Source organism: Stenotrophomonas sp. OVS01A (assembly GCF_019969775.1).
Classification (GTDB): domain Bacteria; phylum Pseudomonadota; class Gammaproteobacteria; order Xanthomonadales; family Xanthomonadaceae; genus Stenotrophomonas; species Stenotrophomonas indicatrix.
The window spans coordinates 1586706-1814074 of record NZ_JAHXYV010000001.1; the positions used below are offsets into that span (position 1 = coordinate 1586706).

Here is a 227369-nt window from a genome sequence, read left to right on the forward strand (position 1 = left end):
TCCTCCCTCAGGTGGGATCTACGCTAACAAGGCCGGTGCGGCGGCGCTTCTCCAAAACTGCGATCTTCAGGTCCGGGCGCCGCGCGGCACGCGCATGGCACTCCGGCACCGGGCCCTGCGCCGGGGCATCGGTCCGCTCGCGGTCGCGGAGGGCGCCGGGGCTGTCGCCGGTGATGTCACGAAAGATGCGGCCAAAGGTGCCCAGGCTGGTCCACCCGGTCTGCAGTGCGATCTCGGTGATCGGCAGGTCGGTATCGCGCAGCAGGGCGACAGCGCGCTCGATGCGGCGGCTGAGCAGATAGCGGTGCGGCGGCACCCCGAAGGCGTCCTTGAAGGAGCGCGCGAAATGGGCCGCGGAAACCGCGCTGATCCCGGCCAGCCGCGCCACCGGCCAGTCTTCATGGCTGGCTCGGTCCATGTGGTCTTTTGCACGCAGCAGGCGGCGCAGCAGTTCCGGGCTCTGGGTCATGGCGCCCAGCGTAGCGCAGAAGACGGCCTCGCTTCCGATAGGTAGCGGGCAATGGGATACTGCGCAATGCCGCAGCGGGCCTGAAGCCGCTCCCGGCCCCCAAACTTCAAGGATGACCCCGATGCGCAGGATGCACTTCGCCGGCACGCTGTTGAGCCTGGCATGCCTTTCCATTTCGTCCGCCTGGGCCGCGGAAGATCCCGATTCACTGGCCCTGTGCGATCAAGTAACGCCGCTGATGGACGCCGACGACTTTAAGGCGCTCGATGCCATGGCCGACCGCTTCCGCAAGGGCCAGCGCAATGCCAGCGGCTATTCCAACCTCAGCCGTTTCTACATCTGCATATCGCGGCGCATCGGCACCGCGCCTCAGGATGTGCAGCAGTGGAATGACTGGACCGCCTGGGCCGCACGCTGGATCCGGCAGTCACCGGGCTCCCTGTCGGCCCATTTGGTCGCCGCGCGCGTGCCACTCAATCTGGCCTGGAGCTTCCGAGGCGATGGCTATGCCCACGAGGTGGCGGCGAAGGGCTGGCAGCAGTTCAGCGAGTACAACGCGGTAGCGGCCGCCTATATGCAGGAGCACAAGGCGATCGCCAAGCGCGACCCCTACTGGTATGAAATGTCCATCCTGATCGCGTTGCGGCAGGGGGTGGATGAAGCAGCCTTCATGGCGCTGGTCGACGAAGGCAGCAGGCTCTTTCCCGACCATGACCCGCTGTATCTGATCGCGATGCAGCGCTTCACCCCGCATTGGCAGGGCGATGCGCAGCAGATGGAAGCCTTCGCGCGGCATGCCCTGGCACGAACCGCCAAGCGCCGCCGCGCCAGCCTGTATGCCCGCCTGTACGCATCGGTCAGCGAAGGCGTTCCGGGACAGCAGCTGTTCCAGAACTCGGCGGTCGACTGGCCGCTGATGCGGCAGGGATGGGAAGACATCCTCGCCGAGTACCCGACTGCATGGAACCTGGAGGCCGCAGCCCGCCATGCCTGCCTCAGCAGTGACATACCCGCTGCGAAGGCTTGGCAGCGCCGGTTGCTGGCCGGACAGGGCATCGGCGAACCTTATCTGGGCATGGTGGTCGATTCGGCCGAGCGCCAGTGCCTGCCGGAGGGCTCCTTCGCGCGATGATAGCGCCCGGCAGGCAACACGCCCGTGCGCGCGTCAGCGCGCCATGGCCCGCGCGGCCTGCTCCTGTACGGCCTGCTCCTGTTGCCGGGCATCATGCTGTGCAGCGCCGGTGCACTCGGGTGCGTCCTGCAGCTGACGCACTTGGTCCTCGACCGGCGTAGCCACTGCCTGCGCAGTATCGGTGCGGGCGATCTGACGATCGGCGGCGTGCGGCTGGCCCTGCACCGCGAACGCGTACCTGCCGTCGTCACTGAGCACGGCCTCGTCGATCCGCTGCATGCCCTTGGCCTTGGCCGCGACCAGCAGGGCCATGCCCAGCCGTTCGCTCATCTCATCAGGCTGGCGCCCCATCGCCTGGTCGAGGCTGCTCACAGCGCCTTGGCTCTGCAGCCACATGCCGTGGTCCGGGCTGACGGTGTGCCGTGGGTCCTGCCGGGGCAGCAGCGGTGAGGGCGGCGCGAGCGACTGCAGGTGCTCGCCCTGCACGGCAGCGTCGATCTTCTGCAGATCCTTGCCGCCAGCCGCGGCGATATGGAACAGGCGTTCGGCCATGCCATAGGTGGATTGCCCCTGGTTGCGCGCCAGCCCCAGTGCAAAGGCGTCCACATCCTGCTGCGGCCTGCCGTTGCCGTCCTCTGCAAGCACCTGCCACGATGGCCCCAGCATCGGGTTGTCCCCGACCATCGACTGGGTACGCTCCATCAGCGTGCGCATCTGGGCCTCGCTGAAGCTCAGGGTAGTGAGCTCACCGGCCTTCACCGGTCCGCGATCACCGCTGGGGTCGCCGGACAGTGCCGCGTTGGCCATTCCGGCAATCTGCTCACCCTGCGCATGCCCGCGCAGGTCGAAGGTGAATTCATAGCGGCGCTGCGCTCTGTCTTCCTGGCCGTCGGCGCCGTAGGCGCTGACCCGGGTGGCCGGCAGGTTGCCGTTGTACTGCACGCTGCGCAGTTCGGTGCGGCTGCCGTCCTCGCGACTGACCTGCACCACGTCGCCGCTGTTGCGTGCACCCGCCAGGTCCAGGCCGAACGTGTCGCCATAGCCGACCTTCAGCCGCGTCTGCGAACTCATGCCCAGCCGCTCGACCGTCGCCAGATCCTGCACGCCCGGGGTCTGGCCGCTCAGGGTGCCGTTGTCGATGAACTGTTCATAGGCCTGGCGGCCTTCGGCTTGATCCAGGTCGAACGTGGCAGTGCGGACGGCAGCGTGACCGAGCGCATCCTGCCGACCGGCAATCGCGCTGAACCTGCCGACACTGAATCCCATGCCGTTGAAGGCTTCCACCGCCTCGTTCGGCCCGGTGGTGACGCGCACCCGGCCATCATCCAGGCGATCCACGCGGTAGCTTGCACCGCTCGCCTCGGTCGTCTGGCTCTGCATGGCGATGTTGCGGAAGCTGCCTTCCAGTGCGGTGCCGGTGAACTGCTGGCCATCCAGGGTGACGCTGCCCCCCTTGGGAATGGTCTGCGGATCGAACGGGTTGATGCGGGTGGGATCGACGTCCACCGCCTCGCTGGGCAGGCTGACCCTGTAGCGCCCGCGTACGCCGGTGCTGCTGGTGTCCTGGAAGCCGGCACCTTTCGCGCTTGCCCCGACCACCGACTCCATCGTGAGCAGGTAATCCCTGCCGCCATCGGGCGTCGGGCTGCCGGCCATGTTCAGCGACGCCCCCTGGAACTGCGATGCGAGACTGGACGCTGCGCGCTTGTGCTCGGTACCCACTTTCAACGCGCCGTCGCCCTCGTTCAACGTGACCGAGTAACCACCGGCGGCGGCCCGCACCTCGCTGTTGGCCGAGGTGTAGGTCGGATCGAACGACGCCGAGGCGGCATCGCGCGGCGCATCCTGGGTTGCGCCTTCCTTGCTGGTCCGGGCATTCATGCCGTGACCTCCTTGAACAGTGACGCGCTGATTATAGGACGCGGTGTGCGCAGCACGTTCACATCGCGCCGCAGCCGCATCCACGATAGTGATGGCCATCCCATTCCACGCCGAGGGTCCATGCCCCACTCCCTCGCCCGCCCGCAGCGATGGCGCCGTCACGGCCGCAAGCTGCTGCCGTACCTGCTGGGCCTGTATCTGCTGTACCTGTTGGCAGGCAATGTTTTCCTCAATACGCCGCTGTTCGATCAGGTCACCAATCGCAAGCCGCACAAGTTCGTGATGACCACTGGCCCGGCGATCACGCTGCTGCCGGGGCATGTCATCGCCTGGAATGTGCAGATGCGCGGCCACGTCAATCACACGGTGTATGTGCTGCGCGCGGACCGCGCCAGTGCACGCTTGGCATTGCTGCCGCTGTTCCAGCGCGAGGTGCGCGTGCCGTCGCTGCACGCGACCGGGGTGGCCGCCGAGATCGCGCGCGTGGAGGAGGCCATTCCCTCACCACCGCGCGGCGATCGCGGCTGGACGTTGCGGTTCGATGCCATTCATAGCGAAACCATCCGCAGCGTCCGCGTGGGCAAGCTGTTGATCGTTGGCCAGGGCAGCGGCACGGTCGGTTTCGTGAAGCAGCTGCGTGGTGGTCCCTCGGAACTGCTGGACTCGGAGGTGGCGTTCGCTGATGCCGACGTCAGCCTTGACGGCACCCAGCTGCTCGGCGACATGCAGTTGAAGACGCAGTTCTCCTACCCACGGCATTACCGCGACCAGGCACCCGGGCTGGCAAAGCTGGGGCTGCTGCATGCCGTGCTGGAGGTGCAGGCGCGCAGCCAGGGCCTGCGCCTGGATACGGACACGCAACGTCCTTCCATTGCCAGCGCCGCCGTGCCGGGGCAGCTGCAGGCCGCGATCACCCTGGACCAGGGCGCGCTTCAGCCCGGCAGCCATGCGGTCTGGCGGGTTCCCCTGCAGATGGGAGCTGGCGCCCCCGACCGCGGAACGCTGGCAGTGCAGCTGGATGCCGCCCGCGATATCCGCCTGCAGGCGCGGTTGCCGCAGCGCGAGGGCACAGGCGCTGCGCTGGACGCGGATCTGACCATCACCGGGCGGCACATTCCATTCGCCGAACCCAGCGAGATGCTGGGCCGCACCTCCGGAACGGTCAAGGGCGAATGGACCTTCACCTCGCTCAACTGGATTCCCGCACTGTTCGTGCAGAAACCCTGGTTCCAGCTGCAGGGCGGTGGCGTGCTGCGCGCCGACCTGCGCCTGCAGAACGGCGAGCTGGCCGCTGGCAGCAGCGTCGATATACCTGCAGCGCGGGCGGTGGCCGAAGTGGCCGGCGTGCATATGCAGGGAACGGCCAGCGCCCATGGCCAACTGCAGGCCGGGACGCCGACGCACGCCGTACTGGCAGTGAAGCTTCCCACGTTCAATGCGCGTGCAGGCGGCGCCAAGGGTGCCACGCTGTTCGATGGGCGCGATCTGGCACTGACACTCACCGGTGACGGTCGCCTGCGCGAGCTGCGCAAGGGCGTGCGCGCGCAGCTGCGCTTCGATGACGCAAGCATTCCAGACCTCACCGCCTACAACCGCTACCTGGGCAACGGCCAGGTGCGGCTGCTGGGAGGCGCTGGCCAGGTGAGCGGCGACGTTGAACTGGATACCCAGGGCCGGGTTGGCAATGGCAGTGTCCGCCTGCGCAGCCAACGCGCACGCCTGCAGGTGGCCGGGCTTGGCCTGCAAGGCGACGCCCGCGTTGATGGCAGGCTGCGGCGTGGCGATTTCAGCCAGCGCCGCTTCGATCTGAGCGGCAGCGTGATCGAGCTGCGCAACGTGCAGGTGGGTGAGCAGCAGCGTTCACAGCCGTGGTGGGGCCGGGTCACCATCGCCCGCGGTGACATCGATGCGCAGTCACCGTTCCAGGTGGACGCACGCGCGGATCTTGCCATGCGCGACGCGGGCCCGCTGCTGGCGCTGTTTGCCGAGCGCAGCGATTACCCGCGCTGGGCATTGTCGCTGCTCGACTCCGGCCAGGTGGATGCACATACCCGCCTGCGCTGGCGCGCCGGGCATCTGGTACTGGATGGACTGCAGGCGGAGAACGAGCGCCTTTCGCTGCGTGCGCGGCTGGATCTGCTGGACCAGCGCAAGCGTGGCGACCTCTACCTTCGCTGGGGCCTGCTGGGTGCCGGCATCGAGCTGGATGGGCAGCGCCGGCAATGGCATCTGGCCGGTGCGCGGGAATGGTTCGACGGTCGGCCTGCGCTGCTGCCCGGTGCTGCAGCGGCCAGCGACGGTGGCACTGCGGACTGACCTGAAGGCTGCATCCAGTCGCGACGCCTTTACGTACAACGCACTACCGCAGTTCGCGATAGTGCAGGAGGAAAGACACCGTGAATGTCCGCAGGCAAGCAGTTGGCCTTCTGGGCTGGGCCATCATCACTTTTCTGGCGGCCGCACTGGGCGCGCGTGCCTCGATCTCGGCAGCGGATTTCTACGCAAGCCTGACGTTGCCGGCATGGGCACCGCCGGCCAGCGTGTTCGGTCCGGTGTGGACGGTGCTGTACGCATTGATGGCGCTGGCGGCGTGGCTGGTGTGGCGCCAGGGCGGATGGCGCGCGGCCGCGCCTGCGCTGGCACTCTATCTGCTGCAGCTGGCCCTCAACGTGCTGTGGAGCTGGCTGTTCTTCGGCTGGAAACAGGGGGCGTTGGCGTTCGCTGACATCGCACTGTTGCTGGCGCTGATCGTGGCCACGATCGTGGCCTTCCATCGCGTGCGTCCGGCGGCGGCATGGCTGCTGCTGCCTTACCTGGCATGGGTGACGTTCGCCAGCGCGCTCAACTACGCGGTGTGGCAGGCCAATCCGGTCGTGCTTTAGCCGGGCAATGCCTGAGGGCCTTGCGCTGCGGGCCGCCACTGGCGCAGCGCGCTGCCCCTGAAGGCCTGCTCACCGCAGCCGGTCGGGCAGCGCAGTACACGCGCGGCAGACGTGCTGACAAGCCCATCGCCCTCCTGCGCCTTGAATACGACCTCGCAGCACAGGCAGCGCGCCACCAGCGAATACAGATGGACGATGCGGCCGCTACCGGGATCCTGCAGTGCGTTGACATCCAGCAGGTCGAAACGGCCGTTTTCAGGCGATGGGCGCGATGGGCGAAGCAGGGAAGACGATGGCTGCAGGTTCACGTCGATGCGTCACAGAAGGATGAGCGACGACTGTAGTAGGCGCGATGTGCAGCAGATGTGCACCGCACCCATCAGGTTGCAGCAGCGCCACCCAGCCGGTTGATCTGCGCACATTCCAGCACCGCCGGCGGCTCCGGCATCGTCGCCAGCACGATCATCGCGCGGCCGATGGCTTCGTTGCTGGTCACCAGTGAGGGCAGGACGCGGCCCGCCGCCGCCATCAGGGGACCGCCAAAGCGATACAGCGGCTTCAACGCCGCATGACGGGTGCCGGTCCCCGCAACCGGGCGCACCCCGGCGGGACGCAGCATGACGGTGCGCACCGCGAGCTGCGCCAACGCGGCCTCGGTCTCGCCCTTGATGCGCAGGGGCATGATCCGGCTGTGGGGATTGGCATGGGCGCCGGAGACATACAGGAACCGGCCGTCCGGATTCGCCTCGGCCCATGCTGCAGCCACGGCAAGGGTGGCATCGAGCGTCACCTTCCGATACTCGTCCTCGGCGGTGCCGACCGGCGGTGCTCCGGCACAATAGAAACACGCATCGAATCCGGCCAACTGCGGGCCCACACCACGGGCATGCTGGAAATCGGCCAGCACGATCTGCTCGATACGCGCGTCGAGCCGGGCCTTGCCGCGGACCAGGGCAGCGGTGCGCGCCACCTGCGGCGAAGCGAGGCAGGCACGGGCAACGCCCTGCCCGACCAGTCCGGTCGCGCCGGTCAGCAGAATCCGCAGCGGGCGTGTTTCGTACATGCGTTGACCTTGAAGAAGCCTAGAGTTTCACGAAGCGCTGGATCCGGCGGGCCAGCCAACCACTGAATACCAGCGGCGCATCCAGCGCGGAAATGCAGATGCACGGTACGCCCGGCGCCGTTACCGGCTGGTGCTCGACCTCCTCGTCCAGGTCGGCCACATCGCCGGGCGCGAACAGACCCAGCGCATCATTGTAGGAACCCCGCAGGATCTGTGTCAGTTCGCTGCGACCATGGCTGTGCATCGGCAGGCATTTGCCCGGCGCGATCTTCAGCATGATCAGCGACGGCATCTGCTCGGCACGGATGCAATGCACTCCCGGCGCCATCCAGCGCCAGTGCAGCCGGCCCAGCGAATCGCCGAAGTACGGATGCAGCGACGTCGGCAGATGGTCCGGATCCGCCTCGGGGCGTTCGCGCGGCATCGACCGCAGCGGGCCTGGCACCGCGTCGGCCTGGACCTCGACGAGCTGCGCAAGCATCGCTTCGCGCAGGCCCGCCCGCCGCGCCTCGTCCGCCACGGGCTGGGTCTGCTCCAGCAGTGCGGCACCGATGGCCTCCGCTTCGCGCAGCCGCTGGCGGCAGTGCGGGCACTGCTCCAGATGGGTGCCGGCGACGATGCTCAACGGTGCCGGCAGAGCACCGGCGGCGTAGCTCATCAGCGTCGACTCATGCAGGTGGTGGTGCGGATTCATGGTGCACCCCCGACCTTGGACTGCAACTGCAGGAACGCTCGTCGCAGGTGTGATTTGACCGTGCCCAGCGGCATGCCCAGCGCCTGCGCGATCTCGCTGTGGCTCTTGGCCTCGAAGTAGGACATGCGAACCAGACGCGCCTGCGTGGCCGGCAGCTCATTGATGCGCTGGCGCAGGCGGGCATGGTCGGCAAACTGCTCGGCGCTGCTGCGCTCGCCGACGTCGGCGGCAGCGGCGTCTTCCACGGCTTCCTGCACCTGCATCCAGCTGCGTTCGCGACGCACGCGGTCGATGTGCAGGTTGCGGCCGATGCGATACAACCAGGTGCTCAGCGCACCTTGGGCAGGATCGAACTCGGCCGCGCGCAGCCACAGCCGCAGCAGGCATTCCTGGGCCAGCTCCTCGGCCACCGCTGCGGGTGCGCCAAGGCCACGCAGATAAATGCACAGGCGCGGCATGAAATGGTCGTAGATGCGCATGAAGCAGTCACGATCGCGCAGCCGGGCGACGCCATCCATCTCGCCGTTCCAGTTCGTTGGCTCGTTGCTGGGCTGCTGTGAACTGGACACGATCCGCGCGGTGTCGAAGGGATGGGAGGGACTGGCGGGAGGACGGTACATCGGCGGGGGCTGCCGTTGGGTGAAGAGGAGTCCTTCCCTCTACGCACGGTGGCGCCTGTTGGATGCACCCGGGATGGGTGCCAACGTGCATCCAGCCGGCGCCGTCGCGCGTACAGGCCCGCAAGCCTCCCATGGATCGCCCCGATGCGTCTTGCCTGGTTGCTGCTCTGCATGCCCTGCGCCGCTTCGGCCGCGCCGCTGCTGCGTTCGGAGGGCGTGGCCACCCTGGCCAACGGAGTCATTGCCTACCGCGAAGTGCATTGGCAGCGCGGCGCCGGCGATGGCAGCGAACGCTGGGTGGAATACCTTTGCCCTGCGGGCCAACCTTTCGCCCGCAAGCAGATGCCCGCCGCCACCCGGCCGCAGGTGCGGGGCTATGTGCTGCAGGACGCCCGCAGCGGCCAAGCGGCCGATGTGAGGGTCGACCCCGGCGTGGTCCGGGTCGACTGGAAGGAGGACACGTCCACGCCTTCCCGCACCAGGCAGCTGCCGCTGCCCCCGGATGCCGTGATCGACGCCGGCTTCGATGCCGCCGTGCGGGCCCACTGGCGCACGCTGCAGGGTGGAGCACCGGTCAGCCTGCCTTTTCTGGTGCCCGGCCGGCAACGCTTCTACCCCGTGCAGGTGCAGTACCAGGGCCCGGTGCGCTGGCAGGGGCTTTCCGCCCATGCGGTGAATGTCCGCCTTGATACCTGGTTCGGCGCGGTGGCCCCACGTCTGTCGCTGGTCTACGCCGATGCTGATCGCCGCCTGCTCGAGTTCCGTGGTACCAGCAACCTGCGCGATGCACGTGGCGATTATCCGCAGGTGACCGTGCGCTTCGCCGCGCCCGCAACCGAGCAGCCGGAGCAGCGCTGGCGCACTGAGCTGCAGCGACCGCTGGTAGCGAGCTGTGGTGTTACGACCAGGTGAACATGCAGTCTGATGCAATCCACTGCATCCAACCTGCACTGCAACGCGTAGAGGTAGGCAATCGACTCCCTCGGGCTTCCGTCCATGGCATCCGCAGCGCCTCCACTCCGCAGACGTTCGCGCCTGTTGCGCACCTTCCAGCGCTGGTTCGACACCGATGCCGGAAGCGAAACGGCGATCGACGGCAGCCAGGGTGACCGCATCGACTGGCTGCGCGCCCTGCCCTTCGCGCTGCTGCACGTTGCCTGCCTCGGGGTGATCTGGGTGGGCGTGTCCTGGACAGCGGTTGCCGTCGCAGTGTTCCTGTACGCGATCAGGATGTTCGCCATCACCGCGTTCTATCACCGCTACTTCTCGCACCGGACGTTCGAGGCATCGCGCACCGTGCAGTTCGTGTTCGCGGTCATCGGCGCCGCCAGCGTGCAGCGTGGCCCGCTCTGGTGGGCAGCGCACCACCGCCACCACCACCGCCACGCCGATCAACCGCAGGACCCGCATTCCCCGCGCCAGGGCGGGTTCTGGCGCAGCCATATGGGTTGGTTCCTCACCCGTAGCGCCTTTGCCACCGATCTGCAGCGCATTCCCGATCTGGCCCGCTACCCCGAGCTGCGCTGGCTGGACCGGTTCGACACCGTGGTTCCCGTGTTGCTGGCCGCTGCGCTGTATGGTGTGGGTGCGGTGCTCGAGCGTGTGGCACCGGGCCTGCATACCTCCGGCCCGCAGCTGCTGGTCTGGGGCTTCTTCATCTCCACCGTGGTGTTGTTCCACGCCACGGTCACCATCAATTCGCTGGCGCACCGATTCGGCCGGCGCCGCTTCGAGACCCGTGATGACAGCCGCAACAACCTCTGGCTGGCGCTGCTGACCTTCGGCGAAGGCTGGCACAACAACCATCACTTCTTTCCCGGCACCGCCCGCCAGGGCTTCCGCTGGTGGGAGATCGACATCAGCTGGTATGGCCTGCGCGCAATGGCTGCGCTGGGCCTGGTGAAGGGCCTCAAGCCGATCCCGGCCTGGGTACTGGCCAAGGCGAGGCACTGACATGCGTATCGCGGTCATCGGTTCCGGCATCGCGGGTCTGGCCAGTGCGTGGTGGCTGGACGGCGAGCATGACGTCACCCTGTTCGAGGCCAACGACTACCTGGGCGGCCACACCCACACCCACGAGGTGACGGTGGACGGCCGCAGGATGGCGGTCGACACCGGGTTCATCGTCTTCAATCCGCACCATTACCCGCTGCTGTCGGCGTTGTTCGACGAACTGGGCGTGGACTCGCAGCCCACCACGATGAGTTTCTCGATGCACAGCGAGCGCAGCGGCGTGGAGTACAACGCCACATCGCTCGATGGCCTGTTCTGCCAGCGCCGCAACCTGCTCTCGCCGCGTTTCTGGGGAATGCTGGCCGACCTGCGGCGCTTCTATCGCGACGCGCCCCTGCTGCTGGGCGAGGAGCAGGGCCCCACGCTGGGCCAGTACCTGCACAGCCAGCGCTATGGCGAAGCGTTCGTGCAGGAACATCTGCTGCCGATGGCCTCGGCGCTGTGGTCCTCGCCGACCGCGCAGGTGCTGGACTTCCCGGCCCGTTACCTGGTGCAGTTCATGGCCAATCACCAGATGCTGCAGATGACCGGGCGCGCGCCCTGGCGCGTGGTCAAGGGCGGCTCGGCGCGCTACGTGGACGCCCTGCGTGCGCGCTGGCGGGTGCATGAGCGGCTGGAATGCCCGGTGCATGCGGTCGAGCGCATGCCCTGGGGTGCACGCGTACACACCGCAACCGGCATTGAAGGCTTCGATGAAGTGATCCTGGCCTGCCATAGCGACCAGGCCCTTGCCCTGCTGGCCGACGCCGATCCGATCGAGCATGCGGTGCTCGGCGCGATCCGCTACCAACCCAACGAGGCCGTACTGCACACCGACGCCTCACTGTTGCCCGCCAACCGCAAGGCGTGGGCGGCCTGGAACGCGCATGTACCGCGCGACCCTACCGCACCCTGCACGGTCAGCTACTGCATGAACCTGTTGCAGGGGCTGCCCGGTGATACGCCGCTGGTGGTGACCCTCAACCGCAGCGAGGCCATCGACCCGGCCAAGGTGCTGCGCCGACTGCACTACGCGCATCCGGTGCATGATCCGGCTGCGGTGGACGCGCAGCGGCGCTGGGCCGAACTGCAGGGCCGGCGGCATACCTGGTTTGCGGGTGCGTACTGGGGCTGGGGCTTCCATGAAGATGGAATCCGCAGTGCCCGCCGCGTTGTGGATGCACTGCAGATGCGCGACGCCGGTGCGCCGCCTCCCCTGCAGGTGGAGGTGGCTGCATGAGCGCCAGCGCCCTCTACTTCGGGCACGTGGTGCACCGCCGGCACCATCCGCATCCGCATGCCTTCCGCTACCCCATCGCGCAGCTGCTGCTGGACCTGGACGAGTTGGACCAGGTATTTGCCGGGCGCTGGCTGTGGTCGGTCGGGCGCCGCAACCTGGCAGAGTTCCGCCGCAGCGACTATCTCGGCGATCCCAGGACACCACTTGCAGACGCCGTGCGTGACCATGCCGCGACCGTGCTGGGGCGGCGCCCGGACGGCCCGGTGCGTCTGTTGGCGCACCTGCGCTTCGGTGGCCACGTGTTCAATCCGGTCAGCTTCTATTACTGCTACCGGGCCGACGGCAGCACCCTGGACTGCATCGTCGCCGACATCACCAACACGCCGTGGAAGGAACGGCACGCCTATGTGCTGCCTGTTGAAAGCGCACAGCCGCAGGGGCGCGCCCTGCGCTGGCAGTTCGACAAAGCCTTCCACGTTTCCCCCTTCATGCCGATGGATTGCCACTACGACTGGCGCTTCACCGCGCCCGGCGATGACCTGCGCGTACATATGCAGGTCTGGCGCGACGGTGTCCGGCAGTTCGATGCCACCCAGGCCATGCAGCGACGCCCGCTCGATGGCCGCGGCCTGGCCCGGGTCCTGGCATTCCACCCGTTGATGACCGTGCAGGTGGTAGCCGCCATCCACTGGCAGGCACTGCGCCTGTGGCTGAAGCGCAATCCCGTGCATGACCACCCCGCTCTTGCCGAGAAACCGCGATGAACGAGCTGAATCCTTCCGTTGCCCTGCCCCGCCCCGGCGCGGTGGACGTATTCCTGCGCCGGAGGCTGCTGGCGGTACTGGCGCCGCTGCGCGAAGGCGGGCTGCGGGTACGCGACCCCTTGGGCGAGGTCATCCTCGGTGATCGTGCGGGCGCACTGCAGGCCACGGTGACCATCAGCGATATGGCGTTCTACCGCAAGGTGGCCGCGCAGGGCAGCGTCGGCGCGGGTGAGAGCTACATCCACGGCGATTGGCGCTGCGATGACCTGGTGGCCCTGGTGCGGCTGCTGGTACGCAACCGCGACCTGCTGGATGGCATGGAACGCGGGCCGGCGCGCATCGGTGGCTGGCTGCTGCGCGGCTGGAACCGCCTGCGGCGCAACAGCCGCGAAGGCAGTCGCCGCAACATCGCCGCCCACTACGATCTGGGCAATGACTTCTTCGCGCTGTTCCTGTCGCCGGACCTGATGTACTCCTCGGCAGTGTTCAGCGGTGCTGGCGACTCGCTGGAAACCGCCTCGCGCCGCAAGCTGGACCGCATCTGCCAGCAGCTGCAGCTGCAACCCGGTGATCGCGTCGTCGAGATCGGTACCGGCTGGGGCGGGTTCGCCCTGCATGCCGCCCAGCGCTACGGCTGCCATGTGACCACCACCACCATCTCCGCCGAACAGCACGCGCTTGCCGCCCAGCGTGTGGCCGAGGCGGGCCTGCAGGAGCGCGTGACCCTGCTGATGCAGGACTACCGTGATCTGCAGGGCCAGTTCGACAAGCTGGTGTCGATCGAGATGATCGAGGCCATCGGTGCCGAGTATCTGGACACCTACATGGCGACCCTGCAGCGGCTGCTGAAGCCCGATGGCGTGGCCCTGCTGCAGGCCATCACCATCGAGGACCAGCGCTACGAGCAGGCGCGTCGCAGCGTGGACTACATCAAGCGCTTCGTGTTCCCCGGCAGTTTCATTCCCTCGATCAACGCCATCCTGGCCGCCAAGACCCGGGCCTGCGACCTGCAGCTGATCGCCCAGCAGGATTTCGGCCACTCCTATGCCCTCACCCTGCGCGCCTGGCGGCAGCGCTTCCTCGCGCAGTTGCCGGCGGTACGTGCGCAGGGTTTCGATGACCGCTTCTGCAGGCTGTGGGAGTTCTATCTGGCCTACTGCGAGGGCGGCTTCCTGGAGCGCTCGATCGGCGTGTCCCATCTGCTGCTGGCACGCCCGGGCTACCGTCCCGAGACGGACGTCCATGGCCAACGGGCCGGCTGACATGCGCCGCACCTGGGTCAACGTAATCGGCAACCAGCTGGTATGGCTGTGCGCCGTTGCCGGAGCCGGCCGCGGCTGGCAATGGCCGGCCCTGCTGTCGGCCACACTCTATGTCGGCAGCCAGTTGCTTGCCTCGACGCGGCCACGCCTGGAGCTGCGCCTGCTGTTGCTCGCGCTGGGGTGTGCCTGGCTGGTGGATGGCAGCGCTGCAGCCAGCGGTGCTGTGCAGTACGCCGCCGCACCGCTTGGATGGGTGCCGCCACCGTGGATTTTCGCGCTGTGGGCGGCCTTTGCGATGACGCTGACGGCGTCGATGGCGTTCCTGCAGCGGCACTGGATGCTGCCGGTGGCCCTGGGCCTGCTGGCGCCGCTGGCGTATCTGTCCGCGGCGCGGGGTTTCCAGGCCGTACATTTCACCGCCCCGGCCTGGCTGGGCGTGGCAACACTGGCGCTGGGCTGGTGCGTGGCACTGTCGCTGCTGTGCGCCGTCGCCCGTCGCGGAACGCCCAGCAATCGTGACACCCCATTGATCGGAGCAGCCTGATGAGCATTCTGTGGTGGGTACTGCTGTACGCCGTGCTGATCATGGCCTGGGGTTGGACCTGGCAGCGCAGGCACCGCAACATCGGCATCGTCGATGTCCTGTGGGCAAAGGGCGTGGCGGCAGGCGCGCTGCTGCTTGCATGGCTGGGCGATGGCGCGCTGCAGCCACGCATCGCACTGGCCGTGCTCGGTGGCCTGTGGGGAAGTCGTCTCGCCCTGCATCTGTGGCGCCGCGTACGCAGCGAGGAGGAAGACGGTCGCTACCGCTATCTGCGCGAACACTGGCACGGCCACCAGGGCAGGATCTTCGGCTTCTTCATGGCGCAGGCGCTGTTGGTGGTGCTGTTTGCGCTGCCGTTCACGGCCGTGGCCGGCAATCCCCACAGCGACATGCCTGGCTGGATCGCAGCGGCGGTCGTCGTGTGGCTGCTCAGCGTGGGCGGCGAAGCACTGGCCGACCGTCAGCTGGCACGCTTTCGTGCCGACCCGGCGAACAGGGGCCGGACCTGCCGCCAAGGACTGTGGCGGTACACGCGCCATCCCAATTACTTCTTCGAGTGGCTGCACTGGTTCACCTATGTACTGCTGGCAGCCGGCTCACCCTTGTGGTGGCTGGCCTGGTCCGGGCCGGTGCTGATGTACGTGTTCCTGCGCTACCTCAGTGGCGTTCCCTTCACCGAGAAACAGGCGCTGCGCAGTCGAGGCGATGACTATCGCGACTACCAGCGCAGTACCCCGATGTTCTTCCCCTGGTTTCCGCGCAGCCCCAAGGAGTGATCCCGATGAACAGCACCCCGTCCCTTGCTCCGGTTACCGATACGGAAGCCGGCCTTACCGGCTGGGCCGAGCGTGGCTGGCTGCCCGATGCGGCGCTGCGCGCGGGCATACGCCGCCTGTGTGCGCAACGCCTGGCCGAGGAGTCGAGCGGCAGCATGGAGGAGCAGGCCCAGCGCTTCAGCCGCCGTATCGCCGAGCTCGCTGGCAGCCCACTGGCACTGCACGTGGATGCGGCCAACCGCCAGCATTACGAGGTGCCTGCCGCCTTCTTCCAGGGCTGCCTGGGGCATCGCCTGAAGTACAGCAGCTGCTACTACCGCACCGGCCGCGAGACGCTGGACCAGGCCGAGGATGCGATGCTGGAGCTGTACGGGCAGCGCGCCGGATTGGCCGACGGCCAGGCCATTCTTGAGCTGGGCTGCGGCTGGGGCTCGCTGACGCTGTGGATGGCCGAGCGCTACCCGAACGCGCGCATCACCGCCGTGTCCAACTCGCACAGCCAGCGCAGCCATATCCTGGCGCAGTGCGAGGCGCGCGGGTTCGGCAACGTCGAGGTACTCACCCGGGACGTCAACCAGCTGGACCTGCCTGCCGCTGCATTTGATCGCTGCGTGTCGGTGGAGATGTTCGAGCATGTCCGCAACTACGACCGCCTGCTGGGCCGCATTGCCCGCTGGCTGAAGCCGGACGGTGCGCTGTTCGTGCACATTTTCGCCCATCGCACGCTGATGTATCCGTTCGAGACCGAGGGCGACGACAACTGGATGGGCCGGCACTTCTTCACCGGCGGCCTGATGCCGGCAGCGGACACGCTGCTGCACTTCCAGCGCGACCTGGTGCTGGACCAGCGCTGGCTGCTGGACGGCACGCACTATCAGCGCACGGCCAACCATTGGCTGGCCAACCAGGATGCCGCCCGTGAACAGCTGCTGCCGGTGCTGGCACAGACCTATGGCGACGAAGCGGCCGCACGCATCTGGTGGCAGCGCTGGCGCATGTTCTGGATGGCCTGCGCCGAATTGTTCGGCTACGACGACGGCCAGCAATGGCTGGTCGCCCACTACCTGTTCCGCCCGCGCTGAAGGAGACCGCCCTCATGCGTATCGCATCGCTGTTCCCGCTGCTGGCCGTTGCCCTGTTCGGCGCAGGCTGCAGCAGCCACGACACCCGCCCCATCCCGCTGCCTCCGAAGGTGGACGTGCCGCGCTTCATGGGCGACTGGTATGTCATCGCCCATATTCCGTCCCGGCCCGAGCGCGAGGCCTTCGACGCGGTGGAAAGCTACGCGCTGCAGGCCGATGGCCGCATCCAGACCACTTTCACCTATCGCAAGGGCAGCTTCCAGTCGCCACAGAAGTCGATGCACCCGGTGGGCCGTGTGGAAAAACACGGCAATGGTGCGGTCTGGGGAATGCAGTTCATCTGGCCCATCCAGGCCGAATACCTGATTGCCTGGCTGGATGAGGGCTACACCCAGACCATCGTGGCCCGCAACAAGCGTGACTACGTGTGGTACATGGCGCGCACGCCGCAGGTGAGCGAGGCGGACTACCAGCAGGCGGTCGCCCGCATCCAGGCAATGGGCTACGACACCGGCAAGCTGCGCCGTGTGCCGCAGTCGGTGCGCTGAGCCCGCGCGAAGTGATGTTGCAGAACAGAATGACGCTAGCGCCGAATCGGCCGTTGCCCCATGAATGGGGGAATATAGGGCTGCCCGGCCTTTCACGGATTATCAATCCCGCTTTATGTGATTAATATCACTTAAAGACATTTACTCCCATGCAATAAAGGCGGCGAAGATTCACCGGCCTCCGGCCACAGGGAGCGTGCCATGCAGGATGTCTCGCCGCATCAGTGCAAGGTTGTATCCGAACGGAAATGGTCTCTCAGCACGTTCATGGAGTTCTATGAGCGCGTACTGAGCCAGCGCATTTTCGGTCCCTACGGAAAGCTGCTGGCCGAGGAGATCGCTGGCGACATCCGGGCCGGTTTCAACGCGTCCGACGTCCTGGAGGTCGCCTGCGGCACCGGGGTCATCACCGCTAACCTTTACCAGCACCTGAGCAGGCCGCTGGGCCTACGGTTGGTCGCCACCGATCTTTCAGCGATCGCCGTGAACGTGGCACGCAGCGTGCTGAGCGATGAGGTGCAGCGCAACGTGCCCCTCCTTGCCGATGTGGACATGGCGGAGCTGCCCTTCGCCGACGCCAGCTTCGACGTCATCGTCTGCGGGTTCGGCCTGATGTTCCCGCCGGACAAGGCGCGCGTCGCCCGCGAGTTCAGGCGCGTGCTCCGCCCTGGCGGACGGGTCTACGCCACGGCATTCCACTACAACCAGCTGTTCGAGCTGGCCCGCGAGCAGTCACGGCAGCACTTCGGCATGCCCTCCCGGCTGATGGATGCAGCCCTGAGCCTGACCGACCCGTCGCCCATCACACGCGCGTTCACGATCGAAGGACTTTCCCCGCGAGAGGGCGAGATGGCTGAACTGCGGCCCCTCGCGTTTGCCATGGGCGACGCCGATGTGCGCGAGTTCCTGTTCAACGCCTGCATCCTTCTGGAGGAGTTCAACCAGTGCGATGCCCCCAGCAGGGAGCGCTATCTGGACGCGATGCTGGACGCCGTCCATGCAGCAGTGCCAGACCGGCGTTACCAGGTGGAAGCCTGGTTGCTGCGCGGCTGTGTCGATGCTGCACACACTCCAGCGCAGGCCGCCCTCCGGGCGCCGGATTTCTCACCCCTGCTGGCGCTCCACCTGCCACTGCAGCAGGATGCGCGCGCGATGCGCGGCTTCGAAAGCGCTCGCGCACGGTTCCTCGCCGACCACCCCGATTATCCCCATGATCAGGTCGAGGCCATGCGCCAGCAGGAATATGCGCGGCTGGATGAGCAACAGGTGACCTATCTGGATCACGTGGGCGGAACATTGCCACCCGACAGCCTGCTTGAGCAGGATTACCAGGCACTCAAGCGGACGATTCTCGGCAATCCGCACAGCGGATCGAAAGCATCCCAGGACGCACTTCATGGGGCGTGTGAGCAGATCCACGCCTTCTTCGGAACCACGCCGGAGGAGTACGAGATACTGTTCACCGCCAATGCCAGCAGCGCAATCCGGTTGGTGGCCGAGTCATTCCCGTTCCAGGCCGGGTCGCAGGCACTGCTGACCAAGGACAATCACACCTCGGTACACGGCTTGCGCGAGTACGCCACGGCGAAGGGCGCACAGGTGAAGTACATTCCGCTGGATGACGAGCTGTTGTTGCATGAAGGGCTGATGTGGCGCGCGTTGCAGCGGCTGCAGCCCGGCGCGCCGCATCTGCTCGCCTTTCCCGCGCAATCCAATGCGACCGGCGCCCGGCACGATCTGGCCTGGATCGAGCGGGCCCAGGCGCATGGCGCGACGGTGCTGTGTGACGCGGCGGCCCTGGTGCCGCAATACCGGCTTGACTGCGGCCGTCATCACCCCGATTTCGTGGTGGCGTCGTTCTACAAGATCTTCGGTTACCCCACCGGCGCAGGTTGCCTGCTCGCCCGTCGGGCCGCACTCGACCTGCTGAAACCGCCGTCGTTTGCCGGTGGTGGCGTGTGCTACTACTCCGGGCCATGGTCGCCCACCGATCGCCTGCTGTACCGCGATGCGGGCCAGCGATTCGAAGTCGGCACGCCCAACTACGCTGCCTTCCCGGCCATCGCCAGAGGCTTTGAATTCGTGGCCGCACTGGGCGGAGTGGAAGCAGTCGCGTTGCGCTCGCGTGCGTTGGCCGAGTGGCTGCAGGCGCAGCTGTCATCGCTTCGCCACCACATCGGCGGCGCGTTGCCGCTGTGCCAGATCTATGGCCCGCCCGCTGCGCAGCGGGGGGCGACGCTGATGCTGAACTTCTTCGACTGCTATGGCTCCATCCTGCCGCACGCCCGCATCAAGCGCGCCGCAGACCGGTTCGGCATCACCCTGCGCAATGGCTGCTTCTGCAACCTGGGCGCCGTCCAGCAGGCGACCTACGCTACCGCAGGCGCCGAGCACTGTGAGCTGGACAAGACCGGGAAGATTCTCGACTGCACCACATTCGACGAGAAGATCCTGGAGAAGGGTGATTGCGGTGCGGTCAGGATTTCGTTCGGGCTGGGATCGAATTTCACCGATGCCTATCGCTTCCTGCTGTTCGCCACCTGCCTGCTGGACACAGATGCTTCAGGCCTGGAATGTGTAATGGAGCAATCATCGGCACCGGCTCCGGAACCCCGGGTTGCCAGTACTGTGCAGGCTTGATCCGCTGCGGGGCCGTGCCCAGGCCGGACTGCCGCCGGCGCGGTGCCGCTGATCGGCCAGGCCGGATCAACCGCAGCCTGGCCTGTGACGCGAGATGAATGGGGGTCCACCCGGCCGCTAGCCGCATGCAGCCTGCCTCCTCTATAGTCAGCCGAGCACGACAGGCGTGGTGCCTGTCCGGCAACTACAGGGAGTGGGTCATGGGTCTGGTACAAGCGGTGAAGGGTGCAGTCGGCGGTGTGCTGGCCGACCAGTGGAAGGACTTCTACACCGTGCCGACCGGCCTGCCGTCCACGGCAGCCCTGTTCGCGGCGGTGCCGCAGGGCACGAATGCCGGGCGCGGTTCGAACACCAGCGGCTCCTCCAACATCATCAGCAACGGTTCGAAGATCGTCGTACCCGAGGGCTACGGCCTGCTGCTGTTCCAGGATGGCGCGATCACTGCCTTCGTGGCCGAGCCGGGTGGCTACGAGTGGCGTTCGGACGATCTGAACTCGCAGTCGATCTTCGCCGGCGACGGCCTGGTCAGCACCTTCATCAAGCAGAGCTGGGAGCGCTTCAAGTTCGGCGGCCAGCCGGGCTCGCAGCAGGCCGCCTTCTTTGTTTCGCTGAAGGAACTGCCGGACAACCGCTTCGGCACCCAGTCGGAAATCTACTGGGACGACGGTTTCCTCAACACCCAGGTCGGCGCGGTCACTCGTGGTTCGTACACGCTGAAGATCGTGGACCCGATCCTGTTCGTGAAGAACTTCGTTCCGGCCAGCTACCTGCGGCCGGGCCAGGTATTCGACTTCACCGATCTGGACAACGCCGCTGCCAGCCAACTGTTCAATGAAGTGGTGGGTTCGCTGGCGCCGGCGTTCAGCCTGTACACCAACGATCCGGGCAAGGGCAACCGCATCACCAAGCTGCAGCAGGATTCGCTGGGCTTTGCGCAGAGCCTGTCGGCCGCCGTCGAACAGGGCTACCAGTGGAAGTCCGATCGTGGCCTAGCCATCGTCAAGACCGCCATCGTCTCGATCGAGTACGACGCCAACACCCGCGAGCTGCTGAAGACCGTGCAGCGCGCCGATGCGCTGTCCGGCTCGCGTGGCAATTCCAACCTGCAGGCCAGCGTCGCCCAGGGCATCCAGTCCGCCGGTGAGAACGGCGGTGCCGCCGGGCTTGTCGGCGTGGGCATGGCATCGGGCATGTTCGGCGCGGGCAACCTGCAGCAGCCGGCAACCCCGGCCGCCCCTGCCGCCGACGACCCGGTGGCCAAGCTGAAGAAGGCCAAGGAAATGCTCGACCTGGGCCTGATCACCCAGACCGACTACGACGCGCTGAAGGCCAAGGCGCTGGGACTGTAAGAAGACGCAGGACGCGCAACCACCATGTCCGATCCCAGAAACACGCCTCCGCCGCTGCCCGGTTCCGCTTCAGCACCCCCGCCCCTGCCGGCGGCGGTGCTGGACGGCCCCGGTTCGCCGCAGGATGTCCCTCCCCTGCCCGGCAGCTTCCCGCTGGATACTTCCAAGCTGCCTGAGGCCATCCGCAACGAAGTCGAGGCGCCCGACCCGGTCGCCATCGACACCGCTGCGGCCGAACTGAAAGACGGCCTCAACCGCTGCCCCAAGTGCGGCGCCACCGACATACGGCCCAAGCTGGGCACCGATATCCTGGTCTGCCTGTACTGCCGTCACCAATGGCATGGCGCGCGGGTGGAGGAGGAATTCGGGCTGGGCGAAGCCATCGACCAGCTGCGTGGCACCGTCATTGCATCGGGCGCACGCGATATCGATGCCGACACCTCGGCACTGATGACCTTCAAGTGCACCGGTTGCGGCGCCGAAGTCACGGTCAACACCGAAAGCACGATGACGGCGCGCTGCCACTGGTGCCGGCATGTGTTCGGCGTGAACGAACAGATCGCCAACGGCGCGGTGCCCGACGCCGTGCTGCCGTTCCATATCAAGAAGGAGGATGCGGTCGCGCGCATCCGCCAGTTCGTCGACAAGCGCCGGATGTTCGCGCTCAAGGCGTTCAAGGAACAGTTCACCCCGGAGAACGTGGTGGGCGTGTACCTGCCCTACATGATCGTCGACGGCAATGTCAGCGCAGCGGTGGCTGGCAAGGGTGAGATCAAGACCCGCGAGTACACCCGTGGCACCGAGAAGAACAAGCAGACCTACTACGACGCGGATATCTACCAGGTGGAACGCCAGGTCGATTTCACCGTGGACGACCTGCCGCTGGAATCCTCTGCCGAGCGCGGCAACCTGGACACGCGCGCCAACACCAACAACATCATCAACACGATTCTGCCGTTCGACACCAAGAACGCGGTGAAGTGGAACGCCTCGTACCTGGCCGGGTTCACTTCGGAAAAGCGCAACCTGGACGTCGAAAAGCTGCGGCCGCGCCTGGAAGACCAGCTGCTGTCGATCGCCCGCGCGCAGGTGGAAGGCACGGTGCGCCGTTACGACCGTGGCGTGCGCTGGGAACAGGAGCAACTGGAAGTGCACGGCACCCGCTGGGTGGCCATGTACCTGCCGGTGTGGCTGTATTCGTACCACCAGCCCGGCAAGAACGGCGGCATGCTGCACTACATCGCGGTGAACGGCCGGACCGGTGAAACCATGGGCAGCGTGCCGGTGCAGCAGTGGAAGATGCTGCTGGCGGCGCTGACCGCAGGTACGATCATCGAAGCCCTCGCAATTGCCTTCCTGGTGGCCAGCACATGAGTGATGACAGTGGTCTTTGGTTGTTGGCCGCAGGCCCGGCCGGCGCAACTGCGCTGTACTGGGCGCTGTACCGCTTCTACCGCAATACCGACAAATCGCATTCGTTCGAGCACGAGACCGAGATCGATGCCAAGCCGGTGACCGGCTCGGATCGCCGGGTCGATTCGATCTCGGGCACGCAGGAAAAGCGGATCCGCGGCGACAACGTGTATGAGTATCGAAAGCGGGTGGCGCGGATGAGCAGCGGAGACGATTGAACGCTCCGCCAGCGCTTCGGGGGCTGGGACCATCCCAGCCTTCGAAGCAAACCGGAACGTCAGGTGGCCGTACGTCCCGATGCCCCTCGATTCAGTCCGGCGCCACCTCTCCGTTGATCTGCTGCATCACTGAGCGCTTGCCGTCACTGGCAGGCATCGCTTGCACCAGGTTGCGCAGCAGCCGCAGGTCCTGCTGCCGGCCAAGCTCGTCGCTGAGCCGATGCAGCGCCTTGTAACGATGCCCCGAGGCGTGCAGCGGCCTGCTGTGCGGCACGTGCAGCTGCAGGTCGCAGGCGATATCCAGTTGCATGCGCAGCCTGCGCACGCGTCGGCGCCAGCGGTGGACCGCCGCGGCACCGCCGTCGCGTTTCGCCCGTGCGGCAGCCTTGTCCACGCGGCGCCAGCTACGCTCAAGATTCTGGCGCAGCGGGCCACGCCGCAGCTGATGCCAGGGTTGGACCGCCAATTGCTGCTGCACCGCTGCCAGGACACGCAGGCGGCGTGCAAACCCCGGGTCACGCTGCAGGGTCGCCTGCAGCAGCCCCTCACGACGCAGGACCAGCATCCGGATGACGCCGTTCCATCGCGGATCGGCAACCCGCTCCTGCAGTTGCCGGGCGACCTCGACCACCACATGCGCATCGCGAAGGCGGGACAGGCCATCACCCAGGCGCTTCAATCCCAGGTCGGCAGCCTCGACGTCCAGCGCTGCGTGCTCCAGCAGCGCCAACAGGGACCGCAATCGGCGGATGGCCTTGCGCGCGGAATGGATGGCCGGGTGCGGGTCGGATGCCGACGACAACGCCGCAGCGATCGCGGCACACTCATGCAGCGCTCTCTGGCGAAAGGCCTCGCCGGCTTCTGCTGCGGACATCGATGTTCCCTGCCGGGATGGGAGCCGCAGTGTAGCCTGCTCACCGTCGGGCACCGGCACCACGCAGCCGTGACGCGGCGCTGCCTAGACTTGCGCCCCTTCGCCCGTGCTGATCCCGCCACGCTGGCGCAGCACCCCTCCTCCCGCTCGAGATCAACGTGACGTCCCTGCCCTCATTTGCCACCCGCGACAGCCGGGCCACCGACAGCGTCAACATGGCACTGGCCGCCGGGGCCATCGTCGGCACCTGGTTCTGGGACGTCCAGGCCGACCAGCTCACGGTCGATGAAGCCCTGGCCCGCGCCTTCGGCCTGGACCCGGCAATGGCGCAGCGGAAACTGCACCTGCAGGACGTACTGGGCGCCGTGCATCCCGATGACCTGCCCGCACTGTCGGCGGCGATTGAGCAGACCGTGCAGACGGGCGGGCGCTTTGCCCACCAGTACCGCGCGCGCGCCACCGATGGCAGCTATCACTGGCTGGAAAGCATCGGCAGGGTCGATCTGGATGCCCAGGGCCGCGCGCTGGGTTTCCCGGGCGTGCTGATCGACATCGATGAGCGCCTGCGCGTCGAGGCCGAGCGCGACCAGGCGCAGGCGCTGCTGCGCTCGTTCGTGGAGGCGGCACCGGGCGTGATGTATGCCAAGGACCGGCAAGGCCGGCTGCTGATCGGCAACCACGGCACCACCGAGCTGATCGGCCTGCCGCCGGGAGAATATATCGGGCGCACCGATGCCGAGCTGTTGGGCGACCCCGCCCAGGCGGCGTCGGTGATGGCGACCGACGAGCGCATCATGTCCAGCGGCAACAGCGAGCAGCTGGAGGAGGAAGTGAGCTTCCCCGATGGTCGCCGGGCCTGGTGGCTGTCGACCAAATCGCCGCTGCGCGACGCCGATGGCGCCGTGATCGGCCTGGTCGGTACGTCGCTGGACATCACCGACCGCAAGGCCGCCGAAGCAGAGCGTCGTGATATCGAAGAACGCTACCGGCTGGCCGCACAGGCCACCAACGATGCCATCTGGGATTGGCGCATCGCCGATGGCCAGGTGATCTGGAACGAAGCGCTGGCCAGCCTGTTCGGCCACACGGAGAAGAACACGACCGCGCAATGGTGGCTGCAGCACATCCACCCCGATGACCGCGCGCGCATCGATCACGGCATCCACGCCGTGATAGACGGGAACGGCAGCGGCTGGACGGACGAGTACCGTTTCCAGCGCGCGGATGGCAGTTATGCGTCGGTGCTGGATCGCGGAACGGTCCTGCGCGACGCCGATGGCACCCCGCTGCGGATGATCGGGGCCATGCTGGATCTCTCCGGTCGGAAGGCCGCCGAAGCGGCGCTGGCCGACAGCGAAGAGCGCCTGCGGCTGGCCACCGAAGCAGGCGAGCAAGGGTTCTGGGACGTGGACATGGTGCAGGACGTGCTGATCTGGCCGGCGCGCACCAAGGCCATGTTCGGCATCTCCGCCGGCGCGCCGGTGACCATGGACGACTTCCGTGCCGGGCTGCACCCGGACGACCGCGCGGCAACCCTGGCCGCGTTCGCCGCCGCCTGCGATCCCGAGCGGCGCGAGACCTATGACGTGGAGTACCGCACCGTCGGCAAGGAGGATGGCATCGTCCGCTGGGTCGCCGCCAAGGGCCGCGGCATCTTCGAGTTCGGCAGGTGCGTGCGCGTGCTGGGCGTGGCCATCGACATCACCGCGCGGAAGGCCGCCGACGCGCGCCTGCAGGAGCTGAACGGGCAGCTGGAGGCACGTGTGCGGGCCGAAGTCGCCGAGCGCCTGCGGGTGGAAGAGGCGCTTCGGCAGAGCCGCAAGATGGAGGCGGTCGGCCAGCTGACCGGTGGTATCGCCCACGACTTCAACAACATGCTGGCGACGGTGATCGGGCCGCTCGACCTGCTGGCGCTGCGCCTCGGCGACAGCGACGCGCGCGCCAGCCGGTACATTGAAATGGCCCTTGATGGCGCGCAGCGCGCCGCCCAGCTGACCCAGCGCCTGCTTGCGTTCTCGCGCCAGCAACCGCTGCAGCCGGTGGCGATGGATGCCAACCGCCTGGTGGCCGGCATGACCGACCTGCTGGTGCATTCCCTTGGCAGCAGCATCATCCTTGAAACCGCACTCGGCGCGGGTCTGTGGTGGACCCATGCCGACGCCAACCAGCTGGAGAACGTGGTCCTGAACCTGGCGGTCAACGCGCGCGATGCGATGCCCTCCGGCGGCCGATTGAAGATCGAGACCCGCAACCAGCGCGTCGACCTCGACACCGCATCGGCGCATGCCGGCGTGCCTGCAGGCGACTACGTTGTGATCGCGGTGACCGACGACGGCAACGGGATGACGCCGGAGGTGATGGCGCGCGCGTTCGATCCGTTCTTCACCACCAAGCAGGTCGGCCAGGGCACCGGGCTCGGGCTGTCGCAGGTGTATGGCTTCGTCCAGCAATCGGCCGGGCATGTGAAACTCGATTCCGCGCCCGGCAAAGGGACGCGGGTACAGGTCTACCTGCCGCGGCTGCTGGCCGACGTCGACATGCCCGCTGCCGCATCGGATGACGATGCGCCGGCCCTGCACGGCGGGCGCGAGCACATTCTCGTCGTGGACGATGATGCGGCCGTCCGCGCGTTCTCGGTCGATGCCCTCACTGAACTCGGCTATCGGGTACTGGCCGCAGATGGCGCCGCCAGCGCCTTGGCGCTGCTGCAGGCCCATCCAGAGGTCGCGCTGTTGTTTACCGACGTGGTGATGCCCGAGGTCAATGGACGGCAGCTGGCCGAGCAGGCACGCGCGCGCCATCCGCAGCTGAAGGTGCTGTTCGCCACCGGCAACAGCCGCAACGCGCTGGTCGACAACAACGTGCTGGATGCGCAGGTTCAACTGATCGGCAAACCGTTCACCATCGGCGAACTGGCCTCGCGGGTAAGGATCGCGCTGGCCGGCGATGGCTGAAGGCCGCCACGCAGGTTGCGCCGCAGCCGGCAGCGGATGAATGCGCGACCGGGTCATGCTTCACCGCATGCCTACCGCGGCACCGCCATGCTGTCCCGGCATTGAAACCGCCAGCCAGCCTGCCGCAGCCAGCGAGGAGCCACGATGAGCCCACCGTCACACCTTCCCCTTTCGCGCCGGGAACTGCTGAAGTTGAGCGCGGGATCGGCCACCACCATGGCCCTGCCTGCCGTGGTCGCTGCGGCGGAGCCGGACCGGACCGGTGCACGGGCACCGGAACTGATGCAGGTGGACTTCGAGGTCAACGGAACAGCGCGATCGCTGCGGCTGGACACCCGCGTCACCCTGCTCGACGCCCTGCGTGAGCACCTGCACCTGACCGGCAGCAAGAAGGGCTGCGACCACGGCCAGTGCGGTGCCTGCACGGTGCTGGTGGACGGCCGGCGCATCAATGCCTGCCTGACCCTGGCGGTGATGCACCAGGGCGCGAAGATCACCACCATCGAAGGCCTCGGCACGCCAGACCGGCTGCACGCGATGCAGGCGGCCTTCGTCAAGCATGACGGTTTCCAGTGCGGCTACTGCACCCCGGGGCAGATCTGCTCGGCCGTCGCCGTGCTGCAGGAAATCAAGGCCGGCATACCGAGCCACGTCAGCGCCGCGTTGGACGCGCCCAGCGCCTTCACCGCCGAAGAACTGCGCGAGCGCATGAGCGGCAACATCTGCCGGTGCGGCGCCTATTCCAACATCATCGAGGCCATCCAGGACGTCGGGGAGGCCAGCGCATGAGAGCTTTCAGCTACGAGCGCGCCCGCTCTCCCGCCGAGGCGGCAGCGGCAGCGGCGCGTACCCAGGGCGCTCGGTTCATTGCCGGCGGCACCAACCTGCTGGACCTGATGAAACTGGAGATCGAGACGCCCGCCCACCTGATCGACGTCAACGGGCTGGACCTGGACACCATCGAGCCCACCAGCCAGGGAGGCCTGCGCGTCGGCGCGCTGGTACGCAATACCGATCTGGCGGCCGACCGGCGCATCCGGCGCGACTATGCGGTGCTGACCCGCGCACTGGTGTCCGGCGCATCGGGTCAACTGCGCAACAAGGCCACCACCGCCGGCAACCTGCTGCAACGCACCCGCTGCCCCTATTTCTACGACACCGCACAGCCCTGCAACAAGCGGCTGCCCGGCAGTGGCTGTGGCGCGCGCGAAGGTTTCAGCCGGCAATTGGCCGTGATCGGTGCCAGCGAGCACTGCATCGCCACCCACCCCAGCGACATGGCGGTGGCGATGATGGCGCTGGATGCATCGGTGGAGACCGTCCGCGCCGACGGATCGCGCCGGAACATCGCGCTGGACGCCCTGTATCGCGCTCCTGGCCGTACGCCGCATATCGACACCGTGCTGGACAAGGGCGAGCTGATCGCCGCCGTAGTCCTGCCGCCGCCCCCGGGTGGCGTGCACGTGTACCGCAAGGTGCGCGACCGCGCATCGTATGCGTTCGCCCTGGTGTCGGTGGCGGCGATCCTGCGGCCCGATGGCAGCGGCCGGATCGCCCTTGGCGGTGTCGCGCACAAGCCGTGGCACAGCGCTGCGGCCGATGCGGCCCTGCCGCAGGGCGCCGCCGCCGTGATGTCGGTGCTGCTGCAGGGTGCTGCGCCCACCGCACAGAACGCCTTCAAACTGGCGCTGGCCGAACGCACATTGGCTTCCATCCTGCAGGACGTGAGGGCCGAGGCATGAAATTCGACACCCCCGCAGGCCGCAATCCGATCGATGCGCAGACCGTCGTCGGCAAGCCGCACGATCGCATCGACGGCCCGTTGAAGGTCACCGGCAAGGCCACCTACGCACACGAATGGCATGACGCCACCCCGTCCGCCCCCGCCTATGGCGTGGTGGTCGGCGCGGGCATCGCCACCGGCACCGTGACCCGCATGGAGCTGGACGCAGCGCGGCGCTCGCCCGGCGTTCTGGCCATCGTCACCGCCGACACCGCCGGGCCGCTGCATCCGGTCAAGCGCAACGCCGCGCCGCTGCTGGGTGGTCCGAAGGTGCACCACTATCACCAGGCACTGGCGGTGGTGGTGGCCGAAACGTTCGAACAGGCCCGGGCTGCGGCCGGACAGATCCGCATCCGCTATGCCCCGCAGCGCGGCCACTTCGATCTGGCGGAGGCCAAGCAGGCAGGCGCTTCCCTGCAGACGCCGGAGCCCGATGCGCGCGTCGGCGATTTCGAGAAGGCCTTCAGCCAGGCGGCGGTTACGCTCGATGCGACCTACCACACCCCGGACCAGTCGCACGCAATGATGGAGCCGCACGCGACGATGGCCGCCTGGGAAGGCGACCAGCTGACGGTGTGGACCTCCAACCAGATGATCGACTGGGGCCGCACCGATCTGGCCCGCACACTGGGCATCGCCAAGGACAAGGTGCGGCTGGTGTCGCCCTACATCGGCGGCGGCTTTGGCGGAAAGCTGTTCCTGCGCTCCGATGCGCTGCTGGCTGCGCTCGCCGCACGCGCTGCCAAGCGGCCGGTGAAAGTGGCCCTGCAGCGGCCGCTGATCGCCAACAACACCACGCACCGCCCGGCCACGCTGCAGCGCATCCGGCTGGGCGCAACGCCGGAAGGAAGCCTGACCGCCATCGGTCACGAATCATGGTCGGGCAACCTGCCAGGGGGCTCGCCGGAGGAAGCGGTGCAGCAGACCCGCTTGCTGTATGCGGGGCCCAACCGCTTGGCCGCACTGCGCCTTGCCACCCTCGACCTGCCCGAAGGCAATGCCATGCGCGCGCCGGGCGAAACGCCGGGACTGATGGCGCTGGAAATCGCCATGGACGAAATGGCCATCAAGCTCGGCCTGGATCCGATCGAATTCCGTATCCGCAACGACACCCAGGTCGACCCGTCCAATCCCGAGCGCCCCTTTTCACAGCGGCAGCTGGTGCAGTGCCTGCGCACGGGCGCCGAACGGTTCGGCTGGCAGCGGCGCAGCGCCACCCCGGGCGCCGTGCGCGATGGACGCTGGCTGGTCGGCATGGGCGTGGCGGCAGGCTTCCGCAACAACCTGGTGATGAAATCCGGCGCACGCGTGCGCCTGGCCGCTGATGGCCAGGTCACCGTGGAAACCGACATGACCGACATCGGCACCGGCAGCTACACCATCATCGGCCAGACGGCCGCGGAAATGCTCGGCGTTCCGTTGCAGCAGGTCACGGTCAAGCTGGGCGATTCCCGTTATCCCGTGGCTGCCGGCTCCGGTGGCCAGTGGGGCGCCAACAGCTCCACCGCAGGCGTCTACGCCGCATGCATGGCACTGCGTACGAAGGTCGCGCAGGCGCTGGGAATGGACCCGGCGGCAGCGCAGTTCGAAGCCGGCAAGGTGACCGCAGGGGGACGCAGCCGCGCCCTTGCCGATGCCGCTCAGGCCGGCGAGCTGGTGGCCGAAGACAGCATCGAGTTCGACACGCTGCAGGAGAAGTACCAGCAGTCCACCTTCGCCGCGCATTTCGTCGAGGTGGGCGTGGATGTGGCCTCGGGCGAAAGCCGGATCCGCCGCATGCTGGCCGTGTGCGCAGCCGGCCGCATCCTCAACCCGAAGACCGCGCGCAGCCAGGTGATTGGCGCGATGACGATGGGCATCGGCGCAGCGCTGTCGGAGGAACTGGTGGTGGATCGGCGGCTGGGGTTCTTCGTCAATCATGACCTGGCCGGCTACGAAGTACCCGTGCATGCCGACGTGCCGCACCAGGAGGTGGTGTTCCTCGATGAAAGCGATGCGGTGTCGTCGCCGATGAAGGCCAAGGGCGTTGGCGAGCTGGGCCTGTGCGGCGTAAGCGCGGCAGTGGCCAACGCGGTGTACAACGCGACCGGAATCCGCGTGCGCGACTATCCACTGACCCTGGACAAGCTGCTCGCCGGCCTGCCGGACATCGCATGACCAGTGCGCTCCACCCTGCCCCGTTAGATCTGGACGGCGGCAACCCGCGCCCCGTGCTGCAGGCCGCCGCCGACGCGGCGCGTACCGGCCGCGCGGCTGCGTTGGCAGTGGTGCTGCAGACGGAAGGGTCCAGCTACAGCCGCGCGGGCACCTGTGCGCTGTTCGAACCGGGTCGACAGGTGGGCTGGCTGAGTGGCGGCTGCCTGGAACCGGAGCTGGCGCGACAGGCCGCCAACGCGGTGGATGCCGGGCGCATCGCATGGATGGAGATCGACAACCGAGACGACGCTGCGCTGTTCTCCGGCAATGCCACCGGATGCCGGGGTCGCCAGTGGATGGCACTGCTTCCATTGCCGCAGCTCGGCGGCATCGAACAGCTTCTCGATGCGTGGCTGCAAGGGCCGCACACGCTGCACCTGGCACTGCAGGCCGACGGACGGCTGGACGCCCGCTGCGCCGGCTTCACCTTCACCCGCACGGTGCCCCCGGCCGCCCCGCAGCCGCTGGACGGCAGCCACCGCTGGCGGCTGCAGTGGCACCGGTCGCCTGTCGTGCACGTGCACGGAGCAGGCCCGGAGGCGGCGCTTCTGCTGCCCCTGCTGGACCATCTGGGCTGGTGCGCGCATGTTGAGGAACCGCGACCCCGCTGGCGCGAGCACCTGCCCCTTGCCGCTGGTTCGTATTCTTCTTCAGCTGCCGCCGGCGCGGCCGATGCCGCACTCGTGATGCATCACAATTTCGAGCTCGACCGTGACGCGCTCGAACGGCTGGCAGGCTCGCGCGTACCCTTCATCGGGCTGTTGGGGCCACGCCGTCGCAAGGACGACCTTTTCAGCGTGCTGGATAGCCACACGCGCCGCGCGCTGGAACCGCGCCTGCGCTCACCGATCGGCCTGCCCCTGGGCGGACGTGGTCCCGAAGCGATTGCCTTGAGCATTGCCGCGCAGCTGCAGGCATGGCGGCACGGAACGCCCCTGGCCACGCCATGACCGGGCATGCGGCCGTGGTGCTCGCAGCCGGGTGCAGCCAGCGCCTGGGGCAGCCCAAGCAGCTGCTGCGTGCGGGCGGAGAGACGCTGTTGCGACGCAGCGTGCGGCTGGCGCTGGAAACCTTGCCGGACACGCTGGTGGTGGTACTGCCCCAGCACCCACGCTTCGAAGAAGAACTGCACGGCCTGCCGGCACAGCGGCTGCACAATCCCAACCCTGGGCTCGGCATCGGCGGCAGCCTGGCGCTGGCCGCTCCCCACGTGCACAGCGCCGCCAGGGTGCTGGTGATGATCTGCGATCAACCGACGCTGCGCGTGGAGCACCTGCGCGCGCTGCTGGGCGCGGCAGCCGCTGCACCGTCCGGCTGCGCGGCCACGGTACTGGGCGACACCATCGGTGTGCCGGCGGTGGTGCCGGGCAGCTGGTTTGCCGGAACAGGACTGCAACCTGCAGACGGGGGATTTGGCCGGCGGCTGCGGCAGACCGAAGGCATTGCGCGCTGCTCCGGCGCCGGTCTGGACTGCGATATCGATACGCCCGAGGACCTGCGCCGCGCGCGCGCGCTCGGCTGGCTGGATCCTGCGTCCGCCTGAGGGCGGCGGCGACAGTTGAACTGGCCCGGCCGCGCTGCGCGGGCGCTCGGCATACACGCTGCGCGGACGTTCCGCCGCGCAGGATGGTGCGCCCGCTACCTGCCAGCATTCCCGCACATGGCCGCACCCTCAGGCTCCCGCCTTGTCATCTACGCCGCGCTGGCCGGCAACCTCGCCATCGCCGTTGCCAAGTTCATCGCCGCCGGCCTGTCCGGCAGCTCCGCGATGCTCAGCGAAGGCGTGCATTCGCTGGTCGATACCCTCAACGAGGTGCTGCTGCTGTACGGTCTGCGCCGTGCCGAAAAGGCTCCTGACACCCTGCACCCGTTCGGCTACGGTCGCGAGCTGTACTTCTGGAGCTTCATCGTCGCCCTGCTGGTCTTTGCCGCCGGCGCCGGTGTGTCGGCCTATGAGGGCATCCAGCACATCCGCCAGCCGGAACCGGCCACCAACCACGCCATCAGCTACAGCGTGCTGGGTATTTCCATCCTGTTCGAAGGCGCCTCCTGGTGGGTTGCACTGCGCGAGTTCCGGCGCAGCAAGGGCACGCTGGGCTATTTCGAGGCGTTCCGCCGCAGCAAGGACCCCTCCACCTTCACCGTGTTGCTGGAGGACAGCGCCGCCCTGCTCGGCCTCGGCTTTGCCCTCGTCGGGCTGCTGGCCGCGCAGCTGCTGGAAATGCCGGTACTGGATGGGGTCGCCTCGTTGTGCATTGCCGGCGTGCTGGCGCTGACCGCGTTCCTGCTGGCGCGGGAAACCAAGGGCCTGCTGGTGGGCGAGCCTGCCCACCCGGCCGTTGCCCAACGCATCATGGCGGTGGCCGTGACCGATCCGGACCTGCGCCGTGCCAATGGCGTGACCACCATGCAGATGGGCCCGGAACAGGTGGTGGCCATGCTCAGCGCCGAATTCGAGGACGACCGCACCACCCCGCAGATCGAAGCCTGCATCACCCGCATCGAGGGTGCGGTGAAGCAGGAGTTCCCGGAACTGGTGGCGCTGTTCGTGAAACCGCAGACGCCGGAAGTCTTCGCCAGACGGCGCGCGGCGCTGGCTGACCCGGAGTGAATCAATGGCGGCGGCTTCACCCGCTGCACGCCACACTGAAGCAGGCTTGGGAAGCGAGCACTGCCGCAACATGATGGATTGGCTGCCGGATACCTGGATACCGATACCCCGCACCTTCTACCGGCGCCCGTCGACGGTGGTTGCACCGGACCTGCTCAACAAGCTGCTGGTGCGCAGCGACGGCCGTGCAGCGCGTATCGTCGAAGTCGAAGCCTACGCCGGCAGTGAGGATCCGGCTGCCCATTCGTATCGTGGCAGGACCGCACGCAACGCCAGCATGTTTGGCGAGGCCGGGCACCTGTATGTGTATTTCACCTACGGCATGCACTGGGGCAGCAATGTGGTCTGCGGCGAGGTCGGCGAGGGTGTTGCGGTACTGCTGCGCGCGGCAGAGCCGGTGGCCGGACAGGAACGGATGTACCCGCTGCGGCCAGCTGCCCGCCACGATCACGACCTCGCCAGCGGTCCCGGCAAACTGTCGCAGGCGTTCGGCCTGGACCGGCGCGTTGACGGCGCCGATCTGGTCACCGCCAGCCACGGCATCACCCTCGTGGATGACGGCACGCGGCCCCCCGACGATCCGGTGGTAGGCCCACGCATCGGCATCACCCGGGCAGTGGATTTTCCTTGGCGCTGGCATGTTCGCGATCATCGTCACGTTTCAGTGCGCCCTGCCCGCGCCTCAACGCGAAGGAGCCCCCGATGACACCTCTCGACAAACCGCTGCGCCGTGAACTGACCATCGCCGGCCAGGCCTATACGCTGACCCTGGACCCGAGCGGACTGAAGCTGGTCGAGAAGGGGCGGCGGAAAGGCCTGGAACTGCGCTGGGAAGACCTCGTCTCCGGTGACGCCGCGTTGGCCAGCGCCCTGCAGGCGTCCCTGCAACAGCCATGAGCAGGCGCATCACGACGGCATCACTGCCGTACGCAGGGCGCTAACAGACCGGGTACTAGCGTGGACAGCCATGGATGAGGCCACCCGACTTCGCGAAATCGAACGGCTGGGCGTGCTCGATACGCCGCCCGAGCCGGTGTTCGATGCCATCGTCGCCGCCGCGCGCGCCGCCACCGGCATGCCCATCGGCCTGGTCTCCATCGTTGCCGAACAACGGCAATGGTTCAAATCCAGCATCGGCTTGGGCGACGTCAGCGAAACGCCGCGCTCCATCTCGTTCTGTACCTACGCCATCGAACAGGACGCGCTGCTGGAGATTCCGGATGCGCGGCAGGATCCGCGCTTCGCCCACAACCCGCTGGTCACCGCCGGGCCCAGGGTGCGCCACTATGCCGGCATCCCTCTGGCCACTGCCCATGGCGCGCGCATCGGCACGCTGTGCCTGCTCGACACCCTGCCTGGCGTGCTGTCACCGTCGCAACGTGAGCTGATGGTCCATCTTGGCCGGGTTACCACCCAGGTGCTGGAGCAGCGCAGTGCGCTGTTGCGGCAGATCGACCAGGCACAGGCGCTGCATCGCGATCTCAAGCGCAGCGAGGACTTCCTGGAACGTACCAACACCGCCGCCAAGGTCGGCGGCTGGGAGCTGGAGCTGGCCACCCGCGAAGTGCGCTGGACACGCGAGACCAAGCAGATCCACGGCGTGCGTTCCAGCTACCAGCCAACATTCGAATCGGCCCTGTCGTTCTATCGTCCGGACAGCCGCAGCATCATCCAGGCGGCGGTGCAGCGCTGCACCGAACATGGCACGCCCTGGGAAGTGCAGCTGCCGATGACCACCGCCGATGGCCGCAGCATCTGGACCCGCGTGGTGGGCACCCGGCAACAGGTGGAGGGCCTGCCACGGCTGGTCGGTGCCATCCAGGACATCACCGAAGAACGCGCGGTGGTGGACGCGCTGGAAGCCAGCGAGGTGCGTTATCGCCGTCTCTTCCACTACAGCCTGGGCCTGATCTGCACGCACACGCTGGACGGCACCGTGACATCGGTGAATCCGGCAGCCGTGCAGTCGCTGGGCTACCCGGAAAGCGAGATGGTTGGCCGCAGCCTGTGCGACCTGATGCCGCCGGAAAAGCGCGAGGCGTTCAAGGCCTACCTGCGGCGCATCGAAGCCAACCATACCGACGCAGGCGTGATCGAGCTGCTCGCCGCCGATGGCACCCGCCGCTACTGGGCCTACAACAACGTACTGGACACCGAGACCCATCCCCCGTTCGTGCTCGGCCACGCCCAGGACGTGACCGCGCTGCGCCTGCAGGAAGAGCGCTTGCGCGAACTGTCGCTGAAGGATCCGCTGACCCAATGCCACAACCGCCGGTACCTGCATCGGCTCGACGACGTCGCCTCGCGGTCGTGGGCCTGCCTGGTGTTCGACCTGGATCACTTCAAACAGGTCAACGACACCCTGGGGCACCGTCGTGGTGACACGGTGCTGGTCGAGTTCGCCGACTTCCTGCGCGCGCCGCTGCGGGCCAATGAGGCGGCAGTGCGGTTGGGCGGCGACGAGTTCCTGGTGGCGCTGATCGAACCGGCGGCCGGGCGGCTGGCTGCGCTGGAAGCCTGGTATGCGGGCAACGCCGCGCGTGCTCCCACCGCGTTCTCGATGGGCGCCGCCGTCAACGTCCCCGGCGAACCCGTGGCCGACACCATCCACAAGGCCGACAGCCGGCTGTATCGCACGCGGGCCCGGGTACGTCGCGAGATGCGTCCGCCGGGCAGCGCCGACTAGCGGGTAACGGTGACCCACACAGGGGCATGATCGCTGGCCTTCTCCTGCAGCCGCACCCAACGATCGACACCGGCATCCTCAAGCCCTTTGGCCAGTACCGGGTTCAGCAGCAGATGATCGATGCGCAGGCCGCGATCGCGTTCGGCGTGCTGGCGGAAATAGTCCCAGAAGGTGTAGATGCGCTGGTCGCCATGAACCGTGCGCAGGGCGTCGGTCCACCCCTGCGCCAGCAGCTGCTGGAAGGCATCGCGGACCTCCGGCTGCATGAGCGCATCGCGCCGCCACGAGGCCGGGTCGTACACATCCTCGTCGTCTGGAATGACATTGAAATCCCCCAGCAGCAGTGCCGGGTGCGGAAGATCGACCAGGGTGCGCGCATGGCGGATCAGCCGCTGCATCCATCGCAGCTTGTAGTCGAACTTCGGCCCCGGCTGGGGATTGCCGTTGGGCAGGTACAGCGCCGCAACCACAACGCCATGGACGGCAGCTTCCAGGTACCGGCTCTGCGTATCGGCCGGTTCGCCGGGCAGGCGACGCCGGCTTTCGATCGGCATGGCATCGCGGGCCAGTATCGCCACCCCGTTCCAGCGCGCCTCGCCCAGCCACAGTGCGCCATACCCTGCCCGCTCCAGCGCGTCGACCGGAAAAGCGGCATCGACCGCCTTCAGCTCCTGCAGTGCCACCACGTCGGGCGCTTCACGCCGCAACCAGGACAGCAGATGCGGCAAGCGCGTGCCGATGCCGTTGACGTTGAACGTGGCAATGCGCAGTGTCTTGCGGCGAGCCATTGCGGAAGTACCCGAGCGGCGGGTCTGCAGTATTGGCGAGGCGGCATGCAGGCAGCGTGGAGGACGCCGCACGCAGGTTCACGGCGTTGCCGGGCCCGCCCCTGGCAGGAAGTTCGCCATCCGCTCCAGCTCGTCCTCCAGCGCATTGCTGAATGCCACGTCCCTTGGTGCGCTGCCATCGACGTAACCGAAGCTGGGCTGCAGCTGCCCATCCTTCGCCGCGACATTGGCCCAGCCGATCACCTGGTCGCGCCACAACAGCGGCAGCGCGTAGTAGCCGAAGCGACGCTTGGCCGCCGGGGTGTAGGCCTCGAACCGGTACACCCAGCCCCAGAACAGTTCGAACCGTCGCCGATCCCAGGCCACCGGATCGAACGGCGCGAGCAGCCGCACCTGTTCATCGGTCTGGTAGCGCCGCGAACGGGGGTTCTCGTCGGCCGGCCAGTACCAGGTGGTTCCATCGATGCTGCAGCCCGCCAGCTGCTCGCGCGCCAACCGCAGTGCCTGCTGGATCTCCTCCGCCAGATGCGGTGCGCCATAGCCCAGAAGCCGCGCCAGATAGGTGAGGCTCGCCGAAGGCAACGGCGCGTACTTGTGCACCACCAGATCGATCAGTGCGGTAGCACGCTGCAGGCGTGCAGCCTTGCCGCCATCGGCCGGGGCATGTGTCGCAACGGCATAGATGCGGGTACCGCTGTCACGACGATGGATGCGCAGCATGCCGCGATAGTGCATGCCGTCCAGCAGGTGGGTGCTGGCGTTGCTGGTGCCGCCCCAGTAGTTGGTCACCCGGCCATGCGCGAACGCCTGGTCGACTTCGCGCGGATGCACCGCCCCCCGCTCCTGCACGAACGCCAGCACGTCGGCCGCCTTGCGCCGCGTGCTCGCATCCCATGGCCTGCGGGACACCCGGGGATGCATCAGGGACAGGTGTTCGCGCGGCAGGAAGCCGTAGTTGACGAGGAAGTCTTCCTCGATCGGCAGTCGGCTGTAGCGGCGCTCCAGGTCCCCGGCCCGGTAGCCCTTCACCCGGTGCCGCAGGGTCAGGTCCTGGGCGCGTGCGGGCGCACGGATGGGGTCGGCCTGCACGAAGCCCAGCCGACGGATCGCTGTCAGCAACGTGGTAGGCGTGAACAGCGTGCGGGCTACGGCGTAGCGGCGCAGATCATCGAGGGTCGGCGAGGTCGGCATGGGCCGATTGTAGGACTGCCGGCCGCCCCGCTGCAGGACGTCATCCGCGCAAGGCGCACCGGATCCGCCGGCCCGCCGCTTACAATCTCCCCAGCAGGCCACAGCCAAGGGAATCGCGTGCCACCGTTCAACCTGTTCCAGCGCCTGTCGCAGGCGCCGACCAACCCGCGCACCGACACTGCGCCGCGCACGTTCGACGTGGCCGAGCTGTACGAAGGGCCGGTGCGCCTGCAGGACGACGCAATCGCAGCGCCCGTGCGGCTGGACGAGAAACTGCGCCAGGCCTACTTCTGGATCGTCAACAACGCGATCATCAGCCCGCACTACGACATCGAGTACCACGAAGGCCCCTCCGCCTCGTTCGCGGTGGGTGACACACGGCGGCCGCTGACCCTGCCATCGGCGCAGAGCTATTCCAGTTACGTGCTGCTGCCGCTGCTGACCTTCGCCACCCGCCGCAAGTGCCTGTTCGTGGGTGGGCCAGGGCGCGGCAAGACCGCCAGCGCGATCCTGATGGGCGTCCTGGCCGGCTATCCGGTCCGCGAGGTGCGCCGGGCGATGCAGCACGGGCACCCGCAGATGACCATCGCCGATCTGCTCGGCAACCCCCTGCCCGCCGACCTGGTGGCCGCGCAGGACATGGCGGACATCCGCATTGCCTGGCGGTCGTGGCTGGGCATGCGGGTGAAGATCATCGACGAATACAACCGCATTCCCACCCGCACGCAGAGCGCGCTGCTGACGGTGATGGGCGACAACTACGCCGAGATCCTCAACCACGTCTACGAATGCCCGGAATCGGCCTGGTACCTGACCGCCAACGATGATCGCGGCGGCGGTACCTACCAGGTGATCGAAGCCCTGCGCGACCGCATCGACGTGGTGGTGCAGGCGCTGGCTTTCAACCCGCGGTTCCTGGAAGAGATGCTGCTGCGCATCGAGCAGGACATCCGCCCGGAAGAGGTCGTGCCGCGTGACATCATCTTCAGCGAGGCCGAGGGCGACCAGCTGCTGCAGGAGATCCGCGCGGTCGACGTACCGCAGGACGTGCGCCGCCGCATCGAATTCTTCAGCAGCCAGTTCGAGCTGATGGAAACCGCCGGCGCCCAGTTCGAGTACCTGACCAAGGACACCGTGCGTCTGGCCGGCACCGAATGGGCGCAGGCAACCGCTGCCGACAGCGGCCGCGACCGCATGAAGGACCTGGGTTGCCAGACCCGCAACGGCCTGTCGGTGCGCAACCTGATGACCCTGCTGATGTTCGCCAAGGCCATGGCGTACTTCCGCGGCAGCCCTGCCGTTGCCCTGGAGGATGTGCGCCAGGTACTGCCCTTCGTGCTGAACGACAAGCTGCAACCGGATCTTGATGCTCCCTTCTTCGCCCTGCCGGAGAATGCGCCCTATCGCAGCGATCGGCTCAGCTGGCTGCGCTGGCTGCTCGATGCCTCCAATGCCGAATATGACCGGCTGGATCTGGATCGCGACGATCCGGTGGGCGAGCTGTCGGCACAGTTCCAGCGGGGCCTGGATGGGATGACCGAGACGGAAACGCGCAAGCGCCTGACCCGCATCGAGCGTCTGGTGGACGAACGGGTGAAGGGACGCAAGCTGTACGGCCATCTGTACGACGACCTGCTGAAGCTGAAGTACCTGCACCAGCGCTACACCAACTACCTGCATTGGCTGCGGGCACGCTGATCGTGGTTTCCGCCGTTCTCGCCGAGCTGCTGGCCGCGCGCCGTTCCGTGCTGAACCAGGCCGTGGCCGATGCCCGCCACCGCTGGCCCGGCCTGGACATGGCCGCCTTCAGCGCGTTCGTCACCCAGACCATCGACCCCCTCTGCCAGGCCATCCAGCGCCACCACCCGTCGGCAACGCAGAGCACGTGCGAGGCCGCCTTCGAGATCGGTCTGGAGCTGGTGGCGCAGGGCCATGCCGGCCCGAAGGCGCGTCTCCCGTGGGTCGAGCAGGCCTGGCGCTCGCTGGCCCCGGCCCTCGCCCCGTTGCTGGCCGACGCTCCGCGCGAGACCCTCGGCACCATCAGCAATGCGGTGGTGCGGCTGGGCGCCAGTCCGGACATTCGCGTCGCGCAATGGATCGATGCGATGGCCGCGCATGCAGGCGGGTGTACATCCTTGCCGGAACTGCGCGACATCGGGGCGCTCTGCGCCTGGCAGGCGGGGATGGTGCAGCTGCGCCGCCCTGCCCTTGCCCGTATCGATGCCCTGCCCGCGAATAGGGTCGCCGCCGTGCTGGGCATCGATGCGGGTGATCTGGCCTCCGTCCGGGTCCAGCTTGAGCAGGACCGCTGGTGGAATCCGCGGCAGGGTAGCGTTGACCTGCGCGGGCATCGTGTCGGCAGCTTCAGCGGCCTGGACGGCGCGTTTCCGGCACCGCCACAGGTCCGTGCAGCGGCCGAGGGCTTCGTGGTCGAAAGTGCGGGCGGGTACTTCCTGCTGCTCGCCGATGCCTTCGGTGCCGTCCTGCTGCCTGCCAGCGCCGCCGAATACGCAGCGGGCAGCAGCAGCGGACCGGCGCCGGATGTGACCGCCCGCTTGGGCGTGCAGTGGATGGCGCCGGCGTTGTCCAAGGACGACCTGTGTGCGGTCTCCGGCGCGTCGGGCATCGCCCTGTTCTCGCCGTGGTCGCACCATGTGCACGTGTTGCCACCCCAATGAGTGCCACGGTCGCTGATCCGCTGCAGCCCTGGCGCGAGGCCTGGCCACAGGCACTGGCCACATGGAGCCGTTTCACCCGGCTGCAGGACCCGAAGCTGTGCCATTCGCGCATGCAGGCGGCTGCCGAGGGCCTGACCGGCAGCTTCGCGGCCATCCGCCTCGCCGACCAGCGCATCGTCATCGACCTGGAAGAAGTACAGCGCCTGCAGCTGCAACCCTACGCGCTGGAGATCCTCGCCCACGAGATCGGCCACCACGTGCTGGCGCCTGCCACCGCCAGCGACCATGCACGGCTGCTGGCGCGCATCCGCCGTGCGCTGCCGACGCTGGAAGCGCATGCACCGATGGTCGCCAACCTCTACACCGACCTGCTCATCAACGATCGCCTGCAGCGCCAGAGCGGGCTGCGCATGGATGCGATCTATCGACGCCTGGCCGCACAACCGGCGCAGGCCAGCTCGCCGGTCTGGCAGCTGTACATGGGCATCTACGAGGAACTGTGGCAGCAGCCGCGCGGCACGCTGGGGGGCTCGACCGACGACAGCGCATTGCAGGGCGATGCCTGGCTCGGTGCACGCGTCGTGCGCGTCTACGCCAGCGACTGGATGATCGGCGCTGGCCGCTTCGCCACGCTGCTGCTGCCCTGGCTGCTGGAATCACAGCAGGATGCGCGGGTGGATGCCCTGATGGATACCCGGCACGCCGGCCAGGGAAGCCAACCGGTCGGCCTGGGGCAGCTGGAGGACGACGAGTTGGCGTCGGCGCCGCACCCTGCATCCGACCCACGCATCACTGGCGATGAGCGCAGCGGCGACGCACAGCAGAAGAGCGATCTGCCTGCGGATGCGCTCGCTGGGGACCCCGCGCACCCGCCAGGACAGATGCGCGAGCCGTTCGAGTACGGGCAGATCCTGCGCGCGGCCGGCCTGGACCTGGATGACCATCAGATCGCCGTGCGTTACTACCGCGAGCGCGCGCTGCCACACCTGATCCGCTATCCGTCGCGGCCGCAGCCGCAGGCCCTGGAGCCGCTGCCGGAGGGGCTGCAGCCCTGGGAAGCCGGCGATGCACTGGACGCAGTGGACTGGCTGCAATCGGTGCTGTATTCACCCCATGTGATTCCCGGGCTGACGACGGTACAGCGTGTGCACGGGCTGGCACCCGGCCGTGAACCCGCTGCCGAACCGGTGGACCTGGATCTGTACGTTGACAGTTCCGGTTCGATGCCCAACCCGCAGGCATGGACCTCGTTCCTGACCCTGGCCGGCGCCATCATCGCGCTGTCGGCGCTGCGCGTGGGTGCACGCGTGCAGGCCACGCTGTGGAGTGGTACCGGGCAGTACCTGCACACCGATGGCTTCGTGCGTTCGGAAGACGACATCCTCAAGGTGCTTACCGGCTATTTCGGTGGCGCCACCGCGTTTCCGATCCACCGGTTGCGTGACACCTATGCCGAGCGTCCACCGCATGCACGGGCGGTGCATATCCTGCACATCTCCGACGACGGCATCACCACGATGTTCGACAAGGATGAGCGCGGCAACAGCGGCTGGGACGTGGCCGCCAGAGCGCTGCGTGTGGCCGGCGGTGGCGGCACCATGGCGCTGAACCTGTTCAGCCCGCTGCCGTCCCGCATCGCCGATGCCGGCAGCGCGGGATGGACCGGCGATCTGCTGCGCGCACGCGACGCGGGATGGAACATCCATGTGGTGCGCGACATGGCCGACCTGCTGCAGTTCGCGCGCGCCTTCAGCCAGCAGCACTACGGCCCTGGCGGCATGCGGGTGCAGCGATGATCGTGCTCTGCCTTGCGCCCGCGCACCTCTGACGATTGCCCTTCCACCCAGGTATATGCCAAGTCTGGAACCTGACCATGCTCTCCGGCCCCTCCCTTGACGTTCTGCTGCGGCGCCTGCTGGACATGCCGCCCGATTTCCTCGAGCCACCCCGCCGCGCCGGCAGCGGTCGGCTGCACGTCGCGGCGGTGGTGGGCGATGTGTTTGCCGCACGCTCTCTGCACCTGCCCCCTGCACTGCGGGCAACGCTGTCGGGTGATCTGGCCGGCGTGGATGCAAACCAGCTCTCGCTTTCAGCGGTGACCGCATGGCTGATGGCAGATGCGTACTGGAATGCACTGGCTATCGCCCCGGAGGCGTGGATGCCCCTGTTCGCCGAAGCAGTCCCGGCGCTGGCGGCCAGTACCAGCGCAGACCGGTTCGTGTTCGATCCGGAGCGCCGCGAAGAACTGGTGCGCACCGTGGTGGCCCGGCTGGGCCTGCTGCCGCAGGGTGAAACAGCGGCCCAGGCGACCGATCGCCTGGCCCGGGTCAGCGGCGTGGAACGGCAGCGTCTGCTCGATGCCAGCCGCGCTACTGAAGAGCGCGCACGTGCGATCCGCGAGGCCTTGGCGCGCAAGGCGGCCGAAGAGTCTGCGGACAAGTGGACCCGCGAGTGAGCCGCGAGCCTACCGATGCCGATCGCTATCCCACGCTGAGCGCGGCGGGCCTGGCGATGCTGCAGCAGATGCGCGAGCACCCGGCGGCGCCGATCTTCCGCAATGCCAGCGGCAACCGTCTGCTTGCCGATGAGGTGACGGCGTTGCGTGGCTACGAACGGGAGATCGCCTGCGCGCGCTTCGAGTGGACGCCAGACCAACCGCCACCGTGGCTGCAGGCGCATGTGACCGAGGTATTTGCGCAGGTGCCGTATTACCGCGCGCAGGCGATGCCAGCCGCCTTCACCGACATTGCACCGGTCCACCGTGGCGACCTCGCAGCGGACATCGCCCGTTTCGTGCCAGACCCGGTACCGCTGGAGCGGATGATCAATTTCCGCACCACCGGCACCACCGGCCATCCACTGGTACTGCCATCGCATCCGGTGGTGGCGGCACGCTATCTGGCCCATCACAAGCGCGCCTTGCAGCGCTTCGGCATCACCCTGGCGCACGGCCGCGGCCAGATGGGGGTGATGTTGCTGGGCATGCAGCAGCGGTGCTTCACCTATGTTTCGGTGACACCGACGATGGACGAATCCGGCCTGGCCAAGATCAACCTGCATCCCGATGACTGGCGCCATCCTGAGGACCGCGCGCGCTACATCGACCAGATGCAGCCGGAAGTGATCGCCGGCGATCCGATTTCCTTCGCAGCGCTGCTGGAATTGCCCGTACGGCACCGGCCGCAGGCGCTGCTGTCGGTATCGATGGCGCTGTCTCCGGGCCTGCGCCAGGCCCTGGCCGCGCGCTTTGGCTGCGCGGTGCTCGATCTGTATTCGATGAACGAGGCGGGCCCGCTGGCCGTGTATGACGATGCTGCCGGCGGCCATGTACTGCTGCAGCCGCGCATGTATGTGGAAATTCTCGGTGCTGACGGGGCGCCGTTGCCGCCCGGGGAGGTCGGTGAGATCACGCTCAGCGGCGGATTCAATTTCTGCCTGCCGCTGCTGCGCTACCGCACCGGCGACCGCGGCGCGCTGGCCATCGCCGGCGATACGCCGATGATCGTCGGCCTGCAGGGGCGACGTCCGGTACGCTATCTGACCGCCGACCAGCAGTGGATCAACAACATCGACCTGACCCATGCGCTGGCTGCGCTGCCGCTGTCACGATACGTGGTGCATCAGCACAGCGATGGCCGCGTTGCATTGTCGTTGCCACCTGCAGAGCTGGGCTACTCCGCCGAGGCGATCCGCTGCCTGCGCGCGGTGTTGCGAGGACAGCCGGTGGATGTCATTGCGCTGCAGCGCGAAGACAAGGTCCTGCAGTACTCCAGCGACGTAGCCGGGAGCAGTTCGCCGCCGCGATGAGTGCCCTGCGTCAGCGCAGCCAGTGCGCATAGGCGGCCAGCACCGCTAGGTGCGCCACGTAGTAGACGTAGAACGCCCAGCGCCATCGTGGCAGCCGCCACTGCACGCGCGCGGCCGCCAGCGCCAGCGGGATGGCCAGCAATGCCCATCCATTGCCATTGACCCAGCACAGCCCACCGAATCCGAACGCCAGCAGCCAGTAGGCCCGGTGGCGGAATGCGATCCAGCCCAGCATCACCAATGCCACCCCGGCCCATTGATAGTCGACGAAGAACGGCAGCAGCCCACCCGCCACCAGCAGCAACAGCTGCCGGTTGTTGGCCAGCGCGTGCACGGCTACAGCGGCCAGGCCGAAGGTCAACAGGATGTTCAGCGGCAACCAGTGGCCGAAGGCCAGCATATGCAGGGGTTGCGCAACCAGGCCCCATGCGGACAGGCGCCGTATCGACTTGCCCAGATCCGCCCCTGGCTGTGCCAGGTTGCAGGCCATCACCAGTGCGAACAGCGGGAAGGCGATGCGCCCCAGCTCGCTGACCACCGGTACATAGCCGCCGAAAACCACTTTGGCGACATGATCGCCGGTCATCGACAGCAGCGCGAGCCACTTCAGCAGCTCGCGGGCGCCGCTGCCGAGGGCGCTGCGCGCCGGGGGGTATCGTGCAGCGACGTCCTGCGCGCTCATGCCATTCATCCTCTGCGTCCTGCAGGGTCGATATCGCCGGGCCTCGACGGAATTACCCCTTGAACGCAAAGAATACTTGAACCTGGGGCGGATGACGCTGGTCGATGTGCCCCGCTATCCTTGTACTCCCTGCTTGTGAGGCACCGCCATGCGCACGCTGTACCCGCCGATTACCCCGTACCGCGAACACACGCTGCCCGTGGATGCACTGCACACCCTGCATGTCGAGGAGTGCGGCACGCCCGATGGCATTCCGGTGGTGTACCTGCATGGCGGCCCGGGCGCTGGCATCTCGCCCACCCATCGCCGTTTCTTCGACCCCAGGCGCTACCGCATCGTGCTGATCGATCAGCGCGGCAGCGGCCGCTCCACGCCCTTCGGCGAGCTGCGCGACAACACCACGCAGCATCTGGTGGCCGACATCGAGAAGGTCCGCCAACACCTGGGCATCGAGCGCTGGCTGGTCTACGGCGGCTCCTGGGGTTCGACCCTGTCGCTGGCCTATGCACAGGCGCATCCCGACCGCGCCACCGGGCTGATCGTGCGCGGCGTATTCCTGGGTCGCGAGGAAGAGAACCGCTGGTTCGCCGAGCTCAACGGCGGTGCGCGCTGGATCTTCCCGGAGCGCTGGGATCGCTACCAGGCGCACATTCCGGAAAGCGAGCGCGGCAACATGCTCGACGCGTACTGGAAACGCCTGGACCACGCCGACGAAGCCATCCGCATCGCCGCGGCACAGGCGTGGCTGGGCTGGGAAGACAATGCCGCCACGCTGCTGCACGACGTCGACGCGGTGTCCGCTACCGATCCGCTCGATACGCTGGCCAAGGCACGCATCGAGGCCCACTACTTCCGTCACAACACTTTCCTCGAGCACGGCCAGCTGCTGCGCGACATCGATCGCATCCGCCATCTGCCGGGGGTCATCGTGCAGGGGCGCTACGACATCATCTGTCCGCCGCGCAGTGCCTGGGACCTGGCACAGGCGTGGCCGGAAGCCCGACTGGAGATGGTCATCGCCGGCCACAGCGCCAACGAAGCGGCCACGACCGATGCCCTGGTGCGGGCCACCGACGCTTTCGCGGACCACAACTGAACAAAAGGGGCCAACGGCCCCTTTTTCTATACCAAGGTATAGCCGGGCTAACCCACGGGCCTCTAGGCCTGCTGAATACGAGCGCGGACAATAGCGCCACTGGCCAGTGACTGGCCGCCCCACGCGGAGACGCAGATGGATCCCGACCCTGCCGGGCGCAACGCGCGCCCCTGCCTGCCTACTTGTTCACTGCTGGCGACTGACGGCCGGTTCCTGTCCGTGTAAGCGATGGGAGCCCCGGGCAGCGCCTGCCCGGAGGAATCCCATGTCCTACAAGATTCTCTACATCACCGTGCGCCGCCTGATCGGTGAGCGCGATGTTTCCGCCCTGCGCAGCCTGCTGCTGCAGCACGGCCCTGTCCTGTTCGCCCGTTCGCTGGCCCTCGGCTCGCCACGGGTGGTGGCCGACGCACTGTCGCTGCTGCCGATCAGCGAGCGCATCAACGTGCTGCGCCACCTGCCCTACCCGCTGCGCGATGCGATGAAGCCGCTGTGCATCGGCGGCAGCCAACGCTTGCGCATGCAGCCCTGGTCGCCGTCGGTGCTGGCCATGCGCCACGCCTGATACCACCCCTTCCGCTCCACGCGCTGGCTCCGCCCGGCGCCGCTCCAAGAGGACCTTCCCATGAGCCTGCTCAACGCCTGGTTCAACGCCTTCCTGCGCAGCCGTCGCGCGGGCAACCTGTTCGGTCGTCGCGCGATGCCCGAAGCCGGGTATGGCCGTGGCAGCACGCAGGCCGCGCCCACCGCGCTCACTGCTGGACTGCTCGCGCTTGCACAGGGCAGCGAAGCCGATGCGCTGGCCACCCTGCAGTCGCATGTCGATGGTCTCAGCCCGCACGAGGCCGAAGAGCGCCTGCTGCGCTTCGGCCCCAACGAGGTCGATCACGAGAAGCCGCTGCCGTGGTGGCGCCATCTGTGGCAGTGCTATCGCAACCCGTTCAACCTGCTGCTGACGGTGCTGGCGGCCGTGTCCTGGCTGACCGAAGACGCCAAGGCGACGGTGGTGATCGGTGCGATGGTGGTGCTGTCCACCCTGATCCGCTTCGTGCAGGAGGGGCGCTCCAACCGCGCCGCCGAACGGCTGAAGGCGCTGGTAGGCAACACCGCCCGCGTGCTGCGCCGCGCTGCGGGCACCGAGGCGGCGGAGGTGGCCGACCAGTATTTCGGCGCGCAGCTGCACAGCCGTCGGCCGGCACGGCTGCTGGACCTGCCGATCCGCGCTCTGGTACCGGGTGACCATATCGTGCTGTCGGCAGGCGACATGATCCCGGCCGACTGCCGCGTGCTCGCCGCCAAGGATCTGTTTGTCGCACAGGCGGCGATGACCGGCGAATCGCTGCCGGTGGAGAAGTTCGTGCAGCCGGGCAACGCCGACGCCGGCCTGATGGAACAGGCCAACCTGTTGTTCATGGGTACCAATGTGGTGTCCGGCACGGCAACAGCACTGGTGCTGGCCACCGGCAACACCAGCTACTTCGGCACCCTCGCCCAGCGCAGCAGTGCCAGCGATCGCGCGCCGACAGCGTTCCAGGCCGGGGTCAACAGTGTCAGCTGGCTGCTGATCCGCTTTGCCCTGGTGATGGTGCCGTTCGTGCTGCTGGTCAATGGCTGGACCAAGGGCGACTGGACCGAAGCATTCCTGTTCGCGCTGTCGGTGGCGGTCGGCCTGACCCCGGAAATGCTGCCGATGATCGTCACCTCCACCCTGGCCAAGGGCGCGGTGCTGCTGTCGCGGCGCAAGGTGATCGTCAAGCGCCTGGACGCGATCCAGAACTTCGGTGCGATGGAAGTGCTGTGTACCGACAAGACCGGCACCCTCACCCAGGACAAGATCGCGCTGGAGCGGCACACCGATGTGTTCGGGCAGGATTCGGAGGATGTGCTGACCTTCGCCTACCTCAACAGCCACTTCCAGACCGGCCTGATCAACCTGCTGGATCGTGCGGTGCTGGAGCATGTGGAGCTGCAGAGCTCGCTGCGCCTGTCGCAGGACTACCGCAAGGTCGATGAGATTCCGTTCGACTTCGAGCGCCGTCGCATGTCGGTGGTGGTCTCCGAGCGCGAGGACCATCACGAATTGATCTGCAAGGGTGCGGTGGAGGAGATGCTGGCGGTGTGCAGCACCGTGCGCGAGAACGGCCGGGACATGCCGCTGGACGCGCAGCGCCTGGCCCGGGTGCGGCAGACCACCGAGGAACTGAACGAACAGGGCCTGCGGGTGGTGGCGGTGGCGATGAAGGAGACCGCCGCCACCCAGACTGTGTACTCGCAGGCCGACGAGCGGGATCTGACCCTGGTGGGCTATGTGGCCTTCCTCGATCCGCCGAAGGAATCCGCTGCTCACGCACTGCAGGCGCTGGCCGCGCATGGTGTGGAAGTGAAGGTGTTCACCGGCGACAACGAACTGGTCACCGCGCGGATCTGCGCCCAGGTCGGCCTGGACGCCGACACGATCGTGACCGGCCCGCAGATCGAGCGCATGGACGACGCTGCCGTGGCGCGTGCACTGCAGGAGCACCGCGTGTTCGCCCGCCTCACGCCCCTGCACAAGGAACGGCTGGTGCGCGAGCTGCGCGCGCAGGGCAAGGTGGTCGGCTTTCTCGGCGATGGCATCAACGATGCTCCCGCACTGCGTGCCGCCGATATCGGCATCAGCGTGGACAGCGCGGTGGACATCGCCAAGGAGGCCGCCGACATCATCCTGCTGGAAAAGAACCTGATGGTGCTGGAGGAAGGGGTGATTCAGGGGCGGCGCACCTTCAGCAACATGCTCAAGTACATCCGCATGACCGCCAGCTCCAATTTCGGCAACGTGTTCTCGGTGCTGGTGGCCTCGGCGTTCCTGCCCTTCCTGCCGATGTTGCCGCTGCAGCTGCTGGTGCAGAACCTGCTGTATGACATCTCGCAGATCGCCATTCCCTTCGACAACGTGGATGAGGAGCTGGTGCGCAGGCCGCTGAAGTGGAACCCGGCGGACATCGGCCGCTTCATGGTGTTCTTCGGTCCGATCAGCTCGATCTTCGACCTCAGCTGCTTCGCCCTGATGTGGTACGTGTTCGATGCACGTACGCCGGCCGACCAGGGCCTGTTCCAGTCGGGCTGGTTCGTGGTCGGGCTGCTGACCCAGACGCTGATCGTGCACATGATCCGCACGCCCAAGGTACCGTTCCTGCAGAGCATCGCCGCACCGCCGCTGCTGCTGATGACCGGGGCGATCATGGCCATCGGCGTGATCCTGCCGATGAGCCCGTTGGCTGGCTACTTCAAGCTGCAGGCATTGCCGGCCGGTTACTGGCCGTTCCTGGTGGCGATCCTGTTCGGCTATGCGGTGCTGACCACCGCGCTGAAGAAGCTCTACATCCGCCGCTACGGCTGGCAGTAAGCGCGCCGGCGCAGGGAGACGCATCATGGACTTCAACCCCCACCTGCCCGCGTTCAACGCGGGCGCCACCCTCAGCTCGCTGATCAGCCTGTCCGTCGCCTTCGTGTTGGGTGCGCTGATCGGCCTGGAGCGGCAGTTCCGCCAGCGCACTGCCGGCCTGCGCACCAATACGCTGGTAGCGGTGGGTGCAGCGGTGTTCGTCGACCTGGCCGTGCGCTTCCACGACCTGTACGGCGGGCCGCCGTCGCCACTGCATGTGGTGGCCTACGTGATCTCCGGCGTCGGCTTCCTCGGTGCCGGCGCGATCATGAAGGATGGCGCCCAGGTGTCGGGCCTGAACACCGCCGCCACGCTGTGGGGCTCGGCGGCGGTCGGCGCCTGCGCCGGCATCAAGCTGCTGCCTGAAGCGGTACTGGCTGCGGTGTTCGTGCTGGCTGCCAACACCCTGCTGCGGCCGGTGGTGAACCGCATCCAGCGGCAGCCGCTGCCGGAAGCGTTCAGCGAGGCCACCTATGCCATCAACGTGGTCTGCCAGCGTGAGCAGCAGGCCGAAGTGCTGGACCGGCTGCTGCTGTTGCTGGAGCAGGCGCAGTACCCGGTACGCGCGGTCGACCAGCGGCCGTTCGGCGAGCGCGATGTCGAGATCGAAGCGGTGCTGTACGCCACCACGGTCGATGGCGCTGAACTGGATGCAGTGCTGGCAACGCTGGCCGCCACGCCGGGCGTGCTGCAGGGATTCTGGAACGCCAGCCTGGAGGAGTAGTGCCGGCCGCTGGCCGGCAACCTCATGAACTGAGGGAACACTCTGCAGATGCCGGCCAGCGGCCGGCACTACCCTGCATCTCTCTGGCGCATGCCGACCAAGGTCGGCATCTACTGAACAGCGCTTTGCTATCCTTTCCACCCACGCCAGGGAGCTATCCCGATGCCATCGTTGTCGCCCCGCCGCCCACTGGTCGTGCTGGCCCTGATCATCGTGATGGCGGCCATCTTCCTGGTCGATACGGTTACCGACTACGCCGTTGCTGCCGCCTGCTTCTACGCGGCGGTGATCCTGGCAGCGTCGCGGCGGCTTCCCGCCCGCGGCCTCATCGCCCTTGCGGCAGTCTGCATCGCATTGACAGGCCTGAGCTTCTTCCTGACCCGCTTCGGCACCTACCGTATCGGCCTGGTCAATTCAGCGATCGGCATGCTGGTGATCGGCATCACCACCTACCTGGCATTGAAGATGGAAGCGGCCAAGGCCGCGGTGCAGGATGCACAGGCGCGACTGCTGCGGGTGGCCCGCGCCTCCACCGTCGGCGAGCTGACCACCTCCATCGCACATGAAGTGAACCAGCCGCTGGCGGCCATCGCCAGCAGCGCCGAAGCCAGCCAGCGCTGGTTGGCCCAGGAACCGCCGAACCTGGACAAGGCGCGCCAGACCATCGCCCGCATCGTCGCCGACGCCCATCGCGCCAGTGACGTGATTGCCCGCATCCGTGGCCTGACCCAAGGCGCCGCGCCAGAGCGCCAGGCCTTCGACCTCAGCCTGGCCGTGGAGGAAATGCTGGCACTCTCGCGCAGCGAACTGGAACAGCATGGTGTGACGGTGGCGCTGGTGCTGGGCAGCGACCTGCCACCCGCCCACGCCGATCGCGTGCAGGTGCAGCAGGTGATCGGCAACCTCATCCTCAACGCCGTCGATGCGATGTCGGACACGCCCGTAAGCGAGCGCAGGCTGTCCCTGCTGACGGCGTACGATGGTCGCGGCCACGTCAGCCTGAGCGTGCGCGATCGCGGTGTCGGCCTGCCCTCGGAGCAGACTGACCGCGTGTTCGATGCATTCTGGACCACCAAGGCGAACGGCCTCGGCTTGGGCCTCAGCCTTAGCCGCTCGATGATCGAAGCCAACGGCGGCCATATCCGCGCCGAACGACCGCCCGGTGGCGGCGCCTGCTTCATCTTCGAGCTGCCCACGGCCACGGAGGCTGCGCATGCGTAAACCCGCCACAACACCTATTGAACCGTCACCGATCGTCTACGTGGTCGACGACGACGCCTCGGTACGCGCCGCGCTGGAGGACCTGCTGGCCTCGATGGGCCTGCAGGTGCGGGCCTTCGCCTCCACCGGGGAATTCCTTGCCCACCCGCGGGACGACGCTCCGTCATGCCTGGTGCTGGACGTGCGCATGCCCGGGCAGAGCGGACTGGATTTCCATCGCAGCATGGCCAGCCACGATCTGCACCTGCCGGTGGTGTTCATCACCGGCCACGGCGACATCGCCATGGGCGTCAATGCGATCAAGGACGGCGCGATCGAATTCCTGACCAAGCCATTCCGCGACCAGGAACTGCTGGACGCGATCCACAGGGGCATCGGGATCGATCGCCAGCGGCGCCGCGAGGGTGATGCGCTGGGCGCGTTGCAGCTGCGCTGGGGCACCTTGAGCGCCGGCGAGCGCGAGGTGGTTGCCGGCGTGGTGCGCGGTCGCCTGAACAAGCAGATCGCCGCCGACCTGGGGGTCAGCGAGATCACCGTGAAGGTGCGTCGCGCGCAGGTCATGCGCAAGATGGAAGCACGCACGCTGGTCGATCTGGTCCGCATGTACGACCGGCTGCAGGCCGCTGCGCCATGACCGCCTACGTGGCCCTGCTGCGCGCGGTCAATGTCGGCGGCACCGGCAAGCTACCGATGACCGAGCTGGTGCGGATGTGCGAGAACGCCGGATTCCGGGACGTCCGCACCTATATCGCCAGCGGCAATGCCGTGTTCAGCAGTACGCTCGACGAGGCGGGTGTGCGCGGCAGTTTGGCGAAAAGCCTGCATGCTTATGCGGGCAAGCCGGTCGGCGTGCTGGTGCGTACCGCTGCTGAGATGGCCGAAGTGGTCGCCCGCAACCCGTTCAAGGACGCCGCCGGCAACCGTGTCGTCGCCCTGTTCATCGATGCGGCGCTGCCGAAGGACCCGCTGCAGGGCGTGACGGGTATTGGCGAAGAACAGCTCGCTCTCGGCAAGCGCGAGCTGTTCATCCACTACGGCGATGGCATGGCCGGTTCGCGCCTGCGCGTCCCCTTCGCAGCAAACGGAACCGGCCGCAACATCAACACCGTGAGCCGACTGGCGGCGATGGCTGCGGAGCTGCGCTGAGCTCAGGCCTGCCGGGCAGCCCCCTAACTGCGCGTCGCTGCAATGCTTCGCTTCAACCGTGTATCGGCCAGCCCCACCGCCAGCAGCACGATGCTGGTCAGCCACCCTGCCGCCAGCAGGTGCATCCATGGCAGCACGAAGCCGAGCACGACCAGAGCCCCTGCCCCCACCAGGTGCGAGCGCGGCACGCGGCCGTAGACCGCCCGCTTGTACAGTGCGCTGCCCAGCAGGTAGATCAACGGCCCCGCTGCCAGCATCGCGGCATACGGCAGGGTCACCCTCGCCTCCGGTTCGTCCATCACCAGGTCGTTGCCGACGGCGGTAGCGATGATGCCGGCGATCAGCAGCGCGTGCACGTAGTGGAAGTAGGCGCCGATGCGGCCCGGGTCGTCGGAACGGGTGATAGTGTCGGTGGCGTCGCGGCTGGAGATGCCGAAGTACAGCCACCACATCGCGATAGTACCGGCAAAGGTCGCCAGCACTGCCGACACCACCGCGCCACTCCAGTGCTCCACCTCGCTCAGCACGCCGCCGGTTGCCAGCAACGTCTCACCCAATGCGACGATCACGAACAACTGGCAGCGCTCGGCCAGGTGCCCACCTTCGATGGTCCACTCGCGGGTACGCGAACGGCCAAGGCCCGGAAACGCGAAGCCGAACATCGGCGAGATGTACTCGCAGGCGACAGCCACCGCCCACAATGCCAGCCGCGCATTGCCCTCGACCGCTGCACCGGCCAGCCAGAAGCAGGCCGAAACGCTGACCCAGGCCAGCATGCGCCTGAAGTTGGCGGCCAGCGGGTGCGAGCGCCCTACTTCCAGCAGCACAAACAGCGTCCGCCCTACCTGCATCGTGGCGTAGGCACCGGCGAACATCCAGGCGCGACCGGCAAAGGCTTCCGGGATGGACGAAGACATCAGCAACGCCAGCAGCATCGTGACGAACAACAGGCCACGGATACGCGGCGCCTCCGGGTCGAACCAGTTGCTGACCCAGCACGCGTACTGCCAGCCAAGCCAGACCGCAAACCACAACACCAGCGTCTGCAGCACGCCCAGCAGGCCCAGGTGGTGCAGCAGGTGGTGGCTGAGCTGGGTGACCGCGAACACATAGACCAGGTCGAAGAACAGTTCTTCGTAGGTCACCCGTGCATGATGGCCGTCGCGACGACGCAGGGCAGGAAGACGGGGCGTTGCCGGCATCACGGATCCTCGGTTCAGCGGCCCAGCCGCCAGAAGATGACACCGGCCACCAGCGCCGGCACGGCAAACACCAGCAGCAGGATCGGCAACTCCTCGCGCACCGTATAGCCTGCCCGGCTGACCCCCACCCACATGTTGGCCACCGATACCAGCAGCCAGGTGCCGATGAAGGCCAGCAGCGCCGTTGGCAGCTGCGAACCACCGGTGCTCCAGAGCCTGCCGAACAGCGCGAAGACGGCCAGCAGCAGGAACCCGCCGACGATCACCAGAAGCACGTGCATGGTCACTCTCCCCGATGGCTGCCATGCAGCCTATCTGCGGCCGAGTGTGCGCTGCAGAGGGTGATCGTGGATTCACTTTCCGGGGGCGGCGAACAATCCCCTCACCGGGCACCCTGATAGCAAATGCGAACAGTTCCCATTACTATCGTGGCACCGCGCAGGGCTGGCCTTGTGCGGCCCACCCTTCCCGCCTGCACTGCCTCCCCCGGATGTCCACGCCCCCGCCCTCCCCACCACCTGCGCTGCCGCTGGTGTCCTCGCTGGTGCGCCACTACGAGGATCTGGTGGATTACCTGCGCCGTCGCTTCGCCTCGCCCGGGCTGGCCCGCGAGGTGGTGCACGACGTCTGCGTACGCCTGCTGGAACGCCCCTCCCCGGCAGATGTGCGGCAGCCGATGGCGCTGCTGCGACGGATGGCGCATGACGCTGCGGTTGATCGTTGCCGTGCTGAAGACCTGCGCCGCCAGTGGGTGGAACCCCGTGCCGAACTGCCCGATGCGGCCTGCGAAGGTGCCGGCCCGGCCACACAGGCCGTTGCCGCGCAGGAACTGGCACGGCTTGTCGACGTCATCCGTGCGATGCCCTGTCGACGCCGCCAGGTGTTCATCCTGCACAAGATCCATGACGTTCCGCAGGCTGCGGTTGCCCGCCGCATGGGCATCGGCCTGAAGGCGGTCGAGCGGCATCTGCGGTTGGCGATGGTCGATTGCCGGCAGGCGCTGCCGGTGAGGGCGCTGACGTGACAGCGCCCCCTCGCCCGCGCCCTCCACTCCCGGACAAGGCCGGCACGCCTTCGCCTGATCGTCTGCTGGAGCAACATCGGGACACCCTCAAGGCACTGTTCCCGGTACCCGATCCGGCGCAACTGTATCGCCCCCACCGCAGCCGGCAGATCGGCGGGGCTGCGCTCTGCCTGCTGCTGGTGGCTGGACTGGGCGGGCTTTACGCTGTCGATCCCGGCTGGCAACAGCACGATTACCGGACGGTCACCGGCCAACGTCGCAACGTGCTGCTGGCCGATGGCAGCCGTATCCAGCTGGATGCGGGCAGCCATCTGCAGGTGCGCAGCCATCTGCGTTCGCGCCGCGCGGTGCTGGTCTCCGGACGCGCCCGCTTCGACGTGGCGCCCTCGCGCTGGCGCCGGTTCCAGGTCGATGCCGGGCCCGTGCAGGTGCGCAACTACGGCACGGTGTTCGACGTGGAGCGACGCGGTGACCGCAGTGAAGTCCGCCTGTGGCGAGGCAAGGTCGGCGTGCGCGTTGCTGGCCGTGACGGCGAGCAGCACCTGCAGCCTGGCCAGCAGCTGCTGGCAGGGACAGGGCCGGTCCAGCTGCCGCAGCCGATCGCCACTGGCAGCGGGGAATGGACGCAGGGCCGACTGCAGTTCGCGCAGGCCCCGCTGGGCGAGGTGGTACGCAGCCTGCAGCGCTATCACCACGGCGCAATCGTACTGGACGAACCCGGACTGGCCACGCTGCAGGTATCGGGCGTGTTCGATGGCGACCATGCCGCCACCGCGCTGGCGCTGCTGCCGGAGATCCTGCCCGTCGCCGTCCACGTCCGCGGCGACGGCAGCGTGCACATCTCCGCACGCCACTGAATTCGGCACCGAGGGTGGGTTATGGCCCTGCTCATACGGCTGCTACATGAACCCCTCTGAAGGACCCCGCATGACCCGCATTGCCCTGCCCGCCGCCCTGCGCCGCCTGACGCCTGCCCTGCTGGCCGTCGGCCTGTGCGCCGCCCTTCCGGCGGCGGCGCAGTCCACCCCCACGGCGGTGGACGTCCATCTTCCGGCCGCCCCGCTGCAACAGTCACTCAATGCGGTGGCCAGGCAGAGCGGCATCCAGCTGCTGTTCGCTGCAGACAGCGTTGCCGGCCGCCAGGCGCCAGCGCTGGACGGCCGCTATGCCCCGCGCGAAGCACTGCAACGGCTGATTGCCGGTCAGGGACTGAGCGTCGAGGAACGCTCGCCGGGCGTGTTCGTGATCCGCAGCGCGCTCGCTACGGCAGCTGCGGCGGCAAACACGGACCGCCCGCGCACTGCGCCAGCGCCGGCAGCCGCAACCTCGCTTGGCAGAGTGACTGTGTCGGCGTCCACCGCGCGCATGCCGCAGGGCGAGACCGCCATGCCAAACACCATCACCGTGCTCACCCGTGAGGACGTCCAGCAGCAGCTGGCATTGGGCTCGGATGTGTCACGCGTGCTGTCCTCGCAGATCCCGGCCTTCGCTCCGGCACGCGAGAAGATGTCCAACTATGGCGAAAGCATGCGCGGGCGCGGCATCCTGTACATGGTTGACGGCGTGCCACAGTCGACGCCGCTGCGCGATGGTTCGCGTGATTCACATACCATCGATCCGGCGATGATCGAACGCATCGAAGTGATCCACGGCGCCAACGCGCTGCAGGGTATCGGCGGCACCGGTGGCATCGTCAACATCATCACCCGCAGCGCGCCGAGCGAACCGGGTGCTTTCCTGCTGGACAGCAGCCTTTCGCTCACCGCCGCCTCGCCGCGCCGCCGCGACGATGATGGCCAGCGTGCTTCGGCACTGGTGGGTATCCGCGGCGAACAGTTCGACCTCGTTGCCGGCCTGGCACATGAGCGGCAGGGCCTGTACTACGACGGCGACGGCCGTGCGATCGGCACCAATGCGCAGGGCGAACTGATGGATTCGACCTCTAGCAACATCTTCGCGAAGCTTGGCTGGAACATCGCCGAAGGCCAGCGCCTGCAGGTGATGGCCAACCGCTACGAACTGCGCGGCCTGGACAATTACCTGCCTGTGGATGGCAACTTCCGCACCGGTCGCCCGGCCACGTCGGTGCCCGGCGATACGCCGCTCGATCCGCCGATGAACCGCTCACGCTCGCTGACCCTGGACTACAGCAACGCCGATCTGTTCGGCGGCCAGTTCCTGGCGCAGGCCTTCGCGGTTGATTTCGAAGGGCGTTACGGCGCCAGCCAGTGGGATCCGTGGGGCAACACGGGTGCCAACGCTGCCTGGGACCAGACCCAGAACGAGTCGGACAAGCGTGGCTTCAAGCTGACCCAGAGCTGGCGCCGCATCGGCGACACGTCGCTGGACGTCACCCTGGGCCTGGATGGCCTGCGTGACCGCACCCACCAGGTGCTGCTGGCCAGTGGCCTGAACTGGGTGCCGCTGACCACCTACCAGAGCCTGTCGCCGCTGTTGCAGCTGCAGTGGTGGCCCACCGACCACGTCATGCTGTCCGCTGGCCTGCGCTACGAAAAGGGCGAGCTGGAGGTGGGCGACTACACCACCCTGCCCCGCTACGGCGCACGCAAGGTGGCAGGCGGCAAGCCGACGATGAGCGAGACGCTGCCGAACTTCGGCGCGGTCTGGTACATCAATGACCGTCTCAATGCCTACGCGTCGTATTCGGAGGGCTACACCGTGGCCGATGTTGGCCGCGTGCTGCGCGCGATCAATCGCGATGGCCAGCGCGTGGACAACCTGGTGGACCTGTCGCCGGTAGTGTCGGACAACCGAGAGATCGGACTGGAATATGACGATGGTCGCTTCAGCGGCGATATCGCGTACTACACCTCCGAATCCAAGCTGGGTTCGGTACTGGTCTATGACGCCGGCATTGATGCCTACAACGTGCAGCGCCAGGCCACGCGGGTGGAAGGCTTCGAGACCAACCTGCGCCTGCGCCTGGGTGACAGCCACCTCGGCATGGGCTATGCCCGCGCCAATGGCCGCTATGACGCCGACCTGGATGGTCGTCTGGAAAGCGATCTGGCAGGCGTCAACATCGCCCCGAACCGTCTGACCGCGTTCTGGGAACAGGGCTGGACCTCGCAGCTCAGCACCCGTCTGCAGGCCAGCCATGCCTTCGATCGCGACTTCGACCTGCGCGGCGTGCCGGTGGCCAGCTTCAAGGGCTACACCACGGTCGACCTGGTCGCCCGCTATGCGCTGGGCAAGAGCAGTTTCATCCTGGGCGTGCAGAACCTCGCCAACAAGCAGTACATCACCTACTACTCGCAGACCACGCCATCCAACCCGAGCTATTTCGCCGGGCGTGGGCGAGTGCTTACGCTGGGATGGCAGTACCGCTACTGAGACATGGCGCCTTATGGGTGCCATGAATTCTATACGTGACGCGACGAAGGAGGCCCATGCTAGTTTCTGGGCCTCCTTCATCGGTGCCCTCCCATGCGCTTGCAGACCCTCGCCATCACGCTCGCTGCCCTGCTTCCCGCTGCGGCCTCTGCCACCGAACCAGCGCTGCCGCAACTGCGTGCCTACACCGTTGATGCCTCCTGGCTGCAGCCGATGGCGCCGCTGCAGATTGCCGATCACACCTGGCAGATCGGCACCGAAGACCTGACCGCACTGCTGGTGCAGACGCCGCAGGGCGCGGTGCTGCTCGATGGCGGCATGCCGCAGATGGCCGACCATCTGCTGCGCAACATGAAAGCGCGCGGCGTTGCGCCGCAGGATCTGCGCCTGATCCTGCTCAGCCATGCCCACGCCGATCACGCCGGCCCGGTTGCTGCGCTCAAGCGCAGTACCGCTGCGCAGATCGTCGCAAATGCCGAATCTGCGGTACTGCTGGCACGTGGCGGCAGCAACGACCTGCACTTCGGCGACGACATCACCTATCCACCGGCAACGGCGGACAGGATCATCATGGATGGCGAGGTGGTCTCGCTCGGTGGCGTCGACTTCACCGCGCACTTCGTGCCCGGCCATACCCCGGGCAGCACCGCCTGGACCTGGACCGACACCCGGGGCGGCAAACCGGTGCGCATGGTCTATGCCGACAGCCTGAGTGCGCCGGGCTATCAGCTGCAGGCCAACCCGCGCTACCCGCACCTGATCGAGGACTATCGCCGCAGCTTCGCCACGGTGCGCGCCCTGCCCTGCGACGTCCTGCTGACTCCGCATCCCGGCGCCAGCGGCTGGAACTACGCAGCGGGCACATCGGCAGGAGCCAAGGCAATGACCTGCCAGGACTACGCCGACTCGGCCGAACGCAATTTCGACGCGCAGTTGAAGAAGCAACGCGAAAAGCAGCGTTGACCAGGCGCGGCGGCGATCCGCCGCCGCGCCCGCCACACCTTGTCAGCCACCCTGCCCGTGCTGTGCGAAGGGCTGAGTGCTGCCATCGGCCAGCACCAGCTCCACGGTATACGGCTGCACATGGCCATCAGGCATTTCCATGCCCGGTGATCCAGCCGGCATCCCCGGCAGCACCAGGCCACGCGCCGTCGGCCTTTCCTTCAGCAGGCGCTTGATGTCGCTGGCCGGAATATGGCCTTCCACCACATAGCCACCGATCTCGGCGGTATGGCAGGACGCCTTGCCGGCCGGTACGCCGAGCCGTTGCTTGACCGGATGCATGTCATCGGTATCGCGTATCTCAACCGCGAAGCCGGCAGCCTTCAGGTGGTCGGCCCACACGCCACAGCAACCACAACTGGCCGTCTTGTGCACGATGGCCAACGGAAGCTCCCGGTAGATCGTTGCTCCGGCCGTCGCCTCGACCGCCGAGGCGGTTGCGGTTGCGGGCGAGGACACGGCCTCTTCGGAGGCACGCGCGCAGGCGGTGGCCAGCAGAACGGGGGTGAGTAACAGGCTCAGGGAAAGAATGCGGTTCATGGATCAGGTTTTCCTTTGCAATCGCAGGCGCGGGCGCCTGCCATCCACGCGACGGATGCGCGTGGGTCAAGTAGATGAGGGGTACTGCAGGACGGCAGGTACGCAACCTGCGCGCGATCAGGCGATCGGCGGACGAATCAGGTGAGGCAGCGCAGGCGCGGGATGAGCCGGCGGCAGCGCGTCGCCGGGCACTGCACGCAGCGGCCATGCAGCGAGGCTTGCCGATGTCGGCAGCATGGCCACACTCGTCGGCACGCACTCGCAGCCCTCGCTGCTGCACGCGGCTGCCTCCCATTCATCGCAGCAGGTGGGCGTGACAGAGATCGCAGCGCCGGCGATCTCGTGGGGGCCATCGCAATGACCACCGCCGGACTGACCGTTGATGCCGCCCGAGGCAAGCGCCAGCGCCGGTGCATTGAGCACCAGGGTCAGGAGCAGCATCAGTCGCAGCAGCAGGCCGGATATATCCACGGGCTGATGATAGCCGACGCACGATGCGCCCGTCGCCGCTGCCTGCTGTCATCATGCATGACGTTCATTGGAGCCTTTCCATGCCTGCCCGCTTCGCCTCTGCTGCCCTCCTGCTGTCCGCGTTGCTTAGCGCTCCCGCCATGGCAGGCGAACGCCAATGGACCGTGCTGTTCAGCGGCGATGGTGACGACACCCATGAGCGCTGGCAGGTAAGCGGGACGCGGTTGCGAACGCTTCCCGTGTTCGACCCGGCGCGCGCCGAGCCGCCGCTGTCGGTGCATCAAGCTGCGGCGGCAGCACTGGCCCACGCGCGCCTGCGTTATCCCGGCGATGACTTCGTGGTCTCCGAGGTAAGCCTGCAGCGGTTCGCCGCCGGCGCTGCGCCGCAGAGCGAGGACGCAGCGCGCGGCTGGGTGTACCTGGTCAGCCTCGACTACAACGCCAAGGGCTGGACCCAGATGGTGCCGGTGCTGCTGGATGGCAGCATCGTGCTGAGCGACAACGAGCAATTGTAGGATCGGCGCCTACGCGGGCACGTCGACCTGCGCGCGCATCCGTACCGGAATGGATTTCGCCGCTGGCGTACCGCTGATCCGATCGTAGTAGTCCAGCGGCAGCAGGGGGTTGAGCTCCGGGTAGTAGCCCGCCAGCGCCCCGCGCGGCATCGGGTAGTCAAGCACGGTCAGGCCTTCGATACGCCGCGTCACGCCGTCGTCGCTGATCGTTTCCAGGCTTACCAGGGCTTCCTTGCCGAGCCCGCGCGCCAGACGGTCCTCGATGTTCATGAACACCACCATGCGGTCGTTGTACACGCCCCGGTAGCGGTCGTTGTAGCTGTAGATGGTGGTGTTGTACTGGTCGTGCGAACGCACCGTGGCCAGCCGCAGCATCTCCGGGTCATCGACTACCGTGTTCACTTCCAGGCCCGGCATGACGAGGATGTTGGCCTTGCCGTTCGGGGTCGGCCACACGCGCCTGCGCGGCGGAATATCCAGGTGGAAGCCGTGCAGTGCCTGGATGCGCTCGTTGAAGCCGGCATAGATGTCCGGGTAGACGGCGGCGATCAGGTCTCGGATCGGGCCGTAATCATGCATGTACGCGGCCCAGTCCACCTTGCTGCCCGGCAACGTTGCCATCGCCATCCGGCAGACGATCTCCACCTCCGGCAGCACGTGGTCGCTGGCCGGCTCCAGCACGCCGCGCGACGCCGTCACGTTGGACATCGCATCTTCGATGGTGACGAACTGCTCGCCCTTCGGCGTGCGGATCCACTCCGAGCGCGCCACCACCGGCAGGATCAGCGCGTCGCGACCGTGCACGAGATGCCCCCGGTTGAGCTTGGTGGCAATACCCACGGTCAGTTCCAGTCTGCGCATGGCCTGGTAGGCGCGCTCGGTATCGGGCACGGCATGGATGAAGTTGCCGCCCATGCCGATGAACACCTTGGCGCTGCCATCGAGCATCGCCGCGATCGACTCGACCACATGGTGGCCGTGCTCGCGCGGCGGATCGAAACCAAACACCTGCTGCACGCGATCCAGGTAGCGCGCCGTGGGCTTCTCATCGATGCCGACGGTGCGGTCGCCCTGCACGTTGGAATGGCCACGGATCGGACCGATACCCGCGCCCGGCTTGCCGAAATTACCGCGCAGCAACAACAGGTTGGCCACCTGCTGCAGCAGCCGCGACCCCTGCTGGTGCTGGGTCAGGCCCATGCCATAGCAGATGACCGTCGCCTGCGAACGGATGTAGATTTCCGCGCAGCGCCGGATCTGTTCCTGTGCGATGCCCGACACCCGCACGATCTCATCCCAGTCCTGCGCCAGCACGTCCTCGCGCAGCGCCTCCAGGCCAACGGTGTGTTCGGCCAGGAAGGCATGATCCAGCACTGACTCACCCTGGGCTTCGCGCTCGAACATCACCTTCATCATGCCCTTGATCAGCGCAAGGTCGCCGCCGATGCGGACGTGCACGAACTCGCTGGTGATCTCGGTGGAACCGAACGTGGCCATCTGCACCACGTCCTGTGGTTCGGTGAAGCGGATCAGGGCACGCTCCGGCATCGGGTTGACCGCCACGATCGGCACACCGCGCTTGCGCGCTTCCACCAGGTTGCTCATCATCCGCGGCGAGTTGGTGCCGGTGTTCTGGCCCATCACGAAGATCGCCTCGGCGTGTTCGAAGTCGTCCAGCACGATGGTGCCCTTGCCCACGCCTATCGCTGGTGGCAAGCCGCGGCTGGTCGGCTCGTGGCACATGTTCGAGCAGTCCGGGAAGTTGTTGGTACCGAACTCGCGCACGAAGATCGAATACAGGAACGCCGCCTCGTTGGGCGTGCGGCCGGAGGTGTAGAACTCGGCCTGGTCGGGGTTGTCCAGCGCCTGCAGATGGCGACCGATGAGTGCAAACGCCTCGTCCCATTCGCAGGGCACGTAGTGATCGGTGGCGGCGTCGTAGCGCATCGGCTCGGTCAGCCGGCCCTGCTGCTCCAACCAGTAATCGGTCTGCGCCATCAACTCGGTGACGGTGTGCTGGGCGAACAGTTCACGGGTCACCCGGTGCTGGGTCGCTTCCCAGGCCAGGGCCTTGGCACCGTTCTCGCAGAATTCCAGCTTCTTGCGGTGGTCGGCATCGGGGAACGCGCAGCTGGGGCACTTGAATCCGCCCGGCTGGTTCATCGCCAGCAGTGCCTTGGATCCTTTGCCGATCACGCTCTGCTGCAGCAGCACCTTGGCAGTCGCACCTGCGGCCCCCCAGCCGCCTGCCGGTTGGTTGTAGGGCTTGTAACGCGGCGGCTTCTGTTCGGACATGGTCGGGAACCTGCGTTGGTGGTGTGCCTGCCAGCAGAGCCGGGCTCGCGCCCGGCTGCCGTGGCCAGTCAAGCACACCGGCAACCCCAGCGCCATGGCCCGGCCCAGGTACAGCAGGCTGCCATGGCAACGGTTACCGCCGCGTCTTCACTGGATGGCTGCGCTATCCTCCGGGCGTAGCCTGCCCTTCTGCTTTGCCCAGGATGTGCCGCATGCCCGGATCGACGTTGCCTTCGCCCCCGCCCGCCGGCACGGCCCTGCGCACGCTGCAACGCTGGCGCAGCACGGGGCAGGAGCAACGGGTCGATACGATCGCCGAAGAAGTACCGGTGGCGATGCGTTACAACGGCGCGGCCTTCGCGGTGATGATGGCCACGCCATGCGACCTGGAGGATTTCGCGCTGGGCTTCTCGCTCAGCGAAGGGTTGATCGAGCGTCCTGACCAGTTGCTGTCCATCCAGGTGCAGCCACAACTGGAGGGCATCGAGCTGAATATGAGCGTGTCCGCCGACGCCCCCGGCGCCGCACTGGATCCTGACAACGGGCGCCTGCTGCCGGGTCGCGGCGGCTGTGGGTTGTGCGGTGCGCGCCAGCTGGAGGACGTGCTGCGTCCGCTGCCTCCGGTAAAGGACCGCCGCACGTATCAGACGGCTGCACTGCAGCGGGCATTGGCTGGGCTGGCCCTACGCCAGCCGATGAATGCTGCCAGTGGTTCGACCCATGCAGCGGCCTGGGCCGATGCCAGTGGCCGCATCGGCTGGGTGCGCGAAGACGTCGGCCGCCACAATGCGCTGGACAAGCTGATCGGTGCACTGCACCACAACGAACACAGCATCGATGGCGGCCTGCTGGTGGTATCCAGCCGTGCCAGCTACGAAATGGTCAGCAAGGCAGCGCGCGCCGGTGCCAGCGTACTGGCCGCCGTCTCGGCCCCCACTGCGCTGGCCATCGACCTGGCCCGCAGTGCCGGCCTGTGCCTGGTGGGCTTCGCCCGCGAAGAAGGCTTCAACGTGTATACCCACCCGGAGCGGCTGCAGGGGAATGGCCTGCACGGGCATCCGCCTGCCTGACGGGCGCCCTCAGCGGATGGACTGGCTGCTACGCCTTGCGGGACCGCTCGGGAGAGAGCAGCCCGCCGATCCGTTCGGTCACCTGCGCGCGCACGTTCTCGTCCAGCTGGCCTTCGTACATGGCCTCGTAGATCCACAGGCCATCGGCGGCCAGCCGCGCCACGAAATTATCCAGCGCCGCCGGATCGTCGCTGCCGGCGGCCGGTGGCGAAGGCGCCCAGCGCTGCACCACCGGTGCCCACGGCCGCTCGCTGGGGAATTCGGGGTCCACCGAGTCCAGCATGAACATCAGCTCGGCACGGGTGGCACTCTGCGCCGACACACGCACGAAGGTCTGGTAGCGCTCCAGCGCAGTGGCCTCGCCGGCCGACTTGCCCAGCAGCGCCTCCATCGATGCTTCCCAGCTCTGCACCAGGTGCTCGTCGATGCCGCGCAGCAACGCTTCGCGCGAAGGAAAGTGGTACAGCAGGCCGCCACGGGTCAACTGCGCCTCGGCCGCCACCGATTCAAAGGTGACCGCACGCACCCCGTCGCGGTTGATCACGCTGACGGCGGCGTCGAGGATGCGCTCGCGCTTGCTGGTTCTCATGCCGCTATTTTACGCGATCGGCGGCGCCGTCGCGGCCGCCGGCACGTCCACGCAGCAGGCGCGCGATGATCACCGCGCCGGCCGCCAGCACCGCACTGATCACCAGCAGCACGATCCGGTAACCGCGATCGTAGGCCGCGGTGGCCAGCGCGAACCACTCGCCCTGCCCCGTCTCACGCGCCACGTGCAGCGCCTGGGTGAAGCCCTCGCGTGCGGCGGCCGGAATACCCGCAGACTCGGGCAGGAAAGCGCCGTACATCGCAGCACTCAGGCTGCCCAGCAGCGCGACGGCCAGCAGACCGCCGAACTCGTAGGACACTTCCTCCACCGACGAGGCCATGCCCGCACGATGCGGCGGCACGTTGTTGAGGATGGCGGTGGACGCCACCGAGATGGCAGCACCCATGCCGAAGCCGGTGATCGCCATGCCGGCCACCACCCAGCCCAGCCCATGCGGGAAGCCCAGCGCCACCACGCCCACACCTACCGCACCGGCCGCAAGGCCGCCGCAGATCAGCGGACGCAGGCCGACGCGATGCAGCACGCTGCCGCCCAGCAACGCGCTGGGCAGGCTGCCCAGCGCCGCCACCGATACCAGCAGGCCCGCCTGCAACGGGCTGAGGCCGGCCACCAGCTGGAAACGCTGGGTGGTGAGCAGCTGCAGCCCGGCCATCGCAAACAGGGTGAACACCGCCGACAGGGTGCCGGCAAGGAAGGCCGGATTGCGGAAGATGGCGAAATCCAGCAGCGGATACGGCAACTGCTGCTGGCGGCGGCTGAAGGCGATGCCGGAGATGATCGCCAGCAGCAGCGAGACCGCGCCCACGCTGTACGAGGGCGGCGTGGCGATCAGCGACTTGATCGCCAGTACCAGGCCCGACAGCGCGGCCAGTGCCAGCAGCGAGGACAGCAGGTCCCATGGGCGGGTGCTGTCGCGCTGCCCTTCCGGCGCCAGCAGCAGGGTCGCGATGAAAGCAACCACTACCACCGGCACATTGATGAGGAACACCGAGCCCCACCAGAAGTGCTGCAGCAGCAAGCCACCGATGATCGGCCCCAGCGCCGCACCGACGATGGCCACCGAACCCCAGATCGCGATGGCGATGTTGCGCTCGCGTTCTTCATGGAAGCTGAGCCCGATCAAGGCCAGCGTGGCCGGCATCATCGCCGCCGCACCCACGGCGAGGAAGGCACGCGCGGCGATCAGCTGCCCTGCGGTTGCAGAGAACGCCGCTGCCAACGAGGCGATGCCGAACACCACCAGGCCGACCAGGAACATCCGGCGGTGGCCGATGCGGTCACCCAGGGTGCCAGCGCCCAGCAGCAGACCGGCCATCACCAGCGGGTAGGCGTTGATGATCCACAGCGCCTGCCCGGCACTGGCCGACAGCTCCTCGGTCAGGGTCGGCAGCGCGGTATACAGCACCGAGTTGTCCAGCGTGACCAGCAGCAGGCCGGCGGCAACGGTGAACAGCAGCGACCAGCGTCGGGCGCGCGACAGGGACGGAGCACCGTCCAAGGGCTGGGAGAGAGCCATGGGAACCTGGATGGGGAAGGAGTACATCCATAACTATACAGGACATCCTGTATAGTTATGAGGCTGCCAGTGAGACCCATTCAGCTGACGGGAGGCGCAATGCTCCCTGCCTCATGACCCGGGGCCTACCTGCACTCCGCAGGCAAGGCAGCGACCGCCTGCACGATCGGGTCCTGCATGGCGCGTCCCACTGCGGCATCCAGCTCCCCCTGCAGATGGCCGTGCTGGCGCTGCATCTCCTCTTCGCACAGCGCACGCACCCGCGCGCGGGCGTTGCTGCGCAGCGTGCTGCAGCGCCAATCGCCCCCTCCCAGCGGCAGCACCGAATAGACCACGCTGTTGCAGGCGTTGCCGGCGCGTTCCGCCAACGGACGCGCGCCGAAGTCACGCGGCACACTGCTGCGCTGCGGATCGAAATAGCTGTCCGGGAAGGTGCGCGCGTACTGTTCGATGTCCACCTCGATAGTGCCGCCTTCGCCTGCCGGCACGCGCAGTGGCTGACCGCAGCCGGTGGCGTCGGCGCGGTGTTGGATGTACTGGTAGATCGGTCGGTCCAGGCTCGCATCCTGCGCGGTCACGGCGCTGACCGCCGCCAGCACCGGCAGCGACGCACGGTTGGCCATGCGCGCCAGCACTCCCGCCTGCGCGGGTTCGCAGCGGTCGCGCAGCGTCGCCACCAGCAGGAACAGCAGGTCATCACGAAAGGCCTTGTCGGCCGCCAGGTGATGTTCGATGCGTGCCTGCGCTTCCGCCACTGGTGCGGGAAATGCAACGGCCGGTGGCGAGGGCGCGTGCGTTGCGTTCCACAGCAGCGCCACCCCGGTTCCTGCCAGCAGCAACACCACCATCAGCAGCGCGACGGTGCGTGCGCGGAGCCTCGTCATCGGGTGCTCGTCATCGGTTGATCGCCGAAAGCGTCGCTGCGGCAGCGTCATAGGACGCGCTGGCGATATCCGCCTCGAAGTGCTTCACCTGCAGGCGCCCTGACAGCCGGTAGGGATCCCACAGCGCGCCCATCGTGATGGGGCTGGCCAGGGTGACGTGGATGATCTGGTTCGGTGGTGGCGGCGGTACGTGGATGCACGCGCCATAGAACGGCACGAACAGCAGTTCGTCCACCTGCCCGGCGTCGTTCATCGCCAGCGGCACCACATAGCCATCCAGGTCCAGCGCACGTCCGTCCACGCCATCGACCACCGCCGACGAGCCGAACTGCTGCGCACGTAGCGGGCTGGAGTGATCGATGGCCTGCCCAGGCAGCGAGCCCGAACCCGTATCGTCGATCAAGCCCCCCACCCCGTCCATGCCATTGCCACGCGACAGCCCGATCTGCGGCGGTGGACGCTGGAAGCTGTCCTCTTCGGGCATCAACGCGTCCCAGCGATCGATCACTGCAGACGCCGCCGCCGGCGACGCAGCAGCATTGTTGGCCTGTGGCGGTGGGGCGTCCACGGCGGGCCGGCCACAACTGGCCAGCAGTACAGCGGCAAGCACACCGCCAAGCAGCTTCGCGCTACGGTTCATAAGGCCTCAGTTCGGCGTCGGCCATGCTGTAGGCGGAGCCGGCAAGATCATCGTCCACCCGCTCGGCGCGCAGCACACCGGCCAGGAAGAACGGCGAGTACATGTCGGGCATGGCGATCGGCCGCGGCAGCAGCACATGCACGATCTGGTTCGGTGGCGGCGGTGGCACGTGGATGCACGCGCCGTAGTACGGCACGAACAGGAATTCGACCAGTCGGCCATCTGCCGCGTTGGCCAAAGGCACCACGTAGCCCGGCAACCGCACTGCGCGATCCAGTACCGCGTCCACCGTACGGAACGTACCGAACTGGGCCATGCGCCGGTTGCCGTTGTGCTGCACCTCCGGCCCCTCACCGCGCTCGAGTGCTGCCAGTTCGTCGCTGGGCAGCATCTGCAGCCAGTCCAGTTCCTGCTCGCTTTGCGTGCCAGCATTGCTCTGTACCGGCGACGGCGGCAGTGCCTGCACACCGGTATCGGTCGGCCGCGTGCAGGCAACCAGCAGCATTGCCGCCGCCAGCAGCAACCAGCGCACGCCCGCGCTCACGACGCAGGCGCCAGGCCATCGGCCAGGGTGCGCCGGTAGGCCAGCAGCGCAGGCAGCAGGCCGGCAACCGCGCTGATCAGCAGCACGCCGCCCACCCAGGCCAGTTCGCGCGCGTCCGGCCAGACGTGGGTGATCGACAGACCGAAATTGGCCAGCGCCCAGCTGCGCCCGGCCGCGCTGGCACAGGTCAGCACCGCCAGCGCCAACGCGCAGGCCATTGCTGCAGTGGCCACGGCCTCAACGACCAGCAGGCAGGCCACATAGGCCGGGCGCGCACCGGTGGCGCGCAGCACCGCCATCTCACGGCGGCGTTCCTGCAGCGTCGATACCAGCAGCGCCATCAGTGACACCATGCCCAGCAGCACCACCATCGCACTGATCAGCTGCAGCGCGCGCTCGGCAGTGCCCAGCGACTGCCACAGCTGCTGCAACGTCACGCCGGGCAGGATCGCCTGCAGTGCTTCGTCTGGATACTCGTTGATGCTGCGCTGCACGCCGAAGGTGGCGATCCGCGAGTTCAGCCCGAGCATGAAGGCGGTGATGCTGGTCGGGGCCAGGTCAAGCTGCCGTGCCTGTTCTGCGCTGACATGCTGGCTGCGCAACTGCACGCCGGAGCGCCAATCGACATGGATCGCTTCGATCGCCGGCAATGACACCAGCACGGACGAATCCACCGGCGTGCCGGTACGCTGCAGGATGCCGACCACGCGGAACGGCTTGTCGGCATGCGTGGCCAGCGTTACCGCACCGGTGCCATGGACCAGCACGATCTCAGTGCCCAGGCCGATGTGCGCGGCCTGCGCGACTTCAGCGCCGACCACCGCGTCATACAGGTCGTCGAACGGCTGGCCCTGCGCGAATGCCAGCGCATGCCCTGCGCCATGCCGGTAATGTTCGAAATAGCCGGCGGTGGTGCCGATCACCCGATAGCCACGCCAGGAATCGCCCAGCGACAGCGGCACCGCCCATTTCACCTGCGGCAGCGTGGACAGTTCCTGGTAGGACTGCCAGGACACGTTGTTGGTCGGGTCGCCGATGTGGAAGACCGAGTACAGCAGCAGGTTCACCGGCCCCGAGCGTGCGCCCACGATCAGGTCCGTACCCGAGACGGTGCTGGCAAAGCCTTCGTGGGCCTGCGTGCGGATGCGCTCCACGCCCAGCAGCAGGACCACGCTCAGGGTGATGACCAGCACGGTCAGGCTCACGCTCAAGGCGCGGCTGCGCAGGCTGGCCCAAGCCAACTCAAACATGTGCACCCCCTGCCCGGTTCAGATCACCCAGCGACAACACCTGGTCGAACAACGGCTGCAGGCGGTCATCGTGGCTGACCACCAGCGCGGTGGTGCCAGCGGCGCGGCACTGCGCGGACATCAGCTGCACGAACGCCGTGGCCGCTTCGGGGTCCAGCGCCGAGGTCGGTTCGTCGGCCAGCAGTACCGCCGGGCGACCGATCAAGGCACGGGCAGCGGCAACGCGCTGCTGCTGGCCGACGCTGAGCGTGCCTGCCGCGCGCGGCATCAGTGCCGGATCGAGCTGCAGCGCACGCAGCAGACGCGCGATTTCCGCGTCCAGCCCACCTTCAATGCGCGCGTTGCGCAATGGCGAAAAGCGCACGCCCAAGGCGATGTTGTTGCGCACGCTCAGGAACGGCAGCAGGTTGAACTGCTGGAAGATCACGCCCAGCTGGTCGGCACGGAAACGATCGCGCGCGGCGGCACCGAGCGTGTTCACCCGATGGCCGGCAACCCGGATGCTGCCGCTGGCCGGCAGCAGAATGCCCGCCAGCAGGCCCAGCAGCGTGCTCTTGCCCGAGCCGCTTTTCCCGCGCAGCAGCACGCTGCTGCCTGCGCGCACCTGCAGCTGTGCGATGTCCAGCACCGCACGGCCCGCGTAGCCGAACTGCACGCCCTGCAGGTCGATGATGGCATCGTCGTTCATGGCGCCAGCGGCACCCGCAGGCTGTCAGCAGTAACCACGCTGCGGCCTTGCCCGGTCGATGTTGCGGTGTTGACGATCACCTCGTGCAGCCCCGGAAACAGCGTAGGCAGCGGCAATGCCAGCCCGCGCAGTGCTGCCGGATTGGCGCAGTGGTAGCGCAGTGCGGCGGTGAATCCAGCGTGCGTGTGCTGGCCTGGCTGTGCTGCCACAGCCACCGGCGCAAAGCCCGCCGCCGTCGCCTCGGCATGGTCCAACCGGCACTGCGCAGCGGTCGGCAACGTGACCCAGCTGCCGCTCTGCAGGATCGATCGCGCCCGCGCCAATGCCGCCTGTTCGCGGCTGTCGGCCGGCGGTCGCTCGAAATCGAGGATGCCGATGCCGGGCGCACGCAGTGCCAGTTCCAGCGTTCCCTGGTCCACGGCCAGATCGACATCGGCCTGGCCATGGACATGAGCACCGTGATGGCGCACGTCGTGGGCGTTCGCAGAATGGGCAGCAAGCAGCAGCAGAAGGGCGGCAGAACGTTTCATCGGGCGGCTCCGTATTGTTACTATGTAACATTATGGACCACATCCCGATCTCGCCCGCAAGGGCCCGCACCCAACCGCCAGCTTCGGCACGCTGGCATCCCCGTTTCGATCTGGCAGGCGCATGGCTGTCGCTGGCCTGTGCCGCGCATTGCGTGGCCCTGCCCCTGCTGCTGGCCTTCACGCCGGCGGCGATGATGGCGCTGCGCTCGTTCCAGCACCCTGGCCATGGCGCGATGACCGCACTGCTGGTGATGTCGCGCTGGGAATGGCTGTTCGCACTGCTGGCCTCGTCGATCGCCCTGCTCAGCACCGCCGCCGGCCAGCGGCGCCATCGACGCGCCCTGCCGCTGTGCGTGGCCCTGGCAGGCGCGATCCTGTTGCTGTCCGCCTCGCTGTACCTGCCGTTGAAGGAATCGCTGCTCTGGCACGGCGCTGCCACCGCCTGTGGTGGGGTGATGCTGGCCACCGCACATCTGCGCAACCGGCGGGCCCTGCGGCCCGCCGGCTGATGCCCGCTCAGAACCGGTAGCCGACCTCGGCGCCGACAATGCGCGGGCTGTCCACCGGTCCGTAGTAGTTGCCGTCGCGGCCGAAGGCCAGGTTGTCGAAGATCAGGCCATTGATGCGGCGCTTGTCGGTCAGGTTCTGCACGAACACGCGCGTGCTCCACGGCCCGCGCTCATAGCCCAGTTGCACGCCGAGCACAGCCACGGCCGGCTGGAACGCGCGGTTGCGCTCGTCCAGCGCGCTGGAGCCGGTGAACTGCGATTCCACCCGGGCATAGATGCCGGAGTCGAACTGATACCGCGCTGCCAGGTAGCCTGTGTAGTGCGGCGTCAGCTTGACCCGCTTGCCGTGGAGGTTCTCCTGCGGGCTTACCCAGAGCTTGGTGTACGTCGCATCGACATAGCCGACGTTGGCCATCAACGTAAACCCCGGCGCGACTTCAAACACACCTTCCAGTTCTGCACCGCGCGACCGTATCGAGGCATCCGAGCCCACGTAGTCGGACGAGATCGGCCGGCCGTTGGCATCGGTGGCCACCTGGATTTCCTGCCAGTTGTCCGAGCTGATGTGGAACAGGGCACCACCGATATGGCCACGACCGCCAGCCAGGTTCATCTTGAAACCCACCTCATGGCTCCACATGCGTTCGGATTCGTAGCGCAGCACCTTGTCGTTGATCACATCGCTCTGCGCGGCGGCCAGGTTGAAGCCGCCGGGGATGTAGCCCTTGGCCGAGGCCGCATAGAACGACAGATCATCGCTGGCGTCATAGCGCAGCGAGACGCGGGGCAACGTGGCCGAGAACGTATGCGCCAGGGCCGCGTCGCGGTAGCGCACCAGGCCTCCCGCGCCCAGGTCGAGGAATCCGGCACGCTGCTCGGTGGAACGGCGGGCCTGTTCGTGGCGAATGCCGAGGCTGGCGGTCAATTTCGGCAATGCCGGCAGCGTGTAGCTGGCGGTCGCGAAAACACTGTAGTCCTCACCCTTGGAGGTCTGCCGCGGCGCCAGGTTGTAACTGTCCAGGCCCCGCAGCGCCGGGCCGACGAAGGTGCCCTGGATCGAATCCTTGTCGATGCGGTACGTCGATACACCGGCCATCCAGGTCAACGCCTGGTCGCTGGGCGAGCTGAAGCGCGCCTCGGCATTCCAGGCATTCTTCTTGTCATGTATGTACCCGGCCAGCGCGGAGCTGGCGGTCATGTCGAAGTCGTAGCCGGCCGAGCTGGCTTCCTCGCTGCGGTACGAGGCGGCCACATCCAGGGTGCCGGCCTGCAGTTGCCACTGCGCGCTCAGGCCTGCGACGGTCTCGTCCTTTTCGGTGCGCTTTGGCGCATCGTTGATGTAGGTGAAGTCACCTGCATGGCGGCCACCATTGAGGCGGTCGCCATAGGTGCGGTTGTACAGGCCGGTATCCAGCGGCAGGTACTCGTACTCGAACATGCCCGCTGCGCGCGTGCGCAGGTGATAGGCCAAGGCGTTGACGGTCACGTAATCGCTGGGACGCCAGCGCAGCTTGCCCTGCAGGTAGCCCTCTTTCACTTCGCCGCGCGCGCCGTACGGGGTCAGGTTCTTCAAGTAGGCATCCTCATCGGAGCCCATGAACGCCACCGAGCCCGACAGCGTGCCGCCCTTGCCCAGCGGGCCAGCCAGGAAACCATCCACGGCCGTACCGTTGCCGTTGCCGAACCAGGTGTTGCGCACGTTCACCTCACCCTCGCGGGTATCGGCCGGGCCGCGCGTGCGCACCAGCACCAGCCCGGATTCGCTGTTGGCGCCGTACAGGGTTCCCTGCGGCCCCCGCAGCACCTCAACCGATTCAACCTGGTTGAGTACTGCGTTGCTCAGCTCACGGAACGGAATGCCATCTATGTACACCGACGCGCGGTTGACCAGGAAGGGATTGGATTCGATGCCACGGATGGAAATGAACATGTTGCTCAGCTGGCCCATCACGTTGAACTTCACGTTGGGCGCCAGCTTGTCCAGGTCGCGGAACTCGGTGACACCGGCTTCCTTCAGTGCCTGCCGATCAAGCACGGTCACCGACAGGTCACTCTTCAGGTAGGGCGTGTCGCGCTTGGAGCCTGTGACCACCACCCCATCAAGGGTGGTGGCATCGGCGGACTGCGCGTGGGCAGGAACAACAGGAACCAGCAACGACGCTGCGACAAGGGCAACGGAGGAAACGGGGGATTTCAAGGTAGACCTCATGAGGAACGGAAACGCGCTTGGCGGGCCAGCTGGCGCAAATTGTTATCCTGTAACATTCCGTGCTCGCCGCCACTCCATTGCAGTCAGAGCTGCTCCATTCCTGGACCTGCCATGCCCGCCCTCGCCGACCAGTTGCACCGGGAAGCCACCCTGCCCAGTGATGGCACCGTGACCAGCGAGGACGGCGCGATCGTTCTGCTGCGCCATGGCTTCCAGGCCAGCGAAGGCCCCATGGGGAACCCGCACCAGCTGCGGCTGGGCCTGGCGCTGGCCGGTGGCGGCAACCTGTATCAACGCACCACTGCCGGGGTACTGCAGGCGCCTTGGCATCCGGGCCAGTTCAACGTGGTACTGCCCGGTGATCGTGGACACTACGCCAGCCCAGCCGTGGAGCTGCTGGGAATGGCCATCGATACCGCGCAGTGGCGTGATGCGCCTGGCGGCTTCCCGGACATCCACGCCCTTTCCCTGCGGCTGCATCGCGACCCGGTCATCGCTGCCGTACTGCACGCGCTGTGGTCCAGCGCGCAGGCTGACGCCAGCGTTCCCGGCTTCCTGCAGTACGGCGCAGAAGTCGTGGTGCGGCGGTTGGCGCAGCTTGCCGGCCAACCGCCCGCCCGGCCGCGGATGGCTGCACCGCTGTCATCGCGGCAACTGCGCCAGCTGCAGGACTTCATCGATGAACACCGTTCCCAGTCGCTGGATGTCGCAGCGCTGGCAGACGTACTCGGCATGGAACCGACCACGTTCAGCCGCGCCCTGCGCGCCGCTACCGGCATGCCACCGTATGCCTACCTGACCCAGCGCCGGATGCACTGGGCGCAGTACGCACTGTCCAAGGGGCAGCGCGTCACCGAGGTCGCGCTGGCCTGCGGCTACGCCAATCCCAGCAAGTTCGCGGCGGCCTTCCAGCGCGTGGCCGGTTGCACGCCCAGCGCCTGGGCCGCGCAAGGCACCGGCCACCAGGACGCTATTCGTCGAACGGGCGTTGACCCAGCGTCTGCGTCACGTGGTCGACGAAACAGGTGATGCGCGCGGCCAGCGCGGTGTTGCGGTAGTACACCGCGTTGATCGGCTGGCGGACCTCCTGGGTCTGCTTGGCGAACAGCTGTACCAGGTGCCCTTCGCGCCGGTCCTGGCGGGTCAGGAAATCGGACAGGCAGGCGATGCCCAGCCCGTTCACCGCCATCTGCCGCAGCGTTTCTCCGCTGGAAGATGCAATGGCCGGCTGGATCACCAATGGACCGCCATCGGCGTCGGTCAGCGGCCACTCGTTGAGTGAACCCGGGTGGGTGAAACCCAGCAGCGTGTGCGCGCGCAGCTGCGCGATGCGGGTGGGCGTACCGTACTGCCGCAGGTACTCCGGGCTGGCGACCACGCGGATGCGGCTGTGGCCGATCGGCCGCGCATGCAGGGTGGAATCGCGCAGCACGCCGATGCGGAACGCCACGTCGGTGCGCTTCTCGATCAGGTCGGTGATGCCCTCGTTGGAGTTCAGCTCCAACTGCACCTGCGGATAGCGCTCGCGGAAGCCGGCCAGCAGCGGCACGATCACGTGCAGCATGAACGGCGTGGCCGCATCCACCCGCAACCGCCCTACCGGTTGTTGCCGGCGCGCCGCCATCTGTTCCTCGGCTTCGTCCACCGTGGCCAGGATCGTGCGCGCGTATTCCAGGAAAGCCGCGCCCTCTTCGGTCAGCTCCAGCCGCCGCGTCGTCCGCCGCAGCAGCGTGGTCTGCAGCTTGTCCTCCAAGCGCGCCAGGGTACGGCTGGTGGCCGAGATGGTCAGTCCCAGCACCTCGGCGGCGGCTGTGATCGAGCCGCTGTCGACCACGGCGACAAACGCCTTCAGCTCATCCAGGGTGGTTTTCATTCTTTACCTCGGCGCAAAAGCATTTCCCGTATACACGGCTTAATCTGCAAATGTAAAGCGACCAGACTGGCCCCCATCGGAGCACGCCGCTCCCTACCCAGCTGGAGTTCCCATGAGCCTTCCTTCCTTTGGCGTCGGCACGTTCCGCCTGACCGGCCAGACCGTCATCGATTCAGTGCGCAACGCCCTCGAGCTCGGCTATCGCGCCATCGACACCGCGCAGATCTACGGCAATGAAGCCGAGGTCGGCCAGGCAATCGTCGAATCCGGTGTACCGCGCGACGAACTGTTCATCACAACCAAGATCTGGGTCGACAACCATGCCGCCGACAGACTGCTGCCGAGCCTGCGCGAGAGCCTGGCCAAGCTGCGCACCGACCATGTCGACCTGCTGCTGATCCACTGGCCGGCACCGGGCAGCGCGGTCGCGCTGCGCGAGTACATGACCGCACTGGCCGAAGCAAAGACGCTGGGCCTGACCCGGCAGATCGGCGTATCCAACTTCAACATCGAACTGACCCGCCAGGCCATCGCCGTAGTTGGCCAGGGCCAGATCGCCACCAACCAGATCGAGCTCAGCCCCTATCTGCAGAACCCGGCATTGACCGCTTTCCTGCAGGAACAGGGCATCGCGGTGACCTCCTACATGACCCTGGCCTACGGCAAGGTACTGAAGGACCCGGTGCTGGCCGCCATCGCCGACAAGCACCAGGCCACGGTGGCCCAGGTCGCACTGGCCTGGGCGCTGCAGCTGGGTTACGCCGTCATTCCTTCCTCGACCAAGCGCGAAAACCTGGCCAGCAACCTGCTTGCCCGCGAGCTGCAGCTGGATGCCGAAGACATGGCTGCGATCGCCGCACTTGAACGCAACAGCCGCGAAGTCGACCCGCCGGGCCTGGCGCCTGCCTGGGACTGAGGAGCACGCGCTGATGGCTACTGCGTTGACACGACTGCAGGCGGGCGGCTTCAGCATTGGCATTGAAGCGCCGCTGGACAACGACTGGACGCCGCTGGGCGAACAGGCACGACGCATTGCGCGCCGCCTGCCGGGCGAACCGGACCTGCAGCAGCACGCCGACCTTGCCAGGCTGGCCGACCGCCTCGGCTTCCGTGCGCTGTGGGTGCGCGACGTGCCGGTGTACGACCCGGCATTCGGCGATGCCGCGCAGGTGTTCGAAGTGTTCACCTATCTCGGCTACCTGGCCGGCATCACCGAAGAGATCCTGCTGGGGACCGGCGCGGTGGTGCTGCCGATCCGCGAACCTCTGCTGACGTTGAAGTCGGCACGCAGCGTACAGCAGCTCAGTGGCGATCGCCTGCTGCTGGGCGTTGCCAGCGGCGACCGGCCGGTGGAGTACCCGCTGTTCGGCCGCGACTTCGACACCCGTGGCACGGGCTTCCGCGAGCAGATCGGGCTGCTGCGCGAAGGCACCGCTGCACGGCTGCCGCAGGGGTTGGAAGTACTGCCTGCCGATGGTCGGGCGCTGCCGCTGCTGGTGGCCGGCCTGGCGCAGCAGCAGCCGGCCTGGATCGGCGCACATATGGACGGCTGCCTGGCTTACCCCGGCACGCCCCAGGAACACGCCCACCGCGTGGCGGCGTGGCGCGCGGTGGCCGGCAACAAACCCTATGCCAGCTTCATCCACCTGGATCTGCTGGAACGGGCCGAGGCACCGCTGCAGCGTTGGCGCTTCGGCCTGCGCGGCGGCCGCAATGCGCTGCTGGCCGAACTGCAGGCGATGCAGGCCGCTGGCGTCGACCACATCGGCCTGCAGTTCCGCCGCAACGAACGGCCTTTGGCCGACACCTTCCACGAAATCGCCGAGTACGTGCTGCCGCAGTTCGCGGCGCATGCGTGACCGGCACTGGAGCCCCGCAATGAACATCACCTCCCTGGCCCTGCTTGCACTGGCCTCGCTCCCGCTGCCCTCCGCCGCTCTCGCTGCGGACTGGTATCCCTCGGTATACGGCGCCAACGATGAGATCGGCGCGGCCAACCTGCTCACCGCCGATGTGGTCAAGCAGGCGGTGTCGCTGGTGAAGACCGGCAAGACGTATCCGCTGGCGGTACCGGTGGACAAGAACCTGCCCGCCTTTCGCCATCGCAGCTTCCGCCTGTACAACGTGCAGGTCGGGCAACAAGCCGGCAAGTCATTGGGCCCGAACAGATTCACCTTCAACGATGAACTGCTGAACGCCTGGACCGGTGTCGGCACCCAGCTCAACGGCATTGGCCACATCGGCATCGACAACGTCTACTACAACGGCAACAAGGCCGCCGACTTCGTCAGCGTCGATGGCGTGCGCAGGCTGGGCGTGGAGAAGGTGCCGCCGCTGGTCACACGCGGCGTGGTGCTGGACATGACCGCGTACTACGGCAAGGCCATCGTGCCCGGCGGCACCGAGTTCAGCGTCGCCGACATCCAGGCCGTGCTGAAGCAGCAGCACCTGACCCTGCGCAAGGGCGATGTGGTGCTGTTCAACACCGGCTGGCTGGAGCTGATCGGCAAGGACAACACGCAGTTCCTGGAGGTCGAGCCGGGCATCGGCATGGACGCGGCGAAGTGGCTGGCCGACCAGGGCATCGTCGCCTTCGGCGGTGACACCTGGGCCTCGGAGGTCTACCCCAATCCGTACGGCTCCGACGAGTTCCCGGTGAACCAGTACATGCTGGCCAAACGCGGCATCTACAACCTGGAACTGATCGACAGCCGCGCGCTGGTGCGCGACAAGGCCTGGGAATTCCTGTTCGTGCTCGGCCAGCCGCTGTACGTCGGCTCCACCCAGGTCAACATCAACCCGGTGGCGATCCGATGAGCGACGCCCCGCCGATGTTTGCCGGTCGCCAATTCCGGGTCAGCTATGACGGCCTGGCCGCCGACAACCGCTACAGCGCTGATGGCCATCGCGTGCACTACGCCATCGTCTCCGGTACCTATGCCGGTGCCCACGGCGAAGCCAGCTGCGAGTGGCGGCAGGTTGCCGAGGGCATCCATGCCATTTCCTGGCAGGAAGCCGACGGTGCCACCGTGGTGCACGTCGATGACTTCCTGCACGGCCATTCGCTGGTGTGGTTCACCGCCACCGACGGCCGCTTCCACCGCATGCAGGGCACGCTGCAGGCGCTGCCCCCGCACGACTGAATGTCCCTTCCCCACGAGATTCCCATGCGACTTTCCATTCCCTCGCCCATCGGCTTCGGCACCGCACCGTTGGGCAACATGTACCGCAACATCCCCCAGCGGGAGGCGCTGGATACCGTCGAGGCAGCCTGGCAGCAGGGCATCCGCTACTTCGACGCCGCACCGCTGTACGGCGCTGGCCTGGCCGAACTGCGCCTGGGCGAGGCCCTGCAGCATCACGACCGTGATGCCTATGTACTGAGCAGCAAGGTCGGCCGCCGTGTGCTGGACGAGGTGGAAGACACCACCCGGCGTGACCTTGGTGAGAAAGGTGGCCTGTTCGAGCATGGCCTGCCCAACCGCATCGTCTACGACTACAGCGCTGACGGCACCCTGCGCGCGATCGAGGAGAGCCTGCAGCGCCTGCGTACCGATCGCCTGGACATCGTCTGGATCCATGATCCGGCGCGTGACTTCCATGGCGATGCCTGGAAGGAGGTCTTCCAGCAGGCGATGGACGGCGCCGCCGTGGCGCTCACCCGCCTGCGCGAGGAAGGTGTCATCAGGGCCTGGGGCCTGGGCGTCAACCGCGTGCAGCCCTGCGAGATGGCGCTGCAGCAGGCCGACCCGGATGGCTTCCTGATTGCCGGGCGCTACACCCTGCTCGACCACGAAGAGGCCCTGCAGCGGTTGATGCCGGACAGCGTTGCACGTGGCGTCGGCATCGTGGTCGGCGGGCCGTACAACTCCGGCATCCTTGCCGGCGGCGCGCATTACGAATACCAGACCGCCACGCCAGAGGTGCTGGCCCGCGTGCAGGCATTGCGCGACGTTGCGGCAGAACACCAGGTGGACCTGCGCGCCGCCGCGCTGCAGTTCTCGCTGGCGCACCCGGCAGTGGCAGCGGCGATTCCCGGTGCAAGCCGTCCCGAGCGCATCGCCGAGAACCTGGCGTTGGCCGGGGCGACGATTCCCACCGCGTTCTGGCAGGCATTGCGCGACCGCCAGCTGGTGTCATCGCACGCGCCGCTGCCCGGCCTGGGTTGAGCGGCAGGTCGGCGTCAGCCTGCGTGCTCGAACACAGCCGCCACCCAGTCGATGAACACCCGCAGCCGCGGCGATGGCGTACGGTTGCGCAGATAGACCAGGCTGACCGGGCTCGGTGTGGGTGGCATCCCGGGCAACAGCTCCAGCAACTGCCCGCGCGCGATGTAAGGGTCCATCCGGTAACGCGGTGCCTGGATGATGCCCAACCCGGCCAGCGCGGCACCGAGGAAGGCGTCCGCACCGGACACCCGCACGCGTGCCGGCAGCGGCACGTGGCGAACCTGCCCACCCTGCTGGAACTCCAGCGGAATCAGCTGGCCGGTGGCGCTGGAACGGTAGCCGACCATCTGGTGTCCCGCCGCCAGCGACGCGATGCTTTCCGGCCGCCCGTGTGCCTGTACGTAAGCGGGCGACGCCACCGTGACCTCGCGCAGCAACGCCAGGCGCCGCGCGGCCAGATCGCTGTCGGCCAGGGTGCCCACGCGGATGGCCCCGTCCACCCCCTCGCGCAGCAGGTCGACGTAGCGGTCGCCCTCGCTGACCTCCAGTTCGATGTCCGGGTACCGCTGCAGGAAATCCGGCAGATGCGGAAACAACAGGTGGCGCCCCAGCGTACCGTGCACCTCGATGCGCAGCGGCCCGCGTGGCGGCACGTCACGGAACGCGGCTTCGGCATCGTCCATGTCCGCGATCAGGCGCAGACAGCGGCCGTAGAAGGCCTCGCCTTCCAGCGTCGGCACCACCACGCGCGTGGTCCGGTGCAGCAGGCGCACGCCCAGACGCTGCTCCAGTGCTTTGATCGCGTCGGTCACCGTGGCCCGCGGCAGCCCCAGGTCTTCGGCGGCACGGCTGAAGCTGCGGCGCTCGACGATCCGCACGAACGCACGCAGGGCGGTGAATCTGTCCATTGTTCGGGCGGCCGGATGATGTTTCCGGATTATCCATGATTATCCGCGACGGCGGAGAGACCAAGATGGCCGTGCGCCATGCCGGCGCGCACTTCTGGAATCTGCCATGACCTCCTCTGCTTCCCGCTCTGTCGCCCTGGTCACCGGGGGCTCCCGTGGCATCGGCGCGGCCATCTCGCGCCGTCTGGCCGCCGACGGCCATGCCGTGGTGATCAACTATGCCGGGCGCCGTGATGAGGCCGAAACACTGGCTGCCGAATTGACCGCCAGCGGAGGGCACGCCATCGCCCTGCAGGCCGATGTCGCCGACCCACAGGCCGTGCACGCGCTGTTCGACGCCATCGATGCACGCTTCGGTGGCATCGATGTGGTGGTCAACAGTGCCGGCGTGCTGCAGTTGGCCGCACTGGCCGACAGCGATGATGCCCTGTTCGACCGTGTGATCGGCATCAACCTCAAGGGTGCATTCAATGTGCTGCGCGAGGCCGCGCGGCGCGTGCGCGACGGTGGTCGCATCGTCACCCTGTCCACCAGCGTGGTTGGCATCAAGCTGGAAAACTACGGCGTGTATGCCGCCAGCAAGGCCGCGGTGGAGACCATGGGCGCGATTCTCAGCAAGGAACTGCGTGGGCGCGGCATCACCGTGAACGCGGTGGCGCCCGGGCCGACCGCCACCGATCTGTTCCTGGACGGGAAGTCGCCGGAACTGATCGATCGGCTGGCGAAGATGAATCCGTTGGAGCGGCTGGGTACGCCGGAAGACATCGCCGGCGCGGTGGCGTTCCTGGCCGGTGCCGATGGCGGCTGGATCAATGGCCAGGTGCTGCGGGCCAATGGTGGGATGGTGTAGCGGCGTGCCAACCAAGGTTGGCACCTACCAGATCACGCCACATCGGTAGTCGCCCACCTTGGTGGGCGCGCGGCATGCCAACCAAGGTTGGCATCTACCAGATCATGCCACATCGGTAGTCGCCCACCTTGGTGGGCGCGCGGCATGCCAACCAAGGTTGGCATCTACCAGATCACGCCGCATCGGTAGTCGCCCACCTTGGGGCGCGCGCGGCGTGCCAACCAAGGTTGGCATCTACCAGATCACGCCACATCGGTAGTCGCCCACCTTGGTGGGCGCGCGGCATGCCAACCAAGGTTGGCATCTACCAAGGGCGCCTCAATGCGGTGTGCGCGGTTCCGGTAGACGCCAACCTTGGTTGGCGCCGCCCCTCAACCGCCGGGCATGGCCCGGCGCTACCGCGGGTGTTACCGGGTCATCGAATACGGTGCCTGCGCTCCCTGCCCCGGCCAGTCCTTGTTCGGTTCGGCCTGCATGGTGAAGTGCAGCTCGCCGCCGGCCAGGATCTCGTCATGGCGCAGGAACGTGCGCTGCAACGGCTTGCCGTTGAGGGTCACGCTGCCGACATAGGTGTGCTTGTCGTCCAGCCCTTCGGCCACGATGGTGAAGGTCTTGCCGTTGGACAGCCGCATTGCGGTCTTCGGCAGGAACGGGCGGCCGAGGATGTACTCGCCCGAGCCCGGCGCTACCGGGTAGAAACCCAGCGCGGTGAACACGTACCACGCCGACATCTGGCCCACGTCATCGTTGCCGGCCAGGCCATCGGGACGATCGGCATACTGCGTGTCCATGATCTGCTTCAGGCGTGCCTGCGTGCGCCACGGCTGGCCGGCATGCGAGTACAGGTAGGCCACGTGGTGGCTGGGCTCGTTGCCATGCGCATACCAGCCGATCAGGCCGGTGATGTCTTCCATGTGCTCGAAGATGGCCGGATCGACCTTCGCGTTGAACACTTCATCCAGGCGCGCCAGCAGTTTATCGCTGCCACCATGCGCTGCGGCAAGGCCGGCCACATCCTGCGGCACGTACCATGAGTACTGCCAGGCATTGCCTTCGGTGTAGTCGGTGCCGTAGCCACTGGCGCTGGGGTCGAACGGCGTACGGAAGCTGCCATCGCGCTTGCGCGCACGCATGAAGCCGGTGTCCTTGTCGAAGGCGTTGCGCCAGTTGCCCGCGCGCTTGTCGAAGGTTGCGGCCACATCGGTCTTGCCCATCGCCTGCGCCATGCGCGCGATGGTCCAGTCATCGAACGCGTATTCCAGCGTCTTGCTGGCTGCTTCGCCCTCCTCGTCGATCGGCACGTAGCCCAGCTCACGGTACTGCGCGATGCCATCGTAAGGGCCGTAGTTGGCGGTCTGCACCATCGCCTTCAGCGCCTTGTCCGCGTCGAAGCCACGAATGCCTTTCACGTAGGCATCGGCGATCACCGGCACCGCGTGGTAGCCGATCATGCACCAGTCTTCCAGGCCATGGAACGACCACACCGGCAGCATGCCGTAGGGACTGTGCTCATGATGGGCCAGCATGGAATTGACGAAATCGCTGTTGCGCTTCTCCGGCTGCACCAGGGTCAGCAGCGGGTGCAGCGCCCGGTAGGTATCCCACAGCGAGAACGTCGAATAGTTCGTGTAGCCCTTGGCCTGGTGCACGGCGTTGTCCGCGCCGCGGTACTGGCCGTCGGCATCCATGAACAGCGTCGGCCCCAGCAGCGTGTGGTACAGCGCGGTGTACGCGCTGCGACGCGCGTGTTCCGGTGCGTCGATATCCAGCACCGACAACGCCTGCGTCCACTCCTGCCTCGCCTGCGCGCGCACACGGTCGAAATCGAAGTCGGCCACTTCGGCATCGAGGTTGGCGATGGCGCCCGCCTCGCTGACCGGCGAAATGGCCACCTTCACCACCAGCGGTGCATCCAGCTTGCCGAAGTCGAAGGTGCCCACCAGCTGCCGCCCCTCCATCTGAGCGCGCTGCGCCGGGTCCTTCTCGCCCGGGGGCGCGAAGCCCTTGTAGACGATGTCCTGTTCGGTGTTGTGCAGCGCGTGGCTGGCCAGCGGCCGCGAGAAGCGCATCGCGAAATACAGCTGGCGGCCGGCGGCCCAGCCACGCGTCTCGCGGAAGCCGGTGATGGTGCCATCGCCACGCACGCGTACCCGCGACCACAGGATCTTGCCCGGGTAGTCATACATGCTGGTGCGCATGTCCAGCAGCACCTTGGCATCGGTGCCCTTGGGGAACGCATAGCGATGCACGCCCACGCGGGCGCTGGTGGTCAGCTCGGCGCGCACCTTGTAGTCGTCCAGGGTGACAGCGTAATAGCCCGGTTCGGCCTTCTCGTCATCGTGGCGGAAACGCGAGGCGTAACCGCTGCGTGGCTTTTCGGGGTCGCCGCGCTCCAGTCCAGGGTTGCCGGTGAACGGCATCAGCAGGATGTCGCCCAAATCGGAATGACCGGTGCCGGAAAAGTGCGTGTGCGAGAAACCGACGATGCTGCTGTCGTCGTAACGGTAGCCCGCCGCCCAGCCGTAGGCCTTCTCGCGCGGCTGGATGCGCGTGTCCGGGCTGAGCTGGACCATGCCGAACGGCACCGTCGCGCCGGGGTAGGTATGCCCCTCACCGCCGGTGCCAATGAAGGGATCGACCGAGGCATAGGCCTTGTCGGCGGCGGTCTTGGCCGGAGCGGCCGCAGCCAGGCCGGAGGCGAACATCGCCGTGGCGGCGACAGCGATCAGGAGACGACGGTCCAGCGTGGGCATCGGCATTTGGATCGATTCAGATGGTGGTCAGATCCTAGCACCGGGGTGACGGTGTCGCATGCTGCAGTGCGGATGCCGCCTTCAACGCATGCATCTGCAACCGATTGGATGGATCGACACTGGAATTGAAGGGATGCTGCCAAGCCTGGCGGGCCCATTTCGATGCGAACGCGCAAGCGGTTGTCGGAATGGGCACTACCGAGAAAAAATCAGCCCGTAATTGGAGACTTTCAGATGCAATGCCGGGTGGAACAGACCGCCAATGCGTGTGCAGGATATCCGCGCAGCGCGAACACCGCTGCCGGGTGTGGAACCCCGGAATGAGCTACGAGAGCTGCTTGCCGTGACTGCGGCGGGCGGTGCGCGGCGGCCGCATGGCCCTCCGGCTTTTCTCGTAGCTCAGCCGAAGTTCCAACCCCGCACCGCCCGCCACCCTTGCGGTGGCCACGTCCGTCAAGGAGCCATCGCATGTCGCATGAACCGCCCATCCTGACCCCGGAAATGGAATCCCTGTTCTTCCGCATCGAGCACGCTCTGAACACCGCCGAGGGCATGGCGATGATGATCGGCGAGAACGAACCGGCCGACCCGCAGGCGCATCTGCGCCCGGGCTACAGCCTGCAGAAGATCACTGTGGCGATGATGGCGTTGAGCCAGCATGGCCGGCGATTGCTGCATGAGCTGCGCGAGCAGCATGTGCGGGTGACGCTGCATTGAAGCGGACACCGCCGGGGAAATGAGCCGAGCGTGGCTCGGCTCCATGGAGGCCACTGAAGAGGCCACTCAATCCGGCAGCGCGCTCTGCAGTGTGGTGAGATCTGCCGCATCCACCGGCCGCACCACGCGCGCCACTTCCGTGCCATCACGCAACAGGATCACGGTCGGCCACAGCTTCACCTGGAACGAGCGGCCCAGCGGCTTGCCCTTGCCGTCTTCGATCTTCCAGTGCGGCAGATCATGTGCCTCGACGAAGGCCTGCAGTGCCGGTTGTGCAGCCTGGCAATGGCCGCACCACGGTGCACCGAATTCCAGCAACAGCCAACCGGCCTGCGCATCCACCTTCGCGCGGGCCGGCTCGGCTGCCACATGGTCACGCATGAACGGCATGCCGGTTACGCCTGCAGCGTGCGCTGGATGTCCTCCAGCGGCGCGTTTGTGAGATCCTTGGCGATGTCGGCCAGCAAGCGAGACTGCGTCTCCTTATGCAGCAACGGACGGATGCGGCCCAGCGTGGTGGGATCGGCAATCAGCACCAGATGCGCATAACGGTTGTTGAGCGCGTCTTCATTGAGCTGCTCGGCCACCTGCTTGGCGAAGGTCGCCTCGTTGAGCTGCGAGATCGACATGTCCTTGGGCACCGCACCGGATGGCCCCTGACCGGACACACCCTGTTCGCTGATGTCCTGCAGGCGCAGCTCGCCTTCCTGTTTAAGGGTGAGCTTGTGCTCGTTGCCGACGTTGGTGAACACGCGGGCCGAGCCACCATCGGCGACGATAACCAGGGTGCCTTCGGGAATGCGACGGGTCATGCGTTACTCCTTGCGTTGGTTCGTGACCACCGTAAAAGCCGTGGCGTGAGCGAGGCGAGCACAACATGTTCATTCGATGTGCGTGGGTCATGTGCATGAACAGGCATCATGGAACGCTGCGTTCGTACTGGTGCGATTCTCGGCACGCTCACACTGTAACCGTTATCATGAACGCATGATCGACACGACCCACTGCACGTCAGCACCTGTTGCTGGCCTGCGGGAAGCACTGCCGACCGGCGTTTCGCTTTCCATCATTGCCTCTCCCTCGCCTTTCCATCGCCTCGCGCTGGATCCCGGCGGATGACGCCTGCGGGCCCTGCCCCGCCTGTTCCCTGCGCCTGCCCCACCCGCGCGTGCACTGACACGTAATCGGACCCATCCGTTCGTCCCGCATGTCGCTCTGCGTTCTGGCAGCGGGCAATGCGTGTTGCGTGCGCGGCGTTTCATCGCACACACCTTTCGCCCCCTTCCGGGTCTTCCATCCGATGCCCCTGCGCCTGCTGCGCCAGCATCGCCGTTTCCGAATTCCGGGACATTCGTACCGCCCATTCCAACGCCATTTCCATTCTTCCAAGGGAGTCCCCATGCAGGACAACTCCGATGCCCATGCCCATTTCGGCTGGTTCAAACGCCGCCGCCATCTGAAGGTCGACGAGATCACCGTTGTCGACAAACCCATGCTCAAGCGCGCCGTCGGCGCCGCTGCACTGGGCAATGCGATGGAATGGTTCGACTTCGGTGTCTATGGCTATCTTGCCGTCACCATCGGCCAGGTGTTCTTCCCGTCCAGCAACCCCACCGCGCAGGTGATCGCCGCGTTCGCCACGTTCACTGTGGCCTTCCTGGTACGCCCGCTGGGCGGCATGGTCTTCGGGCCCCTGGGCGACCGCTACGGGCGCCAGAAGGTACTGGCCTTCACCATGATCATGATGGCATTGGGTACGTTCGCCATCGGCCTGATTCCCTCCTATGAACGCATCGGCATCTGGGCGCCGGTGCTGTTGCTGCTCGCCCGCGTGGTGCAGGGCTTTTCCACCGGCGGCGAGTACGGCGGCGCGGCGACCTTCATCGCCGAGTACTCCACCGACCGCAACCGCGGCCTGATGGGCAGCTGGCTGGAGTTCGGCACGCTGGGCGGCTATATCGCCGGTGCCGGTACGGTGACTGCACTGCACATGCTGTTGAGCAGCGAGCAGATGCTGGACTGGGGCTGGCGCATTCCGTTCCTGGTGGCCGGCCCTCTCGGCCTGCTGGGCCTGTACATGCGCATGCGGCTGGAGGAAACGCCAGCGTTCCGCGCGTTCGCCGAAGAGGCCGAGAAGCGCGACCATGAGCGCCCCGGCCTGGTCGACCTGTTCCGCGTGCACGGCCGCCAGCTGATCGTCTGCATGGGCCTGGTGCTGGTGTTCAATGTGACCGACTACATGCTGCTGACCTACATGCCCAGCTACCTGAGCGTGACCATGGGATATGCGGAGAGCAAGGGCCTGCTGCTGATCATCATCGTGATGCTGGTGATGATGCCGTTGAACATCGTCGGCGGCCTTTTCAGCGACAAGCTGGGCCGGCGGCCGATGATCATCGGCGCCTGCATCGCGCTGCTGGTGCTGGCGGTACCGAGCCTGCTGCTGGTGGGCAGCGGCAACGACGGGCTGATCTTCCTTGGCCTGATGCTGCTGGGCCTGGCGCTGGTGTGCTTCACCAGTTCGATGCCGTCCACGCTGCCGGCGCTGTTCTATACGCCGGTGCGCTACAGCGCGCTGTCGATCGCCTTCAACGTGTCGGTGTCGCTGTTTGGTGGCACCACGCCGCTGGTGACCGCCTGGCTGGTGGAACGCACGGGCGATCCGCTGGTACCGGCCTACTACCTGATGGGCGCGGCGGTGATCGGCCTGATCACGATGATCTTCGTGAAGGAAACCGCCGGCCTGCCGCTGCGCGGTTCGCCGCCGGCCGTGGGCTGCGACAAGGAGGCGGCTGCGCTGTTGAAGAGCGACGCACCGGTCACGGTGGACCGCGCCCTGCCGCCGTTGCCGGACGTGGCCGAACCGGAACAGGTGACCCCGGCCTGAGTGGCTGCGGTGGCGCCAGGCATTGCCTGGCGCTGCCGTCAGCACAGGGCTAGTCGGCGCGGGTCAGCTTGCCCGGGCTCCAGCGGTACACCCAGGCATGCTGACCTTCCGGTGGGCAGGCCACCTTGCCTCGCACGCACAGCTTCGAACTGCGGGTGCTGTTGAAGGTCACGCGGATGCGGTCACCGTCCATGGTGATCGTTTCCATTTCGCCGGGGATATGCACGCTGGCGTCATCGGCGTAGCCCGAGGCGCGGATCAACGCGTAGGTTTCGTCGTCATAGGCGGATTTGCCGGGTGACGTGGCCTGGCCCCGTGCATCGCCTTCGGCCAGCGGGGTCATCACCACCAGCTCGTTGAGCTGCATCGCGCTGCCGGTCTGGGTCGCGGTGTAGAGATAGATGATCTCCGGGCGGCCGTCGCCATCAAGGTCGGCATTGCCGGCCCACAGCGGGCGGTAGTCGTACTGGCTGTCGGTGCCCGGGTGCAGGCGCAGCGATGCCTCGGCGGTGCGGCGCGCCTTGTCGTAGCTCATCGGCTCGTTCGGCGCCTCGACCTTGGCATCGGCCGGCGTTGCATCCTGGGCCAGCAGCGGTGCCGCCACCGTCAATGCCATGGCCGCCACCAGCGCGCGCAGGCCAGTGGCCTGCCAGTGCTTCCGCTCGTACATCCGTGTTCCTCGATCAATGAATCTGCGGGCTCGGATCATCGCACAGGCGGGCCGGCAAGCGGCGTACTGTCGGCATGCAGTTCCATGGCGCGCATGACGATGGGCTTGGCCCAGTCCGGGGTGTGCAGCAGCTCCACCACCGACACCGGATACTGCAGGCCCTGGCGATCCAGCGCCAGCACCGGCAAGGGGGCAACACGTCCGTAGCGATCGGCCGGCGCGCTGTTGTCATACACATGCAGTTCGGCCAGGTGCGGCATCAATGCCAACAGGTTCTCGCGTGCGGAATCGAAGCGTGCGCGGATCTTGTCCTGCGGGATGTCGTGGCCACCGGCGGCAACTCGGGCCGCCACGCGGGACACGTGCAGTTCGATGGTGGCCAACCCGCAGAACCAGATCGCCACGTCATGCTGGCTGCAGGCCTCGCGCAACAGGCGCGGGATGGTGTTGCCACCCAGGGTGGTTTCAAAGGCGAAGTCGCTGCCGTCGGCGATCGCTTGGCGCAGCCGTCGTGCGCCCTCCTGCCACGCTTCAGCGTTGGCGTCGGCCAACGGCCAGCCCGCCTCCACCAGGCGCCGGGTGAAGCTGTCCGGGTTGTACCAGCCCAGGCCGTCGGCCTCCAGCCAGGTGCCGAGCAGCGAACTCTTGCCGGCGCCATTGACGCCGGCCAACGCCAGGATCCGCCCCATGATTCAGAGCGGACGGCCGAGCGCGACCTTGTGGCCGCGGCGGATCGGCTTGCCCATCACCTTGCCCAGCCCCTCACCCTGCTGCAGCCCGGCCAGCGCCTGGTCGAACTCGCTGCGCAGGCGCGAGAGCACGTTGCTGCGCTCCTCGCTGTCGCTGCCGCTGGCCCTGGCCAACAGCTCCTGGTAGGTCTTGATGTCCACGATCACCGCCTCGGGGTGATTGTGGTTGGTGATGACCAGCGCCTGCTTCTCGCGCACGGTACGCATCAGGCTGGGCCAGCCACGGGTCTTGACCGAGGATGCCGGGGCCTTGTCCAGGCCGGGCAGGTCGAGCGGGAGGGTCATGGCACGGCTCCAGCGGAAGGATATGTGGCCACTATACTCAATTTGGCCAAATTGGGGATTAATGGACTGCCCCCCCCCCCCTTTGCGCCGCGCCCGACGGCTCAGAACGCCCGTTCCCATTTCAGGCTCAGCAGACTGCGGTCGTGGCTGTACAGCCAGTCCACGTTGCTGTCGATGCGTGCGTAACGCAGGCTCAGGCTGGGGACCAGCCCAGCCACGGCCAGGCGCTCGCTGCGCACGATGGCGATCAGGTTCTGCTCGCTGTCCTGCCGACGCGCCTCCAGCAACGGGCTCCAGGCATCGTATTCACGCTCACGCAGCGACACGAACACCGTGGCCGTGGTGCCGCTCCACTGGCGCGCTGCGCCCAGGCGCAGGCCGCGTTGCCGGTAGCCATTGGCGGGATCGGCGGCGCTGCTGTCACTCAGATCGGCCCCGGCAAACACCGTCCAGCGCGGGTTGAGCGCGCGGAACCAGGTGGCATAGATCGCCGCCAGTTCACCGTCGTAGTTGCTGGCCACGCCCTGCTGTCGATAGCGCTGGCGTTTCCAGTCGGCTTCCAGTTTCAGCAGGCTGCGCGCATCTGCGGCGAACTGCCATTCGCCATGCATGCCGGCACCGCCCTGCAGCGCGTGGTTGCCGAGCCCCTGGTAATCGTAGCTGGGCGCCAGCAGCAAGGTATGCCGTGCGCTGCGCCAGCTGTAGCCGGCCTGCACGCTGGCATTGAGCTCGTTGTAGTCGCTGTGCCCACGCCACGCCTGGCCGAACGCCAGCCCGCGCAGGTACAGCCCATGGTGGCCGGCCAACGGCAGGCGCCGTTCCAGGCTGGCGTCGTAGTCCAGGCCGAACGCTGCCTGTGCATCGGGCAACCGGCGTTCGATGAAGCAGGTGGTGCCGTCACCAAACAGGCAGGTGCGGCTGGCCGAACTGCGGTTGACGTTGTCGCTCCAGGCGGGGCCGGCGGCGATGCCACCCTTCCAGCGCTGGCGTGCATGCAGGGCCTGCAGGTAGCCGTCCACCCGCGTACGCACGCCCGCCGTTGCAGGGTCGCCGCCATCGATGCCGGCTGCGATCGCCTCGAACAGGGCGATGGCATCGCGGTCGCGCTGGTCCTCGGCATACACACGCGCCAGTTCCAGCCGCGCCGGCAGGAAGTCCGGCTGCGCGGCGAGCACGGCCTCGTATTCGGCCGCGGCCTTGCCGTGCTGGCCACCCACGCGCGCCAGCGCACCCTGCGCGTAGTGGCGCAGCAGCGGATCGTGGCCAGGCAGTTCGATGTACTCGGCAAGGAAGGCGGCCGCGGCCTGCCATTGCTGGTGCTGCAGCGCGAGATAGAGCGCCTGGCCGAGGTCGTCGACAGTGCGCTCCACGCGGTACTGCTGGCCGTCGAGGGTGATGGTCGGTCGCTCGTGTTCGGCCTGGCGCAGGCGCTGCTGGTCCTGCTGTTGATGACGCAGCTCGCTGCCCTGTTCGAGCACACGGCGCAGGTCATCCTGCTGCGCGTGGGCATTGTTGAGCGGCCAGACCAGCAGCAGGACGACAAGAAAGAGAAGGTGGCGCATGTTCGATCCGGTTGAAGCACTATCGCGGGCCGAAGCAGGGACTGGCGGATCGCGGCTTGTCCCTGCCCTGCCCCGTCAGGGGCGTGGCGATCAGTTCTTGCTGCCGCCGAAGGCGGTGTCGTACTGGCTGTTGCCGGCGAAGGTGGCGATGCCGGCCAGGGTGGCGGCGTTGGCACCGAAGAACTGGCCCTGGGTGCTGCCCGACACCGAGCCGTTGGCCACGGCCGTGCCTGCGAAGGACGCATTGGCGCTGTTGATGGCAGCGTTGACGCCCACGGTCAGGCCGCCACCGGCGATCTGGCCGCGCAGGGTGCCGGCACCGAAGTCGGCGCGGAACGCACCGGTCAGCAGGTTGCTGCCGTTGAACTTGTTCAGGCCCGCCACGCTGTAGGTGGCCACGCCTGCCGGCAACGTGGTGCCTGCACGGTCACCAGCGAAATAGACCTGGCGGTTGTTGAAGCCAGCGGCGGCGCCATCCTTGGACCATTCACCAAACCAGACATCGCCGCTGCCCACCTTGACGAAGTTGAAGTGGCCCATGCCTGCGTGGTTGCCCGGGGTGCCGGTGATCGGCATGGCCAGGGTGCGCACGGTGGTGCCGTTGACGGTGGTGGGTGCCGAATAGGCGCTCAGGCCCTGGAAGTCCACGCGGGTGCCACCGGACACGGTGCCGACGCCGATGCCGGCCTTGCCAGCGACGTGCGGGCCACCATTGACCTGCGATTCGCCGACATTGACGTTCAACTGCGGATCGGTGACGGCGCTGGCGGCGCCGACGATATCGGCAGCGTGGGCGGCACCGGCCAGGGCCAGGCTGGCGGCCACGGTGAGCAGGGAGCGGGAGAACATTTTCATGGAAGAACTCCTTGGATTGAGGGAACTACAGGTACAACGCTTGAATCGGTGAGGCGTCAGAAGCGCGCGGTGACTGCGAGCTTGAGGGTGCGACCGGGCGCCGGCAGCGTGGAGCGCGTGGCCGGGTCGACGTAGTAGCGGTTGCCGAGATTGCTGCCGACCAGTTCGACGCTGGCGTGGTCGTTGAAGCGCCAGCGCGCATAGGCATCCACCGTGGTGATGTTTCCCCAGGTGAACGGCACGTTCTGCCATAGCAGGCTGCTGCCGCCGGCCAGCAAGCGGTCGCGGTAGGCCTGCAGGTCCGGGTTGTGGTGACGCTGGTAGTGCACGATGCGGCTGCCCAGTTCCAGCCGCTCGTCGAACAGGCGGGTGCCCAGCGACAGGTTCACCGACAGCTTCGGCACGGCCTGGGTCAGCAAGTAACCACCGACGAAGCCATCCTGCACGCAGTTGGGCACCAGGCCACGGTTGGCATCCAGCTGCACTGCGGTGCTTTCGTCGCACACTTTGTTTTCAAGGGTGCGGGCGATGCCCAGGTCGCTGAAGAAGCGACGGTTGTCGAAGCGCGCCTGCAGCTCAATGCCGCGCAGGGTCTGCTTGTCGATGTTGTCGAACAGGAAATACGCATCGCGCTCGATCACATCGCGGGTTTTCTGTACGTAGTAGCTGAGCTTTACGTCCGCATCGGCGGTGCCGTCGAACAGCGCAGAGAGGTTGTGCACATAACCCAGCTCGTAGTTGTAAGCGTGTTCGGGCTTGAGCGGATACAGCGGATTGAGGCTGCTGGAAAACGCGATGGTGCTTTCGAACATGCTGGGGAAGCGCTTGGCCTCGGTGTAGCGGACATACAGGCGCGCAGCAGGCGAGAAATGCACGGTGGCCGAGAACGTGGGCAGCCAGGCATGGTCGCGGCGGCGGCTGTTGTGCGCCTGCACCGCCTGCCCCTGCACGGCGTTCTGCACCCGGCAGGTCTGGTCGGTACCGAGCACCATCGGCAGCAACCCGGGGATGGCGGCCACCTGGCCGTTGAGGCACGGGTTGCTGGCTCGCGTGTAATTGCCATCGGCATCCGCTGCCCAGGCGATGCTGTGCTCCACCGGCACCGGCGTTTCGTACTTGCCCAGCAGGTTCTTCAGCAGGTCGTCGACCAGCGAGCCCATGCCGATGCTTTCCCAGAACTCACGCTCCGATTCGATCGCATCGATCTCTCCCTGCAGGCTGGTGGGGCGTGGTGGCAGCTCATTGACCCGGTAGCGCGCCTCCTTGCTGCCGACACTGCGGGTCAGCAGCTCCGGATGCGCCTGCAGGAAATCGTCGAACGCCCAGTAGCGGCTGTAGCGCACACCGGCGTTGAGGGTAAGGAACTCGACCGGCCGCCATTCCAGGCTCAGGTAGCCCTCGCCTTCCTGGCGCCGACCGGCGCGTGGGTACATGCGCCAGCCGTCGGTTACGCCGAAGTACGGATCGCCCGAGCGCAGTGTTTCGTACTGCCAGTTGCCACCCACGGTCAGGTCAAGCGTGGAATGCAGGCCGAAGCGGTTGCTCAGGGTCAGCCCGGTACGGTCGTTGCGGGCATTGGCCAGCGCGGTGTTGCGCAGGATCGGGCTGCGGCTGGGATCCCAATCGGGGTTGCCCGAGGCGAAGTTGGGGAAGCCACCAGCGGTGTAGGTATCGCTTTTGGTTTCAGTTCGCCACAGGTTGGCGCGCAGGTCGAGCCAACGACTGCCGGCCGGCTGCCAGCGGTATTCCAGGTTCCAGGCATCGGAATCGACCCGGCTGAGCGGCCACTGGATGCGCCCGTAATCCGGTGCGGACAGGATGCGCGAGGGCATGATCTCGCCATAGTGCGAAAGCGTGTGCCGCCAGGTGGCCTTGAGCTGCTGGTCGTCGGTGATCTGCCAGGTGGCCTTCAGCAGCCACGACTCCTGTTCGCTGGACGTGTTGGGCACTTCATCACCCGGCTTGAAGTAGCGCGCCAGCGTGGTGATGTAGTCGATGCCCTGGTATTCGTACTGCTCGCGCGGGTCCTGGTCGTAGTACGCACTGCCCTTGCTGCCGGAGAAATAGTTGCCGCGCTTGCGCCACGCGTAGGCGGCCATCACGTCCACCCGCTCACCGCGCCAGCCCAGCGCCAGGCGCCAGGCCTGGTCATCGCCATCGAACGGGTTGTCACCACTGCGCGATTTCACTGGCACCACCAGGGTGCGGTCAGCATAGGGCGAGGCCGGCGACGACTGCGGGAACCCCTCCACCGTGCGGTAGTCCTCGCCGGTGTGCAGCCGTGGCAGGCGCGGCGAGACCGCATTGCTGCTGCCTTCGATCTTCAGCTCCCCGCCGAAGCGCTCGCCGGCCGGCACGATGTCGTCGACGTCGAGGGTCTTGATGACCATCGCTCCGCCGATACCGCTGTGTACATCGCGCACCAACGCTGGCCCCTTGATGACCTGGATGCCACCAATCAGGTTGGGATCGATGTAGTTGCGGTTGCTGACGCCGTTGTAGCCCCGCCATACGGTCAGTGCCTGCTCGCCGCCGTCGATGCTGACCGGCACCCGCCCCGGCCCCTGGATGCCGCGGATGTTGAGGTCCAGTGCGCCGCTGTTGCGGGCGTCGCCGCTGAACACACCGACCAGGTCCTTGACCACGTCGGCCGGGTTGGCACCGCGATAGCGCTCCACCCGGTCGCGACCGGAATAGGCCGTGCTCAGGTCGAGCGCGAACACGTCGTCGTATCCCCAACGATCACGTGTTTCGCCGCCGTCGGCCTGCAGGCGTCCGCCCACCTTCAGCGTGTCGGTGACCACCACCCCGCCGTCATCGGCGGCGGCCTGCAGGGTCCAGGTACCGCCCGGCTCCTGCTGCGCGCGCAGGCCACTGCCCTGCAGCAACTGGTCCAGTGCCTCGGCGGGGCTGTACTGGCCCTGCACTGCGCGCGAGCGCCGCCCTTCCACCAGATCGCTGCGGAACACCACCTGCACCTGCGACTGGCGACCGAAGCTGCGCACTGCGTCGGCCAGGGCTTGTTCGGGGATGGCATACGCGCGCACGGAGGCGGTAGCGGCCTGGGCGCGGGCGGTCGGCGCCCAAGCGAAGGGAACCAGTGCCGTGGCGATGGCCAGGGCGAGGATGGTGGCGCGGCGATGACGGGCGGATGCCGGGAACGGCATGAACGGTGACTCCTCAAGGTGGCGGGACCGTGCGCACGTCGGGTGCACGCGGTTCGGTTGGCTTGAGAAGAAACGCGGTTTCGCTCTGGCTATACCACTAGAGACAAGGTGGGATCGGATCTGCCCACGGTTTTTTTCGTTGATCGACAGATCATCCACGCATGGCGTGGATCTACCATGCGCCCGAGTAGATCCACGCCATGCGTGGATGAACACGAATCACGCCAGTAGATCCACGCCATGCGTGGATGAACTCACCCGCTACCCCGGTGGCATCACCACACCAACAACGCGCCGCCCGGCAAGCGCTGGCTGCGCAGACCGGCCTGCTGGGCCACTGCGGCAATCGCCGCATCCGGCTGCTGCAGGTGGAACAACCCACTCACCGCCACCTGCGCGCCCTGACCGTGCAGAACCCAGACCGGCGCACGCCGATAGCGGGCAAGGCGCTCGATCGCCTGTTGCGCAGGCAGATCATCAATGACGATCTCGCCGCGTCGCCACGGTGCGATGGCCTCCACATCGGCCAGCTGCAACGGCTGCAGCCAACGGCCATCACGGAACGCGCGTGCCTGCCCCGCCTGCAGCCGCTGCGCGGCGACATGACCCGGCCTGATCTCCACTTCGCCCTGGCTGACCTCGGTGGTCACCACGGCATCCTGCAGTGCAACGCTGAACGCCGTGCCGATGTCACGGATCTCGCCACCGCCGGCCTCCACCCGGAACGGTCGTGCTTCGTGCGCCACCTGGAACCAGGCCCTGCCACGCAGCAACTGCAGGCGGCGCTGGCCGGCGCTGAAATCAAGCGCCAGCGCGCTGCCTGCATCCAATATGGCAGTGCTGCCATCCTGCAGCTGCACCGTGCGCGGCGCGTTGTCGCTGCGCACGTCGCTGCGGACCAGCAGCCACGCGTGCGGCGCCGCTGTTACCGAAAGCAGCAGCACCGCCGCACTGGCCAGCAGCCAAGGCGCTCGACGACGCGGCTGCAGCGGCCGCAGCGCGGGTTCGGCTGTCAGCTCCGGAAGCGCAGCCAGGACATCCGGGCCGGCGGCATCCAGGCCTTGCCAGAAGGCCTGCTGCTGGCGCCAGGCATCGGCATGCCGGGGATCGGCCTGCAGCCAGCGTTGCAGGGCGCGTTGCTGGCGCTCCGGCAACCGGCCCGCATTGCACCGTATCACCCAGCGCAACGCCTGCCTGGCCTGACGCGGCGAGGGTATGGACGTAGTCATGATTGTGGCCTGCGGCACCACCAACGGGTGCGCCTTACAGTTGAGACAACGGCGAGCGGCATCTGCCCACGGCACATGCCGGTCATGCGCGGCTTCCCCGCTGGTGCTGCTGGATGAGCAGGGCCGCGCGCATCACGTACTTGCCCACCACGCTCTTGGAAATACCCAGGCGCTCGGCGATCTCGCGTTCGCTCAGCCCCAGGTAGCGGTTGAGCACGAAGCACTCGCGCACCTGCGGCGGCAGCGCCAGGATGGTCTGGCTGATCTCGCGCAGCTGGGCCTGGTCCAGCGCCTGCGCCTGGCCATCAGTGCTGGCATCGGCCAGGTCGCTGGCGTACTCCGCCATCGCCCGCCGTTCGCGTGCGTCGGCCTGGCTGCGGTTGAGCGCGTGGTGGTAGGCCATGCGGTACAGGTACCCGCGCGGTTCCAGGATCGGCGGATCGCCGGGCACGCTGCTGGCCTTCAGATAAAGGTTCTGCAGGGTGTCCTCGGTACTGGCCGGATCGAGGTAGCGGGCAATGAAGCGGGACAACGCACGGCGCTCGCGGATCAACAGCTCGATCAGCGCCAGGGCATTGGGAGACATAAGTGCCAAGGCCGGACCGGGGAATGATGGGCGTGATGGCGACGGTCCGGACCGGGAGTGTAGGCGGCAACCGTCGATCCTGCACCCCCGGTCATCCGCCACGCTGCACGCACGGCCTGGATCTACGGCTCTTCCAGCGCCTCGAAACGCTCGGCCAGGTAATCGATCAACGCGCGTACCGCCGGCAGCAGGCCGCGCCGCGACGGGAACACCGCATGCACGATGCCGTGCCTGGGCTGCCACTGCGGCAGGATCGGCACCAGCGCGCCGCTGGCCAGTTCGTCGGTGATCATCATCCGCGGCAGCATCAGCACGCCCACACCCGCCACCGCCGCACTGCGCAGGGCGATCATGTCATCGCTGACCAGCCGCGGGCGGTGGTGCACGCTGGCCTGCACCTGCTCAGGCCCGGCGTATTCCCAGGCATGCACCTGGGCGGGCGATGCCAGGTCCACGGTCGGCATCATCGCCAGATCAGCCGGCACTTTCGGCGTACCCATGCGCTTGAGCAAGGCCGGGCTGGCAGCGGTGCACCAGATGCGGCGGGCCAGCACGCGCACCACCAGATCGCTGTCCTCCAGCGGTGGCGGGCGCACGCGGATGGCCACATCCACGCCCTCGCCCACCACGTCCACGCGCCGGTTGGTGGCATCCAGCTGCAGGGTCACCTGCGGATGCAGGGCCAGGAAGTCAGCCAGCATGGCGCCAACGCGCGCGTGCAGCAGTGCGATCGGACAGGCCAGCCGCAGGGTGCCCCGTGGCTCGGCACGCGAGAGCGCGATGGCCTCCTCGGCCGCTTCGGCCTCCACCAGCATCGCCTTGCAGTGCCGGTAGTAGTCCTGGCCGATCTCGGTGACCGAGAAGCGGCGGGTCGAACGTTGGATCAGGCGGACACCCAGCCGCTCCTCCAGCAGGGCAATGCGGCGGCTGAGCTTGGACTTGGGCATCGCCAGCGCGCGCCCGGCCTGCGAGAAGCCGCCATGCTCGACCACCATGGCGAAGTAGAACAGGTCGTTCAGATCGCAGCGGCGGATGTCGGCGATGAACACGGGACGATCTCCTGCGGCCCTTGCTGGGCCTGCATCGTTCACAAAATGGGACTATGACGGCAAATTCTGCCGACTACCGGGGCCATTGTCACGTCGATATCGTCTCCGCAACGAAAAACAGCGACCGGTTGCCCCGGTCAGGAGATCGCCATGAAGCGTGTCACCGGTACCTACAGCGCCCCCCGCCCGCACTGGGTGGGCGACGGCTTCCCCGCCCGTTCGATGTTCTCCTACAACACCCACGGCCAGCACCTGAGCCCGTTCCTGCTGCTGGACTACGCCGGGCCGTACAGTTTCCCGCCCAGCGAGACCCCGCGCGGGGTCGGCCAGCATCCGCATCGCGGCTTCGAGACGGTCACCATCGTCTACGAAGGCGAGGTGGCCCATCGCGACTCGACGGGTGCCGGCGGCACCATCGGCCCGGGTGACGTGCAGTGGATGACCGCTGCCTCCGGCATCCTCCACGAGGAATTCCACACGCCGGAATTCAGCAAGCGCGGCGGCACCCTGGACATGGTGCAGCTGTGGGTGAACCTGCCCGCCAAGGACAAGATGGGCGCACCGGGCTACCAGACCCTGCTCGATGCGCAGATTCCTTCAGTGGCCTTGCCCGACGGTGCCGGCCGCGTACGCGTCATCGCCGGGACATTCGATGGCCATGCCGGTCCGGCCCGCACGCATACCCCGATGGACGTGTGGGACATCCGCCTGCTGCAGGGCCAGCACGCCGAGCTGCCGGTGGCCGACGGCCGCACCCTGGCGCTGGTGGTGTTGAAGGGCACGGTGCGGATCAACGGTGGCCAAGCAGTCGGCGAAGCACAGCTGGTGACCTTCGACCGCAGCGGCGAAGACGTGTTCATCGACGCCGACAGCGACGCCACCGTGCTGCTGCTCAGCGGCGAACCCATCGACGAGCCGGTGGTGGGCTATGGCCCGTTCGTGATGAACACCCAGGCCGAGATCAGCCAGGCCGTCAACGATTTCAACGGCGGCCGCTTCGGCCAGATCGCGCACTGATCCACTGCATTGCGGCGGGCAACCGCCCGCCGCATTCCGGGCCTTCGCCCCCTCCCCAGGAGACTGACCATGAGTACCCCCGCCAACTTCAACGGCGCCCGCCCGGTGATCGACCCGGACAACGCCGCGATGCTGCTGATCGACCACCAGAGTGGCCTGTTCCAGACCATCGGTGACATGCCGTTCACTTCGGTACGCGCGCACGCCACCGCCCTGGCGAAGATGGCCGCGCTGGCGAAGATGCCGGTGATCACCACCGCGTCGGTACCGCAGGGGCCGAACGGCCCGCTGATCCCGGAGATCCATGACGCCGCACCGCATGCGCAATACGTAGCGCGACGGGGCGAGATCAACGCCTGGGACAACCCCGAATTCGTCGCCGCGGTGAAGGCCACCGGGCGCAGCCAGCTGATCATTGCCGGCACCATCACCAGCGTCTGCATGGCCTTCCCCTCGATTGCCGCCGTCGCCGACGGCTACCAGGTGTTCGCGGTGGTCGATGCCTCCGGGACCTATTCGAAGATGGCCGAGGAAATCACCCTGGCGCGCGTGGTGCAGGCCGGTGTGGTGCCGATGGATACCGCTGCGGTCGCCTCGGAAATCCAGCGCACCTGGAACCGCGAGGACGCCCAGCAGTGGGCCGCGATCTACACGCAGATCTTCCCCAACTACCAGCTGCTGATCGAGAGCTACCAGAAAGCGCAGGACGTGCAGAAGAACTACGAGCAGCTGGATTCGCAGCGTAGCTGAGCCGCTGCATCCACGGCGATTTCCGCCTGCCGGCACGCCGCCGGCACCACCGCAAGCCAACCCCGACCAGGACACCCCCATGGCCAGTGAACCGATCCGCGACCCCGTCAGCGACCACCTGCTGACCCCGCAGAATTCCGCCTTCATCATCATCGACTACCAGCCGGTACAGGTGAACTCCATCGCCTCGATGGACCGCCAGCTGCTGGTCAACAACATCGTCGGCACTGCCAAGGCGGCGGTCGCCTACGGCCTGCCGATCGTGCATTCGACCGTGAACGTGCAGACCGGCCTGAACAAGCCGCCGATCGCGCAGCTGCGCAAGGTGCTGGGCGACTACCCGACCTACGACCGCACCACCATCAACTCCTGGGAAGATGTCGAGTTCCGCAAGGCGGTGAAGGCCACCGGCCGCAGGAAACTCATCATGACCGCGCTGTGGACCGAAGCCTGCCTGACCTTCCCCGCGCTGGATGCGCTGAAGGAAGGCTATGAGGTCTACGTGGTGGTCGACGCGGTGGGCGGCACGTCGCTGGCCGCGCATGATGCCGCGCTGCGCCGCATCGAACAGGCCGGCGGCCAGTTGATCAGCGTGACGCAGCTGTTCTGCGAACTGCAGCGCGACTGGGTACGGGCGGAGACCGTGCCGGCCTTCATGAATCTCTTCATCGAAACCGGTGGCACGGCCGGCATCCAGTTCTCGTACGATCGTACCGAGTGATTCCTTGGCGGCTCCGGCTCCGGCTGGCGCCGCCTTTTCCTGCAACCGAGCATGGCTCGGCCCTACCACCGGGGATTTCCATGGCCTACGCACGCATTGTTTCGACCGCCGACAACTACCTGCACCACATCAGCAACGGCCATTTCGATGTCGCGGCCGATGAACCCGCTTCGCTCGGCGGCCAGGGCAAGGGCTTCGCCCCGTTCGACCTGTACCTGGCCTCGCTGGCCGCGTGTACCGCCATCACCCTGCGCATGTACGCGCAGCGCAAGGGCTGGGAGCTGGGCGAGTTCCACGCCGAGCTGCGTTCCGAACGTGATGCGGATGGACGCTTCCATGTGCACCGCGTGCTGCATGCCACCGCCGAGCTGAGCGATGCGCAGTGGCAGCGCTTGCTGGAGGTGGTGGAAAAGACCCCGGTGACGCTGGTGATGCGCGAAGGTGCACGGATCACCAGCGAGCGCGGGGCTGCTGCCTGATCGCCGGGCATGGCCCGGCGCTACCGGAGGAGCCTGGCGCCATCAGGTAGCGCCGGGCCATGCCCGGCGGCCCTGGTTTCAACGCCGCGAATGCAGCACGGTGCGCTGGCGCATGGCGTTGAATTCCTGTTCGACCTGCTGGATGTCTTCGACCTGGAAGCCGGCGGCATCGAGCAGCTGATCGGCCGCGGCGGCAGCCAGCGGATCATCCTCGCGCTGGCGCCAGCAGCGTGCCGGCAGGAAATAGCCGACCTCGCTGCGCCCGCGCATGATGACGACCGGCCGTCCTGCATACAGCAGGAATTCGGCCAGATGCTGGCGCAATCCCTCCACCGAGACATAGGCCGGCCCGATGCCCAGTGCCTGCGCGGCGGGCTCGGAACTCTCGAACAGTTTGCGACGGCTCATCCACTCCTCCTTTGTGCAACGCGTGGTCTCCTTTCCTAGACGGGCGCATTGCCGCGCCCCCGCCACACGTGTCGTGACTGTGGTCACGCTGTCCGATCAGAAACCGGTATTGAACTCCAGCTGGAACACGTCGATCGACAACGGCGGGCCCGACACTTCCTTGGCCGCCATCCACTTGCCGCTGATCCAGCTGCGCGCGTCCAGCGCATAGGCGCCGCCCACGTAGTAGCCGCGCGCATTGGTGCCGCCCAGGTGGAAGTTCGGATCGTTGTAGGCATCGGGCAGTGCATCGGCCTCGATCCGCTTGTAGCCCAGCAGGGCCTGCCACTGGCCCTTCTCCTTCAGCTCGGTGGCGCCGAAGGTGGCTTGCAGCATCCAGGCGGCGTCGCCGCTGCGGAAGGTGTCGATGCTGGCACTGCCACCGGCACCGTAGTTGTTGACGATGCCGTTGTTGGCCCGCGCGAACATGGCCTGCTTGTCATAGGCCAGGTTGCGGATGTAGTCCGCATCCAGGCGCATGCCGATGTCCTGCGCAAGCTGTGTATCCCAGCGCAGGTTGAAGGTCGCCAGGCGGAAGGCAGAAGCCAGGCCCACGTACTGCGGCGTGGGCGTGTTGGCCGGATCCAACGGGTTGCGGGCGATGTCGCGGATCAGCATCAGGGTGTTGCCCTTCTGCATGAACGCCGGCCGCGACCAGTCGGTATCGCAACCGACCGCGCCGGCGTACAGCGCGCAGGGAGACGACAGGCGACTACTGATGTTCTTGAAATCGTAGTAGCCCAGCGCCGCACGCAGGCTGTTGTCATCGTTGAAGCGCCAGTTCACCCCCACCTGCGCACCGGACAGCCACTTGTTCTCGTTGGGCGTCTTCACCCGGCTCTGGCTGGGCGTGCTGTCGGAGGTGTACTCCAACGGCACAACAGCCAGGTTGCCGAACAGGCCGACGTCCTCGGCGAGGTCGTAGCTGAGATTGGCCGCCAGGCCGTCGAAGTTCAGATCGTTGGAGAACAGCGTGTCGCTGGTCCAGAACGGATTGCCGAAGCGTCCGCCGCGCACCGTCAACCAGTCGGCCGGGCTGTAGGCCAGCCATGCCTGGTCCAGCCACACGTCCTTCTTGCCCAGGCCACCGCCAAGCTGTTCGGTGGTGGACACCGGCCCGTTGCTGCTGCCGCTGGCCAGGCGCACGCCTGCGGTGGTGTGCTGGCCGATCGTCGCTTCGATGCCCAACCGTGCGCGGATGCGCCACAGATTGCGCCGATCCTGGCGGGTGTTGAGCAGCGGCGGCAGCTGCAGGTTGGTGTTGTTGTTGGTATCGAAGCCGTTGCCGGCATTCACCGAGGCCCAGTTGGTCTCGATGTCGCTGTTGCGCTCGGAGTAGAAGCGCGATTCGCTGCGCACACGCATGTCACCGCTGACCTTGATGCGCTTGGTCCACCCGGCCACCTCGTTCGGCGCGGCCCAGCCCTCGGCTTTGGCCTGCGCCATCACGTCCTGGCGTACCTCATCACGGATGCCATCGCGCACGCTCTGCGGCACGTACGGCACACGTACGTCGCCGGCTTCCAGCGCCACGCCGCCGCTGCTGGCTGTGCTGACCGCGGTGCCGCGTTGCGCAGCCGCCGCTTCTGCTTCGGCCTGCACCAACAGGGCCTGGCCGTCTTCGGGCTTGAGCGCGCCGCTGGCGATCAGCCCCTTGATCAACTTGACCATGGTGGTTTCGGCAGCCATCGCACCGGCCGGAACGGCCAGGCTGAGCAGTACGGCGCAGCACAGCAACGCCCGTCGGGCCGGCCGTGGGCGGCGGGATGCGGTTCGAGCGCGGTCGTGGTCGTTCATCACGGTTCTCATCGAAAGAAGGGAAATCACGGAAGTCATCGGTCACGCGCCGGGACGGCGCCCCTGGATCAGCACGCGCGCGGGGAAATCCAGCGACGCCGGTGGCATCTGGTCGACCTTGCCGATCTGTCGCAGTGCTTCAAGCACGGCCACGTCGGCCTCTTCGTTGCCGCTGCCACGCACCAGCTCGACCTTCTCCAGCCGGCCATCGGGCGCCAGCCAGACATTCACCTGCAGTTGGAACGCCAGGCGCTTGACCCGCGCATCGCGCGAAATCGCCTGCTGCATCAGATAGCCCAGGTAGCGGCCATAGCTGGCGTTGCCGGCACCGCCGCGGCCAACGCCGGACGAGCCACCGCCGCTGCCCGACTGGATGCCAAAGTTGTCTCCACCGGCCTGTGCATCGGCGTCCATGGTCACCGGGTCGGCGTTGTCCGGCGTCGGCGTCGGTTCTTCGGCCGGCGTTGGCTGCTCCAGCGGCTCCGGCTCGGGCACGGTCTCTTCCGGCGGCGTCTCCGGCTCAGGCGGCTTTTCCGGTGGTGGTGGTGGAGGCGGCGGCGGTGGTGGCAACGCCAGCATCGGCGGCTGCACCACCGGCCGGCGGGTGCTGGCGGTGTCCTTGAACAGCAGCCACCACACGGCAACACCCAGTACCAGCAGCGCCGCCAGCACCAGCGCGATCGTCACCAGCAACTGGCGTCCGCGCGTACCGGGCTCCTGCAGGGGTGGTCGATGACCGGCCATGCCTCAGCCCTGCGCCTTGCCGGTGACCAGGCCGACCTGGGCCAGCTCCAGCCGGCGCAGCAGATCCAGCACCTCGACCACGCGTGCGTACTGAACCTGCGCATCACCGCGCACGATCACCGGGAAATCCGGCGAGGTTGCCCGTTCGGTGCGCAGGCGGTCCTCCAGCTCGGTCATCGTCACCGGGTAGGCATCCAGGAACACCTGGCCACTGGGGTCGATGGTGATCACCTTGGTCTTGGGCTTCTCCAGTGCGGTGCTGTTGCTGGCCTTCGGCAGGTTGACCTCGATGCCGGGAATGGAGGCGTTGCTGGTCAGGATGAAGATCACCAACACCACCAGCAGCACGTCGACGAAGGGCGTCACGTTGATGCCCTTCTCGCGCTTCTTGATGCCGAACTTCGCCTTGTAGCCCATGGCCGGCCCCTCAGCCCTGGACCACGGCCGGGCCGCGCCCGTCCTGCTCTTCGGCCAGGCGGGCGGCGAACTCGTCGATGAACACCGCCATGTCGGCGCCGATCGCTTCGGCGCGTGCCCCCAGCCAGTTGTAGCCGAACAGCGCAGGAATCGCGACGCCCAGGCCGGCGGCGGTACACAGCAGCGCTGCCGCCATGCCCGGGGCCACCGAGTTGATGTCCACCGCACCGGCCATCGCCGCCACCACGAACACCAGCATGATGCCGATCACGGTGCCGAACAGACCGACATACGGTGCGCCCTCGATGGTGGTCGACAGCCAGTTCATGCGCCTCGCCATCGCTTCCTGTTCGCGCACCATCACCGCATCCATCGACGCGCGGATGGCGGCGATGGTGGCCGCGCTCAGGTAGCCGGAGTTGCCATCGCGCTGATGACGCTGCTGCATTTCATCGATGGCCACCTGGTAGATGCGCCACAGCGAGCCATCGTGCATCGCCGTCGGCACCTTGCCCTGCCGGTCCATCTCGGACAACGTGCGCAGCGGCACGCCGGAGAGCTTGCTGAAGCTCTCGGTGAACACCGCATTGGCCTTGCTGGTGCGGCCGAAATGACGGCTCTTGGCGATCATGATCGCCCAGGACAACAGCATCATCAGGCCGAGGATGGCGACCACCACCCAGGCGTCGAACGGCATCGCCTTGAGGATGAAGGCGAAGTGGCTCTGCCCGGCCGACTGCTCGTCGGCGCCGTAGCTGATCAGGCGCGAATCGGCGCCCTGCGCGGTGGCATCGGCCAGCAGCAGCGCCGCCGGGCGTGCTACGCGTGAGATGCGCAGTTCATCCAGCGCGCCATCGAAGTTGGCCAGCGGTTGCGCCGCGCCCGGCGCATCGGCACCCACCACCGCTGCGGTGGTCAGTGCCGGCAGCTCACCACTGAGCTGGGCCACCACGCGACCGTTCAGATACAGCTGCAGCGCCCCCTTCTCGGCGGTAAGCGCAACATGCGCCCACTGCCCTTCCGGAATCGGCTGCGCCGGCGTGCTGCGTTGACCGTTGAGCTGCACGAACGGCACCCGGTTGTCGATCCCCACCACCAGCTCGGCGCTGCCGTCGCGGCGCGCATAGATCGCCTGCGCGGTGGTCAGCGCGCCCGGTTTGATCCAGGCAGAAACGGTAAGCGGCGCACCCGCTTCCTGTGCCAGCGAAGCACTGGCCGGCAGCGGCAGTGGACCAGCGCCCAGCTGCACGCCACGCCCGATCACCGTGCTTTCCGCCGCAGGCACCGCCGCGCCGGCCGTGTTGCCGTAGGCCGTGGTATCACGCGCCGGCGCATTGGCCTCGGCAAAGTGGTAGACCAGCGTGTAGTCCGGATCGAACACCTGCTGGCCGTTGCCGCTGGCCGGTGCCTTCGCATTGCCGTAGTACATCCAGATCGTCTGCGGCGCGCTGGCGGTCAGTGCCGGAACGTCCACCCAGACCAGGGCCAGGCCCAGGTTCGGGTCGAACTGCTCGATCTGATGGGCCAGCACGGTGCGACCGTCGGCAGAAACGAAACGCAGGTCGTTGCCACCCTCCTGGGTGCCATCAAAACCGAAGTTGCCGGTATGCAGGCGCAGCAGCAGCGGCGTACGCCCGGGGTTGCCGGTCAACCCCGCGCCCTGTGGGCCTGCGTCGACGGTGATCGGCTTGCGGTACTTCCATTCGGCCTGCCACCAGTTGGCATCGGCCGCGGCGGCGGGCAGCGCGATCAGCGCAGCCAACAGCAGCAACATTCGGGAAAGCAGACGGTCCATGCAAAAGGTCTCCGGAGAACGCATCTCAAGGGAAGGGTCAGTAGCTGGTGCTGATGTTGAAATGCAGGCGCGGGTCGTCCTTGCGCGTGACCGGGCCATCGGCGTAGGGCCAGGCGTAGTCCAGGCGCAGCTGCAGGTGTTCGCCCAGGCGCAGCTGCGCGCCCAGCCCGACCGACGCCAGGTTGTACTTGTCGCGCTGTTCCGGCAGCGGCTGACGCAGGCGCAGGTAGGCCGCGTCGGCGAAGCTGTACAGCCGCAGGTCGGTACCGCTCCACAGCGACCACGCCGGGGTGCGCCATTCCAGGTTGGCCAGGCCACCGTAGTCGCCGATCGCTTCGGCCGACAGGTAGCCGCGCACGGTGTACATGCCGCCGGCGGCGAACTGTTCGGCCGAGACCAGCGGTGCATCGGTCGCTTGCAGCGAGCCACGCGCAGACCACTGCCAGTCGTTGCCGAAGGTGTGCGTGTTGGAGACATCGGCCTTGAAGGCCACGAAACTCGGATCGGCCCAGTAGCGCTTCTGACCGAAATCGGTGGCGTTGCTGCCGTAACCGAACAGACGCCGGGTTCCCGCCACCAGCTGCGTGTTGATGCTCAGCTGATCGTGCTCGCCCTGGCGCACGCCGACGAAGGCCAGCGTGACCGGTGCGTACTTCAAGGGCGTCTTCAGGCTGTCCTTGCCCATCTGCGTGTCTTCTTCGGTGTCCTTGAAGTCCACGCCGAGGCTGAGCTGGCGCCACCAAGCGCTGCTGCCCGGCAGGCGGTAGTTGAGCTTGAGACCGATCGAATGACCGTTGCCGATCACGTTGGTGCCGGTGCCCGTGCCTGCGCCGCCTTGTCCGCCGGCATTGAGTACGCGGCTGTCGGACGTGTAGCCCGATGCCTCAAGACTCCACGGCGTGCCCTCGAAGGGAACGGTGTAGGAGGCGGAGAACACCTTTGCCTGGTGGGTGTCTTCCGGCGCGATGAACACGCCGATGCTCGCACTGTGGCCGCGCCGCCACAGGTTGTCGTGGGCCAGCGATGCACTCAGGCGCAGCTTCTCGGTATCGGCGCTGTGGTCGTTGTTGAGCGCCGCACTGGCACGCCAGGGTGACTTTTCTTCCACCTGCAGGTCCACATCCATGGTGCCCGGCACCTGGCCTTCGCGCACCAATGGCATCACCTGACGGCGGCCCCCTTCGTTCAGCGCCGTCAGTTCCTTCTGTGCCTGGTCGAAATCGGGCACGCGCCCTTCAGCCAACGACGGCACCCTCTCACGGATGCGCTCGGGTGAGTCATGGCGGGCACCGACCACGCGCAGCTGGCCAATGGGCGTCTGCTGCACCTTCAGCAGCACCACGCCCGCGTTGACCTGCTGCTCGGGCAGCTCCACATAGACCGATTGGTAGCCGGCCTGCTGGTACAGCGCGTTGACTGCATCGCGCGCCTTCTCGACATCGGCGAGCGTTTTGCCGGGGCCGAGGAACGGTTCGACCGCGCGTTCGATCTGGCGCGCATCGAGCACGGTGTTGCCGCGCACGATGTACTCGTTGATGTTCACCGTGGGCGCTGGCGCGGCGTCCTGCGCGAACGCTGGAGACGGCAGCGACGCCAGGGCCAGCAGCAAGGGATGCAGGCGCAGCGGAAGGCGAACGGCACGGCACGGAACGGGAGTCATCGAAGGCATCGCGTCGTATCGAAGGGAATGGCCAGGGAGCGGCGCGTGGGTCTACCAACAGGACGTGCAGGCCGCGTCAAAACCGCCAACAGTTTTGTGACAGCACTGTCATCTGTTGACGATGCTGAAACAGGCGCAGGCGGACACTTCGCCTGGCACACGTCTTCATTGCAAAGCGCTTGCTGCCTCGGGAGATTCAGGATGCACGCCACTCTGCTTACGCCAAACCGCCCTGCCCTCTGCCTGACGTTGGTTCTGGCTCTGGCTTCGCCCTGGGCGCGGGCCGACCAGGCTGCCAAACAGGCAGATGCAGCGCCATGCATCGAAGTACAGGTCAATGGCGAGCGCATCCCCGCCTGGGACTGCCTGCAACGCAAGCTGGCGCCGGCAGAGAACAACGCCCTCCATCCGAATCTTCCCGAGGCCGAGCGCTTGATGCGCAAGCCCGGCAACCAGTTGCTGCAATACAACCTGGAAGGCACGCGGCAACGCATGGGCGATGCGTTCGGGCGTTCGGTGGTGCCACAGCGCCCAGCGCGCTGAGCCGTGTTCAGTGCCGTCCCACGGCGGCGGGAACGATGCCATCGGTAGGCATGGGCGGCAGTTCGGGCACGGGCAGCGAGCGCGGCTGGCCTGCCTGTTGCAGTTCAACCGCGTTCGCGCTGATTGCTGCCAGGACCGTGGATGGGCCGAGACGCTGGCCCGGTGCATAGGCCTGGGCAGGCGCACCATCCACCGACAGCAGCGCCAGCGGCGCCTGCTGCCCGGCCATTACGCCCAGCACGGTCACCTCGGTCTGTACTGCACCTGGCGAAAGCAGCCGCACCAGCGGTGCGCTCGCAGCGTCGTCGAAGGCCGGGGCAGCGGGTACGGCGACCTGCACTGTGGCGGTGCCAATGCGAACCGGCGCCATGAACAGGGCCATGCCCCAGTATCCCGCCACGGTCAGCAGCAGCATGGCCGCCAGCAGGGTCAACGTGCGATTGCGATCCCAACGCCTGCCGTCCATGTTCCGCACCTTCGCCAGGTTCCTGTGCGGCCACGCTAGCAGCTGACGCTGACGCTTTTGTTTCATCATCCGCGCCTACGCTGGCAGGTATCGGCAAGGACGGGAGGCGATGTCCGATGCAACGCAGACCACGCGGTTTCACCCTGATTGAACTGATGGTGGTGCTGGTCATCATCGGCATCTGCACGGCGGGTATCGGCCTCGGCCTGGGCAGCCTGCTCGACCCCGCGCGGCAGCTGCGCCAGGAATCGGAGCGGCTGGCGCAGCGCCTGCAGGTCGCTCGCGATGAAGCGCGCATTGATGGTCGGCCGATCCGCTGGCAGGCCACTGCAGAGGGTTACCGCTTCAGCCGCCGCGACAGCCAGGGCTGGGTCGAGCTGCGGCGTGATGACCTGCTGCGCCCCCAGCAGTGGCAGACCCGTGGCATCACCGTGCAACCCACGGCTGCCATCGAGCTGAGCCCCGAATGGATTGGTGTGCCGTGGGAGCTGGCGTTGTCGCTGGACGGTCGTCGACTGCGTCTTCGTGATGATGGCAGCGGACAATTGCAGGTCCTGCAGTGAAACGGCAGCAACACGGATTCACCCTGATTGAGGTGCTGATCGCGTTGGCCATCGTGGCCATCGCATTGGCGGCGGTGATGCGCTCGGTGGCGGTGGCGACCGATGACCAGTCGCGTCTGCGTGACCGTCGGCTGGCCCTGTTGTGCGCGCAGGACCGCTGGCAGGAGCTGCGTCTGTCCGCACAGCCTCCCGGCGATGCACGTCTGCTGTGCCTGCAGGGGCGCACCCGCTTCCTGGTGCAGCAGCACCTGGGCAATGGCGCCGACGGACAACCGCAGCTGGAGTTGAGCGTGGTGGCCGAAGATGCACCGGAACAATCGCTGACGCGCCTGCAGTTGCCGTGGACGGCGGCGCCATGAAACGCGCGGCGGGCGGTTTCACCCTGATCGAGGTGATGATCGCCATCACCATCATGGGCGTGCTGGCGGTGATCTGCTGGCGCGCCCTGGACAGCGTGGCCAATACGGACCAGCGCCTGCGCCAGGCCGATGCCGAGACCAGCACGGCGATGCGGGTGCTGCAGCAGTTCCAGCGCGATATCGAGATGCGCGCTGACGATGCGCTGATGAACGGCGCGGTGCGCCCGGCCGATCAACCCGCGCGGCTGCTGCCGCCGTCGTTGACCAGTGAGCGCCACCCCGATGGTGGCTTCACGCTGGAGATCACCCGCAGCGTCGGTAGTGATGGGCTGCAGTGGCAGCGCGTTCGCTGGTGGCGGCAAGGCAGCACGTTGTGGCGTGCCAGCGGTACGCCTTCCGATCATTATCCGCTGCCGGCGCCCGAGCCAACGCGCGGGTTGCTGGTGGCACGTGATGTGCAGCGCTTCGAGGTGCGGGCGTGGCAGCCAGGGGTGGGTTGGGCGATGCTGCCGAGCCAGGGCGAGGTATTGCCGGCTACCGGTCTGGAGTTGCGGTTGGGGTTGCGTGATGGGCGCGGGCCGTTGAGTTACCGGCGGGTGTTGGCGCTCTGACGCGCATCCACGCATGGCGTGGATCTACTGCCAAGCCGGCATCTGCTGCCAAGCCTGTTCTGGTGGGTGCCGACCGTTGGTCGGCACTGAAACTGACCCAGCCATCCACGCATGGCGTGGATCTACTGGACGACATCCACGCATGGCGTGGATCTACTGGACTGCATCCACGCATGGCGTGGATCTACTGCCAGGCCTGCTTTGCTGCCAAGCCTGCTCTGGTGGGTGCCGACCGTTGGTCGGCACTGAAAGCTGACCCAGCCATCCACGCATGGCGTGGATCTACTGGACTGCATCCACGCATGGCGTGGATCTACTGCCGGGCCTGCTTCTGCTGCCAAGCCTGCTCTGGTGGGTGCCGACCGTTGGTCGGCACTGAAAGCTGACCCAGCCATCCACGCGTGGCGTGGATCTACTGAGAGGCGTCCACGCATGGCGTGGATCTACCGCCCTCCTGCCGCCGGGCGCTGTCCCGCGCCCGGCGGCGCCGTGTCGGTGGTCCTCACCGCTGATGGCTGCTCCCTGCCCTCGGTGCCGTCCTGGCTGGGGCCACCACCGTTCCCTGGCAGCTGGCCCGATCCTGTGTTCTGCGCGTGGTGGGTGCGGACCTTGGCCCGCACCGTTCCTCCATCCACGCATGGCGTGGATCTACTGCACCTGCTGCTTGCCCGCGTCTGCCCGGGCCTGCGGGAACTGGAAGGCGCTGTTGACGTCGTAGCCCGCGGCGGCGGCCGTGTTTCCGCGCGTTGGCGGGTCGATGCTGCTGCTGGCACTGCCGAAGCCCAGGATCTGCACGCTGATCACCGACGGCTGGTTGCGCCGCGCATCGTCCTGGCTCTTGCGCATCACGTCCTGTGCGGCCTGGCTGGCGCTGTTGGCCGCAGCGCTTGCCGACGCGAGCGCGTTGACGTTCACCGAGGCCAGTACCGGCAGGCCCTTGCTGTCGCCCTGCACCTGGATATTGGCGGCGTTGAGCACCTGCAGTGCCGCCAGGTTGATGTTGCCCGACACGCGGATACCCGCCTCGCCGGCATCGATGGTGCCCAGCGGCGCGATCAGGTCGACATCGCCCGGCGCCACTTCGGCGATCGGGTTCAACGTTGCGATGCCGGCGCCGCTGGCCGGTGCCTGCGGCGACAGGATGACGTTGCCCCAGGTGTCGTAGACCCGACGCGGCGGGGTGTACAGCAGCGTGGTCTGCGAGCCACGGCCGGCGTTGATGTCGCCCTGCTCGGACCACGCCAGGATGTCACCACCAAAGGTGGTCATCACCCGCGACAGGCCCAGCAGCACGCTGTCCTGGCTGAACAGACGGATGTCGCCCTGGCCCTGGGTGACCAGGCCCGCGCTGGCCGGAGGTACCACGCCCTGCACGCCCACCACGATCTGCCCGCCTGGCGCCATCAGCTCGATGTTGCCACCCGCTTCGGTGCGCACACCGGAGCCGCCATACATCACGATATCGCCAGTACGGTTGATCGTTGCGCCATTGGCATCCTTGTCCGGCATCAGCGTGGCGATCGCTTCGCGCCCGCGCAGGTAGGAACCGAAGCGCGGCCCTTCTGCATTGGTGTACTCACGACCACCTTCGCGCAGTTCAGCGTAGTAGACCTGGCGCAGGAAGATGCGCTGCTGCTCCTTCGGCAATGCGTCGAACACGGCCAGTGCATCCAAGCCTTCGCTGGATGTACCGAAGCGCTGCTGCAGCCACTGCTTCAGTTCCTTGTCGTAGATCTTCACCGCCTTGCCGGGCTGCGAAGCCAGCGATTGCGCCGGGTCGGCGAGCGCGGCCGGATCCAGATAGCGTGCGCGCAGTGCATCGAAATCAAGGTGCTGGTTGCCTGCGGTCACCGCAATGCTCGCACCCGGCCGGGTGTCACCCTGCACGATACCGCCGAGGCTGACGATGCTTCCCGCCTCTTCCTGGCGCAGCTGGCGGCCGGCGCTGACCTCGACATTGCCGGGGCCGGCCACCGTCAGATTGCTGCGGATGATGTCGCGGCCCGCGTCGATCCCACTGATATCGGTACTGCTGGTGTTGAGCGCGGTAACGTTTGCATTGATGACATCGCGACCGGCGCGCAGCTGTACTGCCGAGCCCGCTTCGTACCAGTCGAACACGGTGCGCCCGTTGTTCCCCGTATCGCGCGACAACTGCCGCCTGCTGCCGCTGCCCAGCCCGATGATGTCGCCGGCCACGGCATAGAATCTGCTGGCTACAGTTGGGGTAGTTGGTAGCAGCGCGCCGAGCGCTGTATTGGGACCGAACGCGAAATACGGCAGCACGGCCTCAGGGTCGGCCCTGCCCCCGTCCACGGATACGTTGCTGCGCACGGTTCCGGCATTTCCCGGCCCCCGCGCGATGAAGCCCGGATCGAACGGGCCCGGAACGCGGGCATCACTGCTGGAGCGCACAATCTGGGTGGCCTGTTCGGCAGCCAGGATGGATCCTCCTGCCAGCACCTCCAGTCGACCCGACGCCGAGGGCGCCAGCAGGATGACATCCTGGGCACCGAGGGTGGCGCCGCTCGCCCGCAGACTGGCGAGATTGATGTTGCCGGAGGCCGCCACGGCGCTGAACCGGGACGGATACAACCAGTAGTTGAGGATGACGTCACCATCGCTGGGGCTGATGTCTATCACCTCCCTGCCCTGGTTGCTTCCGCTGGCATGCTGCGTGCCGACCAGGCCCGGCGAAAGGTGCCCGCCTGCCGAGAACAGGTCCAGTGCGGTGCGTTGTGTCCACAGCGAGAACCAGCTCGAGCCCGACGCGTGGCTGCCATCGTCCAGCAGGATATCGTTGAAATTGGCCACCGGCACCCGCCCGGGGTCGGCCGCACTTCCCAGCACCACATCGCCGCGCGCCTGCACCAGTGCGGTGGAATCACCCAGGATGAGCACCGGCCCCGCCATCGCCACCGGGGCGTCGGCCACGAACGGATTCTTCAGCCCCAACGTTCCGTAGCTGCTCTGTATCGCACTGACACCACCAATGCGCGCCGCCTGCAGCAGTGTGCTGCCGCGTAGATTGGTCACGGCGCCATTGAGATCCAGATCCTGCAGGAAACCTTCGGGCTGCTGCGCGCTCGCGCGCAGGCCGGGGTTGAGCGCTCCGCCGCTTCGCAGCGTCAGGTCGCCGCCCCCCGTCAGATGCAGCTCACCGTCGCTGACGCGTCCGGTCGACCCGACCGCAGCGACGATCGCGCTGGAATGGGGCGCCGTCAACAAGCCCAGGGCATTGCCCATCGGCGAGATCACGCCCGAGTGGCGGCCGGCTTCCAGGGACAGATTGCCCCCACCCAACGTGCCGAAGCCGGTGAAGCCGACCATGCGGGGCGTCGCGTCCAGTTCGGCGCCGACGGTGCTGTAGGTGCCGAAGTTGATCCACCAGCTGGTTGCTGTGGTCTGCACACCTTCCGTCGTGCCCGAACCCTGCCGCCACAGCCAGCCTCCCACCGCGGCACTGGAATGCCCGGCCTGGTCACGTTGCGCCGTGCCCGATTCGGAGCGGCCGGTCCAGACATCGCCGATGATGTCGCGCCCCGCTTCAACACGCAGATTGCCGCCCTGGTCCGGGTACCACGCCTGGTAGCCGGCGATGGCCGCGTCATAGGATCCGGAGGCCTGCGTCGCGCCGAGCAGCGCGGTGTTCATCGGTTTCGGCGCACGTGCCGCGTTGAAGCGCGCGTCGTTGCCATCGCCCAACAACGTCGGCGCACCTGCGGTGTACACGCCGAAGCCGGACTTCATGCGAACGTCCTGCGCGGCCAGCAGTGCCAGATCACCCTTGCCGGTACGCAGCACGCTCCAGGCCGGTGCCCCCAGCCGCTTGCCATAGGTCGTGACTTCCGTCAGCGTGCCGCCGCCATAGCAGTAGCCCATTGCCGCGCAGATCTCTTCCTCCGACATGCCCATCTCGGCACCCAGTTCCGAAGCCGGGCGGCCGACCCAGGATTCATCGCCCCACCATGCCAGCGAGCCTTCCTTGTCCACCAGGCGCGGCGCGGGGCCGCAGAAGGAGCCCGCACCACAGATCTCCGCCTCGGTGGTCCCGATGATCTCGGCCACCTCGGCAGGTGACTTTCCGGCCAGACTCTCATCGCCCCACCAGTACAGAGAACCCTCCAGATTGACGATGCGATCACCCTTCCATTCTGTCGTCGTGGTTACTGTCCCGATGGTGCTGTAGTGGCTGTCGGCCAGCACGATGCTGCCGTCGCTACCCCAACGGCGGGTCCGCGGATCGGCAGCCGCCGTATCCGCACCGGCCACCGCGGTCAGATCCCACGAGGTGGTGCCGTCGGGCAGCATCGCCGCCAGCGCCCAATTGCGTCCTTGGCGCCCGCTGGCGTCGGCCGTTCGCAGCTTCACCGGCGCATCGCCGGCCAGCTCCACCTTGGTCATCGACGGGATGATCGCACCGGCATGCAGGTCCAGTGCGCCGGAGAGCTTCATTGCCATGGGCAGGGCGACACCGGCCGGCCACACCTGTGCGGCCACCGGCGCCGGCGTGCGCAGCCGGAAGCCGGCGCCCAGGCGCGCACCCGCCTGCAACGTCAATGCCTGGGCCAGCACGGCTCCAGCCGCAACCACCTCGCCACCCGCCGTCGTCACTGCTGCGCCCAGCACGGTACCGGCCGGCAGCAGCAACGGTCCCGACAGCCGCATCTCCGCCGGCAGCACGGTTCCCGCCGGCAAGGTCACGGCCTCGAAGGGCAGTGCATAGTTCAGCGTGGCGCCGGCACGGAATTCGGTGCCGCGCTGCAACTGGACACCCTCACCGGGCACGATCAGGTCGCCGCCGAACGCAGTGTTGGGCGTACCGCTACTGCGCCCTTCCAGCAGCACCCAGCCGTCCTCATCGGGATTGGCCGGGGGCGGCGCGAAGCCGTCGTTGATGCTGCCGTAGACATTGATATCACCCTCGGCACGCAGCACCAGCGTGGCCGACTCACCGAACCCGCGCCGTGCCGGATCGGTCCGGTTCGACTGCGGGCCGTAGCGATAGCCGGACAGATCGATATCGCCGGCCACGACCAGATCGCCACGCGGGTTGTCACTGCTGGTCCGCGCCACGATCTGCACGCCGGGGCGCAGGCGGTAGCTGCCCAAGGCGGCAGTGCGCTGCTGCAATCCCGTATTGACCAGCGCGGCGTTCATCCACTGGCTGTTGTCCGGGTCCACCACCGTGTCCAGCCATTGCTGGTTGATCACCTGCGGATGATGGCCGTGCACGTCCGGAGCGCTGGCCAGCGGCGCCGAATCATAGCTGCGGAAGGCGTTGACCTGGAGATCGCCGGCACCGGCAATGCGGATGCCGCTGGCCACCTCGATCGCTGCATCGTTGGTGCCCACGCGTGGCACGTTGAGCTTGACGCTGCCGCGCGCGCGGCCGTCGTTCTGGCCCGGGCCGCCACCCGTGGCCACCGAGGTGCCGCTGCGCAGGTCCATCGAGGAGGCCGCACCCAGCTGCAGGCCGCCATTGGCCGAGGTCAGTTCGATCATGGCCCGGTTCGGGCTGTCGATGATCTTGCCGTAACTATCGACGCGCAAGGCGCTGCCATGCGCGTCCAATGTTCCGTCGATACGCAGCACATCGCGGGCGGACAGGCGGATGCTGCCGACCTGTTCGCCACTGGCATCAATGCGGCCATTGACGAGCAGGCTGCCACCATCGACGCTGATATCAACGTTGCGTGCCTTCACTTCATCGCCGATCACCAGGTCGCCTGCGCTCAATTGGAACGTCCGGCCACCGGTAATGCCACCGGCGGTAAGCCGGGTGTTCAGGCCGGAGAAGTCCTGCAACTGGCGTGCACGCACTACCAGCTCGCCGCCGTCGTAGGGCACTTCAGTGCCACCGGCGTCGTAGCGGCCGCTGGCTCCGCCAAGCAACGTGCCTGCCAGATCCACACGGCCGCCCTGCGCGCCCAGCGCAGCGACCGTCAAGCGGCCGCCGCGGTTGTTGCGGGCGGAAAGATCGATGCGCGACGCCGCGTCGGCAACGATGTCACCGTCACGGCTCGACAGCGCTACGTCGCCGCCCCAACTGTACTTGTCCACGTCGAACAGGCCGACCTTCCGCCCCGCCATGTCCAGCACTGCATTGCTGCCAAGCGCCACGCCCTGGCGGGCATTGGCTTCGAACCGGCCGGACGCCAGCGCCACCCGGCTGTCGATCACAACGCGTTCGGCCGTGATGGACAACTCCGCACCCAACGCATCGCTGCCCGCGGTTGCCGCAGCACCGCGCAACTGCACCGTACCGCCATTGCGGATTGCCAGCTGCGCGCCCGCACTGCCGGTCAGCAGCGGGGTAACGATATCCAGCGCGCCGCCGCTGAACTGCCAGCCGCTGCCTGCCACGTAATCGCCCTGCCGCTGGAAGACATCCAGACTGCCCTTGCCGGAGAACAACATGCGATCCGATGCTGCCAGGGTAACGCCGGCGAAGCCGAGCACCTGGCGATCCGCGGCCACCGACGAACTGGGCCGGGTAAAGGGCGCACGCCCCAGCTCCAGCGCCCTTGCATTGATTTCCAGCTGCCCTTGGCCAAGTCGGCCCACCATCGCCTCGCCGGCCGGCTGGGTCTGCTCACCGCCGGGCAACGTGGTGCCGGCCAGCGTACCGTCCCAGACCAGCGTATCGGCGAAGATGCGTGCGCGATCGGTAGCGGTGCCGTAACCGTGAATGGCCGGTGCGCCCAGCACCAGGCTGCGCAGGCTGCTGCGTCCGGTTGCGCCCTCACGGGTGTCGAGGTCCACGCTGCCGAAGACATTGATGGCATCGCGCGCGGTCAGGTTGAGGGCTTCCAGCGCCGGCGCGCCGGTGGCGGTGTTTCCCCGCAGCAATCGCTGCAACACCTCCTGGTTCATGGTCATGCCGACCGGCAGGCCGCCGGCCGCCGATGCCGCCGCAATGGCCTCGGCGCTGCCGAGATTGAGCGCCGACATGCCCAGGCCGAGCTGGCGCGTGCCGTAGCTCACCGAATCACCAATGTTCAAGGCACCGTCGGTGACCACATTGATGCTGCCTGCCGACAGCAACCGGGTCTGGCCATTGCAGTCCACCACGCATCCGCCGATGTCGATCGCCACCGGACCGGCGGCACTGCCGCCCTGCGCACTGAGCGCCGTCAAGCGCTGGTTGGACACGGCAAGCAGGCCGCCCGACACCAGATAGGGCGCCATGGGCTGTGCCACGCGCGAGGTATTTGACCCGGTCAAGGTATCGATCGAAGCGCCCTGCTCCACCAGGATTCCCTTGCCTCCGAACGCGGCCGACAGCAGCACTTCCTGCGCCGTCAGGGTGACGCCGTTGCGCACCACGATGTGCTGCGCGCTGCCTTCCAGCGAATAGGTCGTCGCGTCACGTCGCAGCACGCCGCCAATCAGCATCGTTTCCGGGCGGAACGCATTGAGCGCGGAGTCGAAGATGGTTGCACCGCTGCCGCTGCCGGCGCTGTCGCCTTCGGTGGCGATCTCCAGCACCGCGCCATTGGAGGTGCGCAGGTTGACCGAAAGCGTGCCACCGCGCCCGTCATTGCTGCCGGCGTTGAAATGGGACAGGCCCTGGAAGATCGCGGCCGGCACGGCCGAACGTCCTGCGCCGTCGCCCAACACCAGGTTGAGGTTGCCGGCGTCGGTCGGCCGCCAGCGCAGCGCTTCGCCACGCCGCTCGGCCACGCCCTGCACGAACGCGCTGTAGGAGGTCTCGTTGTAGCTGGCATGGCGGCGCACCACCTCCGCCGGCGTCAGCACCAGATCGGTGAGCAGCGGTGAGACACCACCGCCCAGGCTCTGCGCCTGGTGTCCACTGACGCGCCAGGAGCCAGTGCCGGTCGCCACTGGCTGGCGGCTGCCGACGGCGCCTTCGGCGCCAACTTCGACGCGGAATGCGCCCTTCTGCAGGGCGTAGCTGGCCGGCAGCAACGTGTAGGTTCCCGCCGGAAGGCCGGGAACGCCGGCGGTTATGACGATCTGTTGGCCAACGCGCGGATCGGCACTGCCGTCAGCGGTGCCCAGCGGCGCCTGCGTGACCGAGTGTCCCGGCATGATCGCGTAGACCGCATTGTCACTGCCGCTGAAGCGGTAGCGCGGGTTCGCATCCGCCAGCGCATGCCGCAGGATGTCCACCGAGCCACCGCGCCCTGCCACGAACGCGGCACCGGACAGCTCGCCTCCGCCGGACACATCCAGCACGCTGCCCGCCGCGCCACTGAAGGCATTGGCCACGATGTCGATACCGATCGGGATGCTGATCGAGCCGGGGCCCAGTACATCGAAGTCGGCGCCGTTGCGGCGCCAGCTCACACCGTCCACGGTACCGCCAAAGGGCAGCGCCAGCCCGGCGCCACTGATGGAGGTCACGCTGCCGGCAAGCAGATCGACACGGCTGGCACGATTCGAGTTGAACTCGTTGCCGCCCAGCTGCACGCGGCCCCACGGCGCCTGCACCGTGCCGCCCTGCACCACCGTTGCCGCCACCAGCTCCAGGCTGCCGAACGCAGAATCCGGTGCCGGTTGCGCGCCGCCCGCAATGCCATGGATGCGCAGCACGGCGTCGGGGTTCTGCCAGGACGGCACCCCCGAGGGACCGATGTCGGGAACGCCGGCCACGATGCGTCCCTGGGCCCTGGCCGCAGGGAACAGGCGTGCGGCGCTGATATCGATCGAACCCGGGCTTGCCAGCGTGGAGATTCGTGAAGTGCTGGCGACTGGCGCCAGCATGCGGATGTCGCCGCTGCTACGCAGCCCGACCTGATCAAAGCCGGCCAGCCAGGTGACGTCGCGCAGCTCGATCAGATCGGCGTCCACCTCCAGGCGATGCTGCCGGCCGGTATCGAACGGTGCCTCCAGCGGGCGCAGCGTGCCTTCCCCGGCCGGCTGCCACCAGCGCCCCTGCGCAAGGCGGACATACGGCGCGGCCAGTTGCAGGCGGCTGCCCGCGCTGTTGCCCGGGACGAAGCCGAGGTATCGCTCGTTCACGCCTTGCAGGCGCAGGCTCTGGTCCATGCGCAGAGTGACATCTCCCTGGGCGCGGATATCGCCGAACAGGGCCAGATGATCGAAACCACCGGCCTCGACCTGCTCCACCGACAGTGCCGCATGGCCGTATTCAAGGCGTGCAGGCAGGCTCGCCGTCTGCGCGGCGTGCTGGGTCAGCGAGATCACCCGCGGCGCCAGCACCTCCTTACCGTCTGCCGTTCTGCCGTAGGTGCCGCCACCGAAGGCAACACCAAGGGTGCCACCGCGCGCACCGTCGCCGCCCGCCGCTGCATCCAGTTCGCCGTGCAGGTACAGGGCATTGCCCGCACGCAGCACGATGCTGCCGCCATCGCTGTCGACCCGGGTACGCCCGCTGCCATCGATATCGAGCAGCGCCGAAGCACCGGACGCATCCAGCCGTGCACCGCGCTCCACCACCACGAAGGTATCGGGCGGCAGGTGGCGCACGTTGTCCTGGTCCTCCCAGTCCAGCGCCCCCCCGATCTCGATGGTTCCGCCCTTGCGCACCTGCCCGCGCAACGTCCTGCGCGCGTCGGGCAGGGAAACGGTGTCGCCGCTCACGTCAAGCAGTGCGCCATCGGTGATCGTCCACTGGCGCTCGCGGCGTGCATCGCCGCGTACGCCCGACGGATCGAATGCCTCGTCCAGGCGGATGCGCCCGCCGGCCGCCTTCAGACTACCGGCCACAATCAGGTTGCCGGCGCTGAACAGTTCGATCGACTGGTCCGGGTCGACCTCGATCCTGGCCCCCTTGCCAACGCGCAGGTCGGCCGTTGACAACAGATGCCCGGCGCGCAGTGTCAGGCTGGCGCCGCCACGCTGCGACACGCGTCCGCTGGCTGGATCGGCCTCATACAACGATGGCGTCCAGGCCTGCACACCCTGCTCGCGGGCCAGTGCCTGCTGTGCGCCCTCGGCCAGCCGCAGCGCCGGTCGTTCCACCTGCAGCTGGGTACCCTCTTCAACCGTCAAGCCGTTGTGGCCGGCGATGTCATAGCCGGCAAAGCCACTCTTGAACAGCGCTTCCTGCAAGTGCAGCGACGCCGCCGATGCGTCCGTGCCAGGCGCGCCGATGGCCACCGCACCGCCTGTTGCCAAAGTGAAGTTGCCGCTGCCATTGCCGAGCGCGCTGAAGCGTGCGTCCTTGCCGATACGCAGCCGGCCACTGCCGTCGGTGGCGACCTCGGTGCTGGCCGCGAGCAGGCTGACACTGCCCCCCTTGCCCACGCGCCCCTTGCCATTGGCATCGATGACACCACCGGCATCCACCGAAATCCGTGCACCCTCGCCCACATGGATGTCGTGACTGCTGTTGAAGCGCAGCTGTCCACCGTCGATCCACGCCTGTGCGGCACCGCCTTCCGGCGCGGCAAGCGCGTTGCTCCAGCCGCCGCCAAGATCGATCCGCGCGCCCGCCGCAACATCGAGCGCGCCGCGCCCGGAGGACAGCAGGGCCGTCGGCCTGCCGAGCACCAGAAGCAGGTTGCCGGCCTCCACCTGGCCGCCGGCAATCTGCACCGTTCCGCCGAGGCTGACGCGGCTTGCGGCAAGGCCAAGCCGGCCGCCCTCCTGCAACCTGAGCGTGCCATCCAGATCGATGCGGCCGGCCGAAGCGAGGTCCACCTGCCCCCAACGTTGGGCGCTCAGGACCTCACTGTCCAACCACACGGTATTGCGCTGTGCTTCCCCGACCGGCGCCTGCAGCGTCCACGGCCGGGTGTCGGCCTGGAGCTCTCCGATGCGGACCTGCGAATCGAACACTGCACTGCGCCCGGTGTTGTCGAAACGCCCAAGCCAAAGCTGGGCGTTGCGGGCCGCCGCCGTCTGCGCCTGCGCGTACCCGTCCTGTCCCTGGTCTGGGCGGCGCGTCTGCTGCACGCCCTGGAAGGCCACCGTATCCACCTGGCCCTGCAGGACGGCCGTGGGCGCCGAGATCAACAGGCGGCCGGCGTCGCGTCCCACGGTGTAGCCATTGTCGAAGCGCTGGCCAGGGGCAACCAGTGGATTGCGGAAGGATTCGGTGACCCCCCAACGCTCCTGCTTCAGTTCGTAGCCCTGATACAGACCGTCGTACAGCATCTCCGCCGGCGCATCGTCAAGCCGGTACAACTGGCCATCGCGCCCACGCAACCAGCTCTGCTGGACCACGCCGGACTGCACATCCAGGCTGCCACCGGCCAGATTGATGCGCGAACCGGCGTGGCTGACCACTTCCTTGCCTGCCAGCTGGACGGTGCCGCCCTGCGCCGCCCATTCGCTGATCGAATGCCCCTGATTGTCCAGGTAGCCACCCACTTCCAGCAGGCCGCCGCCGGCATACCAGCGCGTACCTTCATAGCCACCGGTACCGGCGGCAACTTCGGTCAACTGGCGGCGATCGATCCACACCTCGCTGCTGATCAGCTTGCCGCTGTCACGGTTGTCCGGCGAATCGCGCAGCTCGTTGCCCTGCACCTTCACCTTGACGTTGTTGCTCTCCATCGCCACCTGCACGCCCACCGCACCGGAGACGTCCACGCGCGCGCCATCATCCAGGTAGCTGCGCCGGCTGGCGTCGGCGATCACCTGGCCGCCGGTGGCCACCGCCAGCGAGCCGGCCTGGAAGTTCACATCGCCGCCGGAGACGACTTCGATGCGTGATTGCTCCCGGCGGTCCTGCAGCCGCGAGAGATTGTCGAAGGTGCCACTGTTGCTGGCGCCACGAAGCTTGTCCTGCTCGGCCGATTCCTTGATGAGGGCGTCGCGCTGGCTGTCAAGCGCGGTGGTCTTGCCATCATCTTCGATCAGCACTGCCGTCGTCGAACCCGTGGCCAGGGTCACGCTGCCCTTGCTGTCGGAGGACGAACTCAGCAGATGCACGGTGCCGCGCTGGTTCAACGTCGTTGTGGCCACCGCCACGCCGGCCTGTTCGACCGTGCGGCCCGCAAGAGTGACGTCGCCTTCGCGCGCTTGGATCAGACCGCTGTTGCGAACGCTGCCGGCCGTGCTGTCGGTGACGAAGCGCGGCGCGATCTCATTGCCCCGCGTGGTCGAAGCCGTGTTCTGCGCCGTACCCGCGCCACGGCGGATCACGAAACTGTCGCCGGCCGCCAGCTGGGTCTGGCCCCTCCGGGTTTCGATCTGGCCCGCATTCTCCACGCTGTGGCCGGCCAGCAGCACATAGCCACCGCCGCGCGTTGCGCTGGTGGGCTCATGCGTGGTGATGCGCGCACCACGTTCAACCATGATCTTGCCCACCGCATCGGTCAGGGCGGACGTGTTCGCATCAACGCTGTACAGACCGTTGTCACGGAACTGCGCGTCGCTGATACGTGCTGCAGCAGCCACCAGGTTGCGGACGTTGACCTGGCTGTTGTTGCCGAACACCACGCCGTTGCGGTTGGCAACGAACACCGTGCCATTGGCCTTCAGCTGGCCGAGAATCTGACTGGGCCTTGCGGCCGGATCATTGACCCGGTTCAACACGGCCCAGTCAGCGTTCTGCAGGAAATTCAGCGTGGTGTTGCCACCGATGTTGAAGGTTTCCCAGTTCAGGATCGCGTGGTCGGCGGTCTGCTCGATGCTGACCTGCACCCGGCCGTCGGCGCCCTGCGACTGGGTCGCTTCGCGGGCATTGATCCAGCCACGGGTCAGCGGATTCTCGTCCACCTTCAGGCCATCCTTGCCCAGCCCATCGGCCACCACGAAGCCCGCCTCGCGTCGCGCCTGCCGGGCCTGCTCCTGCATGCGCTGTTGCAATGCGATGGCCTGCGCGGCCGTGCCGAGGTTGTCGATCGACTGCTGCAGCTTCTGTCGCGCCGCATCCTGCTGTTGTGCAGGCAGCTGGAACTGGATCGGCGCGCCATTGGGCATACGGCCACTCTGCGCTGCCGCACCTTGGGCGGCGCCGCGGTCGGCGAACCAGCCGGGGCTGAAGGCCTGCTGCGCCTGGCTGGCAGGAGCGACCACGCTGCCCAGCGCCACGGCCACGGCCCAGGCCATCGGGTGGCTGCGCCAGAGGGAGGCGGAGAAACGGGCGGCGGGCGAATGCGGGTGCGACATCGGGGACCTCGTCAACCTGATGGGCCGCGTCGGCCGCGGCGAGTACGAAGGGGGCCTGCGTAACGCATGCCCTGCACCTGATAGACGATGGCCGCGGCGTGAAGACGACAGCTCAGCGCGGATGCGGTGCCACCACGAAGGAAAGCGCCGGCATTTCGGCCGGCGCTTCGATCAGCAGGTGTTGCCTTGCAGACAGTTACAGCGGACGGCCGATGCTGGCGCAGGTGCTCGGGTTGTTCACGGCGCCAGCATTGCTGGCAGTCGCGAAGCGCGCACGGACCGCATCACGCCAGGCCTTGGTCAGCGGGATGAACTTGTGCGCGCGGATGGCCGCATCGTTCGGGCCCTGCTCGACGCCGGCGACCACGACACTGCCGTAATGGCGGGTCAGGAAGCCACGGACGTTGGCGCCGACAGTGGCGTTCTTGTAGCACTGGCCGAACACGAAGTTGGTGTAGCCAGCGATCGGGTAGCCCGCGCTCGGGTTGCCGAACACCGGCACCCAGTTGGCGGGATTTTCAGCAGCGGCGCCGGTCGGCGGCGCAGCGGTTTCCAGGGTCGCCTGCACGCTCACTTCATCCGGCGAGAAGGACTTGACCTTGGCCACCTTGGTGGCATCGGTCAGGCTCGGGATGACGTCCGGGCCAACGTAGCCGATGCGGCCGTCAACGGCGTACACCGCGTTGTACAGCGAGGTGCCACCGGTGGCCGGCGCGGCGATGAAGTTCGACGGCACGGTGGTGAACAGGTTGGCGAAGGTCGACTGCACCGAGAACGCCGGCACGCCGTTGGTCAGCTTCAGGGTGGTGCCGGAGACGTCCGCCGGCTGGCAGGCGCTGGTCAGGAAGCGGGCCAGCAGCTCGCTGGTACCGCTGCTCTCGCCACGGTAGACAACCTGCAGGGCACCGGTACGGCCCGAACCAGCCAGCTGGCTCCAGTCATTGATCTTGCCGGAGAAGATGCCGCAGATCTGGGTAACCGACAGATCAACCGCCGAACCGGCCTTGTTGAACGGGATGGTGACCGAGGTGGCGACCGACGGGATCTGCACCAGCGCGCCGAAGCGGTTGGCATCGCCAGCCACGTTGTAGGTGCTGTTGTAGGTGCTCAGCTCGGTGCTGCTCAGCACCGAATCGCTGCCGGCGAAATGCACGGTACCGGTGGTCGAGAACAGCGCCGAGTTGTTTTCCAGGAAGGCCTTCTTGCCGGTGCCCGAACCGGTCACGGCGTAGCTGAAGTTGGCCGGCAGGATGCTGTCGGCCTGGCCCTTGTAGAGGTCGGCCGGCAGCGAAGCACCGCCGCCGGTGACAGCGGTCTGGGCCGACGCGGCACCAGCAGTGGCGAGCAGCGCGGTAGCAACCAGCGCGGCCAGGGTCTTGTACTTGGTCATGATCTTCTCCTGAAGGGTTTACTGCGAAGGTGAAACACCAAGGGAGGAACGGTCACTACACGCCTGCTGCCGCCGAGGGCCTCCCAGCCCACTCTGCGGCGACAGGGACATGCTGGTCGCCGCCGATGACAGGCCGCTTAAGAAACCTGTGGAAGATCGAGAAAAGGTGTGGAGGATTGTGTGGAGGATTGTGTGGAGAATCGAAAGCCTGCCGCGCTGCGCGCTCGCCGGGCATGGCCCGTCGCTACCCGTGATGCGCTTCGCGCATCACTGCACCAGCTGGTTCATTTCCATGATCGGCATCAGCACGGCCAGCACGATGGTCAGCACCACGCCCCCCATCACCAGGATCATCGTGGGCTCCAGCAATGCAGTGAGTGCCATCGCGCGGCGTTCGATCTCGCGCGAGATGGTTTGTGCAGCGCGGTCGAGCAACGGCGCCAAGGAACCGGTCTTCTCGCCACTGGCCACCAGATGCACCAGGATCGGCGGATACACTTTCTGCACCTTCAGCCCAGCGCCAAGCGAAGTACCTTCGCGCACGCGTGCGGCCACATCATCGGCACAGCGCGCCAGCAGCGCGTTGCCCAGTGTCTGTCGTGCGGCGTCCAGTGCGCGCAGCAAGGGCACACCGGCATCAAGCAGGATCGCCAGTGTCGATGCGAAGCGTGCGCTGTTCACGCCCAGCACGAAGCGCCCCACCATCGGTACGCGCAGCAGCAGGGTGTCCCAGCGCAGGCGAAGATCCGGCCGCCGCAGTGCCAGCCGCCAGCCCACCACCAGCGCGCCGATGCCCAATCCCGTCCATATGCCCCATGCGCGTACGAACGCACTGGCCGCCAGCATCACCTGGGTCAGCATCGGCAACGTCTGCCGCGCCTGCACGAACGCAGTCACTACCTGGGGAACCACGTAGCTGAGCAGGAAGATCACGATCGCCACCGACACCAGGCTGATCGCCGCCGGGTAGATGAATGCCGTCAGCACCTTGGCCTGCAGTGCATTGCGTTCCTCGATGTAGTCGGCCAGGCGCTCCATCACCCGCGCCAGATCGCCGGAATCTTCGCCCGCGCCCACCAGGGCACGATAGATCGCAGGAAAGTCGCGCGGCCGCGCCGCCAGCGCCACGGTCAACCGTTGGCCGGCGCGCACATCGGCACGCACCGCAGTGAGTGCCTGCGCAACGTGCGGGCGTTCGGCCTGTTCGATCACCGCGCTCAACGCGCTTTCCAGCGGCAGGCTGGCGGCCAGCAGGCTGGCAAGTTGCCGCGTGGCCCAGGCCAGTTCGCTGGCCGACAGTCTGCGCGTGCCCCAGCCACTGCCGGAATTTCGTGCGGCTGATACCTGTACCGGTGTCAGCCCACGCCCGCGCAGTTGCTGGCGCACGCCGCGCGCGTTGTCGGCGTCCAGCTGCCCCTTCTCGATGCGCCCCTGTGCGTTGGCGGCCTGGTAGTCGAACAGTGCCATGCGCGCCTCAGTCGTCGCCGGTCACGCGCAGGATCTCCTCCAGCGTAGTCACCCCGCTGTCGACCCAGCGCTGCCCGTCCTGGCGCAGGGTGCGCATGCCGGCGCGCCGCGCGGCCTCGCGCAGCGCAGGTTCGCCCTGCCCTTCATGGATCAGTGCCCGCACGCGCTCATCCACCACGAACAGTTCGTGGATACCGGTGCGCCCGCGGTAGCCGCTGTTCGCACAGGCGGGGCAGCCTACGGCCCGCCACACGGTGCGGCCCTCGGCATCCACTTCGGCACGCCGGCACTGCAGGCACAGCCTGCGCACCAGCCGCTGCGCCAGCACGCCACGCAACGATGAGGCCAGCAGGAAAGGTTCCACGCCCATGTCCGCCAGTCGGGTCACCGCCGAAATCGCATCGTTGGTATGCAGCGATGCCAGCACGCCGTGACCGGTCAGCGACGACTGCACCGCGATCTGCGCCGTCTCCAGGTCACGGATCTCGCCGATCATGATGGTGTCCGGATCCTGGCGCAGGATCGCGCGCAATGCCGTGCCGAAGCTCATGCCGATGCGCGCGTTGACCTGGATCTGGCCGATGCCAGCAAAGTCGTACTCCACCGGGTCTTCCACCGTGAGGATGTTGCTGGTGCTGCTGTCGAGCTGCCCCAGTGCCGCATACAGCGATGTGGTCTTGCCACTGCCGGTCGGCCCGGTCACCAGCACGATGCCATGCGGCTGGCGGATCAACCCGGTGAAGGTGGCCAGCGTATCGTCGGCCATGCCGAGGCGTTGCAGCTGCAACCGCCCGGCATCCTTTTCCAGCAGGCGCAGCACCGCCCGTTCGCCGTGCCCGGTGGGCACGGTGGAGACGCGGATATCCAGCGGCCGGCCCCCCACGCGGATCGCAATGCGCCCATCCTGCGGCAGGCGCTTCTCGGCGATATCCAGGTGGGCCATGATCTTGATGCGCGAGACCAGCGCCGCGTGCAACGCACGTCGTGGCTGCACCATGTCACGCAGGGTGCCATCGACGCGGTAGCGCACCACCGAATGCGTTTCGAAAGGTTCGATGTGCAGATCGCTTGCACCGTCACGCGCGGCCTGTGCCAGCAGGGCGTTGATCATGCGGATCACCGGCGCGTCGTCCTGTGCATCCAACAGATCGGTCACCTCGGGCATGTCCTGCATCAGCCGGTCGAGATCGACTTCACTTTCGGCCGCGCCGACCAGTGCAGCGGCATCGCCACCGTCACGATACTGCTCGCCCAACCGCTGCTGCCAGGCCGCCGCATCCAGCACCTGGAACGGCAGCGGCCCGTGCCGGCGGCGCAGTTCGGCCACCGCCCAGGCGGCGGTCTCGGCAGTTCCCAGCAGGACCGGCGCGCCGCCTGCTTCGGCCAGCATCACGCCGTGGCTGCGCACCCAGGCATACGGCAGCGCTGGCGGCGGCGTGGCCATGCTCATGGGCCGATGACCAGTTCCGGGGTGTAGCCCAGCCCGCGCAGCTGCTGCAGCGCCGGGTCGAGCGTGGCCGGGTCGCGTGCTACCCGCACCCGCAGTCGCTGTCCGGTTTCGCCCGGCGTGGTTTCGGCATAGGCCTGCAGGCCAAGCGCGCGCACCTGTGCCACGGCCTGCGTGGCACGCGCTGCATCCAGCCCCTGCGCGAACTGCACCACCTGCACAGTGCCCTCGCTGGCCGGATACAACGCCGCAAGGCTGCCGTTCTGCGGCGGCTGGCCCTGGCCATCGCGTGCATTGCCCTGGCCCAGCACCGACAGGTCCTGCGGCGGCAGCTGCGGTGCCGACAGTGCCGGCAACGCCCAGCTCTGTACCGGCTGTGCAGCGGCCTGGGCGTTGCGCATGTAGTCGTAGCGGTCGCGGGTCAGGCGCTGTCCGGCGGCCGGGTCGCGCACCACGTGCGGGCGCAGGAACACCATCAGGTTGGTCTTGGCCCGCTTGCGCGTATCGCTGCGGAACAGCGCGCCCAGCACCGGGATCTTCCCCAGCCCCGGCACGGCATCGCGGCCATGGCTGACGCTGTCTTCCAGCAGGCCGCCCAGTACCATGATCTGGCCGTCATCAAGCAGCACGCTGGTGTCCAGCGCCCGCTTGTTGGTGATGATGCCGGCGCTGCCCGAGCTCTGCGCGTCGATGCTGCTGACTTCCTGGTAGATGTCCAGCTTCACCGTGCCGCCCTCGGAAATCTGCGGGCGCACCCGCAGCTTCAGGCCCACGTCCTCGCGTTCGATGGTCTGGAACGGGTTGTTGCTGCCACCACCGCCATCGGTCACATAGCGGCCACTGACGAAGGGCACGGTCTGCCCGACCATGATGCTGGCCGCCTCGTTGTCCAGCGTCATCAGGTTCGGCGTGGAGAGGATGTTGGCGCCGCCTTTGCTCTGCAGTGCGTTGGCCAGCGCCTTCATGTTGAGGATCTGGCCCACGCCCGGCAGGTTGATCGTGCCGTCGATCACGCCGATGTTCAGCCCGTCCTTCGGCAGCACGTCGAGCGTGGTGCGCGCGGTGGTGTTCAGCCCACTACCACCGGTGGTGCCGCCGAAATGGGTGCCACCGAAGGTGCGGCCGTTGCCCAGCATCCATTGCACGCCCAGCTCGGCGGCGTCGGTCTGGTTGACCTCCACGATCAGGCTCTCCACCAGCACCTGCGCCCGACGCTGGTCCAGCTGGTCGATCACCCGCCGCAGGTTGCGGTACACCGGCTCCGGGGCAGAGATCAGCAAGGTGTTGGTGGCGATGTCGGCCTGCACCGAAATGCCGTTCTGGCTGAAGCCGGTGCTGCCGGCATCGGTCGGTTCGCGACGGCCGGGATCAAGCCGCGGCGATTCCAGCGCATTCCCTTTGTTCTTGCCCTGTGCAGGCTGCGCCGGCGGGCTGGCATTGCGGCTGTTCTCGCCCGGCAATGCAGTGATGCCGTCGCTGCTGCCCATTGCCGGCGCATCGCTCTGCCCTGCCACCACGCCCCGCAGCACCCCGGCCAGCTGGGTGGCCTGGGCGTTGCGCAGGTACACCACATGCAGGTTGCCGGACTCGTCCTGGGCCTTGTCCAGCTTCTCCACCAGCTGCCGCGCCAGGCGCGTGCGGCCCGGGCTGCTGGAACGCAGCAGCACGCTGTTGCTGCGCGGGTCGGCCATCACCACCACCTTCTGCGCCGGCTCCGCGCCCTGCGCATCCAGCAGCGGTGCGACCATCGCCGCCACGTCCACGGCAATGCCCTGCTGCAGCTTCACCACGTCGATGTCCATGCCGGCCGGTGTATCCACGCTGGCGATGACCCGCGCGATGCGCTCCAGGTTGTCGGCGTAGTCGGTGATGACCAGCGTGTTGTTACCGGGGTTCGCGGTGATCGGATTGTCCGCGGTGATCATCGGCCGCAGCACCGCCACCAGCGCCGCGGCACTCTCGTAGCGCAGGGAAAACGTGCGCGTGGCTATTTCGCCGCCCGCGCCACCGGCACCAACGCGGCCGCCCAGCAGCTTGGCATCGGCCTGCGGCACCACCCGGCTGACACCCCCGCTTTCAACCACGGCAAAACCGCGCATGCGCAATGCACCCAGCAGCAGCTGGTAAGCCTGCACACGGCTGACCGGCCCATCGGAGACCACGGTCATCTTGCCGCTCACCCGGGGGTCGACCAGGAACTGGCGGCCGGTGAAGCGTGCCGCCATGCGCAGCACCCCACCGATATCGGTGTCCACCAGGTTCAGCTGCACCGGTTCGCCATTGGCGTCCTGCGCCTGCACCGGCGCCGGAAGATGGGCCAGGCCCACCACCAGTGCCAATGCCGCGCTGCAGCCCAGGCTGCGCATCGCCTTCATGGATGGCCACCGCCATGGGCGACCATCACGATGTTTCCGGAAATCCGTGCCGCCGGCATGTTCGCGTCCCCTGTTCGTTGCAGTTGCAGTTGCTGCAGTTCGATGGCCGGGTCGGCCAGCAAGGGCAGCAGCCAGTTCCAGAGCGCATCGGCGGGCACACTGCGCACCTGCAGGTGCCAGCGCCCGTCGCGCGTTTCGATATGCAGGCTGCCCGCCAGGCCGGCAGCGGTGATCTGTTGGCGCAGGCCTGCAAGTGTCGGCCGCCGGGCTTGCGCCTGCTGCTGTTCACGGGCGCGCAGCAGCGGTGCAAGTGCAGCCGCCTGCGCCTGCAGCCGTGGAAGCTCAGCCTGCCAATGGCTGCGCTGCTTAAGCAGCGGCTGCAGCCAGACCAGCCACAGTACAGCCGCCATTACCGCTGCAGACATCAACAGCAGCATCGCGCGCTCGCGCGCCGCCAGCCGCTGCCAACGCTGCGACAGTCCGCGCACGAAGCCCGCCGGCCGTAGTTCCGATGCGGTCACGGAGCAGTCCCGCGGCTGATCCGCAAGCGGCCACCGGCTTCGTGCGCAAGCTGCAGCCCTTGTGCCTGCATCGCCTGCTGCCAGCGCTCCAGCCGTTGCGCGTCCTCGGCCAACACCTGCGCGTCAGCGTCCAGTTCCAAGTCCATCTGGCCCGGTTGATAGCGCAGGCTGCGAACCTGGCCAGCCAACTCGGGGATGGCCTGCAGCACGCCGGCAACCTGCTGCTGCACGGCAGGAAGTGCCCGTGGCGCTGCCGGCGCCGCCAGTGCCCGCCGTGCCTGCACCACCGGATCGACCACATCGTCGATCTCGGGGAAGTGCGTGCTGAGCTGCCGGGCCATGTCATGCTGTAGGGCTTCACCCTCGCTGTGCCAGCGCGACACCTGCAGTTGCAGGCCCAGTGCAGCCAGCACCGCCGCCGCCAGCGCAAGACCGATGGCCAGGCGTGGCGCACCTGCGCCCGAGGCCGGCAACGGCAGTGACCAGCCAGGCAGCGGACCGCTGCACTGCACCGCCTGCGTCAGCACGCTGGCCGGCAGACGCTCGGCCCAAGCGGGCGGCACGGCATCGATCCACTGCACTGCCTGCACCCCGGCCTGCTGCAAGCGCACGGCCAGCACCTGCATCACCGAGGCCAGGTCACGCCCACCGCACCACTGCACGAAGCCACGATCACGGCCACAGCGGACCAGTACCTGCTCACCACACAGCTGCAGGGTGGCCTGGCCGACCGCCCACGGCAGCAGCAAGGGCGTTGGGTGCAGCGCCTGCAACTGCAGCCCGCACTCCTGCAGCTGCTGCTGTACGCGCGCAATCGCCTGCAGGCCAAGCCACGCCACCGCCACCGTGCCATCGGCCGCCTGGGTGCCATGGCCCAGCGCCACCTCCTGCAGATCATCCAGCAGCATCGCTTCCACTTCACCCTGCAGGGCCGCCTGCAGGCGTCGCCCGGGCAGCGGCGGCAGCTGCAGCTCAAGCAGGATCAGGTCCTGCGGGTCAAGGCTCGCATGCACCCTCGCCTGCGGAAAGCGCTGGCCCAGCGTCGACAGAGGGTCGCTGCCCGTGGCCAGCACGCGGTCCTTGTGCAGCTGCGCCCACTCAACCGCGCTGTCCCCATCCAATCGTTCCAGCGCCGGCAGGCGCACTCTCAGCTGCAGGCTCATGCACCGATCCTTGTCCATACCCGTTGCACACGCACGCTGTCGTCGCGGAACTCGCGCCAGATCAACGCGCGGAAATCCACCGATGCGCCGTCTGCCTGTACCTGGCCTACCGCCAGGAACCACTCGCTGTGGATACCCAGCGGCATCAGCGCCATCTGTTCGTTGCTCAGCTGCAGCCGGTTGGCGATGTCACCGCGGTTGAGCAGCCAGTGGCCACGATCACGCTCGCCCAGCAGCGCCTGCAGGCGCCCGGCTTCCACCCCGGGTGCAACCGCCTGCAGTACGGCGATATCACCTGTATTGGCGTTGACCAGGGTCTGCGCTGGCAGCACCACCGTACGCCGCGCCAGTGCCTGTATCGCCACCGGATCAGCGCCTGCCAGCACCTGTTCAATCAGCGACTCACGCGGCAACGGTGCCCGCGCCTGCCGATCGCCATCGCGCAGGCGCGACTGGACCTGCGTTGCGGCGCTGGCACAGGCCGCGCGGGGCAGCCCCTGCCCCACACACAGCGAAGTGAACGCACGCAGTGCCTCTGCGGCAGGCTGGCCGTCAGCCAGCAGCGTGCGCAGGTTGAACCTCGACTGCGCGTCCACCAGCTGCAGGTGCACCGGCAGTGGCGCCTGCAGCTGCACCGGCCGCGCCCAGCGCCCGTTGCCAACGGTAGTCAACTGCTCGCGCGCGTCCTCACGCAACTGCTGCGCCGCGCGTTCCAGCGTGACGTCCACCGCCATGCGTACCTGCATGCGCAGCTGGTCGCTGCGTACCGCACGCAGCTGTGCGGCCTGCCGGGTCAGCAGCGCAGTGGCGATCACCGCCACCAGTGCCACCACCAGCATCGCCACGATCACCGCCATGCCCTGCTGGCGGGCAAACGCACCTGGAATGTTCCGGCGTGCCATTGTCCGGCCTCACAACTGCCAGGAACCGATGTCCGCGTTGCCGGCCTCACCGCCGGGCTTGCTGTCGGCCCCCAGCGAGAACACGTCGATATCGCCGTGCGTGCCGGGGTTCTGGTACTGGTAGGGGTGCCCCCACGGGTCATCCGGCAGGCGGTCGAGGTACGGCGTGACCGGCATCGCGCCGCTGCCCTGCGGCGGTTTCAGCAGCGCCTGCAGCCCCTGCCCGGCACTGGGGTAACGCCCATTGTCCAGCCGGTACAGCTTCATGGCCTGCATCAGTGCGGCGATGTCCTGGCGTGCCGCCACCACGCGGGCCTGGTCGGGGCGATCCATCAACCGGGGCACGATCAGTGCAGCCAGAATGCCGATGATGACCACCACCACCATGATCTCGATCAGGCTGAAGCCCTGCTGCCGAGCCCTGCGACCACCCATCTGCATTGCCATTGTTCCGCCCTCATCATCCTGGAAGAGACCGCCGCCCCATGGTCAGCGGCGCATGTGTCAGTACGATAAACATCCTGCGGAAATCGGCCGTTCCTGCAGCCGATCACCCACACCGCGCGCGTTCCCCACGCAGGCAGCGTCCAGCAGCGACGACGGAACGCGCGCAAGCGTTTCCTCCACGCAGCGCTGCAGCAGTGGCGCGGCACACGCCTGCAGCAGGCGCATGCACTGCAGGGGCGACCAGGCCATGCCATGATCGAAGCCGATGAATTGCCGGTACACCTGGTGATAGCGAAGATCGTCGTGCAGGCGCTGCACGCTGCCAGGGGCGCACAGCGCGATCAGCAGCACCGCACGCTGCACCATGCGCACCTCCGCGCTCTCCTGCGCAAGCGTGGCCAAGGCCCCTTCAGGCCACGGCTGCAGGCATGCGTCCAGCGCCTGCCGCAGCAGCATCAACGGATGGCCGCTGACATCCAGCGCTGACCACCTTGCCGCATCGGCCCAGGCATCGCTGGACAGCATCCACACCCACGGCTGCCCATAGCGCTGCACATTCACTGGGGCGTGCCGCGCCTGCTCCAGCGACTGGCTCAGGTGGCGGTCCAGCTCCAGCATGCTGATCCTGCGACTGTCGTTCATCGGCGTCGCCTGCGCTCCGCGACGCGGGAGCGTCGTACTCTGCAGAAGACGTCAGCAAGGCAGCCGAAGCGACAGCACGAATGCGATGTTGAGCAGTGCGTGGCAGCATCGCGGGAATGTCACCGCAACGTCATCCTCCTGCAGGCATGCAGGTCCAGGCGCGGCGCCTCTCCGCCACTCCGCCGGGCCAGCACGGCAACGTCGCTGCGCTGCGCGAATGCCGCCAGCGCGTGCATCGCGTCCGCGTCATCCAGCAGCGCCGCCGTCGTCGCCTGCAGCAGTGGCAGCTGCCATCCCTCCATCTGTGCATCGCTCGCGGCCACGAACCAGTGCCACAACCGGTGGTAGCGCACGTGATCGTGAAGTGCCGCCAGACCCTCGATGCCGTGCATGGCCATCAGCAACAAGGCACGTGCCAGTGCAGCGGCAGGCAGCATTCCCGATTCCGAAAGTGGCAGCACCTGCCGCTGCAACCGCAGCAGCATCGCCAACGGATGGTCCTGTGGCTCGAACTCCAGCAGCACCGCCTGCTGCCGCCACTGCGGGTCGGACACCACGCATACCCACGGCGCGCCATAGCGGTGCACCATCAGCGGCCGCCGCTGGGTGGTTTCCAGCAGCGCCGACAGATTGCGGCGCAGATCCAACACACCGATGGTCTCGTTGCGCATCCTTGGCCTCTCCATGCATGCAGCGGGCGTGCGCGTCGCGCGCAGCCAGGGTCTTACCCCAAGACGGCAATTCCACCGGGAAAGCGACGCAGGCCGAGTGACAGCGTCTGCCCGAGCTGCTCCAGTGCGGCATCCGGATCATCAATGCGGAAGCGACCACTGACCGGCGCCCGCGCCAATGCGGATTCGCCCAGCAGCACCTTGCCGCGCCGGTAGCGGTTGATCTCGGCCACCACCTCACGCAGTGGCGCGCGGCGGAACACCAGCATGCCTTCGGTCCACGCGCTGACTTCGGCCGCCACGGCTTCGGCCACCACGCCACTGAGGCGCTCGTCATACACCGTCTGCTGGCCGGCCTGCAGCTGCAGGCGACCTTGCGGATGCTCGATGCGCACGCTGCCGCGCAGGCAGGTCACGCGCACCTGTCCATCGGTATTGCGCACATCCAGGCGTGCTGCGCCCTCGTCGGCCACCAGGCAACCCGGCCCGGCGAACAGCGCCAGGCGCGCTCCCGCAGCGGCCTCGATCGCCGCCTGTCCCTGCACCAGCTCGAAGCCTTCACCCTGGGCATCACTGCGCCGGCGCAGGCTGCTCTGCGTATCCAGTTCGATCTTCAGGTGCGGCGTCGGCGCAATCTGCAGCCGCTCGCCGGTACCGGTATGGAAATCGGCGGTCATCGCCGTCACCGAAGGCCACAGGCCCAGTGGCGGGTGCAGCGCAGCCACCACGGCCAGGCTCGCAGGTGCCGCCACGGCCGCACCCAGGAATGCGCGCCGGCTCCAGCGTTGTGCCGGGGTTGCAGGCTGCGGCTGGCGCGCAGCGGCAGGCAGCTGCTCACCGGCCAGGCGTACCTGTTCCCATTGCCGTTTCGCGCGCGCAAAGGCGTGCCGATGGCCGGGATCGGCCTCGCACCATTGGCGGAATTTCCTGGCATCGGCCGCAGTGGCTTCGCCCGAGGTCAACCGTACCACCCACGCGTGGGCCTGGCGCTCCACGGCGTCGAGCGGGCGGTGCGGTTGGTCGTCAGCGTCCATGAGGGCTCTTGCCGTCCCCGCACGCTGCGGGGTTCTGCTCGGCGTCAAAGTGTAGACGGATGCCGTGCCTCAGAACCGCACCTGCCGTCCCTGCCCGCTGCGTTCGGCCAGGTAATCCTGTGCGGCTTTCAGCTCACGCTGCACCAGCCGCAACGACACGCCCAGGTGCTCGGCCACATCGCGCTGCTGCAGACCGTCCACGCGGATCGCCAGCAGTATCCGGCGGCGGCGCTCGGGCATCCGCTGCAGCAGCCCGACCATGTCTTCCAGCGCCATCTCCTGCTCGGCCGCCTGTGCCGGCCCCGGGCCGGGATCGGCCATGTCCATCAACGTATCCACTTCTTCCAGGCTCAGCAGGCGATGGTCGGCGCGCTGGCGGTCGATCACGGTGTTCATCGCCATGCGCAGCAGGTACGCCGCGGGGTTCTGTACCGGGTCCAGGCGATCGCGGCGCGTGCTCAGGCGCATCCAGGTGTCCTGCAGCGCGTCGCCGGCCAGCTCTTCCGAGCCCAGCTTGCGCACCAGGCGGCGCTTCAGTTCGTCGTACGCGCCCAGCAGATGGTCCATCAGGTCTACCGCCCCAGCCGTGCTGTTGCTCATGTTCGATTCCTTGACGTCATGGTTGGGGCGGGCGCCGGCCACAGTCGTGGCCCGCGCTGGAAGGACGAATCTGCAGGGTCACCGGCTGCGGCAGCGCGGCAGCATCGGTGTCCAGCCGCAGCGCCTGCATCGCCTGCAGAAGACGCGCATCGCGGCGGGGGCTGCCGCTGCCGGCAAGCAGTTCGGGTTCCTGCACCTGGCCGTCGTTGGCAATGCGGAAGCGCAGCGTCGCCGCATAGGCGCCCGGTGCAAGGTCAGGGTCGCCACAGAACGCAGTGCGCAGCCGCTGCTGCAGGTCGCCGAAGCGGCGACGCTGCCCGAGGTCGTTGGCCACACCGGTCGCAGAGGCCTCGGCAGCGGCGCGTGCGGCGCGGCGCAGGACCACGCGCTGCGCGCCGATCAGCTCGGCCTCGACACCCGTATCCTGCAGCACCACCTGCAGCGCCTGCAGTGGCGGCAGGCTGGCTTGCAGCGGATGGCTGCTGCGGCCCGTGCCGAGGTCGCCGGGATACATCACCGACCAGCCGCTGACGACGCTGAAGCGCTCGACCGCCTGTTCCAGCGGCTGCGCGGGAATGTCATAGGCGCGGATGTCGTCCTGTGCGGCGGCAGCGAAGGCGAACAGCAACCCGGCGGCGGCCGCCACCCTCCAACGTCTGATCGCATGCTGTCCATTCAGCCCCCTGACGTAGAACACATGACCCTCGGCAGCGACATCAGCTGCAGCGGCGAAGCGCGGTGCGACCAGGCGGGTCGACCTGCGCACGGCCGGCAAGCGGGTCAAACCGTAGCGGCGTCACGTGTCATTGCGATGACGGCGGCGCGCAGGGGACGCGCCGGGCCGTTCAGACCGGCAGTTCAGTGGTCTGTTTGATCCGCTGCATGGGGATTTCGGTCTTGGTGTTCTGCACCCCGGCGATCCGGTTGAGGTGCTGTATCTGGAACTGCCGGTACGCATCAAGGTCGGCCACCGCCACCCGCAGCAGGAAGTCGCAGTCGCCCGCCATCAGATGGCATTCAAGCACTTCCGGGAAGGACTTGATGCTGTTGATGAAGTGGTTGGTGGTGTCTTCGTCCTGGCCACGCAGCCACACGCGGACGAACACCGTGAACCCACGCCCGATCCTCGCCGCGTTGAGCAGGGCCACGTAGCGATCGATGTAGCCGCCCTCTTCCAGCAGGCGGACCCGGCGCAGGCAGGCGGACGGCGACAGCCCCACCTGTCGCGAAAGCTCCAGGTTCTGCAGGCGGCCATCGCGCTGCAGGGCGTCGAGGATGCGGCGATCCAGGTTGTCGAGCTGGTACTGCATGAAATTTCACCCATCAGGCTGATGGCCACATGATATTCCACATTCCGTCGACTCAATGGCATCAACGCAACCCGATTTCGTGATCGGACCGTTAGCATGGGCCACCCCCACCCGTTGTTGATCCATGGACGCCCGAACCACCCTGCCCCTGCCTGATCCCGCGTGCGACACCGCACCGCGCGCCGAATTCCTGCGCGGCCTGCGCGCCGCCTTGCCGGTGATGATCGGCTTCATTCCTTTCGCCCTGGTGCTCGGTGCCCAGGCCGCCCAGAAGGGCCTGTCGGCGCTGGAAGTGCCGCTGATGACCGGCCTCAACTTTGCCGGTGGCTCTGAATTCGCCGCGGTCGAACTGTGGACTTCGCCGCCACACATCGCGCTGATCGTAGCGATCACCGCACTGGTCAACAGCCGCCACCTGTTGATGGGCGCCAGCCTGGCGCCGCTGCTGCAGCACCTGCCGCGCCGTCGCGTGCTGCCGGCGCTGTTCTTCATGTGCGATGAAAGCTGGGCACTGGGCGTGGCCGATGCGCGCCGTCGGGCACTGGGCTTCAGCCTGTCCTACTACCTCGGCGTGTCGGCCGGCCTGTACACCGTGTGGGTGCTGTGCACCGCGCTGGGCGCGATCGTCGGCCCACTGCTCGGTGACATCCACGCCTATGGCTTCGACATGGCCTTCCCCGCCGTGTTCCTGGTGTTGCTGCGTGGCATGTGGCAAGGCATGCGCGCCGCCCGGCCATGGCTGGTCAGCCTGGTGGTGGCAGCGGGCACCTACCTGCTGGTGCCCGGCGCCTGGTACGTCGCCAGCGGCGCGCTGGCCGGTCTGGCCGCTGCGTGGCTGCTGGCCGAGGACGCCGCATGATCTTCAACGGACTGATCCACTGGACCTCGGTGCTGACCATCATCCTGATGGCCGCCGCCACCTATCTCACCCGCATCATCGGTTTCCTCGCGCTGCGCAACCGCACCCTGGGCAAGCGCGCGGTGACGGTGATGGAAGCCGCCCCGGGCTGCGTGCTGATCTCGGTGATCGCCCCGGACTTCGTGGCCGACAAGCCGGCCGACCTGGCTGCACTGGCGATCACGTTGCTTGCGGCCACGCGGCTGTCGATGCTGCCGACGGTGCTGATCGGCGTGGTATCGGCGGGTGTACTGCGGTATGTGATGGGGTGAGCGCCCACTAGCGCCGCCCCTCCCTGCGACAGCCGGTCGCAGCCCCCTCCGGGCACACGCTTGACCTATATCAATCCGCGCCATGCCACGGGCGCGTATCTCTATGCAGGAACCCAATACGCCGGCGTCACCGGCATCCAAAGGACCTGCGATGAGCTACACCCCCGACAACGCCCAGCTGCTCAACGCCATGCAGAACGTGATGGTGATCTCCACCACCGACCTGCAGGGCAACATCACCTATGCCAACGACCTGTTCTGCACGCTCACCGGGTTCGCGCGCGAGGAACTGATCGGCCAGCCGCACAGCATCGTCCGCCATCCGGACGTACCCAAGGCCGTCTACAAGGACATGTGGGACACCATCAAGGCCGGCAAGACCTGGACCGGCATCGTGCCCAACCTTGGCAAGGGCGGCGTGCTCTACGTGGTCGACACCACCGTGCAGCCACTGTTCGACGCCGATGGCAACATCACCTCGTACATCAGCATCCGCCGCGTGGTGAACGACCTGATGCAGAACTACGACCTGGTCGAGTTCAGCAAGGAAACGTTCGACGACTTCTACGAGGCTGCGTGAACGCCATCCCCACACGCAGGCCCATCAGCCGGCTGCTGGTGGGTTTCGCCTCCGAGTCGGGCAACGCCCGCGCCCTGGCCCAACGCCTGGGTGCGGACCCGGAACTGCAGCCGCATGGACCGCAGGTCCTGCCGTTCAATGACATCGATGTGGCCGGCCTCGGCCACGGCGATGTGCTGCTGGCCATCTCCAGCTCGTTCGGCGACGGCGAGCCACCGGCCAATGGCGAGCGCTTCTTCGAGTCGCTGCGACAGGCGCCCGCCCTGCCCGGACTGCGCTACGCGGTGTTCGGCTTGGGGGATACCGGCTACCCCAGCTTCTGCGGTTTCACCAAGGCGCTGGATGCAGCGTTGAGTGATCGTCAGGCGCAGCCACTACTGCACCGTGTCGACGCCGACCTCGGCTACGAACAGTTCTTCCAGCAGTGGCAGCCGGTGCTGGGCCAGGTACTGGACGGTGATGCGACCGCCGGCCAGGATCTGCGCCTGCAGGTGACGGCTTACGGCGAAGACAACGCGTTCGCCGCCGGCATTGTCGAACGGCGCCGACTGAATCACAGCACCCCCGCCGCCTGGCACCTGCAGCTGGACATCGCGGGCAGCGGCATGGCCTACCGGGCCGGCGACACCCTGCATCTGGTTGCAGAAAACGATCCTGCGCTGCTGCAGGCCCTGGCAAGCTGGTATGGCGATTCCAGCGCCGTCGACGCGCTGCGCGACCGCGAACTGCGCCTGCTCAGCAAGGGCGTACTGCGCGAACTGGCCAGGCTGGGGGGTAGCGACGTACTGAAAAGCCTGCTGAAGATCAGCCAGAAACGCGAACTGGACGCCTACCTGCATGGCCTGGACCTGCTGGACGTGCTGCAGGACCACGCCACCCCGCAGTCGGTTCCGCTGGCGCGGCTGCGCGAGCTGCTCTCACCCTGCCTGCCGCGCGCCTACTCGATTGCCTCGCATCCGCGCGACGATCAGCTGAGCCTGTGCGTGCGCGAAGTGCGCTACACCCTGCGTGGCCGCGAACGCTTCGGCACCGCCACCGGCAGCCTGCTGCACGGCGGCGACACGGCGCGCGTGTACTGCCGCTCCAATCCGGGCTTCCACCTGCCCGAAGGCGGCAACGCACCTCTGCTGCTGGTGGGCACCGGTACCGGCATCGCGCCGCTGATGGGCCTGATGCAGGAACTGCAGGCCACCGGCGATGCGCGGGAGGTCCATCTGGTGTTTGGCGAGAAGCACCGCGAGCATGACTTCCTGTACCGCGAGCAGTTGCAGGACTGGCAGGCGCGTGGCGTACTGGCCAGCCTGCACACGGCGTTCTCGCGCGATGCTGCGCAGAAGGTCTATGTGCAGCATGTGCTGAAGCAGCAGGCCACACAGATGCGGGATGTGCTGGCCCGTGGCGGCCACATCTACCTGTGTGGCAACAAGAGCCATCTGGAAGGTGCGATGCGCGAAGCCATCGACGCGATCGGCGGCGAAGGCCATTGGGATGCCCTGCGCGGTGAGGGCCGCACCCACTGCGAGCTGTATTGAACCGTCCTTCCGGTAGAGCCGGCCGCTGGCCGGCTGCTGTTGGCGCTATGAAGCTGCCGGCCAGCGGCCGGCACCACCCGCGTGGATGCACAGCGCGCCAGGATATGGCTCGCCAAGACCGCCGCGTATCAACCATCGACGACGCGCCCGTCCACCACCCGCGCTACCTGCTGGCCGAACACCGCCACATCCTGATTTGAACCGTCCCTCGGGTAGAGCCGGCCGCTGGCCGGCTGCTCTTCGCACTACGACGCTGCCGGCCAGCGGCCGGCACTACCCGCGTGGATACACGGCGCGCCAGGATATGGCCCGGCACGACCGCCGCGTATCAACCATCGACGACGCGCCCGTCCACCACGCGCGCCACCTGCTGGCCGAACACCGCCACATCCTGATTTGAACCGTCCCTCGGGTAGAGCCGGCCGCTGGCCGGCTGCTGTTGGCGCTACGACGCTGCAGGCCAGCGGCCGGCACTACCCGCGTGGATACACGGCGCGCCAGGATATGGCCCGGCACAAACGCCGCGCGTCATCCGCCGACGATGCGCCCGTCCACCACCCGCGCTACCTGCTGGCCGAACACCGCCACATCCTGATTTGAACCGTCCTTCGGGTAGAGCCGGCCGCTGGCCGGCTGCTCTTCGCACTACGACGCTGCCGGCCAGCGGCCGACACTACCCGCGTGGATACACGGCGCGCCAGGATATGGCCTGGCATGACCGCCGCGCGTCATCCACCGACGATGCGCCCGTCCACCACACGCGCCACCTGCTGGCCGAACACCGCCACATCCTGCGGGTCGTGGCTGATCAGCAGCAGTGGAATACCGGTTTCATCCAGTACGGTTTCCAGCTCCTGGCGCAGGTGCTGGCGCAGGTCGTGGTCGAGCGCTGCGAACGGTTCGTCCAGCAGCAACGCCTGTGGCCGGGTCACCAGTGCACGCGCCAACGCCGTGCGCTGGCGCTGTCCGCCGGATACCTGTGACGGCAGCAGATCCGCCACATGCTCGATCCGGAATGCCTGCAGCCACTGCTCCACTGCCTCGATACGGGTGACGCGCGGTGGATTCAACCAGCCCCGCTGCAGCCCGAACGCCACGTTCTGGCGCACGCTCAGGTGCGGAAACAGCGCGTAGTCCTGGAACACATATCCCAGGCGACGACGCTGCGGTGGCAGATCGACCCCCGCTCCCGCATCGAACAGTGTCTGCCCGTGCAGGCGCACATGACCATGCTCCGGGCGCAGCAGGCCGGCCACCGCTTTCAGCGTCAGGCTCTTGCCGGCACCGGAAGGCCCGAACAGCACCACCTGCCGCTGCGTGCACTGCAGTGCAACGTCCAGCTCGAACGTCTGGCCGGACGCCTGCAATCGCCGCTGCACCTGCAGGTCAAGCCACATCGCGCAGCTCCCGACGGCGCCCACCCACCAGCCGCGCGGCCAGCAGCAGGATCACGATGCACACCACCGACGTCAGGATCACCAGCGCATTGGCCTTGCCATCCTGCCCCGCCTGCACCGCTTCATAGATGGCGATCGACAAGGTCTGCGTGCGGCCCGGAATGCTGCCGGCCACCATCAGCGTGGCGCCGAACTCACCCATCGCCCGTGCGAACGCCAGCAGCAGGCCCGCCAGAATCCCGCGCCATGCCAGCGGCAGGGTGATGCGGAAGAACACCGCCGCTTCGGACACACCCAGCGTGCGCGCGGCCTGCTCCAACTGGCCATCCACTTCCTCGAATGCAGCGCGTGCCGGTTTGAACACCAGCGGAAACGACGCCACCGCAGCAGCGATCACCGCCGCCTGCCAGGTAAACACCAGGTTGATGCCGAACCACGACTGCAACCAGGCGCCGATCGGGCCATTGCGCCCGATCAGCACCAGCAGGTAATAGCCCAGCACCGTCGGCGGCAGCACCATCGGCAGGGTCAGTATCGAATCCAGCAGCTCCCGACCCGGAAAGCGCCGCCGCGCCAGCAGCGCGCCGAGTGCCACGCCGGCAACAAGATTGATCGCCGTGGCCCAGCCGGCCACCTTCAACGACAATCCCAGTGCGCTCCAGTCCAGGTCCATCCGTCAGGGCTTGCCGAACCCGTGCTTGTGCAGGATCGCCTGGCCCTGCGCCGAGCGCACGAACGCCGCGAAGCGCCTGGCTTCCACCGGCTGCGTGCTGGCCTGCACCACCGCCAGCGGATAGGCGATGCGTCCGGCAACCGGAACCTCGAACGCGCGCCGCACGCGATCAGGCATTGCCTGCGCGTCGGTGGCGTAGACAAACCCCGCATCCACCTCGCCCCGCGCAACGTAATCCAGCGACTGCCGCACGTTCTGCGTACTGATCACCTTGCCCTGCATGGCCGGCCACAGCTTGGCGGCCTGCAACGCCCCCTGCGCGTAGCGGCCCACCGGTACGCTGTCCGGGTTGCCCAGTGCGATGCGCTGCACGCCGGCACCCGCCAGATCGGCCAGTGCGCGCGGCGGCGCCTTCGCCTGCGGTGGCACGACCACCCACAACGCGTTCACCGCGAAGACCTCGCGCGTACCGGCCGCCAGCAGCTTCTGCTGCGCAGCCTGGTCCATCGTTGCTTCATCGGCCGAAGCGAACACATCCACCGGCGCGCCGCGCGCGATCTGCTGCAGCAGTACGCCGGAAGCGGCAAAGTTGAAATCGACCCTGCTGCCCGGGTTCGCCTTCTCATAGGCTGCGCCCAGCTCGCGGAAGCTTTCGGTAAGGCTCGATGCCGCCGACACGGTGAGGTTGCCAGCCCACGCAGGCAGCGTAGCCAGCAGGCCCAGAAACACCATTGCCCATCGCTTCATCGTCGACTCCCTGGCCGTATTCAGTCCGCTTCGGAATCCCTGGCCACGGCCAGCGCCGCCAGCCGGTCAGGTTGCAGCAGCAGCATCTCACGTTGGTTGACTGCAATCACACCCTCATCGCTCAGCCGCCGCAGCACCCGGCTTACCGTCTCCGGCGCCATCCGCAGATAGTTGGCGATCTCGGTGCGGGCCATGGTCAGGTTGAAGCGGGTCGCGGAAAAACCACGCCGCGCGTAACGCGCCGACATATCCAGCAGGAACGCTGCCATCCGCTCCTCGGTGCGGTGGTTGGCCGCCAGCGTGGCGACCTTGCCGATCTCCGCACTGAGCAGGCTGAACAGCTTGGCCTGCAGCCCCGGCATGCGGGTGGCCAGCAGGCTCAGCTTGGGGAACGAAATGCGGCACAGGTGCACCGTATCCAGTGCCACCGCATTGCAGGGGAAGCGCGAACCGTGAATCGCGTTGAGCCCGATCACCTCGCCCGGCAGAGCAAAACCCAGCACCTGCTCGTTGCCCTGGCTGTCGTCGACGAAGGTCTTGACCATGCCTGCGCGCACAGCGGCGATGGAATCGAAGGCCTCACCCGCACGGAAGATGTATTCCCCCGCATGGAACGGCCCCACGTGGTCTACCAGCACATGCAGTTCGCCCAGCGCCGTCTTGTCATAGCCCTGCGACATGCAAGCATCGGAGAAGGCACAAGTGCTGCAGAAATGCAGCGCGTCGCCATCATCGGCGGCGGCAGGATTCGGCGTGGCCCGGCCGGGGCGCGGCTGAGGGGACGGAATCGAAGACATCACGGCAACGCTCGAACGGAAGCCTCCATCATACGGCACGGCCCCATCGCCTTCCGTGCACTGCACGGGTCACGCCGCAGGTGACGTGCCGCGCCGGCCTGCGCCGCGCTGGCGCACGCTGTCGCGCACATCCACATCGAACTGCAGCTGCAGCGTGGTGCCGTCATCCAGGTACAGCGCAAACGACAGGCCATCACGGCACGGCAGGCGCCCGGCAAGGTCCTCCACCGAACCGCGTGGCAGTACCAGGCGGCAATCGGTGCCGCTGTCGAGCAGCACCGCGCTTTCGCCGCCGTGCAACGAAACGGCCGTGCCCCAACCGCCGCTGCCACCGAACCGGGTCAGGTTCTCCACCGTTTCACCGGCCAGCAGCCGGGCCAGTTCGGCCTCGTCCAGGCGCAGCCGCATGGTCTGTTCCTGCAACTGCACCTTCATGAGGCAACGTCCTCCCATTGGGTGGGGGTATTGCAGTTGACCAGGGCGCCTTCATCGGCATGGGCCAGGCGCAGGGTCTGCGCGTCCAGCCGGTGTTGCAGGGCCTGCAGGGAGCGCGGGCCGAGGGGATCGTGGATCATGTTTTCGAGGATCGTGCGGCTTTCATTGCCTACATTAAACAGCATCGGAAGCGGATGCCCGTCAAAGATCGTGCAAGCGCCGCTGTGCCGGTCACGCAGCTGCTGCAACAGCTCCGGGGTCAACCGGGGTGTATCCACCGGCACCACCCAGGCAGGGCCATCGGGCATCTGCATCGCCACGCTGTACAGGCCACCCAGTGGCCCGCAGCGCGTGATCTGGTCCGGCACGCCGCCGAACGCCGGATAGCGTCCGCTCACCCAGACCCGGTCTGCCCCGGCCAGCCGCAAGGTGCCGCGCATGTGCTCCAGCAGGGTGCGCCCCTGCCAGGGCAGCATCGCCTTGTCGCGGCCCATCCGGCTGGACAGGCCACCGGCCAGCACGATGCCGGCGATGGGCGTTTTCACGCGGGAAACCCGACCACGCTATACGTGGCCGCTCCTGTCGGGCGCGAGGGGAAGGCTCCATCCACGCATGGAGCAACCGTGCAGGTACGCCTCAGTAGAGCCACGCCATGCGTAGCTGCTTCTGCCAAGCGCGAGGGGAAGGCTCCATCCACGCATGGAGCAACCCTGCAGGTACGCCTCAGTAGAGCCACGCCATGCGTGGCTGCTTCTGCCAAGCGCGAGGGGAAGGCGCCATCCACGCATGGCGTGGATCTACTGGCGTCACAGGTGATCATGCGCCGGTTCACCATCTGCGTGGCACAGCGTGCAGCCTTCGCTCCACTCGCTGTCGCCGTCCTCGTAATGTTCCTGCTTCCAGATCGGGCACTGGTGTTTCACCGCCTCGATCAACTGCCGGCACGCGCGGAACGCTTCATCACGGTGCGGGCTGCCCGCAGCCACCACCACCGCAACATCGCCAATGCCCAAGCGGCCCTTGGCATGCGCCACATACAGCTTCAGCTTCGGCCCGAACGTCGCTTCGATCTCCGCCGCAAAGCGCTGGATCTCATTCAGCACCAGCGGTTCGAACAGGTCATAGGTGATGCCGGTCACCGGCCGCCCCACATTGAAGTCGCGCACCTTGCCGATGAACACATCGATGCCGCCGAATGCCGGGTCGGACACCGCCGCGATGCCTTCGGCCGGGTCGATGGCGTGCTGCGCACGGTCCACCACCTTTGCCGTCACGTTGCTGCTCATGGCTCAGCCCCCGCTCACCGGCGGCAGGATCGCCACCTTGCCATCGGCTGGCAGCGCCTCGTGGTCACGCAGCACGCGCTGCTGGTCGGCAAAGGCAGAATAGTCCAGCAACCCGGCGCGGAAACCGGGAAAGCGCACCGGCAACAGCTCACGCAGCGCCTGGCGCAGATCGGCCACCGTGCCACCGGCCACCTCCAGCGCGATCTCGCGGCTGGCATCCAGATCGGAAAACGCACCGAACAACTGCAGATTCACCTGCTTCATCATGACTCCTGGGTTGCCAGCTGCAGCGGGTCCTGGTGGCCCCAGCCCTGCACGCGCACCAGCGTGCCGGCCGCGACGAGGTCCCCCTCGCCCTCCAGCACCACCCAGGCGTTGGCCTGCAGCATGGATTTCAAACGGAACGATTCCTGCCCAGACAGCACGCGCACGCTCAAGCGCCCCTGCGCGTCCACGTCCACCCGCGCACGCGCGTGGAAGCGCAGGCCCGGCGGCTTGCGCACATCGGCCTGCAACGGCAGCTGCAGCAGCGGCTCTGCGGCCAGGCCCAGCAGGCGACGCAGCACCGGTTCAACGAAGAAACGCTGCCCCACCGCCGCCGACACCGGATTGCCCGGCAGGCCGAAATACAGCGCGCCATCGGGCAGCACTGCAAACAGCAGCGGCTTGCCTGGGCGGATCGCCACCTTGTGGAACACGATGCGGGCGCCGCGGGCGCGCAGCGCATCGGGAATGAAGTCGTAGCGGCCGGCCGACACCGCGCCGGTGCTGATCAGCACATTCGCGCCCGCAGCCAGCGTGTCGTCCAGCACCGCATCGAAGGCAGCCACGTCATCGCCCACCGTGCCCTGCCACACCACCTCGGCACCGGCGGCCTGCAGGCGGGCGATCAGGTAGGGCCGGTTGCTGTCACGGATCTGTCCGGAGTCCAGCGCCTGCGCCGCTTCGGTCACCAGCTCCTTGCCAGTGGCAATGACAGCGACCTTCGGCCGGGCCACCACCGCCACCTCGGCCACGCCGATGGCGTGCAGCAGGGTGCGTGCATTGATGTCCAGCGCCTGCCCTGCCTGCAGCACGCGCTCGCCTTCTTCCACGTCCTGTCCGCGCAGGCGCACGTTCTGGCCAGGTTTCACCCCGCTCTTCAACGCAATGCGGGTCGGGCGACCCTGCTCGCTGGCAAGGATCTCCACGTTCTCGATCGGCACCACCGTATCCAGCCCAACCGGCATGCGCGCGCCAGTCATGATTTCCCATGCGCCGTCGCCGCCCTCGGTACCGGCGTCGCCCGCCGCCTGCCAGCCCTGCACCACAAATTCGGTATCGCTTTCGAACGGCGTGCCATTGGCGCGCAACGCGAAGCCGTCCATCGCCGAGTTGTCGAACGGCGGCAACGACTGCCCGCTGATGATGTCCGTGGCCAGGATGCGTCCACCCGCCTCATGCAGCGGCAAGTGTTCGGCCGGCAGCGGCGTGGCGGCTTCCATCAGGTGCTGCAGCGCTTCGCTGTAGGCAATCATGCGTGGCCACCGCCATCAACCATCGCCAATGCGTGGCCCAGCACCGGCGCCAGAATGTCCAGGCACTGCGCTGCCGCACGCGGGCTGCCCGGCAGCGCAAACACCAGCATGTCATCCAGCTGCACCACCTCGGCCCGGCTCAGCCAGGCCATCGGCGTGTGCTGCGCACTCAACGCGCGCACCATCTGCGCCAAGCCGTGCACCGGCCGCGCATTCAACGAACGCAGCGCCTCCGGGGTCAAGTCGCGCGGGCCAAGCCCGGTGCCGCCGGTACACAGGCACAGGCGTACGCCCTCGCCCGCCAGCGCACGCAGGCGGCCCGCCAGCGGCTCGATGCCATCGGGCAATACCTCCGCAGCCACCACCTCGCCACCGAGCGCCTGCAGCCCGCTCACCAGCTTCGGGCCGGACTCGTCGGCATAGCTACCCTCGCTGGCGCGATCGCTCAGGGTGATCACCGCGCAGGCCGCGCCGTTCAGGCCCTTCGGCGGGCGCGGCCTGAAGCGCGCGCTCTCGCCCTCGTCCATGCCGTCGGGATGCAGCCACAGGCCGCGCTTGCCGCCCTCCTTGAACAACAGGCGGATGCCCTCGATGCGCAGCGCCGGCTCCACCGGCTTGCTCAGGTCGTACAGGGTCAGCAGTGCCGCATTGACGCCGGCAAGCGCCTCCATCTCCACACCGGTGCGGGCCTCGCTGGCGCACTCGCACCACACCCGTATCGCCTGCCGCTCCGGCACCGGCGCGCAGTACACCTGCACCAGTTCCAGCGGCAGCGGGTGGCACAGCGGCATCAGCATCGAGGCCATCTTGGCGCCCTGCAGCCCGGCAATCTCGGCCATCACCAGCGCATCGCCCTTGGGCAACCGGCGCTCGACAATCAGTGGGTAGGCCACCGGGCCGGCATGCAGCTCGCCCACCGCCACCGCGCGGCGGCGGGTAATACGCTTGTCGCGCACATCGGCCATGTGGAAGGCCGCCTTCAGATCACCCGGCATCGTGTTCCTCATCCTCCAATCGAAGCCAGGTGCGGAATCAATCCGGTCTGGCCCTGGTGCAATCCGTGCCCGGCCGCTTTCAGGCCAAGCTGTGTGGTGATGCGTGCCAGCAGCGCGTCCTGGTCGTCGTCGCTCTGCAACAGCGGGCGCAGCGGCACGCCGAATTCGCCGAACAGGCACAGCCGCAGGTCACCCTTGGCGGTCACCCGCAGGCGGTTGCAGCCCTTGCAGAAGTCACGCGAGTACGGGGCGATGATGCCCACCGTGCCGCGATGCTGCGGGTGGCTGAACTCGCGCGCGGGGCCGGCATCGTCCGCGCGCGGGCGCTCGTGCCAGCCAGCGGCCAGCAGCTGCTCGATCACCACGTCGGCGCGCAGATGGTGGCGCTGGAAATAGGCTTCGTTGTCGCCGGTGCGCATCAGTTCAATGAAGCGCACGCTGAAGGGACGGTCGCGCAGGAACGCCATCCACTGCGGCAGCTCGTCGTCGTTCAGGCCGCGCAGCAGCACCGCGTTGAGCTTGATGGCCGGCAGGCCCAGTGCCTGCGCCATCTCCAGCCCCTGCTGGATGTCCGGCAGGCGGTCGTGGCCGGTGATGGTCCTGAAGCGCTCGCGCTGCAGGCTGTCCATGCTTACGTTCAGCGCGGTCAGGCCGGCCCGGTGCCAGCCCGGCAGGCGACGCGGCAGCAGCGTGCCATTGGTGGTGATGGCCACCTTGCGGATGCCCGGCACGGCCGCCACCGTGGCGATGATCTCGTCCAGGTCCTTGCGCAGGCTGGGCTCGCCACCGGTAAGGCGGATCTTGCTCATCCCCAGCATGGCAAACGCGCGCACGAGGCGCGCGATCTCGTCCACCGCCAGGAAGCGCGGGCGGCCGTCGGCCTGATAGCCATCGGGCAGGCAGTAGCTGCAACGGAAGTTGCAGGCCTCGGTCAATGACAGACGCAGATACGGGAAGCGGCGTCCGAACCCGTCGGTGAGTTGGCTCATGGCTGTTTCACTCCTGAGCCCACCATGCCGCTGGGCGCCTGAACAGGTTGTCGACCCGAGCCCTCAGAGTGCGCCGGGGCGCTGAAAGCGTCAACCCGGCGCTCGACTGCGGTGGCGCTGGGGGGTACGGCCTTCAACCCTGTCGTTTTCGAACCGGCCGCTACGTCCCGCTTCTTCACCCAACCACGACACCTGTCGCAGATTACCTGGTCGCGGTGGGTCATCGCGGCAGCCAGCAGTGCCGGTACTTAACAGCGTGGTTCAATGCCGAAAGCGTCTCCAATCGTGAGCTATTTGCAACTCTTCTGATTGGCATTGCACAGCGACGCGGGCTCAGATGGCGTGCCACCGAAAACGGGTGGCCGGGTTTCGAATCCCGTGTTGGCGTTGAGTGATTGCGCTTGCCAGCCGGCGTCCACATTCCGTGGCGCCGGCTGGCAATCCGTCTGCCGGCTATGGCGGGCGGTGCGTGGGGGCGTTCGCGCCCACCGGCTTGACGTCAACCCGGATTCGAACCACGTACCGCCCGCCACCTCTGTGTGGCGGCTACCGATTGCCTTGCACGGAGCCTCGCCATGAACGGATCTGACCTTCCCCACCTGCACGCCTACAGTGACCCGGCCAACGCCGATGACCTGGCAGAGGCTGTGCCCCGTGCGGATGCGAACACCCTGAGTGCCAACCTGAGACGCATCGGCAAAGGCGCCGCCGCCGACGGGCAGCCCTGGCCAGAGCGACACCAGCTGCCCGGGCGCTGCATGGCGCTTGCCGATGCCGATTGCGCATTGGCCGGCTTGCGGGTGGTGCAGGAGGTACTGCTGGCGGCGGAGCGCACCCGGCAGAACGGCGAGCCCGAGGACTATGTGGGCGACCGGGTGATGGAGGGGCTGATGCTGGCGTGCCTGGCGTTGAGTGCGCAGGCTGTGGGGCGATTGCAGGTAGAACGGTAAATGCGAACCGTTTGGATTGCACTCCTCTCGCTATGACAGGCCGGCCAGCAGGCTCCAGTTGGAATGCCGGGACAGCAAAGCTAGCGCTTCACTGCACCTCGTGAGGCGAACAACCAGGAAGAAGCAAAACTTCCCAGCAGGCATCCTGCGGCAATGGCAGCAAACAATCGCCCCCCCTGGCCTCTGCCTGTAACCAAGGTGTAACCCATCGCGCCCAATGCCATTGCCCAGAGAATCAAGCCTGACATGAAGGACTGCTGGAAAAATTCGCCGAATTCAAACAAAGGGGCATCAATCGTCGGCCTATGCATTGGCCGCTACGGATTCCCGAACCCGCCACAAACAGCCCAAGCCTCGCTCCGGCAGTCGGCATCAAGGGGTGAAAGGCTCAGACCTGTACTCACACCCATTGATGTCGCGAAACACTACTGAGTATTCCTTATGTTCATCTGCCTGCCCGGGAACGAAGAGCCCGTTTGCATCAAACAATACTACCTGCGGCTTGCCGCGACTGACACGCAGACTCCGGGTGGGGCCAGCAACCTCCTCAAGGATCGGGTTGAAAATCCTCCAACTTGGGCTTCCCTTCGGTCTCTGCTCGGTGACCGCGCTCCGGGCAGCGACATGACCGTCAGGACCGTCGAGCGCAATCAGGATTGCGGGACCAGACATATGTGTCACCTCGAATCTGCCAACCCAGGATTCGGCAACTGAAGCCGATTCGACATACCGTATCTGGGCCTCACTGCAGACCTTGTGACCATCAAGTGTGGAACATGCCGCACTACTCAGTGCGATCCCTAGGACAAGCGCGACGTTCTTCAATTCACCGCCCCCTGATTATCAATCGATGTTTGCCACTATCATCCCACTGTTGCCTTGACCTGATCACTGCAGGAAGAATGCTCTCCGTCAAGTGGCTCTGCATTGCGGCGGCCCCATTACATAATCAATTCAAGCCGTGGGATGTCGGTCACGATTATCGATATCGGCAACGCCCCTGCCCTGGTGATCAGGGTACTCCCCCAAACTGCTTCCAGTCTTCATTAGTGCTAGCGTGCACCGTCAAGCCAGTGATGCAAGGATGCGCTGCAGGATCGTCTATGACCCCGACATTACCTCCATTTCCAGACCGCATGAGGCTGTTCCTCCTCTTCGCACTCTGCTTGATACTCATCTCCTGCGATCTGGATCTGGTGATGGACAGCTCCTACGCCACGAAGCAGGAAGCCGTCGACGCCGAGATGATTGCCAAGGGCTGGATTCCCGCGTGGGTGCCCGAGGAGGCGACCGACCTGCGCGAGGTGCACGACCTCGATTCAAACGTGAGCGCGCTTGCCTTCAGCAAACCACGCAGCAAGCAGTTGCTGTTGCCGCCCGGTTGCCGGCCCGTCAACCACAGCGCTACCCAGCCGGCGCTGTTCAATCGAAGCTGGTGGCCGAGTGAGACCGCTCTGAAGCGCTCCTATATCTTCTTTCGTTGCGAGCCCGAATTCGGCAAGTCGATCTTCGTCGCAACAAGCGGAACCGGCGATCATGTGCTCTTCTGGCGCACGTACGCTCGCTGATGCGCATGCCCGCCCTCCCCTGCAACCCGACACTACAGATGCACACTCCAGGAACGGTCCTCACCACCCTCGCCCTTTGCCTGTTGCCCAGCCTTCCGGTCTACGCAGAGCAACGCACGCCTGCCGATGTGGAAGCGATCGAACAGGTGATCGAGTCCTTCCGCACCTCGCTGATCAACAAGGACAAACCGACCTACATGAGCTTGTTCTTTTCGGACAAGCCGGAAGACATCGGCTGGCAGTTCGTGTCCGAGGACCGGCGATTGGCAGACATCCGCAGGGTCAAGCCCGATGCAATCAAGGCACTCAATATTCCGTCGAACAACTTCATCTCGCTCATCGATGAGGCAGTGGCCACGGCAGAGCCACGGGAGGAGAAGTTCTTCAACACCAAGATCGACACAGACGGCGATGTGGCATCGGTGTCGTTCGACTACAGCTTCCATGCCAACGGCGTGAAGGCAAACTGGGGCAGGGAAATGTGGCAGCTGGTCCGCACCGAGCGGGGCTGGAAGATCTTTTCAGTGATCTATTCGATACGTGACAAACGCAGTTCCGCGGAGAGCTGATACTTCCTTTCAGCCAATCAACGTCAGCCAGTCAACGTCAACCACCACGCGCAGCCGAATCCTGATTCCGCAACCGCGCCGCAAAATACCGCGTAGGCGATTGCCCCAGCGCCTTCTTGAACATCGTGATGAACGCCGTCACCGATTCATAGCCCAGGGTTTCAGACACCCGCTGCACCGCCGCGCCGCCGGCAAGCTCGCGAATCGCAACCAGCAGATGCAGCTGCTGCCGCCAGCGCCCGAACGACAGTCCGGTTTCCCGATCAATCAGCCGCGTCAACGTGCGCTCACCCAACGCCAGGCGTTTGGCCCACTCGCTGATGGTGCTGCGATCGGCCGGATTGGCTGACAGCGCCGCAGCCAGCGCACGGATCTTGGGGTGGTCGCTCACCGGCAGGTACAACCGCTCGGCCGGCATCTGCACCAGTTCGTCCAGCAGCACTCGCGCCAGTCGATCGGTGTGCCCGCCGCGCGGGTAGTCCTGCGGCGCATCGGCCAGGTGCAGGATCATCTCGCGCACCATCGGCGAGATCGACAGCGTCACGCAGTGCAGTGGCAGGTCGACAACGCCCAGCTCGACGAACAGATAGCACAGGCGGGCGTTGGCGGTGGCCCGGTTGCTGTGCGGCATGCTGCCCGGAATCCACACGCCGCACTGTGGCGGCACGATCCACAGCGCATTGGCCACCTCGCAGGTCACCGCGCCATGAAGTGCCAGGATCAGCTGTCCCTTGCGGTGGTCATGCACCGGAATCTCGGCATCGTGGTCGGCCACCTGCAGGCGGCTGGCCACTGCCGGCCGATCCGTCGCGTCCGGGTTCAGATCAAAGCCAGGCAGTGAAATGCGAGTCATTCTCTATGACCGGATTCAGCGATAGACTGACATTATAGCGAAATTCGGCGGCGGGGCTCGCTGAATACGATGGCGGCATGCACATCCCCGTCCCTACCCGCCCTTGGCTTTCGCGCCCCATCGCGCTGTTGATGTCGCCCGCATTGAAGGGCGACGGCGAAGCGTTGCTGTTCTCGCTCAAATGCCTGCTCGCCGCGATCCTCGGGCTGTATGTCTCGCTGCGCATCGGCCTGACCCGCCCGTTCTGGGTGATCGGCACCGTCTACCTGGTGTCGCAGCCGATGTCCGGCGCGACTCTCAGCCGGGGCCTGTTCCGGCTGCTGGGAACGATCGGCGGTGCGGTTGCTACGGTGCTGCTGGTGCCGCGGTTCGCGAACGCGCCGATGGTGTTGAGCGTGGTACTGGCCGCCTGGATGGGCCTGTGCCTGTATTTGGCCATGCTCGACCGCACACCGCGTGCGTACGCCTTCCTGCTGGCCGGGTATACCACCAGCCTGATTGGTTTCCCGGCGGTGATGGTGCCCGATGACGTCTTCACCATCGCCATCACCCGCGTGCAGGAAATCTCCATCGGCATTCTTGCGGCGACGCTGGTCCATGGCCTGCTGTGGCCACGCCGGGTCTCGCCGCGTGTGCACGCGCGCTTGGCATCGATCCTCGCCGATGCGGAGCGCTGGACGCGGGACATGCGCGCTGGCGCAAACGAAACGGTACTGGCTGCGGATCGCTCCAAGGTAGCCGCAGATCTCCTCGACCTGCACACGTTGTCCATCCACCTGCCGTTCGACAGTGTGCACGGCGTCGCCCAGGTGCAGATCCTGCGCGCACTGCATGACCGGATGCTCGATGTGCTGATGCTGTCCAGCGCCGTGGACGAATCACAGGCCCAGCTGCGCGCGCAGCCCGCCGGCACAGCGCACACCACATGGCAGGAACTGATGCGTGCAGATCTCTGCGCACGTCAGGCCGAACTCGATGCTGCGCATCACGACTGCCGGCTGCTGGAAGAGCAGCTGCACGCCGCCCGCCCGGACTGGCGCCGGCATGTACCCGTGCACCTTGCCAGGAAGGCGAACGGTCATGTGCTGCATCGTGACCACCGGATCGCCCTGCGCAGCGCCTTGGGCGCCTTCGTCGGCATCCTACTGGCCTGCGCGCTGTGGATCGCTACTGCGTGGTCCGACGGTGCAACCGCCGTCTCCATCATCGGCACCGCCTGCGTGTTGTTCGGGACCACAGAGGCACCTGCCGGGCATGTCATGCGCTATCTGATCGGGTCGACCATCGGCGTGGTCATCGGGCTGTTCTACGCGCTGGTGATCTTTCCGGGCCTGTCCGATTTCGTCGGCCTGGCCATGGCACTGGCGCCGGCACTGCTGGTGTGTGGCTCGTTCCTCGCCCGCCCGCCGTTCATCATGGCCGCATTGGGGGTAGTGCTCACCTTCCCCCTCATCGCCGGGTTGGGTGCCACCAATGCCACCCACGTCGCGGGCGCGCTCAACAGCAGCGTCGCGCTGTTCGTGGGCACGGCGGCGGCGCTGTGCAGCATGTCGCTGTTGCAGACGCTGGACAGCAATCGCAGCCGCGCGCGCCTGCAGGATGTGATCCGGCGGGACATCGCACGCCGCGCCGCCGGGCAGGTACGAAATGCCAGCGACTGGACAAACCGCATGGTGGATCGGCTTGCGCTGCTTGCCCCTCGCCTGCGCGGCCATCCGGATGCAGCCCCCACGTTGCGGACGCTGTTTGCGGACATGCGCGCGGCCAGTGCCGTGGCCGAACTGCGCGTAATTGGCGGGGCGTTCACTGACCGCCGCAGCCGCGACTGCCTGGCCCAGTTGCTGCACAGCGCGTCCGCCCACTTCCGTATCCGTACCTCCACATGCCGCACAGTGGATACGCCGCTGCTGGAATCACTCGAGCGCACACGCGACGTGATCATCGCTGGCAGCAACGGCGCATCCAAGCCTGTTCTTGCGCTGCTTTGCGGCCTGCGCCGCGACCTGATCGCTCCGTTGATCGTACATGGGGACTGAGTCGATGTTCTCCGATATCTCCATTGACGGCGTCTTCGTTCCCGGCCTGCTGGCGGTGGCACTCATCGCACTGGCGCTGTCGATGATGGCCTCGCGGCTGCTGGCAAGCCTCGGCCTGTACCGGCTGTTCGCCTATCGCCCGCTGGTGGGCCTTTCGCTGTTCGTGATCCTGGCGGAGCTGCTGATCCAGCTCGCGCCCCTGCTTGAGAAACTGAAATGAAGCACCTGTTGAGTGTCATTGGACGCTGGAGCGCAACGCTCTGCCTGTTCGTCGTTGCCGTCATCGCGGCCCTGTCCCTGTGGAACCGTTACGAAACGCAGCCGTGGACGCGCGACGGCCGCGTGCGCGCGGACGTGATCCGCGTGGCGTCGGACATGGGCGGGCTGGTCACCCAGGTGCTGGTGCAGGACAACCAGCGGGTGAAAGCCGGGCAGCTGCTGCTGGTGCTGGACCAGCCGCGCTACGCCGCCGCGCTGGACAAGGCCGATGCCGCGGTGAACAGCGCGCAGGCCACGCTTGCCCTTGCCCGCCGTGAATCGAAGCGGGACATCGCGCTGGGCAACCTGGTGGCTTCAGAAACGCGGGAGCGCAATGCCGCCAAGGTCGATACCGAAGTGGCCGGCCTTGCACAGGCCCGAGCGGAGCGGCGGGTGGCGCTGCTGAACGTGCAGCGCACCGAAGTGCGCGCCAGCGCCGATGGCATCGTCACCAACCTGGACCTGCACCCGGGCGACTTCCTGCAGCCGGGTGCCCAGGCGCTGGCGCTGATCGACGGCGCCAGCCTCCGGGTCGAAGGCTATTTCGAAGAAACCAAGCTCAACTGCATCAACGAAGGCGATGCCGCTGTCGCCCGCCTGATGGGCGATGGCCGCGACGTGCATGGGCATGTGGAGAGCATCGCCGCCGGCATTGCCGACGATCAGCGCGCGAGCACCCACAACCTGCTGCCATCGGTTGCGTCAACGTATACCTGGGTGCGGCTGGCGCAGCGGATCCCGGTGCGCATCCACTTGGACGACGTGGCACCGGATACACGCCTGATCGTCGGCAGAACCGCCAGCGTGACCATCACTCCGCGCACGCAGGGAGCCTGCAAGTGATCGGCACCGTATCACGCGTGGGTGTACTCGCCTGTGCGCTGTCGCTGGCCGGCTGCGTGTCCGGCCCGGACTACACGCTGCCGGCCAACGCGGTTGCCGCCGCGCCGGCAGCCCGCCGCGCATTCGTATCGAGACACCAGGCGGCCTACGCACAGACCGAGCTGCCGGACCGCTGGTGGCAGCTGTATGACGATCCACGGCTCGATGCCTACGTCAGCGAAGCGCTGCGGGCCAATACCGATCTGCGCGCGGCCGATGCCAACCTGCGCCGCGCCACGGCGATGGTGCTGCAGTACCGGGCCGAGCACTCGGCAAGCACCGACGCGGATGCATCGGCCACGCTGGCCCATGCCGGCGGATATACCTCACCCACCTCGCCACCGCAGGTGTATGCGCTCGGCATCCACCTGGCCTACCCACTGGATCTGGCGGGTGGCATCCGCCGCGGCATCGAAGCTGCCAGCGCCGATGCAGAGGCCGTCGCTGCAGCACGGGACCAGGTGCAGGTGGTGGTCGCCGCCGCTGTCACCCGCGCCTATGTCGGCATCTGTTCAACCAACCTCACCCTGGCGGCGACGCAGCGGGTGCTCGCTACGCAGCGCGCTACGCTGGACGCCACCACCCGCTTGGCGGCCGGCGGGCGCGGAACCGAATTCGACGTCAGCCGGGCACGCGCGGCGGCCAACCGCAGTGCGGCGGCGGTGCCGCATCTGGTTGCCGAACGGCAGGCGGCCCTGTTCGCGCTGGCGGCGCTGATGGGACGCGTACCAGCCGACTATCCGCAGGACGTCGCCAACTGCCAACAACCGCCGCGCCTGCAGCAACCGGTTCCGGTCGGCGATGGTGGCCAGCTGATCCAGCGCCGCCCAGATGTCCGCTCGGCCGAGCGCAGCCTGGCGGCCGCCACCGCGATGATCGGCGTGGAAACGGCAGCCCTGTACCCACAGGTGAGCATCGGCGCGTCCGTCGGCATGGCAGGTTCATTCAAGCAGCTGCTGAGCAGCGACAGCGTCGGCGCGTCCTTCGGACCGCTGCTGTCGTGGCGCTGGCCGAACCGCCGCGCAACCCGGGCGCGGATCGATGCGGCCGGCGCCAACGCCGATGCCACGCTGGCATCGTTCGATGGCGTGGTGCTGGACGCGCTGCGGCAGACCGAAACCGCGCTGTCGGCCTACGCGCAGGAGATCGATCGCGAGCACAGCCTTGCCCTCGCCCGCGACGACGCGGCACGTGCCAGCGACCAGGCCGGGCAGTTGTACCGGTTCGGCAGGATCGACTTCATCGACGTGCTGTCTGCCGAGGCCGCGCTGGCCGATGCAGAGTCTGCGCTGGCAGCATCGCGCGCGCAGCTGGGGGATCGTCAGGTGGATCTGTTCCTGGCGCTGGGTGGGGGCTGGGGGGCGGCAGGCGCAACGCCCGACGCGCTTGATCGCTGAACCGCGCTCAATCGTGAGCGGCTGGCCTGTGAAACCAGCCGCTCCCGCACTGCCATCGATGTTGCGGCCCTGGGCTTACTTCGGCATCAGCACCGAATCGACCACATGCACCACGCCATTGGACTGCCTCACGTCGGCGGTGGTTACTGCAGACTTGCCGCCTTTGGCGTCGACCACCCAGACCTTGCCATCCTGCAGCTTCACCGTCAGCGCTTCACCCTGCACCGTTTTCAGCGTGCTGCTGCCGCCGTGGCTGCGCGCTGCTGCGGTCAGCTGGGTGGAGGTGTAGGTGCCCGGCACCACGTGATAGGTCAGGACCTGGGTCAGCTTGGCCTTGTTTTCAGGCTTCAGCAGTGTTTCCACGGTGCCTGCGGGCAGCTTGGCGAACGCCTGGTTGTCGGGAGCAAATACGGTGAAAGGACCCTTGCCGCTGAGCGTGTCAACGAGCCCGGCCGCCTTCACCGCAGTCACCAGGGTGCTCAGGTTCTGGGCGGTGGAGGCGTTTTCGACAATGGTCTTGTTCGCGTACATCGGCACGCCACCCACCATCGGATTGTCGGCGGCAAAGGCGGCCGGGGCAGTTGCGCAGGCAACCGCGACGGTGGCGGCAAGGGTCAGGCGCTGGATCTGGGTACGCATGTTCGTGTCCTCGTTGATAGCCCAACCGGGCTGGGAAATGCGCAGCGTTCGCTGCCGTCACTGCACCACCTTGCAGCCATGCGGGAATGCAGGGCATCCGTAGCAGCAGGGAAGAAGCGTTGCGTGCATGAGGGCATACGCCGCAAGCCGATGGCCGGATGCATCGCCTGGCGCTGGGGCAGTGAACGGTTCAACAAGGTGCGTGCCGCGTCGTGAGGATGTTCACGGGATCGTGATGCGCTGAAGAGCGGAGAGTTGCCGTGATCGGCTGTCCAAGCAGAGGGGCGCTGCTTCAGCTTTCGCCGCTGGCCCTGAGCTGGGCACTCAACAGACGTGTCAGGGACCTGCGTGCCAACCAGCCCTGCAGTTGCTTGGCCTTGATGGTCTTGGCCATGAGGCAGGGCGCGCCTTCCACGGTGTGGTCGATGTGGTAGCAGCGCGAGGCGCCACAGAGCTCGGCCTGGCTGGCGGTCACGATGACGACGGTCACCTCCAGGCTGGTGAAGGCGATATCCGCCTTGATGTCCGGGTTCTCAGTGCCGGCACGGTCGATGAGCGTGCGGAAGCGGCCCAGGTCGCGTTCTCCGCCGCTGCTGAGCGGCCCCACGTTGGTGGCGCGCCGGATGTCCTCCTCCTCTCCGGGGACAGCGTTGTTCCAATGTTCAGTGCGCTCGGGAATGACTGCGCGGACGACCTTGCCGCCCGGCTCGATCAGATCGATGACCACATCCAGCAGATACACCGGCTCCAACCCAAGGTTGGTCACAAAACAGTGCGCATCCAGATGCTTGCCCGCACCGGAGGTGATCAGAATGGATGGCCGTTGCTGGCGGCGGTAGCTGCGCAGGAACACGCTCAGATAGACCACCCAGATCAGCGCCGTTACGCAGGTCATGGCGGCGGTGATCAGAGGTGCAAGGTGAAGCAGATTCTGGAGCATTCCCGATGGTGTCTCACGCAGCTTCGCTGGAGAGAACATCATCGCGATTGCATCGCTCGCGGGCCGTGAAGCCATGCTCGTGGCGAAGACGGCACCTCTGCGCGGTTGCCCGCTGGCGTCGGTGCCCGGCTTGGTCGACGCGTCCAACAGTCGTCGTCAGCGGGCAGAAGGAGCTGACTGGCCCGGCTGCGCACTGCAGCGGCCGAGCAAAGGCTCGGCGCCGCAATGCGGTACTCGATCAGTTGGCCAGAGCGAAATCCAACCCCGCGCACACCGCCGCCACCTGGGCGTCGTTGCATTCCTGCGGGTTGGTGCGCGGGCTGTCCGGGTACACCTCGGTGGTGGTGGCATACAGCGCATCGGTGAAGCCGGCACATGCACCAATGGAACGCGACTCGCCCCACACCACGCCCAACGACTGCAGCGGCATGCCCACCAGATTGCCTTCGGCATCGGCCGGGGCAATGTGGGTGATCGGGGCCACGGCGGCGATCAGCGCCTTCTGGAATTCGTGCTGCGGGTCTTCGCTGTTGCCGATCACATAGAAGCCATCGGGAATGGTGTCGCGCTCGAACGGCTTGCCGTCGCGGGCGCAGCGGGCCGGGTCGAACTCGTGCAGATCGCTGTCGGTGGTCTCGTGCAGGTCCAGGTGGACCCGGATGTTGGCCTTGCGTTCGGCCACCCAGCGCATCAATGAGGCGGCTTCTTCGATCAGGCCGCCGTCACGGAAACTGCGGTTGGGATCGATGGCGTTGGGGTTCCAGCGCTGGATGCGCTCATAGCCCCATGGGCTCACGCACGGGGCCACGATCAGGTTGAAGCGGCCCAGGTAACGCTCGGCGTGCTGCTCCAGGAACTGCAGGGCGCCATGCACGCCGCTGGTTTCGTAGCCATGCACGCCGCCGGTGACCAGCGCGGTCGGCAGGGCCGGGTTCCAGTCGTGGTTCACCACCGCAAACAGCGGGTAGTGGTCCGGGGCGTAGTCCAGCTGGCCGTACTGCACCACGTCGAAGCGCTCGTCCAGCCGTTCCAGCGCGGTCACCACGTCTTCGTGGTAGCTGCGCTGCCGCTGCTGGCGGGCCCGCCACTGCGCGCGTTCGGCGTCGCCCCAAGGCTGTCCGGGGGTGCCGATCGGGTAGAACTGCGCAACGGTCATCTCAAGCTCCAGAAGTCGGGGTGCGGTGGTACAGCCGACCATTTTAAGCCTTGTGGCCCGATCGGTGCTGCCCCTCGCCCCCGCCTTCATACGGCCGGCCTCATCTGGTTGTAAAATCAACGGTTTTTGGCCCCCACCCCTTGATGGCGAACGCAGCGCAGCCGGTCGTGGATGGACCGGACTTCCTCCGTCTGCTCGCCCGTCTCAGCGACGGCGCGATGCCGGCCTCCAGTCCCGCCCTGACCGATCGCCTCGGCCAGTGGGTGGACTGGAGCCGTGCCGTGGCCCTTGCCGGGGCGCTGGATGGCCGCCTGGCTGAACCGGCCGAGGCCGCCGAAGCGCTGGATGATCTGCTGGCCGATTGCGCCCAGGCCGAAGCGAGCCTGTTGGCCTCGCTGAGCGAGGATGCCGAGGCCGAGCGCCTGCTGGACCTGGCCGAGGCCGCCGCCGCGCCGAACTTCGCTTCGTTGCGGCAGCGCTACCGGGTGCTGCAGCAGGCCATCCAGACCGCTACCGGCCGTCTGCGCGGCCGCCTGCGCGACCAGCTGGTGCAGGCGTCACCGGAGCTGGCGCGGCTGGCCGAGGTCGATGCGGTGATGGAGCAGACCTTGAGCCCGCGCGAGCACAGCCTGCTTGCCACCGCCCCGGCGGTGCTGGGTGCCCGATTCGAACGCGTGCACGGCCAGCCCGGCTGGCGCGCGTCCTTCCGCCACGACATGCGCACGCTGCTGCTCGCCGAGCTGCAACTGCGCTTCCACCCGATCCAGGGGCTGCTTGCCGCCCTGCGCTCACACTGACCGGAACACCATGTCCAGAACTGTTTTCCACGTCCTTGTCTTCCTTGCTGGCCTGCTGGCCGTGTGCTGGATCGGCGTCGGCTATGTCTCGGTGCACCCGCTGGGTGCAGCCGTGGCAGCGATCATCGCAGCCTGCTACATCGCCGGTGGCGTGGAGCTGTACCGCTACCGGCAGGCCAGCAATGGCCTGCGCGCCGCACTGGCTGACCTTTCGCTGGCCAAGGAAAGCCTGGCACCGTGGCTGGAGCGTGTGCCGCTGGGCCTGCGCAATGCCGTGCGCCTGCGCGTGGAAGGCGAACGCACCGCCCTGCCCTCGCCGGTGCTGACGCCCTATCTGGTAGGCCTGCTGGTGCTGCTGGGCATGCTCGGCACGCTGCTGGGCATGATGGACACCCTGCGCGGCACCGGCCTGGCGCTGCAGAGCGCCACCGACATGGCGGCCATCCGCGGCTCGCTGGCCTCGCCAGTGCAGGGGCTGGCGGTGGCCTTCGGCACGTCCATCGCCGGCGTGGCCAGCTCGGCCATGCTGGGCCTGCTGTCGGCACTGCTGCGCCGCGACCGCCTGCAGGTGGTGCAGCAGCTGGACCGCGCCATCGCCACTGACCTGCATCCGTATTCACAAGCCTGGCAGCGTGCCGAGTCGCTGCGCCTGCTGCAGTCGCAGTCTGCGGCGCTGCCTACGCTGATTGATCGCCTGCAGGCGATGACCAGCACCTTCGAACAGCACAGCGCGGCCGCCAATGAGCGCCTGCTGGCCGGTCAGGCCGAGTTCCTGACGCAGAGCCAGGCGTTGCAGGAACGCCTGGCAACCTCGCTGCAGCAGTCGCTGCGCGAGGGGGCCGAAGCCAGTGCTGCGGCCATTGGTGGCGCGCTGCAACCGATGGCCGAAACCACCTTGGCCGGTCTGGCCAGCCACGGCCAGGCGCTGCATTCGCGTGTCGAACAGGCCGTGCAGCAGCAGTTGAATGGTCTGGCCGAGGGCTTCGAGCGCAGCCGCGTGGCGACCGAAGCGAGCTGGGCCAAGGTAGTGGCCGAGCAGACCGGCGCGCAGCAGGCGCTGGTTGCCGAACTGCGCCAGCATCTGCAGTCCTTCAGCGAAGGCCAGAGCACGCAGGGTGAAGCCCTGGTGGCACGCATCGGCGAGCGCCTGCAGGCCGATGCCAGCAGCAACGCCGAGGCCTGGCGCGCTGCTGCCGAACAGCAGCATGCATTGAACAGTGAACTGGTCGAGCGCCAGCAGCAGGCGCTGCTGCAGGCCAGCAGCCACCTGGATGACCGTGCGCAGGCGCTGCTGCAGGCACTGGATGAGCGCCACGCCGCCGGCCAGTCGCTGCTGCAGGAACACGAACAACAGCGCCTGCAGGATTGGCACGCCGCACAGGCCGCCACCGCCACGGCGCATGCCGAACTGCAGGCGGGCCTGGATGCACGCGAACAGCAGCGCCAGCTGCGTTGGGACGCGGTAAGTACCGAGCTGCAGCAGGCGCACGCGGCGTTGCAGGCCCAGCTGCTGGCAGGCGACGAGCAGCGCCTGCAGCGCTGGAGCGACGCTTTGCAGAGCGTTTCCACCGATCTGGCCGAGCGCCTGCAGGCCGATGGCCAGCGCCTTGCCGAACAGCAGCAGCAGGTCTGCGACACGTTGGCACAGACCGCGCAGCAGATCGGCGAGAACGGCCGTGCCCAGGCCAGCGCCACGCTGGCCGAAGTGTCCACCCTGCTGCAGACTGCGGCCGCAGCACCGAAGGCCGCCGCCGAGGTCATCAACGAACTGCGCAGCACCCTGTCCGAAAGCCTGGTGCGCGACAACAAGATGCTGGAAGAACGCGGCCACCTGCTGGCCACCGTGCAGACCCTGCTGGACGCGATCAACCACGCCTCGCACGAGCAGCGCACCGCTGTGGATGCACTGGTCGGAGGCTCGGCCGAACTGCTGGAACGCGTCGGTAACCGTTTCAGCGACCATATCGCGGCCGAGACCGGCAAGCTCGATGGCATCGCCACGTTGCTCAATGGCAGTGCCGGTGAAGTGGGCCAGCTGGCCGGCACCTTCGGCGCTGCCGTCGAGCAGTTCGGCACCGCTTCGGCAGAGCTCTCCGGGCGCCTGGAGCAGATTGGCGGTGCGCTGGATGCCTCGCTGGCGCGCAGCGATGAGCAGCTGGCGTACTACGTGGCACAGGCGCGCGAGGTGGTCGACCTCAGCCTGCTGTCGCAGAAGCAGGTGATGGAAGAACTGCAGCAGCTGGCCGCGCGCCGCGGCAAGGCCGGCAGCGCATGAGCGACGAGCTGGAGGTCGACGGCGGCTCACACGCCCCGATCTGGGCGGCATTCGGCGATCTGATGTCGGTGCTGCTGGGCGCGTTCGTGCTGATCCTGGTCGGCGTGGTCGCCGTGCAGCTGGAGTTGTCGCAGCGCCTGGACCAGGAGGTCAAGCAGCGCCAGGCCGAAGCCAAGCGCCTGCAGACGCTGGAACAGGCGCTGGCCGGCCCGCTCGCCGCCGGCCGGGTGACGCTGGTGAATGGCCGCATCGGCATCAGCGGCAGCGTGCTGTTCGCGCTGAACTCCGACCAGCTGCAGCCGGAAGGCCAGGAGCTGCTGCGCAGCCTGGCCGCGCCGCTGGCGGCCTATCTCGGCACGCGCGAAGAGATCCTGATGGTCAGCGGTTTCACCGATGACGCACCGGTGCGGGAAGGCAACCGCCGCTTCGCCGACAACTGGGAGCTGTCGGCGCAGCGCTCGCTGACGGTGACCCGTACCCTGATCGCCGACGGCGTACCGGCCGATGCGGTGTTCGCCGCCGCGTTCGGCAGCGAGCAGCCGGTCAGCTCCAATGCCAACGAAGATGGCCGCGCGCGCAACCGCCGTGTGGAGATCGCGCCGATTCCCAAGCCCAAGGCTGCTGCGCCGGGCGAGAAGAACGGCAATGGCAGCTGAGTCCTCGCCTTTGGAGGGATTGCGTGCCCTGGTGCGCGACCTCGACACCGGGTCGCGATCGCTGCTGCACTACCCGCAGGTGCCGATGCTGGACGACGTGCGCCGCGAGTGGTCCGAGCTGCGCAGCGAACTGCAGGTGCGCCGCTCGCTGCGCACCGAAGCCCCGGCGGATGGTGGCCCGCTGAACTCGGCGGTGCTGGTGCAGCGCATGCTGGACACGATGCAGGCGACCAGCCCCGGGTATCTGCGCCACTTCATCGACTATGTCGATACGCTGTCGTGGCTGCAGGCGTTACAGGATGGTGCCGCCAGCGGCGGTGATGCAGCAAAACCCAAACGCACACGCAAGCCGCGCAACGCGGGTTGACGGATAGCGGTAGTGCCGGCCGCTGGCCGGCAGCCTCATGAACCCTCCGCAGCATCCCGCAGTTGCCGGCCAGCGGCCGGCACTACCCACCCGTATGTCCGCAGATGAAGCTGCGGGCATTGCAGGATGCGACGCTAAAGCGCACACGCAGCAACGCGGGTTGACCGATACCGGTAGTGCCGGCCGCTGGCCGGCAGCCTCATGAACCCTCCGCAGCATCCCGCAGTTGCCGGCCAGCGGCCGGCACTACCCGCGCGTGATGTCCGCAGTTGACCATGTCACCAGACAGTCATCTGTCTAGCGCACCATTTTCACGTTGATCGCGCGGCGCCCAAGGCGCCCGTGATCGCATCGCGTGTTTCCCCTTTCATCTGCCTGAGCTCCGCTTCCATGCGGCGGCTCGCGCTTGCCTGAGTGCCTGTTCCATGACCAAGACCCTGTTGGCTGCTGCGTTGTCCCTGGCCCTTGCACCGACCGCGTGGGCGCAGCAGGCGCCGTCGGCCACCGAACTCGATGCAGTTTCAGTCATCGGCAGTGGCGAGGCGCGCCAGGTGCAGCGCATCACCCGCGAGAACCTGGACATCCTGCCGCCGGGTACCAGCCTGCAGAAGACGCTCAACCTGCTGCCTGGCGTCAACGCGCAGTCGGCCGACGCGCTGGGCACCAACGAACAGTCGATGACCCTGAGCCTGCGCGGCTTCAACTCCACCCGCCTGGGCTACACGCTGGACGGCGTTCCTCTGGGCGATGGTGCGTACAACAACTACAACGGCCTGACCATCAACCGTGCGCTGATCAGCGAGAACATGGCGGGCGCCGAACTGGCGGTGGGCATCGGCAGCCTCGGCACGCCGTCCACCAGCAACCTCGGCGGCACCATTTCCTATACCTCCGACCGCCCTGCGCAGGAACTGGGCGGCCGCGTGGTGCAGACCTTCGGCAGCGATGCCAACCGTCGCACCTTCGTGCGCGTGGACAGCGGCGAGTACAACGGATTCTCCGGCTACGTATCGGGCATGAACGCGGTCTCGGACCTGTGGAACGACCAGACCGCGTACAACAAATCCACTACCAAGCAGTTCAACGCGAAGGGCGTGTGGAACTTCGGCAGCGGCCAGATCACAGGTTTCGTCGACACCTCGCGGACCAGCCAGGCGGACTACTTCTACCTGTCCAAGGACGAGATGTCCCGCGGCCTGGGCTGGGACTGGGGCGGCTACGCACCGGACTGGAACAAGGCCGTGGCCAAGGCCTACTGCAACACCGCCAGCCTCAACGCGAAGAAGTGCGACAACAGCGGTCCGGACAAGGACGCCGACGGCGCATTCACCGCCGGGCAGATCCTGCGCGATGACAACCTGTACTACCTGGCCGGTGATTTCTTCCTGGCCGATGGCTTCAGCCTGCGGGCACTGGCTTACCACCACGATGACCGCGGCGAAGGCCACAACTGGAACAGCGGTGCATGGTCGAACAAAGGCACCGCGCAGGAAATCCCGATCATCTTCCGCAACACCATCTACACCATCGACCGCGATGGCGGCACGCTGTCCTTCGATTGGGAGCTGGGCGCACACCGCCTCGAAGGTGGCGTCTGGTACGAACGCAACACCAGCAGCGCCGAACGCTACCAGACGGCGGTGGACGGCCCACGCGACCTCAGCGGCATGAATACCCTGCCCTCGGATGTGGGTGTGTTCGCCCAGCGAACGCGCTGGAAAACCCACCAGTTCTTCCTGAAGGACACCTGGCGCCTGCTTGACGACCGTCTGACCCTGGAATTCGGGGCCAAGAGTCCACATGCCACCTCCGACGCACAGGCGCTGCCCGGCGATGCGAAGACGCCTATCTCGCCCAGCTCGAACAACCAGTTCGCCACCGGTTCTCTGAAGGCCAGCAGGAATTTCCTGCCAAGCGTGGGCGCCAACTTCCGCCTCAGCGAGCATCACGAAGTGTTCGCCAGCTACGCCGAGAACATCGCCATGTTCCAGGGCGGCTTCAAACTTGGCCCACAAGCGGTCAGCCAGGCCACCTGGAACGCGCAGGGCAACCTGAAGCCGGAAGAATCACGCTCGCTGGAGGCGGGCTATCGCTTCGTCACCGATACGTTGCAGGCATCGGTCGCTGCCTACAGCGTGCGCTTTGACAATCGCCTGCTGCAGTACAACCCCTGCGATTCGCGGCAGCCGGTCGGCCCCACCTGCGGCAACCGTTTCTACAACGTCGGCGGCGTCGACAGTCGCGGTGCTGAACTGACCGTGCTGTGGACACCGAACGAGCACTTCAGCTGGTACACCTCGGCGTCGCTGAACCGCTCGACGTATGCCTCCAACTACACGCAGGCCGGCGTCGAGCAGCAGATCAAGGGCAAGATCCAGACCGACACGCCCAAGCAGCTGCTGGCCACCGAAATGACCTGGCGCGACAACGGCTGGTTCGCCAGCCTGCGCGGCAAGTACACCGGCGAACGCTTCTACACCTATACCAACGACCAGGGCTTTGGTGGCTTCACCGTGTTCGACCTGGCCGGCGGCTACGATTTCGGTCAGGTTGGCTTCGCCAAGGGCATGCGCCTGTCGCTGAACGTGACCAACGTGGGTGACAAGCGCTACGCCAGCAACCTGGACTCGAGCGTGTTCGCCCCCAGCGACCCGGCCGGCAAGCTGTATGTGTTCCACGCGTCGGCACCGCGCCAGGTGTTCGGTACCATCGACATCCGTTTCTGATCGCCGGCCGAGGAGTCCATTGATGTCCGTTACTGCCCTGCTGTTGGCCGCGCTCTCGGTCAGCGGCTACAACGCACCGCATGAAGCCCGCGGCGTGCCGCCACGCGCGGTGGACGTGGCCAGCTTCACATACGTGGACAAGGGATTGGTCGCCGCCGGACGATTGCCGGCCGGTACCGTGGACTTCCTAGGCGATACGCTGGGCTCGTTCTCGTCGTTGGCGGTACAGCCGGGCACGTGGCGGCGTACCGCGCGTGGCTATGAAGGGGTGCTGTGGACCCTGCCCGACCGCGGTCGCAACGATCCGGAAGCCGGCCTGTTCTACGACTACGCCGGTCGCCTGGAGCGCATGCAGCTGCGCATCGACTGGCCGGCGGACAAGCCAGAGAGCTTCGGCACGCTGACGATGAAGCCGGAAAAGGGGTTGGTGCTGAAGGACTACAACGGCCAGCCATTCACCGGTGCCGACCCCGGTGATCACACCATCATCCAGCGTGGCGTGGTGCTGCCCTCCCCCGCCGTGGGCGCGGGGGCCGGCAAGGTCGCACTTGATGCCGAATCGCTGCAGTTCACTGCGGACGGCCACTTCTACATCGGCGACGAGTACACCGCCAACGTCTATTACTTCAACGCACAGGGCCAGCTGCAGGGCGTGATCGTGCCGCCGCAGGCGATCCAGCCACAACGTGATGGCAAACCTGCCTTTGGATCATTGGCTCCGCCGCAGACCGGGCGCCGCAACAACCAGGGCGTGGAAGGCATGGGCCTGTCGCCCGACGGCACACGGCTGTTCGTTGCCCTGCAGAGCGCGCTGATGCAGGACAGCGCGGCGGGCAATGCCGCCGGCCGCATCAACACCCGCGTGCTGGTCTACGACGTGTCTGCCAACCCGACGCCGACGCAACCGGTGGGCCACCATGTGATGATCCTGCCCGCCTACGCCCACGACGGCAAAGGCAAGCTCGACCGTACCGCTGCACAGAGCGAGCTGCGTGCGCTGGACAACGAGCGTTTCCTGATGCTGGCACGCGATGGCAATGGACTGGGCAAGGAGGGCGACGACCCGATCGTCTACAAGTCGGTGCTGCTGGTGAACGTGGCGCAGGCCTCCAATCTAGTGGATACGGAATATGAGACCGGCACGGCATCGGTGCTGGCCGATCCCGCTGACGCCATCTTGAAGACCGGCATCCTGCCCGCCAAGGTCAAAGAGGTGCTGAACCTGCTCGACCGGCCGCAGCTGGCCCGGGCCGGGCTGGACCTGGATACAGGGCGTGGCCCTCACCCGGGATTGCTGTCGGAGAAGTGGGAAGCAATGGACGTGTTGCCGGCGCTTGATCCAGAGCACCCGAACGACGTACTGCTGCTGATCGGCAACGACAACGACTTCACCGCCCGCAACTGCCGCATGCAGGGCGAGCACTGCGACAGTGCGTACGACAACGACAACCGGGTGCTGGTGTATCGGCTCACCCTGCCGTAGTGCCGGCCGCTGGCCGGCAACCTCACAAACCCCGACCGGTGGTAGTGCCGGCCGCTGGCCGGCAACTTCATGAACCTCCGGACGCACCGCTTGGTTGCCGGCCAGCGGCGGTCACTACCCGACAGGAAAATCCCGCGCGCCTGCCCCATGGTAGTGCCGGCCGCTGGCCGGCAGCCTCATGAATCTCCGGAAACACCGCCTGGTTGCCGGCCAGCGGCCGGCACTACCAGATCGACCACGCATAGGGATACTGGCCAATCTCCCTGGCCAGGCCCGCCCGAATGGGATTTCCCAGGATATACAGAGCCTGGCGATGCAACGATTCCTCTGCCCTGACCGCATGATCGAAGTACCCGGACTGCCAGACCACGCCGCGACGACCGACCAGCCGATTCAAGGCCAACGCGCTGGATGACTTGAACCGACGGGCGATACCCGACAGCTCCGACGCACGTAGTTGCAACATCCAATGCACATGATCCGGCATCACCACCCATGCCAGTGACTGGACCAGGCCTTGTCGCTCCAGTTCCTCAAACTGGCTGGAGACGCAGCCTGCGGTAGCGCCGCATTCAAAGCGTCGGCGGCGCTGGCATGTTGTCGTGGTCAGCACATATACCTGACCGATGATGGAGCGCCGCCCGTGGCGCAGGAGATCGCTGCTCATGGCCCATCGTGGATCAGGCAGACATCGCTGGCTGTCGGGGAACAGCGCGAGATTCCATGAGGATGTTGCTGACAGTCTGCTGGGGTTGCCGGCCAGCGGCCGGCACTACCCAATGCAAAAGCCCGTCACGTCCGCCCCGTGGTAGTGCCGGCCGCTGGCCGGCAACCCACGCCAACGCACAAGCCCATCGCGCCTGCCCCGTGGTAGTGCTGGCCGCTGGCCGGCAACCCATGCCAACGCACAAGCCCATCGCGCCTGCCCCGTGGTAGTGCCGGCCGCTGGCCGGCAACCCATGAACCCCGCCCGGCGGTGTGCCCGGCCCCGTCACCCGCGCAGCGTGGCGCCACCATCCACATACAGGTCACTCATCGCCACGTGCCCGGCCTGCTCGGACAGCAGGAACATCACCGCCTGCGCGATGTCCTCCGGCGTGGCCAGCTTGCGCAAGGGGATGCCCGCCTTGTAGGTGGCCGGATTGCCGGCGATCACCCGTGCCGCGCCCTGCTCGTCTTCCCACATGCCGGTCTGCATCGGGGTCAGCGTGGAGCCCGGCGCAACGATGTTGCAGCGGATGCCCAACGGTGCCAGCTCCAGGCCCAGGCAACGGGTGAACATCGTCGCCGCCGCCTTCGAGGCGGCATAGGCGGCCATGCCATGCCGTGGCACGCCCGCCGCGTTGGAACTGACGGTCACGATGGCGCCTTGCCGGCGCGGCGACATCACCCGTGCCAGTGCGCGGCCCACATGGAACACACCATCGGCATTGACCGCGAACACCCTGCGCCAATCCGCGTCACGGGTGTCCACGACCTCGCCGACATGCAGCACGCCCGCCACGCTGGCCGCCAACATGATCGGTCCCACCGTGGCTTCCACCTGGTTTACCAGGGCGTCCACGGCTGCGCCGTCGGTGACGTCCAGTGCGAAAGCCTGCACGCGACCATCGTCGGTCGCCAGCGCAGGTCGCTCGCGATCGGTTGCCACGACCCGGCACCCTGCGTCCAGCAGTTGCCCGACCAGCGCCGCACCGATACCGCCCGCTGCGCCGGTCACCAGCGCCACATTTCCTTCAAAACCCGTCAGCTGCATGTTGCGCTCTCCTGTTGCCTGTCCCACTGCTGCAGCCGCGCCGACAACCACGGTGCCAGCTGCGCCACCGCATCACGCCCGGTCAGTTCGGCGTGCAGGAACGGCAGCTCGACGGCATCCACCTGCAGCGCATGTGCCTTCCACAGCGCGGACTGCAACTGCGGCCGTGCCTGATGATCGCGTCCGGCCCGCACATGCGCCAGCGTTCCGACGAAGGGTCGGTGCTGGTGTTCGCGGATCAGTCGATTGGTTCCGGTCACCGCCCGTACCACGCCGTCGAGCACCACCTCGGGCAGGCTGCCCAGCGCGCTGCCGCCGCGCCGCAGGAAGGCGAGGATGCGCTCGCGATCGTCCAGTTCCGGATGCGCGTCCGGGTCATGCCCGGCGATGGCCAACAGCGCCCGCAGCGCCGCGATCGGGTCGGGCTCCGGTTCGGCGCGCCAGCATTCGCTGGGATAGGCATCGAGCAGCACCAGTTCGCCGACCTCGCGACCGATGTCGTGCAGGCGCACGGCCATCGCCTGCGCGAGAATGCCCCCCACCGACCAGCCGAGCAGATGGATCGGCCCCTGTGGCTGCAGCGTGATCACCCGCTGCACATAGTCATTGGCCATGGCCTCGATGCTGCCTGGCAGCGGTTGCGTGGCATCGAGCGCGGGTGACTGAAGCCCGTACACCGCGCGCGTTGGCTGCAGCGCCCGGGCCAGTGCGCGATAGTTCCAGGCAATGCCGCCTGCCGGGTGCAGCACGAACAGGGGGGCTGCGGTTGCCTCGTCGGATGCCGACAGCGCAATCACCGGCCCCAGCGCGTGATCGGCGCGTGCGGGCGGCTCGGCAATGCGTGCCGCCAGCGCGGCTACGGTCGGTTGCGCGAACAGCGCGCCCAGCCCCAGCTCGCAACGCCAGCGCTGCTCGATGGCCAACAGCAGGTGCACGGCCGACAGGGAGTCGCCACCGATGCTGAAGAAATCCAGGTCGACGGCCACCGGCGATTCGCGCCCCAGCGCCTGCGCGAACAGCCCGGCCAGCTCCTGCTCCAGCGGCGTGCGCGGCGCCTGCCCCACAACTTCCTGCTGCGGCGGTTTCGGCAGCGCACACCGGTCCAGCTTGCCATTGGCAGTCACTGGCCACTGATCCACGCCCACGAACGCCGACGGCACCATGTAGTCCGGCACCCGCGTCAGCAGATGACTGCGCAGCGCCGCTGCATCGAGCAGCGCCGTCGGCACATAGGCGACCAGCCGCGCCTCGCCGGGTAGATCATCGCGCAACAGCACTTCCACCCGGTCCATGCCAGGCAGCTCGCGCAACGCTGCTTCAATCTCGCCAAGTTCGATGCGCAGGCCGCGCAGCTTTACCTGATGGTCGCTGCGTCCCAGGTACTCGACAGCACCGTCGTCCCGCCAGCGTGCCACGTCGCCGGTGCGGTAGATGCGCTCACCCGGCAGGAACGGATCCGCCAGGAAGCGCTCGGCAGTCAGGTCGTCGCGGCCGAAATAGCCGCGCGCCAACTGCACACCGCCGAGGTACAGGTCACCTGGCACGCCCACCGGCACGGGCTGCATCCGTGCGTCCAGCACATACAGGCGGGTGTTCCAGACCGGGAAACCGATCGGCACCGGTCGCGAGCGGTCATCGGCCGAGGCTGGCCACCAGCTCACATCCACTGCCGCTTCGGTCGGCCCATACAGATTGTGTAGTTCGGCATGCACCCGCGCATGGAAGCGGTCGCGCAGCGCGGCATCCAGCGCCTCGCCACTGGTGAACACGCGCCGCAGCCGCAGGTCCTGTGAGGCCGGTGCAGCCAGGAACGCATCCAGCATCGACGGTACGAAATGTGCGGTGGTGACACCATGGACGCGGATCAATCGCACCAGCTCGGTCGGGTCGCGGTGTGCGTCCGGCCCCGCCAACACCAGCGTCGCGCCGCACAGCAGTGGCAGGAAGAATTCCCAGACCGATACGTCGAACGTTGCCGGGGTCTTCTGCAGAATCCGGTCGTCGGCACCAATGCCATAGTGCTCGCGCATCCACAGCAGGCGATTGACGATGGCGCGGTGTTCGATCACCACGCCCTTGGGTTCGCCGGTCGAACCGGAGGTATAGATCACATAGGCCGCATCGTCGCCCGTCGGGCCCGGCCACGGTGCGGCAAAGCTCACATCGGTCCACTGCTCCGGCGGCAGCACCGGCACATCTGAAAGACGGGATTGCACGCTGGCCTCTGCCAATACGCAGACCGGCTGCGCCGACGCCAGGATGCGCGCCAAGCGCTCCGCGGGATGGGCAAGGTCCAGTGGCAGGTACGCGCCGCCTGCGCGCAGCACCGCCAGCAACGCAATCACCAGTTCCAGCGAACGCGGCAGCGCTACGGCAACGACCGTGCCCGGGCCCACGCCCAGCGAGCGAAGCTGCGCGGCCAGGGCGAAGCTGCGCGCCTCCAGCGCAGCATGGTCCAGCGTGGTATCGCCGAACACCAGCGCCGCTGCCGACGGATCGCGGTCCATGCCCTGCTGCAACAGTTCGACCAGGGTCGTGTCAGGCAGCGCATGCGTGGTGGCATTGAAGCCATGCACGACCTGCCTGGATTCTTCCGGCGTGGCCAGCGGCACCGTCGCGATGTCTTCGGCCAGCAGCGCGGACGACACGAAATGCAGCAGCCGCCGGGCATGCGCCTTCATGTCGTCCAGCCCATACAGGGCCGGGTTCGCTTCAATCTCCAGATCCAGCAGGGTCTGTCCATCGCCACGGAAACCCAGTGTCAGGTCGTCGACCGGGCCGGTGCTCAGCACTTCCAGTGAGGCCTGCACACCCGGCAGCGCGAGCGGCTGGTAGAACGGCTGTACGTTGATCAACGGCCCATGCAGACGGTGCTGTGCACCGACCAGACCGAGGTCACGACGCAGCTGTTCGCCACGGTAGCGCCCATGCTTGCGGCTCTGGCTGAGCTGGCGCCCGATGCGCCGGCAGAATTCCTCGACGCCGCCCTCGCCGCCCGCTACCCGCAGCGGCAGCACGTTCATCACCATCGCCGGTACCCGCGCCGCCGCGTTGCCCAGCCGCGCCATGTACGGTACGCCGAGCACGACTTCCTCGGACGCGCTCATGCGACGCACATACTCGGCGGCCAACGCGGCAAGCACATCCGGCCACGGCTGCAGCCACGATGCCGAGACCTGCAGCAGGCGCTCGCGCAATGCGGGGTCCACCGGCTGCACCCAGCGCAGTGCATCGTCACTGGCCGCGGCGGTGCCGGCCAGGCCGGTGGAGGCCGGGGCGCCCTGCAGCGCCTGCAACCACCACTGCCGGTCGACGTCGCGGCGCGCATCACTGCGGTAGCTGGCATCATCGGCCAGCACGCCCGCCAACCCTGGCAGCGCACTACCGGTGCGGCCCGCATACAGGGCGCAGACGCGGTCAGTGAACAGCGCCATGCCATAGCCATCGGTGGCCAGGTGATGCACGCGCAGGTACCAGGCCCAGCGCTGGCCACCCAGGTCGAACAGCACCTGCTGGCTCAGCCGGTCGCGGGTCGGGTCGACCGCGCTGCAGCGGTCAGCCAGCATCGCCGCACGCGCCGTCTGCTGCGGATCATCGGCCGCGGCGACATCGCGCAGCTGCAGCAATGGCACCCGCGCGGGATCGTGCCATTGCACGGGCTGGCCGTCCTCGCCCTCGGCGAAACGCAGCGCCAGCGCCTCGGCCTCGACGGCGGCCTGGTTGGCGGCAGCGATGAACGCCTGCACATCCAGCAAACCCTCGATCCACACCGCGTGCGCGGTATTGAATGCAGGGCTTTCCGGTGCCACCCGCTGGGCAAACCACAGCCCGGCCTGCGCCTCGGTCAGCGGCAGCGGCGCTCCGTTCATGCTGCTGTCTGCGCGGCCTGCAGCTGCTGCACCACCGCCCACCACTGGCGCAGCGTGGTGTGTTCGGCCAGCTGCGAGAACTCCAGTGGCAGCCCGGTGTTGCCCCAGGCCAGCACCAGCCCCAGCATGCGCATCGAATCCAGATCCAGATCGATCAGGTTGTCATCATCGCCGATGTCAGCCGCGTGGCAGTCCAGCACACGGGCGACGTCGGCGCGCATACGCTCCAGGGTCAGGGCTTCGGTCGTCGCGTTCATCACATTGCCTCCAGCAGCTGGTCGGTGGTCATCGGTACGCCGCAGGTGCGGGCGATCCAGTGCAGCGCCTGGTCATGGTCGGCACGCGAGAAATCGGCCACGGCATCGGCAGCGATGAACGTCTCGATGTCACGCTGGAACGCCTCCACTGCCGTGGCGGTGCACCCGATGTGGGCGTAGACACCGGTGATCAGCAGCTGGTCGCGGCCGCGCACGCGCATCAGCGTTTCCAGATTGCTGCGCTGGAACGCGCTGTAGCGGTGCTTTACCAGCACATGCTCGCCCGGCTGCGGCGCGAGTGCGTCGATGATCGGCTCGTGGTCGGCACGACGGCCCATGCCCGGGCCCCACAGGTCTGCCTGCAGGCCGCGGTCGCGGCGGTCCTGGTCGCCGTGCTGGGCGGTGTAGAACACCGGAATGCCGTGCGTACGGCAATGTCCCAGCAGGCGCGCGATGTTGTCCACCGCCGGCTGCAGCGGCGCGTTGCCGGCGTCGAATGCGGCGAGGAAATAGCGCTGCATGTCGTGTACCAGCAAGGCAACGCGATCACGCTGGGGGCGCCAGGCGCCTCGCGCCTGCGGCAGTTCCGCAGCGGTCGGCAAGGAATACGGGGTAATGCGGGGCAGCGCCATCAGCGCGTTCCTCCTGTCTGTTGCAGATGACGCGCGCGCAGCTGCGCGCGCAGTTCGCGGCGGCTGATCTTGCCAACCGCCGTGGTGTCGAAACTGTCCACGAAAACAATCTGATCGGGCACCTTGAAGGCGGCCAGGCCACGCCCGCGCATCCACGCCTTCAGCGCCGGCGCCTTGATGGCCTCGCCCTGCTGGATCACGAAGGCACAGCTGCGCTCGCCCAGGTAGTCGTCAGGAATGGAGACCACGGCGGCATCGAATACGCCAGGATGGGCCAGCAGATGGTCTTCGATCTCCTCGGCGGAGATCTTCTCGCCCGCCCGGTTGATGTGGTCGCCGGCACGGCCCTGCACCACCAGGTAGCCCCCGGGCAGCTGCTGCACGCGGTCGCCGGTGCGATAGAAGCCATCGTCGGTGAACGAGCGCGCATTCGCCGCCACATCATTGTGGTAACCGCGGATGGTGTATGGGCCCCGCGTGAGCAGATGGCCCACCTCGCCTTCGGCAACGGGATGATCGTGGTCATCGACCACGCGCACCTCGTCATCGGCGCTGATCGGCCGGCCCTGGCAGGCAACGATCAGTTCCTGCGGATCATCCAGCCGGGTGTAGTTGACCAGGCCTTCGGCCATGCCGAACACCTGCTGCAACGTGCAACCGAGGCCATCGATGACCCGCCGCGCGGCTTCCGGCACCAGCTTCGCTCCCCCGACCTGCAGCACCTGCAGGCTGGACAGATCATGCCTGCTGGTCGCCGCGGCCTGCGCCCACAGCAGCGCCAGCGGCGGCACCAGACCACAGCAGGTCACCTTCTCGCGCGCGATCAACGGAAAAGCCGCATCCGGGCCGGGGCCCGGGCTGAGCACCACGCGGGCGCCGGCGTACAGCGCACCGAAGAAACCCGGCGAGCTCATCGGGAAGTTGTGTGCTGCCGGCAGCGCGACCAGGTACACGCTGTCGCGGTCGATGCCACAGATTTCGTTGCTGGCGCGGAACGAATAGATGTAGTCGTCGTGCGTGCGCGGAATGAGCTTTGACAACCCGGTGCTGCCGCCGGAGATCTGCAGGAACGCCACCGACTGCGGATCAGGATCGGCCGGCAGCTGGCTGCGATCGCCCTGCAGCGATTCCAGCGCGACGAACTCCGCCGCATCGCCGTCGATCAGCACGTGGCGTACCGCCGGCACTTCCGCCTGCAGCGCGCGCGCCAGGCCACGATGATCGAAGCCTTCATGGACATCGGCGCTGATGTAGGCACTGGCCTCGGCCTTGCGCGCAAAGTGGGCCAGTTCAGTGATGCGATGTGCCGGCAGCGCGTACACCGGCACCAGCCCGGCGCGGAACAGGCCACAGACCGTTGCGATGAAACCGGCCGTATTGCCCAGCTGCACCAGCACGCGCTCGCCGGGTTGCAGGCCCAGCGCCAGCAGCCCGGCGCCGATGCGCCCGGCCTCATGCCAGAGCTGCGCATAGCTCAGGCGCACATCGCCAGCCACCACCGCGATGTCATCGGCATGGCGCTCGGCGCGTTCGCGCAGGAAACCCGGGAAGGTTTCGCCACGCCAATGACCTGCGGCCCGATAGCGCGCGACCAGCGCTTCAGGCCATTGCTGTTGCAGCGGCAGGCGCGAATCAACGGTGGACGGCGTCATGCGGATACCTCGATCAGGGACAGCGGGTCCTGCACACCCAATGCGTTCAGCAGGGCAGCAAACTTGGCGGCGGTTTCGGCCACTTCGGCCTCGGGCTGCGAGTCGGCGACGATGCCGGCGCCGGCATACAGGCGCAGCTGGGTGCCCTGCAGGCGCGCGCAGCGGATCGCCACATACCAGTCGCCGTCCCCCTGTGCATCGAGCCAGCCCACCGCACCGGCATAGAAGCCGCGCGGCACCGGTTCCAGCGCACGGATGCGCTGCAGTGCCTGCAGCCGCGGGGTACCGCAGACGGCCGGGGTGGGATGCAGCTCGGCCAGCAGGGTCGCCGCCGACGTAGCAGCGTTCTTCAGCGTGGCGTGGATGCGCGTACCCAGATGCCACATGCTGGCGGTGGCGTGCAGCACCGGGCGCGGCTGCGCTTCGATGTGACTGCACCAGGGCGAGAGGCCATCGACAATGGCGTCGACAACATGCCGGTGTTCGTCATGATCCTTCGCCGATGCCAGCAACGCCTGCGCGGCGCGCTCGTCCGCAACCGGATCGGCACTGCGCCTGGCCGAACCGGCCAGCGGATGCGACAGCACCTGCGCACCGCGTTTGCGCAGCAGCAGTTCCGGTGTCGCCCCCACCAGCCATGCCGGCGCCTGGCCAACGTCCACCGGCAGCGGCACGGCGTAGGTCGCCACCGAAGGATCGGTGCCGAGGCGGGCCAGCAGCATTTCCGGTGACAGCGCCTGCTGCGTGTGCGCCAACAGGCTGCGCGCCAGTACCACCTTGTGCAGCTCCGGGTCCGGCGCGCGCATCGCGCTGACCGCGTCGGCCACGGCCGCTGCATACGCCTGCGCCGAGGGCTCGGCAGTCAGCGCTCCGGACAGCGCCGGCGCCGCCTGCGACTGCACGGGCAATGCCGGCAGCAGGCGCTCGGGCTGGTACAACACATCATCGGCGCGCGGCTCGAACGGCACCGCGCCGACCAGCAGGCCCGGCCCACCGCGCTGCTGCGCGAAGAACGTCGCCACGCGCTCGGCCAGCGTGGCCAGCACACCGGTCGGCAAGGGTGCGCGGCAGCCGCGCGCGTGCATCTGCTGATCCGCCTGCCGCAGCAGGAACAGCGACGCTTCGGCGGTGGGCTCGGGCAGCATCGACGCAGCCTCCGGCCACGCGCCCTGCATCAGGGAATCGTTCATGGGGTCTCCTTCATCCGATACGCTGCTGCCAGCACGCACAGCACCAGCAGCAGCACGCCGACCAGCAGGTAAGGCAGGCTGGCGCCGCCGCGATACAACAGGGTGCCGAGCATCGGCCCGGCCACCATGCCCAGCCCCTGCGCCGCCGCGACGGTGCCGGCCGCCGCCCCCTGTTCGTGCGGCTGCACCGCGTCGGCGGCCAACGCCTGGAACGAGGGGAACACGAAGCCCATGCCGAACGCTGCAAGCGCGTAGGCCGCCGGCAACTGCCAGGTCTGCTGCACCGCCGCCACCGACGCAAAGCCGATGCCTGCGATCAGTGCGCCGAGGATGATCCAGCGCCGGGGATGCACGTCCAGTTTCATCACCAGCCCCTGCGCGAGGATCAGGCCCACGCCGACTGCAGTCAGTGCGATGCCGGCCATGCGTGCACCTTCGGCTGCACCCAGGCCGAAACGATCAATGGCGAAGAAGCCGACCGTGACCTGGGCGATGGTCACCGACACCATCGCCACGAACGCCGCCATCTGCGGCAGGCGCAGCCGCGGGTCGAGGCGCGACAGCGGTACGCGGTTGCGGCTGTGTGCGGCTGCCACCGGCGGCGTGGCCGGCAGGCGCCAGGCCAGCAGGCCCAGCGCGAGCAGCGGCAACAGCGCAGCCACGTACAGCGCCAGCGGCAGGTTCTTGTAGGCAAGCCATCCGGCAGCAGCCGGACCCAGCACCATTCCCAGCGCGTTGGCGCTGCCAAGGCGGGCGAGGAATTTCGCACGTTGGCCGGTGGGTGCCTTGTCGGCGATCAGCGCGGCAGCGGTCGGCGGCACAGCCGCGTAGAACAGGCCGATCAGGCCACGCGCACCGACCAGCACCAGCACCGAGACCAGCACCGGCGGTATTGTCTGCAGCGCGACATCGATGAACACCGCCAGCGCGATGTAGACTACGGTGTAGGCACTCATCGCCAGCATCAGCACGCGCTTGCGGCCGATGCGGTCGCTGAGCTGGCCCCACGGGCGAGCGGCCAGCATCCACAGCACGCCCGCGGCCGTGACCGATAGACCGGCATGCCATTCGGACAGGCCCAGCAGGCGGACCACCGGGCCGATGACGGCGACGAAGGACATCATCGCCATGGTGCCGATCAGGGCAGCCAACACCAGCGCCGGCAAGCCGGGAACCACGGGACGTGCATGCATGGAACACCAACCGTAACCAGGGAAGGAACGCCGGGCGCATCCGCACCCCGCGCGACGTCGCCCTGTCAGGCGGCGACGCCATCCTTAAATGATAACGGCTCGCATTTGCATTTGATACCCATTCGCTTAACGGGCACGCACCTGCGGGTGCATCACTGCCCTGCGCGTACCGACAGCAGGCCGCGACGCTTGAACCACCACTCCAGCGGCAGGGTCACCAGCGGCGGAATCGCAGCCAGCAACGCCAGCCCCGTTGCCCACCATGGCCAGCGCAGGCGCAGCGCCGCAAACAGCGTCACCGCCACGTAGGCCAGGAACGCCACGCCATGCAGCGGCCCGAACAGCTTCACCAGCGCGACGTTGGCCTGCGGGCCGTACTTGAGCCACATGCCGGCCAGCAGCCCGGCCCAGGTGATGGCCTCGATGAAGGCGACGACGGCGAAAAGGCGCCCGGTCGGGTGCAGCGGGTTACGGTGGGTCACGCAGGGCTCCAGCGCTGGATATCAAATGCGAATGATACGCAGATGCGAACATGCCGGATACCTGCGGCGTGTCCACCAAGGTGGACACCTACCGACGCGTATCGGGCAGGACGTGCTCGCCGATCTCGCCCAGTACGTCGTCCACCGGCCGGCCGTTGTCCACCAGGTTGAACATCACATGCGCCATACCCTGCGCGTGTACGCGTTGCAGGTACGCGCGCAGGCCATCGCGGCCCACCTTCAGGCCCAGCGGCAGCGGCTCCGCCGGCGCAGTTGGATCGGCCTGCAGGTCCAGCAGCATCGACTGCACGAATGGCTTGGGCGCGCCGCCGCTCTGGGCCAGCGCCTGCTGCCACAGACCGATGCGCCCTTCCTGCGCGGTCTCTTCGCGGTGATAGGTTGCCCAGCCTTCGGCCTCGCGTGCGATCCACTGCAGGCTCTGCCGCGCAGTACCGACCACCAGCATCGGAATGCGCCTTGCCGGCGTAGGAAGCACGTCGTATCCACCGGTTGCCTGCAACACCGGCGCGCGCTCGGAGGGTTCGGGGGACAGCGCCGCACGCAGCAGCGACCAGCGCTCGCGGAAGGTGCCCGCCCTGCCCTGTAGGTCCTCGCCGAAGGCCGCGAACTCTTCTGGTCGATCACCCGAGCCAAGCCCCAGCACGAAGCGTCCACCGCTGACCCGGTCCAGCGTCAGCGCCGATTTCGCTACCTGCAGCGGTTGCCGCAACGGCAGCACGATGGCCGCAGTGCCGATCACGATGCGCTCGGTCGCCGCGGCCAGCATGCCCAACCACAGGAACGGATCATCCAGCGCACTGGCGGTCGCATCCGGCCCCTGCGGCACCATCAGCGGCACATCGCGGGTCCACAGCGCAGCAAAGCCCAGATCGTCGGCCAGCCGCGCGACGCGGCGCGCCTCCAGTAGATCGGCCAGGCCGTGTGCGGCCACCGGCGTCATCAGGCCAAGGCTCAAGCCCTGCTCTGGAAACAGACGTGCATGGGCAGGATTGAAATCAGTCATGCCGCCAGCTTAGCGTGGGGCATTGATGGCGTCCCACAACAGGAAGTACAGCGCATGCCCAGGATCCGTCCCGCCCACGTCGATGACCTGCCCGCGATCAGCGCGGTGTGCATGGCGGCCTTCACTGCAGCCGTTGCGCCCATGCTTACCGCCGAGGGCATCGCCACCTTCGGCAACGTGGCCGCAGCCAGCGCCTTCGCCGAGCGCCTGCAGGGTGACAACCACATCCTGGTGGCCGAACAGGAGGGCCGTGTGGTTGGCGTGGTGGAACTGAAGGCGGGCCAGCACCTGGCGATGCTGTTCGTCGCGCCGGAGCTGCAGGGGCAAGGCATCGGTCGTGCCCTGCTGCAGTCGGTGCTGCCGCAGGTACGCGGCCCGCAGATGACCGTGCGCGCCTCGCTCAACGCGGTGCCGGCCTACGAACACTATGGGTTCGTGCTGGATGGCGACGTCGGCGAGTACCACGGCCTGATCTACCAGCCGTTGGTGTTGGCGGTGCCCGCTCCGGTGGCTGCGCCCCCTGGTCCGCACTGATACCCAGCCCACATGCCGTGCTGCGCGTGCGACATAAGCAAACTGCATCAGCCAGCACCCCGACCGTTCCTACAATGGCCCACCACCCTGTCCTTCGAGATGCTGCCGATGCGCGTCGCGCTTTCCCTGTTGCTGTTGGCCTCGGCCCTGAGCGCCTGCTCCCCCGCGTCCGCGCCGGTACCGACGGCGAAGGCGGCATCGACCGCCCCGGCCTCCGCCATCGCCTGGCGCCAGGGCGACGTGGATGATGCGTTCAACGAAGCCGCCGAGAGTGGCAAGCCGGTGCTGCTGTACTGGGGCGCGGTGTGGTGCCCGCCGTGCAACCAGCTCAAGGCGGGGCTGTTCAAGGATCCGGCCTTCATCGCACTGACCGGCAAATTCGTGCCGGTCTACCTGGACGGCGACGAAGAAGGCGCGCAGGCATGGGGCGAACGCTTCGGCGTGCGCGGCTATCCAACCCTGATCGTGCTCGACCCGCAGCGCAACGAAATCACCCGCGTGGCCGGCGGCAACGACGCGGCCGAACTGACCCGGGCCCTGACCGTCGCCGCCAGCCGCCGCAGCGCTGTCGCCGAAACACTTGCGACCGCGCTGGCGACGCCGGCCACGCTTGGCGCCGAAGACTGGCAGGTACTGGGCGATTACGGCTGGGAGGTGGATGCCAACCGCCTGGCTGGCAAGCGCAGCGCCCAGGACGTGCTGCAGCAGCTGGCCAAGGCCGCACCCGAGCCTGCGCTGCAGCGTCGCTTCGCGCTGCTCGCCTTGGCTACCGCCGAGAAACCGACGGCAGCGCCCACCCAGGTACGCGAACTGTTGCAGGCGGTGCTGGCACAACCGGCGGAGGTACGTCGCAACCGCGAGTTGCTGGGGTATGCCGGCGCCGGGCTGGTCAAGCAGGCCAGCGCTGGTCCGGCCAGCAGCAATGCCCTCGGCCAGCAGTTGCTGGTCGCGCTGGAACGTGCCGATGCCGCGCGTGGTGATCGCGCAGACGATGCCTTGTCACGCGCGTTGACCGAGTTGGCGCTGGCGCGCCAGCAGCAGCCCGAAGGCGCGCTGCCGGCAGCATTGGTGCAGCGCGTAAAGCAGCGCGTGGCCGCCGCCGATGCCGCAGCCACCGATGCACACGCGCGCCAGGCCACCATCAGCAGTGCCGTCTACGCGCTGCGTCAGGTCGATGATGATGCAGGCGCCGAGGCCTTGCTGCTGGCAGAGCTGAAGCGCAGCGAGCAGCCTTACTACTACATGCCGGAGCTGGCCGAACTGGCCGAGCAGCGTGGTGATAGCGCCGGCGCCCTGGAATGGCTGAAGCGTGCCTATGAAGGCGCGCAGGGCCCTGCCACGCGCGTGCAGTGGGGCGTGCTGTACGTGGAAGGCCTGCTGCGGCTGGCACCCGATGATGCACCGCGCATCGAGCAGGCCACCGAGGCCTTGATCGCCGAGCTGGACAAGCAGCCGTCCGGCTACCACCAGCGCACGCGCCAGCGCTTCGAACGGCTGGCCGGACAGCTGCAGGCGTGGAGCGCCAAGCACAAGGGTGCGGACACGCTGGCGCGGCTGCAGCAGCGGATGCAGGCGGCCTGTGGTGATCAGGTTGATAGCGGCTGCAAGGAATGGCTGAGCTGACGCCAGACGCAGGATTCGACGGATACAGGTAGTGCCGGCCGCTGGCCGGCAGCCCCGACCATCACCAGCTGCCGGCCAGCGGCCGGCACTACCCTGCTGCTTCTGCTCTCGCCTTTGACGTCGCCTCCGCGCCGGCGCGTGGACCTGTCCTGCGCGGGCGGATGGGCCCATGCAGGACCGTTGGCGCCATGGATGGCGCCATCGAGCCCCCATGGATGGGTTTACGGCGTGTCCTGCATGGGCCCATCCGCCCACGCGATCCCGGGACAGTCAACGCGCCGACAGCGCCCTCTTTTCAACCACCCCGCTTGACCTCAACCAATGTTGAGGTGCGATAACAGTCTCCCCACGGCCATACCCCTGGCCTTCCCCACGGAGACTGTCTCGATGCCGTACTCGCTTCCCGCCCTCCCCTATGCCTACGACGCCCTCGAGCCGCACTTCGATGCGCGCACGATGGAGATCCATCACAGCAAGCATCACCAGGCCTACGTCAACAACCTCAATGCCGCGCTGGAACAGGCGGGCCTGCCGGCACAACCGGTGGAAACCCTGATCGCCGACCTCGACGCCCTGCCCGAATCGATCCGCGGTGCAGTGCGCAACAACGGCGGCGGCCACGCCAACCACAGCCTGTTCTGGACCGTGCTCAGCGCCAATGGCGGCACCGCCGATGACGAGCTTGCCGCGGCCATCGATCGCGACCTCGGTGGCTACGACGCCTTCAAGGAAACCTTCAGCAAGGCCGCGCAGACCCGGTTCGGCAGTGGCTGGGCGTGGCTGACCGTCGATCGCGATGGCCGCCTGCAGGTCGAGAGCACCGCCAACCAGGACAGCCCGCTGATGGGCGCGGCGGTGGGCGCCTCCGGCAACACCCCGATCCTTGCCCTGGATGTCTGGGAGCACGCCTACTACCTGCATTACCAGAACCGTCGCCCGGACTACATCGGCGCGTTCTTCAACCTCATCAACTGGGCCGAGGTCGGCCGGCGCTACCGCCAGGCCAGGGCCGCATGAACGCGGACTCCGGTGCATACGCCGGGCCGTGGGCGGGGGTGTTCCCCGCTCCGGCACCGGTGCCATCGGTCAGCCTGCCACCGCGTGCGCTGCGGCGGTTGCTCGGCCATTTCCCTACCGGCGTGGCGATCGTCTGCGCCCGCGACGCACAGGGAAAACCGCAGGGGCTGACCATCAACTCGTTCGTGCCGATCTCGCTGCAGCCGCCACTGGTGCTGTGGAACCTCGCCCTGCATGCGCAGAGCCTGTCCACGTTCCAGCGCGCCACCCGCTTTGCGATCAGCGTGCTCGGCGCTGGCCAGGAAGCCCTGGCGCGCCGATTCGCCGATCCGCAGGTGCGCCATCGATTCACCGATGTGCCCTTGCTGGACGACGGCGAAGATGCGCCACCGCGTATCGCCGGTGCCGTGATCCATCTCACCTGCACCCGCCACGCGCAGTGGCCGGTCGGCGATCACCTGTTGCTGGCCGGGCGCATTGTCGATGTGCAGGAAGCAGGCGGTGCACCACTGCTGTTCCATCGCGGCCGCTTCCAGGCGGGACCGGTGGAAACCCTGCTGGAGGTGCGCTGATGGACATCGAAACGCTGGAGAGGATGCTTGCCGCCGGCAAGGACAGCGCACTGCTGCGCTTCGGCCTGGGCAAGAGCTGGCTGGATGCCGGCGACCCGGTGCGCGCAGCCACCCATCTGGGCCGCTGCGTAATGCTGGACCCGGACTATTCGGCGGCGTGGAAGCTGCTGGGCAAGGCCTGGCTGGCCGGTGGCCAGCCGCAGGCGGCGCGCGAAGCGTGGCAGCGCGGGCTCAGCGTGGCCGGCAGCAAGGGCGACCAGCAGGCCCGCAAGGAAATGCAGGTGTTCCTGCGCAGGCTCGATCGCGATTCACCTGCGCTGTTGGCGAAGGCCGGCTGAAGACTCAGCCGGCGTTGGCCGACGCCGGTGCCGGCATGATGTCCGGCATCGGCAGGCGGCGCGGCTTGCTCGGGAACGCGTGGCGCAGGATGCGCCAGACCACCTGGGTGAACTGCCGCGGCAGCGAGCCGTTGTTGTAGTGCTGGCCGTAGCGCCGGCAGATTTCCTTCACTTCCTTGGCGATGGCCGCATAGCGGTTGGCCGGCAGGTCCGGGTAGAAGTGGTGCTCGATCTGGTGGCTGAGGTTGCCCGACAGCACGTTGATCACGAAACCACCGCTGATGTTGGACGAACCGCGCAGCTGGCGCAGGTACCAGTGGCCACGCGATTCATTGCGCAGGCATTCCTTCGGGAAGGTTTCCGATTCGGCGGTGAAGTGGCCGCAGAAGATGATCACGTAAGTCCAGATGTTGCGCAGGCCGTTGGCCACCATGTTGCCCAGCATCACCGGCAGGAAGAACGGACCGGCCAGCAGCGGGAAGAACACGTAGTCCTTCAGCACCTGGCGGATCATCTTGCGGGCCACCGGACGGGTCTGCAGCCACATCGCACGGCTGCTGATGCGGCCCTTGAACCAGCGCCCCAGGCGCAGGTCCTGCGCCGCCACGCCCCACTGGAACAGCAGCGCGAAGATCGGTGCGATGATCGGCTGCAGCAGGTAGAACGGCTTCCAGCGCTGTTCCGGGAAGATGCGCAGCAGGCCATAGCCGATGTCATCGTCCATGCCACGCACGTTGGTGTAGGTGTGGTGGCGGAAATTATGGGTCTTGCGCCAGTTGTCGGCGGTGGCAACGATGTCCCATTCGTAGGTGTTGCCGTTGAGCTTGGGATCGCCGGTCCAGTCGTACTGGCCGTGCATCACGTTGTGGCCCAGTTCCATGTTTTCCAGGATCTTGGCCAGCGCCAGCAGCAGCGTGCCGGCGATGCAGGCCGGCCACAGCAGCGGCGCCCAGAACAACGGAGAGAACGCGCCCAGGAACAGCAGGCTGCGGCCGAGCACGCCGGACCAGCGCACAGCCGCTGCGACGCGGCGGATGTAACGGGTGTCGGAGGCGCCGAGGCTGCCGATCACACGGTCGCGGATCGCATCGAGTTCCTCACCAAACGTCTGCATCTCGGCAGGGCTCAGGGCACGGTCGGTAGCGCGGGTCATGGCAGCGGAGTCCTCAGAGATCCAGGGTCAGGTCGGTGGTCGGCGCGCTCACGCAGATCCGCACCGGCACGGCCGTTTCGGACTGGGTGTCGCCGGTGCGCAGGTGGCGAGTGGTGCCACTGACGCGTTCACAGGTACAGCTGTTGCAGATGCCCATGCGGCAGCCGTGCTTGGGCGCGATGCCCTGCGCCTCCAGGCTCTCCAGCAGCGAGCGGCCACGCGGCACGATCAGCCGCCGGCCGCTGCGGGCAAGGGTCAATGCAACCTCACCCAGGCTGTCGGCATCACTGAGTGCCGCAGGCGGCGTAAAGGCTTCAGCCTGGAAACCCGCCACCTGCTGCGCCAGCCGCGTGCGCGCAGCGGCAACGAAGCCATCCGGGCCACAGGCCAGCACATGGCGCTGCGCCAGCGGGGTGTCGTCACCGGCAACGGCCAACGTGTGGCTGTCGATGCGCGCGGCCGGCACCTCGCCTTCGCGGGTGGTCAGCAGATGCACGCGCAGGTTCGGGTTCGCTGCGGCCAGCGCCTGCAGCTCATCACGGAACTGGAACGCCGCGGCGCTGCGCTCCCAGTAGAACAGGTCGACCGGCGCCGCCAGCGGGCGCTGGCAGGCGTCGCGCAGCAGGCTGCGCATGGGCGTGATGCCGCTGCCGGCGGCCAGTAGAAGCACCGGCGCTGCGGCAGGCATGTGGAAATCACCGAAGGCCGCATCCAGCCGGAACAGGTCGCCTGGCTTGGCATGCGCGACCAGATGCTGGCTGACCTTGCCGCCTTCCACCGCCTTGACGGTAATGGCCAGCTCACGACGGCCCAGGCGGGTCGGGCTGTAGCTGCGGCGCAATACACGCCCCTCAAGCTCGACGCCCAAGGTGACGTGCTGGCCGGCGCGCATCCCGGCCCAGTGCCGGTTGCAGCGCAGGACCAGGGTGGCGGCGCCCTCGCCCGCCGGCTCGCGCCGTACCAGGCGGGCCATCGGCTCACGCAGGGTCCACAACGGATTCAGCTGGCCCGCCCAGAAGTCGAACAGCGACGGCGACAGCCAGCGGTACGGGGAAAACAGGGAAGGACGGACGACAGCGCTCATGGATGCACTATACGGCCGCACACACAGCTGTGTATACATGTGTATATTGCACCGGATTGGGTATGATTCAGCCTTGCCCCTCCGGAAGTACCATGGCCGCCGCCACCGTTCTGTCTCCGCCTGAAGATGCCAGCAGCCCGGCCCGCCGTACGGTGAGCCGCGAAGATCTGCTGGCCGCCGCGTTGAAACTGATCGGCCCGCATCGCAGCCTCTCCACCCTCAGCCTGCGCGAAGTCGCGCGCGAGGCGGGCATCGCACCCAACAGCTTCTACCGCCAGTTCCGCGACATGGACGAACTGGCCGTCGCCTTGATCGACGTGGCTGGGCGCTCGCTGCGCACCATCATCGGTGAAGCCCGCCAGCGCGCTACGTCCAGCGCCACCAGCGTGGTACGCGTGTCGGTGGAAACCTTCATGGAACAGCTGCGTGCCGACGACAAGCTGCTGCACGTACTGTTACGCGAAGGCGCGGTCGGCTCGGACGATTTCAAGCACGCGGTCGAACGCGAACTGCACTACTTCGAAGAAGAACTGCAGCATGACCTGGTGCGCCTGGCCGCACTGGATGGCGCGGTGCTGTACAAGCCGGAACTGGTGTCGATGGCGATCACCCGGCTGGTGTTTGCGATGGGCGCTTCGGCCATGGACCAGCCCCCTGAGAACGATCCGGAACTGGTCGAACAGATCTCCACGATGATCCGCATGATCATCGTCGGCGCGCGCACTCCCGCCGCCTTCCGCCGCGGCTGACCGCTTCCGGTGCATGACCACCGGCACACACGTGTGCGCATTGTGTAATGTTATAACAATTACGTTCGAGTAAAGGCCACGGTTCACGCACGCGCCGAGACCCCAATATAGCAATTACTATGTTGATGACCATCTGCTTTCATGTGCGCCAGCCAGGTCGCCCTCGCCGCCCTCCCTTCCCAAGGACGACGCCCTCATGCGCATTGCTGCCTCCCTTCTCCGCCGGCTGCCGCTGGCTGCCGGTATTGCCGCCGCCCTGCCGGTGACCGCATTCGCCGCACCACCTTCGCCTACCGAGCTGGACCGCGTGCAGGTGAAAGTCAGCACGGCCACCCGCAGCGAACGCCTGCTGTCGGACGTGCCGATCCGCACCGAGGTACTGCGCAAGGAGGACATCGCCCTGCGCGCGGCCACCGACTTCTCCCGCGCGGTCGAGCTGATCAACGGCCTGCGGGTGGAGAGCAACTGCCAGAACTGCAACACCAGCGAAGTGCAGCTGCTGGGCCTTCCCGGTGCCTACAACCAGCTGCTGTTCGATGGCATTCCACTGTTGTCCACGCTGGGCAGTGTGTATGGGCTGGAACAGATTCCCGCCGGCTTCGTCGACCGCATCGAAGTGGTCAAGGGCGGTGGTTCGTCGCTGTACGGGCAGGGCGCCGTAGCCGGTGTCATCAATCTGGTTCCGCCGCTGCCGGCACGCAGCGGCGGCCATGTGCAGGCGGGCGTGGATGTTCTGAAGGGCACGCCGCAGAAGAACGCCGACGTGCGTCTGGATCTGGTCGCCAGCGAGGCCGACGCGGGACTGTCGGTGATCGCCCAGCGCAACTGGAACAGCGGCATCGACTACAACGGCGACGGCTATACCGAGATCACCCGCAAGAACCTCAAGGTCGGTGGCCTGCAGGCCTGGTATGCGCCCACTCCGGGCACGCGCCTGCGGTTGGACCTGCAGGTGACCGATGAGAGCCGTCGCGGTGGCAACCGCCTGGACCAGCCCGAACACCTGGCCAACATCGCCGAATCGCTGGACACGAACTACCGCCGCGGCAGCCTGTCATGGGACCAGGAGGTGAGCGGCGACGTCGACTTCCGCTTGGCCTATGCCTTCGCCGACATCGACCGCGACAGCTTCTATGGCGGACTCGGCGACGTGGTCACCGATCCGTCCGCACCCGGCTACGATCCTTCGCAACTGGACCCGAACGTACCGGGCAGCGCCGCATCACGCTCATGGCGCCAGTACGGGCGCACCCACAACCCGCTGCACTACATCGACAGCCAGTTGAACTGGCGGCTGGGTGCACACACGCTGGCGTTCGGCGTTCAGTACAAGCATGAGGGCCTGCGTGACGACAATCGCGATGGTGCCGGCCAGCGCCTGGCCGTGCTCGAGGATGCAACCTTCCACAACCTCGGCGCGTTCGTGCAGGACGAATGGAGCGTACGCGAGGACGTCGACCTGGTGCTGGGCGCGCGCGTGGACAAGAGTTCGGAACTGGACAGCGCCGTGTTCTCACCGCGTATCGCCCTGGCCTGGCAGGCCACGCCACGGCTGAAATGGCGAGCCGGCATCGCCACCGGCTTCCGTGCGCCGGAAATCTTCGTCGAGGATGTCCACGTCGATACCCTCGGCGGCGAGCAGGTGCGCGTGCGCAACACCCGTGGCCTGAAGGAGGAGCGCGCGCTGACCACCCTGTTCGGGTTCGACTGGCGCTCCGACCCGGCCGACCCGGTATGGAGCTGGGATGCCACCGCGTCCTACGCACGCATCCGCGATACCTTCGCGCTGGGTGAGATCCAGCGCGGCGATGATGGCCAGCTGACGCAGCTGCGCTACAACGCCTCCGGCTCGAACGTGCTGGGCGTGGAAACCAACCTCGGCTGGCAGCCCTCCCCGCAGTGGCGGCTGACTGCCGGCGCATCGTGGTACCGCTCGCAGTTCCGCGAGCCGCAGCGCATCTTCGACGACACCGCCGACGGCGGCGACACCGTCATCGACAGCCGCGACTATCTGAAAACCCCGCGCTGGACCGGCCTGGCCCAACTCAGCTGGATGCCGGCCGAGCCCTGGGAGACGTTCCTGGCGCTGCGCCACACCGGATCGATGCCGGTGCTCAACAACCGGCTGGGCGAGCTGCATCGCACCCGCGCCTTCCTGGTCACCGACCTCGGCGCGCGCTGGCATCGCCATCTGGGTGCGCAGGCACAGCAGGAAGTGTCGGTGGCGGCGGGGGTCAAGAACGTGTTCGACCAGCGGCAGAAGGATCTGGAAAGCGGCGCGCTGCGCGACAGCGATTACGTGTACGGTCCTCGCTTCGCCCGCTCGTGGTACGTCAACCTGCGCTATGCGTTCTAGCTGGCTGCCCGCGCTGTTGCTGGCACTGGCATGGCCGGCAGTGGCTGCCGACCTGCATGCGCAGGTCTCCGCCTCGCTGATGCGGCCCGAGCCACGTGCCCTGCGCCCGATGCAGTGGTCGCCACCGCCAACGCTGATCGCGCTGTACTTCGGCGCCGACTGGTGCGCGCCCTGCCACGCTTTCGTGCCGACCCTGCGCGGCGTGCGCGACGCGCTGCGCGAGGCCGGCGCCGATACCGAAGTGGTGTATGTCAGCCTGGATGAAAGCGAGGCGGCGTTGCGGCGCTACATGCACCTGCAGCAGATGCCGTGGCCGGTGCTGGACCCGCGTCGTGCGCAGCGCATGCCAGCGCTGCAGGCATTGGCGGGCCCGGCCCCGCCCAACCTGGTGCTGATCGATGCGCAGGGCACGGTGCTGGCCAATGGTTGGCAGGGGCGCCATTACCGCGGGCTGCAACCGGTATTGCAGGAATGGTGGAAGCGGGCATGTGCGCAACAGCAGGCGCACTGCCCCGATGACGGCGTTCAACCTCGGTAGCGCCGGGCCATGCCCGGCGAAATGCGTGAAGCGGCAACGCGTCCGCCGGGCATGGCCCGGCGCTACCGTTCGGCGGAACCGCCCTCGGCCTTGCGCACGAATGCGTCGAACAGCGCCAGCGTCTGTTCGCTGACGTGGTGCTCGATGCCCTCGGCATCACGTCGCGCGGTATCCGGGTCCACGCCCAGCGCCAGCAGGAAGCGCTCCACGGTCTGGTGGCGCTGGCGGCTGGCATGGGCCAGCGCCTCGCCCTCCGGGGTCAGGAACACGCCGCGGTACGGGCGCTGCACCACCCAGCCATCGCGGGCCAGCCGGCGCAGCATCTTCGCCACGGTCGGCTGGGCCACACCGAGGCGGGTGGCGATGTCGACCTGGCGGGCCTCGCCGCCGTCGGCCAGCAGGTCGGAGATCAGCTCGACATAATCCTCCACCAGCTCCATCCGGTGTGCTTCGCGCACTTGCCGGAAGCTCTCGACCTGGCGCTCGGCCTCGATCAAGGGGGTGCTTTTCAGCGATGTCGAATCGTCCGTCTTGCCCACGCGTGTGCCTGTCCTGCAGTTGTCATCCGGGTGCGAACCTGAATTCTGGACCAGTGACGCAGTAAAGACGATTGTTTCACATTGCTATGCGATATAGCAGTGGCTATATTGGCAGCCATGAACACTGTCGCGCCCACCGACTCTCCGGCCTCCACCGCGGCCAGCCTGGGGGCGCTCAACGCGTCGATCGCCGTACCCGAAAAGGGCCACTGGTGGTTCCGGCTGCTGGCCTTCCTGGGCCCCGGCTACATGGTGTCGGTGGGTTACATGGATCCGGGCAACTGGGCGACCGATCTCGCAGGTGGCTCACGCTTCGGCTATCTGCTGCTGTCGGTCATCCTGATCTCCAACCTGATGGCGGTGATCCTGCAGGCGCTGTCGGCACGGCTGGGCATCGCCACCGGCATGGACCTGGCGCAGGCCTGCCGTGCGCGCTACCCCAAGCCGGTGAACCTGGCGCTGTGGGCGTTGTGCGAAGCGGCGATCATCGCCTGCGACCTGGCCGAAGTGATCGGCACGGCCATCGCGCTGAAACTGTTGTTCGATCTGCCACTGCTGTGGGGCGCGGTGATCACCGCGCTGGACACGCTGCTGGTGCTGCTGTTGATGAACCGCGGTTTCCGCGCGCTGGAAGCCTTCGTGATCGCACTGCTGCTGGTGATCTTCGGCTGCTTCATGGTGCAGATCGCGCTGGCCGCGCCGCCGGTGATGCAGGTGCTGGGCGGTTTCATTCCGCGCGCGCAGGTGGTCACCGATCCGCATGCGCTGTACATCGCCATCGGCATCATCGGTGCAACGGTGATGCCGCACAACCTGTACCTGCATTCTTCCATCGTGCAGACCCGTGCCTATCCACGCACCGATGAAGGCCGTCGCAGCGCGCTGCGCTGGGCGGTGACCGACAGCACCTTTGCCTTGACCCTGGCGCTGTTCATCAACGCCAGCATCCTGATCCTGGCGGCGGCGGTATTCCATGCCAACGGCCGCTTCGACGTGGAAGACATCGAGCAGGCGCACCAGTTGCTGGCACCGATGCTGGGCGTCGGCCTGGCCTCGACATTGTTCGCGGTGGCACTGCTCGCCTCCGGCCTGAACTCCACGGTGACCGCGACACTGGCCGGGCAGATCGTGATGGAAGGGTTCCTGCGCCTGCGCCTGCCGCCGTGGCTGCGGCGGCTGATCACCCGCGCGCTGGCGATCATTCCGGTGGTGGTGGTCATCATGCTGTTCGGCGACCAGGGCGCGGTGAAGCTGCTCGTGCTGAGCCAGGTGGTGCTGTCCATGCAGCTGCCCTTCGCGATCATCCCGCTGGTACGCATCGTGACCGACAAGGTGACGATGGGCGCGTTGGTGGCACCGCGCTGGCTGGGCGGCATTGCCTGGGTGATCGCGCTGGTGATCGTGGTGCTGAACGTGAAGCTGCTGGTGGATACGTTCGCAGCCGGTTGATCCGCGCGGTGGGAATCCGCCGGGCATGGCCCGGCGCTACCGCTGGCGACCTGCAGTAGATCCACGCCACGCGTGGATGTGGCATGACCGGCGCTACAGGAACTCCGCGATGGCCGCTTCGATCTGCTGCGGCGACTGGAAACCCGGCATGCGCATGCGCTCGTCACCGTCCAGGAACAGCGACAACGTAGGGGTCTGCCGCAGGCCCAGCTCGCGGAAGAACGCCTCGCCCACCACCTCCAGCTGCACCCGCAGCAGGGTCGTGCCCTGCCCTGCAGTGCCGCTGGCCACCCGCTGCAGCGACATGTCCAGCATCCGGCAGCCCGGGCACTGGTCCTTGTGGAAGTCCACCAGCACGCGTGGATGGTCGGCCAGCAACTGCTGGAACTGCTCAGGCGTGGTGGCGTCGATGATCTGCATCGGTGGTACTCCAGTAGTGATCCAGGACCGCATCGGTCCAGGTATCGATGGCCGCGGCATGCCGCCGGCCATGTGGCATCTGTTCGATCTCCAGCGGCGGGTAGCCACTGTGGAAATAGCGGATCAGCCGGTGCACCGCACCGCAGTAGTACTCCTGCCCCCACTGCGTTTCACCGGTGCCGAACACCGCCACCTGCCGCGGCCGCTGGCCGCGCTCGGCGATGCCCGCCACCCAGGCCTTCATCTCCGATGGCGTGCGCCCGGCGTTGTCGGTCCAGCAGCCCAGCAGCACCAGGTCGGCCTCGTCCACCGGCAACGGCGTGCCCTGGCGCAGGTCGTCGGCCTCCTGCCAGTGCACGGCGTGGCCTGCGGCCCGGCACCGCGCGGCGATGTGGCGGCCGAGCTCACGGGTGTTGCCGCTGAGCGACGCCACCACGATCAGGATGCGCAGCGCCGGGCCGCGCTCAGAGGTCGTCGAAGCCGTTGTCGACGTTGGTCTTCTTGTAGCTTGCATTGCGCATCTCGAAGAAGTCGGTCTTGGTCTCGGTGAAGTTGTCGGCGTAGGCCTTGATCCACGGCATCACGTTGTCGGTGGTGTCGCTGTACAGGCGCTCGATGCCGAGCATGCCGGCCATCTTGTTGGCGCGGTACTTCACGTAGCGCACCATCTCGTCCACGTCGATGCCATCGATGCCATCGAGCACCTCCGCCGACCACTGGGTTTCCAGTTCAATGGCGTGTTCGAACGACTGGTGCACGTAGGCGGTCAGCTCGTTGGTCTGCAGTTCCGGGTTCTCGCCGATGATGGCGCGGATCAGCTCGCTGATGAACTTGGTGTGGGCCAGCTCATCACGGTTGATGAAGCTGATGATCTTGCCGGTGCCGTTCATGCGGTTCTGCCGCACCATGTTGTAGAAGTACGCGAAACCGGAATAGAAGTTGATGCCTTCCAGGATCGAGGACTGGATCAGCGACTTCAGCAGGGTTTCGGCGGTCTTCTCGCGCATGAAATCGTCATAGGCCCCCATGATCGGCGCGTTGCGCTTGATGATGGTGGGGTGGGTGCGGGCGATCTCGAAGATGCGGTTCTGGTTGGGCAGGTCGGTGATCGAGGCCAGCACGTAGCTGTAGCTCTCGTTGTGGATCACCTCCTGCTGGCCGATGATCGCCGCGTTGGCGTGCGCGGCCGGATCGGTGATGTACTCGGCGACGTTGTAGATGAAGCGCGTCTGCGGCGAATCCAGCGTGGCCAGCAGGCCGATGATGGAATCGTAGGCGTTCTTCTCGCGCGCGTTTAGCTCCCCGTACTGGCGTGCATCCACTTTCATGTCCACTTCGTCGGGGATCCAGAAGTTGGTCGACAGCTCCTTGTAGGCGCGATAGAACGACGGGTACGGAATGTCGTTCCAGTTCAGGATGCCGCTGGTGCGGCCGTTGATGATGCCGGTGCTGCGGTTGGGGTGGCGCGGTTCGAGGATCTTGATGCGGTCCAGGGGTGTTGCCATGGTCTTTCCTGCAGAGGTAGCGCCGGGCCATGCCCGGCGGAAGGTAAGGTGCGGCGGCCGCGCGTTGCGCTCGCCGGGCATGGCCCGGCGCTACCGCGGTTGGAGCGCAGCGATCAGCTCGAGCACCACTCGCATTCGCTGATGTCGATGTCGTTGGAGCGCACGTAGTAGGTGGTCTTCAACCCTTCCCGCCAGGCACTCAGGTGCAGCTCCAGCAGGGTGCTGGCGCGGATCGTGCTGGGCACGTACAGGTTGAAGCTGATCGACTGGTCCACATGGCGCTGGCGGCGTGCGTTCTGCCGCACGCTGGCGAACTGGTCGACCTTGTAGGCACCCTTCTCGTAGTACGGCCAGGTGTCCAGCGACAGGCCAGGCGCGGCCACCGGCCGCCGGAAGTCCTTCTTTTCCTCGTAGTAGAACGCGCTGTAGATCGGATCGATCGACGCGGTGGACCCGGCGATCTGCGCGGTGCTCATGTTCGGCGCCACCGCCAGCAGCCAGCCATTGCGCAGGCCGTTGGTCGCTACCTCGCGCGCAAGACTGTCCCAAGCCGCGCCACTGTAATCGCGGTCACGGAAATAGTTGCCGTTGTGCCAGTCGCTGCCAGCGAACATCGGATAGCTGCCCTTCTCCTTGGCCAGCTGCGCGCTGGCCTGGATGGTCAGGAAGTTGATGCGCTCGAACAGGCGATCGGACAGTTCCTCGGCCTCGGGCGATTCCCAGTGGATCGCCTGCTGTGCCAGCAGGTGGTGCCAGCCGAACGTGCCCAGGCCGATGGCGCGGTACTTGCGGTTGGTGATGGTGGCCTGCGGCACCGGCAGCGCATTGAGATCGATCACGTTGTCGAGCATGCGTACCTGGATCGGAATCAACCGTTCCAGCACATCCTTGGCCAGCAGATCCTCGGGGGCGGTGATGGCACGGCCAAGGTTGATCGACGACAGGTTGCAGACCACGAAGTCGCCCGCGCGGCGGGTGGTGACGATCTGGTCGCCGCTGACGATCTCCTGGATCATCCGCGTCGGGCTCATGTTCTGCAGGATCTCGGTGCACAGGTTGCTGGAATAGACCATGCCCGCATGCTTGTTCGGGTTCTTCCGGTTCACTTCGTCGCGGTAGAACAGGAACGGGTTGCCGGTTTCCAGCTGGCTGAGCATGATCCGCTTGAACAGGTCGATCGCCTTCACCGTGCGACGGCTGATGCGCTCGTCGGCCACCAGCTCGGCGTAGCGGTCGCGGAAACTGCCCTGCCCTCGCTTCTCGTCGTAGAAATCCTGCAGGTACCAGCCTTTGGCCTGCTTCACCTCGTGCGGATCGAACAGGTACCAGTCGGCACGGCGCTCGACGGCCTCCATGAACAGGTCCGGCACGCAGATGGCGGTGAACACATCATGCGCACGCAGGCGCTGGTCGCCGTTGTTCAGGCGCAGGTCCATGAACGCCTCGATGTCGCGGTGCCAGATATCCAGGTACACCGCCACTGCACCCTTGCGCTGGCCGAGCTGGTCGACCGACACCGCCGTGTTGTTGAGCTGCTTGATCCACGGCACCACGCCGCCGGACGAGTTGGGCACGCCGCGGATCGGCGCGCCACTGCTGCGCACGTACCCCAGGTACGCACCCACGCCCCCACCGTGCTTGGACACGCGGGCGATATCGGTGTTGGAGTCATAGATGCCCTGCAGGCTGTCGTCCACGGTGTCGATGAAGCAGCTCGACAGCTGGCCGCCGACCTTGCCGGCATTGGCCAGGGTCGGCGTGGCCACGGTCATGTACAGGTTGGACAACGCCCAGTACGCCTCGCCCACCAGCTGCATGCGGCGCACGCGGCCGCTCTCACCAGCCCCGCCCTCGTTCTGCATCAGGTACAGGGCAATGGTCAGCCAGCGTTCCTGCGGCAGCTCATACACCTCGCGGCTGCGATCAGTAGCCAGGTAGCGCGTGGCCAGCAGGTACAGCCCGTTGTAGGCGAACAGACGATCGCGCTCGGGGTCGATCATCTCGCCGGCCTGCTGCAGCTCTTCCTTCGAATAGCAGCGCAGGATGTCATTGCTGTAGATGCCGCGGTCGGCCAGGCTTTCCTGCAGGCCCACGTAGGAACCGTACTTCAGGCTGACATCGTAGAAGCGGTTGCGGCTGGCGCGCTTGTACAGCCGGCGCAGGTACAGGCGTGCAGCGAACTGTTCCCACTGCGGCGCGACAAGGTCGACGCGCGATTCCGCTTCGCGGATCAGCAGATCCACCAGATCATCGGCACTGATGCTGGGCTTGCGCTCGACCATCGCCAGCACCACGCGGCGATAGTCGGCCACATCCAGCTGCGGCAGCTCGGCGTGGATGGTATCGATGCTGCGCAGCAGGCGCGCCGCATCGAACGGCAAGCGACGATTGCCGGCTTCCTTGGTGATCCAGGTCGGCACGCGCTCGCCGCTGGCGCGCATGGCGTCGCCGGCGCCGGCCAGGTCGGCCACGCGGAAGGTACTGTCGGTCATGGTGGTGGAACTCCAGGCTCGTGCGCGAGTCGGCGCCCGATGCCATGGCGGCCCTGCACGCGATACCGGCGCACGGGGCGAACGGGTGAAGTGCCAAGGGGCGGGAACACAGGTCGTCGGCATCTGCCTGCGCCTGCGGCCGGTATCCGGGCCGTGGGGGCGACCTGCGTCCGCACGGTGGCGGCCGCGTCGACACGGCAAGCCTTCAGGGGCGGGCCGCGGGACGTTTGCTGCATGTCCGGCGGCGGCGGCTGACCGGGAGTGACAGCCACAACATAGTGGGGATATTCCGAGCCGTCAACACAAGATGCGGTGATCGCACGCCAACGCGACCATCGGTCGCAGGATGCCGTGTTGCACGTGCGCGACCTTGACGACGCCGGACGCGTCCCCAGTTCGGTACAACGTCAACTTTCATTGGAACACCGCCCATGCGCGCTGCCCTGTACTCCTCCTTCGGCGATCCAGCCCAGGTCCTCGCCGTTGCCGATGCCCCCCTGCCCGAACCCGGTCCCGGCGAAGTACGCATCCGCACCGTGCTGGCCTCGATCCACAACCACGATCTGCTGACCGTGCGTGGCCTGTATGGCTACAAGCCGACGCTGCCGGCGATCGGCGGCAGCGAAGCACTGGGCGTGGTCGATGCGCTCGGCGAAGGCGTCGACGGTCTGCAGATCGGCCAGCGGGTTGCCGCCGCCTCGGTGCACGGCACCTGGGCCGAAGCGTTCATCGCACCGGCGCGGATGGTGATCCCGATGCCGGACGCGATCGCCGATGAAATGGCCGCACAGCTGATCGCCATGCCGCTGAGCGCGTTGATGCTGCTGGAATTCCTGCACGTCGAGCAGGGCCAGTGGATCGTGCAGAACACCGCCAACGGTGCCGTCGGCAAATCGCTGGCGATGCTCGCAAAGGCGCGCGGCGTGCACGTGGCCAACCTGGTGCGCAATGCCGAGGCCGTGGCGCAACTGCACGCACTGGGCATCGATCACGTGTTCGATACCTCGGTGGACGGCTGGAAGGACCGCGTGCGCGAAGCCACCGGGCAAGCGCAGGCCGCTGCTGCAGTCGATTCCATCGGTGGCGATGCCAGCGGCGACCTGGTCGACCTGCTCGGCCACCACGGCACCCTGGTCTCTTTCGGTGTGATGAGCGGCGAGCCGATGCGCATTCCCGCCGGCGGCCTGATCTACAAGGAAGCCACGGTGAAGGGCTTCTGGGGCAGCAAGGTCAGCCAGGCAATGGCGGTGGAAGACAAGCGGCGGTTGGTGGGTGAACTGCTGAAGCGTGCGGCCGGGGGTGAACTGACCCTGCCGGTGGAGCAGATCTTCGCATTGGACGACATCGCCCAGGCGGCAAAAGCCGGCGCCGGCTCGGGCCGCAATGGCAAGGTGCTGCTGCGGCCTTGATGCAAGGCGCTGGATCCGGCGGCGCTGCGCGCCGCCCCCATCCCAATGGATAATGTCTGCATCGTCTTTGCTGAAGAAGGAATCACGTTGAGCGGAATGAATGGTCGGAAGGTGCTGCTGGCGACCTTTCTCGGGAGCAAACACCCGCCTGACGACGTTCGGCCCTCCGAAGACTATTGGAGGTTGATCGGTACAAACGGGACCATTGTTCTTGAGGAATCCCAAGCTTCCATGGCCAAGCATCAACGCGGCTTGCGGGTGCTGGTCCAGTTTCCTGAAAGCATCAGGGATATGGGGCTTGCGTGCCACAACGACATACCGGACAGCCTCTGGATTTTCGTCTCCGACCTGGCAATGCACCCGGTCGATTAACTGGGTCGGGATTGAATGCCGTAACGGCGCGCGGAAGCAGTCCGCCACCGCTTATTCCGATGGTTAAGAACCCTTGATGTATAACTGAATGCGCTTTCGTCATTGGAAGGTGCACTCACCCGCGTGCGGTACTGACGGCTCTTCCACCGTTTGGCGTAGTCGCTTCCATGTATCGCACCACCCTGCTTTCCAGCGCGGTCGCGCTGGCCCTCGTCGCTGGCACCGCCGGCGCCGCTGAAACCGCCGACACCGGCAAGGACAGCACCACCCTCGGCACCGTGCTGGTGACCGGCTCGAACATCAAGCGCAGCGACACCGCCGGCCCCAATCCGGTGCAGGTCGTCACCCGCGAGCAGATCCTGCAGACCGGCCGCTCCACCCTCACCGACGTGCTGCGCAACCTGTCGGCCAACGCCGGCAACAGTTTCGACGAACAGAACACCGGCAGCTTCGCTGCAGGCTCGGCCTCGATCGGCCTTCGCGGCCTGTCACCGAAGAACACGCTTGTCCTGGTCAACGGCTACCGCGTGGCCAACTTCGGTTTCGCGCTCGGCACCCAGGACACCTTCGTCGACCTCAATGCGCTGCCGATCAGCGCGGTCGAGCGCATCGAAGTGCTGAAGGACGGCGCCTCGGCGGTATACGGTTCGGACGCCATCGCCGGCGTCATCAACATCATCCTGCGTCGTGACTTCCAGGGCGTGGAAGTCGGCGCTGGTTTCGGCACCGCCACCCAGGGCGGCCTGAACGAGCGCAAGGCCAACCTGCTGGCCGGCTTCGGTGACCTCGAGCAGCAAGGCTGGAACGTGCTGTTCGGGCTGGACCTGCTCAAGCGCGACCGCCTCGACGCCGACCAGCGCGCGTACACCCGCGACGGCGATTTCCGCGACAAGCCCGGTGGCCGCCTGGCCGGCTGGTTGACCGGCGGCGGCAACTGGCTGTCCAATCCGCGCGCACCGCAGCCGTTCTCGCCCTGCCCCGAGGGCAGCGAGCTGCGTCCCTACAGCGACTTCGGCAGCCCCCTGCCCGGCCAGGCCTGCGCCTTCAACACGCAGCCGTTCAGGACCCTGCAGCCCGGTGCCGAGCGCCTGCAGGCATCGTTGAGCGCGACCTATCGCTTCAATGACAGCATCGAAGCCTTCGCTGACGTGCTGTACAGCCACAACAAGGCGGACCAGATCTTCAGCGCCCCGCTGACGGTCGGCACGGGCCTGCGTGCCTACAATCCCGCCACCGGTACGCCGACCGATATCGCCACTGTCCTGCCGGTCGGCCATCCGAACAATCCGGGCAGCACGCCACTGCCGTTCGAGTACGCCTTCTTCGATCTCGGCCCGCGCCTGAAGGACAACACCCAGGTGTTCTACCGAGCCCTGGCCGGCGTACGTGGCACCGGTGAACGCTGGGACTGGGAAGTGGCCGCACTGACCTCGCAGAGTGCGCAGCGTGAGTACGGGTACAACTTCGTTGACCGCTACGCCTTCCAGCAGATCCTGCGCGACGGCAGCTACAACTTCCTCGACCCGTCCAGCACGCCGGGCGCACTGGACGACCTGCGCCTGCAGACCAAGCGCCCGGGCTGGTACAAGCTGCACTCGCTCAACGTCAAGGCATCGACCTCGTTGTGGGAACTTCCAGCCGGTGCAATCGGCTTCGCCTGGGGCGCGGAATTCCGCAAGGAATCGATGGACGCGCGCACCAGTGCGCAGGTGCTGTCCGGTACTGAACTGCGCCCAGCGATCAACATCGTCGACGGCGAGCGCCAGGTCAGTGCCGCCTATGCCGAGTTCAGCGTGCCGCTGCATCGCACGCTGGAGCTGCAGGTGGCGGGCCGCGGTGACCACTACGATGACTTCGGCAAGGCATTCTCGCCGAAGTTCGCGCTGCGCTGGCAACCGCTGGACAGCCTGCTGCTGCGTGGCTCGTTCTCGCGTGGTTTCCGTGCACCGTCGCTGCCGGAGATCGCACCGGGGCAGACCATCAGCTACGGCTCGGTGGTCGATCCGTTCGATCCGCTGCAGCCGGGCGGCAGCCGCAACGTGACCCACCTGCGCACCGGCAACCCGGACCTGAAGGCCGAGCGCTCGCGCAACCTCAATGTCGGCGCCGTGTGGTCACCCGATGCCGATTCCAGCATCGGCCTGGACTGGTACCGCATCGAACAGGACAACCTGGTCAAGCCGGACAGCGCGCAGTTCATCGTCGACAACCCGGGCCTGTTCCCCGGTCGCGTGCAGCGCGATGCGCAGGGCCGCATCCAGATCATCACCAACCAGTACGCCAACCAAGGCGAGCTGACCACCTCGGGCATCGACCTGGAAGCCAACCGTACCTTCCGCACCGACGGCTGGGGCAACTTCACCGTGGCTGGCAGCTGGACCCACCTGCTCAGCTTCAAGCAGCCGCTGGTGGCCGGCCAGGCGCCGTATGACGGTGCGGGCAACAACCGCCATGGCGCGCTGCCACGCACCCGCGGCACCACCTCGCTGAACTGGGCGGTGGGCGACTGGAGCAGCACGCTGAGCCTGCAGTACGTGAGCGGCTATGACCAGCGCGTAGCCACGGCCACCAGTAATCCGGGCCTGCGCGATCGGGTCAAGCCGTACCACCAGCTGGACCTGTACGTGGCCTATGAAGGCATTCCGAAGACCACGCTGTCGCTGTCGGTGCTGAACCTGACCGACAAGGACCCGCCGTTCGATCCCAACGGCGGCTCCAGCGGATTCGACATCAGCCAGTACAACCTGCGCGGGCAGTTCGTTTCGCTGGGCGCACGCTACCGGTTCTGATTGAACAGGAGGGTGCGGACCAACGGTCCGCACCCTCCAAAGGCAAGGGCCATGCCCGGCGTGGCTGCATCAACGGCTCAGGTGCAGGAACTGCAGGTGCCGTTCGTACTGGCTGATGATGTCGTTGATGATCTGCTTGCGGCTGTAGCCGACCAGATCGTAGTCCTGGCTACCCTCGTACAGATGCACTTCGGCGCGGTAGTAGCGCTGGTTGCGCAGCTGCTGCGCGGCGAAGGACGGGGTCAGGTAGCCACTGAGGATCACCCGGTACTGGAAGTCCTGCTGCTCGCCGTGGTTGACCGACAACTCCATGTCGCCCGCTTCGAACCGCGTCTGCACGTCCCAGCCCTGCTCGCGCAGCTGCTCGGCCACCGCCTCCATCGCCGGCTTCACCGTGTCATCCATGAAGCGGTACACCTGGTCGCGTACCGGGAAGTGCATGGCCTGGGTCAGGCGCTGGCGCCAGCCCTGGTGGTGGCGGTCATCGCCGATCAGCGGCGATGGCCTGAACTGCTGCGCGCGCTTGCGGTGCGACTCGTCACTGAAGGCGCGGGTCAGGCCCCACATCATCAACAGCAGCACCGCCGAGAACGGCAACGAGGCCAGCACCACCGCTGATTTCAGGGCATCGATGCTGCCGGCCAGCAGCAGGCCGGCGGTCAGCACCGCGATCACCGTGCCCCAGAACACGCGTAGCCAGCGCGGGCCATCGTCCTCCGGCGCACCGCCATGCGAGGACAGCGTGGACAGCACCACCGCCCCGGAATCGGCCGACGTCACGAAGAAGATGAAGCTGACCAGCACGGTCACCCCGATCACCGCCTTGCTCCACGGGTAGCCATCCAGCAACGCATACAGCACCGTCGGTGGGTCATCCACCGCCAGCTGCGCCAACTGCTGCTGGCCATGGTGCAGCACCTGGTCCAGCGCGCTGTTGCCGAAGATCGACAGCCACGCCAGGGTGAAGCCGAGCGGGATGAGCAATACGCCGAACACGAACTCGCGGATGGTGCGGCCGCGCGAGATGCGCGCGATGAACAGGCCGACGAACGGCGCCCAGCCGATCCACCAGGCCCAGTAGAACACCGTCCAGCCGCCCAGCCATTCCGGCCGGCCGCCATAGGCGTATACGTCGAAACTCTTGCCCACCACGCTGCCCAGGTAGTCGCCCAGGTTCTGCATCAGCGTGCTGAGCAGGTACTGGGTGGGGCCGGCGCACAGCATGAACAGCACCAGCGCAATCGCCAGCAGCATGTTGATGTTGGCCATCCAGCGCACGCCCTTCTCCACGCCGGACACGGCCACTGCGACCGCCGCGCCCATCATCGCCACCACCAGCAGGATCTGCACCATGTTCGAGTGCGGCACGTTGAACAGGTGCGACAGCCCAGCGTTGAGATGCAGCACGCCGAAGCCCATGTCCGCGCCGATGCCGAACACGGTGGCGACGATGCCCAGGGCGTCGACGGTATAGCCGATGGGGCCGTTGATGCGCTTGCCGATCAGCGGATACAGCGCCGAGCGCAATGCCAAAGGCAGGTTGTGCCGGTAGGCGAAATAGGCCATCGCCATCGCCGCCAGCGCGAACACGCCCCAGCCATGCAGGCCCCAGTGCAGGAACAGCAGCTGCATGGCCTGGCGCGCACCGGCCTCGCCCGCGGCCGGATCACCCTGCGGCGGCTGCAGGTAGTGGGTCAGCGGCTCGGAAACGCAGAAGAAGAACAGGGTGATGCTGATGCCTGCTGCGAACAGCATGCCGGCCCAGGAGAGGTAGCTGAACTCCGGTTCGTCATGGTCGGCACCGAGCTTGATGCCGCCGTACTTGGACAGCGCCACGCCGACCACGAACACCAGGTACAGGGTCATCGCCAGCAGGTAGTACCAGCCGACGTTGAGCGCGGCCCAGTCCTGCGCCTTGACCAGCAGGCGACCGGCGCCGATCGGATACAGGCTGACGAACAGTGCGAAGGCAACGACAACGATCGCCGCGAAGGCGAAGACGGGCCGCAGGGTTCGCACCGGCTGATGTTGAGGCTCCAGTGCTTCCATGGGCAGCCATCTCCGGATCGATCAAAGAGTAAGCCGACCGATTCTGGCTGAATCGCAGTGGACGCAGGATGAAGTCGTGGCATCGCGCAGGCACGATCGGCTGGATTTCCGTGCTACGCGCGCGCCTGCAGACCGGCGGGCGTGCTGGGCGGCTTTGTCACTTTGGTCCGATTACGACACGCCGCGTCCGGCACCGACGATTCACCCCATCACATGCACGGCGCACAGCTTGTTGCCGTCGGGATCACGCAGGTAGGCCAGGTACAACTGGCGCCCGGCCTTGTGCCGCACGCCGGCCGGGTCTTCCACCGCGGTACCGCCGTGGGCGACCCCCGCTTCCTGCCAGGCATGCACCGCCTGCGGGTCTGCCAGCGCAAAGCCGATGGTGCCGCCGTTGGCATGGCACGCCGCCTCGCCATCGATGGGCGGGATGACCATGAACATCCGTCCATCCTTGATATAGACCAGCTTGCCCTCGTCATCGAACACGCCTGCGCGACCGCCGATGGCAATGAACAAGGCATCGTAGAAGCGGCGGGAAGCCGCCATGTCGTTGGTTCCGACGGTGACGTGACTGAACATGCGGGCACTCCGTTGCGGGAAAGTCCGAGTGTCGGCCAGGAAGCGGGCTTCCGCAATCGGGCCCCCGACCGGATTGCCTGCGGGCCTGCGACCACTGCTAATCTTGCCATTTCCAACTAGCTGACAAGGACCGATCTATGGCGGGCAGGGACGCACGGCGCGACAGTAGTTCGGCAGCCGCACTCACACATGAGCGTCTGGCCGATCAGTTGAGATCACTGCTGGCCAAGGACGCGGTACGTACTATTTCAATATCGGGGCCCTGGGGAACAGGAAAGACACACTGCGTGCGTGAGACGCTGCTTGCGAACTGGCGAGACGCGGCGTTTGCCTCGCTCTTTGGTGTGAAGAGCATCAGCAGCCTGAAGCTGAGCATCCTGGACAACATGATCGCCGCCCAAGGTGGAATCCGCGGCTGGCTGGCGAAAAGAACAAAAGCAGATCGCGACGTTTACGCCACCGCTATTGAACGATTGTATTCCGGTGCCGCCATTGCCAGTGATCTTGCCCTTATGGCCTTCAGGAGCGCTATCCAGGGCAAGATCATCATACTCGACGACATTGAACGAAAGCATGCGGATCTTTCAGTTGACGAGATTGCCGGCTTTCTCGACGAACTGCTGGAGCTGAGTTCATGCCGCGTTATCTTGGTAATGAACAGCGAAAGATTGACCGACTTTCCCAGATGGATGGACATCCGCGAGAAGGTGATCGACCGCGAGCTGACCCTGTCACCCAGCCCAAAGGAATCTGCAGCGATTGCCCTCGCCAGACATCCGCTCGCTACCCCACTCACCCCACTGATCGAGAGTTGCGGAATCACGAACATCCGGGCGATCAGAAAGATCGCGACCGAGGTCGATTGGTTAGATGCCGGAAAGTGGAGAGCAAGGCAGAACAGCAAGACGCTTCGCGCGTTTCTTGCAGCGCTCACCCTCATGTTGGGTGCACATCTGCGAGCGTTGGGGTCTGTGGGATCCCTGCGCAGCATCGAGCTCGATGGAACGGGAAGCATCAAGCGTGATGATCATTTCAAGAATGCGTGTGCCACGCTGCTGATCGACGAAAACAGTGCATTCTTCGACCAGATCGATGTTTTGCTCCGAAGCGGCGTCATGCCCACGGAGGAAATCGAAGCGATGCTTGCCAGCGGAATGACGGATGAGACTCGATACGAGTTGCAGTTCGACTCCGCGGCAGCGCGAAACGACCACATATGGGATATCGACTGGAGCGATGAGGACGCCCTGAAGGAGTGCATCCGCATCTGCGAAGCATCCGCCGGACTTGCCGACCCGAGCCTGCTGAGCCATTCGCTACAGACCTTGGAACTGGTTGGCGGCAACAGCACCCACAGCACCAACGCGTTATCCATCTTCAAGAAGGCACTGAAGCAGACCAGGTCCATTCCATTTACTGCCAACGGCTTTCATCCAGCGGTTCTTGAGGCCTTGGGGTCGATGAATCTCCTGGTTTCGGGGAACGCGCAGAGCGGAGCAGACGAGAAAGACACCAGAATGCACAACCTGGCCCTGGCTGGCTTTGCATATGCATCCGTTCTCAAGTTGCCAACTACTGTCGCCTCGTACCTCCAACAGCTTGAAACGATGGACGCAGATGATATGAGACTCGTCGTTCCAACGCTGCTGAGCAGATTCGAGAAGTTGTCTGGCGAGGAGCATCCGCAGTGGAATGCGGCAAAGGCGTTCGATGAAGCCTGCAGACAGTACGTCCTGTTCAAGCCCGGCTCACGACGCGCACGCTTGATCGATGCAGCCTTGAAGGGGGGTGCTCCAGCGCGCTAGCCTGGTCCGCGCTCTGACCGCCATCATGCTGCAGAACAGCTGCAGGTGAAGGGGCTGACCGCGTTGGGGTCCGGGATCACGCCGTACTGAGCAGCAGCACGGCCGCCGTGACCAGGCCGATGCCGATCCAACCGATCGGGCGCAGGCGGTTGCCGAACAGCAGGCGACCGCAGGTGGCCGTACCGATCACGCCGATCGCGCCCCACATCGCATAGGCGGTCGCCAGGTCCATGTAGCGCACGGCCTGGCCCAGCAGGGCGAAGGCGATCCAGACCAGCACGATGGCGCCGACACCCCAACGCCAGCGACGGAAGCCATCGGACTTGGCCACCATCATGTTGGCGGCCACATCGATCAGCGCCGAGCAGATCACGAAAAACAAGGCCATCATGTTCATCAGTGCGCCTCCCCGAGGGTGACACAGACGATGCCGACCACCGCCAGCACCAGGCCGGCCAGCTGCTGCAGCGACAGGCTCTCACCGAACACGCTGATGCCGACCACGGTCAGCAGGGTCAGGCCGAGGCCTTCCCACACCGCATAGGCCACGCCGACGGCGATGCGGCGCACCGACAGCGCCAGGAAGTAATAGGACAGCGCCAGCGCGGCGGCCATCACCACATAGCCGCTCCAGCCGCCATCGCGGGCGGCATGGGCCATGAAGGACGTGCCGACCACTTCGGCGACGATCGCCACGGTCAGGCAGGCCCAGGCGACGAAGGCGCCACGGGCGGGAACAGTACAGGACATGTGAAGCTCCTTGCGGGACGGGGACCGCGCCACGTCATCAGTAGATCCACGCCGTGCGTGGATGATCCGGAACGCCCCCGCAGACAGGGGCGACGGCGGTCAGTATCATCGTCTTTTACGGTGGTATCAAAATGGATTCCATCGACAGGAGCGATGGATCAATGCCCTATTCTCCCGAATCCCTGCAGGCCTTCGTCGAGGCCGCCGCGCTGGGCTCGTTCTCGGCGGCCGCCCGCCGGCTGCGCAAGACCCAGTCCACGGTCAGCACTGCCATTGCCCATCTGGAAGCGGACCTGGGCATGGTTCTGTTCGACCGCAGCGGCCGCTATCCGCAGTTGACCGACGCCGGCCGGCAGGTGCTGGGCCACGCGCAGGAAATCCTTGCCGCCGACGCGCGCCTGCAGCAACTCAGCGTGCGCCTGGCCGCACCCGTGGAGCCACGTCTGACCGTGGTGTTCTCCGATGTCTACCAGCTCGATCCGGCGCAACGTGTGCTGCAGCGGTTTGCCGAGGCATTTCCCGAGATCGAGCTGGAATGGCTGGATGCCGAGGGGCGCGACGTGCTGGAACTGGTGGATGCTGGCCGCGCCGGGCTGGGCCTGCTGCCGCGCCAGGCGCAGTACCCCGATGCGCTGGTGGCCCAGCCCCTGGCCCACCACAGCGAACTGGCGGTGTACGTGGCCAGCGACCATCCGCTGGCGCAGGCCGGCGTGCGCGCAGCGGCGCAACTGGCCCGGCATCGGCAGGTGCGGCTGAGCGCGCAGGCCGACCACGCGCCGCCGATCAGTGGGCCGGCATGGACCGCGTCGGACTACCTGATGGTGATGGAGATGGCCGAGGACGGCATCGGCTGGGCCGAGCTGCCGCGTGCGCTGGTGCAGCGCTACGACCGGGGCCGCCTGCTGGAACTGCGCGTGCCGGGCTGGCCGAGGCGCATCCACAGCGACCTGGTGTGGCGCCGCGATACGCCGCCGGGGCCGGCAGCGTTGTGGTGGGCCGAGGCGTTGGGGTGAGCTAGTGCCGGCCGCTGGCCGGCATCCCCTTGCCCCGTGGTTGCCGGCCAGCGGCCGGCGCTACCGATCAACGATGGGCGAGCGCGTAATCGAGCGCCGAGCACACCGCCGCCACCTGCGCGTCGTTGCACTGCTGCGGCGTCGCGCGCGGGCTGTCCGGATAGACCTCGGTGGTGGTGGTGTACTTCGCCCCGGTGATGCCGGCGCACAGGCCCAGCGGCACCAGCGCGTACTCGATCACACCATGCGCGACCACTGGCGAACCGATGATCTCGCCCTTGTCGTCAGCCGGTGCGATATGGGTCACCTTCTCCACTTCGGCGACCACGGCCTGCTGGAAGGCCGGCTGCGGATTCCCGCTGTCGTCCACCAGGTAGAAGCCATCGGGAATCAGGCCCGGTTCGAACGGCTTGCCATCGCGCGCGGCGAGTGCGGGACGGAACTCGCTCTCGTCGCTGTCGGTGGTTTCGTGCAGGTCGATGTGCAGCACGAACTGGCCCTTCAACGGTGCGATCAGTTCGATCAGCGCCGTCGATTCGCGGGCCGGGCCGTCCGCGCGGAAATTGCGGTTCGGGTCGATCGCATCGAAGTTCCAACGGTTGATGCGCTCGAAGCCCCACGGATTCACGCACGGCGCGACCACAAGGTTGGCCTTGCCGGCGTAGTGGGCGGCATGTTTTTCGAGGAACTCCAGCGCGCCCATTACGCCACTGGTCTCGTAACCATGCACGCCGCCGGTCACCAGCGCGGCCGGCAACGCCGGGTTCCAGTCGCGGCTGCGCAGGGCGAACAGGGTGTAGGTCTCGCCTGCATAGTCGAGCTGGCCGTAGGCCACCTTGTCGAAGTGCCCGGCCAGTGCATCGATGCGCGGCAGCACCTCCTCGTCGTAACGGCGCAGGCGCTGCTGGCGCGCACGCCACTGCTCCCTTTCCGCAACGCCCCACGGCTGGCCAGGGGTACCGACGGGGTAGAAAGCAGCAGTGGACATGGCAGTTCTCAGCGGGTCAGGAGGCAATCGGCCACTTTACCACCGGGCCAAAGCGCTGAACGGCGGGCCGATTCCAATGGCGAATGGAATCAGCAATAATTCTCATTTACGACCTTCCGCACTCTGCACCGATGCCCATTCCTGCCCCGCAACCGGCCCGCCTACCCCTGGCTGCCGCCCTCGCCCTGTGCATGTTTCCGGCCGCCAGCGCGCTCGCGCAGGACAGCGCCACCACGCTCGACAGCATCCAGGTTTCGGGCAGTTGGTTGGGCACCGGCCTGCACGACAGCGTCAAGAGCTTCGCTGGCGCGCGTACCGTGGTCGATCGCCAGCGCATCGAGGCCAGCGGCGCCGCCAGCCTGGGCGATGCCATGCGCCGTATTCCCGGCGTGCAGGTCACCGACAACTCCGGCACCGCTGGCAGCTCGGTCTCGCTCAACATCGGCGTGCGCGGCCTGACCGGCCGCTACTCGCCGCGCTCGACCGTCCTGCTGGACGGCGTGCCACTGGCGGTTGCGCCGTACGGCCAGCCACAGCTCTCCTTCGCCCCGGCCAGCCTGGCCAACATCGAATCGATCGACGTGGTACGCGGCGGCGGTGCGGTGCGCTACGGGCCGCAGAATGTCGGCGGCATCATCAACTTCAGCACCCGCGCGATTCCGACTGCGGCCGGCCTGCACGGCGAGGCCGGCGTGCGCTACAGCGCTTACGACCACGGCGGCGGCGACAGCACCCAGTACAACGCGTTCCTCGGCGGCACCGCCGACAACGGCCTGGGCATGGCCCTGCTCTATTCGGGGCAGGACGGCCGCGGCTGGCGCCAGGGCAGCGATGACCGCTTCGATGATCTGGCGCTGAAGTTCGCCTATGCCATCGACGCACAGCAGGAACTGCGCGCCAAGCTGTCGTACTACGACGTGCGCTCCCGGACTCCGGGCGGCCTGACCCGCGCCCAGTACCAGGCCGATCCGTTCCAGAACACCCGCCCGTCCGACTTCTGGAAGGGCCATCGCACCGGCATCGACCTGGGCTACACCAACACGCTGTCGGAGAACAGCGAGTTCGAGGTGCTGGCGTATTACAACGAAAGCAACCGGGCCAGTTCGCTGATCAACGCGGCCAACACACAGATCACGGTGCAGCCGCGCGACTACCGTGTGCTCGGCATCGAGCCACGCTACACCCAGCGCCTGCACTGGGGCAGCAGCGTGCACGACATCACCGCCGGCTACCGCTTCCTGCGCGAGCGCGGCAACGACCGCAGCTACACCGTTACCCGCCGTACCGGTGCGACCGGCGCGACCACCCGCTTCGACAACGCCACCGATGCGCACTCGTTCTACGTTGATGACCGCATCGCCATCGGTCGGTGGCGGATCACGCCCGGCGTGCGCATGGAGTGGATCGACATGGACCGCCGCCAGGCCGGCGGCGGCGCGACCTTCAGCAGCCGCAACGACAAGGCCCTGCCCTCGCTCAACGTCGCCTACCTGTTGACCCCGCAGCTGACCGTGTTCGGCAACTACACCACTTCGTTCGGGCCGGTGCAGAACATCCAGTTGAACTCGCAGAGCGCGACCAATCCGCTGAACCCGGAAATCGCCAGGACCACCGAGCTGGGCGCGCGTTGGCAGGATGGCGCGCTGCGTGCGGAAGTGACCGTGTTCAAGATGCGCTTCGACAACCAGATCCTGCAGGTGCCGGGCATCACCCCGCCCACCTTCCAGAACATCGGCGCCACCGACCACAAGGGCGTGGAAAGCGCGATCGAGTACCGCTTTGCCGAAAGCAGCGCGCTGGCCGGGCTGGAACTGTACGCGAACTACACCTGGACCAAGGCCATCCAGCAGTCCGGCGACAACCGCGGCCTCGATGTGCCGTTCTACGCGCGCGATACCGACAGCGTCGGCGCCCGTTATGCGCTGGCCGGCTGGACCTTCAACGTGTCCAGCACCCACCAGAGCGGCCAGTTCTCCGATGCCGCCAACACCTGGGAAGAAGCCGCCGACGCGCGCGTAGGCCGTGTACCCGGCGTACGCCTGTGGAACGCGCAGGCCGCCTGGCAGCTGCCCTGGCTGGCCGACAGCGAGGTCGCGGTGGGCGTGAACAACCTGGCCGACAAGCGCTGGTACACCCGCAACGTGGATGGCAACGCCGGGCGCATGGTGGCCGCGCCGCGCACGTTCTACGTGCAGGGCCGCTACCGCTTCTGAGCATGGCAACCGCCTGATGCGGTGACGGTAGCGCTCACGGTGGCGGCGTATCATGCCGCCACCATGTCCTCCACCGCTTCGCCATCGCGCCTGCATCTGGCCTTCCAGGGCCTGCGCCTGCGCCTGCGCGGCAGCGACCTGTGGTTCATCGCCCTGGCGCTGGTGGTCGGGCTGATCGCCGGCGGCCTGACCCTGTTGCAGGCTGGGCTGGCACGCACCCTGCAGACGGCGTTGTATGGGCTGGACGAGGGCATGCGCCTGAGCTCGCTGCCCGCTTTGACCTGGATTGCCCTGCTGGTGCTGCCGCTGGGTGGCCTGGTGGTGGGCCTGGTCAGCCTGGCTGCCACGCGCCTGAAACGCCCCCTGCTGGATGCCGTGGAAGCCAATGCACTGCATGGCGGCCGCATGTCGATGCGCGACAACCTGATCGTGTTGACCCAGACCCTGGTCTCCAATGGCTGCGGTGCTTCGGTCGGACTGGAGGCGTCGTATACGCAGATGGGCGCCGGCAGCGGTTCGCAACTGGGGCGGGTGATGCGCCTGCGCCGCAACGACGTGCGCATCCTGGTCGGTGCTGGCGCGGCCGGTGCGATCGCCGCGGCCTTCGGTGCACCGCTGGCCGGGGCGTTCTACGCCTTCGAGATCGTCATCGGTGCCTATACGCCGGCGGCATTGGCGCCGGTTGCGGTGGCCGCACTGGCCGGCGCCTTCGTTGCCGACCAGGCCGGCGTGGACGCCTATCTGCTGCCCGCGGCATCGACCATCGACGTGCGCGCAGCCGACTATGCGATCTACGGCCTGCTCGGCTGCTGCTGTGCGATGGTCGGCATCGTGGTGATGCGCCTGATCGCCTCCATCGAAGGCACGGTCAAGCGCAGCCCGCTGCCGTTGTGGGGGCGCCCGGTGGTGGGCGGCCTGCTGCTGATTCCGCTGGCACTGGCCAGCCCGCAGGTACTGTCGTCCGGCCACGGAGCGCTGCACCTGGACCTGACCACCCATCTGCCGCTGATCTGGATCGGCGGGCTGCTGACGCTGAAATGCCTGGCCTCCGGCATTTCGCTGGGCTTCGGTTTCCGCGGCGGCCTGTTCTTCGCCTCGCTGTTCATGGGCACCCTGGTCGGCACGCTGTTTGCCGGGCTGCTGGCGATGGCCACCGGCGTCCCGGTGGTCGACGCCACGTCGGCAGCGCTGGCAGGCATGGCTGCACTGGCCGCGGCGGTGGTTGGCGCGCCGATGACCATGGCCATGCTGGTGCTGGAAGGCACCCACGACTTCCTGCTGACCAGCGTGGTGATGAGCGCCGTGCTGGTGTCCAGCACCCTGGTGCGGCAGTGGTTCGGCTATTCCTTCTCGACCTGGCGCATGCACCTGCGCGGGGAAACCATCAAGAGCGCGCGTGACATCGGCTGGGTGCACAACCTCAATGCCGGGCGGATGATGCGCAAGGGTGTGGCCACCGCCCCGGCCGACCTCGATGCCGCCGCCTTCCGCCAGCGCTTCCCGCTGGGCTCGGGCAGCCGGGTGATCCTGATCGACAGTGAAGGCCACTACGCTGGCATCGTGCAGATTCCGCGCCTGTTCGGCGACGGCGTGAAGCCCGAGGACGTCGTAGGTACGTTCGCCGAGAACCGCGACGTGGCACTCGCCGTCAGCGCCGACGTGGTGACCGTGATGCAGCGGTTCGACCAGACCCAGGCCGACGAGCTGGCGGTGGTGGCCGACGATGGCCAGGTGCTGGGCGTGGTGTCTGAAGCATTCGTGCGCAAGCGCTATGCGGAGGAACTGGACAAGCGCCAGCGCGAAATGATGGGCGAGCGCGTCGACGAGTAGATCCACGCCATGCGTGGATGATGCCCCCTGCCCCCTGCCCCCTCCACGCGTGGCGTGGTTCTACTGTCACCTGCGGGAGGTAGACTGCGGCCATGCGCTTCATTGAAACCTTCCAGCCCGGCCCCTTCGCCGACACCGTGGTCAGCCTGCTGGCGGCGTTCGTGCTCGGCACCCTGATCGGCGCCGAACGCCAGTACCGGCAACGCACCGCTGGCCTGCGCACCAACGTGCTGGTGGCTGTCGGCGCTGCCGCCTTCGTTGACCTGGGCATGCGCATCGCCGGCAGCGCCGAGGCCGTGCGGGTCATCTCCTACGTCGTCTCGGGCGTCGGCTTCCTCGGCGCCGGCGTGATCATGAAGGAAGGCATGAACGTGCGCGGCCTGAACACCGCCGCGACGCTGTGGTGCTCGGCTGCCGTGGGCAGCTGCACCGGCGCGGACATGCTGGCCGAAGGCGTGCTGCTGACCGTACTGATCATCGCCGGCAATACCCTGCTGCGGCCACTGGTGAACGCGATCAACCGCATCCCGATCAACGAAGCCGCCAGCGAAGCGACCTACGAAGTGCGCCTGAGCGTGGATGCCGACGCGGTGCCGCGCGTGCGCGAGCGCCTGGTCGATGCGCTGGAAGCCGCGCAGTACCCCGTTGGCGACGTGCAACTGGTGGAGCACGCCGATGCGCCCACTGATGTGATCGCAGTGCTGGTCAGCACCGCGGTCAGCGCCGACGAACTGGACGTGGTGCTGGCGCGGATGGAACAGGTGCCGGGCGTGCTGCATGCCACCTGGGAAGTCAGCACCCGCGATTGAGCGGGTGTCGGCAGTTCATCCGCGCGCTACGCGCTGCTGCGCTCGCAGCAACCTGCGGAACGAGGCGCAGCGCCGAGCATCCTCGGCGTGTGGACAGGCGGCAGCCCGCCGCAGCCGATCCTGCGCCCGCTGCAATCTGCGGATCTGCTGCTGCAGCGCATCGGCCCGGGCCAGCAATGCCGTGCGATCCAGTGCAAGCCCTGCCCCCTGCGGCATCGCTGCGCCGATCTGCTGCAGCGACAGGCCTGCCGATTGCCCCAGGCCGATCAGTGCCAGCCGATCCAGCACCTGCTCGTGGTACTGCCGGCGCAGGCCGCGACGCCCCAGCACCTGCAACAGGCCGAGCTGCTCGTAGTAGCGCAGCGTCGAGGCCGGTACACCACTGCGGCGGACCACCTCACCGAAATCCAGTTCCTGCATCGTGCTTGACCTCAAGTGGGCTTCAAGCGCCACCATGGTCGCACTCCCCGCGCAAGGCAAGCCCATGGACGATTCACTCCCGCTCGATCAGAACACGCTCTGGAACGGCGCCGCCGGCGAGAACTGGGTCGCGCAGCAGACCCTGCTGGACGGCCTGTTCCAACCGATGGCCGATGCCCTGCGCGACGAGCTGCCGGTTACCGTCACGGAACTGCTGGACGTGGGCTGCGGCACCGGCGCCAGTACGCTGAGCGCCGCCGCAGCACGCGCTGACGCCCATTGCACGGGCGTGGACATCTCCGCACCGATGCTTGACCTGGCCCGCCAGCGCGCCGCCGCGATCGGGCGCAGGATCGACTTCATCGTTGCCGATGCCCAGCGCCATCCCTTCGCAACGGCGCACTACGATTGGATCCAGTCGCGCTTCGGGGTGATGTTCTTCGAGGACACGCAGGCCGCCTTCGCCAACCTGCACCGTGCCGCCCGAACGGGCGCGGGCCTGCGCTGCATCGCCTGGCGCAGCGCGCAGGAGAATCCGTTCATGACCACCGCCGAGCGCGCCCTTGCAGACCAGCTGGTGCTGCCGGCGCGGGTACCCGGTGCACCGGGGCAGTTCGCTTTCGCCGATGGCGAACGGGTGCGCCGGCTGCTGCAGCGTGCCGGATGGCAGGACGTGGACATCGCGCCGCTGGACCTGACCTGCTTCCTCAGCCGTGATGCGCTGGCCAGCTACGTCGGCCAGCTCGGACCTGTGGGCCTGGCCCTGCGTGCGTTGCCGGCCGCACGCGCCGAAGCGCTGCTGCAGCAGGCGCTGACCGCGTTCGCACCGTTCATCGACGGTGACCGTGTGCGGGTGGAAACCGCCTGCTGGATGATCCGCGCCCGCGCATAGCAACAGAAAAGGGGACGGAGGGGATCAAGTCGTTCATGCCCCGGTTGTGCGGGAAACGACTTGATCCCCTCCGTCCCCTGCTTCTCTACAAGGCCTCGCCGGCATCGGCCAGGCGCGATTCGATGAGCGCGTACCACTGCTCGAGCATGTCGACCAGCATGTCCAGCTCGGCGTCGGCACGCTGCGCGCGGCCGCTGCGCAGGCACGCCTGTGCTTCCTGCAGCTGGGTGAGGAAGCCGGCAACGGTGTCGGCCTGCAGGATGAGGCCCGGCAGCCGGCGCCCGGGAATGCGCACGACCGCATGGTTGCCGAGCTGGCCGTACACGCTGAGAGTGGCTTCCGTCTTCATGGACAAGGGCAGGAATTGGGCATTCATCAGGTGCACCAGGGAAGAAACCTGCCCACCGGCAGGCGTGGAAAACGGGGGAGACGTTTCCACGTCCTGCCGGCAGAACAGGGGGGACTCGGGATGCCGGGGCACGCCCCGGCGCGGGGATTCAGTGCGACCGGGCCACGCCCGCGATCTGCACCCGGCGATTGGGCGCCAGGCAGGCGATCAGCTCGCGCCGGTTGCGCTGGTCGCACTGCACCAGCGGTTCGGCCGCACCCCGCCCTTCAGCGCTGATGCTCGCCGCGGATACGCCGCCCTGTACCAGCGCCGTGCGCACCGCCTCGGCACGTCGCTGCGACAGCGTCTGGTTGTAGGCAGCGCTGCCGATGCGGTCGGTGTAGCCGACCACCTGGATCGACTGCACCTGGCTGGCCTCACGCACCTGCGCCAGTACACCCTGCACGGCCTGCTGGCCGCTGGCACTGAGTACGGCACTGTCAAAGCCGAACAGTGCATCGGCAGCCAGCCGCAGCGGCTGCTCCGGCAAGGGCGCCGGCGCCGGCGGTGGCGGCGGACGCGGCGGGTCGAGGACCGCTGCGCACGATTCAGGCTTCCAGTAGCCGCCCTGGGCGATGCCCTTGTTGTCGAAGCGCACCTGGAACTGGCAGGTGAAGTACTCTGCGCCCTGTGCGGTGCGGAAGTTGAACAGGTAGTTCCACTCGCGCACGCCCCACATGCCTTCGTTGAAGTGCGGGGTGCCGAGCAACGTGTACAGCTGGCGCTTGCTCATGCCCGGTGCGAACCGGCGCAGGTCGGCGATATCCGGATAGATGCCTTCCTTCAGCGATGCCTTGCTGGCCTCCGGGAAGGTGACGGCGGTGCTGTCGGCGGGGCCGTCGGCGGCCGGTGCGTGGCTGCGGCAGGCAACCAGCAACCCCGCGGCCAGGATCAGGCCCAGCGTGGCGGCGACGCGGCCACTGCGAGCGATGCGATGCGGTTTCATGTCATTCCCCCTGTAGACGTTGCCCGCTGCGCCGGGCCGCGAATGCGACCCGGCGCAGGCGATCACCACTGGATGCCGGCACCGACGGCCACACCGGCCTCGCCGCGGCTGTTGGTGGAACCACTGAACTTGTAGATCCAGCGACCGCCCTCGGAGACACCGGAGATGCCCAGGGCCACGCCGGATTCGCCGTTGTAGCTGCCGGCGGCGATCGAGGCCATGTTGCGGCCAGCCTCGCTGGGCTGCGGCAGCGATGCGGTTGCCATCGCCGAGGCGATACCGGCCGAAGCGCGGTTGTCGGTCTTGCGCAGGTCGCGTTCGAAGCCGCCCATGCGCTCATCGGTGTAGGCCTTGGACCAGTCCAGGGTCTGCGCCATGCCCGACTTCAGCTGATCGACGTTGACCGCGTCGGTACCGGCGGTGCCGGCAGCGACGTTGCGCACCGTGGTTGGGCCGCTGCTGGTGCTGCCCAGGGTCACGCTGTTGTAGTTGGTGGTGCCGTTGGTGGTGGTGTCATAGCGGATCGTGCCCTGCTGCGAAGCCTGCAACTGGCGCACGTTGACCGCATCGGTCGCCTGCGAACCATCGGCCACGTTGACCACCTGGCGTTCGGCACCGGCTGCACCCACCGACACCGTATTGGCGCGGTTGGCGACCGAGCCCGCACCCAGCGCCACCGAGTTGTCTGCCTGCGCCTGCGAGCCGTTGCCCAATGCGGTCGAGTTGGCCCCGGCCGCAGTGGAGCCGGCACCGCCCGCGGCGGAGTTGGCGCCGGTGGCGGCCGGATCGGCCAGGTTGTTGCTGTTGTTGGCGCGGAAGCTGCCGGCAACGTTGGTGATGTTCTGGATCTTCTGGTCGGTGTAGGCCTTGGACTGGTCGATGGCGTAGTTCACGCCGTTCTTCAGCTGGCCGACGTTGGTCGCATCGTGGTCGTCGGAGCCATCGGCCACGTGGGTGATCTTGCGCTCGCTGCCACTGCTGCCCACCGCCACCTCACCGGACGAGTTGCTGGCGCCGGCCTGGCCATAGGCACCGGTATAGCCGGTCTGCGCACCGACGCTGGCCACCGAACCGGCACCCAGCGCAACACTGTTGCCCGCGCTGGCATTGGCACCGTTGCCGACCGCTACGCTGCCCGCACCGGCTGCGCTGGCCTGCGGGCCGACCGCCAGTGCTTCGGCACCGGTGGCCGTGGCTGCGGCAGCCGTGGAGTTGACCGCCAGGTACGGGCTGCCGCCGCCGCTGCTGATGCGCTGGTTGAGCACCCGCAGCGAGCCGTCCACTGCAGAGAATGCAGCGGTGACGTTGCTGTAGTCGTTGCCGGTGATGGTGCCATCGGTGGCGATGGTGGAGATGTTGAAGGTCGGCGCGGTCCACAGCCCGGTGCTGCCGTTGTACACGGTGCTGCCACCGAAGTAGCTGGCCACCGTCTGGTGCGTGCTGAACAGCTGGTCGCCGGTGATGGCATCGCTGCTGCCCGCCAGGATGCTGCCGGCGGCCACGTTGGTGACTTTCACCGGTGCACCGCCGGTACCGCTGAGGGTCACGGTATCGACCACGTTGCCACTCCCGTCCACGTCGTACTTCACGGCGCGTGCGTCCAGGTCATCGGTCTGCTCGGCCACATTGGCCAGCGAATTGCTGACCGCATCAAAGGCCGTGCCGACGTCGTTGTAACTGCCCTGGCTGACCGTGCCATTGGCGGCGACGTTGTTGAGCGTGTAGGTCGGCGCGGTGACCACGCCATTGGCATCCACTGCAGCGCCGCCGCCGAGGTGGGTGGCCACCGTCTGGTTGGCCGCGAACAACTGCGCACCGTTGATTGCTTCACTGCTGGCCGCGCTGATCTGGCCCGGGCCGAGGTTGCGCAGCGTGGTGGCGGTGCCGGACTGGCCGAGCGTCGCACTTGCGTAGTTGACGCTGCCGTCGCCGTTGAGGTCGTAGCGCAGCGCGCCCTCTTCTGAAGCCTGCAACTGACCCAGGTTGACCGCATCGGTGCTGGCGGTGCCGGCGGCGACGTTGGTGACCTGGCGTTCGGCGCCCGCGGCACCGATCGACACGCTGTTGGCACGGTCGGCCAGGCTGCCGGCACCGACCGCGATGCTGTTGGCGGCGGTTGCGCTGGCACCGGCACCAACGGCGATTGCTTCGGCGCCGCTGGCCACGGCGTCGGCACCGGTCGAGTTCACCCGCAGGTACCGGGTGCCGGTGTTGCGGATGTCATTGATCTGGGTGTTGAGGTTGACCAGCGAACCATCCACCGCATCGAAGGCGTCGGTGACGTTGTCATACAGCCCCGGGGCCACGGCGCCACCGGTGGAGATGGTGCTGATCTCGAACAGCGGTGCGGTGAAAGTGCTGGTGAGCGGATCGAACGCTGCGCGTCCGCCGAAGAACTTTGCCATCGTGTCGTTGCTGGCGAACAGCTGCGCACCATTGACCGCCTCGCTGCTGGTGGCGTTGACCGCGCCGGCGGCCAGGTTGCCGATGGTGGTGGTGCCGGTGCCATTGCCGAGGGTGACACGGCGATAGTCGGGGTCGCCTGCACCATCCAGGTCATAGGTGACCGCCGCCGCGCCGACCGCGTCGATCTGGCTGATCGCACCCTTCAGCTGGGCCACGTTGACTGCATCGGTGTTGGCGCTGCCGGCCGCCAGGTTGGTGATCTGCCGCTCGCCACCGCCTGCGGTGCCCACCGACACCTCGCCCGCCGACACCTGTGCGGTGGTCAGGCCGTAAGCGCTGTAGCTGGCCTGCGCGCCGCGCAGTGCGGCCGAGCGATAGCCCAGCGCCACCGAGTTGGCCTGGTTGGAGGTGCTCTCTGCGCCGAGCAGGGTCTGCCCGTTGGCAGTGCCGCTGGCACTGTCGCCGACCACCACCGAGTGCCCCATGCGTGCTGCATAGTCGGCGGTGGGAACGCCGGTCGGATCGCTCGGATCATTGGCGCCCGCGCCCGGGAAGGCGACGTTGGCATCGACCTTGGGCAGCTCATGGCGGGCGTTGGCACCGATCACCACTTCCTTGGAGCCGTTGGCATAGGCGCCATCGCCCATCAGCACCTGGTAGTCCTGCGCTGCGTTGACCGCCCAGCAGGAGATGTCCGCCAGCGCGATGTCCAGGCACTTGGCCGCCCAGGCCGGCGAGTCCGTCGGCAGCAGCAGGCCGAGCAGGCCACCGGGATTGCCGTTGTTGATGTTGTAGATGTAGCTGTCGGAGGTGACGCCACCGATCAGGGTCAGGTGCGAGCTGCCACCGGTGACCGCGCCACCCAGTCCGTTGAGCGTGGTGCCGACCGGCGTTGCATTGACCACCGGCAGGCCGAGCACGTTGACCGTGGAATAGGTCTGCATGACGTTGGCGGTGCTGAGCTTGAGGTTGCCGTTGGACAGGTAACCGGTGCCGCCGAACAGGCTGGCGGTGGTCGGGCCGAGCAGTTCGGTGACACCGCCCACCAGGCCACCGGTACCGATCACCAGGCCCGCGTTCGGGTCGGCAGCGGCGGGCGCCTTCGGGCTGGTCGGCGGAATGGCCGACGGCGAGGTCAGGCCGAGGCTGCCCAGGGTATTGCCGACCAGGCCACCGACGGCGCCGGTCAGGTTGCCGACGGTGCCGTTGAGGTCACCATTGAGCAGGCTGCCGACCGCGCTGCCAACGCCGTTGAGCGCAGTGCCGACGCCGTTGAGCAGGCCGCCCAGGCCAAGCGCGCTGTTCTGCGCGGCGACGGTTGCGGTGCCGGCCAGCTTGAGATTGCGATCGGCGACGATTTCCTCGCCGTCCTTGCCCTGCACCCGTACCTTGCCTGCCACGCCGGTATCGAACGCTGCGGTGATCGCGCGGTCATCGGTGTCACCCGGCAGCTCTTCCTTGGCAGGCAGCGTGACCGCTGCGGTGGCACCGATCTGGCCTTGGCCTTCGATGTGATTGCCGGCCACGACCAGCTGCGAATCGACCTTGCCATCCACGGCCGCCTTCAAGCCGGACGGCGTTACACCCGCTGCCGCGGCAACCTGGGTGCCGGCGTCAATGCTGGCAACCGGCTTGCCGGCGATGCCGACATCGGCCTTTGCTGCCGCGTTGGCGGCCAGACCCAACGGCGCCTGTGCGGCCGGTGCGACGTTCGCCGCAAGCGCGGCATCGACACGGGTAGCGGCTGCAGTGCCAACACCGATGTTGGCGCGCACGTCGGCGCCCAGCACCGGTGCAGGCACCTGGCGCGGCGCGGCGACGGCCGCCAGCTTGACCTGCACGGTGGCCGGCAGCACGTCGCGCACGACCGGCAATGACGTTGTGCTCAGCTGCAGGCCGACGCGTGCGTTGGCACTGATCGCCGGGTTCGCCTGGGCCTGTCGTGCAGCCGCGGCCAGCGCCACTTCGGCGTCCACCTTCACCGGCATCGGCTGGGTGTACTTGGCCGCCAGCGCCTGCAGGTCGCGCAGCGATTGATTGGCCTCTGTCGCCGCCGCAGGTCCGCTGGCCAGCACGCACAGCAGTGCCATGGCCAGGGTGCTGGGCACCAGAAGGCTGGCACGACGGTCGCGCGGTGCGGTACCACCGCTATCGCCGGTGGCCAGTTCCGAGGCCACAACCAGAGCATTGAGCTGGCGGTTCCATACACGCCGGTAGATGCGGTTCATGAGCATTTCCCCCGTAGGCGGACAACTTGAATGTCAGTGGACTTGCCGTTAGGCAGGTGACTGACATTTCGCGCCTTTCAGCGAGGGCTGAGCACTTCATTCCGGCAGGGCAATCGCGCATTCCGGCAAATCCACGGCCGGATTCGGCAGCCACATATGCAAATCCGGCAGGGAGGGCTGGCCGGGCTGCCGCCCGGCACCCGCAGAGGCAACGGCAACGGCAACAGCCGAAAGCAAAAGCGGGTTTCCTGCGGGATGGCGGGGTGGGTCCGGTTGCGGGGGACGCCGTAAACCCATCCTTGGGGGCTTGGCCGCGGCATCCATGCCGCGGACACCCCCGCAACCGGACCCACCCCGCCTTCGACAGTTTCCCGCGCGCTTTAGATGTAGCGCCGGGCCAGGCCCGGGCGAGGGAAAGTCGGATCATCAATTTCGATTTAGATCGAAATAATCACTGAAAATCGAAATTTCACTACGCTAAGGGTGAATGCATGACGCCCAATCCCACCGCCCTCGGGAAACTCTCAGGGGTGGGGCGGTGTGGGCTTGCAGGACCGTTGGCGCCATGGATGGCGCCATCGAGCCCCCATGGACGGGTTTACGGCGTGTCCTGCAAGCCCACACCGCCCCGCCAACCGACAGAAAACCCAGAGCCGGCTGTTTCTTTGGCTTTGGCTTTGGCTTCGGCGGGCGCCGGGCGGCAGCCCGGCCGATACCCCTCAGGCTGGCTGGCCGAGCTGTGCCGGCGCGCGCATCAACGTGTCACGCGGCAGTTCGCCGAACACTTTCCGGTAGTTGTCGGCAAAGCGCGAAAGATCCCACAGCCCGCAACTGAGGGCGATGGCCTTGACCGAGCGCCGGTTGGAATCGGCCATCGACAGGCTGCGGCAGGCCGCGCACAGCCGCAGCATCGACAGGTAGCGATTGGGCGAGGTGCCGAACAGATCCTCGAACGCATAGCGCAGGCCACGCTCGCTGACGCCGGCGGCGTCGCAGATTTCATTCATGTAGATATTGCGGCGAAGATTGAGGCGCATGAAGTTCTCCGCCCGCTGCGCGATCAGGTAATGCGTGCGGCGAGCGCGGCTGCAACTGGGCCGATCGGCTGGGCCGGCACCGAGCAGCGCCTGGACATGCTCGTGCAGCAGGCGCTCGGTTTCTTCCGGCTGCAGCCCACCACCCTGCCCCAGCTGCGCGTGCAGTTGCTGGTAATGGCGTACCAGCGGCATCGCATCATCGCCAAGGTTGAACAGTGAAAGCGCCTGCCCCGCCGGTGGCGTGCTGCGCAGGCTCAGCTCGGTCAACTTGCGCTGCACGCGCGCGACCGGCACCAGCATCAGCGTCATCTGGGTACCAGGGCTGAGAGTGAATTCACTGATGCCTTCGGGCATCACGGTCAAGGCCATGCCCGGCGTCAGCGGCACGCCATGGCACCAGCTCAATGCATCATCGGTGGTGTGCAGGTAGCCGAGCATTGCCCAGTCCGGCGGCAGCATGAAACGGCCGCGGCAGTGGAAGCCGCAGGTGATGCTGCAGAACAGGGCTTCCTCGTGAACGCGCGAAGCAAATGCCGCGCGCGGACCATTGCCATCCAGCAGCAACAGTTCTACATCGCACACGCGGAGCACGCCGCTCAGCGTGGCCAGGTCGATTGACCTGAGATCGCCGTCGTCGTTGTCTTCCACCCCACCATCGACCATGACAGTGTCGTCCCCCGTTTGGCCTGCCGCACGACCCCGCCCCCACTGCCTGACAGGGCGCACGCCGTTTCCAAGAGCATCGTCCGTTGCCGAGATGGACGCTGCGATGCACGCGCGTCCCTCCCTGAAAATGCAAAACCTTGAATGCGAGTATGCCCGATAATCGGCAGTCGTAAACAGGATGTTTCGACGCTGCGGAATTATCAACTGCGTGAAGAAAATGTGCGCGCCGATGGCATGGTTTTCGCATGCGCGCGGATGGGCATCACATTATCTGCACGACCATGAATCGTTTTGCGCAGGAACGGATTTACGTCACAGATCCGCGCCGCAATATTCAGGCATCCAGCGAATCTGCCGAATTTGCATATAGGTTCCGGTTGCAGGGAACCGCCATTCAGGCAAAGTCGAATACACGGTGATCGGGCACGCAGACAGCGGCCACACCCAGGGGGACAGCATGACCATGCACGTACGAGATACCGTTTCGACCACCGGCCTGGAGCTGGGTGGTCGTGGTTGCGCGGCCGCTGCCCTGCCCGGGAATGATCACCCTGCTTGAGCACAGCGGGATTGCCCGCCGTGCCTCCTCCGCCAGGATGGCGGGGGCCTACGGACGGTCCCGGCGGAGCCGGGCCACCGCCCATGCAGGTGTCCTGCAGCAACTGACAGGTAGAGGGAGACAACCGTCATGAACGCATCGATCCGCAAGTTCCTGAAAGAAGAAGATGGCGTGACCGCGCTCGAATACGGGCTGCTGGCCGCCGTGATCGCCGGCATCCTGATCGTGGTGGGCAGAACCCAGATCACCGCGTTCTTCACCACGTTGTTCACCCGCCTGCAGGCCATTGCCACCGACGCCACCACCACCTAGCCAGCGCGCAGGGTGCAGCACCTGCGGTCGCTTCGATGGCGGCCGCGGTGGCCGATGAAGGGTTCTGCAACTGTCCAGTGACGGACAACGAGGGTGTGCGATGACACTGCTGGGATTGCTGGCCATGGGAGTGTGCCTGCGGATTGCGATCAGCGATCTGTACGCCCGCCGCGTGCCCAACACCTGGCTGCTGGCCGCGTGCACGATCGCCGTGCCCCTGATCATCGCCGGCCAGTTCAATGCAACGCGCACGGCCTGGGCGCCACACCTGCTGGGCGCAGTCGTTGGCCTGCTGGCATTGCTGCCGTTCTATGCGGTGCGCTGGATGGGCGCCGGCGATGTGAAGTTCTTCGCCGTGCTCGGCCTGCTGCTGGGCTGGAAGGCATTGCTGCCGGTCTGGGTGCTGGCCAGCCTGGCCGCAGGCGCCCACGCCGTGCTGGTGCTGGCCGGTCGGCAGTTGGCCAGGCACCTGCCGCTGCGGCTGCAGATGCAGGTAAACCGCGCCAGCACGCACTTGAATGGCCACGCTGCCCTGCGCGAACTGCATGCCGCGCGCGAGGGGCGACAGGGCATTCCCTACGCAGCCTACCTGGCCTTCGCGGCGATTGGCTGGGTGTTGGCAACCACCTATGGAGGCGTCGCATGAAAGCGTTCGCGCGCCAACGCCAACGCGGCGTGGCCAGCATCGAATTCGCGTTGATGCTGCTGCTCGGCCTGGTGCCGCTGCTGCTGCTCACCTTTTCCGGCGTGCTGATCATGGCCGCGCAGCAGACGCTGGCGACGGCCTCGGCCGAGGGCGCGCGTGCTTCGCTGCGCTTTGGCAACGCCGGCGAGCGGCGCACCGCCGCCTGCCTGGCGGCCCGCCGCTCCATGCAATGGCTGTTGCAGTTTTCCGGGCAGAACCCGGACTGCAGCGGCGGCGGCACCGGCGCCATCGTGGTCTCGCCGCAGGCGCCCTGCGCCGGCCTGGCGACGGTGCAATGCATGACCGTGACGGTGAGCTACGACTATGCGTCCCATCCCTTCCTGCCCGGCACCGCCACGCTCTATGGCTGGGTGATGCAGGCCCCCATCCGCAGCGTCGCGGTCGCCCAGCTGGACCTCGGCAGCAACTGACGATCGGTACAGGAGACGATTTTCATGCTCAAGTTGACCCGCATCGCCGCCATCGCACTGATCGCGCTCGCCGTGCTGCTGGCCGTGGTCGCCTTCGTGATCGGGCGCAAGCCTGCGGCCTCGGCGGACAACCCGAGCACGATCGTGAAGGCCGATGCGCAGACCTTCAGTGTCGTTGAAGCCACCGCCCGGCTACCCGCCGGCGAGCCGATCAGCGCCAACGGCGTGCGGCTGACACAACGCACCGCAGAAGTGCCGGGGGCCGTTGCCGACCTGGCAGCGGTGGTCGGCAAGGTGCCGGTGCAGGACATCAGCGAAGGCAGCGCGATTGCTGCCAGCCTGCTGGCACAGGGCTTCTCGCTGCAGCTGCGGCCGGGTGAACGGGCATTGGCGGTGCCGGTCGATGAGCTGGTCGCGGCAGGCAACCGCATCCTGCCCGGTGATTTCGTCGACGTCTTCCTCAACCTGCGCAGCGCCGCTACCAGCTACAACGGCCAGCAGGACATCGCACAGACGCGGTTGCTGCTGTCACGCCTGCGCGTGCTCAGCTACGGACAGCAGGACATCGCGGCAGCCCCGACGAGCAGCCAGGGCCAGGCCCCGGCCACGGCAGGCAACGACTCACGTGCAGCCGATATCACCAGCGGTTCCAGCAGCGCCCCCAGCAACGCAAACGGTAGCGATGCCACGCAGCCGGCGCGCACCGCGGTGCTGGCGGTGCCGGTGGCCGACGCCAACCGCCTGCTGCTCGGCGCACAGCAGGGCAAGCTGTTCCTCGCCCTGCGCAATCCCGCCGATACCGGCCTGCCGGATGTGGCGTTGTTCCCACAGGCGCGCGGCGTGCTGGACCCGGTGCGCGGCCTGGACAACGAGCAGCAGCAGGCCCTGCAGCGACCGGAGAACAACGCCTACGCCGGCCTGGATGGCGATGCGCTGGCTGGCCGCGGCAGCAGCGTGCAGCGCAGCGTCCACGAAACGCCGGCGCGTGCACCGGTGCAGCGTCGCTCGACGCCGCGACCGGCGGGCATCGAAATCATCCGCGGCGACACTGCTGCCCCCCGTGGCTCCCTTTGACCCTTGCCGAGAGCGCACATGACTGAACGTCGCCACCGCCTACGCCCCACTGTCCGCCAGCGCTGGCTGGCCCTGCTGCTGGTGCTGCTGGCACCGGGTGCGAGCGTGGCTGCCGACGATCTGCTGCTGCAGACCCGCGAACAGCGGCCATGGACGCTGCCGGCCGACCTGGAACGGGTTGCCATCGCCGACCCCGGCGTGGCTGACATTGTGATGCTGCGCGGCGCACGCCAGGCGCTGCTGGTAGGCAAGGCCCCCGGCACCACCACCCTGCTGCTCTGGCATCGCAAGCAGAGCGAACCGCAGCGCGTGCAGGTGCGGGTGCAGAGTGCCGTGCAGGGCGCCGCCGATGCCGGCTCCAGCGGACTGGTGTTCACCCAGCAGGACCAGCAGGGGCTGCTGCAGGGAAGCAGCGACAGCGTGCTGGCGCACATGCAGGAGCAGAAGACCGCGGTGATGGCGCTCGGCAAGGACGGCAGCCTGGCCGATGCCTCCACCATCAGCAGCGGCGGCGTGGTGCAGGTCGAGGTGAAGGTGGTCGAGTTCAACAAGACCGCGCTGAAGCAGATCGGCATCAACTTCCAGAACCGCAACGGTGGTTTCGCCTATGGATTCGCGCGGCCGGGCGGGCAGCTGCCAGGCAACACCGGCATCTTGCCTGGCATGAAGGAAGGTGAGTCGAGCAACGAAAGCGAGTCACCGATCTCCTCGGCGTTCAGGCTGGTGTTCGGTTCGACCAAGGGCCTGTGGAACGCCGATGTCGACCTGCTGCAGGCCAACGGCATGGCGCGCGTGCTGGCCGAGCCCACTCTCGTCGCGCTGTCCGGGCAGAGCGCCAGCTTCCTGGCCGGTGGCGAACTGCCGATCCTGGAGCCGCAGGGGCTCGGCACGACCACGGTCACCTACAAGCCCTTCGGCATCGGCCTCACCGTTACTCCCACGGTGCTCTCACCGAACCGCATTGCGTTGAAGGTTGCCCCGGAAGCCAGCGACCTGGACTACACCAATGCGATCGCGCTCAACGGCGTGCAGATCCCTTCGATCACCACCCGCCGCGCCGACACCACCGTCGAGCTAGGCGATGGAGAGAGTTTCGTCATCGGCGGCCTGGTCAGCTCCACCGTGGCCTCGACGGTCAACAAGATTCCGCTGCTCGGCGACCTGCCGATCATCGGTACGTTCTTCCGCAACTTCGACTACAAGCGCCAGGACAAGGAACTGGTGATCATCGTCACCCCGCGGTTGGTACAGCCGATTGCCCGCAATACCGAACTGCCGCTGCCCGGCGATCGCGAAGCCAAGCCGAACATGCCCGAATGGGGCGCGTGGCTGCTTGGCCCGATCAGCCGCGATCCGGTTCCCGGTTTCTCGCGCTGACCTGCATGACGTCTCCGGTACTACGCCCATGCCCTACGCCACTGCCCTGCCGCTGCACCCGCAAGGACCACCGATGAACCTGGTCCTGTACGGGATCGACCGTGAACTGCTGCCACGCCTGGCTGCCAAGCTGCCGCCGACCACGGCACTGCACTGGCAGGACAGCAGCGAGCCGACCTCGGCACAGGACCTGCAGCGTGGCCCGCAGAACCTGGTACTGCTGGACTTCCGCCCGGAGCATGCCTCGGCATCGACAGTGCTGGCC

The 227369-nt window shown here is 67.2% G+C and carries 205 protein-coding genes (1 of these 205 only partly in view); 103 read left to right on the forward strand and 102 right to left on the reverse strand.

The features are described from left to right. Window positions 1-7: 7 nt before the first annotated feature. On the reverse strand, window positions 8-469 hold the full coding sequence (locus LC407_RS07465) for a helix-turn-helix transcriptional regulator (protein ID WP_025874482.1): 462 nt from the start codon (window positions 467-469) through the stop codon (window positions 8-10). A gap of 121 nt (window positions 470-590) precedes the next feature. On the opposite strand from LC407_RS07465, the gene LC407_RS07470 reads away from it, so the two are divergent. Beyond that, the gene (locus tag LC407_RS07470) at window positions 591-1601 is read left to right on the forward strand and encodes a DUF4034 domain-containing protein (RefSeq protein WP_059064223.1); all 1011 of its coding nucleotides are present in this window, start codon (window positions 591-593) and stop codon (window positions 1599-1601) included. A 33-nt stretch (window positions 1602-1634) separates the two neighbouring features. Here the strand turns inward: LC407_RS07470 and LC407_RS07475 are convergent, their stop codons facing one another. Then, a complete protein-coding gene (locus LC407_RS07475; protein ID WP_223482527.1) occupies window positions 1635-3482 on the reverse strand; it encodes an XVIPCD domain-containing protein in 1848 nt (615 codons plus the stop codon). 120 nt (window positions 3483-3602) lie between these two features. Here LC407_RS07475 and LC407_RS07480 point away from each other — a divergent pair, with 120 nt between their 5' ends. Both LC407_RS07480 and LC407_RS07485 read left to right on the forward strand, forming a co-directional pair. Then, the gene (locus LC407_RS07480) at window positions 3603-5798 is read left to right on the forward strand and encodes a hypothetical protein (RefSeq protein ID WP_223482528.1); all 2196 of its coding nucleotides are present in this window, start codon (window positions 3603-3605) and stop codon (window positions 5796-5798) included. A gap of 80 nt (window positions 5799-5878) precedes the next feature. Continuing rightward, window positions 5879-6364 (forward strand): TspO/MBR family protein, encoded by a 486-nt coding sequence (locus LC407_RS07485; protein WP_223482529.1) that lies wholly within the window; start codon window positions 5879-5881, stop codon window positions 6362-6364. Here LC407_RS07485 and LC407_RS07490 read toward each other — a convergent pair. The 4 genes from LC407_RS07490 to LC407_RS07505 all read right to left on the reverse strand — a co-directional run bounded on the left by LC407_RS07490 (window position 6361) and on the right by LC407_RS07505 (window position 8741). Further along, window positions 6361-6672 (reverse strand): hypothetical protein, encoded by a 312-nt coding sequence (locus LC407_RS07490; RefSeq protein ID WP_093818395.1) that lies wholly within the window; start codon window positions 6670-6672, stop codon window positions 6361-6363. The genes LC407_RS07485 and LC407_RS07490 overlap by 4 nt on opposite strands. Before the next feature lie 71 nt (window positions 6673-6743). Further along, a complete protein-coding gene (locus tag LC407_RS07495; RefSeq protein ID WP_080148703.1) occupies window positions 6744-7427 on the reverse strand; it encodes an NAD(P)H-binding protein in 684 nt (227 codons plus the stop codon). A gap of 19 nt (window positions 7428-7446) precedes the next feature. Further along, window positions 7447-8121, reverse strand: a complete 675-nt coding sequence (locus LC407_RS07500) for a ChrR family anti-sigma-E factor (protein WP_223482530.1) — start codon at window positions 8119-8121, stop codon at window positions 7447-7449. Next, window positions 8118-8741: a sigma-70 family RNA polymerase sigma factor gene (locus LC407_RS07505; RefSeq protein ID WP_025874474.1), complete on the reverse strand. Its 624-nt coding sequence runs from the start codon at window positions 8739-8741 to the stop codon at window positions 8118-8120. The genes LC407_RS07500 and LC407_RS07505 overlap by 4 nt, the downstream gene beginning before the upstream one ends. Window positions 8742-8885: 144 nt before the next feature. On the opposite strand from LC407_RS07505, the gene LC407_RS07510 reads away from it, so the two are divergent. The 13 genes from LC407_RS07510 (at window position 8886) to LC407_RS07570 (ending at window position 22569) form a co-directional block, all read left to right on the forward strand. Then, window positions 8886-9653, forward strand: coding sequence for a hypothetical protein (locus LC407_RS07510; RefSeq protein ID WP_099842549.1), 768 nt, complete (start codon window positions 8886-8888; stop codon window positions 9651-9653). Between the two features lie 84 nt (window positions 9654-9737). Further along, a complete protein-coding gene (locus LC407_RS07515; protein WP_223482531.1) occupies window positions 9738-10694 on the forward strand; it encodes an acyl-CoA desaturase in 957 nt (318 codons plus the stop codon). A 1-nt stretch (window position 10695) separates the two neighbouring features. Beyond that, a complete protein-coding gene (locus tag LC407_RS07520; RefSeq protein WP_025874471.1) occupies window positions 10696-11973 on the forward strand; it encodes an FAD-dependent oxidoreductase in 1278 nt (425 codons plus the stop codon). Next, a complete protein-coding gene (locus LC407_RS07525; RefSeq protein WP_223482532.1) occupies window positions 11970-12737 on the forward strand; it encodes a DUF1365 domain-containing protein in 768 nt (255 codons plus the stop codon). The genes LC407_RS07520 and LC407_RS07525 overlap by 4 nt, the downstream gene beginning before the upstream one ends. After that, window positions 12734-13999 (forward strand): cyclopropane-fatty-acyl-phospholipid synthase family protein, encoded by a 1266-nt coding sequence (locus LC407_RS07530; protein ID WP_223482533.1) that lies wholly within the window; start codon window positions 12734-12736, stop codon window positions 13997-13999. Before LC407_RS07525 ends, LC407_RS07530 begins: the two co-directional genes overlap by 4 nt. 1 nt (window position 14000) lies before the next feature. Further along, window positions 14001-14543: a DUF2878 domain-containing protein gene (locus LC407_RS07535; RefSeq protein ID WP_025874468.1), complete on the forward strand. Its 543-nt coding sequence runs from the start codon at window positions 14001-14003 to the stop codon at window positions 14541-14543. Beyond that, window positions 14543-15319, forward strand: coding sequence for a DUF1295 domain-containing protein (locus tag LC407_RS07540; protein ID WP_099784220.1), 777 nt, complete (start codon window positions 14543-14545; stop codon window positions 15317-15319). Before LC407_RS07535 ends, LC407_RS07540 begins: the two co-directional genes overlap by 1 nt. Window positions 15320-15324: 5 nt before the next feature. Further along, window positions 15325-16401, forward strand: coding sequence for a class I SAM-dependent methyltransferase (locus LC407_RS07545; RefSeq protein ID WP_223482534.1), 1077 nt, complete (start codon window positions 15325-15327; stop codon window positions 16399-16401). Window positions 16402-16415: 14 nt separating this feature from the next. Further along, complete coding sequence (locus tag LC407_RS07550; protein WP_223482535.1) at window positions 16416-16949, forward strand: lipocalin family protein; 534 nt, start codon at window positions 16416-16418, stop codon at window positions 16947-16949. 201 nt (window positions 16950-17150) lie between these two features. Then, a complete protein-coding gene (locus LC407_RS07555; protein WP_223482536.1) occupies window positions 17151-19589 on the forward strand; it encodes an aminotransferase class V-fold PLP-dependent enzyme in 2439 nt (812 codons plus the stop codon). 200 nt (window positions 19590-19789) lie between these two features. Then, on the forward strand, window positions 19790-20938 hold the full coding sequence (locus LC407_RS07560) for an SPFH domain-containing protein (protein ID WP_025874463.1): 1149 nt from the start codon (window positions 19790-19792) through the stop codon (window positions 20936-20938). A 24-nt stretch (window positions 20939-20962) separates the two neighbouring features. Further along, window positions 20963-22312 carry a hypothetical protein gene (locus LC407_RS07565; RefSeq protein ID WP_059064210.1) on the forward strand — a complete coding sequence of 450 codons (1350 nt, stop codon included), beginning with the start codon at window positions 20963-20965 and terminating at the stop codon, window positions 22310-22312. Next, window positions 22309-22569 carry a hypothetical protein gene (locus LC407_RS07570; RefSeq protein ID WP_223482537.1) on the forward strand — a complete coding sequence of 87 codons (261 nt, stop codon included), beginning with the start codon at window positions 22309-22311 and terminating at the stop codon, window positions 22567-22569. Before LC407_RS07565 ends, LC407_RS07570 begins: the two co-directional genes overlap by 4 nt. Before the next feature lie 91 nt (window positions 22570-22660). On the opposite strand, the gene LC407_RS07575 is transcribed toward LC407_RS07570, so the two are convergent. Further along, window positions 22661-23443, reverse strand: a complete 783-nt coding sequence (locus LC407_RS07575; RefSeq protein WP_223482538.1) for a CHAD domain-containing protein — start codon at window positions 23441-23443, stop codon at window positions 22661-22663. Window positions 23444-23601: 158 nt separating this feature from the next. On the opposite strand from LC407_RS07575, the gene LC407_RS07580 reads away from it, so the two are divergent. From LC407_RS07580 to LC407_RS07625, 10 genes are all read left to right on the forward strand, one after another. Then, window positions 23602-26397, forward strand: coding sequence for a PAS domain-containing sensor histidine kinase (locus LC407_RS07580; protein ID WP_223482539.1), 2796 nt, complete (start codon window positions 23602-23604; stop codon window positions 26395-26397). 144 nt (window positions 26398-26541) lie between these two features. Further along, window positions 26542-27186 carry an aldehyde dehydrogenase iron-sulfur subunit PaoA gene (gene paoA, locus LC407_RS07585; RefSeq protein WP_032974655.1) on the forward strand — a complete coding sequence of 215 codons (645 nt, stop codon included), beginning with the start codon at window positions 26542-26544 and terminating at the stop codon, window positions 27184-27186. Further along, on the forward strand, window positions 27183-28139 hold the full coding sequence (locus LC407_RS07590; RefSeq protein ID WP_223482540.1) for a xanthine dehydrogenase family protein subunit M: 957 nt from the start codon (window positions 27183-27185) through the stop codon (window positions 28137-28139). The genes paoA and LC407_RS07590 overlap by 4 nt, the downstream gene beginning before the upstream one ends. After that, window positions 28136-30337, forward strand: a complete 2202-nt coding sequence (gene paoC / locus LC407_RS07595; RefSeq protein WP_223482541.1) for an aldehyde oxidoreductase molybdenum-binding subunit PaoC — start codon at window positions 28136-28138, stop codon at window positions 30335-30337. The genes LC407_RS07590 and paoC overlap by 4 nt, the downstream gene beginning before the upstream one ends. Next, a complete protein-coding gene (locus tag LC407_RS07600) occupies window positions 30334-31326 on the forward strand; it encodes an XdhC/CoxI family protein (RefSeq protein ID WP_223482542.1) in 993 nt (330 codons plus the stop codon). The genes paoC and LC407_RS07600 overlap by 4 nt, the downstream gene beginning before the upstream one ends. Then, the gene (locus LC407_RS07605) at window positions 31323-31919 is read left to right on the forward strand and encodes an NTP transferase domain-containing protein (RefSeq protein ID WP_032951669.1); all 597 of its coding nucleotides are present in this window, start codon (window positions 31323-31325) and stop codon (window positions 31917-31919) included. The genes LC407_RS07600 and LC407_RS07605 overlap by 4 nt, the downstream gene beginning before the upstream one ends. Before the next feature lie 117 nt (window positions 31920-32036). After that, window positions 32037-32987, forward strand: a complete 951-nt coding sequence (locus LC407_RS07610; protein ID WP_025874453.1) for a cation diffusion facilitator family transporter — start codon at window positions 32037-32039, stop codon at window positions 32985-32987. Between the two features lie 70 nt (window positions 32988-33057). Next, on the forward strand, window positions 33058-33693 hold the full coding sequence (locus LC407_RS07615; protein ID WP_033831185.1) for a DNA-3-methyladenine glycosylase: 636 nt from the start codon (window positions 33058-33060) through the stop codon (window positions 33691-33693). Continuing rightward, the gene (locus tag LC407_RS07620; RefSeq protein WP_025874451.1) at window positions 33690-33884 is read left to right on the forward strand and encodes a hypothetical protein; all 195 of its coding nucleotides are present in this window, start codon (window positions 33690-33692) and stop codon (window positions 33882-33884) included. Before LC407_RS07615 ends, LC407_RS07620 begins: the two co-directional genes overlap by 4 nt. A gap of 70 nt (window positions 33885-33954) precedes the next feature. Then, window positions 33955-35673, forward strand: coding sequence for a PAS domain S-box protein (locus LC407_RS07625; RefSeq protein WP_223482543.1), 1719 nt, complete (start codon window positions 33955-33957; stop codon window positions 35671-35673). Here the strand turns inward: LC407_RS07625 and xth are convergent. Both xth and LC407_RS07635 read right to left on the reverse strand, forming a co-directional pair. After that, window positions 35670-36461 carry an exodeoxyribonuclease III gene (gene xth, locus LC407_RS07630; RefSeq protein ID WP_223482544.1) on the reverse strand — a complete coding sequence of 264 codons (792 nt, stop codon included), beginning with the start codon at window positions 36459-36461 and terminating at the stop codon, window positions 35670-35672. The two genes, LC407_RS07625 and xth, sit on opposite strands and share 4 nt — an antisense overlap. A 78-nt stretch (window positions 36462-36539) precedes the next feature. Continuing rightward, window positions 36540-37652, reverse strand: coding sequence for a crosslink repair DNA glycosylase YcaQ family protein (locus LC407_RS07635; RefSeq protein ID WP_223482545.1), 1113 nt, complete (start codon window positions 37650-37652; stop codon window positions 36540-36542). Window positions 37653-37769: 117 nt separating this feature from the next. On the opposite strand from LC407_RS07635, the gene LC407_RS07640 reads away from it, so the two are divergent. From LC407_RS07640 to LC407_RS20890, 5 genes are all read left to right on the forward strand, one after another. Further along, window positions 37770-39350, forward strand: a complete 1581-nt coding sequence (locus tag LC407_RS07640) for an AAA family ATPase (protein WP_223482546.1) — start codon at window positions 37770-37772, stop codon at window positions 39348-39350. Between the two features lie 2 nt (window positions 39351-39352). Then, the gene (locus LC407_RS07645; protein ID WP_223482547.1) at window positions 39353-40330 is read left to right on the forward strand and encodes a hypothetical protein; all 978 of its coding nucleotides are present in this window, start codon (window positions 39353-39355) and stop codon (window positions 40328-40330) included. Beyond that, window positions 40327-42126, forward strand: coding sequence for a hypothetical protein (locus tag LC407_RS07650; RefSeq protein ID WP_223482548.1), 1800 nt, complete (start codon window positions 40327-40329; stop codon window positions 42124-42126). Before LC407_RS07645 ends, LC407_RS07650 begins: the two co-directional genes overlap by 4 nt. A gap of 77 nt (window positions 42127-42203) precedes the next feature. After that, a complete protein-coding gene (locus tag LC407_RS07655) occupies window positions 42204-42785 on the forward strand; it encodes a hypothetical protein (protein ID WP_164279953.1) in 582 nt (193 codons plus the stop codon). After that, on the forward strand, window positions 42782-44137 hold the full coding sequence (locus tag LC407_RS20890; RefSeq protein ID WP_223482549.1) for an AMP-binding protein: 1356 nt from the start codon (window positions 42782-42784) through the stop codon (window positions 44135-44137). The genes LC407_RS07655 and LC407_RS20890 overlap by 4 nt, the downstream gene beginning before the upstream one ends. Before the next feature lie 10 nt (window positions 44138-44147). Here LC407_RS20890 and LC407_RS07665 read toward each other — a convergent pair whose 3' ends face one another. After that, window positions 44148-44819: a TraX family protein gene (locus tag LC407_RS07665; RefSeq protein WP_223482550.1), complete on the reverse strand. Its 672-nt coding sequence runs from the start codon at window positions 44817-44819 to the stop codon at window positions 44148-44150. Between the two features lie 148 nt (window positions 44820-44967). Between LC407_RS07665 and pip the strand changes: the two genes are divergently transcribed. From pip to LC407_RS07700, 7 genes are all read left to right on the forward strand, one after another. Next, a complete protein-coding gene (gene pip / locus LC407_RS07670; protein WP_223482551.1) occupies window positions 44968-45915 on the forward strand; it encodes a prolyl aminopeptidase in 948 nt (315 codons plus the stop codon). Window positions 45916-46180: 265 nt separating this feature from the next. Next, window positions 46181-46480: a hypothetical protein gene (locus LC407_RS07675; protein ID WP_025874438.1), complete on the forward strand. Its 300-nt coding sequence runs from the start codon at window positions 46181-46183 to the stop codon at window positions 46478-46480. Between the two features lie 60 nt (window positions 46481-46540). Further along, window positions 46541-49300: a magnesium-translocating P-type ATPase gene (mgtA, locus tag LC407_RS07680; protein ID WP_025874437.1), complete on the forward strand. Its 2760-nt coding sequence runs from the start codon at window positions 46541-46543 to the stop codon at window positions 49298-49300. Between the two features lie 25 nt (window positions 49301-49325). Then, a complete protein-coding gene (locus tag LC407_RS07685; protein ID WP_059064285.1) occupies window positions 49326-50063 on the forward strand; it encodes an MgtC/SapB family protein in 738 nt (245 codons plus the stop codon). Window positions 50064-50225: 162 nt separating this feature from the next. Next, window positions 50226-51284: an ATP-binding protein gene (locus LC407_RS07690; protein WP_223482552.1), complete on the forward strand. Its 1059-nt coding sequence runs from the start codon at window positions 50226-50228 to the stop codon at window positions 51282-51284. Beyond that, a complete protein-coding gene (locus LC407_RS07695; RefSeq protein WP_223482553.1) occupies window positions 51277-51918 on the forward strand; it encodes a response regulator transcription factor in 642 nt (213 codons plus the stop codon). The genes LC407_RS07690 and LC407_RS07695 overlap by 8 nt, the downstream gene beginning before the upstream one ends. Then, entirely contained in the window at window positions 51915-52430 is a 516-nt protein-coding gene (locus tag LC407_RS07700; RefSeq protein ID WP_059064288.1) for a DUF1697 domain-containing protein, read from the forward strand. Before LC407_RS07695 ends, LC407_RS07700 begins: the two co-directional genes overlap by 4 nt. A 23-nt stretch (window positions 52431-52453) precedes the next feature. On the opposite strand, the gene LC407_RS07705 is transcribed toward LC407_RS07700, so the two are convergent. Together LC407_RS07705 and LC407_RS07710 are read right to left on the reverse strand one after the other, a co-directional pair. After that, window positions 52454-53632 carry a low temperature requirement protein A gene (locus tag LC407_RS07705; RefSeq protein WP_223482554.1) on the reverse strand — a complete coding sequence of 393 codons (1179 nt, stop codon included), beginning with the start codon at window positions 53630-53632 and terminating at the stop codon, window positions 52454-52456. A gap of 14 nt (window positions 53633-53646) precedes the next feature. Then, window positions 53647-53913: a hypothetical protein gene (locus LC407_RS07710; RefSeq protein WP_105164145.1), complete on the reverse strand. Its 267-nt coding sequence runs from the start codon at window positions 53911-53913 to the stop codon at window positions 53647-53649. 209 nt (window positions 53914-54122) lie between these two features. Between LC407_RS07710 and LC407_RS07715 the strand changes: the two genes are divergently transcribed. From LC407_RS07715 to blaL1, 4 genes are all read left to right on the forward strand, one after another. After that, entirely contained in the window at window positions 54123-54656 is a 534-nt protein-coding gene (locus LC407_RS07715) for an RNA polymerase sigma factor (RefSeq protein WP_105164146.1), read from the forward strand. Further along, window positions 54653-55513 carry a FecR domain-containing protein gene (locus LC407_RS07720; protein ID WP_025874429.1) on the forward strand — a complete coding sequence of 287 codons (861 nt, stop codon included), beginning with the start codon at window positions 54653-54655 and terminating at the stop codon, window positions 55511-55513. The genes LC407_RS07715 and LC407_RS07720 overlap by 4 nt, the downstream gene beginning before the upstream one ends. Window positions 55514-55583: 70 nt before the next feature. Continuing rightward, the gene (locus tag LC407_RS07725) at window positions 55584-58010 is read left to right on the forward strand and encodes a TonB-dependent receptor (RefSeq protein ID WP_223482555.1); all 2427 of its coding nucleotides are present in this window, start codon (window positions 55584-55586) and stop codon (window positions 58008-58010) included. Between the two features lie 93 nt (window positions 58011-58103). Then, on the forward strand, window positions 58104-58973 hold the full coding sequence (gene blaL1 / locus LC407_RS07730) for a L1 family subclass B3 metallo-beta-lactamase (protein WP_223482556.1): 870 nt from the start codon (window positions 58104-58106) through the stop codon (window positions 58971-58973). A gap of 42 nt (window positions 58974-59015) precedes the next feature. Here blaL1 and LC407_RS07735 read toward each other — a convergent pair whose 3' ends face one another. Further along, window positions 59016-59552, reverse strand: a complete 537-nt coding sequence (locus LC407_RS07735; RefSeq protein WP_223482557.1) for a DUF411 domain-containing protein — start codon at window positions 59550-59552, stop codon at window positions 59016-59018. A gap of 117 nt (window positions 59553-59669) precedes the next feature. Next, window positions 59670-59993: a hypothetical protein gene (locus LC407_RS07740; RefSeq protein ID WP_139784894.1), complete on the reverse strand. Its 324-nt coding sequence runs from the start codon at window positions 59991-59993 to the stop codon at window positions 59670-59672. Between the two features lie 110 nt (window positions 59994-60103). On the opposite strand from LC407_RS07740, the gene LC407_RS07745 reads away from it, so the two are divergent. Then, on the forward strand, window positions 60104-60538 hold the full coding sequence (locus LC407_RS07745; RefSeq protein WP_223482558.1) for a hypothetical protein: 435 nt from the start codon (window positions 60104-60106) through the stop codon (window positions 60536-60538). Window positions 60539-60547: 9 nt separating this feature from the next. On the opposite strand, the gene LC407_RS07750 is transcribed toward LC407_RS07745, so the two are convergent. Continuing rightward, window positions 60548-62833, reverse strand: coding sequence for an FdhF/YdeP family oxidoreductase (locus tag LC407_RS07750; protein WP_223482559.1), 2286 nt, complete (start codon window positions 62831-62833; stop codon window positions 60548-60550). Window positions 62834-63045: 212 nt separating this feature from the next. On the opposite strand from LC407_RS07750, the gene fdhD reads away from it, so the two are divergent. Then, window positions 63046-63903, forward strand: a complete 858-nt coding sequence (gene fdhD, locus LC407_RS07755) for a formate dehydrogenase accessory sulfurtransferase FdhD (RefSeq protein WP_223482560.1) — start codon at window positions 63046-63048, stop codon at window positions 63901-63903. Between the two features lie 28 nt (window positions 63904-63931). Here the strand turns inward: fdhD and LC407_RS07760 are convergent, their stop codons facing one another. The 8 genes from LC407_RS07760 to LC407_RS07795 form a co-directional block, all read right to left on the reverse strand. After that, window positions 63932-64492 (reverse strand): TetR family transcriptional regulator, encoded by a 561-nt coding sequence (locus tag LC407_RS07760; protein ID WP_025874422.1) that lies wholly within the window; start codon window positions 64490-64492, stop codon window positions 63932-63934. A 4-nt stretch (window positions 64493-64496) separates the two neighbouring features. Then, window positions 64497-66029, reverse strand: coding sequence for an MFS transporter (locus LC407_RS07765; protein ID WP_223482561.1), 1533 nt, complete (start codon window positions 66027-66029; stop codon window positions 64497-64499). A gap of 125 nt (window positions 66030-66154) precedes the next feature. Next, window positions 66155-66877 (reverse strand): hypothetical protein, encoded by a 723-nt coding sequence (locus LC407_RS07770; protein WP_032974855.1) that lies wholly within the window; start codon window positions 66875-66877, stop codon window positions 66155-66157. A 46-nt stretch (window positions 66878-66923) separates the two neighbouring features. Then, complete coding sequence (locus LC407_RS07775; RefSeq protein ID WP_033831213.1) at window positions 66924-67553, reverse strand: DUF3299 domain-containing protein; 630 nt, start codon at window positions 67551-67553, stop codon at window positions 66924-66926. After that, window positions 67543-68085 (reverse strand): DUF3299 domain-containing protein, encoded by a 543-nt coding sequence (locus LC407_RS07780; RefSeq protein ID WP_105165007.1) that lies wholly within the window; start codon window positions 68083-68085, stop codon window positions 67543-67545. The genes LC407_RS07775 and LC407_RS07780 overlap by 11 nt, the downstream gene beginning before the upstream one ends. Before the next feature lie 8 nt (window positions 68086-68093). Then, entirely contained in the window at window positions 68094-69347 is a 1254-nt protein-coding gene (locus LC407_RS07785) for an ABC transporter permease (protein WP_223482562.1), read from the reverse strand. Beyond that, window positions 69340-70035 carry an ATP-binding cassette domain-containing protein gene (locus tag LC407_RS07790; protein WP_223482563.1) on the reverse strand — a complete coding sequence of 232 codons (696 nt, stop codon included), beginning with the start codon at window positions 70033-70035 and terminating at the stop codon, window positions 69340-69342. Before LC407_RS07790 ends, LC407_RS07785 begins: the two co-directional genes overlap by 8 nt. Beyond that, window positions 70032-70565, reverse strand: coding sequence for a DUF2796 domain-containing protein (locus LC407_RS07795; protein ID WP_223482564.1), 534 nt, complete (start codon window positions 70563-70565; stop codon window positions 70032-70034). Before LC407_RS07795 ends, LC407_RS07790 begins: the two co-directional genes overlap by 4 nt. Before the next feature lie 32 nt (window positions 70566-70597). Here LC407_RS07795 and LC407_RS07800 point away from each other — a divergent pair, with 32 nt between their 5' ends. Further along, on the forward strand, window positions 70598-71074 hold the full coding sequence (locus LC407_RS07800) for a MerC domain-containing protein (protein ID WP_105164158.1): 477 nt from the start codon (window positions 70598-70600) through the stop codon (window positions 71072-71074). Between the two features lie 7 nt (window positions 71075-71081). Here the strand turns inward: LC407_RS07800 and LC407_RS07805 are convergent, their stop codons facing one another. Next, window positions 71082-73271, reverse strand: a complete 2190-nt coding sequence (locus tag LC407_RS07805; protein ID WP_223482565.1) for a TonB-dependent receptor — start codon at window positions 73269-73271, stop codon at window positions 71082-71084. A gap of 123 nt (window positions 73272-73394) precedes the next feature. Between LC407_RS07805 and LC407_RS07810 the strand changes: the two genes are divergently transcribed. Next, a complete protein-coding gene (locus LC407_RS07810; RefSeq protein WP_223482566.1) occupies window positions 73395-74312 on the forward strand; it encodes an AraC family transcriptional regulator in 918 nt (305 codons plus the stop codon). Here the strand turns inward: LC407_RS07810 and LC407_RS07815 are convergent. Further along, the gene (locus LC407_RS07815; RefSeq protein WP_154880533.1) at window positions 74254-75156 is read right to left on the reverse strand and encodes a LysR substrate-binding domain-containing protein; all 903 of its coding nucleotides are present in this window, start codon (window positions 75154-75156) and stop codon (window positions 74254-74256) included. The two genes, LC407_RS07810 and LC407_RS07815, sit on opposite strands and share 59 nt — an antisense overlap. A gap of 112 nt (window positions 75157-75268) precedes the next feature. On the opposite strand from LC407_RS07815, the gene dkgB reads away from it, so the two are divergent. Genes dkgB through LC407_RS07840 form a run of 5 tightly spaced genes read left to right on the forward strand, consistent with a single transcriptional unit; the run spans window position 75269 to window position 79325 of the window. Further along, entirely contained in the window at window positions 75269-76072 is an 804-nt protein-coding gene (gene dkgB, locus LC407_RS07820; protein ID WP_223482567.1) for a 2,5-didehydrogluconate reductase DkgB, read from the forward strand. A gap of 13 nt (window positions 76073-76085) precedes the next feature. Then, a complete protein-coding gene (locus tag LC407_RS07825; RefSeq protein WP_223482568.1) occupies window positions 76086-77015 on the forward strand; it encodes a TIGR03571 family LLM class oxidoreductase in 930 nt (309 codons plus the stop codon). A 19-nt stretch (window positions 77016-77034) separates the two neighbouring features. Beyond that, complete coding sequence (locus LC407_RS07830) at window positions 77035-77973, forward strand: cyclase family protein (protein WP_223482569.1); 939 nt, start codon at window positions 77035-77037, stop codon at window positions 77971-77973. After that, on the forward strand, window positions 77970-78299 hold the full coding sequence (locus LC407_RS07835) for an adenylate cyclase (protein WP_223482570.1): 330 nt from the start codon (window positions 77970-77972) through the stop codon (window positions 78297-78299). Before LC407_RS07830 ends, LC407_RS07835 begins: the two co-directional genes overlap by 4 nt. Before the next feature lie 24 nt (window positions 78300-78323). Further along, window positions 78324-79325 (forward strand): aldo/keto reductase, encoded by a 1002-nt coding sequence (locus LC407_RS07840; RefSeq protein ID WP_223482571.1) that lies wholly within the window; start codon window positions 78324-78326, stop codon window positions 79323-79325. A gap of 14 nt (window positions 79326-79339) precedes the next feature. Here LC407_RS07840 and LC407_RS07845 read toward each other — a convergent pair whose 3' ends face one another. Beyond that, window positions 79340-80233, reverse strand: coding sequence for a LysR family transcriptional regulator (locus LC407_RS07845; RefSeq protein WP_059064303.1), 894 nt, complete (start codon window positions 80231-80233; stop codon window positions 79340-79342). 106 nt (window positions 80234-80339) lie between these two features. Here LC407_RS07845 and LC407_RS07850 point away from each other — a divergent pair, with 106 nt between their 5' ends. Next, window positions 80340-81083 (forward strand): SDR family oxidoreductase, encoded by a 744-nt coding sequence (locus LC407_RS07850; RefSeq protein WP_154880545.1) that lies wholly within the window; start codon window positions 80340-80342, stop codon window positions 81081-81083. A 407-nt stretch (window positions 81084-81490) separates the two neighbouring features. Here the strand turns inward: LC407_RS07850 and LC407_RS07855 are convergent, their stop codons facing one another. Continuing rightward, window positions 81491-83842 carry a GH92 family glycosyl hydrolase gene (locus LC407_RS07855; protein WP_223482572.1) on the reverse strand — a complete coding sequence of 784 codons (2352 nt, stop codon included), beginning with the start codon at window positions 83840-83842 and terminating at the stop codon, window positions 81491-81493. 462 nt (window positions 83843-84304) lie between these two features. Between LC407_RS07855 and LC407_RS07860 the strand changes: the two genes are divergently transcribed. Continuing rightward, the gene (locus LC407_RS07860) at window positions 84305-84553 is read left to right on the forward strand and encodes a hypothetical protein (protein ID WP_025874402.1); all 249 of its coding nucleotides are present in this window, start codon (window positions 84305-84307) and stop codon (window positions 84551-84553) included. Between the two features lie 66 nt (window positions 84554-84619). Here the strand turns inward: LC407_RS07860 and LC407_RS07865 are convergent, their stop codons facing one another. Then, window positions 84620-84943, reverse strand: coding sequence for a thioredoxin family protein (locus LC407_RS07865; protein WP_134832644.1), 324 nt, complete (start codon window positions 84941-84943; stop codon window positions 84620-84622). A gap of 5 nt (window positions 84944-84948) precedes the next feature. Next, window positions 84949-85365 (reverse strand): host attachment family protein, encoded by a 417-nt coding sequence (locus LC407_RS07870; RefSeq protein ID WP_032974590.1) that lies wholly within the window; start codon window positions 85363-85365, stop codon window positions 84949-84951. A 587-nt stretch (window positions 85366-85952) separates the two neighbouring features. Here LC407_RS07870 and proP point away from each other — a divergent pair. Further along, a complete protein-coding gene (gene proP / locus LC407_RS07875; RefSeq protein ID WP_025874399.1) occupies window positions 85953-87440 on the forward strand; it encodes a glycine betaine/L-proline transporter ProP in 1488 nt (495 codons plus the stop codon). A gap of 49 nt (window positions 87441-87489) precedes the next feature. Here the strand turns inward: proP and LC407_RS07880 are convergent, their stop codons facing one another. From LC407_RS07880 to LC407_RS07920, 9 genes are all read right to left on the reverse strand, one after another. After that, entirely contained in the window at window positions 87490-88110 is a 621-nt protein-coding gene (locus tag LC407_RS07880) for a hypothetical protein (protein ID WP_025874398.1), read from the reverse strand. Between the two features lie 35 nt (window positions 88111-88145). After that, window positions 88146-88799 carry a hypothetical protein gene (locus LC407_RS07885; protein ID WP_088100079.1) on the reverse strand — a complete coding sequence of 218 codons (654 nt, stop codon included), beginning with the start codon at window positions 88797-88799 and terminating at the stop codon, window positions 88146-88148. A gap of 3 nt (window positions 88800-88802) precedes the next feature. Continuing rightward, window positions 88803-89144, reverse strand: coding sequence for a type II toxin-antitoxin system prevent-host-death family antitoxin (locus tag LC407_RS07890; protein ID WP_218787598.1), 342 nt, complete (start codon window positions 89142-89144; stop codon window positions 88803-88805). Between the two features lie 101 nt (window positions 89145-89245). Continuing rightward, window positions 89246-90706 carry a porin family protein gene (locus LC407_RS07895; RefSeq protein WP_223482573.1) on the reverse strand — a complete coding sequence of 487 codons (1461 nt, stop codon included), beginning with the start codon at window positions 90704-90706 and terminating at the stop codon, window positions 89246-89248. Window positions 90707-90796: 90 nt separating this feature from the next. Then, entirely contained in the window at window positions 90797-91561 is a 765-nt protein-coding gene (locus LC407_RS07900; RefSeq protein ID WP_223482574.1) for a Slam-dependent surface lipoprotein, read from the reverse strand. 56 nt (window positions 91562-91617) lie between these two features. Then, on the reverse strand, window positions 91618-94728 hold the full coding sequence (locus tag LC407_RS07905; protein WP_223482575.1) for a TonB-dependent receptor: 3111 nt from the start codon (window positions 94726-94728) through the stop codon (window positions 91618-91620). A gap of 275 nt (window positions 94729-95003) precedes the next feature. Further along, window positions 95004-95957, reverse strand: coding sequence for a FecR domain-containing protein (locus tag LC407_RS07910; protein ID WP_223482576.1), 954 nt, complete (start codon window positions 95955-95957; stop codon window positions 95004-95006). Window positions 95958-96039: 82 nt separating this feature from the next. Beyond that, complete coding sequence (locus LC407_RS07915) at window positions 96040-96543, reverse strand: RNA polymerase sigma factor (protein ID WP_025874391.1); 504 nt, start codon at window positions 96541-96543, stop codon at window positions 96040-96042. Window positions 96544-96665: 122 nt separating this feature from the next. Continuing rightward, window positions 96666-97592: a LysR family transcriptional regulator gene (locus tag LC407_RS07920; protein WP_025874390.1), complete on the reverse strand. Its 927-nt coding sequence runs from the start codon at window positions 97590-97592 to the stop codon at window positions 96666-96668. Between the two features lie 150 nt (window positions 97593-97742). Between LC407_RS07920 and LC407_RS07925 the strand changes: the two genes are divergently transcribed. The 4 genes from LC407_RS07925 (at window position 97743) to LC407_RS07940 (ending at window position 100559) form a co-directional block, all read left to right on the forward strand. Continuing rightward, window positions 97743-98609 (forward strand): pirin family protein, encoded by an 867-nt coding sequence (locus LC407_RS07925; protein ID WP_134832649.1) that lies wholly within the window; start codon window positions 97743-97745, stop codon window positions 98607-98609. A 69-nt stretch (window positions 98610-98678) separates the two neighbouring features. After that, window positions 98679-99359, forward strand: coding sequence for an isochorismatase family protein (locus LC407_RS07930; protein WP_223482577.1), 681 nt, complete (start codon window positions 98679-98681; stop codon window positions 99357-99359). A 79-nt stretch (window positions 99360-99438) separates the two neighbouring features. Next, window positions 99439-100080 (forward strand): hydrolase, encoded by a 642-nt coding sequence (locus LC407_RS07935; protein ID WP_025874387.1) that lies wholly within the window; start codon window positions 99439-99441, stop codon window positions 100078-100080. A gap of 80 nt (window positions 100081-100160) precedes the next feature. Continuing rightward, window positions 100161-100559 (forward strand): OsmC family protein, encoded by a 399-nt coding sequence (locus LC407_RS07940; RefSeq protein WP_025874386.1) that lies wholly within the window; start codon window positions 100161-100163, stop codon window positions 100557-100559. Between the two features lie 78 nt (window positions 100560-100637). Here the strand turns inward: LC407_RS07940 and LC407_RS07945 are convergent, their stop codons facing one another. The 6 genes from LC407_RS07945 to LC407_RS07970 form a co-directional block, all read right to left on the reverse strand. Beyond that, entirely contained in the window at window positions 100638-100967 is a 330-nt protein-coding gene (locus LC407_RS07945) for a hypothetical protein (RefSeq protein ID WP_025874385.1), read from the reverse strand. A 96-nt stretch (window positions 100968-101063) separates the two neighbouring features. After that, window positions 101064-102803 carry a putative porin gene (locus LC407_RS07950; RefSeq protein ID WP_223482578.1) on the reverse strand — a complete coding sequence of 580 codons (1740 nt, stop codon included), beginning with the start codon at window positions 102801-102803 and terminating at the stop codon, window positions 101064-101066. 42 nt (window positions 102804-102845) lie between these two features. Continuing rightward, the gene (locus tag LC407_RS07955) at window positions 102846-103547 is read right to left on the reverse strand and encodes a cell envelope integrity protein TolA (RefSeq protein WP_051501606.1); all 702 of its coding nucleotides are present in this window, start codon (window positions 103545-103547) and stop codon (window positions 102846-102848) included. A 3-nt stretch (window positions 103548-103550) separates the two neighbouring features. Further along, on the reverse strand, window positions 103551-103964 hold the full coding sequence (locus LC407_RS07960) for a biopolymer transporter ExbD (protein WP_223482579.1): 414 nt from the start codon (window positions 103962-103964) through the stop codon (window positions 103551-103553). Window positions 103965-103974: 10 nt separating this feature from the next. Then, window positions 103975-105759, reverse strand: a complete 1785-nt coding sequence (locus tag LC407_RS07965) for a MotA/TolQ/ExbB proton channel family protein (protein WP_223482580.1) — start codon at window positions 105757-105759, stop codon at window positions 103975-103977. 37 nt (window positions 105760-105796) lie between these two features. Beyond that, window positions 105797-107419: a ShlB/FhaC/HecB family hemolysin secretion/activation protein gene (locus tag LC407_RS07970; protein WP_223482581.1), complete on the reverse strand. Its 1623-nt coding sequence runs from the start codon at window positions 107417-107419 to the stop codon at window positions 105797-105799. 201 nt (window positions 107420-107620) lie between these two features. Here LC407_RS07970 and LC407_RS07975 point away from each other — a divergent pair, with 201 nt between their 5' ends. Beyond that, window positions 107621-107962 carry a hypothetical protein gene (locus tag LC407_RS07975; protein WP_080148640.1) on the forward strand — a complete coding sequence of 114 codons (342 nt, stop codon included), beginning with the start codon at window positions 107621-107623 and terminating at the stop codon, window positions 107960-107962. 7 nt (window positions 107963-107969) lie between these two features. On the opposite strand, the gene LC407_RS07980 is transcribed toward LC407_RS07975, so the two are convergent. Beyond that, complete coding sequence (locus LC407_RS07980; protein WP_025874378.1) at window positions 107970-108428, reverse strand: general secretion pathway protein; 459 nt, start codon at window positions 108426-108428, stop codon at window positions 107970-107972. Window positions 108429-108544: 116 nt separating this feature from the next. Here LC407_RS07980 and gspH point away from each other — a divergent pair, with 116 nt between their 5' ends. From gspH to LC407_RS07995, 3 genes are read left to right on the forward strand one after another with little or no spacing between them, the layout of a single operon-like run. Continuing rightward, window positions 108545-108991, forward strand: coding sequence for a type II secretion system minor pseudopilin GspH (gspH, locus tag LC407_RS07985; RefSeq protein WP_025874377.1), 447 nt, complete (start codon window positions 108545-108547; stop codon window positions 108989-108991). After that, entirely contained in the window at window positions 108988-109350 is a 363-nt protein-coding gene (gspI, locus tag LC407_RS07990; RefSeq protein ID WP_223482582.1) for a type II secretion system minor pseudopilin GspI, read from the forward strand. The genes gspH and gspI overlap by 4 nt, the downstream gene beginning before the upstream one ends. Next, complete coding sequence (locus LC407_RS07995; protein WP_223482583.1) at window positions 109347-109961, forward strand: prepilin-type N-terminal cleavage/methylation domain-containing protein; 615 nt, start codon at window positions 109347-109349, stop codon at window positions 109959-109961. Before gspI ends, LC407_RS07995 begins: the two co-directional genes overlap by 4 nt. A 648-nt stretch (window positions 109962-110609) precedes the next feature. Here LC407_RS07995 and LC407_RS08000 read toward each other — a convergent pair. From LC407_RS08000 to LC407_RS08070, 15 genes are all read right to left on the reverse strand, one after another. Next, on the reverse strand, window positions 110610-123011 hold the full coding sequence (locus LC407_RS08000) for a filamentous haemagglutinin family protein (RefSeq protein ID WP_223482584.1): 12402 nt from the start codon (window positions 123009-123011) through the stop codon (window positions 110610-110612). A 196-nt stretch (window positions 123012-123207) separates the two neighbouring features. Further along, window positions 123208-124401: a substrate-binding domain-containing protein gene (locus LC407_RS08005; RefSeq protein WP_025874374.1), complete on the reverse strand. Its 1194-nt coding sequence runs from the start codon at window positions 124399-124401 to the stop codon at window positions 123208-123210. Window positions 124402-124668: 267 nt separating this feature from the next. Continuing rightward, window positions 124669-125868, reverse strand: a complete 1200-nt coding sequence (gene gspF / locus LC407_RS08010) for a type II secretion system inner membrane protein GspF (RefSeq protein WP_223482585.1) — start codon at window positions 125866-125868, stop codon at window positions 124669-124671. Window positions 125869-125875: 7 nt separating this feature from the next. Beyond that, window positions 125876-127318, reverse strand: a complete 1443-nt coding sequence (gene gspE, locus LC407_RS08015) for a type II secretion system ATPase GspE (RefSeq protein WP_032974563.1) — start codon at window positions 127316-127318, stop codon at window positions 125876-125878. Beyond that, entirely contained in the window at window positions 127315-129690 is a 2376-nt protein-coding gene (gene gspD / locus LC407_RS08020; protein ID WP_223482586.1) for a type II secretion system secretin GspD, read from the reverse strand. Before gspD ends, gspE begins: the two co-directional genes overlap by 4 nt. After that, a complete protein-coding gene (gspM, locus tag LC407_RS08025; protein WP_223482587.1) occupies window positions 129687-130211 on the reverse strand; it encodes a type II secretion system protein GspM in 525 nt (174 codons plus the stop codon). The genes gspD and gspM overlap by 4 nt, the downstream gene beginning before the upstream one ends. After that, window positions 130208-131374 (reverse strand): type II secretion system protein GspL, encoded by a 1167-nt coding sequence (gspL, locus tag LC407_RS08030; protein ID WP_223482588.1) that lies wholly within the window; start codon window positions 131372-131374, stop codon window positions 130208-130210. Before gspL ends, gspM begins: the two co-directional genes overlap by 4 nt. Beyond that, window positions 131371-132231, reverse strand: a complete 861-nt coding sequence (gene gspK / locus LC407_RS08035) for a type II secretion system minor pseudopilin GspK (RefSeq protein ID WP_223482689.1) — start codon at window positions 132229-132231, stop codon at window positions 131371-131373. Before gspK ends, gspL begins: the two co-directional genes overlap by 4 nt. A gap of 54 nt (window positions 132232-132285) precedes the next feature. Further along, window positions 132286-132723, reverse strand: coding sequence for a type II secretion system major pseudopilin GspG (gspG, locus tag LC407_RS08040; RefSeq protein ID WP_033831258.1), 438 nt, complete (start codon window positions 132721-132723; stop codon window positions 132286-132288). A 57-nt stretch (window positions 132724-132780) separates the two neighbouring features. Then, window positions 132781-133365, reverse strand: coding sequence for a hypothetical protein (locus LC407_RS08045; protein WP_223482589.1), 585 nt, complete (start codon window positions 133363-133365; stop codon window positions 132781-132783). A gap of 119 nt (window positions 133366-133484) precedes the next feature. Next, entirely contained in the window at window positions 133485-134036 is a 552-nt protein-coding gene (locus tag LC407_RS08050; RefSeq protein ID WP_223482590.1) for a hypothetical protein, read from the reverse strand. Window positions 134037-134089: 53 nt separating this feature from the next. Further along, window positions 134090-135070, reverse strand: coding sequence for a DUF4880 domain-containing protein (locus LC407_RS08055; protein ID WP_025874364.1), 981 nt, complete (start codon window positions 135068-135070; stop codon window positions 134090-134092). Window positions 135071-135139: 69 nt separating this feature from the next. Continuing rightward, on the reverse strand, window positions 135140-135670 hold the full coding sequence (locus tag LC407_RS08060; protein ID WP_025874363.1) for a sigma-70 family RNA polymerase sigma factor: 531 nt from the start codon (window positions 135668-135670) through the stop codon (window positions 135140-135142). A gap of 16 nt (window positions 135671-135686) precedes the next feature. Next, window positions 135687-136367: a TonB-dependent receptor gene (locus LC407_RS08065; RefSeq protein WP_317850715.1), complete on the reverse strand. Its 681-nt coding sequence runs from the start codon at window positions 136365-136367 to the stop codon at window positions 135687-135689. A 148-nt stretch (window positions 136368-136515) separates the two neighbouring features. After that, complete coding sequence (locus LC407_RS08070) at window positions 136516-136980, reverse strand: Lrp/AsnC family transcriptional regulator (RefSeq protein WP_025874361.1); 465 nt, start codon at window positions 136978-136980, stop codon at window positions 136516-136518. Between the two features lie 124 nt (window positions 136981-137104). Here LC407_RS08070 and LC407_RS08075 point away from each other — a divergent pair, with 124 nt between their 5' ends. From LC407_RS08075 to LC407_RS08090, 4 genes are all read left to right on the forward strand, one after another. After that, window positions 137105-137839: an AzlC family ABC transporter permease gene (locus LC407_RS08075; RefSeq protein WP_140224981.1), complete on the forward strand. Its 735-nt coding sequence runs from the start codon at window positions 137105-137107 to the stop codon at window positions 137837-137839. Continuing rightward, complete coding sequence (locus LC407_RS08080; protein ID WP_032951659.1) at window positions 137836-138150, forward strand: AzlD family protein; 315 nt, start codon at window positions 137836-137838, stop codon at window positions 138148-138150. Before LC407_RS08075 ends, LC407_RS08080 begins: the two co-directional genes overlap by 4 nt. A gap of 151 nt (window positions 138151-138301) precedes the next feature. Further along, window positions 138302-138730: a PAS sensor domain-containing protein gene (locus LC407_RS08085; RefSeq protein WP_033831265.1), complete on the forward strand. Its 429-nt coding sequence runs from the start codon at window positions 138302-138304 to the stop codon at window positions 138728-138730. Beyond that, on the forward strand, window positions 138727-140262 hold the full coding sequence (locus LC407_RS08090; RefSeq protein ID WP_223482592.1) for a sulfite reductase flavoprotein subunit alpha: 1536 nt from the start codon (window positions 138727-138729) through the stop codon (window positions 140260-140262). Before LC407_RS08085 ends, LC407_RS08090 begins: the two co-directional genes overlap by 4 nt. 728 nt (window positions 140263-140990) lie before the next feature. Here the strand turns inward: LC407_RS08090 and LC407_RS08095 are convergent. From LC407_RS08095 to moaA, 11 genes are all read right to left on the reverse strand, one after another. Further along, on the reverse strand, window positions 140991-141659 hold the full coding sequence (locus tag LC407_RS08095) for an ATP-binding cassette domain-containing protein (protein WP_223482593.1): 669 nt from the start codon (window positions 141657-141659) through the stop codon (window positions 140991-140993). Beyond that, entirely contained in the window at window positions 141649-142332 is a 684-nt protein-coding gene (gene modB / locus LC407_RS08100; protein WP_025874355.1) for a molybdate ABC transporter permease subunit, read from the reverse strand. The genes LC407_RS08095 and modB overlap by 11 nt, the downstream gene beginning before the upstream one ends. A gap of 3 nt (window positions 142333-142335) precedes the next feature. Beyond that, window positions 142336-143079, reverse strand: a complete 744-nt coding sequence (gene modA / locus LC407_RS08105) for a molybdate ABC transporter substrate-binding protein (protein WP_088100107.1) — start codon at window positions 143077-143079, stop codon at window positions 142336-142338. A 20-nt stretch (window positions 143080-143099) separates the two neighbouring features. Next, window positions 143100-143876 (reverse strand): helix-turn-helix domain-containing protein, encoded by a 777-nt coding sequence (locus tag LC407_RS08110; RefSeq protein WP_223482594.1) that lies wholly within the window; start codon window positions 143874-143876, stop codon window positions 143100-143102. A 69-nt stretch (window positions 143877-143945) separates the two neighbouring features. Further along, complete coding sequence (locus LC407_RS08115; protein ID WP_223482595.1) at window positions 143946-144311, reverse strand: hypothetical protein; 366 nt, start codon at window positions 144309-144311, stop codon at window positions 143946-143948. Further along, window positions 144308-144805: a molybdenum cofactor guanylyltransferase gene (locus tag LC407_RS08120; protein WP_263291420.1), complete on the reverse strand. Its 498-nt coding sequence runs from the start codon at window positions 144803-144805 to the stop codon at window positions 144308-144310. The genes LC407_RS08115 and LC407_RS08120 overlap by 4 nt, the downstream gene beginning before the upstream one ends. 312 nt (window positions 144806-145117) lie before the next feature. Next, window positions 145118-145597, reverse strand: coding sequence for a molybdenum cofactor biosynthesis protein MoaE (locus tag LC407_RS08125; protein ID WP_223482597.1), 480 nt, complete (start codon window positions 145595-145597; stop codon window positions 145118-145120). A 3-nt stretch (window positions 145598-145600) separates the two neighbouring features. Further along, window positions 145601-145861 carry a MoaD/ThiS family protein gene (locus LC407_RS08130; RefSeq protein ID WP_049463966.1) on the reverse strand — a complete coding sequence of 87 codons (261 nt, stop codon included), beginning with the start codon at window positions 145859-145861 and terminating at the stop codon, window positions 145601-145603. Further along, the gene (gene glp, locus LC407_RS08135) at window positions 145861-147114 is read right to left on the reverse strand and encodes a gephyrin-like molybdotransferase Glp (RefSeq protein ID WP_223482598.1); all 1254 of its coding nucleotides are present in this window, start codon (window positions 147112-147114) and stop codon (window positions 145861-145863) included. Before glp ends, LC407_RS08130 begins: the two co-directional genes overlap by 1 nt. Beyond that, complete coding sequence (moaCB, locus tag LC407_RS08140; protein ID WP_223482690.1) at window positions 147111-148109, reverse strand: bifunctional molybdenum cofactor biosynthesis protein MoaC/MoaB; 999 nt, start codon at window positions 148107-148109, stop codon at window positions 147111-147113. The genes glp and moaCB overlap by 4 nt, the downstream gene beginning before the upstream one ends. An 8-nt stretch (window positions 148110-148117) precedes the next feature. After that, window positions 148118-149098 carry a GTP 3',8-cyclase MoaA gene (gene moaA / locus LC407_RS08145; protein WP_222389279.1) on the reverse strand — a complete coding sequence of 327 codons (981 nt, stop codon included), beginning with the start codon at window positions 149096-149098 and terminating at the stop codon, window positions 148118-148120. A gap of 575 nt (window positions 149099-149673) precedes the next feature. On the opposite strand from moaA, the gene LC407_RS08150 reads away from it, so the two are divergent. The 3 genes from LC407_RS08150 (at window position 149674) to LC407_RS08160 (ending at window position 152185) form a co-directional block, all read left to right on the forward strand. Beyond that, on the forward strand, window positions 149674-150048 hold the full coding sequence (locus tag LC407_RS08150) for a hypothetical protein (RefSeq protein ID WP_093818509.1): 375 nt from the start codon (window positions 149674-149676) through the stop codon (window positions 150046-150048). 1199 nt (window positions 150049-151247) lie between these two features. Further along, window positions 151248-151616 carry a hypothetical protein gene (locus tag LC407_RS08155; RefSeq protein ID WP_223482599.1) on the forward strand — a complete coding sequence of 123 codons (369 nt, stop codon included), beginning with the start codon at window positions 151248-151250 and terminating at the stop codon, window positions 151614-151616. A gap of 38 nt (window positions 151617-151654) precedes the next feature. Further along, a complete protein-coding gene (locus tag LC407_RS08160; RefSeq protein ID WP_080148612.1) occupies window positions 151655-152185 on the forward strand; it encodes a hypothetical protein in 531 nt (176 codons plus the stop codon). Window positions 152186-152222: 37 nt separating this feature from the next. Here LC407_RS08160 and LC407_RS08165 read toward each other — a convergent pair whose 3' ends face one another. After that, a complete protein-coding gene (locus tag LC407_RS08165) occupies window positions 152223-153038 on the reverse strand; it encodes a helix-turn-helix transcriptional regulator (protein ID WP_223482600.1) in 816 nt (271 codons plus the stop codon). Between the two features lie 77 nt (window positions 153039-153115). Between LC407_RS08165 and LC407_RS08170 the strand changes: the two genes are divergently transcribed. From LC407_RS08170 to LC407_RS08185, 4 genes are read left to right on the forward strand one after another with little or no spacing between them, the layout of a single operon-like run. Beyond that, complete coding sequence (locus LC407_RS08170) at window positions 153116-155074, forward strand: FUSC family protein (protein WP_223482601.1); 1959 nt, start codon at window positions 153116-153118, stop codon at window positions 155072-155074. Between the two features lie 4 nt (window positions 155075-155078). Beyond that, the gene (locus LC407_RS08175) at window positions 155079-155294 is read left to right on the forward strand and encodes a DUF1656 domain-containing protein (RefSeq protein ID WP_025874327.1); all 216 of its coding nucleotides are present in this window, start codon (window positions 155079-155081) and stop codon (window positions 155292-155294) included. After that, the gene (locus LC407_RS08180) at window positions 155291-156175 is read left to right on the forward strand and encodes a biotin/lipoyl-binding protein (protein WP_223482602.1); all 885 of its coding nucleotides are present in this window, start codon (window positions 155291-155293) and stop codon (window positions 156173-156175) included. The genes LC407_RS08175 and LC407_RS08180 overlap by 4 nt, the downstream gene beginning before the upstream one ends. Beyond that, window positions 156172-157611: an efflux transporter outer membrane subunit gene (locus LC407_RS08185; protein WP_223482603.1), complete on the forward strand. Its 1440-nt coding sequence runs from the start codon at window positions 156172-156174 to the stop codon at window positions 157609-157611. The genes LC407_RS08180 and LC407_RS08185 overlap by 4 nt, the downstream gene beginning before the upstream one ends. 75 nt (window positions 157612-157686) lie before the next feature. Here the strand turns inward: LC407_RS08185 and LC407_RS08190 are convergent, their stop codons facing one another. From LC407_RS08190 to LC407_RS08200, 3 genes are all read right to left on the reverse strand, one after another. Next, window positions 157687-158250: a fasciclin domain-containing protein gene (locus tag LC407_RS08190; protein ID WP_025874323.1), complete on the reverse strand. Its 564-nt coding sequence runs from the start codon at window positions 158248-158250 to the stop codon at window positions 157687-157689. Between the two features lie 292 nt (window positions 158251-158542). Next, complete coding sequence (locus LC407_RS08195) at window positions 158543-159337, reverse strand: hypothetical protein (protein WP_223482604.1); 795 nt, start codon at window positions 159335-159337, stop codon at window positions 158543-158545. Window positions 159338-159428: 91 nt separating this feature from the next. After that, the gene (locus tag LC407_RS08200) at window positions 159429-160346 is read right to left on the reverse strand and encodes a M14 family metallocarboxypeptidase (RefSeq protein ID WP_025874316.1); all 918 of its coding nucleotides are present in this window, start codon (window positions 160344-160346) and stop codon (window positions 159429-159431) included. Between the two features lie 143 nt (window positions 160347-160489). Between LC407_RS08200 and LC407_RS08205 the strand changes: the two genes are divergently transcribed. The 6 genes from LC407_RS08205 (at window position 160490) to LC407_RS08230 (ending at window position 168650) form a co-directional block, all read left to right on the forward strand. Further along, on the forward strand, window positions 160490-161143 hold the full coding sequence (locus tag LC407_RS08205; protein ID WP_032975341.1) for a DUF3348 family protein: 654 nt from the start codon (window positions 160490-160492) through the stop codon (window positions 161141-161143). Window positions 161144-161153: 10 nt separating this feature from the next. Beyond that, window positions 161154-163418, forward strand: a complete 2265-nt coding sequence (locus LC407_RS08210) for a DUF802 domain-containing protein (RefSeq protein WP_223482605.1) — start codon at window positions 161154-161156, stop codon at window positions 163416-163418. Next, window positions 163415-164074, forward strand: coding sequence for an OmpA family protein (locus LC407_RS08215; RefSeq protein ID WP_025874313.1), 660 nt, complete (start codon window positions 163415-163417; stop codon window positions 164072-164074). Before LC407_RS08210 ends, LC407_RS08215 begins: the two co-directional genes overlap by 4 nt. Further along, the gene (locus LC407_RS08220) at window positions 164064-164441 is read left to right on the forward strand and encodes a DUF2894 domain-containing protein (RefSeq protein WP_033831301.1); all 378 of its coding nucleotides are present in this window, start codon (window positions 164064-164066) and stop codon (window positions 164439-164441) included. Before LC407_RS08215 ends, LC407_RS08220 begins: the two co-directional genes overlap by 11 nt. 425 nt (window positions 164442-164866) lie before the next feature. Further along, window positions 164867-167167 carry a TonB-dependent receptor gene (locus tag LC407_RS08225; protein ID WP_223482606.1) on the forward strand — a complete coding sequence of 767 codons (2301 nt, stop codon included), beginning with the start codon at window positions 164867-164869 and terminating at the stop codon, window positions 167165-167167. A gap of 22 nt (window positions 167168-167189) precedes the next feature. Further along, entirely contained in the window at window positions 167190-168650 is a 1461-nt protein-coding gene (locus tag LC407_RS08230) for an esterase-like activity of phytase family protein (RefSeq protein WP_223482607.1), read from the forward strand. 223 nt (window positions 168651-168873) lie between these two features. On the opposite strand, the gene LC407_RS08235 is transcribed toward LC407_RS08230, so the two are convergent. From LC407_RS08235 to LC407_RS08280, 10 genes are all read right to left on the reverse strand, one after another. Then, entirely contained in the window at window positions 168874-169317 is a 444-nt protein-coding gene (locus LC407_RS08235) for a transposase (protein ID WP_025878591.1), read from the reverse strand. A gap of 324 nt (window positions 169318-169641) precedes the next feature. Then, on the reverse strand, window positions 169642-170406 hold the full coding sequence (locus LC407_RS08240; RefSeq protein ID WP_025878590.1) for a 2,3-dihydro-2,3-dihydroxybenzoate dehydrogenase: 765 nt from the start codon (window positions 170404-170406) through the stop codon (window positions 169642-169644). Beyond that, window positions 170397-174275, reverse strand: coding sequence for a non-ribosomal peptide synthetase (locus LC407_RS08245; protein ID WP_223482608.1), 3879 nt, complete (start codon window positions 174273-174275; stop codon window positions 170397-170399). Before LC407_RS08245 ends, LC407_RS08240 begins: the two co-directional genes overlap by 10 nt. After that, window positions 174272-174532, reverse strand: coding sequence for a phosphopantetheine-binding protein (locus LC407_RS08250; protein ID WP_223482609.1), 261 nt, complete (start codon window positions 174530-174532; stop codon window positions 174272-174274). Before LC407_RS08250 ends, LC407_RS08245 begins: the two co-directional genes overlap by 4 nt. Then, complete coding sequence (locus LC407_RS08255; protein ID WP_025878587.1) at window positions 174532-175164, reverse strand: isochorismatase family protein; 633 nt, start codon at window positions 175162-175164, stop codon at window positions 174532-174534. Before LC407_RS08255 ends, LC407_RS08250 begins: the two co-directional genes overlap by 1 nt. After that, complete coding sequence (locus tag LC407_RS08260; RefSeq protein WP_223482610.1) at window positions 175164-176816, reverse strand: AMP-binding protein; 1653 nt, start codon at window positions 176814-176816, stop codon at window positions 175164-175166. Before LC407_RS08260 ends, LC407_RS08255 begins: the two co-directional genes overlap by 1 nt. Continuing rightward, window positions 176813-178006: an isochorismate synthase gene (locus LC407_RS08265; RefSeq protein WP_059064392.1), complete on the reverse strand. Its 1194-nt coding sequence runs from the start codon at window positions 178004-178006 to the stop codon at window positions 176813-176815. Before LC407_RS08265 ends, LC407_RS08260 begins: the two co-directional genes overlap by 4 nt. Next, on the reverse strand, window positions 178003-179199 hold the full coding sequence (locus tag LC407_RS08270; RefSeq protein WP_080148597.1) for an MFS transporter: 1197 nt from the start codon (window positions 179197-179199) through the stop codon (window positions 178003-178005). Before LC407_RS08270 ends, LC407_RS08265 begins: the two co-directional genes overlap by 4 nt. A 152-nt stretch (window positions 179200-179351) precedes the next feature. After that, window positions 179352-179681 carry a DUF3817 domain-containing protein gene (locus LC407_RS08275; protein WP_223482611.1) on the reverse strand — a complete coding sequence of 110 codons (330 nt, stop codon included), beginning with the start codon at window positions 179679-179681 and terminating at the stop codon, window positions 179352-179354. 88 nt (window positions 179682-179769) lie between these two features. Beyond that, window positions 179770-180705: a TIGR03571 family LLM class oxidoreductase gene (locus LC407_RS08280; protein ID WP_223482612.1), complete on the reverse strand. Its 936-nt coding sequence runs from the start codon at window positions 180703-180705 to the stop codon at window positions 179770-179772. Between the two features lie 54 nt (window positions 180706-180759). Between LC407_RS08280 and LC407_RS08285 the strand changes: the two genes are divergently transcribed. The 5 genes from LC407_RS08285 (at window position 180760) to LC407_RS08305 (ending at window position 184789) form a co-directional block, all read left to right on the forward strand. After that, the gene (locus LC407_RS08285) at window positions 180760-181239 is read left to right on the forward strand and encodes a GNAT family N-acetyltransferase (protein WP_223482613.1); all 480 of its coding nucleotides are present in this window, start codon (window positions 180760-180762) and stop codon (window positions 181237-181239) included. A 99-nt stretch (window positions 181240-181338) separates the two neighbouring features. Next, the gene (locus tag LC407_RS08290; RefSeq protein ID WP_140226848.1) at window positions 181339-182862 is read left to right on the forward strand and encodes a thioredoxin family protein; all 1524 of its coding nucleotides are present in this window, start codon (window positions 181339-181341) and stop codon (window positions 182860-182862) included. Between the two features lie 387 nt (window positions 182863-183249). Then, entirely contained in the window at window positions 183250-183879 is a 630-nt protein-coding gene (locus tag LC407_RS08295) for a superoxide dismutase (protein ID WP_223482614.1), read from the forward strand. Further along, entirely contained in the window at window positions 183876-184451 is a 576-nt protein-coding gene (locus LC407_RS08300; protein ID WP_025878578.1) for a flavin reductase family protein, read from the forward strand. Before LC407_RS08295 ends, LC407_RS08300 begins: the two co-directional genes overlap by 4 nt. Continuing rightward, entirely contained in the window at window positions 184451-184789 is a 339-nt protein-coding gene (locus LC407_RS08305) for a tetratricopeptide repeat protein (protein WP_154880663.1), read from the forward strand. Before LC407_RS08300 ends, LC407_RS08305 begins: the two co-directional genes overlap by 1 nt. A gap of 4 nt (window positions 184790-184793) precedes the next feature. Here LC407_RS08305 and LC407_RS08310 read toward each other — a convergent pair whose 3' ends face one another. Then, the gene (locus LC407_RS08310; protein WP_025878576.1) at window positions 184794-185942 is read right to left on the reverse strand and encodes an acyl-CoA desaturase; all 1149 of its coding nucleotides are present in this window, start codon (window positions 185940-185942) and stop codon (window positions 184794-184796) included. A 13-nt stretch (window positions 185943-185955) separates the two neighbouring features. Continuing rightward, window positions 185956-187026, reverse strand: a complete 1071-nt coding sequence (locus LC407_RS08315) for a ferredoxin reductase (RefSeq protein WP_051584920.1) — start codon at window positions 187024-187026, stop codon at window positions 185956-185958. A 92-nt stretch (window positions 187027-187118) separates the two neighbouring features. Between LC407_RS08315 and fabR the strand changes: the two genes are divergently transcribed. The 3 genes from fabR to LC407_RS08330 all read left to right on the forward strand — a co-directional run bounded on the left by fabR (window position 187119) and on the right by LC407_RS08330 (window position 190669). Continuing rightward, window positions 187119-187775: an HTH-type transcriptional repressor FabR gene (fabR, locus tag LC407_RS08320; RefSeq protein ID WP_025878574.1), complete on the forward strand. Its 657-nt coding sequence runs from the start codon at window positions 187119-187121 to the stop codon at window positions 187773-187775. Between the two features lie 196 nt (window positions 187776-187971). Further along, a complete protein-coding gene (locus LC407_RS08325; RefSeq protein WP_223482615.1) occupies window positions 187972-190131 on the forward strand; it encodes a TonB-dependent receptor in 2160 nt (719 codons plus the stop codon). Next, window positions 190121-190669, forward strand: a complete 549-nt coding sequence (locus LC407_RS08330) for a thioredoxin-like domain-containing protein (RefSeq protein ID WP_025878572.1) — start codon at window positions 190121-190123, stop codon at window positions 190667-190669. The genes LC407_RS08325 and LC407_RS08330 overlap by 11 nt, the downstream gene beginning before the upstream one ends. A gap of 62 nt (window positions 190670-190731) precedes the next feature. Here the strand turns inward: LC407_RS08330 and mntR are convergent, their stop codons facing one another. Beyond that, window positions 190732-191208, reverse strand: a complete 477-nt coding sequence (gene mntR / locus LC407_RS08335) for a manganese-binding transcriptional regulator MntR (protein WP_025878571.1) — start codon at window positions 191206-191208, stop codon at window positions 190732-190734. A 117-nt stretch (window positions 191209-191325) separates the two neighbouring features. Here mntR and LC407_RS08340 point away from each other — a divergent pair, with 117 nt between their 5' ends. Beyond that, entirely contained in the window at window positions 191326-192657 is a 1332-nt protein-coding gene (locus LC407_RS08340; RefSeq protein WP_025878570.1) for an Nramp family divalent metal transporter, read from the forward strand. Window positions 192658-192750: 93 nt separating this feature from the next. Here LC407_RS08340 and LC407_RS08345 read toward each other — a convergent pair whose 3' ends face one another. The 4 genes from LC407_RS08345 to LC407_RS08360 form a co-directional block, all read right to left on the reverse strand. Then, window positions 192751-193077 (reverse strand): thioredoxin family protein, encoded by a 327-nt coding sequence (locus LC407_RS08345; protein ID WP_032975313.1) that lies wholly within the window; start codon window positions 193075-193077, stop codon window positions 192751-192753. Next, window positions 193049-193528 (reverse strand): flavodoxin, encoded by a 480-nt coding sequence (locus tag LC407_RS08350; protein ID WP_223482691.1) that lies wholly within the window; start codon window positions 193526-193528, stop codon window positions 193049-193051. Before LC407_RS08350 ends, LC407_RS08345 begins: the two co-directional genes overlap by 29 nt. Before the next feature lie 13 nt (window positions 193529-193541). Beyond that, the gene (locus LC407_RS08355) at window positions 193542-194582 is read right to left on the reverse strand and encodes a ribonucleotide-diphosphate reductase subunit beta (RefSeq protein ID WP_025878567.1); all 1041 of its coding nucleotides are present in this window, start codon (window positions 194580-194582) and stop codon (window positions 193542-193544) included. Between the two features lie 113 nt (window positions 194583-194695). Continuing rightward, a complete protein-coding gene (locus LC407_RS08360) occupies window positions 194696-197023 on the reverse strand; it encodes a ribonucleoside-diphosphate reductase subunit alpha (protein WP_223482692.1) in 2328 nt (775 codons plus the stop codon). A 482-nt stretch (window positions 197024-197505) separates the two neighbouring features. On the opposite strand from LC407_RS08360, the gene LC407_RS08365 reads away from it, so the two are divergent. From LC407_RS08365 to LC407_RS08375, 3 genes are all read left to right on the forward strand, one after another. After that, window positions 197506-198483 carry a zinc-binding dehydrogenase gene (locus tag LC407_RS08365; RefSeq protein ID WP_223482616.1) on the forward strand — a complete coding sequence of 326 codons (978 nt, stop codon included), beginning with the start codon at window positions 197506-197508 and terminating at the stop codon, window positions 198481-198483. Window positions 198484-198528: 45 nt separating this feature from the next. After that, window positions 198529-198855, forward strand: a complete 327-nt coding sequence (locus LC407_RS08370) for a hypothetical protein (protein WP_025878564.1) — start codon at window positions 198529-198531, stop codon at window positions 198853-198855. Window positions 198856-199022: 167 nt separating this feature from the next. After that, window positions 199023-201644 carry a TonB-dependent receptor gene (locus tag LC407_RS08375; protein ID WP_223482617.1) on the forward strand — a complete coding sequence of 874 codons (2622 nt, stop codon included), beginning with the start codon at window positions 199023-199025 and terminating at the stop codon, window positions 201642-201644. Between the two features lie 69 nt (window positions 201645-201713). Here the strand turns inward: LC407_RS08375 and betT are convergent, their stop codons facing one another. Together betT and LC407_RS08385 are read right to left on the reverse strand one after the other, a co-directional pair. Next, window positions 201714-203693, reverse strand: coding sequence for a choline BCCT transporter BetT (gene betT / locus LC407_RS08380; protein WP_025878562.1), 1980 nt, complete (start codon window positions 203691-203693; stop codon window positions 201714-201716). A gap of 201 nt (window positions 203694-203894) precedes the next feature. Next, entirely contained in the window at window positions 203895-204275 is a 381-nt protein-coding gene (locus tag LC407_RS08385; RefSeq protein ID WP_223482618.1) for a VOC family protein, read from the reverse strand. Window positions 204276-204562: 287 nt separating this feature from the next. Between LC407_RS08385 and LC407_RS08390 the strand changes: the two genes are divergently transcribed. Further along, a complete protein-coding gene (locus LC407_RS08390; RefSeq protein WP_223482619.1) occupies window positions 204563-206080 on the forward strand; it encodes a hypothetical protein in 1518 nt (505 codons plus the stop codon). Between the two features lie 76 nt (window positions 206081-206156). Here LC407_RS08390 and LC407_RS08395 read toward each other — a convergent pair whose 3' ends face one another. Further along, window positions 206157-206477, reverse strand: a complete 321-nt coding sequence (locus LC407_RS08395) for a multidrug efflux SMR transporter (protein WP_025878560.1) — start codon at window positions 206475-206477, stop codon at window positions 206157-206159. Continuing rightward, complete coding sequence (locus LC407_RS08400; RefSeq protein ID WP_223482620.1) at window positions 206477-206830, reverse strand: SMR family transporter; 354 nt, start codon at window positions 206828-206830, stop codon at window positions 206477-206479. The genes LC407_RS08395 and LC407_RS08400 overlap by 1 nt, the downstream gene beginning before the upstream one ends. 161 nt (window positions 206831-206991) lie before the next feature. Here LC407_RS08400 and LC407_RS08405 point away from each other — a divergent pair, with 161 nt between their 5' ends. Then, window positions 206992-207843 carry a LysR family transcriptional regulator gene (locus LC407_RS08405; RefSeq protein ID WP_223482621.1) on the forward strand — a complete coding sequence of 284 codons (852 nt, stop codon included), beginning with the start codon at window positions 206992-206994 and terminating at the stop codon, window positions 207841-207843. Between the two features lie 67 nt (window positions 207844-207910). Here LC407_RS08405 and LC407_RS08410 read toward each other — a convergent pair whose 3' ends face one another. Continuing rightward, window positions 207911-208831 carry a M14 family metallocarboxypeptidase gene (locus LC407_RS08410; RefSeq protein WP_049469194.1) on the reverse strand — a complete coding sequence of 307 codons (921 nt, stop codon included), beginning with the start codon at window positions 208829-208831 and terminating at the stop codon, window positions 207911-207913. 131 nt (window positions 208832-208962) lie between these two features. Here LC407_RS08410 and LC407_RS08415 point away from each other — a divergent pair, with 131 nt between their 5' ends. The 3 genes from LC407_RS08415 to LC407_RS08425 all read left to right on the forward strand — a co-directional run bounded on the left by LC407_RS08415 (window position 208963) and on the right by LC407_RS08425 (window position 213683). After that, the gene (locus LC407_RS08415) at window positions 208963-211044 is read left to right on the forward strand and encodes a TonB-dependent siderophore receptor (RefSeq protein ID WP_317850706.1); all 2082 of its coding nucleotides are present in this window, start codon (window positions 208963-208965) and stop codon (window positions 211042-211044) included. Between the two features lie 63 nt (window positions 211045-211107). Next, window positions 211108-212874: a chloride channel protein gene (locus LC407_RS08420; RefSeq protein ID WP_223482623.1), complete on the forward strand. Its 1767-nt coding sequence runs from the start codon at window positions 211108-211110 to the stop codon at window positions 212872-212874. A gap of 92 nt (window positions 212875-212966) precedes the next feature. Next, window positions 212967-213683: an MgtC/SapB family protein gene (locus tag LC407_RS08425; protein ID WP_025878554.1), complete on the forward strand. Its 717-nt coding sequence runs from the start codon at window positions 212967-212969 to the stop codon at window positions 213681-213683. A gap of 15 nt (window positions 213684-213698) precedes the next feature. Here LC407_RS08425 and LC407_RS08430 read toward each other — a convergent pair whose 3' ends face one another. Next, window positions 213699-214103 carry a MerR family transcriptional regulator gene (locus tag LC407_RS08430; protein ID WP_223482624.1) on the reverse strand — a complete coding sequence of 135 codons (405 nt, stop codon included), beginning with the start codon at window positions 214101-214103 and terminating at the stop codon, window positions 213699-213701. A gap of 64 nt (window positions 214104-214167) precedes the next feature. Between LC407_RS08430 and LC407_RS08435 the strand changes: the two genes are divergently transcribed. After that, window positions 214168-214995: a class I SAM-dependent methyltransferase gene (locus tag LC407_RS08435; RefSeq protein ID WP_223482625.1), complete on the forward strand. Its 828-nt coding sequence runs from the start codon at window positions 214168-214170 to the stop codon at window positions 214993-214995. 85 nt (window positions 214996-215080) lie between these two features. Here LC407_RS08435 and LC407_RS08440 read toward each other — a convergent pair whose 3' ends face one another. The 4 genes from LC407_RS08440 to LC407_RS08455 all read right to left on the reverse strand — a co-directional run bounded on the left by LC407_RS08440 (window position 215081) and on the right by LC407_RS08455 (window position 222663). After that, entirely contained in the window at window positions 215081-215371 is a 291-nt protein-coding gene (locus tag LC407_RS08440; RefSeq protein ID WP_170929478.1) for a hypothetical protein, read from the reverse strand. 121 nt (window positions 215372-215492) lie between these two features. Then, window positions 215493-216329, reverse strand: coding sequence for an OmpA family protein (locus LC407_RS08445; RefSeq protein ID WP_033831336.1), 837 nt, complete (start codon window positions 216327-216329; stop codon window positions 215493-215495). A gap of 62 nt (window positions 216330-216391) precedes the next feature. Then, window positions 216392-220963 (reverse strand): YadA-like family protein, encoded by a 4572-nt coding sequence (locus LC407_RS08450; RefSeq protein ID WP_105164241.1) that lies wholly within the window; start codon window positions 220961-220963, stop codon window positions 216392-216394. Between the two features lie 719 nt (window positions 220964-221682). Further along, window positions 221683-222663: a helix-turn-helix domain-containing protein gene (locus tag LC407_RS08455; RefSeq protein ID WP_025878548.1), complete on the reverse strand. Its 981-nt coding sequence runs from the start codon at window positions 222661-222663 to the stop codon at window positions 221683-221685. 691 nt (window positions 222664-223354) lie between these two features. On the opposite strand from LC407_RS08455, the gene LC407_RS08460 reads away from it, so the two are divergent. The 6 genes from LC407_RS08460 to LC407_RS08485 all read left to right on the forward strand — a co-directional run. Beyond that, complete coding sequence (locus LC407_RS08460) at window positions 223355-223537, forward strand: Flp family type IVb pilin (RefSeq protein WP_025878547.1); 183 nt, start codon at window positions 223355-223357, stop codon at window positions 223535-223537. A gap of 100 nt (window positions 223538-223637) precedes the next feature. Beyond that, window positions 223638-224183, forward strand: a complete 546-nt coding sequence (locus tag LC407_RS08465) for an A24 family peptidase (RefSeq protein WP_223482626.1) — start codon at window positions 223638-223640, stop codon at window positions 224181-224183. Continuing rightward, entirely contained in the window at window positions 224180-224653 is a 474-nt protein-coding gene (locus LC407_RS08470) for a TadE/TadG family type IV pilus assembly protein (protein WP_025878545.1), read from the forward strand. The genes LC407_RS08465 and LC407_RS08470 overlap by 4 nt, the downstream gene beginning before the upstream one ends. A 24-nt stretch (window positions 224654-224677) precedes the next feature. Then, the gene (gene cpaB, locus LC407_RS08475; RefSeq protein WP_025878544.1) at window positions 224678-225727 is read left to right on the forward strand and encodes a Flp pilus assembly protein CpaB; all 1050 of its coding nucleotides are present in this window, start codon (window positions 224678-224680) and stop codon (window positions 225725-225727) included. Between the two features lie 18 nt (window positions 225728-225745). Then, window positions 225746-227104, forward strand: coding sequence for a type II and III secretion system protein family protein (locus LC407_RS08480; protein WP_025878543.1), 1359 nt, complete (start codon window positions 225746-225748; stop codon window positions 227102-227104). 28 nt (window positions 227105-227132) lie between these two features. Continuing rightward, on the forward strand, window positions 227133-227369 hold the 5' portion of the coding sequence (locus tag LC407_RS08485) for a fimbrial protein (protein ID WP_059064412.1). It continues 1020 nt past the right edge of the window; 237 of the gene's 1257 nt are visible here — the first part of the coding sequence; the start codon lies at window positions 227133-227135; the stop codon falls past the right edge of the window.

What these genes read in the sequence shown, in the direction of transcription:
- LC407_RS07465 (WP_025874482.1), bottom strand. Translation starts at nt 469, where the DNA reads ATGACCCAGAGCCCGGAACTGCTGCGCCGCCTGCTGCGTGCAAAAGAC.
- LC407_RS07470 (WP_059064223.1), top strand. Translation starts at nt 591, where the DNA reads ATGCGCAGGATGCACTTCGCCGGCACGCTGTTGAGCCTGGCATGCCTT.
- LC407_RS07475 (WP_223482527.1), bottom strand. Translation starts at nt 3,482, where the DNA reads ATGAATGCCCGGACCAGCAAGGAAGGCGCAACCCAGGATGCGCCGCGC.
- LC407_RS07480 (WP_223482528.1), top strand. Translation starts at nt 3,603, where the DNA reads ATGCCCCACTCCCTCGCCCGCCCGCAGCGATGGCGCCGTCACGGCCGC.
- LC407_RS07495 (WP_080148703.1), bottom strand. Translation starts at nt 7,427, where the DNA reads ATGTACGAAACACGCCCGCTGCGGATTCTGCTGACCGGCGCGACCGGA.
- LC407_RS07500 (WP_223482530.1), bottom strand. Translation starts at nt 8,121, where the DNA reads ATGAATCCGCACCACCACCTGCATGAGTCGACGCTGATGAGCTACGCC.
- LC407_RS07505 (WP_025874474.1), bottom strand. Translation starts at nt 8,741, where the DNA reads ATGTACCGTCCTCCCGCCAGTCCCTCCCATCCCTTCGACACCGCGCGG.
- LC407_RS07510 (WP_099842549.1), top strand. Translation starts at nt 8,886, where the DNA reads ATGCGTCTTGCCTGGTTGCTGCTCTGCATGCCCTGCGCCGCTTCGGCC.
- LC407_RS07515 (WP_223482531.1), top strand. Translation starts at nt 9,738, where the DNA reads ATGGCATCCGCAGCGCCTCCACTCCGCAGACGTTCGCGCCTGTTGCGC.
- LC407_RS07520 (WP_025874471.1), top strand. Translation starts at nt 10,696, where the DNA reads ATGCGTATCGCGGTCATCGGTTCCGGCATCGCGGGTCTGGCCAGTGCG.
- LC407_RS07525 (WP_223482532.1), top strand. Translation starts at nt 11,970, where the DNA reads ATGAGCGCCAGCGCCCTCTACTTCGGGCACGTGGTGCACCGCCGGCAC.
- LC407_RS07530 (WP_223482533.1), top strand. Translation starts at nt 12,734, where the DNA reads ATGAACGAGCTGAATCCTTCCGTTGCCCTGCCCCGCCCCGGCGCGGTG.
- LC407_RS07535 (WP_025874468.1), top strand. Translation starts at nt 14,001, where the DNA reads ATGCGCCGCACCTGGGTCAACGTAATCGGCAACCAGCTGGTATGGCTG.
- LC407_RS07540 (WP_099784220.1), top strand. Translation starts at nt 14,543, where the DNA reads ATGAGCATTCTGTGGTGGGTACTGCTGTACGCCGTGCTGATCATGGCC.
- LC407_RS07545 (WP_223482534.1), top strand. Translation starts at nt 15,325, where the DNA reads ATGAACAGCACCCCGTCCCTTGCTCCGGTTACCGATACGGAAGCCGGC.
- LC407_RS07550 (WP_223482535.1), top strand. Translation starts at nt 16,416, where the DNA reads ATGCGTATCGCATCGCTGTTCCCGCTGCTGGCCGTTGCCCTGTTCGGC.
- LC407_RS07555 (WP_223482536.1), top strand. Translation starts at nt 17,151, where the DNA reads ATGCAGGATGTCTCGCCGCATCAGTGCAAGGTTGTATCCGAACGGAAA.
- LC407_RS07560 (WP_025874463.1), top strand. Translation starts at nt 19,790, where the DNA reads ATGGGTCTGGTACAAGCGGTGAAGGGTGCAGTCGGCGGTGTGCTGGCC.
- LC407_RS07565 (WP_059064210.1), top strand. Translation starts at nt 20,963, where the DNA reads ATGTCCGATCCCAGAAACACGCCTCCGCCGCTGCCCGGTTCCGCTTCA.
- LC407_RS07570 (WP_223482537.1), top strand. Translation starts at nt 22,309, where the DNA reads ATGAGTGATGACAGTGGTCTTTGGTTGTTGGCCGCAGGCCCGGCCGGC.
- LC407_RS07575 (WP_223482538.1), bottom strand. Translation starts at nt 23,443, where the DNA reads ATGTCCGCAGCAGAAGCCGGCGAGGCCTTTCGCCAGAGAGCGCTGCAT.
- paoA (WP_032974655.1), top strand. Translation starts at nt 26,542, where the DNA reads ATGAGCCCACCGTCACACCTTCCCCTTTCGCGCCGGGAACTGCTGAAG.
- LC407_RS07590 (WP_223482540.1), top strand. Translation starts at nt 27,183, where the DNA reads ATGAGAGCTTTCAGCTACGAGCGCGCCCGCTCTCCCGCCGAGGCGGCA.
- paoC (WP_223482541.1), top strand. Translation starts at nt 28,136, where the DNA reads ATGAAATTCGACACCCCCGCAGGCCGCAATCCGATCGATGCGCAGACC.
- LC407_RS07600 (WP_223482542.1), top strand. Translation starts at nt 30,334, where the DNA reads ATGACCAGTGCGCTCCACCCTGCCCCGTTAGATCTGGACGGCGGCAAC.
- LC407_RS07605 (WP_032951669.1), top strand. Translation starts at nt 31,323, where the DNA reads ATGACCGGGCATGCGGCCGTGGTGCTCGCAGCCGGGTGCAGCCAGCGC.
- LC407_RS07610 (WP_025874453.1), top strand. Translation starts at nt 32,037, where the DNA reads ATGGCCGCACCCTCAGGCTCCCGCCTTGTCATCTACGCCGCGCTGGCC.
- LC407_RS07615 (WP_033831185.1), top strand. Translation starts at nt 33,058, where the DNA reads ATGATGGATTGGCTGCCGGATACCTGGATACCGATACCCCGCACCTTC.
- LC407_RS07620 (WP_025874451.1), top strand. Translation starts at nt 33,690, where the DNA reads ATGACACCTCTCGACAAACCGCTGCGCCGTGAACTGACCATCGCCGGC.
- LC407_RS07625 (WP_223482543.1), top strand. Translation starts at nt 33,955, where the DNA reads ATGGATGAGGCCACCCGACTTCGCGAAATCGAACGGCTGGGCGTGCTC.
- xth (WP_223482544.1), bottom strand. Translation starts at nt 36,461, where the DNA reads ATGGCTCGCCGCAAGACACTGCGCATTGCCACGTTCAACGTCAACGGC.
- LC407_RS07635 (WP_223482545.1), bottom strand. Translation starts at nt 37,652, where the DNA reads ATGCCGACCTCGCCGACCCTCGATGATCTGCGCCGCTACGCCGTAGCC.
- LC407_RS07650 (WP_223482548.1), top strand. Translation starts at nt 40,327, where the DNA reads ATGAGTGCCACGGTCGCTGATCCGCTGCAGCCCTGGCGCGAGGCCTGG.
- LC407_RS07655 (WP_164279953.1), top strand. Translation starts at nt 42,204, where the DNA reads ATGCTCTCCGGCCCCTCCCTTGACGTTCTGCTGCGGCGCCTGCTGGAC.
- LC407_RS07665 (WP_223482550.1), bottom strand. Translation starts at nt 44,819, where the DNA reads ATGAGCGCGCAGGACGTCGCTGCACGATACCCCCCGGCGCGCAGCGCC.
- pip (WP_223482551.1), top strand. Translation starts at nt 44,968, where the DNA reads ATGCGCACGCTGTACCCGCCGATTACCCCGTACCGCGAACACACGCTG.
- LC407_RS07675 (WP_025874438.1), top strand. Translation starts at nt 46,181, where the DNA reads ATGTCCTACAAGATTCTCTACATCACCGTGCGCCGCCTGATCGGTGAG.
- mgtA (WP_025874437.1), top strand. Translation starts at nt 46,541, where the DNA reads ATGAGCCTGCTCAACGCCTGGTTCAACGCCTTCCTGCGCAGCCGTCGC.
- LC407_RS07685 (WP_059064285.1), top strand. Translation starts at nt 49,326, where the DNA reads ATGGACTTCAACCCCCACCTGCCCGCGTTCAACGCGGGCGCCACCCTC.
- LC407_RS07690 (WP_223482552.1), top strand. Translation starts at nt 50,226, where the DNA reads ATGCCATCGTTGTCGCCCCGCCGCCCACTGGTCGTGCTGGCCCTGATC.
- LC407_RS07695 (WP_223482553.1), top strand. Translation starts at nt 51,277, where the DNA reads ATGCGTAAACCCGCCACAACACCTATTGAACCGTCACCGATCGTCTAC.
- LC407_RS07700 (WP_059064288.1), top strand. Translation starts at nt 51,915, where the DNA reads ATGACCGCCTACGTGGCCCTGCTGCGCGCGGTCAATGTCGGCGGCACC.
- LC407_RS07705 (WP_223482554.1), bottom strand. Translation starts at nt 53,632, where the DNA reads ATGCCGGCAACGCCCCGTCTTCCTGCCCTGCGTCGTCGCGACGGCCAT.
- LC407_RS07710 (WP_105164145.1), bottom strand. Translation starts at nt 53,913, where the DNA reads ATGCACGTGCTTCTGGTGATCGTCGGCGGGTTCCTGCTGCTGGCCGTC.
- LC407_RS07715 (WP_105164146.1), top strand. Translation starts at nt 54,123, where the DNA reads ATGTCCACGCCCCCGCCCTCCCCACCACCTGCGCTGCCGCTGGTGTCC.
- LC407_RS07725 (WP_223482555.1), top strand. Translation starts at nt 55,584, where the DNA reads ATGACCCGCATTGCCCTGCCCGCCGCCCTGCGCCGCCTGACGCCTGCC.
- blaL1 (WP_223482556.1), top strand. Translation starts at nt 58,104, where the DNA reads ATGCGCTTGCAGACCCTCGCCATCACGCTCGCTGCCCTGCTTCCCGCT.
- LC407_RS07735 (WP_223482557.1), bottom strand. Translation starts at nt 59,552, where the DNA reads ATGAACCGCATTCTTTCCCTGAGCCTGTTACTCACCCCCGTTCTGCTG.
- LC407_RS07740 (WP_139784894.1), bottom strand. Translation starts at nt 59,993, where the DNA reads ATGCTGCTCCTGACCCTGGTGCTCAATGCACCGGCGCTGGCGCTTGCC.
- LC407_RS07745 (WP_223482558.1), top strand. Translation starts at nt 60,104, where the DNA reads ATGCCTGCCCGCTTCGCCTCTGCTGCCCTCCTGCTGTCCGCGTTGCTT.
- LC407_RS07750 (WP_223482559.1), bottom strand. Translation starts at nt 62,833, where the DNA reads ATGTCCGAACAGAAGCCGCCGCGTTACAAGCCCTACAACCAACCGGCA.
- fdhD (WP_223482560.1), top strand. Translation starts at nt 63,046, where the DNA reads ATGCCCGGATCGACGTTGCCTTCGCCCCCGCCCGCCGGCACGGCCCTG.
- LC407_RS07760 (WP_025874422.1), bottom strand. Translation starts at nt 64,492, where the DNA reads ATGAGAACCAGCAAGCGCGAGCGCATCCTCGACGCCGCCGTCAGCGTG.
- LC407_RS07765 (WP_223482561.1), bottom strand. Translation starts at nt 66,029, where the DNA reads ATGGCTCTCTCCCAGCCCTTGGACGGTGCTCCGTCCCTGTCGCGCGCC.
- LC407_RS07770 (WP_032974855.1), bottom strand. Translation starts at nt 66,877, where the DNA reads ATGGTGGTGTTGCTGCTGGCAGGAACCGGGGTGGCGCTGCTGTGGAAC.
- LC407_RS07775 (WP_033831213.1), bottom strand. Translation starts at nt 67,553, where the DNA reads ATGAACCGTAGCGCGAAGCTGCTTGGCGGTGTGCTTGCCGCTGTACTG.
- LC407_RS07785 (WP_223482562.1), bottom strand. Translation starts at nt 69,347, where the DNA reads ATGTTTGAGTTGGCTTGGGCCAGCCTGCGCAGCCGCGCCTTGAGCGTG.
- LC407_RS07790 (WP_223482563.1), bottom strand. Translation starts at nt 70,035, where the DNA reads ATGAACGACGATGCCATCATCGACCTGCAGGGCGTGCAGTTCGGCTAC.
- LC407_RS07795 (WP_223482564.1), bottom strand. Translation starts at nt 70,565, where the DNA reads ATGAAACGTTCTGCCGCCCTTCTGCTGCTGCTTGCTGCCCATTCTGCG.
- LC407_RS07800 (WP_105164158.1), top strand. Translation starts at nt 70,598, where the DNA reads ATGGACCACATCCCGATCTCGCCCGCAAGGGCCCGCACCCAACCGCCA.
- LC407_RS07810 (WP_223482566.1), top strand. Translation starts at nt 73,395, where the DNA reads ATGCCCGCCCTCGCCGACCAGTTGCACCGGGAAGCCACCCTGCCCAGT.
- LC407_RS07815 (WP_154880533.1), bottom strand. Translation starts at nt 75,156, where the DNA reads ATGAAAACCACCCTGGATGAGCTGAAGGCGTTTGTCGCCGTGGTCGAC.
- dkgB (WP_223482567.1), top strand. Translation starts at nt 75,269, where the DNA reads ATGAGCCTTCCTTCCTTTGGCGTCGGCACGTTCCGCCTGACCGGCCAG.
- LC407_RS07825 (WP_223482568.1), top strand. Translation starts at nt 76,086, where the DNA reads ATGGCTACTGCGTTGACACGACTGCAGGCGGGCGGCTTCAGCATTGGC.
- LC407_RS07830 (WP_223482569.1), top strand. Translation starts at nt 77,035, where the DNA reads ATGAACATCACCTCCCTGGCCCTGCTTGCACTGGCCTCGCTCCCGCTG.
- LC407_RS07835 (WP_223482570.1), top strand. Translation starts at nt 77,970, where the DNA reads ATGAGCGACGCCCCGCCGATGTTTGCCGGTCGCCAATTCCGGGTCAGC.
- LC407_RS07840 (WP_223482571.1), top strand. Translation starts at nt 78,324, where the DNA reads ATGCGACTTTCCATTCCCTCGCCCATCGGCTTCGGCACCGCACCGTTG.
- LC407_RS07845 (WP_059064303.1), bottom strand. Translation starts at nt 80,233, where the DNA reads ATGGACAGATTCACCGCCCTGCGTGCGTTCGTGCGGATCGTCGAGCGC.
- LC407_RS07850 (WP_154880545.1), top strand. Translation starts at nt 80,340, where the DNA reads ATGACCTCCTCTGCTTCCCGCTCTGTCGCCCTGGTCACCGGGGGCTCC.
- LC407_RS07855 (WP_223482572.1), bottom strand. Translation starts at nt 83,842, where the DNA reads ATGCCGATGCCCACGCTGGACCGTCGTCTCCTGATCGCTGTCGCCGCC.
- LC407_RS07860 (WP_025874402.1), top strand. Translation starts at nt 84,305, where the DNA reads ATGTCGCATGAACCGCCCATCCTGACCCCGGAAATGGAATCCCTGTTC.
- LC407_RS07865 (WP_134832644.1), bottom strand. Translation starts at nt 84,943, where the DNA reads ATGCCGTTCATGCGTGACCATGTGGCAGCCGAGCCGGCCCGCGCGAAG.
- LC407_RS07870 (WP_032974590.1), bottom strand. Translation starts at nt 85,365, where the DNA reads ATGACCCGTCGCATTCCCGAAGGCACCCTGGTTATCGTCGCCGATGGT.
- proP (WP_025874399.1), top strand. Translation starts at nt 85,953, where the DNA reads ATGCAGGACAACTCCGATGCCCATGCCCATTTCGGCTGGTTCAAACGC.
- LC407_RS07880 (WP_025874398.1), bottom strand. Translation starts at nt 88,110, where the DNA reads ATGTACGAGCGGAAGCACTGGCAGGCCACTGGCCTGCGCGCGCTGGTG.
- LC407_RS07885 (WP_088100079.1), bottom strand. Translation starts at nt 88,799, where the DNA reads ATGGGGCGGATCCTGGCGTTGGCCGGCGTCAATGGCGCCGGCAAGAGT.
- LC407_RS07890 (WP_218787598.1), bottom strand. Translation starts at nt 89,144, where the DNA reads ATGACCCTCCCGCTCGACCTGCCCGGCCTGGACAAGGCCCCGGCATCC.
- LC407_RS07895 (WP_223482573.1), bottom strand. Translation starts at nt 90,706, where the DNA reads ATGCGCCACCTTCTCTTTCTTGTCGTCCTGCTGCTGGTCTGGCCGCTC.
- LC407_RS07900 (WP_223482574.1), bottom strand. Translation starts at nt 91,561, where the DNA reads ATGAAAATGTTCTCCCGCTCCCTGCTCACCGTGGCCGCCAGCCTGGCC.
- LC407_RS07905 (WP_223482575.1), bottom strand. Translation starts at nt 94,728, where the DNA reads ATGCCGTTCCCGGCATCCGCCCGTCATCGCCGCGCCACCATCCTCGCC.
- LC407_RS07910 (WP_223482576.1), bottom strand. Translation starts at nt 95,957, where the DNA reads ATGACTACGTCCATACCCTCGCCGCGTCAGGCCAGGCAGGCGTTGCGC.
- LC407_RS07915 (WP_025874391.1), bottom strand. Translation starts at nt 96,543, where the DNA reads ATGTCTCCCAATGCCCTGGCGCTGATCGAGCTGTTGATCCGCGAGCGC.
- LC407_RS07925 (WP_134832649.1), top strand. Translation starts at nt 97,743, where the DNA reads ATGAAGCGTGTCACCGGTACCTACAGCGCCCCCCGCCCGCACTGGGTG.
- LC407_RS07930 (WP_223482577.1), top strand. Translation starts at nt 98,679, where the DNA reads ATGAGTACCCCCGCCAACTTCAACGGCGCCCGCCCGGTGATCGACCCG.
- LC407_RS07935 (WP_025874387.1), top strand. Translation starts at nt 99,439, where the DNA reads ATGGCCAGTGAACCGATCCGCGACCCCGTCAGCGACCACCTGCTGACC.
- LC407_RS07940 (WP_025874386.1), top strand. Translation starts at nt 100,161, where the DNA reads ATGGCCTACGCACGCATTGTTTCGACCGCCGACAACTACCTGCACCAC.
- LC407_RS07945 (WP_025874385.1), bottom strand. Translation starts at nt 100,967, where the DNA reads ATGAGCCGTCGCAAACTGTTCGAGAGTTCCGAGCCCGCCGCGCAGGCA.
- LC407_RS07950 (WP_223482578.1), bottom strand. Translation starts at nt 102,803, where the DNA reads ATGAACGACCACGACCGCGCTCGAACCGCATCCCGCCGCCCACGGCCG.
- LC407_RS07955 (WP_051501606.1), bottom strand. Translation starts at nt 103,547, where the DNA reads ATGGCCGGTCATCGACCACCCCTGCAGGAGCCCGGTACGCGCGGACGC.
- LC407_RS07960 (WP_223482579.1), bottom strand. Translation starts at nt 103,964, where the DNA reads ATGGGCTACAAGGCGAAGTTCGGCATCAAGAAGCGCGAGAAGGGCATC.
- LC407_RS07965 (WP_223482580.1), bottom strand. Translation starts at nt 105,759, where the DNA reads ATGGACCGTCTGCTTTCCCGAATGTTGCTGCTGTTGGCTGCGCTGATC.
- LC407_RS07970 (WP_223482581.1), bottom strand. Translation starts at nt 107,419, where the DNA reads ATGACTCCCGTTCCGTGCCGTGCCGTTCGCCTTCCGCTGCGCCTGCAT.
- LC407_RS07975 (WP_080148640.1), top strand. Translation starts at nt 107,621, where the DNA reads ATGCACGCCACTCTGCTTACGCCAAACCGCCCTGCCCTCTGCCTGACG.
- LC407_RS07980 (WP_025874378.1), bottom strand. Translation starts at nt 108,428, where the DNA reads ATGGACGGCAGGCGTTGGGATCGCAATCGCACGTTGACCCTGCTGGCG.
- gspH (WP_025874377.1), top strand. Translation starts at nt 108,545, where the DNA reads ATGCAACGCAGACCACGCGGTTTCACCCTGATTGAACTGATGGTGGTG.
- LC407_RS07995 (WP_223482583.1), top strand. Translation starts at nt 109,347, where the DNA reads ATGAAACGCGCGGCGGGCGGTTTCACCCTGATCGAGGTGATGATCGCC.
- LC407_RS08000 (WP_223482584.1), bottom strand. Translation starts at nt 123,011, where the DNA reads ATGTCGCACCCGCATTCGCCCGCCGCCCGTTTCTCCGCCTCCCTCTGG.
- LC407_RS08005 (WP_025874374.1), bottom strand. Translation starts at nt 124,401, where the DNA reads ATGACCAAGTACAAGACCCTGGCCGCGCTGGTTGCTACCGCGCTGCTC.
- gspF (WP_223482585.1), bottom strand. Translation starts at nt 125,868, where the DNA reads ATGGCACTGTTCGACTACCAGGCCGCCAACGCACAGGGGCGCATCGAG.
- gspE (WP_032974563.1), bottom strand. Translation starts at nt 127,318, where the DNA reads ATGAGCATGGCCACGCCGCCGCCAGCGCTGCCGTATGCCTGGGTGCGC.
- gspD (WP_223482586.1), bottom strand. Translation starts at nt 129,690, where the DNA reads ATGAAGGCGATGCGCAGCCTGGGCTGCAGCGCGGCATTGGCACTGGTG.
- gspL (WP_223482588.1), bottom strand. Translation starts at nt 131,374, where the DNA reads ATGAGCCTGCAGCTGAGAGTGCGCCTGCCGGCGCTGGAACGATTGGAT.
- gspK (WP_223482689.1), bottom strand. Translation starts at nt 132,231, where the DNA reads ATGGCGGTGATCGTGGCGATGCTGGTGGTGGCACTGGTGGCGGTGATC.
- gspG (WP_033831258.1), bottom strand. Translation starts at nt 132,723, where the DNA reads ATGGCAATGCAGATGGGTGGTCGCAGGGCTCGGCAGCAGGGCTTCAGC.
- LC407_RS08045 (WP_223482589.1), bottom strand. Translation starts at nt 133,365, where the DNA reads ATGAACGACAGTCGCAGGATCAGCATGCTGGAGCTGGACCGCCACCTG.
- LC407_RS08050 (WP_223482590.1), bottom strand. Translation starts at nt 134,036, where the DNA reads ATGCGCAACGAGACCATCGGTGTGTTGGATCTGCGCCGCAATCTGTCG.
- LC407_RS08055 (WP_025874364.1), bottom strand. Translation starts at nt 135,070, where the DNA reads ATGGACGCTGACGACCAACCGCACCGCCCGCTCGACGCCGTGGAGCGC.
- LC407_RS08060 (WP_025874363.1), bottom strand. Translation starts at nt 135,670, where the DNA reads ATGAGCAACAGCACGGCTGGGGCGGTAGACCTGATGGACCATCTGCTG.
- LC407_RS08070 (WP_025874361.1), bottom strand. Translation starts at nt 136,980, where the DNA reads ATGCAGTACCAGCTCGACAACCTGGATCGCCGCATCCTCGACGCCCTG.
- LC407_RS08075 (WP_140224981.1), top strand. Translation starts at nt 137,105, where the DNA reads ATGGACGCCCGAACCACCCTGCCCCTGCCTGATCCCGCGTGCGACACC.
- LC407_RS08080 (WP_032951659.1), top strand. Translation starts at nt 137,836, where the DNA reads ATGATCTTCAACGGACTGATCCACTGGACCTCGGTGCTGACCATCATC.
- LC407_RS08085 (WP_033831265.1), top strand. Translation starts at nt 138,302, where the DNA reads ATGAGCTACACCCCCGACAACGCCCAGCTGCTCAACGCCATGCAGAAC.
- LC407_RS08095 (WP_223482593.1), bottom strand. Translation starts at nt 141,659, where the DNA reads ATGTGGCTTGACCTGCAGGTGCAGCGGCGATTGCAGGCGTCCGGCCAG.
- modB (WP_025874355.1), bottom strand. Translation starts at nt 142,332, where the DNA reads ATGGACCTGGACTGGAGCGCACTGGGATTGTCGTTGAAGGTGGCCGGC.
- modA (WP_088100107.1), bottom strand. Translation starts at nt 143,079, where the DNA reads ATGAAGCGATGGGCAATGGTGTTTCTGGGCCTGCTGGCTACGCTGCCT.
- LC407_RS08110 (WP_223482594.1), bottom strand. Translation starts at nt 143,876, where the DNA reads ATGTCTTCGATTCCGTCCCCTCAGCCGCGCCCCGGCCGGGCCACGCCG.
- LC407_RS08115 (WP_223482595.1), bottom strand. Translation starts at nt 144,311, where the DNA reads ATGAAGGTGCAGTTGCAGGAACAGACCATGCGGCTGCGCCTGGACGAG.
- LC407_RS08120 (WP_263291420.1), bottom strand. Translation starts at nt 144,805, where the DNA reads ATGGGCCGCGACAAGGCGATGCTGCCCTGGCAGGGGCGCACCCTGCTG.
- LC407_RS08125 (WP_223482597.1), bottom strand. Translation starts at nt 145,597, where the DNA reads ATGAGCAGCAACGTGACGGCAAAGGTGGTGGACCGTGCGCAGCACGCC.
- LC407_RS08130 (WP_049463966.1), bottom strand. Translation starts at nt 145,861, where the DNA reads ATGAAGCAGGTGAATCTGCAGTTGTTCGGTGCGTTTTCCGATCTGGAT.
- glp (WP_223482598.1), bottom strand. Translation starts at nt 147,114, where the DNA reads ATGATTGCCTACAGCGAAGCGCTGCAGCACCTGATGGAAGCCGCCACG.
- moaCB (WP_223482690.1), bottom strand. Translation starts at nt 148,109, where the DNA reads ATGCCGGGTGATCTGAAGGCGGCCTTCCACATGGCCGATGTGCGCGAC.
- moaA (WP_222389279.1), bottom strand. Translation starts at nt 149,098, where the DNA reads ATGAGCCAACTCACCGACGGGTTCGGACGCCGCTTCCCGTATCTGCGT.
- LC407_RS08150 (WP_093818509.1), top strand. Translation starts at nt 149,674, where the DNA reads ATGAACGGATCTGACCTTCCCCACCTGCACGCCTACAGTGACCCGGCC.
- LC407_RS08155 (WP_223482599.1), top strand. Translation starts at nt 151,248, where the DNA reads ATGGACAGCTCCTACGCCACGAAGCAGGAAGCCGTCGACGCCGAGATG.
- LC407_RS08160 (WP_080148612.1), top strand. Translation starts at nt 151,655, where the DNA reads ATGCACACTCCAGGAACGGTCCTCACCACCCTCGCCCTTTGCCTGTTG.
- LC407_RS08165 (WP_223482600.1), bottom strand. Translation starts at nt 153,038, where the DNA reads ATGACTCGCATTTCACTGCCTGGCTTTGATCTGAACCCGGACGCGACG.
- LC407_RS08170 (WP_223482601.1), top strand. Translation starts at nt 153,116, where the DNA reads ATGCACATCCCCGTCCCTACCCGCCCTTGGCTTTCGCGCCCCATCGCG.
- LC407_RS08175 (WP_025874327.1), top strand. Translation starts at nt 155,079, where the DNA reads ATGTTCTCCGATATCTCCATTGACGGCGTCTTCGTTCCCGGCCTGCTG.
- LC407_RS08180 (WP_223482602.1), top strand. Translation starts at nt 155,291, where the DNA reads ATGAAGCACCTGTTGAGTGTCATTGGACGCTGGAGCGCAACGCTCTGC.
- LC407_RS08190 (WP_025874323.1), bottom strand. Translation starts at nt 158,250, where the DNA reads ATGCGTACCCAGATCCAGCGCCTGACCCTTGCCGCCACCGTCGCGGTT.
- LC407_RS08200 (WP_025874316.1), bottom strand. Translation starts at nt 160,346, where the DNA reads ATGACCGTTGCGCAGTTCTACCCGATCGGCACCCCCGGACAGCCTTGG.
- LC407_RS08205 (WP_032975341.1), top strand. Translation starts at nt 160,490, where the DNA reads ATGGCGAACGCAGCGCAGCCGGTCGTGGATGGACCGGACTTCCTCCGT.
- LC407_RS08210 (WP_223482605.1), top strand. Translation starts at nt 161,154, where the DNA reads ATGTCCAGAACTGTTTTCCACGTCCTTGTCTTCCTTGCTGGCCTGCTG.
- LC407_RS08215 (WP_025874313.1), top strand. Translation starts at nt 163,415, where the DNA reads ATGAGCGACGAGCTGGAGGTCGACGGCGGCTCACACGCCCCGATCTGG.
- LC407_RS08220 (WP_033831301.1), top strand. Translation starts at nt 164,064, where the DNA reads ATGGCAGCTGAGTCCTCGCCTTTGGAGGGATTGCGTGCCCTGGTGCGC.
- LC407_RS08225 (WP_223482606.1), top strand. Translation starts at nt 164,867, where the DNA reads ATGACCAAGACCCTGTTGGCTGCTGCGTTGTCCCTGGCCCTTGCACCG.
- LC407_RS08230 (WP_223482607.1), top strand. Translation starts at nt 167,190, where the DNA reads ATGTCCGTTACTGCCCTGCTGTTGGCCGCGCTCTCGGTCAGCGGCTAC.
- LC407_RS08235 (WP_025878591.1), bottom strand. Translation starts at nt 169,317, where the DNA reads ATGAGCAGCGATCTCCTGCGCCACGGGCGGCGCTCCATCATCGGTCAG.
- LC407_RS08240 (WP_025878590.1), bottom strand. Translation starts at nt 170,406, where the DNA reads ATGCAGCTGACGGGTTTTGAAGGAAATGTGGCGCTGGTGACCGGCGCA.
- LC407_RS08245 (WP_223482608.1), bottom strand. Translation starts at nt 174,275, where the DNA reads ATGAACGGAGCGCCGCTGCCGCTGACCGAGGCGCAGGCCGGGCTGTGG.
- LC407_RS08250 (WP_223482609.1), bottom strand. Translation starts at nt 174,532, where the DNA reads ATGAACGCGACGACCGAAGCCCTGACCCTGGAGCGTATGCGCGCCGAC.
- LC407_RS08255 (WP_025878587.1), bottom strand. Translation starts at nt 175,164, where the DNA reads ATGGCGCTGCCCCGCATTACCCCGTATTCCTTGCCGACCGCTGCGGAA.
- LC407_RS08260 (WP_223482610.1), bottom strand. Translation starts at nt 176,816, where the DNA reads ATGACGCCGTCCACCGTTGATTCGCGCCTGCCGCTGCAACAGCAATGG.
- LC407_RS08265 (WP_059064392.1), bottom strand. Translation starts at nt 178,006, where the DNA reads ATGAACGATTCCCTGATGCAGGGCGCGTGGCCGGAGGCTGCGTCGATG.
- LC407_RS08270 (WP_080148597.1), bottom strand. Translation starts at nt 179,199, where the DNA reads ATGCATGCACGTCCCGTGGTTCCCGGCTTGCCGGCGCTGGTGTTGGCT.
- LC407_RS08280 (WP_223482612.1), bottom strand. Translation starts at nt 180,705, where the DNA reads ATGACTGATTTCAATCCTGCCCATGCACGTCTGTTTCCAGAGCAGGGC.
- LC407_RS08285 (WP_223482613.1), top strand. Translation starts at nt 180,760, where the DNA reads ATGCCCAGGATCCGTCCCGCCCACGTCGATGACCTGCCCGCGATCAGC.
- LC407_RS08290 (WP_140226848.1), top strand. Translation starts at nt 181,339, where the DNA reads ATGCTGCCGATGCGCGTCGCGCTTTCCCTGTTGCTGTTGGCCTCGGCC.
- LC407_RS08295 (WP_223482614.1), top strand. Translation starts at nt 183,250, where the DNA reads ATGCCGTACTCGCTTCCCGCCCTCCCCTATGCCTACGACGCCCTCGAG.
- LC407_RS08300 (WP_025878578.1), top strand. Translation starts at nt 183,876, where the DNA reads ATGAACGCGGACTCCGGTGCATACGCCGGGCCGTGGGCGGGGGTGTTC.
- LC407_RS08305 (WP_154880663.1), top strand. Translation starts at nt 184,451, where the DNA reads ATGGACATCGAAACGCTGGAGAGGATGCTTGCCGCCGGCAAGGACAGC.
- LC407_RS08310 (WP_025878576.1), bottom strand. Translation starts at nt 185,942, where the DNA reads ATGACCCGCGCTACCGACCGTGCCCTGAGCCCTGCCGAGATGCAGACG.
- LC407_RS08315 (WP_051584920.1), bottom strand. Translation starts at nt 187,026, where the DNA reads ATGAGCGCTGTCGTCCGTCCTTCCCTGTTTTCCCCGTACCGCTGGCTG.
- fabR (WP_025878574.1), top strand. Translation starts at nt 187,119, where the DNA reads ATGGCCGCCGCCACCGTTCTGTCTCCGCCTGAAGATGCCAGCAGCCCG.
- LC407_RS08325 (WP_223482615.1), top strand. Translation starts at nt 187,972, where the DNA reads ATGCGCATTGCTGCCTCCCTTCTCCGCCGGCTGCCGCTGGCTGCCGGT.
- LC407_RS08330 (WP_025878572.1), top strand. Translation starts at nt 190,121, where the DNA reads ATGCGTTCTAGCTGGCTGCCCGCGCTGTTGCTGGCACTGGCATGGCCG.
- LC407_RS08340 (WP_025878570.1), top strand. Translation starts at nt 191,326, where the DNA reads ATGAACACTGTCGCGCCCACCGACTCTCCGGCCTCCACCGCGGCCAGC.
- LC407_RS08345 (WP_032975313.1), bottom strand. Translation starts at nt 193,077, where the DNA reads ATGCAGATCATCGACGCCACCACGCCTGAGCAGTTCCAGCAGTTGCTG.
- LC407_RS08355 (WP_025878567.1), bottom strand. Translation starts at nt 194,582, where the DNA reads ATGGCAACACCCCTGGACCGCATCAAGATCCTCGAACCGCGCCACCCC.
- LC407_RS08360 (WP_223482692.1), bottom strand. Translation starts at nt 197,023, where the DNA reads ATGCGCGCCAGCGGCGAGCGCGTGCCGACCTGGATCACCAAGGAAGCC.
- LC407_RS08365 (WP_223482616.1), top strand. Translation starts at nt 197,506, where the DNA reads ATGCGCGCTGCCCTGTACTCCTCCTTCGGCGATCCAGCCCAGGTCCTC.
- LC407_RS08370 (WP_025878564.1), top strand. Translation starts at nt 198,529, where the DNA reads ATGGATAATGTCTGCATCGTCTTTGCTGAAGAAGGAATCACGTTGAGC.
- LC407_RS08375 (WP_223482617.1), top strand. Translation starts at nt 199,023, where the DNA reads ATGTATCGCACCACCCTGCTTTCCAGCGCGGTCGCGCTGGCCCTCGTC.
- betT (WP_025878562.1), bottom strand. Translation starts at nt 203,693, where the DNA reads ATGGAAGCACTGGAGCCTCAACATCAGCCGGTGCGAACCCTGCGGCCC.
- LC407_RS08385 (WP_223482618.1), bottom strand. Translation starts at nt 204,275, where the DNA reads ATGTTCAGTCACGTCACCGTCGGAACCAACGACATGGCGGCTTCCCGC.
- LC407_RS08395 (WP_025878560.1), bottom strand. Translation starts at nt 206,477, where the DNA reads ATGAACATGATGGCCTTGTTTTTCGTGATCTGCTCGGCGCTGATCGAT.
- LC407_RS08400 (WP_223482620.1), bottom strand. Translation starts at nt 206,830, where the DNA reads ATGTCCTGTACTGTTCCCGCCCGTGGCGCCTTCGTCGCCTGGGCCTGC.
- LC407_RS08405 (WP_223482621.1), top strand. Translation starts at nt 206,992, where the DNA reads ATGCCCTATTCTCCCGAATCCCTGCAGGCCTTCGTCGAGGCCGCCGCG.
- LC407_RS08410 (WP_049469194.1), bottom strand. Translation starts at nt 208,831, where the DNA reads ATGTCCACTGCTGCTTTCTACCCCGTCGGTACCCCTGGCCAGCCGTGG.
- LC407_RS08415 (WP_317850706.1), top strand. Translation starts at nt 208,963, where the DNA reads ATGCCCATTCCTGCCCCGCAACCGGCCCGCCTACCCCTGGCTGCCGCC.
- LC407_RS08420 (WP_223482623.1), top strand. Translation starts at nt 211,108, where the DNA reads ATGTCCTCCACCGCTTCGCCATCGCGCCTGCATCTGGCCTTCCAGGGC.
- LC407_RS08425 (WP_025878554.1), top strand. Translation starts at nt 212,967, where the DNA reads ATGCGCTTCATTGAAACCTTCCAGCCCGGCCCCTTCGCCGACACCGTG.
- LC407_RS08430 (WP_223482624.1), bottom strand. Translation starts at nt 214,103, where the DNA reads ATGCAGGAACTGGATTTCGGTGAGGTGGTCCGCCGCAGTGGTGTACCG.
- LC407_RS08435 (WP_223482625.1), top strand. Translation starts at nt 214,168, where the DNA reads ATGGACGATTCACTCCCGCTCGATCAGAACACGCTCTGGAACGGCGCC.
- LC407_RS08440 (WP_170929478.1), bottom strand. Translation starts at nt 215,371, where the DNA reads ATGAATGCCCAATTCCTGCCCTTGTCCATGAAGACGGAAGCCACTCTC.
- LC407_RS08445 (WP_033831336.1), bottom strand. Translation starts at nt 216,329, where the DNA reads ATGAAACCGCATCGCATCGCTCGCAGTGGCCGCGTCGCCGCCACGCTG.
- LC407_RS08450 (WP_105164241.1), bottom strand. Translation starts at nt 220,963, where the DNA reads ATGAACCGCATCTACCGGCGTGTATGGAACCGCCAGCTCAATGCTCTG.
- LC407_RS08455 (WP_025878548.1), bottom strand. Translation starts at nt 222,663, where the DNA reads ATGGTCGATGGTGGGGTGGAAGACAACGACGACGGCGATCTCAGGTCA.
- LC407_RS08460 (WP_025878547.1), top strand. Translation starts at nt 223,355, where the DNA reads ATGAACGCATCGATCCGCAAGTTCCTGAAAGAAGAAGATGGCGTGACC.
- LC407_RS08465 (WP_223482626.1), top strand. Translation starts at nt 223,638, where the DNA reads ATGACACTGCTGGGATTGCTGGCCATGGGAGTGTGCCTGCGGATTGCG.
- LC407_RS08470 (WP_025878545.1), top strand. Translation starts at nt 224,180, where the DNA reads ATGAAAGCGTTCGCGCGCCAACGCCAACGCGGCGTGGCCAGCATCGAA.
- cpaB (WP_025878544.1), top strand. Translation starts at nt 224,678, where the DNA reads ATGCTCAAGTTGACCCGCATCGCCGCCATCGCACTGATCGCGCTCGCC.
- LC407_RS08480 (WP_025878543.1), top strand. Translation starts at nt 225,746, where the DNA reads ATGACTGAACGTCGCCACCGCCTACGCCCCACTGTCCGCCAGCGCTGG.